The sequence below is a fragment of the Proteus penneri genome (assembly GCF_022369495.1).
In the GTDB taxonomy this organism is placed as follows: domain Bacteria; phylum Pseudomonadota; class Gammaproteobacteria; order Enterobacterales; family Enterobacteriaceae; genus Proteus; species Proteus penneri.
Genome location: NZ_CP059690.1, coordinates 2,421,888 through 2,652,573, shown reverse-complemented (window position 1 = coordinate 2,652,573; position 230,686 = coordinate 2,421,888). Strand labels below are relative to the sequence as shown.

At 38.2% G+C, this 230,686-nt stretch carries 209 protein-coding genes, 6 tRNA genes, 3 rRNA genes and 6 pseudogenes (1 of these 224 running past the window's edge); 139 read left to right on the top strand and 85 right to left on the bottom strand.

The window, feature by feature from the left end; all coding sequences use genetic code 11:
- Positions 1 to 147: 147 nt before the first annotated feature.
- Positions 148 to 1,410: an N-acetylmuramoyl-L-alanine amidase AmiC gene (gene amiC / locus H1225_RS12060; protein WP_072064277.1), complete on the top strand. Its 1,263-nt coding sequence runs from the start codon at positions 148 to 150 to the stop codon at positions 1,408 to 1,410.
- A 213-nt stretch (positions 1,411 to 1,623) separates the two neighbouring features.
- Here amiC and H1225_RS12055 read toward each other — a convergent pair.
- The 3 genes from H1225_RS12055 to H1225_RS12045 form a co-directional block, all read right to left on the bottom strand.
- A tRNA-Met gene (locus H1225_RS12055) sits at positions 1,624 to 1,700 on the bottom strand.
- A 22-nt stretch (positions 1,701 to 1,722) separates the two neighbouring features.
- A tRNA-Met gene (locus H1225_RS12050) sits at positions 1,723 to 1,799 on the bottom strand.
- A 30-nt stretch (positions 1,800 to 1,829) separates the two neighbouring features.
- Positions 1,830 to 1,906 (bottom strand) — tRNA-Met (locus H1225_RS12045).
- A 293-nt stretch (positions 1,907 to 2,199) separates the two neighbouring features.
- Between H1225_RS12045 and mltA the strand changes: the two genes are divergently transcribed.
- A complete protein-coding gene (gene mltA, locus H1225_RS12040) occupies positions 2,200 to 3,294 on the top strand; it encodes a murein transglycosylase A (protein ID WP_006535933.1) in 1,095 nt (364 codons plus the stop codon).
- Positions 3,295 to 3,403: 109 nt separating this feature from the next.
- Positions 3,404 to 4,216, top strand: a complete 813-nt coding sequence (gene tcdA, locus H1225_RS12035) for a tRNA cyclic N6-threonylcarbamoyladenosine(37) synthase TcdA (RefSeq protein WP_006535932.1) — start codon at positions 3,404 to 3,406, stop codon at positions 4,214 to 4,216.
- Between the two features lie 109 nt (positions 4,217 to 4,325).
- On the opposite strand, the gene csdE is transcribed toward tcdA, so the two are convergent.
- Positions 4,326 to 4,778: a cysteine desulfurase sulfur acceptor subunit CsdE gene (gene csdE / locus H1225_RS12030; RefSeq protein ID WP_109848109.1), complete on the bottom strand. Its 453-nt coding sequence runs from the start codon at positions 4,776 to 4,778 to the stop codon at positions 4,326 to 4,328.
- Positions 4,779 to 4,783: 5 nt separating this feature from the next.
- Positions 4,784 to 5,995, bottom strand: coding sequence for a cysteine desulfurase CsdA (gene csdA / locus H1225_RS12025; protein WP_109848110.1), 1,212 nt, complete (start codon positions 5,993 to 5,995; stop codon positions 4,784 to 4,786).
- Between the two features lie 661 nt (positions 5,996 to 6,656).
- Between csdA and H1225_RS12020 the strand changes: the two genes are divergently transcribed.
- From H1225_RS12020 to rlmM, 3 genes are read left to right on the top strand one after another with little or no spacing between them, the layout of a single operon-like run.
- Positions 6,657 to 7,577 (top strand): transcriptional regulator GcvA, encoded by a 921-nt coding sequence (locus H1225_RS12020; protein WP_109848111.1) that lies wholly within the window; start codon positions 6,657 to 6,659, stop codon positions 7,575 to 7,577.
- 43 nt (positions 7,578 to 7,620) lie between these two features.
- Positions 7,621 to 8,016: a DUF423 domain-containing protein gene (locus tag H1225_RS12015; protein ID WP_036913817.1), complete on the top strand. Its 396-nt coding sequence runs from the start codon at positions 7,621 to 7,623 to the stop codon at positions 8,014 to 8,016.
- Positions 8,009 to 9,106, top strand: a complete 1,098-nt coding sequence (gene rlmM, locus H1225_RS12010) for a 23S rRNA (cytidine(2498)-2'-O)-methyltransferase RlmM (protein ID WP_109848112.1) — start codon at positions 8,009 to 8,011, stop codon at positions 9,104 to 9,106. Before H1225_RS12015 ends, rlmM begins: the two co-directional genes overlap by 8 nt.
- Before the next feature lie 132 nt (positions 9,107 to 9,238).
- Here rlmM and xni read toward each other — a convergent pair whose 3' ends face one another.
- The 3 genes from xni to queF all read right to left on the bottom strand — a co-directional run bounded on the left by xni (position 9,239) and on the right by queF (position 12,299).
- Positions 9,239 to 9,988, bottom strand: a complete 750-nt coding sequence (gene xni, locus H1225_RS12005) for a flap endonuclease Xni (protein WP_006535925.1) — start codon at positions 9,986 to 9,988, stop codon at positions 9,239 to 9,241.
- Between the two features lie 6 nt (positions 9,989 to 9,994).
- Positions 9,995 to 11,362 carry a nucleotide 5'-monophosphate nucleosidase PpnN gene (gene ppnN / locus H1225_RS12000; protein ID WP_072064271.1) on the bottom strand — a complete coding sequence of 456 codons (1,368 nt, stop codon included), beginning with the start codon at positions 11,360 to 11,362 and terminating at the stop codon, positions 9,995 to 9,997.
- A 91-nt stretch (positions 11,363 to 11,453) separates the two neighbouring features.
- The gene (gene queF / locus H1225_RS11995) at positions 11,454 to 12,299 is read right to left on the bottom strand and encodes an NADPH-dependent 7-cyano-7-deazaguanine reductase QueF (RefSeq protein ID WP_006535921.1); all 846 of its coding nucleotides are present in this window, start codon (positions 12,297 to 12,299) and stop codon (positions 11,454 to 11,456) included.
- Positions 12,300 to 12,455: 156 nt separating this feature from the next.
- On the opposite strand from queF, the gene syd reads away from it, so the two are divergent.
- The 6 genes from syd to H1225_RS11965 all read left to right on the top strand — a co-directional run bounded on the left by syd (position 12,456) and on the right by H1225_RS11965 (position 18,674).
- Positions 12,456 to 13,007 carry a SecY-interacting protein gene (gene syd / locus H1225_RS11990; protein WP_006535920.1) on the top strand — a complete coding sequence of 184 codons (552 nt, stop codon included), beginning with the start codon at positions 12,456 to 12,458 and terminating at the stop codon, positions 13,005 to 13,007.
- A gap of 464 nt (positions 13,008 to 13,471) precedes the next feature.
- A complete protein-coding gene (locus H1225_RS11985) occupies positions 13,472 to 13,795 on the top strand; it encodes a YqcC family protein (protein WP_109399947.1) in 324 nt (107 codons plus the stop codon).
- Between the two features lie 8 nt (positions 13,796 to 13,803).
- Positions 13,804 to 14,568: a tRNA pseudouridine(65) synthase TruC gene (gene truC, locus H1225_RS11980; RefSeq protein WP_109399946.1), complete on the top strand. Its 765-nt coding sequence runs from the start codon at positions 13,804 to 13,806 to the stop codon at positions 14,566 to 14,568.
- 301 nt (positions 14,569 to 14,869) lie between these two features.
- On the top strand, positions 14,870 to 16,315 hold the full coding sequence (ptsG, locus tag H1225_RS11975) for a PTS glucose transporter subunit IIBC (RefSeq protein ID WP_161724264.1): 1,446 nt from the start codon (positions 14,870 to 14,872) through the stop codon (positions 16,313 to 16,315).
- A 125-nt stretch (positions 16,316 to 16,440) separates the two neighbouring features.
- Positions 16,441 to 17,901, top strand: a complete 1,461-nt coding sequence (locus tag H1225_RS11970; RefSeq protein ID WP_161727497.1) for a hypothetical protein — start codon at positions 16,441 to 16,443, stop codon at positions 17,899 to 17,901.
- 329 nt (positions 17,902 to 18,230) lie between these two features.
- Positions 18,231 to 18,674 carry a flavodoxin gene (locus tag H1225_RS11965; protein ID WP_006535911.1) on the top strand — a complete coding sequence of 148 codons (444 nt, stop codon included), beginning with the start codon at positions 18,231 to 18,233 and terminating at the stop codon, positions 18,672 to 18,674.
- 145 nt (positions 18,675 to 18,819) lie between these two features.
- Here H1225_RS11965 and H1225_RS11960 read toward each other — a convergent pair whose 3' ends face one another.
- The 4 genes from H1225_RS11960 to map form a co-directional block, all read right to left on the bottom strand.
- On the bottom strand, positions 18,820 to 19,206 hold the full coding sequence (locus tag H1225_RS11960; RefSeq protein WP_006535910.1) for a DUF3461 family protein: 387 nt from the start codon (positions 19,204 to 19,206) through the stop codon (positions 18,820 to 18,822).
- A 70-nt stretch (positions 19,207 to 19,276) separates the two neighbouring features.
- Positions 19,277 to 20,101, bottom strand: a complete 825-nt coding sequence (dapD, locus tag H1225_RS11955; RefSeq protein WP_006535909.1) for a 2,3,4,5-tetrahydropyridine-2,6-dicarboxylate N-succinyltransferase — start codon at positions 20,099 to 20,101, stop codon at positions 19,277 to 19,279.
- A gap of 34 nt (positions 20,102 to 20,135) precedes the next feature.
- On the bottom strand, positions 20,136 to 22,781 hold the full coding sequence (gene glnD, locus H1225_RS11950) for a bifunctional uridylyltransferase/uridylyl-removing protein GlnD (RefSeq protein ID WP_161724269.1): 2,646 nt from the start codon (positions 22,779 to 22,781) through the stop codon (positions 20,136 to 20,138).
- 157 nt (positions 22,782 to 22,938) lie between these two features.
- On the bottom strand, positions 22,939 to 23,736 hold the full coding sequence (gene map, locus H1225_RS11945) for a type I methionyl aminopeptidase (protein WP_161669644.1): 798 nt from the start codon (positions 23,734 to 23,736) through the stop codon (positions 22,939 to 22,941).
- A 598-nt stretch (positions 23,737 to 24,334) separates the two neighbouring features.
- Between map and rpsB the strand changes: the two genes are divergently transcribed.
- The 19 genes from rpsB to tilS all read left to right on the top strand — a co-directional run bounded on the left by rpsB (position 24,335) and on the right by tilS (position 46,347).
- The gene (rpsB, locus tag H1225_RS11940) at positions 24,335 to 25,060 is read left to right on the top strand and encodes a 30S ribosomal protein S2 (RefSeq protein ID WP_023582712.1); all 726 of its coding nucleotides are present in this window, start codon (positions 24,335 to 24,337) and stop codon (positions 25,058 to 25,060) included.
- Positions 25,061 to 25,195: 135 nt separating this feature from the next.
- Positions 25,196 to 26,047: a translation elongation factor Ts gene (gene tsf / locus H1225_RS11935; RefSeq protein ID WP_115065593.1), complete on the top strand. Its 852-nt coding sequence runs from the start codon at positions 25,196 to 25,198 to the stop codon at positions 26,045 to 26,047.
- A gap of 136 nt (positions 26,048 to 26,183) precedes the next feature.
- Positions 26,184 to 26,912: a UMP kinase gene (gene pyrH, locus H1225_RS11930; protein WP_006535902.1), complete on the top strand. Its 729-nt coding sequence runs from the start codon at positions 26,184 to 26,186 to the stop codon at positions 26,910 to 26,912.
- Between the two features lie 112 nt (positions 26,913 to 27,024).
- Positions 27,025 to 27,582 (top strand): ribosome recycling factor, encoded by a 558-nt coding sequence (gene frr / locus H1225_RS11925; protein ID WP_036913811.1) that lies wholly within the window; start codon positions 27,025 to 27,027, stop codon positions 27,580 to 27,582.
- Positions 27,583 to 27,774: 192 nt separating this feature from the next.
- Complete coding sequence (gene ispC, locus H1225_RS11920; RefSeq protein WP_161671168.1) at positions 27,775 to 28,968, top strand: 1-deoxy-D-xylulose-5-phosphate reductoisomerase; 1,194 nt, start codon at positions 27,775 to 27,777, stop codon at positions 28,966 to 28,968.
- A 283-nt stretch (positions 28,969 to 29,251) separates the two neighbouring features.
- Positions 29,252 to 29,953, top strand: a complete 702-nt coding sequence (gene uppS / locus H1225_RS11915; protein ID WP_023582707.1) for a polyprenyl diphosphate synthase — start codon at positions 29,252 to 29,254, stop codon at positions 29,951 to 29,953.
- Between the two features lies 1 nt (position 29,954).
- On the top strand, positions 29,955 to 30,818 hold the full coding sequence (cdsA, locus tag H1225_RS11910; protein ID WP_109848119.1) for a phosphatidate cytidylyltransferase: 864 nt from the start codon (positions 29,955 to 29,957) through the stop codon (positions 30,816 to 30,818).
- A gap of 9 nt (positions 30,819 to 30,827) precedes the next feature.
- On the top strand, positions 30,828 to 32,180 hold the full coding sequence (gene rseP / locus H1225_RS11905; RefSeq protein WP_161671169.1) for a sigma E protease regulator RseP: 1,353 nt from the start codon (positions 30,828 to 30,830) through the stop codon (positions 32,178 to 32,180).
- 39 nt (positions 32,181 to 32,219) lie between these two features.
- Positions 32,220 to 34,613 (top strand): outer membrane protein assembly factor BamA, encoded by a 2,394-nt coding sequence (gene bamA / locus H1225_RS11900; RefSeq protein WP_109848121.1) that lies wholly within the window; start codon positions 32,220 to 32,222, stop codon positions 34,611 to 34,613.
- A 92-nt stretch (positions 34,614 to 34,705) separates the two neighbouring features.
- Complete coding sequence (locus H1225_RS11895) at positions 34,706 to 35,203, top strand: OmpH family outer membrane protein (RefSeq protein ID WP_036934019.1); 498 nt, start codon at positions 34,706 to 34,708, stop codon at positions 35,201 to 35,203.
- Between the two features lie 3 nt (positions 35,204 to 35,206).
- Positions 35,207 to 36,235: a UDP-3-O-(3-hydroxymyristoyl)glucosamine N-acyltransferase gene (gene lpxD / locus H1225_RS11890; protein WP_006535888.1), complete on the top strand. Its 1,029-nt coding sequence runs from the start codon at positions 35,207 to 35,209 to the stop codon at positions 36,233 to 36,235.
- Positions 36,236 to 36,359: 124 nt separating this feature from the next.
- Positions 36,360 to 36,812, top strand: coding sequence for a 3-hydroxyacyl-ACP dehydratase FabZ (fabZ, locus tag H1225_RS11885; RefSeq protein ID WP_006535887.1), 453 nt, complete (start codon positions 36,360 to 36,362; stop codon positions 36,810 to 36,812).
- Positions 36,813 to 36,815: 3 nt separating this feature from the next.
- Entirely contained in the window at positions 36,816 to 37,619 is an 804-nt protein-coding gene (lpxA, locus tag H1225_RS11880) for an acyl-ACP--UDP-N-acetylglucosamine O-acyltransferase (RefSeq protein ID WP_006535886.1), read from the top strand.
- Between the two features lie 7 nt (positions 37,620 to 37,626).
- Positions 37,627 to 38,799 carry a lipid-A-disaccharide synthase gene (gene lpxB, locus H1225_RS11875; protein WP_161724271.1) on the top strand — a complete coding sequence of 391 codons (1,173 nt, stop codon included), beginning with the start codon at positions 37,627 to 37,629 and terminating at the stop codon, positions 38,797 to 38,799.
- A complete protein-coding gene (gene rnhB, locus H1225_RS11870) occupies positions 38,799 to 39,389 on the top strand; it encodes a ribonuclease HII (protein ID WP_006535883.1) in 591 nt (196 codons plus the stop codon). The genes lpxB and rnhB overlap by 1 nt, the downstream gene beginning before the upstream one ends.
- Before the next feature lie 21 nt (positions 39,390 to 39,410).
- Entirely contained in the window at positions 39,411 to 42,893 is a 3,483-nt protein-coding gene (gene dnaE, locus H1225_RS11865; protein ID WP_109848123.1) for a DNA polymerase III subunit alpha, read from the top strand.
- A gap of 12 nt (positions 42,894 to 42,905) precedes the next feature.
- Entirely contained in the window at positions 42,906 to 43,865 is a 960-nt protein-coding gene (gene accA / locus H1225_RS11860) for an acetyl-CoA carboxylase carboxyl transferase subunit alpha (protein WP_072064253.1), read from the top strand.
- Between the two features lie 239 nt (positions 43,866 to 44,104).
- A complete protein-coding gene (locus H1225_RS11855; protein WP_161671171.1) occupies positions 44,105 to 44,848 on the top strand; it encodes an SDR family NAD(P)-dependent oxidoreductase in 744 nt (247 codons plus the stop codon).
- 167 nt (positions 44,849 to 45,015) lie between these two features.
- The gene (gene tilS / locus H1225_RS11850; protein ID WP_239739134.1) at positions 45,016 to 46,347 is read left to right on the top strand and encodes a tRNA lysidine(34) synthetase TilS; all 1,332 of its coding nucleotides are present in this window, start codon (positions 45,016 to 45,018) and stop codon (positions 46,345 to 46,347) included.
- A 33-nt stretch (positions 46,348 to 46,380) separates the two neighbouring features.
- On the opposite strand, the gene rof is transcribed toward tilS, so the two are convergent.
- Positions 46,381 to 46,641, bottom strand: a complete 261-nt coding sequence (gene rof, locus H1225_RS11845) for a Rho-binding antiterminator (protein WP_072064250.1) — start codon at positions 46,639 to 46,641, stop codon at positions 46,381 to 46,383.
- 261 nt (positions 46,642 to 46,902) lie between these two features.
- Here rof and nlpE point away from each other — a divergent pair, with 261 nt between their 5' ends.
- Positions 46,903 to 47,583, top strand: a complete 681-nt coding sequence (nlpE, locus tag H1225_RS11840) for an envelope stress response activation lipoprotein NlpE (RefSeq protein ID WP_006535872.1) — start codon at positions 46,903 to 46,905, stop codon at positions 47,581 to 47,583.
- A gap of 78 nt (positions 47,584 to 47,661) precedes the next feature.
- Here the strand turns inward: nlpE and proS are convergent, their stop codons facing one another.
- The 6 genes from proS to metN form a co-directional block, all read right to left on the bottom strand.
- Positions 47,662 to 49,377: a proline--tRNA ligase gene (gene proS, locus H1225_RS11835; RefSeq protein WP_161729757.1), complete on the bottom strand. Its 1,716-nt coding sequence runs from the start codon at positions 49,375 to 49,377 to the stop codon at positions 47,662 to 47,664.
- Positions 49,378 to 49,584: 207 nt separating this feature from the next.
- The gene (tsaA, locus tag H1225_RS11830; protein WP_109399926.1) at positions 49,585 to 50,292 is read right to left on the bottom strand and encodes a tRNA (N6-threonylcarbamoyladenosine(37)-N6)-methyltransferase TrmO; all 708 of its coding nucleotides are present in this window, start codon (positions 50,290 to 50,292) and stop codon (positions 49,585 to 49,587) included.
- Entirely contained in the window at positions 50,289 to 50,699 is a 411-nt protein-coding gene (gene rcsF / locus H1225_RS11825) for an Rcs stress response system protein RcsF (protein WP_082147373.1), read from the bottom strand. Before rcsF ends, tsaA begins: the two co-directional genes overlap by 4 nt.
- A gap of 130 nt (positions 50,700 to 50,829) precedes the next feature.
- Entirely contained in the window at positions 50,830 to 51,645 is an 816-nt protein-coding gene (locus tag H1225_RS11820; protein WP_006535867.1) for a MetQ/NlpA family lipoprotein, read from the bottom strand.
- 66 nt (positions 51,646 to 51,711) lie between these two features.
- Entirely contained in the window at positions 51,712 to 52,365 is a 654-nt protein-coding gene (locus tag H1225_RS11815) for a methionine ABC transporter permease MetI (RefSeq protein WP_109848126.1), read from the bottom strand.
- Complete coding sequence (gene metN, locus H1225_RS11810; RefSeq protein WP_072064245.1) at positions 52,358 to 53,389, bottom strand: methionine ABC transporter ATP-binding protein MetN; 1,032 nt, start codon at positions 53,387 to 53,389, stop codon at positions 52,358 to 52,360. The genes H1225_RS11815 and metN overlap by 8 nt, the downstream gene beginning before the upstream one ends.
- A gap of 188 nt (positions 53,390 to 53,577) precedes the next feature.
- Here metN and gmhB point away from each other — a divergent pair, with 188 nt between their 5' ends.
- The 10 genes from gmhB (at position 53,578) to H1225_RS11760 (ending at position 63,953) form a co-directional block, all read left to right on the top strand.
- Positions 53,578 to 54,144: a D-glycero-beta-D-manno-heptose 1,7-bisphosphate 7-phosphatase gene (gene gmhB, locus H1225_RS11805; protein WP_161707046.1), complete on the top strand. Its 567-nt coding sequence runs from the start codon at positions 53,578 to 53,580 to the stop codon at positions 54,142 to 54,144.
- Positions 54,145 to 54,540: 396 nt separating this feature from the next.
- Positions 54,541 to 56,082 (top strand): 16S ribosomal RNA (locus H1225_RS11800).
- Between the two features lie 84 nt (positions 56,083 to 56,166).
- A tRNA-Glu gene (locus H1225_RS11795) sits at positions 56,167 to 56,242 on the top strand.
- 367 nt (positions 56,243 to 56,609) lie between these two features.
- Positions 56,610 to 59,606, top strand: a 23S ribosomal RNA gene (locus H1225_RS11790).
- A 116-nt stretch (positions 59,607 to 59,722) separates the two neighbouring features.
- Positions 59,723 to 59,838, top strand: a 5S ribosomal RNA gene (gene rrf / locus H1225_RS11785).
- Together the 16S, 23S and 5S rRNA genes with 2 tRNA genes alongside form the textbook arrangement of a ribosomal RNA operon.
- Positions 59,839 to 59,888: 50 nt before the next feature.
- A tRNA-Asp gene (locus tag H1225_RS11780) sits at positions 59,889 to 59,965 on the top strand.
- 218 nt (positions 59,966 to 60,183) lie between these two features.
- Positions 60,184 to 60,969 (top strand): endonuclease/exonuclease/phosphatase family protein, encoded by a 786-nt coding sequence (locus tag H1225_RS11775; RefSeq protein WP_072065154.1) that lies wholly within the window; start codon positions 60,184 to 60,186, stop codon positions 60,967 to 60,969.
- Positions 60,970 to 61,153: 184 nt separating this feature from the next.
- Positions 61,154 to 62,347, top strand: coding sequence for an NAD(P)/FAD-dependent oxidoreductase (locus H1225_RS11770; RefSeq protein ID WP_161724121.1), 1,194 nt, complete (start codon positions 61,154 to 61,156; stop codon positions 62,345 to 62,347).
- 11 nt (positions 62,348 to 62,358) lie between these two features.
- Positions 62,359 to 62,748: a hypothetical protein gene (locus H1225_RS11765; protein ID WP_161670788.1), complete on the top strand. Its 390-nt coding sequence runs from the start codon at positions 62,359 to 62,361 to the stop codon at positions 62,746 to 62,748.
- 23 nt (positions 62,749 to 62,771) lie between these two features.
- Complete coding sequence (locus H1225_RS11760) at positions 62,772 to 63,953, top strand: methionine gamma-lyase (RefSeq protein WP_161724123.1); 1,182 nt, start codon at positions 62,772 to 62,774, stop codon at positions 63,951 to 63,953.
- A gap of 78 nt (positions 63,954 to 64,031) precedes the next feature.
- Here the strand turns inward: H1225_RS11760 and H1225_RS11755 are convergent, their stop codons facing one another.
- Complete coding sequence (locus tag H1225_RS11755) at positions 64,032 to 65,399, bottom strand: amino acid permease (RefSeq protein WP_006534096.1); 1,368 nt, start codon at positions 65,397 to 65,399, stop codon at positions 64,032 to 64,034.
- A 166-nt stretch (positions 65,400 to 65,565) separates the two neighbouring features.
- Between H1225_RS11755 and queE the strand changes: the two genes are divergently transcribed.
- The gene (queE, locus tag H1225_RS11750) at positions 65,566 to 66,237 is read left to right on the top strand and encodes a 7-carboxy-7-deazaguanine synthase QueE (RefSeq protein ID WP_161706270.1); all 672 of its coding nucleotides are present in this window, start codon (positions 65,566 to 65,568) and stop codon (positions 66,235 to 66,237) included.
- Between the two features lie 82 nt (positions 66,238 to 66,319).
- Here the strand turns inward: queE and queD are convergent, their stop codons facing one another.
- Positions 66,320 to 66,685 carry a 6-carboxytetrahydropterin synthase QueD gene (gene queD / locus H1225_RS11745; protein WP_109400217.1) on the bottom strand — a complete coding sequence of 122 codons (366 nt, stop codon included), beginning with the start codon at positions 66,683 to 66,685 and terminating at the stop codon, positions 66,320 to 66,322.
- 298 nt (positions 66,686 to 66,983) lie between these two features.
- On the opposite strand from queD, the gene cysJ reads away from it, so the two are divergent.
- The 17 genes from cysJ (at position 66,984) to H1225_RS11660 (ending at position 85,697) form a co-directional block, all read left to right on the top strand.
- On the top strand, positions 66,984 to 68,795 hold the full coding sequence (gene cysJ / locus H1225_RS11740; RefSeq protein WP_161727569.1) for an NADPH-dependent assimilatory sulfite reductase flavoprotein subunit: 1,812 nt from the start codon (positions 66,984 to 66,986) through the stop codon (positions 68,793 to 68,795).
- Positions 68,796 to 70,526, top strand: coding sequence for an assimilatory sulfite reductase (NADPH) hemoprotein subunit (gene cysI, locus H1225_RS11735; RefSeq protein ID WP_115065588.1), 1,731 nt, complete (start codon positions 68,796 to 68,798; stop codon positions 70,524 to 70,526). It abuts the gene before it with no gap.
- On the top strand, positions 70,523 to 71,254 hold the full coding sequence (locus H1225_RS11730) for a phosphoadenylyl-sulfate reductase (protein WP_109848389.1): 732 nt from the start codon (positions 70,523 to 70,525) through the stop codon (positions 71,252 to 71,254). Before cysI ends, H1225_RS11730 begins: the two co-directional genes overlap by 4 nt.
- A gap of 204 nt (positions 71,255 to 71,458) precedes the next feature.
- The gene (gene cysG, locus H1225_RS11725) at positions 71,459 to 72,883 is read left to right on the top strand and encodes a siroheme synthase CysG (protein ID WP_161748387.1); all 1,425 of its coding nucleotides are present in this window, start codon (positions 71,459 to 71,461) and stop codon (positions 72,881 to 72,883) included.
- Between the two features lie 11 nt (positions 72,884 to 72,894).
- Entirely contained in the window at positions 72,895 to 73,803 is a 909-nt protein-coding gene (gene cysD, locus H1225_RS11720; protein WP_161670794.1) for a sulfate adenylyltransferase subunit CysD, read from the top strand.
- An 11-nt stretch (positions 73,804 to 73,814) separates the two neighbouring features.
- On the top strand, positions 73,815 to 75,266 hold the full coding sequence (gene cysN / locus H1225_RS11715) for a sulfate adenylyltransferase subunit CysN (protein ID WP_115065587.1): 1,452 nt from the start codon (positions 73,815 to 73,817) through the stop codon (positions 75,264 to 75,266).
- A complete protein-coding gene (gene cysC / locus H1225_RS11710; RefSeq protein ID WP_082147393.1) occupies positions 75,266 to 75,880 on the top strand; it encodes an adenylyl-sulfate kinase in 615 nt (204 codons plus the stop codon). Before cysN ends, cysC begins: the two co-directional genes overlap by 1 nt.
- 330 nt (positions 75,881 to 76,210) lie before the next feature.
- Positions 76,211 to 76,501, top strand: coding sequence for a cell division protein FtsB (gene ftsB / locus H1225_RS11705; protein ID WP_036913758.1), 291 nt, complete (start codon positions 76,211 to 76,213; stop codon positions 76,499 to 76,501).
- A gap of 39 nt (positions 76,502 to 76,540) precedes the next feature.
- Positions 76,541 to 77,287 carry a 2-C-methyl-D-erythritol 4-phosphate cytidylyltransferase gene (gene ispD, locus H1225_RS11700; protein WP_006534078.1) on the top strand — a complete coding sequence of 249 codons (747 nt, stop codon included), beginning with the start codon at positions 76,541 to 76,543 and terminating at the stop codon, positions 77,285 to 77,287.
- Between the two features lie 4 nt (positions 77,288 to 77,291).
- Positions 77,292 to 77,777 (top strand): 2-C-methyl-D-erythritol 2,4-cyclodiphosphate synthase, encoded by a 486-nt coding sequence (gene ispF, locus H1225_RS11695; protein WP_006534077.1) that lies wholly within the window; start codon positions 77,292 to 77,294, stop codon positions 77,775 to 77,777.
- Complete coding sequence (truD, locus tag H1225_RS11690; RefSeq protein ID WP_109848385.1) at positions 77,774 to 78,826, top strand: tRNA pseudouridine(13) synthase TruD; 1,053 nt, start codon at positions 77,774 to 77,776, stop codon at positions 78,824 to 78,826. Before ispF ends, truD begins: the two co-directional genes overlap by 4 nt.
- Complete coding sequence (gene surE, locus H1225_RS11685; RefSeq protein WP_072065141.1) at positions 78,804 to 79,568, top strand: 5'/3'-nucleotidase SurE; 765 nt, start codon at positions 78,804 to 78,806, stop codon at positions 79,566 to 79,568. The genes truD and surE overlap by 23 nt, the downstream gene beginning before the upstream one ends.
- Positions 79,562 to 80,188, top strand: coding sequence for a protein-L-isoaspartate(D-aspartate) O-methyltransferase (locus H1225_RS11680; RefSeq protein ID WP_006534074.1), 627 nt, complete (start codon positions 79,562 to 79,564; stop codon positions 80,186 to 80,188). The genes surE and H1225_RS11680 overlap by 7 nt, the downstream gene beginning before the upstream one ends.
- Positions 80,189 to 80,341: 153 nt before the next feature.
- Positions 80,342 to 81,460, top strand: coding sequence for a murein hydrolase activator NlpD (gene nlpD / locus H1225_RS11675; protein WP_109848383.1), 1,119 nt, complete (start codon positions 80,342 to 80,344; stop codon positions 81,458 to 81,460).
- A 678-nt stretch (positions 81,461 to 82,138) separates the two neighbouring features.
- Positions 82,139 to 83,122: an RNA polymerase sigma factor RpoS gene (gene rpoS / locus H1225_RS11670; protein ID WP_006534072.1), complete on the top strand. Its 984-nt coding sequence runs from the start codon at positions 82,139 to 82,141 to the stop codon at positions 83,120 to 83,122.
- 164 nt (positions 83,123 to 83,286) lie between these two features.
- Positions 83,287 to 84,546, top strand: coding sequence for a hypothetical protein (locus tag H1225_RS11665; protein ID WP_109848382.1), 1,260 nt, complete (start codon positions 83,287 to 83,289; stop codon positions 84,544 to 84,546).
- Complete coding sequence (locus H1225_RS11660) at positions 84,543 to 85,697, top strand: hypothetical protein (RefSeq protein WP_109848381.1); 1,155 nt, start codon at positions 84,543 to 84,545, stop codon at positions 85,695 to 85,697. The genes H1225_RS11665 and H1225_RS11660 overlap by 4 nt, the downstream gene beginning before the upstream one ends.
- Before the next feature lie 80 nt (positions 85,698 to 85,777).
- Here the strand turns inward: H1225_RS11660 and mutS are convergent, their stop codons facing one another.
- The 3 genes from mutS to H1225_RS11645 all read right to left on the bottom strand — a co-directional run bounded on the left by mutS (position 85,778) and on the right by H1225_RS11645 (position 90,786).
- Positions 85,778 to 88,342: a DNA mismatch repair protein MutS gene (gene mutS / locus H1225_RS11655; protein WP_161729964.1), complete on the bottom strand. Its 2,565-nt coding sequence runs from the start codon at positions 88,340 to 88,342 to the stop codon at positions 85,778 to 85,780.
- A gap of 545 nt (positions 88,343 to 88,887) precedes the next feature.
- Entirely contained in the window at positions 88,888 to 89,817 is a 930-nt protein-coding gene (locus H1225_RS11650; RefSeq protein WP_109848360.1) for a Dyp-type peroxidase, read from the bottom strand.
- Positions 89,818 to 89,961: 144 nt separating this feature from the next.
- A complete protein-coding gene (locus H1225_RS11645) occupies positions 89,962 to 90,786 on the bottom strand; it encodes a VanW family protein (protein ID WP_167426092.1) in 825 nt (274 codons plus the stop codon).
- Positions 90,787 to 91,621: 835 nt separating this feature from the next.
- Here H1225_RS11645 and H1225_RS11640 point away from each other — a divergent pair.
- From H1225_RS11640 to H1225_RS11605, 8 genes are all read left to right on the top strand, one after another.
- On the top strand, positions 91,622 to 92,152 hold the full coding sequence (locus tag H1225_RS11640; protein ID WP_006534062.1) for a fimbrial protein: 531 nt from the start codon (positions 91,622 to 91,624) through the stop codon (positions 92,150 to 92,152).
- A 68-nt stretch (positions 92,153 to 92,220) separates the two neighbouring features.
- A complete protein-coding gene (locus H1225_RS11635; protein WP_115065586.1) occupies positions 92,221 to 92,889 on the top strand; it encodes a fimbrial biogenesis chaperone in 669 nt (222 codons plus the stop codon).
- Between the two features lie 24 nt (positions 92,890 to 92,913).
- On the top strand, positions 92,914 to 95,424 hold the full coding sequence (locus H1225_RS11630) for a fimbria/pilus outer membrane usher protein (RefSeq protein WP_115065585.1): 2,511 nt from the start codon (positions 92,914 to 92,916) through the stop codon (positions 95,422 to 95,424).
- Between the two features lie 86 nt (positions 95,425 to 95,510).
- Positions 95,511 to 96,026, top strand: coding sequence for a fimbrial protein (locus H1225_RS11625; protein WP_109848356.1), 516 nt, complete (start codon positions 95,511 to 95,513; stop codon positions 96,024 to 96,026).
- 12 nt (positions 96,027 to 96,038) lie between these two features.
- The gene (locus H1225_RS11620) at positions 96,039 to 96,530 is read left to right on the top strand and encodes a fimbrial protein (protein ID WP_161748385.1); all 492 of its coding nucleotides are present in this window, start codon (positions 96,039 to 96,041) and stop codon (positions 96,528 to 96,530) included.
- 25 nt (positions 96,531 to 96,555) lie between these two features.
- Positions 96,556 to 96,849: a helix-turn-helix domain-containing protein gene (locus H1225_RS11615; RefSeq protein ID WP_082147392.1), complete on the top strand. Its 294-nt coding sequence runs from the start codon at positions 96,556 to 96,558 to the stop codon at positions 96,847 to 96,849.
- A complete protein-coding gene (locus H1225_RS11610) occupies positions 96,830 to 97,822 on the top strand; it encodes a fimbrial protein (protein WP_161727561.1) in 993 nt (330 codons plus the stop codon). The genes H1225_RS11615 and H1225_RS11610 overlap by 20 nt, the downstream gene beginning before the upstream one ends.
- Before the next feature lie 99 nt (positions 97,823 to 97,921).
- Complete coding sequence (locus H1225_RS11605; protein ID WP_229096523.1) at positions 97,922 to 98,155, top strand: helix-turn-helix domain-containing protein; 234 nt, start codon at positions 97,922 to 97,924, stop codon at positions 98,153 to 98,155.
- A 96-nt stretch (positions 98,156 to 98,251) separates the two neighbouring features.
- On the opposite strand, the gene H1225_RS11600 is transcribed toward H1225_RS11605, so the two are convergent.
- Positions 98,252 to 99,724: an anion permease gene (locus tag H1225_RS11600; RefSeq protein ID WP_239739133.1), complete on the bottom strand. Its 1,473-nt coding sequence runs from the start codon at positions 99,722 to 99,724 to the stop codon at positions 98,252 to 98,254.
- Between the two features lie 1,057 nt (positions 99,725 to 100,781).
- Here H1225_RS11600 and H1225_RS11595 point away from each other — a divergent pair.
- Genes H1225_RS11595 through H1225_RS11575 form a run of 5 tightly spaced genes read left to right on the top strand, consistent with a single transcriptional unit; the run spans position 100,782 to position 106,820 of the window.
- Positions 100,782 to 102,449 carry an acyl-CoA synthetase FdrA gene (locus tag H1225_RS11595; RefSeq protein WP_072065125.1) on the top strand — a complete coding sequence of 556 codons (1,668 nt, stop codon included), beginning with the start codon at positions 100,782 to 100,784 and terminating at the stop codon, positions 102,447 to 102,449.
- A gap of 12 nt (positions 102,450 to 102,461) precedes the next feature.
- Positions 102,462 to 103,727: a YlbE family protein gene (locus tag H1225_RS11590; RefSeq protein WP_006534051.1), complete on the top strand. Its 1,266-nt coding sequence runs from the start codon at positions 102,462 to 102,464 to the stop codon at positions 103,725 to 103,727.
- Positions 103,728 to 103,769: 42 nt separating this feature from the next.
- On the top strand, positions 103,770 to 104,597 hold the full coding sequence (locus tag H1225_RS11585) for an oxamate carbamoyltransferase subunit AllH family protein (RefSeq protein WP_072065123.1): 828 nt from the start codon (positions 103,770 to 103,772) through the stop codon (positions 104,595 to 104,597).
- 47 nt (positions 104,598 to 104,644) lie between these two features.
- Positions 104,645 to 105,550 carry a carbamate kinase gene (locus H1225_RS11580; protein ID WP_109400195.1) on the top strand — a complete coding sequence of 302 codons (906 nt, stop codon included), beginning with the start codon at positions 104,645 to 104,647 and terminating at the stop codon, positions 105,548 to 105,550.
- Between the two features lie 25 nt (positions 105,551 to 105,575).
- Positions 105,576 to 106,820, top strand: a complete 1,245-nt coding sequence (locus H1225_RS11575; protein WP_006534048.1) for an MFS transporter — start codon at positions 105,576 to 105,578, stop codon at positions 106,818 to 106,820.
- Positions 106,821 to 106,878: 58 nt separating this feature from the next.
- On the opposite strand, the gene allS is transcribed toward H1225_RS11575, so the two are convergent.
- The 6 genes from allS to H1225_RS11545 form a co-directional block, all read right to left on the bottom strand.
- Positions 106,879 to 107,793, bottom strand: coding sequence for an HTH-type transcriptional activator AllS (gene allS, locus H1225_RS11570; RefSeq protein WP_239739132.1), 915 nt, complete (start codon positions 107,791 to 107,793; stop codon positions 106,879 to 106,881).
- A gap of 354 nt (positions 107,794 to 108,147) precedes the next feature.
- The gene (locus H1225_RS11565; RefSeq protein ID WP_161670804.1) at positions 108,148 to 108,969 is read right to left on the bottom strand and encodes a CPBP family intramembrane glutamic endopeptidase; all 822 of its coding nucleotides are present in this window, start codon (positions 108,967 to 108,969) and stop codon (positions 108,148 to 108,150) included.
- A gap of 318 nt (positions 108,970 to 109,287) precedes the next feature.
- Positions 109,288 to 110,223 carry a phosphatidate cytidylyltransferase gene (locus H1225_RS11560; protein WP_109400192.1) on the bottom strand — a complete coding sequence of 312 codons (936 nt, stop codon included), beginning with the start codon at positions 110,221 to 110,223 and terminating at the stop codon, positions 109,288 to 109,290.
- Positions 110,210 to 110,932: a lysophospholipid acyltransferase family protein gene (locus H1225_RS11555; RefSeq protein ID WP_072065119.1), complete on the bottom strand. Its 723-nt coding sequence runs from the start codon at positions 110,930 to 110,932 to the stop codon at positions 110,210 to 110,212. Before H1225_RS11555 ends, H1225_RS11560 begins: the two co-directional genes overlap by 14 nt.
- Positions 110,933 to 110,935: 3 nt before the next feature.
- Positions 110,936 to 111,598, bottom strand: a complete 663-nt coding sequence (locus H1225_RS11550; RefSeq protein WP_161670805.1) for a CDP-alcohol phosphatidyltransferase family protein — start codon at positions 111,596 to 111,598, stop codon at positions 110,936 to 110,938.
- Between the two features lie 941 nt (positions 111,599 to 112,539).
- A complete protein-coding gene (locus tag H1225_RS11545; RefSeq protein ID WP_109400190.1) occupies positions 112,540 to 113,175 on the bottom strand; it encodes a response regulator transcription factor in 636 nt (211 codons plus the stop codon).
- A gap of 466 nt (positions 113,176 to 113,641) precedes the next feature.
- On the opposite strand from H1225_RS11545, the gene H1225_RS11540 reads away from it, so the two are divergent.
- The gene (locus H1225_RS11540) at positions 113,642 to 114,637 is read left to right on the top strand and encodes a LacI family DNA-binding transcriptional regulator (protein WP_006534039.1); all 996 of its coding nucleotides are present in this window, start codon (positions 113,642 to 113,644) and stop codon (positions 114,635 to 114,637) included.
- A 29-nt stretch (positions 114,638 to 114,666) separates the two neighbouring features.
- On the opposite strand, the gene H1225_RS11535 is transcribed toward H1225_RS11540, so the two are convergent.
- The gene (locus tag H1225_RS11535; protein ID WP_006534038.1) at positions 114,667 to 116,133 is read right to left on the bottom strand and encodes a glycoside hydrolase family 32 protein; all 1,467 of its coding nucleotides are present in this window, start codon (positions 116,131 to 116,133) and stop codon (positions 114,667 to 114,669) included.
- A 272-nt stretch (positions 116,134 to 116,405) separates the two neighbouring features.
- On the opposite strand from H1225_RS11535, the gene H1225_RS11530 reads away from it, so the two are divergent.
- The 9 genes from H1225_RS11530 (at position 116,406) to H1225_RS11490 (ending at position 127,810) form a co-directional block, all read left to right on the top strand.
- The gene (locus tag H1225_RS11530) at positions 116,406 to 117,353 is read left to right on the top strand and encodes an aminoimidazole riboside kinase (RefSeq protein ID WP_072065114.1); all 948 of its coding nucleotides are present in this window, start codon (positions 116,406 to 116,408) and stop codon (positions 117,351 to 117,353) included.
- A 232-nt stretch (positions 117,354 to 117,585) separates the two neighbouring features.
- Complete coding sequence (gene rarD / locus H1225_RS11525; protein ID WP_109400187.1) at positions 117,586 to 118,497, top strand: EamA family transporter RarD; 912 nt, start codon at positions 117,586 to 117,588, stop codon at positions 118,495 to 118,497.
- Positions 118,498 to 118,619: 122 nt separating this feature from the next.
- The gene (gene purT, locus H1225_RS11520; protein ID WP_109400186.1) at positions 118,620 to 119,807 is read left to right on the top strand and encodes a formate-dependent phosphoribosylglycinamide formyltransferase; all 1,188 of its coding nucleotides are present in this window, start codon (positions 118,620 to 118,622) and stop codon (positions 119,805 to 119,807) included.
- A gap of 260 nt (positions 119,808 to 120,067) precedes the next feature.
- Positions 120,068 to 121,951, top strand: coding sequence for a molecular chaperone HtpG (gene htpG / locus H1225_RS11515; RefSeq protein ID WP_161727558.1), 1,884 nt, complete (start codon positions 120,068 to 120,070; stop codon positions 121,949 to 121,951).
- A gap of 181 nt (positions 121,952 to 122,132) precedes the next feature.
- Complete coding sequence (gene adk / locus H1225_RS11510; protein ID WP_161670807.1) at positions 122,133 to 122,777, top strand: adenylate kinase; 645 nt, start codon at positions 122,133 to 122,135, stop codon at positions 122,775 to 122,777.
- Positions 122,778 to 122,938: 161 nt separating this feature from the next.
- Positions 122,939 to 123,919, top strand: coding sequence for a ferrochelatase (hemH, locus tag H1225_RS11505; protein WP_109848346.1), 981 nt, complete (start codon positions 122,939 to 122,941; stop codon positions 123,917 to 123,919).
- Positions 123,920 to 124,082: 163 nt separating this feature from the next.
- The gene (wzz(fepE), locus tag H1225_RS11500) at positions 124,083 to 125,201 is read left to right on the top strand and encodes an LPS O-antigen length regulator Wzz(fepE) (RefSeq protein ID WP_109400183.1); all 1,119 of its coding nucleotides are present in this window, start codon (positions 124,083 to 124,085) and stop codon (positions 125,199 to 125,201) included.
- 103 nt (positions 125,202 to 125,304) lie between these two features.
- A complete protein-coding gene (locus H1225_RS11495; protein ID WP_109400182.1) occupies positions 125,305 to 126,615 on the top strand; it encodes an inosine/guanosine kinase in 1,311 nt (436 codons plus the stop codon).
- 172 nt (positions 126,616 to 126,787) lie between these two features.
- Positions 126,788 to 127,810: a DUF481 domain-containing protein gene (locus H1225_RS11490; protein WP_109400181.1), complete on the top strand. Its 1,023-nt coding sequence runs from the start codon at positions 126,788 to 126,790 to the stop codon at positions 127,808 to 127,810.
- Between the two features lie 155 nt (positions 127,811 to 127,965).
- Here H1225_RS11490 and H1225_RS11485 read toward each other — a convergent pair whose 3' ends face one another.
- Complete coding sequence (locus tag H1225_RS11485; protein ID WP_109400180.1) at positions 127,966 to 128,901, bottom strand: GlxA family transcriptional regulator; 936 nt, start codon at positions 128,899 to 128,901, stop codon at positions 127,966 to 127,968.
- Positions 128,902 to 129,039: 138 nt separating this feature from the next.
- On the opposite strand from H1225_RS11485, the gene H1225_RS11480 reads away from it, so the two are divergent.
- Complete coding sequence (locus H1225_RS11480) at positions 129,040 to 130,164, top strand: alkene reductase (RefSeq protein ID WP_239739131.1); 1,125 nt, start codon at positions 129,040 to 129,042, stop codon at positions 130,162 to 130,164.
- 118 nt (positions 130,165 to 130,282) lie between these two features.
- On the opposite strand, the gene ybaL is transcribed toward H1225_RS11480, so the two are convergent.
- Complete coding sequence (gene ybaL, locus H1225_RS11475; RefSeq protein WP_072065107.1) at positions 130,283 to 132,043, bottom strand: YbaL family putative K(+) efflux transporter; 1,761 nt, start codon at positions 132,041 to 132,043, stop codon at positions 130,283 to 130,285.
- Positions 132,044 to 132,937: 894 nt separating this feature from the next.
- Between ybaL and ushA the strand changes: the two genes are divergently transcribed.
- Positions 132,938 to 134,602, top strand: a complete 1,665-nt coding sequence (gene ushA / locus H1225_RS11470; protein ID WP_109848342.1) for a bifunctional UDP-sugar hydrolase/5'-nucleotidase UshA — start codon at positions 132,938 to 132,940, stop codon at positions 134,600 to 134,602.
- A 121-nt stretch (positions 134,603 to 134,723) separates the two neighbouring features.
- Here the strand turns inward: ushA and ybaK are convergent, their stop codons facing one another.
- The 4 genes from ybaK to copA all read right to left on the bottom strand — a co-directional run bounded on the left by ybaK (position 134,724) and on the right by copA (position 140,913).
- The gene (gene ybaK, locus H1225_RS11465) at positions 134,724 to 135,203 is read right to left on the bottom strand and encodes a Cys-tRNA(Pro)/Cys-tRNA(Cys) deacylase YbaK (RefSeq protein WP_072065104.1); all 480 of its coding nucleotides are present in this window, start codon (positions 135,201 to 135,203) and stop codon (positions 134,724 to 134,726) included.
- Positions 135,204 to 135,226: 23 nt separating this feature from the next.
- Entirely contained in the window at positions 135,227 to 136,036 is an 810-nt protein-coding gene (locus H1225_RS11460) for a TraB/GumN family protein (protein WP_161669266.1), read from the bottom strand.
- A gap of 119 nt (positions 136,037 to 136,155) precedes the next feature.
- Complete coding sequence (locus H1225_RS11455; RefSeq protein ID WP_161724157.1) at positions 136,156 to 137,586, bottom strand: YadA C-terminal domain-containing protein; 1,431 nt, start codon at positions 137,584 to 137,586, stop codon at positions 136,156 to 136,158.
- A gap of 384 nt (positions 137,587 to 137,970) precedes the next feature.
- Positions 137,971 to 140,913: a copper-exporting P-type ATPase CopA gene (gene copA / locus H1225_RS11450; RefSeq protein WP_161724159.1), complete on the bottom strand. Its 2,943-nt coding sequence runs from the start codon at positions 140,911 to 140,913 to the stop codon at positions 137,971 to 137,973.
- A 133-nt stretch (positions 140,914 to 141,046) separates the two neighbouring features.
- Between copA and cueR the strand changes: the two genes are divergently transcribed.
- Positions 141,047 to 141,451 (top strand): Cu(I)-responsive transcriptional regulator, encoded by a 405-nt coding sequence (cueR, locus tag H1225_RS11445; RefSeq protein WP_072065100.1) that lies wholly within the window; start codon positions 141,047 to 141,049, stop codon positions 141,449 to 141,451.
- Here the strand turns inward: cueR and H1225_RS11440 are convergent.
- From H1225_RS11440 to tesA, 5 genes are all read right to left on the bottom strand, one after another.
- The gene (locus tag H1225_RS11440; protein WP_006533997.1) at positions 141,411 to 141,902 is read right to left on the bottom strand and encodes an NfeD family protein; all 492 of its coding nucleotides are present in this window, start codon (positions 141,900 to 141,902) and stop codon (positions 141,411 to 141,413) included. The genes cueR and H1225_RS11440 overlap by 41 nt on opposite strands.
- 2 nt (positions 141,903 to 141,904) lie before the next feature.
- Positions 141,905 to 142,828 (bottom strand): SPFH domain-containing protein, encoded by a 924-nt coding sequence (locus tag H1225_RS11435; protein WP_006533996.1) that lies wholly within the window; start codon positions 142,826 to 142,828, stop codon positions 141,905 to 141,907.
- A 37-nt stretch (positions 142,829 to 142,865) separates the two neighbouring features.
- Entirely contained in the window at positions 142,866 to 143,723 is an 858-nt protein-coding gene (locus H1225_RS11430; protein ID WP_006533995.1) for a co-chaperone YbbN, read from the bottom strand.
- A gap of 84 nt (positions 143,724 to 143,807) precedes the next feature.
- Entirely contained in the window at positions 143,808 to 144,593 is a 786-nt protein-coding gene (locus tag H1225_RS11425) for an SDR family oxidoreductase (RefSeq protein ID WP_239739130.1), read from the bottom strand.
- 50 nt (positions 144,594 to 144,643) lie between these two features.
- Positions 144,644 to 145,273 carry a multifunctional acyl-CoA thioesterase I/protease I/lysophospholipase L1 gene (gene tesA / locus H1225_RS11420; RefSeq protein ID WP_161669262.1) on the bottom strand — a complete coding sequence of 210 codons (630 nt, stop codon included), beginning with the start codon at positions 145,271 to 145,273 and terminating at the stop codon, positions 144,644 to 144,646.
- Here tesA and ybbA point away from each other — a divergent pair.
- Positions 145,244 to 145,930: a putative ABC transporter ATP-binding protein YbbA gene (gene ybbA / locus H1225_RS11415; protein ID WP_006533992.1), complete on the top strand. Its 687-nt coding sequence runs from the start codon at positions 145,244 to 145,246 to the stop codon at positions 145,928 to 145,930. The genes tesA and ybbA overlap by 30 nt on opposite strands.
- On the top strand, positions 145,927 to 148,368 hold the full coding sequence (ybbP, locus tag H1225_RS11410; RefSeq protein ID WP_161707111.1) for a putative ABC transporter permease subunit YbbP: 2,442 nt from the start codon (positions 145,927 to 145,929) through the stop codon (positions 148,366 to 148,368). The genes ybbA and ybbP overlap by 4 nt, the downstream gene beginning before the upstream one ends.
- Before the next feature lie 95 nt (positions 148,369 to 148,463).
- Here the strand turns inward: ybbP and H1225_RS11405 are convergent, their stop codons facing one another.
- From H1225_RS11405 to ppiB, 7 genes are all read right to left on the bottom strand, one after another.
- The gene (locus tag H1225_RS11405; protein ID WP_115065578.1) at positions 148,464 to 150,626 is read right to left on the bottom strand and encodes an ornithine decarboxylase; all 2,163 of its coding nucleotides are present in this window, start codon (positions 150,624 to 150,626) and stop codon (positions 148,464 to 148,466) included.
- Positions 150,627 to 150,803: 177 nt separating this feature from the next.
- Positions 150,804 to 151,829, bottom strand: coding sequence for a mechanosensitive ion channel family protein (locus H1225_RS11400; protein ID WP_109400167.1), 1,026 nt, complete (start codon positions 151,827 to 151,829; stop codon positions 150,804 to 150,806).
- A 67-nt stretch (positions 151,830 to 151,896) separates the two neighbouring features.
- Complete coding sequence (locus tag H1225_RS11395; RefSeq protein WP_072065093.1) at positions 151,897 to 153,156, bottom strand: MFS transporter; 1,260 nt, start codon at positions 153,154 to 153,156, stop codon at positions 151,897 to 151,899.
- A gap of 123 nt (positions 153,157 to 153,279) precedes the next feature.
- On the bottom strand, positions 153,280 to 154,347 hold the full coding sequence (purK, locus tag H1225_RS11390; RefSeq protein ID WP_161706261.1) for a 5-(carboxyamino)imidazole ribonucleotide synthase: 1,068 nt from the start codon (positions 154,345 to 154,347) through the stop codon (positions 153,280 to 153,282).
- Positions 154,344 to 154,865, bottom strand: a complete 522-nt coding sequence (purE, locus tag H1225_RS11385) for a 5-(carboxyamino)imidazole ribonucleotide mutase (RefSeq protein ID WP_109848333.1) — start codon at positions 154,863 to 154,865, stop codon at positions 154,344 to 154,346. The genes purK and purE overlap by 4 nt, the downstream gene beginning before the upstream one ends.
- A 134-nt stretch (positions 154,866 to 154,999) precedes the next feature.
- Positions 155,000 to 155,722 (bottom strand): UDP-2,3-diacylglucosamine diphosphatase, encoded by a 723-nt coding sequence (lpxH, locus tag H1225_RS11380; protein WP_109400164.1) that lies wholly within the window; start codon positions 155,720 to 155,722, stop codon positions 155,000 to 155,002.
- 12 nt (positions 155,723 to 155,734) lie between these two features.
- Entirely contained in the window at positions 155,735 to 156,229 is a 495-nt protein-coding gene (gene ppiB / locus H1225_RS11375) for a peptidylprolyl isomerase B (protein WP_006533972.1), read from the bottom strand.
- Between the two features lie 375 nt (positions 156,230 to 156,604).
- Between ppiB and cysS the strand changes: the two genes are divergently transcribed.
- Complete coding sequence (cysS, locus tag H1225_RS11370) at positions 156,605 to 157,996, top strand: cysteine--tRNA ligase (RefSeq protein ID WP_072065089.1); 1,392 nt, start codon at positions 156,605 to 156,607, stop codon at positions 157,994 to 157,996.
- Between the two features lie 77 nt (positions 157,997 to 158,073).
- On the opposite strand, the gene H1225_RS11365 is transcribed toward cysS, so the two are convergent.
- The 4 genes from H1225_RS11365 to folD all read right to left on the bottom strand — a co-directional run bounded on the left by H1225_RS11365 (position 158,074) and on the right by folD (position 161,436).
- Entirely contained in the window at positions 158,074 to 158,517 is a 444-nt protein-coding gene (locus tag H1225_RS11365; RefSeq protein WP_115065575.1) for a hypothetical protein, read from the bottom strand.
- A 237-nt stretch (positions 158,518 to 158,754) separates the two neighbouring features.
- A complete protein-coding gene (fruK, locus tag H1225_RS11360) occupies positions 158,755 to 159,696 on the bottom strand; it encodes a 1-phosphofructokinase (RefSeq protein WP_239739129.1) in 942 nt (313 codons plus the stop codon).
- Between the two features lie 651 nt (positions 159,697 to 160,347).
- A complete protein-coding gene (gene ybcJ, locus H1225_RS11355; protein WP_006533967.1) occupies positions 160,348 to 160,560 on the bottom strand; it encodes a ribosome-associated protein YbcJ in 213 nt (70 codons plus the stop codon).
- A 3-nt stretch (positions 160,561 to 160,563) separates the two neighbouring features.
- Complete coding sequence (gene folD / locus H1225_RS11350) at positions 160,564 to 161,436, bottom strand: bifunctional methylenetetrahydrofolate dehydrogenase/methenyltetrahydrofolate cyclohydrolase FolD (RefSeq protein ID WP_072065086.1); 873 nt, start codon at positions 161,434 to 161,436, stop codon at positions 160,564 to 160,566.
- 200 nt (positions 161,437 to 161,636) lie between these two features.
- Between folD and H1225_RS11345 the strand changes: the two genes are divergently transcribed.
- Positions 161,637 to 161,713: transfer RNA gene (locus H1225_RS11345), tRNA-Arg, on the top strand.
- Positions 161,714 to 161,789: 76 nt separating this feature from the next.
- On the opposite strand, the gene H1225_RS11340 is transcribed toward H1225_RS11345, so the two are convergent.
- The 14 genes from H1225_RS11340 to H1225_RS11275 form a co-directional block, all read right to left on the bottom strand.
- Positions 161,790 to 161,978 carry a helix-turn-helix transcriptional regulator gene (locus H1225_RS11340; protein ID WP_115286949.1) on the bottom strand — a complete coding sequence of 63 codons (189 nt, stop codon included), beginning with the start codon at positions 161,976 to 161,978 and terminating at the stop codon, positions 161,790 to 161,792.
- A gap of 230 nt (positions 161,979 to 162,208) precedes the next feature.
- Positions 162,209 to 162,742 carry a beta clamp domain-containing protein gene (locus tag H1225_RS11335; RefSeq protein WP_115286947.1) on the bottom strand — a complete coding sequence of 178 codons (534 nt, stop codon included), beginning with the start codon at positions 162,740 to 162,742 and terminating at the stop codon, positions 162,209 to 162,211.
- A complete protein-coding gene (locus H1225_RS11330) occupies positions 162,742 to 163,440 on the bottom strand; it encodes a Rha family transcriptional regulator (RefSeq protein WP_115286946.1) in 699 nt (232 codons plus the stop codon). Before H1225_RS11330 ends, H1225_RS11335 begins: the two co-directional genes overlap by 1 nt.
- On the bottom strand, positions 163,437 to 163,643 hold the full coding sequence (locus H1225_RS11325; RefSeq protein WP_115286945.1) for a hypothetical protein: 207 nt from the start codon (positions 163,641 to 163,643) through the stop codon (positions 163,437 to 163,439). Before H1225_RS11325 ends, H1225_RS11330 begins: the two co-directional genes overlap by 4 nt.
- Entirely contained in the window at positions 163,630 to 163,983 is a 354-nt protein-coding gene (locus tag H1225_RS11320; protein ID WP_115286944.1) for a hypothetical protein, read from the bottom strand. Before H1225_RS11320 ends, H1225_RS11325 begins: the two co-directional genes overlap by 14 nt.
- A 74-nt stretch (positions 163,984 to 164,057) precedes the next feature.
- Positions 164,058 to 164,480, bottom strand: a complete 423-nt coding sequence (locus H1225_RS11315; protein WP_088207082.1) for a hypothetical protein — start codon at positions 164,478 to 164,480, stop codon at positions 164,058 to 164,060.
- Positions 164,481 to 164,523: 43 nt separating this feature from the next.
- Positions 164,524 to 164,775 carry a hypothetical protein gene (locus tag H1225_RS11310; RefSeq protein ID WP_088207083.1) on the bottom strand — a complete coding sequence of 84 codons (252 nt, stop codon included), beginning with the start codon at positions 164,773 to 164,775 and terminating at the stop codon, positions 164,524 to 164,526.
- Positions 164,775 to 165,173, bottom strand: a complete 399-nt coding sequence (locus H1225_RS11305; RefSeq protein WP_239739128.1) for a hypothetical protein — start codon at positions 165,171 to 165,173, stop codon at positions 164,775 to 164,777. Before H1225_RS11305 ends, H1225_RS11310 begins: the two co-directional genes overlap by 1 nt.
- Positions 165,166 to 165,342 (bottom strand): hypothetical protein, encoded by a 177-nt coding sequence (locus tag H1225_RS11300; protein ID WP_166477279.1) that lies wholly within the window; start codon positions 165,340 to 165,342, stop codon positions 165,166 to 165,168. Before H1225_RS11300 ends, H1225_RS11305 begins: the two co-directional genes overlap by 8 nt.
- A gap of 191 nt (positions 165,343 to 165,533) precedes the next feature.
- On the bottom strand, positions 165,534 to 165,740 hold the full coding sequence (locus H1225_RS11295; RefSeq protein ID WP_088207086.1) for a hypothetical protein: 207 nt from the start codon (positions 165,738 to 165,740) through the stop codon (positions 165,534 to 165,536).
- A gap of 376 nt (positions 165,741 to 166,116) precedes the next feature.
- Positions 166,117 to 167,166, bottom strand: coding sequence for a serine/threonine-protein kinase (locus H1225_RS11290; protein WP_166477280.1), 1,050 nt, complete (start codon positions 167,164 to 167,166; stop codon positions 166,117 to 166,119).
- On the bottom strand, positions 167,163 to 167,621 hold the full coding sequence (locus H1225_RS11285; protein ID WP_088207087.1) for a hypothetical protein: 459 nt from the start codon (positions 167,619 to 167,621) through the stop codon (positions 167,163 to 167,165). Before H1225_RS11285 ends, H1225_RS11290 begins: the two co-directional genes overlap by 4 nt.
- A gap of 104 nt (positions 167,622 to 167,725) precedes the next feature.
- Positions 167,726 to 168,067 carry a DUF3024 domain-containing protein gene (locus H1225_RS11280; protein WP_088207088.1) on the bottom strand — a complete coding sequence of 114 codons (342 nt, stop codon included), beginning with the start codon at positions 168,065 to 168,067 and terminating at the stop codon, positions 167,726 to 167,728.
- Positions 168,068 to 168,075: 8 nt separating this feature from the next.
- Entirely contained in the window at positions 168,076 to 168,720 is a 645-nt protein-coding gene (locus H1225_RS11275) for a LexA family protein (protein WP_075673927.1), read from the bottom strand.
- A 104-nt stretch (positions 168,721 to 168,824) separates the two neighbouring features.
- On the opposite strand from H1225_RS11275, the gene H1225_RS11270 reads away from it, so the two are divergent.
- From H1225_RS11270 to H1225_RS11175, 20 genes and pseudogenes are all read left to right on the top strand, one after another.
- Positions 168,825 to 169,097, top strand: a complete 273-nt coding sequence (locus tag H1225_RS11270) for a helix-turn-helix transcriptional regulator (protein ID WP_088207089.1) — start codon at positions 168,825 to 168,827, stop codon at positions 169,095 to 169,097.
- A complete protein-coding gene (locus tag H1225_RS11265) occupies positions 169,069 to 169,338 on the top strand; it encodes a hypothetical protein (protein ID WP_075673914.1) in 270 nt (89 codons plus the stop codon). The genes H1225_RS11270 and H1225_RS11265 overlap by 29 nt, the downstream gene beginning before the upstream one ends.
- Positions 169,339 to 169,593: 255 nt before the next feature.
- Positions 169,594 to 171,159: a DEAD/DEAH box helicase gene (locus H1225_RS11260; protein ID WP_115286943.1), complete on the top strand. Its 1,566-nt coding sequence runs from the start codon at positions 169,594 to 169,596 to the stop codon at positions 171,157 to 171,159.
- On the top strand, positions 171,156 to 172,130 hold the full coding sequence (locus H1225_RS11255; protein ID WP_115286942.1) for a DUF7146 domain-containing protein: 975 nt from the start codon (positions 171,156 to 171,158) through the stop codon (positions 172,128 to 172,130). Before H1225_RS11260 ends, H1225_RS11255 begins: the two co-directional genes overlap by 4 nt.
- Positions 172,130 to 172,513 carry an antiterminator Q family protein gene (locus H1225_RS11250; protein ID WP_020946095.1) on the top strand — a complete coding sequence of 128 codons (384 nt, stop codon included), beginning with the start codon at positions 172,130 to 172,132 and terminating at the stop codon, positions 172,511 to 172,513. The genes H1225_RS11255 and H1225_RS11250 overlap by 1 nt, the downstream gene beginning before the upstream one ends.
- A gap of 313 nt (positions 172,514 to 172,826) precedes the next feature.
- A complete protein-coding gene (cspE, locus tag H1225_RS11245; protein WP_041701226.1) occupies positions 172,827 to 173,039 on the top strand; it encodes a transcription antiterminator/RNA stability regulator CspE in 213 nt (70 codons plus the stop codon).
- 7 nt (positions 173,040 to 173,046) lie between these two features.
- The gene (gene ymcF, locus H1225_RS11240) at positions 173,047 to 173,187 is read left to right on the top strand and encodes a cold shock small protein YmcF (protein WP_418312483.1); all 141 of its coding nucleotides are present in this window, start codon (positions 173,047 to 173,049) and stop codon (positions 173,185 to 173,187) included.
- Positions 173,188 to 173,457: 270 nt separating this feature from the next.
- A complete protein-coding gene (locus tag H1225_RS11235; protein WP_166477282.1) occupies positions 173,458 to 173,880 on the top strand; it encodes a hypothetical protein in 423 nt (140 codons plus the stop codon).
- A gap of 65 nt (positions 173,881 to 173,945) precedes the next feature.
- Positions 173,946 to 174,215 carry a phage holin family protein gene (locus tag H1225_RS11230; protein WP_046334538.1) on the top strand — a complete coding sequence of 90 codons (270 nt, stop codon included), beginning with the start codon at positions 173,946 to 173,948 and terminating at the stop codon, positions 174,213 to 174,215.
- On the top strand, positions 174,215 to 174,685 hold the full coding sequence (locus tag H1225_RS11225) for a lysozyme (protein WP_239739127.1): 471 nt from the start codon (positions 174,215 to 174,217) through the stop codon (positions 174,683 to 174,685). Before H1225_RS11230 ends, H1225_RS11225 begins: the two co-directional genes overlap by 1 nt.
- Positions 174,667 to 174,825, top strand: a complete 159-nt coding sequence (locus H1225_RS11220) for a hypothetical protein (RefSeq protein WP_239739126.1) — start codon at positions 174,667 to 174,669, stop codon at positions 174,823 to 174,825. Before H1225_RS11225 ends, H1225_RS11220 begins: the two co-directional genes overlap by 19 nt.
- A gap of 2 nt (positions 174,826 to 174,827) precedes the next feature.
- Positions 174,828 to 175,289 carry a lysis protein gene (locus H1225_RS11215; protein ID WP_239739125.1) on the top strand — a complete coding sequence of 154 codons (462 nt, stop codon included), beginning with the start codon at positions 174,828 to 174,830 and terminating at the stop codon, positions 175,287 to 175,289.
- 532 nt (positions 175,290 to 175,821) lie between these two features.
- A complete protein-coding gene (locus H1225_RS11210; RefSeq protein ID WP_129586838.1) occupies positions 175,822 to 176,244 on the top strand; it encodes a hypothetical protein in 423 nt (140 codons plus the stop codon).
- A gap of 1,812 nt (positions 176,245 to 178,056) precedes the next feature.
- On the top strand, positions 178,057 to 178,569 hold the full coding sequence (locus H1225_RS11205; RefSeq protein ID WP_088207158.1) for a KilA-N domain-containing protein: 513 nt from the start codon (positions 178,057 to 178,059) through the stop codon (positions 178,567 to 178,569).
- Positions 178,570 to 178,649: 80 nt separating this feature from the next.
- Positions 178,650 to 179,057 (top strand): hypothetical protein, encoded by a 408-nt coding sequence (locus H1225_RS11200; RefSeq protein WP_135017195.1) that lies wholly within the window; start codon positions 178,650 to 178,652, stop codon positions 179,055 to 179,057.
- Positions 179,054 to 179,392, top strand: a complete 339-nt coding sequence (locus H1225_RS11195) for an HNH endonuclease (RefSeq protein WP_239739124.1) — start codon at positions 179,054 to 179,056, stop codon at positions 179,390 to 179,392. The genes H1225_RS11200 and H1225_RS11195 overlap by 4 nt, the downstream gene beginning before the upstream one ends.
- Positions 179,393 to 179,509: 117 nt before the next feature.
- Positions 179,510 to 179,977: a phage terminase small subunit P27 family gene (locus H1225_RS11190; RefSeq protein WP_239739123.1), complete on the top strand. Its 468-nt coding sequence runs from the start codon at positions 179,510 to 179,512 to the stop codon at positions 179,975 to 179,977.
- Positions 179,931 to 181,664 carry a terminase large subunit gene (locus H1225_RS11185; RefSeq protein WP_239739122.1) on the top strand — a complete coding sequence of 578 codons (1,734 nt, stop codon included), beginning with the start codon at positions 179,931 to 179,933 and terminating at the stop codon, positions 181,662 to 181,664. Before H1225_RS11190 ends, H1225_RS11185 begins: the two co-directional genes overlap by 47 nt.
- A pseudogene (locus H1225_RS11180) lies at positions 181,664 to 182,728 on the top strand (phage portal protein); the annotation flags it as partial. The gene H1225_RS11185 and the pseudogene H1225_RS11180, both read left to right, overlap by 1 nt.
- A gap of 106 nt (positions 182,729 to 182,834) precedes the next feature.
- Positions 182,835 to 184,043: an IS4-like element ISVsa5 family transposase gene (locus H1225_RS11175; protein WP_001352368.1), complete on the top strand. Its 1,209-nt coding sequence runs from the start codon at positions 182,835 to 182,837 to the stop codon at positions 184,041 to 184,043.
- Positions 184,044 to 184,058: 15 nt separating this feature from the next.
- Here H1225_RS11175 and H1225_RS11170 read toward each other — a convergent pair.
- Positions 184,059 to 184,178, bottom strand: a pseudogene (locus H1225_RS11170) (LysR family transcriptional regulator); the annotation flags it as partial.
- Between the two features lie 230 nt (positions 184,179 to 184,408).
- Positions 184,409 to 185,614, bottom strand: a complete 1,206-nt coding sequence (gene gltS, locus H1225_RS11165) for a sodium/glutamate symporter (protein ID WP_000599533.1) — start codon at positions 185,612 to 185,614, stop codon at positions 184,409 to 184,411.
- 443 nt (positions 185,615 to 186,057) lie between these two features.
- Between gltS and H1225_RS11160 the strand changes: the two genes are divergently transcribed.
- The 3 genes and pseudogenes from H1225_RS11160 to H1225_RS11150 form a co-directional block, all read left to right on the top strand.
- Positions 186,058 to 186,378 carry an antibiotic biosynthesis monooxygenase family protein gene (locus H1225_RS11160; RefSeq protein WP_000562370.1) on the top strand — a complete coding sequence of 107 codons (321 nt, stop codon included), beginning with the start codon at positions 186,058 to 186,060 and terminating at the stop codon, positions 186,376 to 186,378.
- Positions 186,371 to 186,757, top strand: a complete 387-nt coding sequence (locus H1225_RS11155) for a hypothetical protein (RefSeq protein WP_000460651.1) — start codon at positions 186,371 to 186,373, stop codon at positions 186,755 to 186,757. The genes H1225_RS11160 and H1225_RS11155 overlap by 8 nt, the downstream gene beginning before the upstream one ends.
- A 7-nt stretch (positions 186,758 to 186,764) precedes the next feature.
- A pseudogene (locus H1225_RS11150) lies at positions 186,765 to 187,322 on the top strand (ArsR/SmtB family transcription factor); the annotation flags it as partial.
- 149 nt (positions 187,323 to 187,471) lie between these two features.
- On the opposite strand, the gene H1225_RS11145 reads toward H1225_RS11150, so the two are convergent.
- Positions 187,472 to 188,404 (bottom strand): IS5-like element ISKpn13 family transposase, encoded by a 933-nt coding sequence (locus H1225_RS11145; protein ID WP_004235553.1) that lies wholly within the window; start codon positions 188,402 to 188,404, stop codon positions 187,472 to 187,474.
- Between the two features lie 184 nt (positions 188,405 to 188,588).
- Between H1225_RS11145 and H1225_RS11140 the strand changes: the two genes are divergently transcribed.
- The 4 genes and pseudogenes from H1225_RS11140 to H1225_RS11125 all read left to right on the top strand — a co-directional run.
- A complete protein-coding gene (locus H1225_RS11140) occupies positions 188,589 to 189,536 on the top strand; it encodes an IS30-like element ISAeca1 family transposase (protein ID WP_239739121.1) in 948 nt (315 codons plus the stop codon).
- Positions 189,537 to 189,698: 162 nt separating this feature from the next.
- Entirely contained in the window at positions 189,699 to 190,340 is a 642-nt protein-coding gene (locus H1225_RS11135) for a type A-2 chloramphenicol O-acetyltransferase CatII (RefSeq protein WP_011751353.1), read from the top strand.
- Between the two features lie 673 nt (positions 190,341 to 191,013).
- A complete protein-coding gene (locus H1225_RS11130) occupies positions 191,014 to 191,946 on the top strand; it encodes an IS5-like element ISKpn13 family transposase (protein ID WP_239739120.1) in 933 nt (310 codons plus the stop codon).
- Between the two features lie 151 nt (positions 191,947 to 192,097).
- A pseudogene (locus H1225_RS11125) lies at positions 192,098 to 192,232 on the top strand (transcriptional regulator); the annotation flags it as partial.
- Here H1225_RS11125 and tetR(B) read toward each other — a convergent pair.
- Positions 192,210 to 192,833, bottom strand: coding sequence for a tetracycline resistance transcriptional repressor TetR(B) (gene tetR(B) / locus H1225_RS11120; protein ID WP_000088605.1), 624 nt, complete (start codon positions 192,831 to 192,833; stop codon positions 192,210 to 192,212). The pseudogene H1225_RS11125 and the gene tetR(B) sit on opposite strands and share 23 nt — an antisense overlap.
- An 81-nt stretch (positions 192,834 to 192,914) precedes the next feature.
- On the opposite strand from tetR(B), the gene tet(B) reads away from it, so the two are divergent.
- Positions 192,915 to 194,120, top strand: a complete 1,206-nt coding sequence (gene tet(B), locus H1225_RS11115) for a tetracycline efflux MFS transporter Tet(B) (protein ID WP_001089072.1) — start codon at positions 192,915 to 192,917, stop codon at positions 194,118 to 194,120.
- Positions 194,121 to 194,232: 112 nt separating this feature from the next.
- Here the strand turns inward: tet(B) and tetC are convergent, their stop codons facing one another.
- Positions 194,233 to 194,826: a tetracyline resistance-associated transcriptional repressor TetC gene (tetC, locus tag H1225_RS11110; RefSeq protein WP_000428546.1), complete on the bottom strand. Its 594-nt coding sequence runs from the start codon at positions 194,824 to 194,826 to the stop codon at positions 194,233 to 194,235.
- Positions 194,827 to 194,913: 87 nt separating this feature from the next.
- On the opposite strand from tetC, the pseudogene H1225_RS11105 reads away from it, so the two are divergent.
- Positions 194,914 to 195,309, top strand: a pseudogene (locus tag H1225_RS11105) (helix-turn-helix domain-containing protein); the annotation flags it as partial.
- A gap of 30 nt (positions 195,310 to 195,339) precedes the next feature.
- Here the strand turns inward: H1225_RS11105 and H1225_RS11100 are convergent.
- On the bottom strand, positions 195,340 to 196,548 hold the full coding sequence (locus H1225_RS11100; protein WP_001339197.1) for an IS4-like element ISVsa5 family transposase: 1,209 nt from the start codon (positions 196,546 to 196,548) through the stop codon (positions 195,340 to 195,342).
- Positions 196,549 to 196,644: 96 nt separating this feature from the next.
- On the opposite strand from H1225_RS11100, the pseudogene H1225_RS11095 reads away from it, so the two are divergent.
- The 17 genes and pseudogenes from H1225_RS11095 to H1225_RS11015 all read left to right on the top strand — a co-directional run.
- Positions 196,645 to 196,869: pseudogene (locus tag H1225_RS11095) on the top strand (phage portal protein); the annotation flags it as partial.
- Positions 196,870 to 196,886: 17 nt separating this feature from the next.
- The gene (locus H1225_RS11090; protein WP_004251596.1) at positions 196,887 to 197,555 is read left to right on the top strand and encodes an HK97 family phage prohead protease; all 669 of its coding nucleotides are present in this window, start codon (positions 196,887 to 196,889) and stop codon (positions 197,553 to 197,555) included.
- A 3-nt stretch (positions 197,556 to 197,558) separates the two neighbouring features.
- A complete protein-coding gene (locus H1225_RS11085; protein ID WP_004251594.1) occupies positions 197,559 to 198,725 on the top strand; it encodes a phage major capsid protein in 1,167 nt (388 codons plus the stop codon).
- A 38-nt stretch (positions 198,726 to 198,763) separates the two neighbouring features.
- The gene (locus H1225_RS11080; protein WP_004251590.1) at positions 198,764 to 199,063 is read left to right on the top strand and encodes a head-tail connector protein; all 300 of its coding nucleotides are present in this window, start codon (positions 198,764 to 198,766) and stop codon (positions 199,061 to 199,063) included.
- A complete protein-coding gene (locus H1225_RS11075; RefSeq protein ID WP_004251588.1) occupies positions 199,063 to 199,392 on the top strand; it encodes a phage head closure protein in 330 nt (109 codons plus the stop codon). Before H1225_RS11080 ends, H1225_RS11075 begins: the two co-directional genes overlap by 1 nt.
- Entirely contained in the window at positions 199,382 to 199,855 is a 474-nt protein-coding gene (locus H1225_RS11070; protein ID WP_004251585.1) for an HK97-gp10 family putative phage morphogenesis protein, read from the top strand. The genes H1225_RS11075 and H1225_RS11070 overlap by 11 nt, the downstream gene beginning before the upstream one ends.
- A gap of 5 nt (positions 199,856 to 199,860) precedes the next feature.
- Positions 199,861 to 200,202, top strand: coding sequence for a tail completion protein gp17 (gp17, locus tag H1225_RS11065; protein ID WP_004251583.1), 342 nt, complete (start codon positions 199,861 to 199,863; stop codon positions 200,200 to 200,202).
- Positions 200,203 to 200,289: 87 nt separating this feature from the next.
- Entirely contained in the window at positions 200,290 to 200,877 is a 588-nt protein-coding gene (locus tag H1225_RS11060; protein ID WP_227719023.1) for a hypothetical protein, read from the top strand.
- A gap of 64 nt (positions 200,878 to 200,941) precedes the next feature.
- Complete coding sequence (locus H1225_RS11055; protein ID WP_004251577.1) at positions 200,942 to 201,358, top strand: hypothetical protein; 417 nt, start codon at positions 200,942 to 200,944, stop codon at positions 201,356 to 201,358.
- Positions 201,359 to 201,402: 44 nt separating this feature from the next.
- Entirely contained in the window at positions 201,403 to 201,630 is a 228-nt protein-coding gene (locus H1225_RS11050) for a phage tail assembly protein T (protein WP_173647158.1), read from the top strand.
- Positions 201,631 to 201,670: 40 nt separating this feature from the next.
- Positions 201,671 to 204,958, top strand: a complete 3,288-nt coding sequence (locus tag H1225_RS11045; RefSeq protein ID WP_239739119.1) for a phage tail tape measure protein — start codon at positions 201,671 to 201,673, stop codon at positions 204,956 to 204,958.
- Positions 204,959 to 205,555 (top strand): hypothetical protein, encoded by a 597-nt coding sequence (locus H1225_RS11040; protein ID WP_108716970.1) that lies wholly within the window; start codon positions 204,959 to 204,961, stop codon positions 205,553 to 205,555.
- Entirely contained in the window at positions 205,555 to 206,136 is a 582-nt protein-coding gene (locus H1225_RS11035) for a hypothetical protein (protein WP_049206482.1), read from the top strand. Before H1225_RS11040 ends, H1225_RS11035 begins: the two co-directional genes overlap by 1 nt.
- Before the next feature lie 17 nt (positions 206,137 to 206,153).
- The gene (locus tag H1225_RS11030) at positions 206,154 to 206,702 is read left to right on the top strand and encodes an Ail/Lom family outer membrane beta-barrel protein (protein ID WP_049206484.1); all 549 of its coding nucleotides are present in this window, start codon (positions 206,154 to 206,156) and stop codon (positions 206,700 to 206,702) included.
- Positions 206,703 to 206,770: 68 nt separating this feature from the next.
- On the top strand, positions 206,771 to 207,169 hold the full coding sequence (locus tag H1225_RS11025; protein WP_099074617.1) for a DUF6950 family protein: 399 nt from the start codon (positions 206,771 to 206,773) through the stop codon (positions 207,167 to 207,169).
- The gene (locus tag H1225_RS11020) at positions 207,169 to 210,945 is read left to right on the top strand and encodes a phage tail protein (protein ID WP_239739118.1); all 3,777 of its coding nucleotides are present in this window, start codon (positions 207,169 to 207,171) and stop codon (positions 210,943 to 210,945) included. Before H1225_RS11025 ends, H1225_RS11020 begins: the two co-directional genes overlap by 1 nt.
- Positions 210,946 to 210,948: 3 nt before the next feature.
- A complete protein-coding gene (locus tag H1225_RS11015; protein WP_099074619.1) occupies positions 210,949 to 211,950 on the top strand; it encodes a hypothetical protein in 1,002 nt (333 codons plus the stop codon).
- 123 nt (positions 211,951 to 212,073) lie between these two features.
- Here the strand turns inward: H1225_RS11015 and H1225_RS11010 are convergent, their stop codons facing one another.
- Positions 212,074 to 212,352 carry a helix-turn-helix domain-containing protein gene (locus H1225_RS11010; protein ID WP_060961214.1) on the bottom strand — a complete coding sequence of 93 codons (279 nt, stop codon included), beginning with the start codon at positions 212,350 to 212,352 and terminating at the stop codon, positions 212,074 to 212,076.
- A gap of 1,116 nt (positions 212,353 to 213,468) precedes the next feature.
- Here H1225_RS11010 and H1225_RS11005 point away from each other — a divergent pair.
- Both H1225_RS11005 and H1225_RS11000 read left to right on the top strand, forming a co-directional pair.
- On the top strand, positions 213,469 to 214,749 hold the full coding sequence (locus tag H1225_RS11005) for a surface lipoprotein assembly modifier (RefSeq protein ID WP_161706759.1): 1,281 nt from the start codon (positions 213,469 to 213,471) through the stop codon (positions 214,747 to 214,749).
- Between the two features lie 20 nt (positions 214,750 to 214,769).
- Complete coding sequence (locus H1225_RS11000; RefSeq protein ID WP_202612825.1) at positions 214,770 to 215,942, top strand: hypothetical protein; 1,173 nt, start codon at positions 214,770 to 214,772, stop codon at positions 215,940 to 215,942.
- 103 nt (positions 215,943 to 216,045) lie between these two features.
- Here the strand turns inward: H1225_RS11000 and H1225_RS10995 are convergent, their stop codons facing one another.
- Positions 216,046 to 217,272, bottom strand: a complete 1,227-nt coding sequence (locus H1225_RS10995) for a tyrosine-type recombinase/integrase (protein ID WP_161706449.1) — start codon at positions 217,270 to 217,272, stop codon at positions 216,046 to 216,048.
- 861 nt (positions 217,273 to 218,133) lie between these two features.
- A complete protein-coding gene (locus tag H1225_RS10990; RefSeq protein WP_006533899.1) occupies positions 218,134 to 218,442 on the bottom strand; it encodes a helix-turn-helix domain-containing protein in 309 nt (102 codons plus the stop codon).
- A 660-nt stretch (positions 218,443 to 219,102) separates the two neighbouring features.
- Here H1225_RS10990 and H1225_RS10985 point away from each other — a divergent pair.
- Positions 219,103 to 219,396, top strand: coding sequence for a helix-turn-helix domain-containing protein (locus H1225_RS10985; RefSeq protein ID WP_109400161.1), 294 nt, complete (start codon positions 219,103 to 219,105; stop codon positions 219,394 to 219,396).
- A gap of 430 nt (positions 219,397 to 219,826) precedes the next feature.
- Here H1225_RS10985 and H1225_RS10980 read toward each other — a convergent pair whose 3' ends face one another.
- The 8 genes from H1225_RS10980 to H1225_RS10945 all read right to left on the bottom strand — a co-directional run.
- Positions 219,827 to 221,203: a VasL domain-containing protein gene (locus H1225_RS10980; RefSeq protein WP_109848295.1), complete on the bottom strand. Its 1,377-nt coding sequence runs from the start codon at positions 221,201 to 221,203 to the stop codon at positions 219,827 to 219,829.
- An 84-nt stretch (positions 221,204 to 221,287) separates the two neighbouring features.
- Positions 221,288 to 221,716 carry a type VI secretion system baseplate subunit TssE gene (gene tssE, locus H1225_RS10975; RefSeq protein WP_109400159.1) on the bottom strand — a complete coding sequence of 143 codons (429 nt, stop codon included), beginning with the start codon at positions 221,714 to 221,716 and terminating at the stop codon, positions 221,288 to 221,290.
- Between the two features lie 2 nt (positions 221,717 to 221,718).
- Positions 221,719 to 222,282, bottom strand: a complete 564-nt coding sequence (tssJ, locus tag H1225_RS10970; RefSeq protein ID WP_109400158.1) for a type VI secretion system lipoprotein TssJ — start codon at positions 222,280 to 222,282, stop codon at positions 221,719 to 221,721.
- A complete protein-coding gene (gene tssG / locus H1225_RS10965) occupies positions 222,257 to 223,354 on the bottom strand; it encodes a type VI secretion system baseplate subunit TssG (RefSeq protein WP_239739117.1) in 1,098 nt (365 codons plus the stop codon). The genes tssJ and tssG overlap by 26 nt, the downstream gene beginning before the upstream one ends.
- Positions 223,318 to 225,081, bottom strand: coding sequence for a type VI secretion system baseplate subunit TssF (gene tssF, locus H1225_RS10960; protein ID WP_109848292.1), 1,764 nt, complete (start codon positions 225,079 to 225,081; stop codon positions 223,318 to 223,320). Before tssF ends, tssG begins: the two co-directional genes overlap by 37 nt.
- Before the next feature lie 32 nt (positions 225,082 to 225,113).
- Positions 225,114 to 226,733, bottom strand: a complete 1,620-nt coding sequence (gene tssA, locus H1225_RS10955; protein WP_161671260.1) for a type VI secretion system protein TssA — start codon at positions 226,731 to 226,733, stop codon at positions 225,114 to 225,116.
- Between the two features lie 45 nt (positions 226,734 to 226,778).
- Entirely contained in the window at positions 226,779 to 230,099 is a 3,321-nt protein-coding gene (locus H1225_RS10950; RefSeq protein ID WP_239739116.1) for an ImcF-related family protein, read from the bottom strand.
- Positions 230,099 to 230,686: the 3' end of a hypothetical protein gene (locus H1225_RS10945; protein ID WP_109848289.1), read on the bottom strand. The gene runs 810 nt beyond the window's last position; 588 of the gene's 1,398 nt are visible here — the last part of the coding sequence; its start codon lies off the right edge, out of view; it ends in the stop codon at positions 230,099 to 230,101. The genes H1225_RS10950 and H1225_RS10945 overlap by 1 nt, the downstream gene beginning before the upstream one ends.

Genomic DNA, 230,686 nt, shown 5'->3' with positions numbered 1-230,686 from the left:
CTGAAGGCAGAATATTCGTGTAAAAGTGAGTAATTGTGCTGTTTTTAAGTGACAGTGAAGTGTGGATTGGGTAAAGTTTTTTGTTCTTAACTTTTTTTATCTCTTTTTAGAGTTTATTGGCGTTAATCGTTTTTTTGGAATATTTTCATGAGTCATTCTGAGCACAATCAAACTCGTCGTCGTCTTGTTAAAGGAATTGGCGCGTTATTATTGTTAAGTGTTAGTCCTGTTGGTTTTGCTGCCACAGCATCTATTGTTGCTGTGAGGGTTTGGCCTGCCTCGACTTATACTCGCGTGACTATAGAATCCAGTACCCCACTGAAATATCGTCAGTTTGCATTATCAAATCCTGAACGTATTGTGGTGGATTTAGAAGGTATTCAACTTAATAGCGTGCTGAAAGGTGTCGCTAATCAGGTTCAGACTAGCGATCCGTATTTAAAGCTTATTCGCGTTGGTCAAAATACACCTAAAACAGTACGACTGGTATTTGAAGTAAAAACGCCTGTACAACCACAAATGTTTACGCTTAAACCTGTGGCTGAATTTAAAAACCGTTTGGTGTTAGATTTCTATCCAAGCCATGGTGCTGACACGGAAGACGATCCTCTCTTAGCACTATTGCGTGAATATAACGACGGTGATTTACAACAAGCAGTGCCAGCACAAACTGATACCCGTAAACCGGGTAGAGCAGGGCGAGATAGACCTATTATTATCATGATCGACCCAGGCCATGGTGGAGAAGATCCTGGGGCAATTGGTAAATATAAAACACGTGAAAAAGATGTGGTTTTACAAATTGCTCGTCGCTTAAGAACGCTTATTGATAAAGACGCCAAAATGAAGGCGTATATGACACGTAATGAAGATGTGTTTATTCCATTGACAGTGCGTGTTGCTAAAGCGCGAAAAATGCAGGCAGATTTATTTGTTTCTATCCATGCGGATGCGTTTACAAACCGTTCAGCAAGAGGTTCATCTGTTTTTGCATTATCAAAAACGGGCGCAACCAGTAATACGGCACGTTATCTTGCTCAAACACAAAATGAGTCTGACTTAATTGGTGGGGTGAGTAAAAGTGGCGATCGCTATGTAGACCATGCAATGCTCGATCTCGTACAAACTGCGACTATTAATGACAGCTTAAAATTTGGTAGCGAAGTGCTTAAGCTATTAGGTGGTATTAATAAACTGCATAAAAATAAAGTCGATCAGGCCGGTTTTGCGGTATTAAAAGCGCCTGAGATCCCCTCTATTTTAGTAGAGACTGCCTTTATCAGTAATATCGAAGAAGAGAAGAAACTGAAAACGGCTAAATTCCAGCAACAAATTGCAGAATCTATTTTCAAAGGGATCAAAGCTTATTTCGCTAATGGCGGTGAATTAACGTTAGCTGATCGTAGCTAATCTTTTTCTATATTCTTTTCTTATATTCCAGTGGAAAGCCAATATCATGCGCTTTCTATTGGCGTTTTTTATTGTATTTTAAGTGTAATAAATCTATCTAACACAATGGGTTATTGAGATAAAAGAAATTTAATGTAGTAAATTTATGAGTGAGAAGATTAGATTTGTAAATTAAGAGGAAAAGTAAAATAAGAAGAAATTTTGAAAAGAAATTGGTTGCGGGAGCTGGATTTGAACCAACGACCTTCGGGTTATGAGCCCGACGAGCTACCATGCTGCTCCATCCCGCGACTGAATTGTTGTTTATAGAATTGGTTGCGGGAGCTGGATTTGAACCAACGACCTTCGGGTTATGAGCCCGACGAGCTACCATGCTGCTCCATCCCGCGACTGATACTATAACTTACTGCTTTGTGAATTGGTTGCGGGGGCCAGATTTGAACTGACGACCTTCGGGTTATGAGCCCGACGAGCTACCAAGCTGCTCCACCCCGCGTCTCCACAGAGGGGCACTATACTCAGGATCTGCCGAGTTGCAAGTTTTTTATGAAATTTTTACAGTTTTCTTTTAAAAACGGTCAGAAATAACACATCAAGATGCAAATTTAGGCAGTTATACTCGTCATGCTTCAAATTATTTAGCGTATATACTTGATGTTTAAAAGTCATATTGATTGGGTGATAATAGAAAGCCTTAACAATTAGTATAATCGTATATTTATTGATTTTGCTTTGGTATCTTTCTAACTCAAAATCGACACTCAAATTTAGTTATTAAGCGGGTCAAAAATGGTTACTTGGCGAAAATCGTTAATTTTAGGTATGTTAGCGCTTGCCTTGACAGGATGTCATCGTCCAACAGAGCAAGGGCAACAGTATAAAGATGGAAAGCTTAAGCAAGATCTCATTGAAGTAAGTTCGCCAAACACACAAGGTACACCGATTAATGGCCCTGATTACTTACAACAAGTAAGTCAGATAAACCAAACATCATCTCGTTTGTATAATAGCAACAAAGAGACTTATCAGGCGGTTGAAAACTGGCTACGTTCTGGTGCAGATACTCGTCAATTACGTCAATTTAATCTTTCTGCATTTCAAATGGAAGGGGTTGATAACTACGGTAATGTTCAATTTACTGGTTATTATACGCCAGTCCTTGAAGCTCGTTTAACACGACAAGGTGAATTCCAATATCCTCTTTATAGAATGCCTACTAATAATCGTTCAAAATTGCCTTCTCGTGCTGCTATTTATAATGGTGCATTAAGCCCATCTTTAATTGCAGCGTACAGTAACTCCATTATGGATAATTTTATGATGGAAGTTCAGGGAAGTGGTTATGTTGATTTCGGTGATGGTAAACCTTTAACGTTCTTTGGTTATGCAGGGAAAAACGGACACCCTTATCGTAGTATTGGCAAAGTACTTATTGATAATGGCGAAGTAGAAAAAAAAGATATGTCGATGCTCGCTATTAGAGATTGGGCTGATAAGCACAATGATGCTGAAGTGAGAAAATTATTAGAAGAAAACCCATCGTTTGTTTTTTTCAAACCAGAACCGTTTACCCCTGTTAGAGGTGCCAGTGCTATCCCACTTGTTGCACTTGCCTCTGTGGCTTCTGACAGAAGTATTATTCCAGCCGGAACGGTGTTACTTGCTGAAATTCCTGTACTTGATAATACGGGTAAATTTACAGGTGAATATCAAATGCGTTTAATGGTGGCATTAGATGTAGGCGGAGCAATTAAAGGCCATCATTTCGATATTTATCATGGAATTGGTAAAGATGCTGGCCATATGGCAGGTTTCTATAATCATTATGGGCGTGTTTGGGTATTAAAAAAATCACAGCTTAACTTGCTAAATCCTTCATCATAAAACGATTTACTCTTTATCTGCTCGTTATAAACGGTAAAATTATACACACGACATGGCTATTAATATGAATAGCCATGATTATTTCTGTTATTTAGGTTGTTATCGCACCATGCAAAATTCATTATCAGATTCATATTTACAACGCTTTTCTGGGATCGGGCGACTCTATGGGCAAAAAGCATTGTCTTATTTTGCTCAGGCCCATATCTGTGTCGTGGGTATAGGTGGGGTCGGTAGTTGGGCGGCTGAAGCATTAGCACGCAGTGGTATTGGTGCTATCACCTTAATTGATATGGATGATGTGTGTGTGACGAACACTAATCGTCAAATACATGCGTTGAAAGAAAGCGTGGGGCAGCCCAAATGCGACGTGATGAAACAACGTATTTTAGAAATCAACCCAGAATGCAAAGTGACCAGTATTGATGACTTTATCACAGTTGATAATGTTGCTGAAATGATGAATAACAACTTCGATTATGTCATTGATGCTATTGATAGTGTAAGGCCAAAAGCTGCATTATTAGCGTATTGTCGCCGTTATAAAATTCCAGTGATCACCACGGGTGGTGCTGGTGGGCAAATTGATCCAACCCAAATTCAAGTGGTTGATTTAGCAAAAACAATTCAAGATCCTTTAGCGGCTAAATTAAGAGAGCGTTTGAAATCTGATTTTAATGTTGTAAAAAATAGTAAGGGGAAATTAGGGATCGACTGTGTTTTCTCAACAGAACAGTTAGTTTATCCACAAGGCGATGGTACGGTTTGTGCGGCAAAAAGTACGGCGGATGGTGTGAAACGAATGGATTGTTCAGCCGGTTTTGGTGCTGTAACGATGGTAACGGCGTCATTTGGTTTTATTGCGGTGTCTCATGCATTGAAGAAGATGCTAGCGAAGGCTCAACGTACTCGTCATATTTGAAGTTGTCGTGTTGTTGACGGTGCTCCATCGCACTAGTCGCATACTGATGCTCCTAGTGACTCATTTACTTGTCGCCTAGCTACATATTGAATTATTTAGAGTATAAAACTTAATACTGTGAGGTAAGTGATTTTAATCGTTTGATAATCGCATTCACGCCGTCCGTGCGAGATTGGCTAATTTGATTAGCCAATCCTAATTGATCAAAAATAGCTAACATATCGATATCAGCTATTTCTTGCGCTGTTTTATTTTCAACAGCGGTTAAAATAATAGTCAATAAGCCTTTTACAATACGACCATCACTATCACCATAAATATGGTATTTGCCGTCATTATTTAATTCGACACCTAACCACACTCTGTTCTCACATCCCTTGATCTCTTTTTCTGTTGTTTTTAATTCATCAGGTAATGCGGGTAATTTACGTGAGAGTTGAATTAATTGACGATATTTGTCTTCCCACGCTTTTAATTTTTGGAAATCATTAAGTAATGCTTCTAAAGTGATTTCATGACCAAATGGGTGCTGAGTTGCAAGCAGAGGTGTGTTGTTATTCATTTCAATTATTCATCTTTTAAGAGTGTTAGAGCAAATTTAACGGCATTAATAAAAACATCAATATCAGCGTGTTGATTATAAGGCATAAAAGAAATGCGTAAACAGCCTGAAATGTTTAATGAATCAATAAGAGGCTGTGCGCAGTGTTGCCCTGTGCGTAATGCAATACCTTTCTCTGTGATTAATGTTGCTAAATCACTATGATGAACACCTTCGAAATTGAAGGAAACAACCGATGAATTGGCCGCTCGATAACTAATAAAACCATTTAACTCACTGAGACGTTTTTCTGCTTCTTTTGCAAGCTCAAGAGCATATTGATTAGCCTGATGCATATTTTGTTTTTCTAACCATGCTAATGTGGCTGAAAATGCAATAACACCTGCAACATTAGGTGTTCCCGCTTCAAAGCGTTGAGGAATAGCGGCTGGAGTAAACCCATCAAATGTGACGTGAGCTAGCATCTTTCCACCACCATGCCAAGGAGCCATATCTTCTAAATATTTTCGTTTGCCATAACAAACACCTAATCCATTAGGGCCATAGAGTTTATGAGCGGAAAAAACATAGAAATCGATATCAAGTGCTGTGACATCCGTTGGGTGATGCGCAATACCTTGCGCACCATCGACAACCAATAAGCAATTATCATGTTGATGAACGCATTGAGACACCTTATCTAATGCAATTTGAGCACCTGTTACATTCGACATTTGGCTAACAGCAACAATTCGTGTCCGCTTATTGATTAAAGCATTTAAGCTATTAATTGAAGGTAAAAAATGATCCTCAATTGCCCAGCGGATCACTCGTGCGCCCGTTTGTTCGGCCAGTATCAACCAAGGAATAAGGTTTGCATGATGTTCTTGCTCACTAACAATTATTTCATCACCAGCTTGTAAGCGTGGACGAAAATAGCCTTGAGCAATCAGGTTGAGTGATTCTGTGGTGCCTTTTGTCCAAATAATCGTATCACTATCAGCACTATTGATTAATTTGGCAACTTGTTGACGCGTCCCCTCATATTGTTGCGTTGTTTCCCTAGCATGCTGATATTGGCTACGGTGTACCGTTGCAAAATTGTGGCGATAAAAATTATCGGAGGCTTCTATCATCGCAAGAGGCTTTAATGCCGTAGCTGCGCTATCAAGATACACTGTGTTTGCTTCAAGAGCAGGAAATTGTTGTCGAAATAATTCAGGAGAAAATACGTTCATAATTATGCTGTGTTGGTAGATGAATAACGTTTCGTCATTTGTAGTAAAAATAGGGCGTATAGATTATACGGTTAATTATATTTATTTATAATGAAAAACTAAGAACATCCGTTTATAGCATGATAGTGCGCCCATAATAACACGATAAAGATGGCGAAAATTCGCTCAATAAAAAATCACAGATAGTAGATTTATCATATGTTTTTTCTTTAATTTAATCATGTTAAAGAGAATATGATGCATTTTTCAGAACATTGACAATAAATTTATTGTGAAGAAAAGATGAAAACATCAAAAGTGAGTGTGTAGAAGATGAAAAGTTAGATAAAAATAGGGAATAAAAAAAGCACCGCCTTGGCGGTGCACTATAAAATCACTATGGACAGACAGGGTAAATGTACAGGAAGTGAAAAAAAACAGTAGCATCAGCTACTAAGTCTGGAATTTCCAGACAACTTGCAAACACAACATCACAACCACAAAGCCAAAAGTTTTGCAGTATTACTACTACACAACTTTTCGTTCCGGCTTAGGAAGTGCGCTTACTATAGGTATTTACTGGCTAATCATCAAGGGACAATTTATAATGCTTCGCATAAAAAAAACTAATGATGAAAGTTAGGGTCTACTAATAGCCAAAATAGGGGTTTAAGAACCGAATATGTCTAAACGTTTACCGCCATTAAATGCGCTTAGGGTTTTTGATTCAGCGGCACGTCATTTAAGTTTTACTAAAGCCGCTGAAGAATTATTTGTGACACAAGCAGCAGTGAGCCACCAAATTAAAACATTAGAAGAATTCCTTGGGCTAAAATTATTTAGAAGACGTAACCGTTCTCTTTTATTAACGGAAGAAGGGCAGAGTTATTACCTCGATATTAAGGAAATTTTTTCATCAATTAACGAGGCAACTCGCAAATTATTAGCTAGAAGCGCGAAAGGCGCACTTACCGTTAGCCTTTCTCCAAGTTTTGCGATTCAATGGTTAGTACCTCGGTTATCTGGTTTTAACCAAGCTTATCCGGGAATTGATGTGCGAATTCAAGCTGTTGATAGAGAAGAAGATAAATTGGCTGATGATGTTGATGTCGCCATTTTTTATGGTCGAGGTAATTGGACTGGGTTGCGTACAGACCGCCTTTATGCAGAATATTTAATTCCTGTTTGTGCACCATCTTTACTTACAGGTGAAAAACCACTAAAAACCCCATCCGATCTGATTTATCATACACTGCTACATGATACATCTCGTCGAGATTGGCAATCTTATGTACGCCAATTAGAGATACAAAATCAGATAAATGTGCAACAAGGCCCTATTTTTAGCCATAGTTCAATGGTGATACAGGCTGCTGTACATGGACAAGGTGTTGCATTGGTTAATAATGTCATGGCACGTAGTGAAATAGAATCAGGTCGATTAGTAAGACCTTTTCCAGATGTCCTTGTTAGTAAAAATGCATTTTATTTAGTTTGCCAAGATAGTCAGGCTGAATTGGGTAAGATTGCGGCTTTCCGCCAATGGATTTTATCTCAAGCAGCGAATGAGCAAGAAAAGCTGGGTTTACTAACATCATCTTAATATTGCGATTGGTAAATATCTTCTAGATAGGAAGGAATAAACAGTGAATAGTCGTACATTGCTTATGTTTTCCGCGATTAGTGGCTTCTTTTATGTTGCTTTTGGTGCATTTGCAACTCATAAGCTTGCACCTCATTTATCGCCACAACATTGGGAATACATTCAGTTAGCGATGCGCTACCAAATCGTCCATACCTTATTACTTGTCGGAATTGCGGCAATGTTAATGCGTAAAACCATTTTATGGTTTTATTGGGCGGGTATTTTCTTTGGTGTTGGTATTCTACTTTTCAGTGGTAGCCTTTATTGTATGGCGCTAACACAAGTTAGATTGTTATCTTATTTTACGCCAATTGGTGGATTTAGTTTTCTTATTGGTTGGGCATTAATTTTTATTGGCGCTTTGCGTCTAAGGGCACCGGCGTCTCGCCATGAATAAAGTTGCATTATATTGTCGCCAAGGTTTTGAAAAAGAGTGCGCGGCTGAGATTACGGATAAAGCAGGTCAAATCGGCGTTTATGGCTTTCCTCGTGTTAAAGAAGGAAGTGGTTATGTGATCTTTGAATGTTACCAAGAAGGTGATGCAGATAAGATTGCGCGTGATGTGAGTTTCCGTGAATTAATTTTTGCTCGTCAGATGTTTGTGACAGGTGAATTACTTAAAGATTTACCACCAGAAGATAGAATTACACCGATTGTTGGAATGCTAAAAGGTGCTGTTGAAAAAGCAGGTGAACTTCGAGTTGAAGTTGCAGACACTAACGAAAGCAAAGAATTATTAAAATTCTGCCGTAAATTTACGGTGCCATTACGTAATCATTTACGTAATGAGAAAATATTGTTGAAAGTAGAGAACTTTAGCCGTCCTGTTGTTCATGTGTTTTTTATTGCGCCGGGATGTTGTTATGTTGGCTATTCCTATAGTTTTAATAATTCCCCATTTTATATGGGTATTCCTCGATTAAAATTCCCATCAGATGCGCCAAGTCGTTCGACATTAAAACTTGAAGAAGCATTTCATATTTTCATTCCTTATGAGGAGTGGGAAGAGCGTTTAGCAAGTGGAATGAAAGCGGTCGATTTAGGTGCATGCCCCGGTGGTTGGACATATCAATTAGTAAAACGCAGTATGATGGTGCATGCTGTTGATAATGGGCCAATGGCACAATCTTTAATGGATACAGGGCAAGTTCGTCATCACCAAGTTGATGGTTTTAAATTTGAACCTACCTCTAAAAATATCACATGGCTTGTTTGCGATATGGTTGAAAAACCAGCTAAAGTTGCTGCATTAATGACAACTTGGATTGCTAATGAATGGTGTCGTGAAGCTATCTTTAACTTAAAATTGCCAATGAAAAAGCGTTATGAAGAAGTCTCTCATATCCTTGACAAAATAAAGTCAGAATTAGCGGAAAAAGGGATTAACGTTAAGATCCAAGCTAAGCATCTTTATCATGATAGAGAAGAGATAACAGTTCATATACAAAATATTTGGGCCGCTTATCGACCCGACCGTGAATTCTAAAAACGTTCAAATTACATCGATTTATTGATAACGATAAAAGGCTAAGCTTATAAATGGAAGCTTAGCTTTTTTAATGAGAGCGAGTTATTTAAAGATATTCGCTGGTTGTATTTTTAATGACTGGGAACTTGGCTATTTTAAACGCAACTGTTGTAGATTACCGTTTAATTGAATATCAGTACGTAATGTCGCGATTTTCCGACTGATAAATGCAGACTCTTTATGAGTAGTAAGTTTGTTTTGCCATTTAGTAGGAACATCATCAATATGTTGATAGAGCGATTCTAGATCTGGATAAGCTTGTAAAAGCTCGGTAGCACTTTTAGGACCAATACCAGGAACTCCTACAACCTTACTGCTACTGACGCCCGTTAATCCCCAATAATCGGTAAGTTGAGATGGTTCGACACCAAATTCAGATCTAATAAATTCTAAATCTAACCAGCGTCGTTGAAAATAATCGCGTATACGAATAGAGGGAGAAAGTAATTGGCAATAACCTTTATCCGTTGAAATGATCGTGACTCGAAAACCTGCACTTGCCACTTTGGTTGCCAGTGTTGCTGCAACGTCATCTGCTTCATCACCACCTGAGTGCCAGCTTTGTATTCCTAAATTAAGTAACATTGCTTTAATTTCAGGTAATTGTTGTCGCAAGTCATCAGGCATGGGTGTGCGGCCTGCTTTATAATCGGGTAAGAGTTGATGTCGCCAACTACCCTCTCGATCATCTTCATCAAAGACCGCTACAGCATGGGTAGGTTGTGTGTGACCAAGCAGCTGATTGACACTCTGTTCACACACAGTTTGGCAAGAAGAACCTGATGCCGCATGAATGCGGCGGATCAGGTTTAAAGCATCAATAATCAGCAAATGTATCATAATAAATTAGCTGATAATTTCGTAACATGGTTGGTAAGCTGTACCACCCGGAAGTTTCATTCGATGTTGCTCAACAAAGCCGGTTAATAAAATATCCATGCGACGCATAATTTCACGATCACCATGAATTTTATAAGGGCCGTAAGCTTCAATCGCTTTCATACCTACTTCTTTTACGTTACCAGCAACAATACCAGAGAATGCACGACGTAAGTCAGCTGCTAATTTCTCAGGAGATTGATCGGTACTTAAGTTAAGCGATGCCATATTTTCATGTGTTGGCTCAAAAGGATGCTGTAAATCAGCATTGATTTTCATTGACCAATTAAAGCTATAAGCATCACCAGTACTACGACGATTATCTTTGACCAAAGGCATATATTTTTTCATGATACGAGCAACTTCAGGTGCATCATCAATAATAATTTGGTAATGACGTCGAGCTTCGTCGCCTAATGTATTGGCGATAAAGTCATCTAATACATTAAAGTACTCTGCACTCTCTTTAGGGCCAGTTAAAATCAGTGGTAATACTTGGTCTTGATTTTCTGGAGACATCAGAATACCAAGTAAATACAGCAATTCTTCCGCTGTTCCTACACCGCCAGGGAAAATAATAATTCCATGTCCAATTCGCACGAAAGATTCCAGACGCTTTTCAATATCTGGCATAATAATCAGTTCGTTAACTAATGGATTTGGTGGCTCAGCCGCAATGATTGAAGGCTCAGTCATACCAATAAAACGGCTATTTTTATAACGTTGTTGAGCGTGACCAACGGCAGCCCCTTTCATTGGTGCTTCCATCGCACCAGGTCCACAGCCTGTACAGATATTGAGTTCTCGTAACCCTAATTCGTTACCTACTTTTCTACCGTAAAGGTATTCTGTTTCATTGATTGAGTGACCACCCCAGCAAACGATCATGTTAGGATCTTCATCAATATGAAGGGCTCGTGCATTACGTAAAATCGAGAAAATTGTGTTAGTAATGTGAGTACTATTTTCTAAGTTCAGGTGAAGATCACGTTTGGCTGTTGTGATTTGCCCGTGAACAAACAATATGTCACGAAGCACAGCAAATAAGTTAGCTTGTAGTGAGCGAATAATTTTTCCATCAACAAAGGCGTCTTCAGGAGGATTGACTAACTCAAGTTTTACGCCTCGTTCACGGCGCAGTACGTTAATATCAAAATCTTGGTATTTAGATAACAGTTCTTTACTACTATCAGTAAGGCTACCAGAGTTGAGGACAGCAAGAGAACAATTACGAAACAGCTGATAAAGATCACTGCTTGCGGTTCTCTTTAGCATATCAACTTCTAGCTGTGAAAGCAGATCCATGGAACCTAATGGGCTGACATGAGTTATCACGTAGGACTCCTTTTTCTCCTGAAATAACAAACTGAAGTGCAACTGATCTTGGTATAACACAGATCATATTAACATACAGGCATTATTCCTATTATTGTCTGGCTAATCGACTGATTTTTGGAACAAACTCACAATTACTACGCCAAGGATTGATATCTAATCCACCACGTCGCGTATATCTCGCATAAACAGTTAATGTTTCTGGCGTACATAATTGCATGATATCGTGAAAAATTCGTTCAACACACTGTTCATGAAATTCATTGTGTTGCCTAAATGAAACTAAATAGCGTAGCAGTTTTTCACGGTTAATCTTTTTACCCTTATATTGAATAGCGACTGATCCCCAATCTGGTTGATTGGTAATAAGACAATTGGATTTTAACAGATGGCTGACAAGGGTTTCTTCAACCAGTGTATCGGTTGTCGATTCGTTTAACCATTGGACATCAAACTGATAATTATCAATTTCGATATCTTGTTCATCAATACACTCTCCAGCAAAATCGACAATAGGTTGTGATGTAAAATGCGAAAGTGGATAGATAGTCAAATTAACTTTGCCTTTAGCACAAGTTGTTAAATCGTTAAGTAAGGTTTTTTCGACGATATCCCAACTTTCAAAGCGAGTTTGATTAAAACTATTGAGATATAATTTAAAACTTTTAGATTCAATAAGATTTTCAGTGGTTGCGTCTAATTCAACATGACCAATAGCAACTTGTGGTAAGCCTTTGCTATTAAGCCATGAGAGCTCATACATAGTCCAAATATCACCACCATGAAAAGGTAAATTTTCAGCAGTTAAAGAGAGTGAATCTCGATTTAGGCTACGTGGTACACCTTGCAATAATCCGGCATCATATTGATCGTGATATTGAGTCTCTTTGCCGAGAGATAATGCTTCAAGAGATTTATCACCTTGATATAAAGACATAATTTACATCCTAACTTTAGCTGAAAATAAAAGAAGGTTAATTATACTATTGAAACATCAATAGTATATGAATGCTTTATTTTTGATGCTCTGAATTAGTGTCATAATCAGGTAATATAAAGGGAATTCTTATTTAAATAGATAAAACAGATAATCATGACTGAAAACATCTCCTCTGAATTAAAAGCCTTTACGCAAAAGTATGTTGATTTGTGGCAAGAAAAATCAGGTTTACCTCCTGCAAGTGAAGATCTTTATGGTGTTCCTTCTATTTGTATATCAAGAACAGGTGATGAGGTTGTTTACTGGTTACCGCAACCTTTTGTAGGAATAGATAAACTAGAAAAAATTGAAAAAGCAATGGGGATTATTATTCGCCCTGAATTGCATGATTACTTTACCACTCAGTATGCTGGTGATATGCAGGTTCGTTTTAGAGATATAGATTTCAGTTTGATCCAAGTGTGGAGCGAAGAAGATTTTATTCGCTTACAAGAAAACATTATTGGTCATTTGGTGACTCAAAAGCGTTTAAAACTTACACCCACATTGTTTATTGGCACTACAGATTCAGAAAATGAAATAATTTCCGTGTGTAATGTTTCCGGTGAAGTCATTCTTGAAACTTTCGGTAAAAAGAAAAGAGAAGTTTTAGCTGAAAATTTATCTCTCTTTTTATCGGAATTAGTCGCTGTATATAATGAGTGATGTAGTCTATAAGCCTTTTTTCTTGTGAGATATATCTTACAAAAAAAGCATGTGTTTTTTATTAAAAAACGTCACTAATAAAAATAAAATTGATTTATTTAAGTAGAGCAATAAGTTATTAACTTATTGTCTTTATTTATAGTTATAGCTCTTTAATTACTTTTATTTTGTGGGTTGTTTAACTAATCAATTATTGGCATTCTACGTCCACCAACTAAGGGACTGTTTGGTGGCCGATAAAATATAGAGTGATCAAGGACACAGGAAATAGGATATTTCCATTAATGTTGATACGGACGTAATCTCAAGGATAGATAAAAACGGTCTTGCTTGGACGCATGTGTTGTACAGACAACTATTTTTCTTGTCTAAAAGGGGTTTCGGCTCCTTTTATTTTTTATTTGTTTTCTGCTATTCCATCCCAATGTTATCCTTATTCGTAAGTTTTATATAAGGAATAAATGATGACACCAGAACAACGCATTTTAGCTAAATTGCTCTTGATTGAAGAAGAGATGAAGAATATTGAGCTATGGCAATTAGAATCTCCGACTGAACAAGCATTTGAAAGTGTTGAGCCTTTCTGTATTGATACAATGAGTGCTCATGAATGGTTACAGTGGGTATTAATTCCAAAATTGTCATCGATGATTGAAAATGAAATGCCATTACCGAATGCATTTGCAATCGCACCTTATTACGAAGAAGCATTTAAAGAAGATAAGAGTCGAGATGTTACTGATTTACTCAATCATTTGCGTGAACTTGACGCAATGTTTAAATCATAAGGCCGACAATGCTAGATATTATTTATCAAGATGAATATCTTGTTGCGGTGAATAAACCTGCGGGCTGGCTTGTTCACCGTAGTTGGTTAGATAGACATGAAACAGTGTTTGTAATGCAGACACTAAGAGATCAAATAGGGCAACATGTTTTCCCCGTGCATCGTCTAGATAGACCTACATCAGGTGTTCTATTGATGGCGCTTTCTTCTGATGTCGCTAGGGCGCTATCTCAATCTTTTGAACAACATAAAACAGAAAAAATTTACCATGCCGTTGTCAGAGGGTATGTTGAAGAAGCGCTAGTGATTGATAGCCCTTTAGTGGAGGAGTTAGATAAAATTGCAGATAAATTTGCAACTCAACCTCCACAAATTCAAGAATGTGTAACACATTGCCAGCCATTAGGAACTGTTGAAAAAGAGGTTGCGATTGGGCGCTATCCTACATCTCGATTTAGTTTATTAGAATTGCGTCCTGAAACAGGTCGTAAGCATCAATTACGTCGCCATATGTCTCATATTCGCCATCCAATTATTGGTGATACCGCTCATGGTGATTTACGTCAAAACCGTGGAGTTGTAAATTATTTTCAATCTCATCGCTTGATGTTACATGCAAGCCATCTAAACTTAATTCATCCAATCACATTGCAACCACTTAACTTAACAGCTAAATGGGATCTGCCTTGGCAACACCTTATTAATCAATTTGGTTGGCGTGGATTAAGACCTGAATTAGAGCAGTATGGTGAAGATTTAGCTCATCATTTTTAATTCCTTTCTTATTTTAAATATTACTTTCATTTTGTGACTATCAAGGCTTTTTTACTTAAGTCTTGATGGTTTGCGCAAATTTATAATCTATTTTAATTATTTGTAAAATAGATTATTTTATTAATTGATCTGAGCACATGTTTGAAACGTGACAGCTATCATGTATTCATTAAGCGATTTATTTTATGATGTAAAATAAATAAGGCTTATCATTAGATAAGTTTATGAAATAAAACCCACACTACTTTAAACAAATAAAAACTTACAACATATAAAAACCCACATTCCGGGAGTCTGCTTGATGTTTAAAAACCTATTTGTTGTTTTACAAAAAATCGGAAAGTCCTTGATGTTACCGGTATCTGTGCTGCCTATCGCCGGTATTTTATTAGGGGTTGGTTCCGCTGATCTTTCATGGATCCCTTCTTCTGTTTCTCAAGTTATGGCAGAAGCTGGTGGTTCGGTTTTCTCTAATATGCCACTTATTTTTGCGATTGGTGTTGCATTAGGTTTTACCAATAATGATGGGGTATCAGCACTAGCCTCTGTTGTGGCTTATGGCATTATGTCAAAAACTATGCTGGTAGTGGCTCCTTGGGTATTAGGTTTATCACCTGATAGTGTTGAAATACAACGTTTAACTGATACGGGGGTACTCGGTGGTATCATTGCGGGTATTATTGCCGCATCAATGTTTAACCGCTTTTATCGTATTAAACTTCCTGAGTATTTAGGTTTCTTTGCAGGTAAACGCTTTGTCCCTATTATTTCTGGTCTGATTGCGATTTTTGTGGGTATTCTTCTATCCTTTATTTGGCCACCTATCGGTACAGCTATCCAACGTTTTTCTGAGTGGGCTGCGTATCAAAACCCAGCAGTTGCTTTCGGTATTTATGGTGTTGTTGAGCGTGCATTGGTGCCGTTTGGTTTGCACCATATCTGGAATGTACCGTTCCAAATGCAAGTGGGTGAATATGTAAATAGTGCAGGACAAGTATTCCATGGTGATATTCCTCGCTATATGGCAGGAGACCCTACTGCGGGTATGTTGTCAGGTGGCTTTTTATTTAAGATGTTTGGTTTGCCTGCAGCAGCTATTGCGATATGGCATTCAGCTCGTCCTGAGAATCGTGTAAAAGTGGGCGGTATCATGATTTCTGCGGCATTAACTGCCTTCTTAACAGGGATCACAGAACCTATCGAATTCTCATTTATGTTCGTCGCACCTATTCTTTATGTTATTCACGCCATTTTAGCTGGCTTAGCATTTGTTATTTGTATTCTGTTAGGTATGCGTGATGGGACGAGTTTCTCTCATGGCTTAATTGACTTTATCGTATTAAGCGGTAACAGCAGTAAGCTGTACCTGTTCCCAATTATTGGCATACTTTATGCGATAACTTATTACTCTATTTTCCGTTTCTTAATCGTGAAACTAAACCTGAAAACTCCAGGTCGCGAAGTTGAAGATAAAAATGCAAAACAAGCTGATAAGAGTGCAATGGGGCAATCTTTAGTCGCTGCGTTTGGTGGCAAAGACAATATCAGTAGCTTAGATGCTTGTATTACTCGTTTACGTATTGGCGTTAAAGAAATTGAAAAAGTCGATCGTGATGAGTTGAAAAGATTAGGTGCTGCTGGTGTTGTGGTTGTTGGCTCGGGTATTCAAGCGATATTTGGCCCTAAATCAGATAATCTAAAAACTGAAATGGATGAATATATAAGGTCTTTAGGTAACGATAAATAGCTTACTATATTCCACACTAAATAAAAAAGCACTCCCATGTAAAACTCGGGAGTGTTTTTTTATTGCAATAATATTTATGCTGGTTATGCCATTCTATTAATTATTAAATAGAGTGGGAAAATATCATGCTAACCGTCAAAAGTAATCATAGAAGTTTTATATTATCCATAACAGATATAAATGATAAAAAAAATAGAGAGAGTGCTGTATTCGATAAAAATAACATTTCACTTTTTTTTAAAAAAGGAAATGATAATATTTTTATTCTTAATAAGGATAAGGATTTTTTATTAAATAATATAAAAAAAGAATTAGATAATTCAATTGATAAATATACTAATAATGGTAAAAATAAAGAACATCTAAAAAAACTGGAAGACAGGATTAACTCAGGAGGCGTTAAAACTTTTTTTGATAGTAAAGATAAAATAATCAGCGTGAAAAATATTAATGATATCGGTGATGTCGAAAAAATATTTACTGGTTTGCTTTCCTATAAAAAAAAGGACAGCTTATTTAATAAAATGAAAAAGAATATTTATAATACTAGTTCTCTTGAAAAAATGGTTTTTAATGATGATAGTCCAATTATAAATAGCTTTATAAGCCATAAAGGTCAGTTTTATAAAATAGATCATATTAATGAAAGTTTATATAATAAGAGTAATGGTGGTAATAATTTATTGAATATATTTTCAAATGAAAATAATAATATTGGCTTTCATGGATGTAGTTTATCCATTATGAAAATAGAAGATGAGATACAAACTAATCAGGAGAGTTATTGCAAGGTTGATATAATACCTTCCATCAAGGACACACCATGTGAAATTAAAAAAATTGAAAATGAAATTAAATTAATTAAAAATGAATTACATTCAAAAGTAAGTAGCCATAAAAAAATAGTCGATGTAGCTTTAGCAATAAATAATATTGTTGATTTTTTAGGTTATAAAGATATATCTGAAATAAATATTGATATGTTAACTAGGAAGAAAATCGAAATTAATAATGAATTTGATATTGTTAGACAGTTAAATTCAAATGAAAAGATAGAAGATGAACATAGATTAATAGAATTTAAATCTAGCTTAGAAAAAATAAAAACTATAAAAAATGAATATTATAAATCCATTGAATCGGCTAATTATTTTGGAATTGAATTGTTAATTGAGGTGGATAATAAATTGAAAGGATATACTGCTAGGATTAATAGTGAAATTCAAAAAGAAAATATTTTATTAAATATTAATAAAATCGCTTCATTACTTTTTATTAATAATAATTCTCTAGAGAATAGTAATAGCTTTTTTTCTAAAGCATATAAGTTTTTCTTTCCTAAATCATATCAGAAACGACTCGATATCAATAATAAAAACCATGGCAATATAATGAAAGTACATGAAAATTTAAATATTATACTGAATAGCGATGCTTTCAACGGTGGAAAACTACCCGAATGGGCTAATAAATTAATAACAAAAACGCTAAAGGAATCAAAACCTAAAAATGATATATTTTGGTTTTTTTCAAAAGAAAGAAATGAATGGAATAAAATTTACAATACTCTTTTGTTAAATAAGTAAATATGTGGCTTATGTAGTATTTCTTTATCCTTTGTTTTGATATAAACCGTTATTAATTAATGACGGTTTATATCTATTAAATTAATTTATTTTTAGGTCATAAAACTAAATCAATTTAAATATTAATATAAAAATATAAAAATATAAAAATATAAAAATATAAATCAGACATTAAATTAATAAAATAAGTATTTTTTCATTTATTCTACTGAATTCTAGGATGATATGAAGTAATTAACGACCCTGAAGCTTGAGATAAAGGTTAAATTTCTATATGTTAGGCAAGCTAAGTTTATTGAATTTTAAACTGTATAAAGTAGGTAGTTATGATGGCTAAAATCGGCATTTTTGTAGGTACTGTTTATGGTAATGCATTAGCGGTAGCTGAAGAGGCGCAGCGTATTTTGCTTGAGCATAAACATCAAGCCAATATTTATGAAGAGGGTACACTTGCTGATTGGGAAAAATATTCGACAGTACTTGTGATAACATCGAGTACAGGGCAAGGGGATTTACCTGATACTATTGCTCCGCTATTTCATGAACTACGTGATAATGTTGGATATCAGCCAAATCTAAGTTATGGCTTGATTGCCTTAGGTGATAGTAGTTATGACTCTTTTTGTGGTGCAGGAATGCAATTTGATGAGTTGTTACAAGAGCACCAAGCAAAACGTATCGGCGAAATATTAAAAATAGATGGTATGGATGTCGCAGAGCCAGAAGTATTTGCAATTGATTGGCTTGAAAACTGGGTTAACCTACTAGATTAATTAGAAAATAATCTAATTTTTAATTAGTTGATAAAATAATGAGTTCTATCCTGTATTAAAAACACCGCTTGTTTCTGTTTTATACAGTAACTAAGCGGTGTTTTTCTATAAAACTGACATAAATAACAGCTAAAAGGGTTTGTTATTAACGGCGAGTCAGTTTTTCTAAGTCAGCTTCAATTTCAGCAATTTTATTTGCAACAACATGTTCAAGGTGGCGTAAGTCGTCTAGGATTTTATGTTTTAAATCGACTTCTACTTGATCTTGTTGACAAATTTGATCTAATTCTTCAATAACATAACGTAAGTTAGTATTGATTTCATTGACTTCTTTAAAGCCTTGTCCTGATTGACCATCAGAAATCGTTTTACGTTGGCGTGGATATTTAAACTTTACGCTTTTTGCAAAGAATTCACCTTTATCTTTGCGAAAATAGATTTTTAAAATATCGTTATTAGCTTCTTGGCGTAGAGTATAGCGGTCAATATCTTCAGGATGCGGGATCCCTAAATTTTTTAAATTATCGTACATATATTGGCACCTGATAGAAAGATGAGTGAAAGAATAGCGAACAGAATTAATTCTATCCGCTGTTCTTATATTAGTCGATAGTTCTTAACAATTCATTAATACCAACTTTTCCACGCGTTTTTGCGTCAACTTTTTTCACGATCACGGCACAGTAAAGGCTGTAGCTTCCATCTTTAGAGGGTAAATTGCCCGACACAACAACAGAGCCCGCAGGGACTCGGCCATAATGTACTTCGCCTGTTTCTCGGTCATAAATCTTGGTACTTTGACCAATATAAACCCCCATTGAAATAACGGCACCTTCTTCAACAATAACACCCTCAACAATTTCAGAGCGAGCACCGATAAAGCAGTTATCTTCAATAATGGTTGGGTTTGCTTGTAGTGGTTCTAAAACACCACCAATTCCTACACCACCAGAGAGATGAACATTTTTTCCGATCTGAGCACATGAACCTACGGTTGCCCATGTATCAACCATGCTACCTTCATCAACGTAAGCACCAATATTGACATAAGATGGCATTAAAACAGTGTTACGAGCGATATAAGCCCCTTGTCTAACAGCTGCGGGTGGAACAACACGAAAACCTTCTTTTTCAAAACGTGCTTGGTCATAATCAGCGAATTTCATCGGCACTTTGTCAAAATAACGGCTTTCACTGCCATTAATGACTTGATTATGGTTGATGCGAAAAGAGAGCAGAACGGCTTTTTTTAACCATTGATGAGTCACCCACTGACCGTTAATTTTTTCCGCGACACGCAGTTTCCCGCTGTCTAGCAGTGCAATAACGCTATTAATGGCATCACGAATATGAGGCTCAACGTTGTTTGGAGTGAGATCAGCACGATGTTCGAAGGCGTTATCAATAATAGATTGTAATGCTTGCATTAATAGTATTTCCTATATGTATTGTCGTGGGTTCCTATATTTTATCCTTTGAAACTAGGGCTTTTGTCAACCTTTCTACGACTTCATCCTTCATTTTTTGGTTTAATGCTTTATTTTCGCTATCGGTTAATACGAAGAAATCCTCAACACGTTCGCCTATTGTGGTTATTCTGGCACCATGTAATGAAAGTGAAAGATCAGCAAAAACTTTACCAATAATCGCTAATAATCCTGGGCGATCTCGTGCAAATAGTTCCATATAGGTGCGCTTATTATGGTTAGACGCGATAAAGTTAATTTTAGTCGGAACGTCAAAATGGCGTAATTTGGCAGGTAATGAGCGTGTTTTTGCATTGGCGTTATAAGGAGCGGATACAACTTGGATCAGCGCGTTGCGGATTGCATTATACCGATCAATCGCCAGAGGTTTACCATTAGGCTCTAACACAATAAAGGTATCCATAGCCATATTATCGCGGTTAGTAAAAATTTGAGCGTTATGGATATTTAAATTACGTCTATCTAATTCACCTGCAACAGATGCAAAAAGAGAAGGTCTATCAGCACACCAAATAAATATCTCAGTACCACCATGTTCAGTTTGTTGACTGATTAATACCATGGGATCAGCACTATTATGCTCAATTAACGCAAGTGCATGCCATGCTATTTGTTCTGGTGTATGGCGTAAAAAATAGTCGGCATGACAGCGTCCCCAAATTATTTGTAGTTTATCTTCATCAACCTGTTCCATTCGTAAAATAGTTAGTGCTTGCAAACGATGATTACGAATACGCTCACGTAAATCGGGAATAGAGTGCATACCTTGGCGTAACTGGTTTTCTGTTGATAGAAAAAGTTCACGTAATAGGCTCTGTTTCCAGCTATTCCATAGACTGCTATTGGTTGCACAGATATCAGCAACGGTTAAGCACAAAAGATAACGCAATCGACTTTCATTTTTTACTTCTGATGCAAACTGAAAAATAATGTCAGGATCTTGAATATCACGTCGTTGCGCTGTAACAGACATAAGTAAGTGGTTACAAACAAGCCATTCAACTAAGGCTGATTCTCTCTGATTTAAACCATGTTGTTGAGCAAAATGCGCAACGTCTTGAGCGCCTAATATGGAGTGATCGCCATGGCGACCTTTGGCAATATCATGAAAAAGTGCAGCTAAACGTAGTAATTCAAGTTGAGGAAGTTTGGGATAAATATCAACACAAAGCGGATGTTGTTCGTGGTTTTCATAAGAACCAAAACTTTCAAGTTTTTGTAAAACACGAATAGTATGTTCATCAACGGTATAGGCATGGAATAAATCAAACTGCATTTGGCCTACAATATTATTCCATTGCGGGAAATAAGCCGCCAGTACACTGTGTTTATGCATTGGAACAAATGCACCAGAAACTGCATGAGGATGGCGCAAGATCTGCATAAAAACTTGGCGTGCTAGTGGGTACTCACACAAAGGCTGAACTAAATGACGACGCGCATAACGCAAATGGCGTAGTGTTGTAGAATAAATTCCCGTGATCTCTTTATGTTCTGCCATACGTAAAAATAGGCGCATAATGGCGATAGGATCATCAAGAAAACAGCTCTCATCGATAACATCAATGAGAGAGCCTCTTAGCTGGAATTCATTATCTAAAGGTCGTGGTTTTACATTAGGTTGCAGAGCAAGAATAGCTTCGTCAAAAAGTTGAAGTAACATATCATTTAACTCGCTGACACGACGAGTTACGCGATAGTAATCCTTCATCATCTTTTCAACCGACTGATTGCCTTCACCTTCATAATTTAAAAGTTGAGCAACGTTGAGTTGTCTATCAAATAATAGGCGATTGTCATAGCGAGAAAGCACAAGATGGAGAGCAAAACGAATTTTCCATAGTGTGTATTGGCACTCTAATAGCTCTTGTCCTTCTGCTGGCGTTAAAAAGCCAAAGTTGACCATTTCAGAAACTGATGCAGCACCAAAATGGCGATGCGCTACCCAAATTAGAGTGTGAATATCGCGCAGTCCACCAGGGCTACTTTTGATATCTGGTTCTAAGTTATAGCTGGTACTATGAAATCGTTGATGTCTCTGTTTTTGTTCTTCTATTTTAGCTGCAAAAAAATCGGGTGATGGCCAAAATCCTTGGCTGAAAATATGATTAATTAACTGTTGATAAAGTGATTGATTACCACAAACAAGGCGAGCTTCTAGCAAATTTGTCGCTACCGTTAAATCAGAGAGACCTTCTAAAAGACACTCTTCCATTGTTCTAACACTGACACCGATTTCAAGGCGCACATCCCAAAGTAAGGTAATTAATTTACTGATTTTGTCGGCTATTTCTGGTGATAAAGGTGAATCACTTAAAAACAGAAGGTCGATATCAGAAAGGGGGTGTAACTCTTGCCTACCATAACCACCAACAGCAATAATACTAAGGTCAGGATAATCAGATAATTGAGTATAACGCCATAATTGAGTTAAGAGTTGGTCAATGAAATGGCTACGGGCTTGAAGTAATAAAGCTACATCAACATCATGATGAAAAGCATCTGCTAACCAAGACTGAAATTGTTCAATAGATTGCTTAAGTTTAGCGCAATCTAGGATGTTTTCTGTCAGCAAAAAAGGGGAAGGGGGCGGTGTTTGAAATGTATTTTTATTAGTCATTATTCGTCTTCCTCCTTAATATTTGCTTATGACATTAAGACTAATGTTAAAACGATAACCTGACTAGTCATTCTGCTATTTCATAGCAAATAAAATAAAAAAAGCGACACATCTCGAAAAAATATGTCGCTTTTACATTTCTAGCTCAAAAAGAAGCTTATGCGTTGACTAATACCGCCGAAATAAACGGTTCTTCTTCTTTGCGTAATGTCATAATTTCACAACCATCATCAGTAACGACTAATGTATGTTCGTATTGTGCTGACCAACCTCTGTCTTTAGTTTTAACCGTCCAGCCATCTTTCATCGTACGAATACGGTAATCACCTGTGTTTACCATTGGCTCGATGGTAAATGCCATGCCTTTTTGTAACACAACACCGCTATCATCTGCATCGTAGTGTAAAACTTGAGGCTCTTCATGGAATCCTTCACCAATACCGTGACCACAATATTCTCGAACAACAGAATAGTCATGACCTTCAACAAACTTTTGAATTGCTTTGCCAAGTTCACGTAAGCGAATACCTGGTTTAACCATTTTAATAGCAAGGTAGAGGCTTTCTTGGGTGATACGACATAAACGTTCACCTTGTATTGTTGGTTTACCTACGATAAACATTTTTGAAGTATCGCCATGAAAACCATCTTTAATGACAGTGACATCAATATTAACGATATCGCCATCTTTAAGGATTTTTTCTTCGCTAGGAATACCGTGGCAAATAACATCGTTAACCGAAATACAGACTGATTTAGGGAAACCATGATAGTTAAGACAAGCAGGAATAGCCTGTTGTGCGTTAACAATATGCTCATGACAAATACGGTCTAATTCAGCGGTGTTTACGCCTGGTTTTACGAAAGGTGCGATAATTTCAAGAACTTCTGCCGCAAGACGACCTGCGACGCGCATTTTTTGAATATCTTCTTCTGTCTTGATTACAATAGCCATTTGAGTTCTTCGTCTAGATTAAAAGCCACAATACGAATTAGATAATACATTTTGTTGTATTCATATTTTGTATTGCAGGTTAAATGAATGATGATGAGAAATAATTCTGATTACCATTTATGATATCAGCAGAAAGTAGGTGTGCCAATAAAGAGGATGTGTGCAATCTGTCTGATATCGAGAATAATGACGAACATTACGCCTTCTTAATCTGATTGTCTTTACATATTGCGCTTTTCTATTGGTGTTTTTCTAGCAAATTGATATTAGAGCAATATTCATAGCAATCACTTCAATAATCTCTTTTTCCTCTGTTTAATATCGCCAATTTTATGTCAAATACGCCGTTATCAAACACAAGTAATAGTGGTTTCTTAAGGTTATTTATGGTATAAAGCGCGCCGGAGTTCTGTTATTGCACCACACAGTGGGTAATAGCAGTAAATCTGAAACATTCAATTGTGTTAATTACACACACAAATCGGCACATAACGCCGGGGTGCTCTTATGTGAAGGTTTTAGCCTTTACAGCTGATGAGTCGGTCGTATGGGATTTGTGGACGAAATAACCCCAAATTTAAATTTATAGAGGTCTAAAATGGCAACTGTTTCAATGCGCGATATGCTGCAAGCCGGTGTTCACTTCGGTCACCAAACTCGTTACTGGAATCCAAAAATGAAACCATTCATCTTTGGTGCGCGTAACAAAGTTCATATCATTAACTTGGAAAAAACTGTTCCAATGTTCAATGAAGCGTTGGTTGAACTGAACAAAATTGCTTCTCGTAAAGGCAAAATCCTGTTTGTTGGTACTAAGCGCTCTGCCGTTGAAGCTGTTAAAGAAGCAGCAGAAAGCTGTGACCAGTTTTATGTAAACCACCGCTGGTTAGGCGGTATGCTGACTAACTGGAAAACTGTTCGTCAGTCAATCAAACGCCTGAAAGATTTAGAATCACAATCTCAGGACGGTACTTTTGACAAACTGACCAAGAAAGAAGCGTTAATGCGTTCTCGTGAACTTGGTAAGTTAGAAAACAGCCTGGGTGGTATCAAAGACATGGGCGGTTTACCTGACGCTCTGTTTGTTATCGATGCTGAACACGAACACATTGCTATCAAAGAAGCAAACAACCTGGGTATTCCAGTATTTGCTATCGTTGATACTAACTCTGATCCAGATGGTATCGACTTCATTATCCCTGGTAATGACGATGCAATCCGTGCGGTTAAATTATATCTGACCGCTGCAGCTACAGCTGTTCGTGAAGGTCGTTCTCAAGATCTGGCTGTTCAGGCTGAAGAAGGCTTAGTCGAAGCTGAATAATAAGGCATGCTCGTAAGAGCCCTTATTTAACCAGGTATTGCTATATATTGGTTAGGGGGCCTCAATAGGCCCCCTTTACACATCTGCTATGAGAACATCTATGGCTAGCCCATAGAAAAGTCGAGGAAGAAACAAATGTCTGGAATTACCGCTGCATTGGTAAAAGAACTGCGTGAACGTACTGGCGCAGGCATGATGGAATGTAAAAAAGCGCTGGTTGAAGCTAATGGTGATATCGAATTAGCAATCGACAACATGCGTAAATCAGGTCAAGCTAAAGCGGCTAAAAAAGCAGGCCGTGTTGCTGCTGAAGGTATCATCCTTGCAGAAGTTGCTGCTGATGGTAAATTCGGTGCGCTGGTTGAACTGAACTGTGAAACAGACTTCGTTGCCAAAGATGCTGGTTTCATCGCTTTCGGTAAAGAAGTTATGGCTGCTGTATTAGCTGACAAAACTGATGATATCGATGCTCTGAAAGCTAAATTCGAAGAAGCACGTACTGCATTAGTTGCTAAAATCGGTGAAAACATCAACATTCGTCGTGTTGCTGTATTAGAAGCTGAAGAATTAGGTACTTACCTACACGGTGCTCGTATCGGTGTTTTAGTTGCAGCTAAAGGCGCTAACGAAGAACTGATCAAACACATTGCTATGCACGTTGCTGCAAGCAAACCAGAATATGTTCGTCCTGAAGATGTTCCTGCTGATGTTGTTGAACATGAGCACCAAATTCAGATGGATATCGCAATGCAATCAGGTAAACCACGCGAAATCGCAGAAAAAATGGTTATCGGTCGCATGAACAAATTCACCGGTGAGATTTCTCTGACTGGTCAGCATTTCGTAATGGATCCAAGCAAAACTGTTGGTGAACTGCTGAAAGAAAACAATGCTGATGTTATTAACTTCGTTCGTTTCGAAGTTGGTGAAGGTATTGAGAAAGTTGAAGCTGATTTCGCAGCAGAAGTTGCTGCAATGAGCAAATAATAACGCTTAGCGTTAACAGAGCCGCCTAATGGCGGTTCTGTTTTGTTGTAATCTCCACTGGCTGTTTGCTTTTTTTTGTTAAAAAGAGAAGCTATCTAAAACCTCCAATTAACTAATCTGCTTAGGACAGAACACCATGGCTACCAATGCAAAACCTGTATATCAGCGAATTTTATTAAAGCTGAGTGGCGAAGCCCTGCAAGGCGCAGAAGGTTTCGGTATCGATGCGAGCGTACTTGATCGCATGGCTCAGGAAATCAAAGAACTCGTTGAATTAGGTATACAAGTCGGTGTCGTAATTGGCGGTGGTAACTTGTTCCGTGGCGCGGGTCTTGCTGCGGCAGGTATGAACCGTGTTGTGGGTGACCACATGGGAATGCTCGCGACAGTAATGAATGGTTTAGCAATGCGTGATTCATTGCATCGTGCTTATGTAAATGCACGCCTTATGTCTGCATTTCCACTGAATGGTGTCTGCGATAACTACAGTTGGGCAGAAGCAATTAGCTTATTACGCCACGGTCGAGTCGTTATTTTCTCGGCTGGTACGGGTAACCCATTCTTTACTACCGATTCAGCTGCGTGTTTACGCGGTATTGAAATTGAAGCTGACGTTGTATTAAAAGCAACGAAAGTGGATGGCGTTTATTCTGCTGATCCAACCAAAGATCCTGATGCAGTACTTTATGAAAAACTGACTTATCAGGATGTATTAGAACGTGAATTGAAAGTCATGGATCTTGCTGCATTCACATTAGCCCGAGATCATAATTTACCTATCCGCGTATTCAATATGAATAAACCGGGTGCATTACGTCGGGTTGTAATGGGTGAAAGTGAAGGAACTTTGATTTCTCACGCTTAATACACAGAGACAACGGTATAATTTGGCGTTAACATCTAGAGTACGCCAATTCATTTATGTCGGTATGATTTCATATCGACTGGAAGATAACCAGTTCCCAAGGGTTTATAACGTGATTAATGAAATCAAAAAAGATGCTCAAGAACGCATGGATAAAAGCGTTGAAGCACTAAAAAGCCAGATTAATAAAGTTCGTACTGGTCGTGCGTCTCCTAGCCTTTTAGATGGCATTGTAGTTGAATACTACGGAGCGCCAACTCCATTAAACCAAGTTGCTAACGTCGTTGCAGAAGATGGCCGTACACTGGCGATCACGGTATTCGATCGCACTTTAGCACCAGCTGTTGAAAAAGCGATTATGGCATCAGATTTAGGTTTAAACCCTTCATCTGCTGGAGCCATTATCCGTGTTCCACTGCCTCCATTAACTGAAGAACGTCGTAAAGACTTAATCAAAGTTGTTCGTGGTGATGCAGAGCAAGGTCGCGTTTCTATTCGTAATATCCGTCGTGATGCTAACGATAAAGTAAAAGCATTACTAAAAGATAAAGAGATTAGCGAAGATGATGAACGCCGTTCACAAGATGACATTCAGAAATTAACTGACATGTTCATTAAAAAAATTGATGATGCATTAGCGCTGAAAGAAGCAGAGTTAATGGAATTCTAAATTTTATATCTTTTTTCGATAATGCCGCTTTTTAGCGGCATTATTTTTAATTATTTATTTGAAAATTCGTGCTTAATACCTTCTTTTGTCACATTATTTATTAAAGTTTTTATCTTTAATCCTCATTTACCTTGTCATACTGATATAATTCTCTTTAATTAAAACGTTGTAGACATACTGATTGATTAATAAATGAAACAAATAACTATATTAGGTTCAACAGGATCTATCGGAACTAGTACTCTTTCCGTCATTGAAAATAATCCTGGTGAGTATCAGGTTCTTGCTCTAGTAGCAGGAAAAAATGCAGACAAGATGGCGCAACAGTGCCTTACTTTCCAGCCTAAATACGCTGTGATGTCTGATGAGAACAGTGCAAAACAACTTAAACAATTACTTGCTAATACATCGTGCAAAACCGAAATTTTATCTGGCTCTCATGCGATCAATGAAATTGCCGCTCTTGATGATGCTGATCAAGTGATGTCTGCGATAACCGGTGTTGCAGGATTAAAACCGACACTTGCTGCCATTGAAAAAGGCAAAAGAATTCTATTAGCAAATAAAGAATCACTGATAACTAGTGGGCGACTTTTCTTTGATGCGGTTGCTAAATATGGTGCGACAATTTTACCCATTGATAGCGAACATAATGCAATTTATCAAAGCTTACCTAAAACTATTCAAGAAAATCTAGGCCATGCCTCTTTAGCTAACGAAGGTGTGACGAGCATTTTGTTAACGGGTTCTGGCGGTCCATTTCGCTATACACCATTAGAAGAATTGGAAATGATGACACCAGATCAAGCGTGTGCGCATCCAAATTGGTCTATGGGACGTAAAATTTCGGTTGATTCTGCAACGATGATGAATAAAGGGCTTGAGTATATTGAAGCTCGTTATTTCTTTAATGCTTCTGAAGAAGAAATGGAAGTCATTATTCATCCACAATCTGTTATTCATTCAATGGTTCGCTATCGCGATGGTAGTATTATTGCTCAAATTGGTGAACCCGATATGAGAACGCCAATTGCGTACTCAATGGCTTACCCACATCGAACTCAATCTGGTGCAAAAGCATTAGATTTCTTTGAGATTCAATCTCTAGAGTTTATTCGTCCAGACTACCAACGTTACCCTTGTTTAGCGCTAGCTATTGAAGCGTCAAAACGTGGGCAAGCGGCAACAACAGTGTTAAATGCAGCTAATGAAGTGGTTGTTGATGCATTTTTACACGAAAAAGTGAAGTTTACTGATATTGCTAAAATTAATCGTAAAGTTGTTGAACATTTCGACCTATCAGAGCCTCAAAGTATTAATGATGTTCTAGAAATTGATAAATTAGCAAGATTAGAAACTCATCAGATAATCACTCAATTGGTATAATGGTGATTATATTTAATATAGGGTGTTTGTTCGTCTTTCTGGCTAATGGTATAGTTGCCGAATCACTAAAGACAATAATGAAAATTAACAGTTCATTACTAAAGCTATTGCTTTAGCAACTTTGAGGCTTTGCCAAAGGCCGTGGGTGTCACGGTTTTTTTTTGTGCATAGGTTATCCGAAGAGGACTGTCTGTATCAGTATCAGATTAGCAAAGGGTTAAATTGAGTGAACTTATCCAGTGACGATTCATCCGCATCAAAACCAAAGCATGTTGCTATCATTATGGATGGCAATGGACGCTGGGCTAAAAAGCAAGGGAAACTCCGAGTAACGGGGCATCGCGCGGGAATTAAAGCAGTTCGGGATGCGGTTAGCTTTTCCGTAAAACACAAAATTGAATCACTAACGTTATATGCATTTAGTAGCGAAAACTGGAATAGACCAGAGCAGGAAGTGAGTTCTCTCATGGAGTTATTTGTTTTTGCTTTAGATAACGAAGTGAAGAGTCTTCATAAACATAATGTTAAATTGACTGTCATTGGTGATATCAGCCGTTTTAGTCGTCGCTTACAAGACCGAATTAAAAGTTCTGTGGCACTCACTGCGAATAATACAGGACTTAATTTAAATATTGCGGCTAATTATGGCGGTCGATGGGATATCACTCAAAGTGTAAAACAATTAGCGACATCCCTCGCAAAAGGGGAAATTAGCCTCGAAGATATTAATGAAAATGCAATATCCTCACATCTTTGCTTGCATAATCAGCCTGATGTCGATCTTGTTATTCGTACAGGTGGTGAGCATCGTATAAGTAATTTTCTTATTTGGCAGATTGCTTATGCTGAGCTTTATTTTACACAGGTTTTATGGCCTGATTTTGATGAACAAGTTTTTCAGAATGCACTAGATGCTTTTGCTAAACGGGAAAGACGTTTCGGTGGTACTACATCAGAAACAGATACTATAAATCTGGGAGGATAACTTGCTTAAGTATCGTGTCATCACCGCATTAATTTTAATCCCTATTGTTATTGCTGCACTATTTCTACTTCCTCCCGTAGGTTTTGGATTGGTCATTATTGCAATATCAGGCTTAGCGGGATGGGAATGGGCACAATTTATTGGCTGGCATTCTCAAGGCAAACGTATTGCAACAGGGATCGGCTTTGCTGCATTGTTACTCGTTATGCAGTTTTCTTTACCTAATTTTGACCACCTACTAGATACTCCAATGATAAAAAATGGTTTGTGGGCAGGTTTAATTTGGTGGGTAGCCGCAATTTTATTAGTTGTAAGTTATCCGAATTCAGCCAATATGTGGAAAAATTCAGTTTTTATTAAGTTATTGTTCGGTATATTGACGATTGTTCCTTTTTATTGTGGCATGATGGCGCTACGTATGTTGGGCTATAACACCGACACTTATACTGGTGCATGGTGGTTATTGTATGTCATGTTATTAGTTTGGGCGGCTGATTCTGGCGCTTATGCTTTCGGACGTTTAATCGGTAAACATAAAATGGCGCCTAAAGTATCACCAGGTAAAACCCTCGAAGGGTTAGTTGGTGGCTTGATTACTGCTGGTGTTGCATCGTGGTTGTTTACTTATTTTTCACCAGTGACTGAAGTACCGGACAACTTGTTATTAATATCTGGCGTTGTTGTTATCGTATCGGTATTTGGCGATCTTGCAGAAAGCATGTTTAAACGCGTTTCTGGTATTAAAGACAGTAGCCAATTGATACCGGGGCATGGCGGTGTACTTGATAGAATTGATAGTTTGACTGCGGCTATCCCAGTCTTTGCAGGATTGGTCTTTCTGATTTCTTCTGGCTTTAAACTATAAAGGTAAGTAATGGGTATCCTGTGGAATCTTGCCGCGTTTATTATCGTTTTAGGTATTTTAATTACGGTACATGAGTTTGGGCATTTTTGGGTAGCTAGGCGCTGTGGTATTTATGTCGAGCGTTTTTCTATTGGTTTTGGAAAAGCAATTTGGCGCAAAATAGATAAACATGGCACTGAATTTGTTATCGCATGGATACCCTTGGGTGGCTATGTAAAGATGTTAGATGAAAGAGTCGCTGAGGTTGCACCTGAGCGCCGTCATCTTGCATTTAATAATAAAACAGTTGGTCAACGTGCTGCGGTTGTTGCCGCAGGACCTATTGCTAACTTTTTGTTAGCGATAGTCGCCTATTGGATTGTTTTTATGATAGGTGTGCCTGCATTAAAACCTATAATTGCAGACATTCGTCCGAATTCTATCGCAGAACAAGCAAAATTAACGCCCGGAATGGAACTAAAATCTGTTGCAGGTATCGAAACGCCTGATCAGAATGCAGTTCGTTTAGCATTAGTTAGTAAAATTGGTGCCAAAGAGGTTTCGTTCATTGTTTCAGATCCAAATTCTCTTTCTGAGAGTGAGAATATACTGAATTTACAACAATGGAATTTTGATCCTGAAAAACAAGATCCTATCTTGTCTCTAGGGATAATGCCTGTTGGCGCACGATTAGACTCAAAGATTATTGACGTTACGAAAGGTTCTGCTGCTGAAAAAGCGGGTTTACAGGCGGGGGATCGTATCGTTAAAGTTGATGGTCAGCCAATTGATGCATGGCATCCATTTACTTATTTTGTTCGACAAAGTCCCAATAAAGTTTTGGCGCTTCTTGTTGAACGTAACGGCTCGTCGTTGATGTTGAATATTACACCGACAGCTGTTGCACTGAAAGATGGCACTGAAGTAGGGCAAGTTGGTGCGCAATTGCAAGTATTACCTCCTGATGAGCAATATTTGATAATGCAGCAATACAACCCATTTTCAGCGCTTTATGAAGCATCTGATAAAACATGGCAGTTGATGAGTTTAACTGTCAAAATGATTGGCAAGTTAGTCGTAGGTGACGTCAAATTAACTAACCTTAGTGGGCCTGTTTCCATCGCGAAAGGCGCGGGAATGTCTGCTGACTCTGGTTTTATTTATTATTTGATGTTTATGGCGCTTATTAGTGTCAATTTGGGGATCATTAACTTGTTTCCCCTGCCTGTCTTAGATGGCGGGCACCTGCTTTTCCTGGTTATCGAGAAGATAAAGGGAGGGCCGGTATCTGAGCGTGTACAAGATTTCTGTTATCGTATTGGTATTATGGCACTGATGCTTTTAATGGGACTTGCACTTTTCAATGATTTCTCTCGCTTATAATTGGTAAGCAGAGACCGGTTAGGAAAACACAAAACAACGATGGCGATGAAAAAGTTGCTTATAGCGTCGCTGCTGCTGGGCAGCGCCACTGCATACGGTTCAGACGGATTCGTAGTTCAGGACATTCAATTTGAAGGTCTTCAACGCGTCGCCGTTGGTGCAGCATTACTGAACATGCCGGTTCGGGTTGGAGACTCGGTCGGTAATGATGATATCAGCCGAACTATCCGTTCATTATTTGCGACAGGAAACTTTGATGATGTTCGTGTCCTGCGTGACGGAAATACTCTGATTGTTCAAGTAAAAGAGCGTCCAACTATTGCCAGCATTACTTTCTCTGGTAACAAAGCAATCAAGGAAGAGATGCTAAAACAGAACCTTGATGCTTCTAACATTCGTATTGGTGAAACACTTGACCGTACAATGCTTGCAAATATCGAGAAAGGACTTGAAGATTTCTATTATAGTGTTGGTAAATATAATGCAACGGTAAAAGTGGTTGTTACACCTCTCCCTCGTAACCGTGTTGACTTAAAACTCGTGTTTGCAGAAGGTGTATCAGCAACTATTCAGCAAATCAACATTGTTGGTAATAAAGCGTTTTCTACCGCTGAGCTCGTTAACCGTTTCCAATTACGTGACGATGTGCCTTGGTGGAACTTAGCGGCTGATGAAAAATATCAGAAACAAAAACTGGCGGGTGACTTAGAAACATTAAGAAGTTTTTATCTCGATCGTGGTTATGCTCGTTTTGATATTGAATCAACTAATGTCAGCTTAACGCCAGACAAAAAAGGTATTTACATTACCATTAACCTGAAAGAAGGTGATAAATACACAGTAGAAAATACTGAAGTCAATGGTAATACGGCAGGCTACACTAAACAAATTGAAGAGCTTATCGAAATTGCACCGGGCTCTCTTTATAATGGCGCGCAAGTGACTAAAACAGAAAATGATATTAAAAATCTGTTAGGTCGTTATGGATATGCTTATCCTCGTGTTATGACAAGCCCTGAAATTAATGATGAAAACAAAACCGTGAAACTGCATGTAAACGTAGATGCTGGAAACCGTTTCTATGTTCGCCAAGTACGTTTCGCAGGTAACGATATCACGAAAGACTCTGTTTTACGCCGTGAAATGCGTCAAATGGAAGGTGCATGGTTAGGTAGTGATTTAGTTGAACAAGGTAAAGAACGTTTAAATCGTTTAGGTTATTTCGAATCGGTTGAAACAGAAACGCAACGTATTCCAGGTTCGCCTGATCAAGTTGATATTGTTTATCGCGTAAAAGAACGTAACACTGGTTCTCTTAACTTTGGTGTCGGTTTCGGTACTGAAAGTGGTGTGAGTTTCCAAGTGGGTGTTACCCAAGATAACTGGTTAGGTACAGGTAATGCAGTTGCGATTAATGCGAGTAAAAATGACTACTCAACTTACGCTGAATTGTCTGTTACAGACCCATACTTTACTGTCAATGGTGTGAGTTTGGGTGGTCGAATTTTCTATAACGACTTCCGCGCTAATGATGCTGATTTATCAGGTTATACCAATAAATCTTATGGTGTAGATGGTACATTAGGCTTCCCAATTAATGAATATAACTCAGCCCGTCTAGGTTTAGGCTATACTCACAATGGTCTGTCACGTATGGATCCTCAAGTTGCGATGTGGCGTTATCTTGAAAGTATGGGAGAAAGTCCAGCACTTGATAAACGTGAATCGTTTAACGCGGATGACTATACTGTCAGTCTGGGGTGGACATTTAATAACTTAAACAAAGGTTTCTTCCCAACTTCGGGTGTGAGAAGTAACTTAAGTGGACGTGTGACTGTACCTGGTTCTGACAACAAGTACTACAAAGTGACTTGGGACGGTATGGCGTATTACCCAATCAATGAAAAAGAATCTTGGGTAACTCTGTTTAAAGGCCGTTTAGGCTACGGTGATGGTTTAGGTGGTAAAGAATTACCATTCTATGAAAACTTCTATGCCGGTGGTTCTGGTACCGTTCGTGGTTTCCGTTCAAATAATATCGGCCCTAAAGCCGTTTATTTAAATGAAAAAGGGCATGAAGGAAAACCATATTTATCAAGTGATGCGGTTGGTGGTAACGCTATGGCCGTGGCAAGCTTTGAGCTGATCACACCAACGCCATTTGTAGATGATAAATATTCCTCATCAGTTAGAACTTCTATGTTTGTTGATGCGGGTACAGTATGGGATACCAATTGGAATAGCACGAACTCTAATTGGACAGCAGGTATGCCTGATTTTGGTAAAGCAAGTAATATACGTGTTTCGACCGGTGTTGCATTACAATGGTTATCTCCTTTAGGTCCGTTAGTATTCTCTTATGCTAAACCAATAAAAGATTACGAAGGCGATAAATCAGAGCAATTCCAGTTTAATATTGGTAGAACGTGGTAGCGATGTAAGTAAAGTTGATGCCTGATTCACAATGCTGAAAAAGGCATCCGATTTCTGACAAAAAATTATTTTTGGTTTTAAGGAGTTTAATCGTGAAAAAATTGTTATGTGCCGCTGCCCTAGGAATGGCATTGACCATGTCAGCAGGTGTTCAAGCCGCAGATAAAGTAGGTGTAGTGAACATCGGTCAAGTTCTCCAACAAATTCCTAACCGTGATGCGGTAGAGAAACAATTGGAAAATGAATTCAAATCACGTGACACTGAATTGCAGAACTTAGGTAAAGCATTACAGACCGCTGTTGAAAAATATCAAAAAGATGCACCAACTATGAATGCAACACAACGTGCAAATACAGAGAAAGATCTGGTTGCTAAACGTGAAGCATATGCACAAAAAGCACAAGCTTTTGAGCAAGACTTTAGCCGCCGTCAAGCTGAAGAACGTAACAAAATCATGAAACGTGTATTAGACGCTGTTGATGCAGTAGCGAAGAAAGAAGGCTATGATGTGATCCTTGATGCTAACACTGTACCTTATTTCGCAGATGGTAAAGATATTACTGCTCAGGTTCAGAAACAGGTTAAATAATAGATGTTTTCAATTCGATTAGCTGATCTTGCTCAGCAGTTGAATGCACAGTTACACGGCGATGGTGATATCACTATCGCCGGTCTTGCTTCAATGAGCCTAGCAAATAGCGAACAAATTACATTTCTTTCCGATAGCCGCTATCGTGAGAAATTAAGTGAATGTCAGGCAGCGGCTGTTGTATTAACAGAAGCTGATCTTCCATTTTGTCCCGTTGCTGCACTTGTGGTGAAAAACCCGTATCTTGCCTATGCTCAAATGGCACAGATTATGGATACAACACCAAAGCCAGCACAGGATATCCACCCAAGTGCTGTTATTTCTCCTGATGCTAAGTTAGGAAAAAATGTATCAGTGGGTGCAAATGCCGTTATCGAATCAGATGTTATCCTGGGTGATAATGTTGTGATTGGTGCCGGTTGTTTTGTAGGTAAAAAAGCACATATTGGCGAGAATAGCCGTTTATGGGCAAATGTATCTATTTATCATGAAGTTATCATTGGTAAAGATTGCTTGGTTCAATCTGGTACTGTGATTGGTTCAGATGGTTTTGGCTATGCTAATGAACGTGGTAATTGGATCAAAATTCCACAATTAGGTTCTGTTGTTATTGGTGATCGCGTTGAAATTGGTGCATGTACGACAATTGACCGAGGCGCATTAGATAACACAGTTATCGGTAATGGTGTTATCATTGATAACCAGTGCCAAATCGCACATAACGTCATTATTGGTGATAATACCGCTGTTGCTGGTGGTGTCATCATGGCGGGTAGCCTGAAAATAGGCCGCTATTGTATGATTGGTGGAGCAAGTGTTATCAATGGTCACATGGAAATCTGTGATAAAGTCACGGTAACAGGTATGGGCATGGTAATGCGTCCTATCACTGAGCCGGGAGTTTATTCTTCAGGAATTCCGCTACAATCGAATAAAGCATGGCGTAAAACTGCAGCACTTGTGTTGCGAATTGATGAAATGCAAAAAAGGCTCAAGTCACTTGAACGCCAAATAGAAAGTAGCGACAAGTAACAATATACGTCATTGACGAAATGTTACCCATTTTGCGACCTGCGGATTAACTCACCTTTTGAGTCACAGCAGGTCGTGTCATTATTAATTAGACTCAGTTTTATTAGACAGGAAGAGTATTGCAATGAGTGAGAATCATACTCTGCAAATCGAAGAAATTTTAGATTTACTTCCACACCGTTACCCATTCTTATTGGTTGATCGTGTCCTTGATTTTGAAGAAAAGAAATTTCTAAGAGCAGTAAAAAATGTATCTTTTAATGAGCCTTTCTTTCAAGGACACTTTCCAGGAAAACCTATTTTCCCAGGCGTATTGATCCTCGAAGCCATGGCTCAGGCAACGGGTATTTTAGCATTCAAAAGCGTAGGAAAGCTGGAACCTGGTGAACTCTACTATTTTGCTGCTATTGACGGTGCTCGCTTTAAACGTCCTGTCTTACCTGGGGATCAAATGATCCTAGAAGTAGAATTCATTAAAGAACGTCGTGGTGTTGCTCGCTTTAAAGGCGTCGCTAAAGTTGATGGGGAAATTGCTTGCGAAGCTGAAATGATGTGTGCTCGCCGCCGTGAGGTCTAGCCTATGATAGATAAATCCGCAGTCATTCACCCTTCCTCAATTATTGAAGAGGGTGCGGTAATCGGTGCTAATGTTCGCATTGGCCCTTTTTGCGTTATTGGTGCAAACGTTGAGATTGGAGAAGGTACTGATATCAAATCTCACGTTGTTATCAATGGGCATACACGTATTGGTCGAGAAAATCAGATTTACCAATTCGCTTCTATCGGTGAAGTTAATCAGGATCTGAAATATCATGGTGAACCAACGCAAGTCATTATTGGTGATCGAAACCTTATTCGTGAAAGCGTGACTATCCACCGTGGAACAACCCAAGGTGGCAATATCACAAAAATAGGTAACGACAACTTACTGATGATTAATACCCACGTCGCACATGATTGTATCATTGGCGATCGTTGTATTATTGCAAATAACGGTACTCTGGGTGGTCACGTCACTTTAGGTGATTTTGTGATTATCGGTGGCATGAGTGCAGTGCATCAGTTTTGCCAAATTGGCTCTCATGTGATGGTCGGTGGATGTTCAGGCGTGGCACAAGATGTTCCTCCTTTTGTTATTGCACAAGGAAACCACGCGACCCCTTATGGACTGAATATTGAAGGGTTAAAGCGCAGAGGTTTTGCTAAAGAAGATCTTCATGCAATTCGTAATGCTTACAAAGTACTTTACCGTAATGGTAAAACACTGGAAGAAGCGCGCGAAGAAATTGGACAATTGGTTGCTGATAATAATAATCCGCATGTCAAACTGTTCAGTGATTTTCTGGAAAACTCAGCAAAATCTAACCGCGGTATCATTCGCTAATTAGGATATGACCTTGTCAGGCCAATTATCTACTACTCAGTGTCCGTTAGTTATCGGCTTAGTTGCTGGTGAAACGTCCGGTGATATCTTGGGCGCGGGATTAATCCGCGCTCTAAAAAAAATGCATCCCAATGTTCACTTCGTCGGTGTTGCAGGGCCTCTTATGCAAGCTGAAGGTTGTGAAGCTTGGTATGAGATGGAAGAGCTTGCCGTCATGGGGATCGTTGAAGTTCTTGAGCGATTACCTCGCTTATTAAAGATCAGAAAAGATCTCACCCAACGATTTTCAGAATTAAAGCCAGATGTTTTCGTGGGGATCGACGCGCCTGATTTTAATATCACGCTTGAAGGCCGTTTAAAGCAAAAAGGGATCAAAACTATTCACTATGTCAGTCCATCTGTGTGGGCTTGGCGTCAAAAACGTGTTTTCAAAATTGGTAAAGCGACAGACTTAGTGCTTGCTTTTCTTCCTTTTGAAAAAGCGTTTTATGATAAGTATCAGGTTCCTTGTCGTTTTATAGGCCATACAATGGCTGATGCCATAGCCTTAAATCCAGATAAAAAAGCGGCTCGTGAACATCTAGGAATATCTGAAGAAACACCTTGTTTAGCACTTCTTCCCGGTAGTCGTCATGCTGAAGTTGAGATGCTGAGTGCTGATTTTATAAAAACAGCACAGTTACTAAAACAGCAGATCCCCTCTCTTCATATTGTTGTGCCATTAGTTAATGCTAGGCGACGAGCCCAATTTGAACAAATACATCAAAATGTGGCACCTGAGCTTGAGATACAACTTCTTGATGGGCGAGCAAGAGAAGCAATGACAGCGAGCGATGCGACTTTGTTAGCATCAGGGACGGCTGCATTAGAATGTATGCTAACCAAATGTCCGATGGTCGTTGGCTATCGCATGAAACCATTTACTTTCTGGTTAGCAAAACGGTTAGTTAAAACGCCTTATGTTTCTTTACCTAATTTGTTAGCTGGCCGAGAAATTATCAAAGAATTATTGCAAGAAGAGTGCGAACCTTCAGCGTTAGCGCAACAACTTTTACCTCTTTTAACTGATGAAGAAAAAGTACATCAATTAAAAGAGATATTTTTACAGCTACATAGCGCCATTCGTTGTAATGCGGATGAACAAGCAGCAAATGCAGTATTAGAATTGGCAGAGAAATAATGGAATTTGTATATCCAAAAGCAAATCTTATTGCTGGAGTTGATGAAGTTGGTCGAGGCCCATTAGTGGGAGCCGTAGTTACGGCTGCTGTTATCCTTGATCCAGCAAATCCAATTGAAGGATTAACAGACTCCAAAAAGCTAACAGAAAAAAAGCGTAATGCCCTTTATGACGAAATAAAAGAAAAAGCATTATGTTGGGCGATAGGTCGTGCAGAGCCTGAAGAAATTGATGAATTAAATATTCTTTGGGCAACCATGAAAGCGATGGAACGTGCTGTTGCAGGATTATCAATAACGCCTGATATGGTTTTAATTGATGGTAACCGTTGTCCTAAATTACCAATGGCCTCTCAAGCGGTTATCAAAGGTGATAGTTTAGTTCAAGAAATTAGTGCAGCTTCTATACTTGCTAAAGTGACTCGTGATAGAGAAATGGAAGAGTTAGATAAGCTTTATCCTGATTATGGTTTTGCTAAACATAAAGGGTATCCAACTGTTTTCCATATGGAAAAACTAGCCTTATTAGGGGCAACACCCTATCATCGAAAAAGTTTTGCGCCTGTAAAACGTGCTTTAAATTTAAAGTAATCCACAGAGTAATTAAATACTATGGCAGATCCTCGTTTTATCCATCTTAGGGTACACAGCGATTATTCAATGATCGATGGATTGGCAAAAACAGGGCCTCTTGTGAAGAAAGTGGCTTCGCTGGGAATGCCTGCTTTTGCGATTACTGATTTCACTAACTTATGTGGATTAGTGAAATTTTATGGTGCTGCACATGGTGCGGGCATTAAACCTATCATTGGTGCTGATGTTTACCTTGAAACAGAATTATTAGGTGATGAATATGCTCATCTCACTATTCTTGCACGCAATAATGTAGGGTACCAAAATCTTACTTTACTGATTTCAGAAGCTTACAAACACGGTTATGGAGCTGCGGGACCAACGATTAAACAAGAGTGGCTAACAACCTATAAAGAAGGTCTCTTGTTGCTTTCTGGTGGTAGAATGGGGGATGTCGGGAAGTTTCTACTTCGAGGGAATCGGGCTTTAGTTGATCAGTGTCTTGAGTATTATCAAACTCATTTTCCCGATAGTTATTATCTAGAACTTATTCGTACAGGTCGTACTGATGAGGAAACTTATCTTCATGAAGCTGTTGCGCTGGCTTCTGAAAAAGGCCTGCCTGTCGTTGCAACCAATGATGTCTGTTTTCTCGATAGTGATGACTTTGACGCACATGAAATTCGTGTCGCAATTCATGATGGTTTTACGTTATCTGATCCCAAACGTCCTAAGAATTATAGTCCTCAGCAATATATGCGCACAGAAGAAGAAATGTGTGAATTATTTGCTGATATACCTGAAGCACTAGAAAACAGTGTTGAAATCGCTAAACGCTGTAATGTCACGATCCGTTTAGGGGAATACTTCCTTCCTCAATTTCCAACAGGGAATATGAGTACCGAAGATTTCCTTGTTAAAAAATCACAAGAAGGTTTAGAAGAGCGTCTAGCCTTTTTATTTCCAGATCCCGAAGAGCGGAAAAAAAGACGCCCTGAATATGATGAACGTCTTGATATCGAGCTGAAAGTAATTAACCAGATGGGATTCCCTGGTTACTTCCTTATCGTGATGGAGTTTATTCAGTGGTCTAAAGATAACGGTGTTCCTGTTGGTCCTGGGCGCGGTTCAGGTGCGGGTTCACTCGTGGCTTATTCGCTGAAAATAACAGATCTTGATCCTCTTGAATTTGACTTGCTTTTCGAACGTTTTCTTAACCCTGAACGTGTTTCGATGCCTGACTTTGACGTCGATTTCTGTATGGAGAAACGCGATAGAGTTATTGATCACGTTGCTGAAATGTATGGTCGTGATGCCGTATCTCAGATTATTACATTTGGTACGATGGCGGCAAAAGCAGTTATTCGCGATGTTGGCCGTGTTTTAGGGCATCCTTACGGTTTTGTTGATAGAATTTCAAAACTGGTTCCTCCTGATCCGGGAATGACGTTAGAAAAAGCGTTTGCAGCAGAACCCCAATTACCTGAAATTTATGAAGCCGATGAAGAGGTCAAATCTCTTATTGATATGGCTCGTAAATTAGAAGGGGTGACACGTAATGCAGGTAAACACGCGGGTGGTGTTGTTATATCACCAACGAAAATTACCGATTTTGCACCACTTTACTGTGATGCCGAGGGAAATAACCCTGTTACACAATTTGATAAAAATGATGTTGAATACGCGGGGCTGGTTAAATTCGACTTCTTAGGTTTAAGAACACTCACCATTATTAACTGGGCATTAGAGATGATTAATGCCCGACGAGCTAAAAAGTCTCTCGAACCTGTTGATATCTCAGCAATATCATTGACAGATCAGCGCAGTTTTGACATGTTGCAGCGCTCAGAGACAACCGCGGTATTCCAGTTAGAATCTCGTGGCATGAAAGATCTTATCAAGCGACTACGTCCAGACTGTTTTGAAGATATGATCGCACTAGTTGCCCTATTCCGCCCAGGACCATTGCAATCAGGTATGGTTGATAACTTTATTGACCGTAAACACGGTGTTGAAGAAATTTCATACCCTGATGTTAAGTGGCAACATGAAAGTCTACAGCCCGTTTTAGAGCCTACTTATGGCGTTATCTTATATCAAGAACAAGTTATGCAAATTGCACAGGTTCTTGCGGGATATACGCTAGGCGGTGCGGATATGTTGCGACGGGCTATGGGTAAGAAAAAGCCTGAGGAGATGGCAAAGCAACGCTCTGTTTTTGAAGAAGGTGCTATCAAAAATGGTGTAGATGGTGAATTAGCTATGAAAATCTTTGACTTGGTGGAGAAATTTGCCGGTTATGGATTTAACAAATCGCACTCAGCAGCTTATGCCTTGGTTTCCTATCAAACATTATGGTTAAAAGCCCACTATCCAGCTGAATTTATGGCTGCAGTAATGACCGCAGATATGGATAACACCGAAAAAGTCGTGGGGTTAGTGGACGAATGTTGGAGAATGGGATTAAAAGTTCTACCTCCTGATATTAATAGTGGACTTTATCATTTTCATGTAAATGATGAAGGTGAAATCGTTTATGGTATTGGTGCCATAAAAGGTGTGGGTGAAGGTCCAATTGAAGCAATTGTAGAAGCGCGTCAACAAGGCGGTCACTTTAAAGATATTTTTGATCTCTGTGCTAGAACAGAAACGAAAAAATTGAATCGCCGAGTGATGGAAAAACTGATAATGTCAGGCGCATTCGATAAGCTGGGGCCCCATCGGGCTGCTTTGATGTCTTCATTAGAAGATGCATTAAAAGCCGCAGACCAACATGCCAAAGCTGAAGCAATAGGGCAATCTGACATGTTCGGTGTGTTAGCTGAAGCACCGGAACAAGTTGAGCGCTCTTATGCCAATATACCTAAATGGCCAGACCAAGTTGTTTTAGAAGGTGAGCGAGAGACTTTAGGTTTATATTTAACAGGTCATCCGATCACGCGTTATTTAAAAGAAATTGAACGATATGCGGCAGGAACGCGTCTAAAAGATTTAGTACCAACACCTCGTGGTCAAATGGTGAAGGTAGCAGGTTTAGTACTTGCTTCTAAAGTATTCACAACGAAACGTGGAAATCGGATCGGTGTTTGTACCTTAGATGATCGTTCAGGCCGCTTAGAAATTATGTTATTTTCTGATGCATTGGATAAATACCAACATTTATTAGAACAAGACAAGATTTTAATTGCTACTGGGCAGGTCAGCTTTGATGATTTTAATGGTGGGCTTAAAATGACAGTCCGCGAACTTATGGATATCAACGAAGCCCGTGAAAAATATGCACGAGGACTTGCTATCTCGTTATCGGACAGGCAAATTAATGAGCAATTATTAAATCGTCTTCGCGATGTTTTAGAACCTCATCGTTCAGGCACGATACCGGTTCACCTTTATTTTGAAAAGCATGATGCCTGTGCACGTTTACGATTTGGTGCGACTTGGCGTGTTACGCCAACGGATATGCTTTTAACGGATCTGCGAACTCTGCTGGGTAATGAGCAGGTAGAATTAGAATTTGACTAAAATAGGAATGTTATGAGTCTTAATTTTCTGGATTTTGAACAGCCAATTGCCGAGTTAGAAGCGAAAATTGATTCGCTCACTGCAGTTAGCCAACATGATGAAAAAATCGATATCAATATCGATGAAGAAGTCTCACGTTTAAGAGAAAAAAGCCTAGAGTTAACACGTAAGATTTTTTCAGATCTTGGTGCATGGCAAGTGGCACAACTTGCGCGTCATCCATTAAGACCTTACACACTGGATTATATTCATCGTATTTTTACTGATTTCCAAGAATTAGCGGGTGATCGTGCTTATGCTGATGATAAAGCGATTGTTGGTGGTATTGCGCGTTTAGATGGTCGTCCAGTGATGGTTATTGGACATCAAAAAGGGCGTGAAACAAAAGAAAAGATCCGCCGCAATTTTGGTATGCCTGCACCTGAAGGTTATCGCAAAGCACTGCGTTTAATGGAAATGGCGCAACGTTTCAATCTTCCTATCATCACCTTTATTGATACTCCGGGTGCTTATCCTGGTGTTGGTGCTGAAGAACGTGGTCAATCAGAAGCAATTGCACGTAATTTACGTGAAATGTCACGCTTTAATGTACCAATTATCTGTACGGTTATTGGTGAAGGCGGTTCTGGCGGAGCATTAGCGATTGGTGTTGGTGATAAAGTGAATATGCTGCAATACAGCACTTATTCTGTTATTTCACCAGAAGGTTGTGCGTCCATTCTTTGGAAAAGCGCAGATAAAGCACCATTAGCCGCTGAAGCGATGGGTATCACTGCAAACCGTTTAAAAGAGCTTAAGCTAATTGATACGGTTATTCCAGAGCCTTTAGGTGGTGCGCATCGCCACTATGATGAAATTGCCGCTTCATTAAAAGCGCAAATTCAATCTGATTTAGTAGAATTAGATGCGTTTGAATCAGAAGAACTAACAAATCGTCGTTACCAACGTTTAATGGAATACGGCTATTGCTGATCTAATTATATCTGAATCAATTCTGATGAACCTCATGTTAATCACATGGGGTTTTTTTGATTTTCTGAAAACTATCCCTATTGAGATAATTAAACCAAGTGATATTAACAATAATATATTATATATCAGTATGTTAAGTCCATCTCAAAAACAATATTAATTCTAATTTCCACTAAAAGAATAATAAGCAATAGCTATTATTTTATAAGGTCATTTAATTCTTTAATAAGGAAAACGCGATGATATCGTTTAGTGGAAAAGTAGGAATTATTACAGGCGGTAGTAGCGGGATTGGCTTAGCTTCTGCAGAAAAGTTTTTATCCTTAGGTGCATCAGTTGTTATCACTGGCAGTAATTTAGCTCGAGGGCAAAAAGCAGAAAAATACCTAAAAGAAAAAGGGTTTTCGGGTGAATTTATACAAATGGATGTGAGAAGTGAAAAAGATAACGAACAGCTTATTGATTATGTGGTAAATAAATATGGGCGGCTGGATTTTATTTTTGCTAATGCAGGTATTTTAACTGATAACATCGCAGATAAATTAGAGTATGAAAAATGGAAAGAGGTATTAGATGTTAATCTTAATGGACTCTTTCTGATTAATCGTGCAGCAATTCAATATTGGCTAAAAAACGATTTGTCAGGTGCAATTGTTAATTGCAGTTCGATTTGCACCTTTGTTAGTCAACACGAATTTCCTGCCTATTGTGCGTCAAAAGGTGGGGTTAAATTACTGACACAAACACTTGCCATTGATTATGCAAACAAAGGTATTCGCGTTAATGCAGTTTGCCCAGGGTATATTGAAACACCTTTATTAGATGAACGTGAGTTCGATAAGCAAAAGTTAGCGACACTGCACCCTATTGGTCGCCTTGGTACGCCAGAAGAAGTGGCTAATGTTGTGGCCTTTTTGGCTAGTGACGCAGCTTCGTTTGTCACTGGAGCTTCTTATTTAGTCGATGGTGGTTTTACTGCGTAAATCATGTTTATTTAAGGCAGAATGGTGTTTATTCTGCCTTATTTTCTGCATTAAAAATGCAACGTCTTAAATCTTACATTTATTTTTCAGGACTACGTTGTATTCGTGCAAAATCGGTTAGAAAAGCTTAACATAATCATCTGAATTCACTGATAAATGACGATACAATGAAACAGGAATACGGTTTGCTCCTTAAAGAAATCAAACAACAAATTGATCCTTTCACTAAAATCTTGGTGGGTTTTAGTGGCGGAGTAGATTCTACAGTTTTATTACAAGGGCTTGTACGTTTACGTGATGAATTTCAATTACCTTTAGAATTAACGGCTATCTATATTCATCATGGATTAAATATCAAAGCAGATGATTGGCTTGCCCATTGTAAACAATGTTGTCAGCAATGGAGTGTTAATTTTATCAGTGAAAAAGTGAATGTAGATCCTAAAGAAGGCGGTCTTGAAAATGGTGCAAGAGAGGCGCGTTATCAAGCATTTCGCCGATATTTACAGCCACAGCAAGTGTTAGTGACTGCTCAGCACCAAGATGATCAAGCTGAAACTTTTTTATTAGCTTTAAAGCGAGGCAGTGGTCCTGCTGGACTTTCCTCAATGCCTGCCAAAATGATGTTTGAGAATAGTTATTTACTTCGACCATTACTAAATATAACACGTGAGCAAATTGAATTTTATGCTACTGAACAAGAGCTAGATTGGATAGAGGACGATAGTAATCAAGACGACAGCTATGATCGTAATTTTTTACGTTTACGAGTTATGCCATTATTAACGCAACGATGGCCCCATTTTTCGCAATCGGTGACTCGTAGTGCGGCACTGTGTGGTGAGCAAGAAGCCCTATTGGATGAGCTGTTGGAGCCAGAACTTAACGCTTTAATGGATAGCGAGCACAGTTTAGACATCAAGCAACTTGCTCTTTGTAGTGTGATAAAACGTAATGCGTTATTAAGGCGTTGGTTCGCTCAACATAATAAAGCCATGCCCTCTAGACAACAAATTTTACGATTATGGCAAGAAGTTGCTTTAGCCAAAGCTGATGCAGAGCCTAAGTTACAATTTTATCAAGATGAAGTCAGACGTTATAAACAACGCCTTTATCTTGTACCAATAATCGATGATCCTGTTAATAAAATTATTGAATGGCCACTTACTCAATCACTGTCTTTACCTAGTGGATTAGGGGTTTTATCACTAACAACTGCAACAGGAAAAAATACCGTTAGAGCGCCTTCAAAGGATGAAAAAGTCACCGTTCGTTTTGGTTTGACACAAGCATCTTTGCGTATTGTGGGGCGAGAGCACGCTCGACATAGTAAAAAGATTTGGCAAGAGCTTGATGTTGCGCCTTGGCGTAGAACACGAATTCCATTAATTTATTATAATGATACGTTAATTGCAGCTATTGACACATTTGTTACTTTTGAGGGGAAAGCAACATCAGAACACGCTATTACTATTGAGTGGCGAAAGGCTTATGAATGAACAACCGCCTGTTGGCGGTTGTTCTTTATTCGGTTATTCCGATTTGATAATGATTGTCCCAAGTTCGGGATTAGAAAAACTGGCAATAACATCCAGTCGTAAATCTTTAGAGCCTTCAGATGTTTTGACTTTTAGGTATTCAACCTTTTTGCTTAAGAAAAGATCATCAGCAATGCCTTCAATAAGCTCACCATCATGTAATTCAATATGGAGTGCTAAACCACGCTGGCATGCTAACTCCAGATACTCATAATCATCACAGTTAATTGGTTGATATTCTGTATTTGTTGACATATTCCCTCACCACTCTTTCGTGGCGGTGTTGCCGCCAGTGAATAATTCAGAATAAAATCATTATGCTGTTATTCGATGTGAGCACAATAGTTATTATAATAATTTTCTGAAATAGTGCTTTATTCGAAGCGATTTGAGAAATAATTAACATTATGGGTGCATTTATCTTAAAGCTTGTTTTATTGCCCCTTTTTATCTTAAAAAATGTTAGAATTATATTGAAAATGATTTATTAAAAAGTACCCAGAATGTAGGGAGTTGATGATGGGGAAAAAATTTTTATTTGCAGCCGTTGCTGCTGGGTTATTTGTACTGTCAGGTTGTCAAAATAATATTGGCTTGTCACTTGATGGAAAAATTGTAGACCAAACTTACAACAGTATTCTGCCTTGTGCCGATTGCTCTGGTATCGACACAACAATTCTTGTTAATCAAGATGGCTCTTATGTTATGGAGCAAAGCTATCAAGGTTTACCTGATGAGAAACGTAGTTTCTTTGAATCGGGAACATGGGTATTAGGTAAAGATAAGCTGACGTTGACTAATAGCTATGGTGAGAAAAGCTATTATTTACCTCGCGAAGATAAATTAGTTATGCTTGATATTGATGGCAACGTTATTAATTCAGAGCTAAATTATACCTTAGCTAAAGTTCAGCCTAAACAGCTTGCAGGTGAATATACCTATTTTGCCGATGCAGGTACGTTTAAAGATTGTCAATCAGGGCGCGTTTACGCAGCCAGTGGCATTGAATTGGAAAAAGGTTATTTCTCAACCGGTGTTGAGGGTGGAACACCTGTTTACCTCGAAGTTAATGGTTATTACAGTATTCGACCTTCGATGGAAGATGGCCAATTTGATCGAGCACTAGTGGTTACAGACGAGAAGCCTCGGTTTAATCGCCATGGCTCTTGTGGAAATCACAGCAGCGGCAGAAGTTAAATTTTTATTTTTCTAAACAAAAACCCGCATCAGCGGGTTTTTTTTATTAATCAAGCTATTCAATAAAGGGCTTGATAATTAAGCGAGTTGCTCTTTGATAAAAGCAACGACATCGTCAACATTGACGAGTGATTTATCATCACTACGACGTGCTTTATATTCGATTTGGTTGTTGTCTAAGTTACGATCACCAATTACGATCGTGTGTGGAATACCGATAAGCTCCATATCAGCAAACATGACACCTGGACGTTCTTTACGATCATCAAATAGAACATCAATACCTTGAGCGCGTAATTCGTTATAAAGTCTGTCAGCAACTTCTTTAACACGATAAGAACGATGCATATTCATTGGTAAAATAGCAACTTGGAATGGTGCAATCGCATCTGGCCAAATAATACCGCGTGCATCATGATTTTGTTCAATAGCTGCAGCAACGATACGAGTTATACCAATGCCATAACAACCCATAGTAACGATTTGATTATGGCCTTCTTCGTTTTGTACGGTTGCTTTTAATGCTTCTGAGTATTTTGTGCCAAGTTGGAAGATATGACCAACTTCAATACCACGTTTGATTAGCAACGTTCCTTTGCCGTCTGGGCTTTGATCACCTTCAACAACGTTACGGATGTCAGCAATTTCAGCAACAGGCAGGTCGCGCTCCCAATTGATACCAAAATAATGTTTACCATCAACGTTTGCACCTGCGCTGAAATCACTCATTACAGAGACAGAACGATCCATAATAACGGGTAGTGGCAGATTAACAGGGCCTAGTGAACCAGGGCCTGCGTTTACAGCTTGGCGTATTTCGGCTTCAGTAGCGAAAGTTAAAGGTGATGCAACGATAGCGCATTTTTCTGCTTTAACTTCATTAAGCTCGTGATCGCCACGGACTAATAATGCAACTAATGGGTGACCACTTTCTTTTGTACCATGAACAATCAGTGTCTTAACTGTTTTTTCAATTGGTAGATTGAACTGTTCGACTAATTCAGCAATTGTTTTAGCGTTGGGTGTATCCACTAAACGTAATTCTTCAGTTGCAGCTGCTCGTGGTGTCGCAGGCATGACTGCTTCTGCTAATTCGATATTGGCTGCATAGTCAGAGCCAGTCGAGAAGACAATATCATCTTCACCGCTGTCTGCTAAAACTTGGAATTCATGAGAGGCATTACCACCGATCGAGCCAGTATCTGCAAGTACTGGACGGAAATCTAAACCAATACGTGAGAAAATTTTGCTGTAAGCCTCGTACATTCTGTCGTAAGTCTCTTGTAAAGACTCTTGAGAGATATGGAATGAGTAAGCATCTTTCATGATAAATTCACGAGAACGCATAACACCAAAACGAGGGCGTACTTCATCACGGAATTTAGTTTGAATTTGATATAAGTTCAGTGGAAGTTGTTTGTAAGAGGTAATTTCATTACGAACAATATCTGTAACGACTTCTTCATGAGTCGGGCCTAAAACAAATGGGCGCTCGCCTCTGTCTGAAAAACGCAGTAATTCAGGGCCATACTGTTCCCAGCGACCACTTTCTAGCCATAAGTCAGCGGGTTGAACAACGGGCATTGAAATCTCAAGTGATCCAGCGTTGTCCATCTCTTCACGAACAATTTTTTCAATTTTTCTTAGAACACGAACCCCTGTCGGCATCCAATCATAAAGACCAGATGCGAGTTTACGGATCATGCCTGCGCGAAGCATAAGTTGGTGGCTGACAATTTCTGCATCAGCAGGTGTCTCTTTTAAAGTAGAGAGCAAATAGTGGCTAGTACGCATTATTAGGTTCCATTAGAACAAAAATACTTAGGCTGACTGTCACGCCAGTCTACATCAATATAATTAGAAAAGGACTTTAGTCTACCAGTGACTTAGGTCTGCCAAAAGGGGCAAAGCATTTTTTTCAATCTGATTTGTCTAAAGACATGCGAATGACTCTCAGATTAGATTATTCATGATAGCAATATCAATGAAGATAATAGCAAGTTATCGCGGTTCTATACTAAGAACAAGTGTCTGTTGTTCATTCACTTGCCAGCGAATATTAAATTCGAGTAAGTGTACCGCATAGATCCTATCACTTTGCTCATTTTTTTTATAAGCAGGGCGAGGATCTTGTTGTAATACTTGAGTAATAAAACGAGAAAGATGAGGATATTCGTTCGCATAATGTTGCAGTTGTTCTAATGCAACCTGCGAAAAGAAAACAGGCATTTCATTATCTGGTGCTTCTTGTGCAAATCCTGCAATTGCATTTGGGCGAGATTCTGCAAAGGGTAAATAAGGCTTAATATCAAGAATAGGCGTGCCATCAACTAAATCGAGGCTACCTAGTTCTAAAATAACAGATTGATTCTCGGTATTTACTTTTTTCAATTCAACCAATGACATACCAATTGGGTTGGGACGAAAGGTTGAGCGAGTTGCAAATACACCAACTTTGGCGTTACCGCCTAATCTAGGGGGGCGAACGAGTGGATGCCAACCATGTTGTGCTGTTTGATGAAAAACAAAGATCAACCAAAGGTGGCTAAATTGCTCTAAACCTCTAACTGTATCAGGGTGATTATAAGGTGTATGTAGAATAAGTTGCCCGCCGCCATCCTGGATTAATCCAGGTTGGCGTGGAACGGCAAATTTTTCTTTATAAGGGCTCGAAATATACCCTATAGGATTCATTTGGTAGGTGTTCATTTAGTAATAAGTAGTGCAGTGCCTTCACAAATAGCAGATTGGTAGCAACCTAAGCCTGTGACAATTTGGCATTCATGTAACAAAACGGCATTTGCATTTTTGTAGGCTGCTTTTGTTGCCATTCTTTTTTTAGCAATAGGCAAACTTGCTGGTGGATCCTGTAATGTTTGGCGACAAGACTCACCGGCGACAATACCGAGATCTTTAAATGGAGCGCCTAAAAGATCTTCTGTTTTTTCAACGATACGCACTGAAGGTAAAGTTTGTGATTTAGGTTTTTGTGGTTGCCCAGGTTTATTTAAACGCATATCCGTAAATTTAGACTGATCAACATCAGATGAATTCTGCATTGAACAACCTGTCATAAACAGCGCCATGATGCCAAGAAGTAGCAAGCGCATGTGCATGGGTAATATCCTCTTTATTATTGTCTATACAAAAATTAAACGGCTATAATTTAATGCAAATTAGCCAAGTAAAAAAGAGAAAGGCGAACAAATGTCCGCCTTTTTTATAATTAAGTTAAATATTGACGTATTACCAGCCTTTTACTGCACCGCCGTTAAAGATTTTATTTGCAGCACTATCCACTTCATCTGTTTGATAAGCTTGAATAAATTTCTTCACATTCTCACTGTCTTTATTATCTTCGCGTGCAACAATGATATTTACATATGGAGAGTCTTTATCTTCAACGAAAATACCGTCTTTAGCTGGTGTTAAATTGACTTGGCTTGCATAAGTAGTGTTAATTACTGCTAAGTAGATTTTTTGATCATCTAATGAGCGAGGTAATTGCGGTGCTTCTAATTCAACTAATTGTAATTTTTTAGGGTTTTCAATAATATCAAGCTTAGTAGGTAATAGACCTACGCCATCTTTTAATTTAATTAACCCAACTTTTTCTAATAACAGCAGTGAGCGACCTAAGTTTGTTGGATCATTAGGAATAGCCACTTGTGCTTCATCAGGTAAATCGGCTAAATCAGTAATCTTTTTAGAATAACCCGCGATAGGATAAATAAATGTATTTCCTACAGCTGTTATTTTGTAATTGCGATCTTTAATTTGTTGGTCTAAATAAGGTTTATGTTGGAACGCATTAATGTCGATATCACCACGACTTAATGATTCATTAGGCATGACGAAGTCATTGAAAGTAACGAGTTCTACATCAAGACCATATTTATCTTTAGCAACTTGTTTTGCTACTTCTGCAACTTGTTGCTCAGAGCCAGAAATAACACCAACACGAATATGGTTTGGATCTTTTTCTTTTTCACCACAACCAGCTAATGCTAATGCGCCAATTAAAGCACTTACGACTGCGAGCGATTTAAATTTCAATGACATACATTTACCCTTATTTGATCCGTTAATTAAAAGGTTTCGATTTAATAATTAAAACCTTCAATCTAATTATTTATGTGTTGTCAGCTTTACTAAGCGATCGCCGAAAAACTGAATGATAAAAACAAGAATAACGAGTAGAACAATGACAATATTCATTACCATTGCATTATAGCCAACATAACCATATTGATAGCCAATTTGACCTAAACCACCTGCACCAACAGCTCCCCCCATTGCTGAGTAACCCACTAATGTAATTAGTGTAATAGTTGCAGCATTAATCAAGCCTGGTAAAGATTCTGGTAATAAAACTTTCTTAATGATTTGCATTGGTGTTGCACCCATAGAACGAGATGCTTCAATTAATCCTTGTGGGATTTCCAATAGCGTATTTTCGACCATGCGAGCAATAAAAGGTGCAGCAGCGACAGTTAATGGCACGATAGCCGCTTGCAAGCCAATAGATGTTCCTACAACCAAGCGAGTAAAAGGGATCATCCATACAAGTAAGATAATAAAAGGGATAGCCCTAAAAATATTCACAAGTGCTGAGATCACACGATAGGCAGGTGGATTTGCCATAATTTGTTCAGGACGAGTGACATAAAGTAAAACACCAAGTGGTAGCCCGATGATAAAACCAAAGAAGCCTGAAACGAAGGTCATGACTAAGGTTTCCCAGATCCCACTAATTAATAAATAAATCATTCCTTCAGACATAACCGAGAACCTCTACTTTCACATGATGCTCTTCTAAAAACGCAATCGACTTTTCAGTATTACCATTCTTACCATGTAGCTCAGCTAACATCACACCAAACTTAACACCGCCAGCATAGTCCATTTGTGAACTTAAAATATTAATATCTGCGTCAAAACGACGAGCAACAATGGACATTAATGGCGCATCAACTGATTGACCGTTAAATTCAAGTTTTAATAATGGGAATAACCCTTCCTCCCACTCTGGTTTCATACGTTCTTTGTAATCTTCAGGAATATCCAATTGCAGTGTTGATTGGATAAAAGCCTGAGAAACAGGTGTCTTGGGATGAGAGAAAACGGCACTCACTGCATCACTTTCAACTAATTCACCACCACTTATGACTGCAACCTGATCACAAATACGTTTTACAACGTCCATTTCATGAGTGATTAATAAAATGGTGAGGCCTAAACGACGGTTAATATCTTTTAGTAATTCTAAAATAGAACGTGTTGTTGCTGGATCAAGGGCGCTAGTTGCTTCATCACACAATAAAACGTTTGGTGAATTTGCTAATGCGCGTGCAATTGCAACACGTTGCTTTTGCCCACCAGATAAATTTGCTGGATAATACTCTTTCTTATCTGACAAACCGACTAATTCAAGTAACTCATTAACACGCTTATTAATTTCAGTACGTGGTGTATTATCAAGTTCTAATGGTAGAGCCACATTATCAAATACTGTACGAGAAGACAGTAAGTTGAAATGTTGGAAAATCATACCAATGCCACGACGTGCTTTTGTTAATTCTTTATCAGATAACTTAGTGAGATCACGACCATCAACAAGCACTTCACCTGAAGTTGGTTTTTCTAACATGTTCACACAACGTATTAATGTACTTTTACCCGCTCCTGACGATCCGATAACACCAAAAATCTGCCCTTGTGGTACATGCAGGTTAATGTTTGATAGCGCTTGTATTGAACGCTCTCCCTGCTTAAACACTTTGTTTATATTCGTCAGTTTAATCATGTTTTTCTTTATATAAGTAGATATGGGACATAAAGACTATTCTGCCCGAGTTAAAATAGATGTTAAGGCGTCTAGACGTCCAAGTCAATAAAAAAGAGTTGACGAGTAATAAAGAAAGCTATGGATATCATTCTCTATATAAGAAAAAACATGCGATACTAATAAAAATGTCTAAATGGAGTAATGTTGTGAGCAAGGGGATTTCTGCGATTTTTTTAGATCGCGATGGAACTATTAATATAGACCATGGTTATGTGTCTGAAATTGATAACTTTGAGTTTATCGATGGCGTTATTGAGGCAATGGCTGAATTAAAAGCGATGGGATATGCCTTGGTACTCGTGACTAATCAATCGGGCATTGGTCGTGGCTACTATAGTGAAGATCAATTTTTACATTTAACTGAATGGATGGATTGGTCTTTGGCTGATAGGGGGGTTGATTTAGATGGTATCTATTATTGTCCCCATCATCCTGACGCCACTGTAGAAGAATATAAGAAAGAATGTGATTGTCGCAAACCCGCTTCAGGTATGTTTATGGATGCGAAAGCACAATTAAATATAGATATGGCTTCTTCTTATATGGTTGGCGATAAAAAAGAAGATATGTTGGCGGCAAAAGCTGCAGAAGTGGGGCATAAAATTCTTGTTCGTACAGGAAAAGAGATAACTGAAGAGGCACAACAGTGTGCAGATTTTGTTCTCGATAGCCTTGCAGACTTGCCAAAATGGCTAAAAAGCCACAAAAAATAGGCACTTCGTTTAATTTACCAACAAACAAACATTTTTTTTAAAAAAACTATTGCCAGCCTCAGAAAACTCCCTATAATGCGTCCTCGTTGTCACGGCACAGGGCGCTAAGCGAACTGACTGAGAGAACAAAAAAATAAAGTGAAAAGCCTTGAAAATAAACGCTTGACACTGAATGAGGAAGATGTAGAATGCACCTCCTCGCAACAACGCAGAAGACCGGAAACGGCAGCGAAGGTTGCACTGCTCTTTAACAAATTATCAGACAATCTGTGTGGGCACTCGCAGAGACGATATCTTCTAAAATATTAGATGTATCAAGTCTTGAAGAGTGAACAACAAAAGTAAATTCATTTATGAATAGCTAAGTTTTCGATTTCTTTGAGCATCAAACACTTTTAATTGAAGAGTTTGATCATGGCTCAGATTGAACGCTGGCGGCAGGCCTAACACATGCAAGTCGAGCGGTAACAGGAGAAAGCTTGCTTTCTTGCTGACGAGCGGCGGACGGGTGAGTAATGTATGGGGATCTGCCCGATAGAGGGGGATAACTACTGGAAACGGTGGCTAATACCGCATGACGTCTACGGACCAAAGCAGGGGCTCTTCGGACCTTGCGCTATCGGATGAACCCATATGGGATTAGCTAGTAGGTGAGGTAAAGGCTCACCTAGGCGACGATCTCTAGCTGGTCTGAGAGGATGATCAGCCACACTGGGACTGAGACACGGCCCAGACTCCTACGGGAGGCAGCAGTGGGAATATTGCACAATGGGCGCAAGCCTGATGCAGCCATGCCGCGTGTATGAAGAAGGCCTTAGGGTTGTAAAGTACTTTCAGCGGGGAGGAAGGTGATAAAGTTAATACCTTTATCAATTGACGTTACCCGCAGAAGAAGCACCGGCTAACTCCGTGCCAGCAGCCGCGGTAATACGGAGGGTGCAAGCGTTAATCGGAATTACTGGGCGTAAAGCGCACGCAGGCGGTCAATTAAGTCAGATGTGAAAGCCCCGAGCTTAACTTGGGAATTGCATCTGAAACTGGTTGGCTAGAGTCTTGTAGAGGGGGGTAGAATTCCATGTGTAGCGGTGAAATGCGTAGAGATGTGGAGGAATACCGGTGGCGAAGGCGGCCCCCTGGACAAAGACTGACGCTCAGGTGCGAAAGCGTGGGGAGCAAACAGGATTAGATACCCTGGTAGTCCACGCTGTAAACGATGTCGATTTAGAGGTTGTGGTCTTGAACCGTGGCTTCTGGAGCTAACGCGTTAAATCGACCGCCTGGGGAGTACGGCCGCAAGGTTAAAACTCAAATGAATTGACGGGGGCCCGCACAAGCGGTGGAGCATGTGGTTTAATTCGATGCAACGCGAAGAACCTTACCTACTCTTGACATCCAGCGGATCCTTTAGAGATAGAGGAGTGCCTTCGGGAACGCTGAGACAGGTGCTGCATGGCTGTCGTCAGCTCGTGTTGTGAAATGTTGGGTTAAGTCCCGCAACGAGCGCAACCCTTATCCTTTGTTGCCAGCGCGTGATGGCGGGAACTCAAAGGAGACTGCCGGTGATAAACCGGAGGAAGGTGGGGATGACGTCAAGTCATCATGGCCCTTACGAGTAGGGCTACACACGTGCTACAATGGCAGATACAAAGAGAAGCGACCTCGCGAGAGCAAGCGGAACTCATAAAGTCTGTCGTAGTCCGGATTGGAGTCTGCAACTCGACTCCATGAAGTCGGAATCGCTAGTAATCGTAGATCAGAATGCTACGGTGAATACGTTCCCGGGCCTTGTACACACCGCCCGTCACACCATGGGAGTGGGTTGCAAAAGAAGTAGGTAGCTTAACCTTCGGGAGGGCGCTTACCACTTTGTGATTCATGACTGGGGTGAAGTCGTAACAAGGTAACCGTAGGGGAACCTGCGGTTGGATCACCTCCTTACCTAAGAGATACGTGTTATGTGCAGTGCTCACACAGATTGTCTGATGAAGAACGAGCAAAAGCGCGTCTGCGAAGCTGACTGAAGTCCCCTTCGTCTAGAGGCCTAGGACACCGCCCTTTCACGGCGGTAACAGGGGTTCGAATCCCCTAGGGGACGCCAATTGCGCGGTATGAGTGAAAGGCGTACCACACTATAGTCTGATGCAAATCAGGGAATAGTTAAGATAATTCGATGAGTTATTTTACCTATTATGCTCTTTAACAATCTGGAACAAGCTGAAAAATTGAAAACAAATCAATATATCACCGAGGTATATTGATGAGTCTCTCAAAATCTCAAACTTTGAATGTGTTTTTGGACATCAAAGTGGGATGAGCGAGCAATTTACAGTTCGAGGCGGCCAGCGCACAGCCAGCGCAACATACATAAGTATGTGAGCATGGCGAGCACTGCCCAACAACGAAATGTAATCTGCGCAGCCATCACCACCCAGATGTCTTCAAGAAAAGACACCTTCGGGTTGTGAGGTTAAGCGAATAAGCGTACACGGTGGATGCCTAGGCAATCAGAGGCGATGAAGGACGTGCTAATCTGCGATAAGCGTCGGTAAGGTGATATGAACCGTTATACCCGACGATTTCCGAATGGGGAAACCCAATATCCAATGGATATTATCCTGACATGAATACATAGTGTTAGGAAGCGAACCGGGAGAACTGAAACATCTCAGTACCCCGAGGAAAAGAAATCAACCGAGATTCCCCTAGTAGCGGCGAGCGAACGGGGAACAGCCCAGAGTCTTAATCAATAGCAGCATCAGGAGAACGGTCTGGAAAGTCCGGCAGTAAAGGGTGATAGCCCCGTATCCGAAGATGCTGTTATTGTGAACTCGACGAGTAGGGCGGGACACGTGTTATCCTGTCTGAATATGGGGGGACCATCCTCCAAGGCTAAATACTCCTGATTGACCGATAGTGAACCAGTACCGTGAGGGAAAGGCGAAAAGAACCCCGGCGAGGGGAGTGAAAAAGAACCTGAAACCGTGTACGTACAAGCAGTAGGAGCCTCTTTATGGGGTGACTGCGTACCTTTTGTATAATGGGTCAGCGACTTATATTCTGTAGCAAGGTTAACCGTATAGGGAGCCGTAGGAAACCGAGTCTTAACTGGGCGAATGAGTTGCAGGGTATAGACCCGAAACCCGGTGATTCATCCATGGGCAGGTTGAAGGTTGGGTAACACTAACTGGAGGACCGAACCGACTAATGTTGAAAAATTAGCGGATGACTTAGGATGGGGGTGAAAGGCCAATCAAACCGGGAGATAGCTGGTTCTCCCCGAAAGCTATTTAGGTAGCGCCTCGTGAACTCATCTTCGGGGGTAGAGCACTGTTTCGACTAGGGGGTCATCCCGACTTACCAACTCGATGCAAACTGCGAATACCGAAGAATGTTATCACGGGAGACACACGGCGGGTGCTAACGTCCGTCGTGAAGAGGGAAACAACCCAGACCGCCAGCTAAGGTCCCAAAGTCATGGTTAAGTGGGAAACGAAGTGGGAAGGCTCAGACAGCCAGGATGTTGGCTTAGAAGCAGCCATCATTTAAAGAAAGCGTAATAGCTCACTGGTCGAGTCGGCCCGCGCGGAAGATGTAACGGGGCTAAACCATGCACCGAAGCTGCGGCAGCGAACGTATCACTTAAATTTGTTTGTGATGAACCGATTGACGGAACGAAGTGACGTCAATGCGTCCATTAAAGTCGAGGCGAAAGCGAGATTAAGCGAATTTAAGGATACGTTCGTTGGGTAGGGGAGCGTTCTGTAAGCCTGCGAAGGTGTACTGTGAGGTATGCTGGAGGTATCAGAAGTGCGAATGCTGACATAAGTAACGATAATGCGGGTGAAAAACCCGCACGCCGGAAGACCAAGGGTTCCTGTCCAACGTTAATCGGGGCAGGGTGAGTCGACCCTAAGGCGAGGCTGAAAAGCGTAGTCGATGGGAAACGGGTTAATATTCCCGTACTGGTGGTAACTGCGATGGGGGAACGGAGAAGGCTAGGTTGTCCGGGCGACGGTCGTCCCGGTTCAAGCATGTAGGCAGAGTGACTAGGCAAATCCGGTCACTTAATGCTGAGGTGTGATGACGAGCCACTAAGGTGGTGAAGCAATTGATGCCCTGCTTCCAGGAAAAGCCTCTAAGCTTCAGGTTACCAACAATCGTACCCCAAACCGACACAGGTGGTCAGGTAGAGAATACTCAGGCGCTTGAGAGAACTCGGGTGAAGGAACTAGGCAAAATGGTGCCGTAACTTCGGGAGAAGGCGCTGGCGGTAAGTGAAGTCCCTTGCGGACGGAGCCGAAGCCAGTCGAAGATACCAGCTGGCTGCAACTGTTTATTAAAAACACAGCACTGTGCAAACACGAAAGTGGACGTATACGGTGTGACGCCTGCCCGGTGCTGGAAGGTTAATTGATGGGGTTATCCTTAGGGAGAAGCTCTTGATCGAAGCCCCAGTAAACGGCGGCCGTAACTATAACGGTCCTAAGGTAGCGAAATTCCTTGTCGGGTAAGTTCCGACCTGCACGAATGGCGTAATGATGGCCAGGCTGTCTCCACCCGAGACTCAGTGAAATTGAACTCGCTGTGAAGATGCAGTGTACCCGCGGCAAGACGGAAAGACCCCGTGAACCTTTACTATAGCTTGACACTGAACATTGAGCCTTGATGTGTAGGATAGGTGGGAGACTATGAAGTGTGGACGCCAGTCTGCATGGAGTCAACCTTGAAATACCACCCTTTAACGTTTGATGTTCTAACCTAGGCCCATAATCTGGGTCGGGGACCGTGTCTGGTGGGTAGTTTGACTGGGGCGGTCTCCTCCTAAAGAGTAACGGAGGAGCACGAAGGTTGGCTAAGCATGGTCGGACATCATGCGGTTAGTGCAAAGGCATAAGCCAGCTTGACTGTGAGAGTGACGGCTCGAGCAGGTACGAAAGTAGGTCTTAGTGATCCGGTGGTTCTGAATGGAAGGGCCATCGCTCAACGGATAAAAGGTACTCCGGGGATAACAGGCTGATACCGCCCAAGAGTTCATATCGACGGCGGTGTTTGGCACCTCGATGTCGGCTCATCACATCCTGGGGCTGAAGTAGGTCCCAAGGGTATGGCTGTTCGCCATTTAAAGTGGTACGCGAGCTGGGTTTAGAACGTCGTGAGACAGTTCGGTCCCTATCTGCCGTGGGCGTTGGAAGATTGAGAGGGGTTGCTCCTAGTACGAGAGGACCGGAGTGAACGCACCACTGGTGTTCGGGTTGTCATGCCAATGGCATTGCCCGGTAGCTAAGTGCGGAAGAGATAACCGCTGAAAGCATCTAAGCGGGAAACTTGCCTCAAGATGAGTCTTCCCTGTCACCTTGAGTGACCTAAAGGAACGTTTAAGACTAAGACGTTGATAGGCTGGGTGTGTAAGCGTAGCGATACGTTGAGCTAACCAGTACTAATGAACCGTGAGGCTTAACCTGACAACACCGAAGGTGTTTTGTCTGAGAGACAAAGATGAATGAAGTAGGCTTGTTTAAGATTGAATATTGCTGGCGACTGACCGAAAGGAAAGAAGCGGGTAATAAAATCGAATTTGCTTGGCGGCCATAGCGCAGCGGTCCCACCTGATCCCATGCCGAACTCAGAAGTGAAACGTTGTAGCGCCGATGGTAGTGTGGGGTCTCCCCATGTGAGAGTAGGGAACTGCCAGGCATCAATTAAAGCGTTAATGTTAAATAACATTAATCGCGAAAAGAATACGCGGAGCGGTAGTTCAGTTGGTTAGAATACCTGCCTGTCACGCAGGGGGTCGCGGGTTCGAGTCCCGTCCGTTCCGCCAACATTAAGAAACCTAAGTCATTAGACTTAGGTTTTTTTTTTGCTTAAAATTTAGAAAAAAGTATAAATTAATCAGATAATTTTAAGTAAATATAACTATTATGTATAAAAATAATTACTTTTGTTGATAATGATGTCCTTTTAAAGGGTGAGAGTGAGGCTTGCCTTTGGTATACTTTAGCTATAGCAAGAGATCTTGCTGTTTACCTGAGGTTGCTAATGGCGAAAAAACCGACTTATTCAGTGCGTTTTGTGGCAGGTCAACCTGTTGAGCGGATTGAACCTAGCCCGCCTTTAAGTGAAAGAAAGGATATTTTACCTATTGGAATGCCTCTTTACACCGAAGGCATTCTAAAAATTGCGGTTTGGAATATCTATAAACAGCAACGTCCCAATTGGCGCAATATGTTGGAAATACTTTCGACAGATACACATTTGCTTTTGTTACAAGAAGCGCAAACTACACCAGAGCTTGTCCGTTTTGCTGGGGCTCATCATCTAATAGCAGACCAAGTTCCTGCCTTGGCTTTTCAACAACATCCTGCAGGAGTGATGACATTATCAAGCTCTCATCCTATCTATTGCTGTCCTCTCAGAGAGAAGGAACCCTTCTTACGATTGTCCAAATCAGCATTAATTACGGTATATCCATTAATTACGGGTGATCATTTAATGGTCATTAATGTACATGCGATTAATTTTAGTTTTGGAGTTGATGTTTATCAGCGTCAATTGAGCAATTTATCTGTTCATATCATGCATCATAAAGGGCCGGTTATTTTAGCAGGAGATTTTAATGCGTGGAGTCGTCCAAGAATCAATGTATTAAAACGCTTTGCGAGAAGATTAGGACTTAAAGAAGTTATTTTTGACAATGATTGGCGTACCAAAGCCTTTGGCAAACCGTTAGATTATATTTTTTATCGCGGACTATCGTTAAATAATGCTGAAGTGTTGATCACTGATGCATCCGATCATCATCCTTTAATTGCGACATTCTATTAATTGGTTATGATAACAGTAATAAATATTAAGCTAATAATATTTAAATGTTATATAACTATATTTATTATTTATTAATATAACTATATTAGACTTAATTAACCTATCTATTTAATCTATTTGTTATATTAACATCATTTACTATACTTTTTTTGTCTATCTAATATCACTAGATATAGGAAATAAAATGCCAGCAAAAAATATAGTTATTATTGGCGGTGGTACCGGCGGAACTATTCTTGCTAATATCCTAGCTAAAAAATTAAATGAAGAAATATTTTCAAATAAAATTAAAATTACACTTATTTCAGATAATCCTAATCATTATTACAAGCCTGCATTTATGTATATTGCATTTAATCTTTTTTTAAAAGAAGAGCTAATGCGATCAGAAAGAAGTTTATTAAGACCTGAAATTGAATTTGTTATCGATAAAGCAGAACGTTTTGACTTTAATAATAAAGTGATTTACTGCGAATCTACTAAAAAATATAACTATGATTTTTTAGTATTAGCAACAGGTTGTGTTCCTAGTCCTCATAGAATTGAAGGCTTAAAAGAAGCGGGAAATCATTTTTACCAATATGAAGCGGCTAGAACACTTGCTGATAAATTAGCTAAAATTGAAAAGGGTCGTGTATTTATTACGGTTAGCTTCCCTGAAACGCCAAATGTACCTCACCAATGTGGGATCGCGCCAATGGAAACCACATTGATGCTGGATGAATTTCTTCGCCAGCGTCGGGTGAGAAATAATATTGAAATTGTTTATACCTATCCTACGGTTGCTCAACTTTTAAGAAACTGTCTGTTTATGCAACAAGAGGTTTGTGAAGTGCTTCCTGCTGTATTCTCTGAGCGAGATATTAAAGCTAAACGAGGCTTTACGTTGAGCCATGTTGACCCTGATAAGAAAATAGCTTACTCAAAAGAAGGCGAGGCAGAGCCATTTGATATCCTTATGAGTACACCGCCTATTACTGCCGTTGAGGCGATCCGTAATACAGGTTTAAGTGAACATAATAATGGTGAAGGCTGGTTACCTACTGATCCTGAAACATTGCAGGTCTATGGATTAAATCAAGTGTATGTTCTTGGTGATACGGTTGATTTACCGATTAGTAAAGCCGGTGGTAGTTGTCATAATCAAGCGGGCGTAATTGCAAATAATATCTGTGGTGAACTTCGTTATGGTTATCCTGCTGCAATTTATGATGGTCGCGTGCAAGCAGTTGCACAAATGGGATTATCAGCAGGTATGCCATTACAGTATGACTATAAACATGACGTAACTCCTACACCACCAACAAAGCTGGGCGGGTTACTACGTAATAGTTATAACCGAGGCTTATATTGGGCAACCGTTAGAGGATTATTATAGGGGATACAATAATGAGTGAAAATAATTTAAGCCCAGCAGATATTCAATTATTATCTGACGAAGACAAATTACATCTTCAACATTTATTAGAAAAAGCAAGACCATTATTAGCATTAAAGCGTTTTGATAATATCGTCGATTTATTATCTTTAATATCTGACTCAATAGATATTATAGATAATGCGACAGTTGAAAAACTTTCGGTTGCGTTTGAAGAAACATTAATACCAGTATGGGAATTAAGTACTGCTTATAATATGGCAAAGAAAGAATCTCTTTATCAAGATAAAAAATATACTTTAGGTTCAACTTTCGCATTGTTAAAAAATCCTGATACCCTCAAAGGGATCTCAATTATTCTAAGAACAGTTCAAATTATTGGAGAAAATAACCATAAATAGAAAATTAATTGTGAGGAAATATTATGAGACAATCTAGTAAACATTTTAATACTCAAGCAATACATTATGGCTATTCTCCGTTAGATTCTCAGGGGGCATTAGTGCCTCCTATTTTTCAAACATCCACTTTTGTTTTTCCAACGGCACAATACGGCGCTGATTGTTTTGCAGGTAAAGAGAAAGGACATTTTTATTCTCGGATCTCAAATCCAACACTCGATTTATTGGAAAAGCGTCTAGCTCAATTAGAAAAAGGAGAAGCCGCGATTGTCTTTTCTTCAGGAATGGGGGCGATTACTTCTGGTTGCTGGTCGTTACTAAAACCTGACGATGAATTAATTGCAGATATGACGCTTTATGGTTGTACTTTTGCGTTCTTCAATCATGGGCTCGCTAAATTCGGCGTTAAAATAAAGCATGTTGATTTAACTAACCTTGAAAAATTAAAAGAAGCAATCACAGAGAAAACAAAGCTCATTTTCTTCGAGACGCCTGCTAATCCCAATATGCGTGTCAGTGATATAGCAAAAATATCAGAAATTGTGCATCAACATAATATTTTAGTAATGGTAGATAGCACTTATTGCTCGCCTTATTTACAGCAACCTTTAGGACTTGGTGCAGATATTGTTGTGCATTCAATGACCAAATACTTATCAGGCCATGGTGATGTAACGGCTGGCGCGATTATAACAACGCATGAATTAGCCGATAAAATACGTGTTGAGGGTTTAAAGGATATGACAGGGGCTTGTTTGTCTCCTCACGATGCTTCATTAATATTGCGGGGAATAAAAACACTTGGGATAAGAATGGAGCAGATCTGCGAAAATGCACAACGTATAGCACAATACCTTGAAGATAATCCTAAAGTCGAAACGATTTATTATCCTGGATTAGCTTCTTTTCCTCAATATGAACTTGCCAAACGCCAGATGCGTTTAGCCGGTGGCATGATAGCTATTGAGTTAAAAGGAGGTATTAAAGCAGGTAGAGAGTTTCTCAATCGTTTAAATCTTTTTAGTCGAGCTGTGAGTTTAGGAGACTGCGAATCTTTAGCTCAACATCCTGCCACAATGACCCATGCCACTTATAGTGCAGAAGAACGACAAAGGCATGGTATTAGTGATGGTTTAATTCGATTATCAATTGGTCTTGAAGATGTCGAAGATTTAATTGCTGATTTAAAGCAAGCATTGGTTTAGTGAAAATCACATAATCATAATAAAGAAAAAGGCTGTGAAAATATCCACAGCCTTTATTGTTTAACTCAAAAATACGACTTATTTCTGGTTCATTCTCGGTTTGATACCTACATAGTAGCCAATAGTTAAAATTGCTACCCATACCATACCGACAACCAATGCCATTCTGGTTGACTCAAAATAGCCTAAGATTGCGATAACAAACGCCATAAAGACAATGGTTAGTGCGGGGGCAACAGGCCAAAATGGTACTGGGAATTTCAGTGTTTTTACCTCTTCTGCGCTCATCTTACGACGCATAGCAACTTGAGAAAGTAAAATCATTAACCACACCCAAACTGTTGCAAATGTTGCAATAGAGGCGATTAAAACAAAGATTTGCTCTGGAATAAGGTAGTTAAGTACTACGCCCAGCAACAAGACGACAGACATCACTAGCACCGTCATCCAAGGTACACCATTACGGGTGAGCTTCATAAAAGATTTTGGTGCTTGTCCTTCTTGAGCCATACCGTACATCATACGACCAGCGCCGAAGATATCACTGTTGATCGCAGAAATTGCGGCTGTAATAACCACTAGATTTAAGATGTTTGCTGCTGAATTGATCCCGAGATTTGAGAAAATCTGTACAAATGGGCTACCATTATGGCCGATTTGTTGCCAAGGGAAAATACACATTAGAATGAATATTGTTAGAACATAGAATAATAAGATACGAAACGGTACGGCATTGATAGCTTTAGGAATGGTTTTCTCAGGATCTTTCGCTTCACTGGCAGTAATACCAATGACTTCAATCCCACCAAATGCAAACATCACAATGGCAAGAGAGGCGATAACTCCTTCAATGCCATTTGGCATAAAACCACCAAACTCCCATAAGTTAGAAATACCAATAGGATGTTCTGTTTGTTGGCCAAAGCCATACATCATAATGACAATACCACCAATTATCATGGCGATAATCGCAGTGACTTTAACGATAGAAAGCCAAAATTCCATTTCACCAAATATCTTCACATGGCAAAGGTTTAAGGCGCCAATAAAGCAAACAATGCCTAATACCCATATCCATTGATCAACATCTGGGAACCAGAGTTTCATATAAAAACCGAATGCGGTGACGTCAGCCAGACAAACAATCAGCATTTCAAAAACGTAGTTCCAGCCAGTTAGAAATCCCGCTAAGGGCCCCATATAATGGCTAGCATATTGTGAGAAAGAGCCCGCAACAGGATGATGAACAGCCATTTCACCTAATGCACGCATAACCATAAATACTGCCGCCCCACCAATAAGATAAGCAAGCAATACAGCTGGGCCTGCTTTCTCAATAGCGGCCGCAGAGCCATAAAATAAACCTGTACCGATTGCAGAGCCTAGCGCCATAAAACGAATGTGCCGCCCTGACAATCCTCGTGAAAGTTGATTCTCTTTTTGCATCTAAAGTATTCCCATCTCTGTCCAACTGAGGAACTCTATCCTCTTTTTCAGTGTCTTCTCGCACGTTAGCTATTCAAAACAAACCATGTACCTTATCATAAAGCCTCTTACGGTGAGATAGTTATCTGTAATAATCATCAGCATTCATTGGATATCAGAGTTTCTTATGCAATACCCCATTAATGAAGTGTTTCAAACCTTACAGGGTGAAGGTGTTTTTACTGGCGTTCCTGCGCTTTTCGTTCGATTACAAGGTTGCCCAGTCGGTTGTAGTTGGTGTGATACCAAGCATACTTGGGAAAAAGAAGACGAAAAAAAAGTTCTTCTTGGCGATATTCCTATTAAAACGCAAGAAAGTGATACGTGGGGAGAAGCCAGCGTTGCTCAGATTTTATCACTTTTTCAACAGCAAGGTTATAGTGCGAAACATGTCGTTATTACAGGTGGAGAACCTTGCTTATATGATTTACGTCCTTTAACTGAAGGACTTGAGCAAGCAGGTTTTGCCTGCCAGATAGAAACCAGTGGTACTCATGATATTTTATGTAGTGAGAAAACATGGGTGACACTATCCCCAAAAGTAGGCATGAAAGGGGGATTTACAGTATTACCCAGTGCCATTAATCGAGCTAATGAGATAAAACATCCCGTTGGGCGTGAAAAAGATATTGAAGCATTGGATACCTTACTGACATTACGCACAGAACACCCTGCACCTATTGTTGCCTTACAACCCATTAGTTGTAAAGAGAGTGCGACGGCATTATGTATTAAAACCTGTATTGAACGTAATTGGCGTTTTTCAATGCAAACACATAAGTATTTAAATATTGCATAATCGCGTTTTTAATATAAAAAATCAGCCCATAAAAGGCTGATTTTCTTTTTTTAGGTGATAACGATTTAATATTAATACAGATCTATTCACCGCGATAAATACATCCTGCTGTACACGTTTCTTTCACCATCACCGCAGATAATAATGGCAATGACGGTTTTACTTGTTGCCAAATCCATTTTGCCAGCACTTCGCTGGTCGGATTTTCTAGGCCTTCAATTTCATTAAGATAGTAGTGATCTAGACGCTCAAGAGTAGGTTTAAATGCGGCTTTCACATCAGCAAAATCAATAAGCCAACCTGAATGTGCATTAACTTCACCTGTTAGCTCTAATCTAACAAGAAAAGAGTGCCCATGAAGACGTCCACATTTGTGGCCCTCAGGAACATGTGGCAAATGGTGGGCGGCTTCAAACTGAAAATCTTTAAAGATGGTGGTTGTCATCAAAACTCTCTTGACTTAATTAGTAAAAAAAAGACACAAATAGAACGAAGGCTACCAGTGTAGCCGATTTAGCGTATCACGCCTAATCCCCCTTAATCTTAATGGCTTATTATGTTCCTTTTTGCTTATTCATTATATTGATAAAGGAAACCAATAAATAAATTTAGCATTTAAGGTTATTAGATAGAGCTAACAGGTCTTTAATTCACCTTCTAGTCGTGGGATACCCTCTCAATATTAGAAATATTATCGAAGAACAATAAAGCACAGATAAGTGCTTCGCTTTTTTAAGGCAGGATAAATGAGCAATCAACCTCCATTATTATCAATGCTTCCATTAACACTGGAGCAATTGAGTAAATTACAGGACGCAACAAAAGATCTCTCAACAGCGCAAATTGCGTGGTTATCTGGCTATTTGTGGGGGCAACTTAATCCTTCTGTCGTATCTGCATCGACAACGGTTACGCCAGTGCAAGTACCAGAACAGGAAACTATTACCTTGATCTCTGCTTCTCAAACCGGTAATGCACGTCACCTTGCAGAACAGTTACGAGATCATCTGGTTGCTCATAAATTGAATGTAGAACTATATTCTGCAGGTGAATATAAATTTAAGCAGATCCATAAAACAACAACCTTGATCATCATTGCATCGACGCAAGGTGAAGGTGATCCTCCTGAAGAAGCGATTGCTTTCTATAAATACCTGCACTCTAAAAAAGCATCTGAAATGAAGGAAACGTCTTATGCGGTATTCAGTTTAGGCGATACCTCTTACGAACATTTCTGCAAAGCAGGTAAAGATTTTGATGAGCGCATAGCACAACTGGGCGCAACACGTTTATTACCAAGAGTTGATGCCGATGTTGAATATCAAACCGTTGCAGATGAATGGATAAAACAGCTTACTGAACTCTTAAAAGCAAAAGTACCAGCACAAAGTACACAAGTTTTACAACAAACACAGTCAGGTACGACGGATACGATTGAGGCCTCTATTTATCATCGAGATGCGCCTTTTACTGCCACATTACTGACTAATCAAAAAATTACAGGTAGAAATTCAGATAGAGATATTCGCCATATTGAAATCAGCCTTGAAGGTTCTGATTTGCAATACCAACCGGGCGATGCGCTGGGCGTTTGGTTTAATAACTCGCCTGAAAAAGTCGATGAACTTATTGCATTATTGTGGCTAAAAGGTGATGAACCTGTCACATTAAAATCTCAAACATTCACCTTAAAAGAAGCCTTATTACATCATTGTGAATTGACTCAAAATAGTGCACCTATCGTAAAAGCCTATGCGCAATTGACGCGCCATGAAGATTTATTGTCATTAGTGTCTGATAAAATCAAGCTTCAGCAATATGCAGATAAATACCCTATTAATGAGATGGTACGCCAATATTGTGCTCAACCCACTGCACAAGATTTTGTTGATATTTTACGTCCACTAACTCCTCGCCTTTACTCTATTGCATCATCACAACAAGAAGTAGAAGACGAAGTACATCTTACTTTAGGGGTTGTGCGCTATGACGTTAACTCACGTGCTTATACTGGTGGAGCCTCTGGTTTTTTAGCGGATAGCTTAAAAGAAGGCGATAGCATCAATGTCTTTATCGAAAAAAATGCACATTTTCGCTTGCCTAAAGATAACACAGCACCTGTCATTATGATTGGCCCAGGTACAGGTATTGCACCTTTTAGAGCCTTTATGCAACAGCGCGAAAATGACGGTGCAACAGGTAAAAACTGGTTATTTTTTGGTAATCCTCATTTTGTTGAAGATTTTCTCTATCAAGTGGAATGGCAACGCTATGTCAAAAGCGGTTTGTTAACTCATATCGATTTAGCATGGTCACGGGATCAAGCACATAAAATTTATGTACAAGATAAATTGCGTGAGCGTGGTAATGAGATTTGGCGATGGTTACAACAAGGCGCTTATCTTTATGTCTGTGGTGATGCATCACATATGGCAAAAGATGTTGAACAGGCGTTGTTAGAGATTGTGATGGAGTATGGCAATAAAAATAGTGAAGAAGCAGATGAATATTTAAGTGAGCTACGCCTAGAACGGCGTTATCAGAGGGATGTCTATTAAATGAAATCACAGACTCAAGCGCCCTTAGTGGTTGAAGGGAAACTGGCTGATAGTGAACGCATGAAAAAAGAGAGTCACTTTTTACGCGGCACTATTACAGAAGACTTACAAAATGGTTTAACGGGTGGGTTTGAAGGTGATAACTTTCTATTGATCCGCTTTCATGGCATGTATCAACAAGATGACAGAGATATTCGTGCTGAACGTGCAGAGCAAATGTTAGAGCCGCGTCATGCCATGATGCTACGTTGTCGCTTACCTGGTGGCATTATTTCCCCTAAACAGTGGCTTCGCATTGATCAGTTTGCGACTGAAAATACACTTTATGGCAGCATTCGTATTACTAATCGTCAAACATTTCAATTTCATGGCATCTTAAAAGGCAATGTAAAACCCGCACATCAAATGCTAGCAGCAACAGGGCTAGATTCTCTAGCAACAGCGAATGATGTAAACCGTAATGTGTTATGTACTTCAAACCCAGTGCAGTCTTCATTACATCAAGAAGCGTATGAGTGGGCGAAAAAAATATCAGAACACTTATTACCGCGCACCCGTGCTTATGCAGAAATTTGGTTAGATAAAGAGAAAGTTACAACAACAGATGAAGAGCCTATTTTGGGAGAAACCTATTTACCGCGGAAATTTAAAACCTCGGTGGTGATCCCGCCTCATAATGATGTTGATCTTCATGCTAATGATATGAATTTTATTGCAATTGCTGAAAACGGGCATCTAGTTGGGTTTAACGTGCTGGTGGGGGGCGGTCTTGCAATGACGCATGGCGATAAGAATACCTTTCCTCGCTTAGCCAGTGAGTTTGGTTATATCCCTATTGAAAAAACCTTAGCAATTGCTGAGGCGATTGTGACGACCCAGCGTGATTGGGGAAATCGTACTGAGCGTAAAAATGCAAAAACAAAATACACATTAGAACGTGTTGGAATAGAAACATTTAAGCAGGAAGTTGAACGTCGTTCTGGTGTTATTTTTGATGCTATTCGACCTTATGAATTTACCCATCGAGGTGATCAAATTGGTTGGTTAAAAGGTGTTGATGATAAATGGCATCTTACTTTATTTATTGAAAGTGGCCGATTAATTGATAAACCTGATGCTCAGTTAAAAACGGGGGTTGCTGAAATTGCTAAAATTCATCAAGGTGATTTTCGCCTTACAGCTAATCAGAATTTAATTGTGGCGGGTGTACCTGAAAATGAGAAAGCAAATATTGAAGCTATTGCTCGCCGATATGGATTAATTGATGACAAGGTGACCCCACTGCGCGAACATGCAATGGCCTGTGTTTCTTTTCCAACATGCCCATTGGCGATGGCAGAAGCTGAGCGCTTTTTACCCTCATTCACCGACACACTAGATAGCTTAATGACAAAACATGGTGTGAGTGAAGAGCATATTGTTGTTCGTGTAACAGGATGCCCAAACGGTTGTGGTCGAGCTATGTTGGCAGAAGTTGGGCTGGTGGGTAAAGCCCCCGATCGTTATAACCTACATTTAGGCGGTAATCGTATTGGGACACGTATCCCTAGAATGTATCGTGAAAATATTACTTCGCAAGAAATTATAGCAATACTTGATTCATTGATTGGTGATTGGGCCATTTCTCGCCATAACAATGAAGGTTTCGGTGATTTTCTTATTCGCACTAATGTTGTTAAACCTGTACTAAATTCAGCAACTGATTTTTATGAAGTACAGGAGGCAGTATGAATATATTTCAGCTTGAGCAACTAAGGTTATTAACGATAGAAGAACAACAAAAAACGTTAGCTGAAATTAATCAACAACTTGAGAAACTCACCGCTATTGAACGTATTACTTGGGCTTTAGCTCATTTGCCTAAAGCTTATGTATTAAGCTCTAGTTTTGGTATTCAAGCCGCAGTATGCCTGCATTTAATCACTCAGCAATATCCTGATATTCCTGTGATTTTGACCGATACGGGTTATTTGTTTCCTGAGACGTATCAGTTTATTGATACATTGACGCAACAGTTACAACTTAATTTAAAGGTGTATCGAGCTGAATTATCTTCATCTTGGCAAGAAGCGCGTTACGGAAAACTTTGGTTAGAAGGGATTGACGGTATTGAGCGTTATAACCAGATAAACAAAGTAGAGCCAATGGAAAGGGCACTAAAAACATTACAGGCTCAAACATGGTTTGCAGGTCTTCGCCGACAACAAGCTAAAAGTCGTGAACATTTACCTGTGCTTTCAATCGCAAAAGGGATCTTTAAGTTTTTACCGATAGTAGATTGGGATAATAAGCAAATTCATCAATACCTTAAAGAAAACAACTTACCTTATCATCCTTTATGGGAGCAAGGTTATCTCTCTGTAGGGGATACTCATACAACCCGAAAATGGGAAGAAGGTATGAGCGAAGAAGAAACACGATTTTTTGGTTTAAAACGTGAGTGTGGGTTACACGAGTAACGTTATTATTTACCAATAAATAATAGGGGGAATAGCGCTTGTCTATTGCCCTTTTTGTCATTTTAAAAAATTAACTATTTGAAATTATTTGTTTTTCCCTTATTCCTTTCTGTTCCATCACATAGCTTTTTGTCATTTCATAACCCCTAAAGCACCTTTTATAGTCGTTAGTTATAAAGTGAACAACGAAGGTGAAATGCGCGTATGGATTACCTACCCTTATTTGTGGAATTAAAAGAACGCCCAGTGTTATTGGTGGGTGGTGGTCATGTTGCTGCGCGTAAAGCTTTGCTGTTGTTAAGAGCCGGCGCTTGCTTAAGAGTGATTGCACCTCAGTTATGCGATGAATTACATCTTGCTTATCAGCAAGAGAAAATTGAATGGGTATCAGCCAAATATCAATCTGAACATTTATTAGGAATGATGCTGGTGATTGTTGCAACTGATGACAGTGCGCTTAATCAGCAAGTTTATCTTGATGCACAAGCACGACATATTTTTGTCAATGTAGTGGATTCTCAGCCTCAATGCTCATTTATCTTTCCTGCGATTATTGATAGAAACCCCATTTTGATTGCAATTTCATCGGCTGGGAAAGCCCCTGTTTTAGTGCGAATGATCCGCGAGAAATTAGAAGCTTTATTACCAAATTCATTAGGCACAATGGCGACAATAGCAGGAAAATGGCGCCATAAAGTGAAACAACACTTAGATACTTTTCAAGCGCGTTGTCGTTTTTGGGAGCAAGCCTTCGGTGGTAAATTTGCCACTTTAGTGGCGAGTGATCAATTGGTTCAAGCAGAGGCCCAACTTGAACAACAACTAAAACAAAAAGAGAACCAACAAGGTGAACTCGCATTAGTTGGGGCTGGCCCAGGTGATGCTGGTCTATTAACACTGCGTGGTTTACAGGTTATTCAACAAGCTGAAGTTGTTCTGTATGACAGTTTAGTGAGTCCTGAGGTTTTAGAGCTTGTACGACGCGATGCTGACACTATTTGTGTCGGTAAAAGAGCGGGGCACCCTAGTGTTTCTCAAGAAAAAATCAATGCACTGATCGTGAAATATGCGCAATTGGGTAAACGTGTTGTCCGATTAAAAGGCGGCGATCCCTTTATTTTTGGCCGTGGTGGCGAAGAGCTAGAAATTGCAGTACAACATGGCATTTCATTCCAAGTTATTCCCGGTGTTACTGCGGCAAGTGGCGCAAGTGCATACGCTGGTATTCCATTAACGCATCGTCAATATGCCCAAAGTGTCACCTTTATGACGGGGCATTGTAAAGCTGATGGAATTGAACCGGATTGGGCATCATTAGCGCAAGCTAATCACACTCTCGCGATTTATATGGGAACGACAAAAGCAGAGTTTATTAGCCAGCGTTTAATCAAACTCGGACGTTCTCCACTAACGCCAATTGCGGTGATTAGCTGTGGTACACGTCGTGAGCAACAAGTCTTCACGGGAAATCTAACGCAATTAGCGCAATTGGCAGAAAAAGCACCGACTCCAGCTCTATTGATTGTGGGAGAGGTGGCTGCATTACACCATCAACTTGCGTGGTTTGGCGATAGACACGCATATCCGTCTTTACCTTCGCACCATTCATCTTTGGTTTATTTTGCCTAAACGAGGTTGCTATGAATGAAACACAATTAACCCATCTTCAGCAATTAGAAGCAGAAAGCATTTATATTCTGCGCGAAGTCGTCGCTGAATTTGAAAATCCCGTCATGCTTTATTCAATAGGCAAAGATTCCTCGGTGATGTTGCATTTAGCACGCAAGGCGTTTTATCCGGCTAAATTACCTTTTCCTTTGCTACATGTTGATACTGGCTGGAAATTTCGAGAAATGTATGAGTTTCGAGATAAAACAGCTAAAGAATATGGTTTTGATCTTAAGGTTTATCGCAATCCACAAGGTGAAGAGCTTGGAATTAATCCGTTTATTCATGGTAGTGCAAAACATACGGATATCATGAAAACAGAAGGGCTAAAACAAGCCTTAGACAAATATGGTTTTGATGCGGCATTTGGTGGTGCGCGCCGTGATGAAGAAAAATCACGAGCTAAAGAGCGTATTTATTCGTTTAGAGATAGAAAGCATCGCTGGGATCCGAAAAATCAACGGCCTGAATTATGGAAAAACTATAACGGGCAGATTAACAAAGGTGAAAGTATTCGCGTATTTCCACTATCTAATTGGACGGAACTCGATATTTGGCAATATATCTATTTAGAGAATATCGACATCGTTCCTCTCTATTTTGCCAAAAATAGACCCGTTATTGAACGTGATGGCACCTTAATTATGGTAGATGACGACAGAATTGATCTAAAGCCGGGTGAATTGATCGCTCAGCAAAAAGTGAGATTTAGAACTTTAGGATGCTGGCCATTAACGGGTGCGATACCTTCACAAGCAGAAACGCTACCCGCCATTATTGAAGAAATGCTGATTTCCACCAGCAGCGAACGACAAGGGCGTTTAATTGACAGTGATCAGTCTGCCTCGATGGAACTGAAAAAGCGCCAAGGTTATTTTTAATCGGAGGAAATATGGGACTTTTAGCCGTAAAAACGAATCAACTTGTCGCGGGAGAAATCGCACAACAGGGTGGTGTCGAGCGCTATCTTAAAACTCAACAAAATAAAGGATTACTGCGATTTCTAACTTGTGGGAATGTCGATGATGGAAAAAGCACATTAATAGGACGTTTACTTCATGACACAAGGCAGATCTATGAAGATCAGCTTTCTACATTACAAAATGAAAGTAAAAAGATCGGTACCCAAGGTGAAAAGCTCGATCTGGCTTTGCTGGTGGATGGATTAGCGGCAGAAAGAGAGCAAGGGATCACTATTGATGTTGCTTACCGATATTTTTCAACATCAAAGCGTAAGTTTATTATTGCTGATACACCTGGACATGCGCAATATACCCGTAATATGGCGACAGGTGCATCAACAAGTTCACTTTCTATTCTGTTGATCGATGCTCGAAAAGGCGTACAAGAACAAACACGACGACACAGTTTTATCAGTACACTTCTTGGGATCCGTCACTTGATTGTTGCAATTAATAAAATGGATCTGATGGATTACCAGCAAGCGATCTTTGATTCGATCCAGCAAGATTACCTTCATTTTGCTGAGCAGCTTCCAACGGATCTCACTATTCAATTTGTCCCTATTTCCGCTCTTGATGGTGACAATGTGGTTTCTCCCTCATTGAATATGCCTTGGTATCAAGGAAAAACATTGCTTTCATTATTAGAGGATGCACCAGTTAAATTGGGTTCAGATGTTCAGGCACTGCGTTTCCCTGTGCAATATGTGAATCGCCCAGACTTAGATTTTAGAGGATACAGCGGTACAGTGTCTTCAGGTGTGCTTTATCAGGGGCAGCAAATTAAAGTATTACCTTCAGGAAAACATACAACGATTAAACGTATTGTCACGTTTGATGGTGATTTAACGCAAGCCAAAGCAGGGCAAGCAATCACACTGGTTTTGGCAGATGAAATTGATATTAGTCGTGGGGATATTATCGTTGATGATAACGATACAACCGCCAAGATTAGCACTCATGCGTTAATTGACGTGGTGTGGATGTCAGAGCAACCTTTAGTCCAAGGTCATACTCTAGATATCAAGATCGCAGGTAAAAAAAGCCGCGCCAAAATAGAGAATATTCATTATCAAGTAGATGTAAATAAACTCACTCAACAAGTAACAGATAATTTAAGTTTAAACGCGATTGGTAGTGTCGAAGTCTCATTTGAAGAGCCGCAGGTGCTGGATAACTATCAAATTAATGCTGATACTGGAGGCTTAATTCTGATTGATCGACTAAGCAATGTTACCGTAGGCGCTGGTCTTATTCGAGAAACGAGAGATAACGCGATACAAACTATGACGCAATATGATGCTTTTGAAGTCGAGTTAAATCAGCTTATTCGTCGCCACTTTCCCCATTGGGGAGCGAGAGATCTTCTTGGAGGAAAATAGTGGTAATTAGCAACGATATTGTTTGGCATCCTCATAAAATTGGATTAAGTGAACGTGAATCACAACAAGCACACAAAGGATGTGTGCTTTGGTTTACGGGGTTATCTGGCTCAGGTAAATCCACACTTGCCGATGCGCTAGAACAAGCGCTTTATCAGCATTCACAAAAGCATTCTCCCATTCATAGCTACTTATTAGACGGGGATAACTTACGCCATGGATTATGTTGTGATCTTGGATTTAGTGCAGAAGATAGGCACGAAAATATTCGCCGTGTGGGGGAAGTGGCTAAATTGATGGTAGATGCGGGGCTTATTGTCTTAACGGCTTTTATCTCGCCTTACCAAAAAGACAGACAACAAGTTAGAGATCGCTTTGAGAAAGGAAGATTTATTGAGATCTTTGTTGATACCCCACTTTCTATTTGTGAATCCCGTGATCCGAAAGGGCTTTATCAAAAAGCAAGGCGGGGTGAGATAAAGCAATTTTCAGGTATAGACTCGCCTTATGAACAGCCTATTGCTCCTGAATTACATTTAGACGGCACTCTTTCTATAAGTGAACTCATCCAACAAATCCTCGCATATCTACGGCAAAAACAAATTTACTGCTAATTTTATGATGACATTAAATTATCTCTGCACGAATCCTCCATAAAAGGGGGGAATGTGTAGAGATAATGTATGCAATAGAGGAAAAAATAGTTATTTCGGTATGCCTTTTAAAATACAAATCACGCTTTAATTGAGCATTCATTTATTGATAAATGAACCCCGTAGCACTGCCTTTTAATAAGAAAAAATCAAACCTTTGTCTGAATTTTACAGAAGTTGCCCACGTTTATAGTGAGGAGAATAGGAATAATAATGTAATATATTCCAGCACTTTTGTGGCGTCTGTGGTTGAGTTGTGGGATGATTAGCCCATTAATCTTGGGGGTGGTAATGGGGAAATTAACAGTCTTACTTCTGATTTTACTTGGCTGGCTACAATATTCATTGTGGTTAGGTAAAAATGGTATCCATGATTACAATAAAGTAACTCAAGAAGTTGAATCTGCATTGGCGCAAAATACGCAGTTAAAAGAGCGTAATGATCGTCTATTTGCAGAAATTGATGACCTCAATGGCGGGCAAGAAGCGTTAGAAGAACGCGCTCGTAGTGAATTAGGAATGATAAAGCCTAATGAGACATTTTTCCGTATTGTGAGCGATAAATCTCAACCACGTCGTTAATTTATTGAATTAATAGTGTGTCCTGATACAAATATCATAATGAATATAATAAACTCTACTCTTCCTATTGTTGCTGTTATTCCTGCGGCCGGTATTGGAAGTCGAATGCAATCAGTCCGCCCAAAACAATATTTGAAGATTGGCGGATTGACTATTCTTGAACATACCATTAATGCCCTATTAAAACACCCACGCATAATGCAAATTATCGTGGCGATCAGTCCTAATGACAGCTATTTCCACACTTTACCTTTAGCGCAAGATGAAAGAATAATTACGGTTAATGGTGGAGGTGAACGCGCTGACTCTGTATTGTCAGGTTTAGAGTATGTCACACAACATTTTTCTGAAAATACATGGGTGTTAGTTCATGATGCAGCAAGACCTTGTCTGCATTTTGGCGATCTTGATCATCTTATTAAATTAATCGATGAAAACGTTATGGACCCACAATTTTGTGGTGGCATTCTTGCAACCCCTGTTCGCGATACAATGAAACGTAGTCATCAACAAGATAATCATATTGAACAAACAGTAGAAAGAACAACGCTATGGCATGCTTTAACGCCACAATTCTTTCCTGCCTTTTTATTAAAACAAAATATAGAAAATGCACTCTCACAAAAAGCAATGATCACTGATGAAGCCTCAGCGATGGAGTTTGCAGGATATGAACCTTTATTAGTTAAAGGTCGTGCGGATAATATCAAAGTTACTCAGCCAGAAGATTTAGCGCTTGCAGAGTTTTTCCTCTCACGTCAAATCACCAGTATAAGGAACACATAATAAAATGAGAATTGGACACGGTTACGATGTACATAAATTTGGCGGTGAAGGCCCTATTATTATTGGTGGCGTTAGAATTCCTTATGAACAAGGACTGATAGCTCACTCTGACGGCGATGTTGTATTACATGCGGTTACAGATGCAATTCTAGGCGCTGTTGCTATGGGTGATATAGGTACATTGTTTCCAGATACTGATCCAGCATACAAAGGCGCAGATAGTCGTGTACTCCTTCGTGAAGCGTTCTCACGTGTAAGAGCAAAAGGTTACCGAATTGGTAATTTAGATGTCACGATTATTGCTCAGGCACCCAAAATGCTACCTCATACACCACAAATGCGCGTCAATATTGCAGAAGATCTTCATTGTCATATTGATGATATCAATGTGAAAGCGACCACAACAGAAAAGCTTGGATTTGTTGGTAGAAAAGAAGGCATTGCTTGTGAAGCGGTTGTTTTATTAATGAAAGAGTCATTATCTGAATGAGTGATTTACCTGAACTCTACTGGTTACATGGAAAACCACAAGCAACAGGCTTATTAAAGTCAATTCCTGAAGATTTTATTGTCTGTGAAGATCTTGGTTTCACGCTTGATGGTGAAGGCGAGCATGTCATGGTAAAAATCAGAAAAACAGGTTGTAACACGGCTTTTGTTGCTGAAAAACTGGCAAAATTTGTGGGTATTCACCCTAGAGATGCAAGCTATGCTGGACTAAAAGACAGAAATGCTGTCACCGAACAATGGTTTTGTCTGCGTATGCCGGGTAAAGAGATGCCCGATTTTAGTCAGTTTGTTTTAGACGGTTGTGAAATTCTAGAAACAACTCGTCAACAACGTAAACTACGCATAGGAACGCTAAAAGGTAATCACTTTACATTGGTGTTACGAGAAATTTCTGATCGCAATTTTGTTGATGCTCGATTAGCGCAAATAAAAGCGAAAGGTATTCCTAACTACTTTGGTGCTCAACGATTTGGGCGTAATGGTGAAAACTTACGCCAAGCGATGCGTTGGGCAACCGATGAAATTCGTGTTAAAGAGCGTGGTAAACGCAGTTTTTATCTTTCAGCAGCACGCAGTGCGATGTTTAATCATATCGTCAGCAAAAGATTAGAATGTGATTTATATTCAAAAGTGATACTCGGTGATGCAATGCAACTTCATGGAAGAGGTAGCTGGTTTGTTGTTGATGAGGCTGAACTGGCTCAAACACAAACTCGTTATGAAGAGCATGATGTTCATATTACGGCTCCTTTACCAGGTAAAGGTGATTTAGGTACACAATCACAAGCATTGGATTTTGAGACTAAAAATCTGGCAGAATATGAAGCCTTCTGGTCGTTAGCTAGACAAGAACGAGTTGATAACACAAGACGCGCCATCAATGTATTACCAGAAAATATGTCATGGAATTGGTTAGACGACACCACTGTTACTCTGTCATTCTTTTTACCCGCAGGGAGCTTTGCAACTAGCGTTGTACGTGAATTAATTTTATTAGGGAATGATGATGCTGAAAATATTGGTGAGTAATGACGATGGTGTGATGGCGAAGGGGATACAGACCCTCGCTAAAGCATTGCGCCAGCGTTATGATGTACAAGTTGTTGCGCCCGATCGCAATCGTAGTGCTGCATCTAATTCTTTAACAATTGACAGACCTCTACGTAAGCAAGAACTTGAGAATGGGGATATTGCGATTGTTGAAGGGACACCAACAGATTGTGTTTATCTTGGGGTAAACCATTTAGTACGTCCTCGTCCTGATATTGTGGTTTCTGGTATTAATCATGGCCCTAATTTGGGCGATGATGTTATTTATTCAGGTACTGTTGCTGCGGCAACAGAAGGGCGTTTTTTAGGCTTACCTGCCATTGCTGTTTCACTTGATGGTGAAACGCATTTTGAGACTGCCGCTCAAGTGACTTGTGACGTTTTGGCAATGTTACAACAAGTACCTTTAAGAGCAGGAAATATTCTCAATATTAACGTACCTGATATTCCTCTTAATGAAGTAAAAGGTTTTCGTATTACGCGTTGTGGTAGTCGTCATGCTTCACAACATGTTTATACACATACCGATCCTAGAGGAAATAGTCTTTATTGGATTGGGCCTCCAGGTGAAAAAAATGATGTAGGTCCTGATACAGATTTTGCTGCTGTTGACGAAGGTTATGTTTCGATAACTCCATTACATGTCGATTTAACAGCCTATAACGCACTCGATTTATTACAAAATTGGTTAAATAAAGCAGAGGTCAAAAAAACATGTTAAGTCGGTCAATGAAAGACTTACTGACAATGTTAAAACAGCATGGCATCAAGGATGAGAGCTTGCTGGAAGCAATGAGTAAAGTACCAAGAGAGCTTTTTATTGATGAAGCACTTTCTCATAAGGCTTATGAAAATACGGCTTTGCCTATTGGCAATGGGCAAACTATTTCACAGCCTTATATTGTTGCTAAAATGACAGCACTATTGGAATTACAAAGCACCGATTCTGTATTAGAAATTGGTACAGGCTCGGGATATCAAACGGCAGTATTAGCAAATTTAGTCCATCATGTTAGTTCCGTTGAGCGTATAAAGATATTGCAATGGCAAGCTAAACGACGTTTTAAACATCTTGATTTACATAATATCTCAACACGTCATGGTGATGGATGGGAAGGGTGGTCATCAAAAGCCCCTTTTAATGCCATAATAGTGACTGCATGTGCAACAGAAGTACCTCAACAGTTATTGATGCAGTTAGCCGATGGTGGCAGGATGATAATACCTGTTGGTGAACAACAACAAATACTGAAGTTTATCCGTCGTTTAGGTAATGATTTTCACTATCAATCTATAGAAACTGTTAGATTTGTTCCTTTAATCGCAGGTGAGTTAGCATAACTTCCAGATAAATCTGACCGTTTTTTATTACTGCTTTTTAATAGCTTGTCGTAATCTGCACTAATAAATGAAACATTTTCAAAAAATTGCAGTCTTTTTGTTTAACTCGACAAATTGCTAGACGCTAATGCCTTTTTAAAGGGAGAAGGAAGTATGAATTCAGAAAGCCCAATTAAGCATGTCCGCTGGGCAATCATGTGTTCGGTAATTGGATTTGCATTAACAGGCTGTGCAGATACACCTTATCGTCCTGCACCCATTACCTCTGTAAATGATAGCTCTTCAAATAACACGGTTTCAACCGCGCCTGTGATGACTAACAGTAATGCGACACCGATTGAAAGAACGACACCTTTACAATCGTCACCTCCTCCTTCAATTAAGGTGAATAGTGCTTCATCTAATGGAGGCACATATCAGCCTCAAAATCAGCCTCGCCCACAAACATCAGTAGCGACTCAAAATGTGAGCACTGATGGTTCTGGTCGCATTGTGTATAACCGTAACTATGACAGTATTCCGAAAGGAAACTACAATGGTAACACGTACACAGTAAAACGCGGTGATACCATGTTCTATATCGCTTGGATAACAGATAGTGATGTAAAAGAACTAGCATCAATGAATAACATCCCAGAGCCTTATAGCTTAAACGTAGGGCAGGTGTTGAATATCGGTAACCGTCAGGTCAACACGGGCACTAATACTAATGTCAACACATCAGTTATTAATCAATCAAGTAGTGCGGGTGTTCAAACGGCACACACCAAACCAACAAACAATGGTGCTATGGGACCATTGATTACTAAACCAACAACAACACAACCAAAGGCAACAACTCCGCCACCAACAACAAATACGAATACTACAACTTCGGCAACGCCGGCACCAACTGCGTCTACTGGTAAGTGGATTTGGCCTGCTCAAGGTAAGATCATCGAAAGCTACTCAAGTGCTCCTGGTGGCAATAAAGGCATCGATATCGGTGGTACAAAAGGCTCACCAATTGTTGCAACAGCTGCGGGTAAAGTGGTTTATGCGGGTAGTGCATTACGTGGTTATGGCAATCTCGTTATTATTAAACATAATGACGAATACCTCAGTGCATATGCACATAACGACACTATTTTGGTGCGTGAACAACAGAATGTGAATGCGGGTCAGCAAATTGCCACAATGGGTAGCTCTGGAACCAGTTCTGTCCGATTACACTTTGAGATACGCTATAAAGAAAAATCACTTAACCCAATGAGTTATTTACCTAAGAAATAGATAAGTGTTTTTTTACATGTATAGCGAATAATCCTAAAGTTAAGCCCTCTTCTTTACAAAAAGAAGAGGGCTTTTTTTATCTGTAATTAATTAATATATTGAAAAAAAATAAATTTAATCTAAGTACAACTGCTTATTTGAAGGTTATTAAAAATGAGAGGTCAATATAAAATCATAGATAACGTAAAATTAGACAGTTGATTATCAACCAATGAATGCGTATGCTAAAAATTGTTATATAAAAAATGAATAAAGACTTACTGTTATTAAAAGATGGACTATAGAATAACCCTTTGTTTAGGTGGTGTTTTTTTATTCGATTATCTTTTTAATAATGGTATGTAATATTAATTATTAGATATTATCATGGGTTTTTGTTTGTTTTTTTTAGATGTAAATAGTCACAAATAGTACATCAAATAGAGTACTTTCACGTATAGATAAATATACGTGGAATATAATAAAAAAAAACTGTTAATAACCTACACTCAATAGTTAAGTTATATATTGAGTAAAGAAAGAATAAATTAACAGTAAAATAGATTATGTTATCTTTTATTTTGTAATTCGTTACAAGGGAAAATCAGTAAACCCGTTGTGTCGTGACACAGCGATAAACTGGTAAATAGACTTTAGTGATGAGTCGTTTACCTAAATTATCAAGGGTAGGAGCAGCTGATGAGCCAAAGTACGCTAAGAGTAGACGAGTTATATACAGATGAAATTGAAGAGAACATGGAAGAGTTCGATGAAGTTGCTGCAAAAGAGGAAGAAAGTGAGTCTGATGCTCAAGATGAAATTGAACTTATTGAAGGAGTCAACCAGCGTGCGCTCGATGCAACTCAGCTTTATTTAGGAGAAATTGGTTATTCTCCGTTGCTGACTGCTGAAGAAGAAGTTTTCTTTGCTCGTAGAGCGTTGCGAGGTGATATTCCTTCAAGACAACGAATGATAGAAAGTAACCTACGTTTAGTTGTTAAGATCTCTCGTCGTTATACAAACCGAGGTCTTGCCCTGCTTGATTTAATTGAAGAAGGGAACTTAGGACTTATTCGTGCTGTTGAAAAATTCGACCCTGAAAAGGGTTTCCGTTTTTCAACTTATGCGACATGGTGGATACGTCAAACTATTGAACGTGCCATTATGAACCAAACTCGTACTATCCGTCTTCCCATTCATATCGTTAAAGAGCTGAATGTTTATTTAAGAACGGCAAGAGAGTTGGCACATAAACTCGATCATGAACCGAGTGTTGAAGAAATCGCAGAATCACTTGATAAACCCGTTGAAGATGTGAGTAAGATGCTACGTTTAAACGAGCGCATTACTTCTGTTGATACTCCAATTGGTGGTGATTCAGATAAAGCATTACTCGATATTATCTCTGACGAAAATGAAGAAGGGCCGGAAGCAACAATTCAAAATAATAACCTCAAGGAAAATATTATAAAGTGGTTATTTGAATTGAATCCAAAACAGCGTGAAGTATTGGCACGTCGTTTTGGATTATTAGGCTATGAAGCAGAAACTTTAGAAGATGTTGGTAGAGAGATTGGTCTGACAAGAGAAAGAGTTCGTCAAATTCAAGTTGAAGGGCTACGTCGCTTAAAAGACATTCTACAAAGTCAGGGGTTATGTATTGAAGCTCTTTTCAAAGCATAACTAGCCTTTATTTCTATCTACAGCTTCCGATCTACTGTTATTACCAAAGCCGATTAGTAAGTTGCTAATCGGCTTTTCTTTATCTTGTATTATGTCATTTAACAAGATAAAACAAGCGCGTGGTGTTGCATCTTGTTAATTGGGTAAAAAAGATAAAGGAAGATATGAAAGATTATTTTTTAAACGTCAAATTAGAGAGTTGCCATTTTGACCAAAATAAAACCTCACCGAAAGGAATGGTGAGATTAATAGCATCAGGCAAAGTGTTTTATCTTAATGAAGATGATTTCACTCACTCTCATGATTTTCTGAAGCGTTTAAAACAAGGTGATGAGCTTAAAATTTGTGCCGAATTATTGAAAGATGGCAGTTTATGGGTGCAATGGATTTATCATAATAGCAAAGGAAGGCTTGAGCCAGAAAGAACCTTTAAACTTACCACTAAACAGAAAAAATGGTTATTGCTTGCATTTATTCTGACGTTTGTTGGCAGTTATTGGAGTTATTTTTCGATTCTTCATCTTGACGTGAATTTTTTTATCGTTGTTTCTACGGTTATTGCATTTGGTGCAATGATGATGGGTATTAGTTATATCGGAGAAAAGGCTTATCGTTACTTTCAGCGTATCAGGCCTAAACATAGAAAGAGAATAAAGGCGTTAGATAAAGTCATTGCTAAACAAGATATTATTGCTCCAGATGGTGAACAACTGATTATTCCCGAAATAAAAACAATACCACTGTTAAAGCATATAACACGTAAAACTCCAACCTTTCATATCAAACAAAGTAAAGTACAGCGAGTACGAGGGAAAATAAAACTTCATCATGTTGATAGAATTAAAATACACACCCGTAATGCAGAGAGTGTGGTGATGCAAATATCTTGTCAGATTGATAAACATCCTTTTATATTTAGTTATAAAGAACGTTTATTTTATTCTGATCATAATTTATTTTTGACTGATGGTGATGATATTGAATTGTTCTTTTGGCAAGCAGAAGATAAGAACTCTGGGCCTGTTGTCTTAGGGGTTTATAATCATACAGATAATGGCGCTTATTCAATTTCAGGACAAATGTATATTGGGCATCAACGTACTAAGCGATTATCGTTGTTAATTACAGGCTTGATCAGTGCCTTTATTTTTTCTATTTTTGCCATTTTATCTATTTCGGATGTTTACGATAATGGTAATTATTGGGATAAATGGGATTGGTTCTTTATTGGTGATACCTTTTTAGGAATGGGGATTATCTTCAGCTTAATTATCACTGGATTTGCTTTTTTAATTGCCTTATTTTCAAATCTTTATATTTTGTTATCAAAAAAAGGTAATAGTAGTTATCAAACCTATTTTTTGCTTCAACAGCAATGTATTGAAAATAACAAAGCGGTTTATATTACGGAGTTAAGTCAATGAATCCTTTTTTCCGTAAGCCTTTTATTATTATCACTAGCTTATTTATTTTAAGCTTAGTACTTTTTTATGGTGTACTTTTTCATGGTTTTGCCTCTAAGTGGCAATGGAAAAATGAAAACGCCTCGGCGTTATCGTCATACCCCTATTCTCGTTATGATTGGCGTAAAACCTTTAATTCATCAAATGGTATCCTAATTAAAACTGAATCTGATAGTGGGCGATATGATGTAGATATTTATGGTCGACTTTATCGCCAAGATAATCAGAGAAAATATACGCTGTACTATTCTGATAAAGAAGGCGTACGATTTGTATTACAAGGGCAAGGTAGCTTTTACAATGCTTATTGTGCTTTTGATAAATGTGTTTTATTTACAGAGCAGGGACGTCAACATATAGATTTAGCAGAGTTTACAGTAGCAGATTTAATTCCTTGGCAAGAGACTAATGATGGTTATTATCGTTTCCCTTTAGCATTAATTGGCGGAAAATTACTCTTTTCACAAACTACATCACAATTAATTTTAGTTGATAATAAGACGATACTGACAAGTTTAGATGAAGGTGAAAGTTGGGAATACTCAGTTAATACAGAAGATCTGGTAAAGCAGTATTACGCTGAAGATTTCGGTGAATTTACACAATTTCACTATGCTCTTTCAGGGGATTCTCTTATTATTTTTTATAATCATCATTACACAACAAACACGTTAGAAATTACGTTAAATTTAGTGAATAAAGAAGTAACAAAAACACGCTGGCTTCCATTGCGTGTTAAAGAGGTTGCTCAAAATGATAAAGGTGAGATTTATTTAATTGCTCAACAAGCATCTCGTGATCTCTATTCTGTTGTTCAACGTCAAGCTGATGGAAATTTAGAAACTTTCTATGAAAGTGGTTATAAATATTTGAGTGATTTGATAATAAGTAATGATGATTTAATTTTAAATAAAGGTCATAACGATGATAAAGTTACGCTAGTTTTTGCATTAAAAACAAAAAAGTATACTTCTTATGAGAAAATTAATGACGACATGATGTTTAATCCAGCTTTATCTTCATTTATTCGTTTATTTGACAATTACAGCGATGAAGACACTTTACTGTTATTGGGTGAACGACTGAAATATAGCCATGCTTTAATTAAGTAGAGTTATATTTATCTTTGATTGAACTGTTATTAAAATGGCGCTGAGAAAATAAACATAGCGCCATTTTTCATATTTATGTCTTATTTGACCATCTCTTTTAAACGATAGAGTTGTTCTAACGCTTGTCGTGGTGTTAAGGCATCAGGATCAATTTTATCTAACGCTAATTCAATAGCAGAGGGTTCAGCTTCTGTTAATAACATCAGTTGTGAAGTTTCAACATGACCAGCGCCAGTGTGACCTGATAGCAATTCAAGCTCCTTTAACTTCTGTTTAGCACGGCGGATCACCTCTTTTGGGACACCCGCTAACGATGCCACAGCTAAACCATAGCTTTTACTTGCTGCACCTTCTTGAACACTGTGCATAAAGGCAATGGTGTCACCATGTTCAACAGCATCCAAATGAATGTTTGCAGTACCTTCAAGTTTTTCAGGCAGTGTGGTTAATTCAAAATAGTGGGTTGCAAAGAGTGTCATTGCTTTAATGCGATTTGCTAAGTTTTCAGCGCAAGCCCAAGCTAGAGATAATCCGTCATAAGTTGATGTACCTCGACCAATTTCATCCATTAAGACTAAGCTGTTTTCCGTCGCATTATGCAAAATATTGGCTGTTTCGGTCATTTCCACCATAAAGGTAGAACGACCAGAAGCAAGATCATCAGAAGCTCCCACACGGGTAAATATACGGTCAACAGGGCCAATTAATGCCTTTTCTGCGGGAACAAAGCTACCAATATAAGCAAGTAAAGTAATTAATGCTGCTTGGCGCATATAAGTACTTTTCCCGCCCATATTAGGGCCAGTAATGATTAATAAACGGCGTTGAGGTGCCAATTGTAATGGGTTAGAAATAAAGGGTTCGCTAAGAACTTGTTCAACAACAGGGTGACGTCCCCCTATAATTTGAATACCTGTTTTTTCACTTAATTCTGGGCGTGTGTAATTTAATGATTCTGCACGCTCAGCAAGGTTCGCGAGCACATCTGTTTCTGCTAAAGCTTCAGCACTAATTTGTAAGGCCGTAAGGTGAGGTAATAGCTTTTCAAAAATCTCTTCATAGAGCATTTTTTCGATAGCTAATGCCTTACCTTTAGAAGTTAATACTTTATCTTCATACTCTTTTAATTCAGGAATGATGTAACGTTCAGCATTTTTCAATGTTTGACGACGAACATAGTGCATAGGCACTAAATTACTTTGCCCACGACTGACTTGAATGTAATAGCCATGTACACCATTAAAGCCAACCTTAAGTGTATCAATACCCCATTTTTCTCGTTCACGAATTTCAAGTTTATCAAGGTAATCACTTGCGCCATCGGCTAATGCTCGCCATTCATCTAATTCAGCATTATAGCCTGAGGCAATAACGCCACCATCACGGACTAATACAGGTGGTGTTTCAACAATGGCATTTTCAAGTAATTCACATAATTCATCAAACTGACTAATACGCTTTTGTAATTCTTTAATATAAGGCATATCAGTTTGTTCAAGTACTTGATGGATATCGTAATACTGCTGAAAAGCATGACGCATACGAGAAAGATCACGAGGGCGTGCTGAACGTAATGCTAAACGCGCTAATACACGTTCTAAATCACCGATTTGGCGTAAAAAAGGCTGTAACTCAAAATAGAGAGGTTGTAATGCACTAATTGCATCTTGTCGTTTAACGAGTTGTTCACGTTGGCGTAATGGTGTGTGTATCCAACGTTTTAGCATACGGCTTCCCATTGGGGTAACGCAAAGGTCAAGTACAGATGCCAGCGTGTTATCAGTACCTCCAGCAAGATTTTGTGTTAATTCTAGATTACGACGAGTTGCCGCATCTAAAATAATTGAATCTTGAGGGCGTTCCATAGTGATGTTACGAATATGAGGCAATGCAGTGCGTTGTGTATCTTTCACATATTGTAATAAGCATCCAGCAGCGCAGAGTGCTAAATATGCATTCTCAACACCAAAGCCCGTTAAATCACGAGTACCAAATTGCAGATTCAGTTGTTGCCTTGCAGTTTCTAGTTCAAATTCCCAAATAGGGCGGCGACGCAAGCCTTGCTGGCGCTCAATCAGTGCCATTGATTCAAAAGTTTCTGGGTAGAGTAATTCAGCGGGATGGGTGCGTTGTAATTCAGCAAGCATACTTTCACTATCGGGCATTTCCGTAACACGAAAACGTCCTGATGTGATATCTAATGTTGCATAGCCAAATGCGCCATTTTTATCTTGCCAAATAGCGGCTAAAAGATTGTCTTGGCGTTCTTCAAGTAAGGCCTCATCAGTGACAGTACCCGGTGTAACAATACGAATAACTTTGCGTTCAACTGGGCCTTTACTGGTTGCAGGGTCGCCTATTTGTTCACAAATAGCCACGGATTCCCCTAATTGAACTAATTTAGCGAGATAGTTTTCAACAGCATGATGTGGAACCCCTGCCATGGGGATCGGTTGGCCTGCGGACTGGCCCCGTTTAGTTAATGAAATATCTAATAAGCGAGAGGCTTTTTTAGCATCATCAAAAAACAGTTCATAAAAGTCACCCATACGATAGAACAGTAAAATTTCAGGATGCTCTGCTTTAATTTTCAGATACTGCTGCATCATTGGTGTGTGGGAGTCTAAATGTTGAATGTCAGTCATGTTGTTGTCTGTCTTAACGTATTGAATTTTGGGTATTTGTGAAAATTTATTGTTACACTGAATGTCGTTTTATTTCACAAGCATTGTTCGATCATATCACAAGGTTTCGGTCTGTTGTTTTAATGATACAAATATCTTTTTAGACCAAAAGAGAAATAATTTTATTCACTATAATATCGTTGATTAACCGTTAATGACAATCTGCACTTTTTCTGAAAATTTTTTAGCTTTAATTTATTACATATTGATTTAAATAATATTTTATTACACTAATGGAAATGATCATATGGACATTATGGCAATCTGTTATTTTAAGCAGATAGTATATTGAGTGAGTGTCTTACTACAATTTAGAATTAGAAAATACTGACATGCACTAAGATGAAGACGATTATTACCATTGGAACCTGAATGATGTCAGTAAAACTATTTTGCTCAGTCAGAGAAGTTAACACTTGAGATGAATGATAATGAGCAAAAATGGCAGCAGTGATCGATCAAAGTAGATATATAAGTAGCAAGCCTATATATCTACTTTTAATAAATTACGCTATATCATCTAGAAATTCAGGCGATGGAACAAAGAATAATGTACCTGTTATAGGGGTACTGAATTTCAGTAATTTATCCGTATGACCTTCAGGTGTGCCTGCAAACATATTTTCTAACATTCGATTAGTTGTTGAAAAATAACGTGCATAACCAATAAAGTAAGTGCCATATTCATTTTTTGATGGATTAGAAAAAGGCATGTTGGCTCTGACTATTTTTAAATCATTGCCGTTCTCATCTTGAATATTGGTTACAACATTATGTGAACCAGGTTCTTTTTCTTCATCGGTTAACTCCACATCATTGAATTTGTGTCTACCAATGACTTTTTCTTGTTCGATAAGAGGCTGTTTTTCCCATGCTTCCATATCGTGAATATATTTTTGTACAAAGGCGTAACTACCACCTGTAAATTCAGGATCTTCATCGCCAATAACGGCATAAGAAGCTCGCTCATCTTCATACTCTGGGTTTTCAGTTCCATCGACAAAACCAATAATAGAACGTCCGTCAAAATATCTAAATCCATGAACTTCATCAACGGGCACAACAATATTTTTTAGCTTTTGGCTGATAATAGATGCTAATTCGTAACAAGCCGAAACTTTGAGAGCCCGAATATGGAAAAAAAGATCGCCCGGAGTAGAAACTGCAGTATAAGTGTTACCTTTAATTTCTTTAAAAGTATTTAGCTCTTTAGGCTTTGGCTGGTTGGGAAATAACGTAGTCCATGCATTTGCACCGAACCCCATTACACAACTTGTTTCCAATTCAGGAAAACGAGTTCTCATACTACGTATTAGGCCAGAAAAATTATTACAAAAATCGATTAGAATATCGCGGTTTTCAGGTGAGTAGTTGAGGTTAAAAACTAAAAAATAAGCATTCTCACAAGGTGATTTAGTAACATCTTGGTATTTCATAGAGATCCCTAAATGACTAACAATAGATGAATAGTAATTAAGTCATATATACAAAATATTGTTTTCGTTTTACACCAAAACCCTCTTTATTACAAAGAGAGGGTGAGATTTTTATCTCTATTTTTAGTATGTTAATGTGATGTATCAATTTAATTGTTCATCTGAAATATCATATTTTACAACTACACTATTTTCATAAAGTAATTCTGATGTAATTAATTGAGGAAAAGCGCCTACATTGTTTTTAGTGTAAATATCTCGCCAAATTTCATTACAACGATATACATGCTCTCCCTTTTTGATAAAAGAGGATGACTTTTCATAAATATGATAACGATATTTTCTTTCTTCACTACAAAGGAGTTCACCTTCTAATTGATGTTCAGCGACATGTAATCTAATTTGGTAATTATAAGGTGTTGGATTATATAAGATTAAATCTACGTAGTTATAAAAAATAGCGGCTCCTGAGCCAAAAGGAAGTACTCTACCTTCATCAGGAAAGGGATCAAAACTATGATTTGCCTTTTCAATCACTTTTAATTCAGAGTGTAGTGCTAACCAATGTATTAAATTACTGGCCTGACAAATTCCACCACCTACGCCTTTTCTTGCTTCACCATATGAGAGTTGCATACCATCAATAAAACCTCGTTTATAGCTAGGTTTACCGACTAAATAACAAAAAGAGAAATACTCTCCAGGTTTTATTACGATACCATCTAACGCTTTTTCAACTAATTTAAGATTCGTTATCTTATTGTATTGTAATTGAATATCACTTTCGCCACGGCGACTAATTAATTTAGATGTGTGTTTTAGGTAACGATATGAAAGTCGTTGTTCTGGTTGAACATTTTTGCTGTATTTTCGACCTGAAAATCGCCAACTAAGGGAACGAAATAAACGACGTTGTGCCACTCTCAAGGTATAAAGAATAGGGTGATAAGACGAGAATGTTCTACGCATAAAATCCTTTTAAACAATAGGGAATAGAAAGAGGTAAACGTGAGTATGATAACGATTTAATGATAATATTGATATGCTGATATCTTTAAAATAATAGGGATAAGAATTTGATCAATAAATTTATTTATTGATTTTAATTCTGAAAAAGCACCAAAATTAGAAACTTATAACATTGGCTCTTATCAGCCAGATAAGAATGTCGCAGATTAAGATTTAATAAGAAGTAATTTTTAAATTAATCTTAATATTCTATAAAGATATCTAAAAAACTCCGATACTAAATCAGAGCAAGGGAAACTTTGCTCTTTTTTTGTATATAACAATGAAAAATAAAATCATATATTTCATATGCAATATTTTCTATCCATTTTATGTTTATTTTTTCAACTAATAATTTAATTGAAATTTCATAAAAAACACATGCTAGCTCTTTAAAGTGATGAATTGATATAAGAGAGTAAAAATAGAGATTGATGATTTATTTGGTTTACACAATATGAGTTATAAAATAAGATAAAAAATCTATTTATTATTAAAAATAGTATTTAAATTTTATTTTTACTTAACAATGTTGTGTCTAAATATGAATAATACAATTAATTAAAAATAAGTTTTAATTATTAACTAATAAAGTGTTTAACTAGGTTTAAATCCTGTTTTATTTTTTCTTTTCGTATATTGTACCGCTATAACCAAAACTTGTTTATTTTAAAAAATAATATAATAATACTCATATATTGAGTTAATTGCTGATTTTCAATTGGTAAATAAATTAATCAATATATTAAAATAATATTAATAAATATATTAATAATGACTCTTTGGAGAAAAATAAATGAAGAAAAATTTACTTGCAATATTCATTGCTAGTGGTTCTATTTTTGCAGTTAATAACGCTTTAGCTGAAGATGGTACTATTGATTTTACCGGTGAAATTATAGATAACGCTTGTGAACTCGCATCGGGTTCTGATGCGTTAAAAGTGAATTTAGGTAAAGTATCTAAAACTGCATTACCAACTACTGGTAGTACGGCTTCGGCAACACAATTCACAATTAAGCTAATTAATTGCCCTGCAACAGCAAGTAGTGCAGCAGTAAAATTTGATGCAGATAATTATTCTGGTGATAATACTGTTATTGCTCTGAAAAATGAAGCTAACGTAGCAAAAGGTGTTGGTATTCAAATTACAGATGATACAAATAAGGTTATTCCGTTATTTACTGAATCAAAAAAATACCCATTAAAAACAGGAGCCAATGTTGTTAATAATTTGGACTTCCGTGCGCGTTATATTGCTAAATCTGATACCGTAACCGCCGGTCTTGCAAATGGTAATGCAACATTTACTATCAATTATAATTAAGATTATTAATTAAAAAATAAAAAGGTTTAAAGGGATTTGAACCTTTTTAATCAATTAATGGTGGGGATATGAAGGCTATTATTTATTCTTTTATTTCTTTGTTTATTTTTTTAAATACCGCAAATGCGGGGGTTGTTATTGGTGGTACTCGTGTTATTTATGATGAAGGAAAAAAAGACGTCAGTATTAGTGTCGAAAATCCAGACAATATTCCCTATTTAATTCAGTCTTGGATAGATGATATTAATGAAAAAAAACAATCAAATTTTACTATAACTCCTCCATTATTCAGATTAAATGGCAGTAATACTAATACATTAAGAATATTTCTAACTGAAAATAATTTACCTAGCGATAGAGAATCTCTTTTTTGGTTAAATATAAAAACAATTCCTGCAACAGAGAGAACAGAGAATTCTTTGCAAATTGCATTTAAAACGCAGATGAAATTAATTTTTAGACCTAAAGAATTAAAGAATGTTAATTTTATTGAAGAACAGAAAAAGTTAGAGTGGTCAAAAGTAGGAAATAAAATAAATGTAAAAAACCCAACACCTTACTTTTTCAATTTTCAGATAATTAAGTTTAATAATAAGGCTGTTGATGATGTTTCTTATGTTGCTCCTTACTCAATAAAATCATTTGATATTAATAGTGAGGAGCTACATGGCACTATTAATTGGGAAGTTATTAATGATTATGGTGCAGTTACTGATTTATCAGAGATCAAAATATAATCTTCTATAAACTTAGGTTTTAATATGAAAATGAATAAAATATGTATTAGCCTAATTTTATATTTAGGCTATACAGCTTCGCTGTATGCGGAAGGGTCTAATTTAGATAATCTTTACTTTGATCCTGATTTTTTAGAATTACCTAATAAAAGCTCAATTGATTTATCTCAGTTTGAAAATAATGAGCAGTTACCCGGTAATTATTATGTTGATATTTATGTTAATACTAATTTAATTGGTACTGAAAATATAAAATTTGAGAAAATAGATAATGGCAAGTTAATCCCCTGCTTATCAATATCCGATCTCACTAAATTTGGTATTAAAACAAGTGAATACAAGGGGTTAGAAGAAAAAGGAAATAACTGTGTTAATTTGTCAGCGATCCCTAATGCAACAAGTGAATTTAAATTTAATTCTCAACGCTTGTATTTAAGTATTCCTCAAATAGCGATGAATAAAAACCCTAGAGGATTTGTTGATTTAAATAATATAGATAATGGTATTACTGCACTGTTATTAAATTACAGTTATAGCGGTTCAAAAAATTATGATCGTAAGAGTAATGGCTCAAATACAACATCAAACTATATTAATTTAAGACCTGGAATCAATATAGGCCCTTGGCGTTTGAGAAATTATACAACTTGGTCTAATAGTGATGATAAATCTAGTAAATGGGACACTGTTTATACGTATTTATCGCGTAGCATCAATCAACTTAAAAGCCAATTAGTTTTAGGGGATGGAGTCTCACCTTCTTCTGTTTTTGACAGTGTTCCTTTTAGAGGTATTCAACTCGGTACTGATGATGATATGTATCCTGAAAGTGTTCGTGGGTATGCGCCTGTAGTACGTGGTATTGCGCGTAGTAATGCTCAGATTACGATTAGACAAAATGGTTATACCATTTATCAAACAGAAGTGGCAGCAGGCCCTTTTGAAATTAATGATCTTTATCCAACAGGAAGTAGCGGTGATTTGTATGTCACAATCAAAGAATCAAATGGAAGTGAACAACACCAAATAATACCCTTTGCTTCTTTACCCGTTTTACAACGTGAAGGTTATGTTTCTTATAGTATTACAGGAGGGGAATATCGTGCTTATGATAAAGAAATTGAAAAACAGAAATTTGGTCAATTGACATTAATTTATGGTTTGCCTTATGGAGCAACGGCTTATGGTGGAAGCCAACTTAGCAACAATTACCAAGCGTATTCTATTGGTGTAGGACAAAACTTAGGTGCATTAGGTGCAATTTCAATAGATGTTACTCAAGCAAACTCAAAATTAAATAATGGTGATACATCGCGTGGGCAGTCTTATCGTTTCAGATATAACAAAAATCTAAATACGATTGGAACGAATATAGCCCTAGCAGGCTACCGTTATTCAACTGACGGATATTATAGTTTGGCGGAGGTTTTTGACGAATATCGAAATGGTATCAGTGCACCCGAAATAGAACGCCGTCGTAATCGAGCGGAAATTACGATTAATCAGAATTTGGGAGAGCAATACGGTTCTCTTTCTATCGGATATGTCAGAGAAAACTACTGGAATAGTGATAGAAAAACGCAGTCAGCCACTGTGGGATATAACAACAGCTGGCAGGGTATTAGTTACGGTTTAAATTATACCTATAATAAAAATACAAATAATTATTCTTATAGATCGAGCAGTTACTCTAAAAGTAGTGATGACCACCAATTAGCGCTATCGGTAAGTGTACCTTTTAGTGTTTTTGATGATACGTTTTATTATAACTTCAACACTAATAGCAGTAGTCAAAGTCCAAGTACAGGAAGTGTGGGGCTTTCTGCATCTCAATTAAATAATCGATTAAATTGGAGTCTACAACAAGCATTTACAAACCAAGATCAAGGATCTTCGGGAAATTTAAATGCATCGTATAAGGGTAAGTACGGTGAAATGACGGGAGGGAGTGGATATAGTAAAGATAATTATAATTTATATTATGGTGTTAATGGTAGTTTAGTCGCGCATTCTGGCGGTGTTGTTTTAGGTCAACAGCTTGGTGAAACCTCGGCGATTGTGAACATTCCTGAAGCTTCTGATGTTGCTGTTTTAAATCAGGCTGGGGTAGAAACTAACAGTTATGGTTATGCTTTAGTGCCTTATATTACACCATACCGTAAAAATACGATTGATATTGATACTTCAGCATTACCAGAAAATACGGAATTGGCGTTAACGACCCAGACTGTTTCTCCTAGTCGTGGTGCATTAGTAAAAGCAAATTTTTCTGCAAATGTTGGTTATCGTGCATTAATTGCATTGACGTTGGAAAATGGTGAATTAGTTCCTTTTGGAGCACAAGTTATTTTTAAAGATAACCCACAATTAAATAACATCGTAGGTAATGATGGTGAAGTTTATTTATCTGGGTTAAGTGAAAAAGGACAATTTATTGTTAAATATAATAATAAACAATGTAGTGCAAATTATAACTTATTAGGCGTCTCTCATTATTTAGGACTTTATAAAACTACCGTAGTTTGTCATAAATAAATGATATAAATATTTTATTAATTAATTGCATTATTACAGCTAATTTAAATATAGCTGTCGATATCTGCTACGCGTAGGAAATGAAAATGAAAAATATAATCAATAAGTTATTTTTGATAAATGTTCTAATAATAAGCTCAACATCGTGGGCTTCAGACAGCGTTAACTTAAATTTTACAGGCAATATTAGAGTTGCTACATGTAACATTTCTAATGGAGATAACGTTAATGTTGATTTAAAAAATATACCGGCTGCTAATTTTGAACAGGCAAATTCTGGCTCTAATTGGAATGATTTTTATATTACTTTTACAGATTGCTCTACAGCGATTAATCAAATTAGTGTTACTTTTTCAGGTATTTCTGATGCGGCTGATATAAATAGTTTATATAAAAATCAAGGAACTGCTAAAAATATTGCAGTGCAATTAGAAAATGGGCCCGGTTCAATAAAGCTTGGAAACAAAAAATCATTGGTTGTTACATTAAATGGACGAAACGATGTCAGATTATGGTTACGAACCCGCGCTTTTAGTCCGTCAGGAAAAGGAATGCCAGGAACAATCTCAGCGAAAGTAACTGCAAATATCGTCTATTTATAGAAGAGAAATAATATGAAAACCACGATCTTTTTATTTTTGTTTTTTTCATCTATGGCCATGGCTAGCTCAGTTAATATCAATATTTATGGAAAAGTAACTATATCTCCTTGTGTGATCGAGAATAAGAACTATTTAATCGACTTTAAAAAAGTAAATATTAGAGATTTAAAAAATAATCAGAACACAGATTGGATCAATTTTTCAATAAAACTAAAAAATTGTCCAATAAGCACACAAAAAGCGACGCTAACGATAGCGGGAACAGCAGATCCTAATAATGGAAATTATTTTATTAATAATGGAACTGCAAAAAATATTGCACTAAATTTAGTTGAAAATAGAAATAAAACCATAATAAAGAATGATAGTAAATTAGAGGCGATAATTAATAGTCAAACAAAAATAGCAGAATATCCATTAGCGGCAAGGTTAATTAAAACCGGTGATGGAATAAGTACGGGAACATTTAAAAGTCATCTTGAGTTTACATTAATTTATAATTAAAAACTACTTAACCTAGGAGTGGAAAGTGATTAATCGCTATCCAGTATCAAAAGCAATAGGTAGAAAAATTACTTATTATAGAAAAATGAAGGGGATTTCATTAGACGAATTGGCTGCACTAATTGGAGTTAGCCAACAACAACAATCAAGATATGAAAGAGGAGTTAATAGAATTAATCTGGATAGACTTAATCAATATGCAGAAATATTTAATATTCATATAAAAGATTTTTTTATTTTGGATGAAAAAGATGATTATGAAATTAAAACTATCCTGTTAAAAAAGAGTGAGGCTAAAAATGGAAAATATAATAATTAAGCCATTATTATTAGGTGGAATATTAATTTACTCTACTTATTCTACAGCGGCATGTATACAAAATCCAAATTACAATAATGTGATAGTTGATGTACCAAATCGTGTTTTTAATATTCAACATGATGATTTGACAACAAGAACACTTGCTACAATTACACTTAATTATAGGCCGGCTAATATAACTTCATTTAAAGGAAACAGTGGTGAGTGCGGAAGAAATGCTTTTATTAAAGGTGATTTTATTAATGGATGGATACCTAATTCTAATCGGATAGCAGCAACTAATATTCCAGGAATTGGAATAAAAGTAAAAATGAATAATATGGGTTATATCAATCTTAAATATACTGGCGCTAACCAGCCTAGCAATGCAATTATAGAGAAATTTCAGATTATTAACCCTGCTTGGACGGTGGAAATAATAAAAACAGGCAGGGTAACTCAATCGGCCGTATTAAAGGGCGGAAATTTAGCACGAATGATACAACATAATACTTTACCTGCTAATCACCAATGGATTTTATCAACATTAAGAATTCCAGTTGGTGCAATAAAAGTAAATTCTTTAAAATGCACAACAAAATCAGATAACTATAATATAAGTTTAGGAACTTGGTACGATACACAATTTAAAAATATTGGAGATGTGAGTCAAAATGTTAATGTTCCTATTACGTTGAGTTGTGCCGCTGGAACAAATATTAAAGCAACGGTGACAAGTAGTGCAGGATATATTGATGCAAATACAGGAAAATTAAATTTATCGGGTTCTAACCGTGCAACAGGTATTGGCATCCAAATAGTTAATAGTAATAACAATCCAATTAAATTAAATACAAAGCTTAATTTACAAAATAATGTTCCTTCTGGTGATTATATTTTTAACTGGAAGGCGCGTTATATTAAGACCGGCAATAAAATAACTGCAGGTACAGCAAATTCAGTCGCAACAGTCAATATTTTATATGAATAATATATTGTATTTTATTTGTTTATGAGGACGTTTGCTATGAACAAGAAAATATCAAAATTAGTTGGAAAAAAGATCCGAAGTCTGAGAGAGATGTATTGCATGACTGGGGATGAACTCGGTGCATTACTTGGTATTAGTCAACAACATCAATCACGTTATGAAAATGGGGAAACGAACATTCACGCTGAAACGCTCTATTGTTTATCTTATTTTTTTGATGTTGAACCTGAATACTTTTTAAGTGATTTGCTTATTGAAGATAATAAGCTTGAGAAAGATAAAATCGATAGTAAAAAGAATCGCTACATGGCTGAAGTGCTATTTATACAATGAAGCTTTTTTAAAATAATGCCTAAGATGTGACTCATCATTTGAATAATGGTGTGATCACGAATACTTAGGCATTAATATATTTTGGGAAATTTATTCCTACCAATACCCCAATACTTTCCACCATACGCTGCCAAGCGTGATCCAGATGATAAGATTAACTACACTCATTACAAAGCCTGTTTTCCACCATTCACCTAATGTGGCATAACCTGAACCAAAAATAATGGGCGCCGTACCTGTACCATAATGTGTTAATGACATCATTAATGAAGATGAGAATGCCAAAATCAGCCCTAATAACATTGGTGGTGCACCAAGGGCTAAACCTGCAGCATAAAAGGCGGCAAACATTGCCGTAATATGCGCGGTGGTACTGGCAAAGAAATAGTGAGAATAAACGTAAATTAGTACCAGTAATATCATGCCACTGACCCAACTTATTCCCATACTATCAATACTTGCCCCAACACTGAGTGACAACCATTTAATTAATCCTAATTTTCCTAAGAAGGATGCCATCATAACTAATGCAGAGAACCAAACTACGGTATCCCATGCACCTTTATTTTTTAAAATATCATCCCAGTTTAAAACGCCTGTACATAATAAAATCGACAAACCAATAAATGCTGCTGTTGTTGCATTAATGCTAAATCCATCACCAAATAATAATGCTGGGACACCAGCCCACATAATTAATAATAAGGCGAAGACGGCAAGGGTTATTTTTTCAGGTAATGAAATAGGCCCTAATTGCGCTAAACGCTCTTTAGCAAAATGAGGAGCATTCGGGGTACTGGTTATTTCAGGTTTATAAAGAAGATAGATAACAATTGGCATTAATATTAATGAAACAATAGCGGGCACAAACGCAGCAATTGCCCACATAGACCAACTAAGCTCATGTGTAGGATCAGTTTCACTGATAATTAAACTCACAATAAGTGGGTTAGGGGCTGTTGCCGTAATAAACATGGCAGAAGTAATTGGATTTATATTGTAGTTCACTAAAGAGAGGTAACGACCTATTTTACCACTTGTACCATCTTCTACTTTAGAGTGAAAACTGTCTGAAATTGAACGCATAATTGGGTGAATAATACCACCACCCCGTGCAGTATTACTTGGCGTTACTGGTGCTAATATTGTTTCGGCAATGGCTAATGAATAGGCTATTCCAATCGTTTTTTTGCCAAATAGTGAAATAAAATAATAACCAATTCTGGCACCAAGCCCAGTTTTATTTAGGCTCATAGAGACCATAATGGAAATACCAATTAACCAGATAAGATCATTGGAAAAACCACTTAATGCATCACCGATAGCAGCTTTAGTTGAATTTGGATTAGTAACACCTGTAACAGCCACTAATGCAATAGCAATAATAGAAACAGCACCGATAGGAAGTGCTTTACCGATAATAGCAGCGATAGTACCGACAAAGAGTGCTAATAAATGCCAAGCATTGGGGTCAACACCTTGTGGTACGGGGATAAGAAACCAGATAATGAGGGTAATAGAAACGGCGATTAATGTAGAGATGGGACGTAATGGAGTTAATTTATTCATCAGGTTATTCCATTAAGTTGCAGGTTAAATAAATAATCAGAAGTAAAAAGTAAAGTTAATAAGTATTTTATTAAAGATAATCTTATTAACATATTATTAAATATTCATTGACTGGTGTCATAAAAACAAAATTATTTATTAACTTAATTTTAAAATAAGCAGGTTTATGTAACTTAATGTTATTAAAATATAGGGTGATTATAATGTTATTAACAATGGATGAATAATCGGAAATAATATTTTCTACTATTTTTTGACGTAATATCGGCACCTGAAACAATTCAGCAAAATATTGAAAATAACCTAATAGGTGATACACAATGAATGGTCTCTACTATTTTTGAAAGTCATTGGGTTGCTGATTTATTGTTTTACATAATATTTTTCAACGCTATTTTACCAAAATAATTAAGATGTAACTAAGTTAACTTTTTTAAAAGAATAAGCTATACAGTTTGTCTGTGAATGTTTTACTAACAATATGAAATTAAGAATTTAATTTAAAACTATTAAGCAGTAACTTAAATCATAAAATTTATATTCTTTTTATTTTAAACCCATGTTAAATACAAGGTTTTATCTTATGGATTTAAATGAAACTAAAAATAATGGATAATTTTAAAAGTTAAAATAAAAATATATTTTTTTATTTGTTGATAATAATTTCTTACTATTGTATGTTGTAAAATTGTAAACTCATTATCGTTTATATTTGTTTTATATGAGCTTTTTATTGCAACAAATGTTTCCTTATTGTTAAATTTATCTCTTTGTTTTTAGGTTCTATTCCTGAATTAATAAACTTTTCTCATCATAATTTATTTAATAAATACCGTTCGATTAAATAAAAATTTTTTACAATAAATAAGTGTGACTTCTGTCACTCTACTTTTCAATATTTCTTCAGTATGTTTATACGCAGAGATTAGAAATTAATAAATCAGACATTTATTTATATTGCTTAATAATTTAAGCAAATAGGCTTCTTATTATCAAAAAAACGAAATGCAAATAGATATGTGCTGTTACATATATTAAATGCGTTAAGGATATCATAATGATCCATGCTTTTATTAAAAAAGGGAGCTTTCAGGATTCAGTAAGCCTGATGATTATTTCCCGAAAATTAAGTGAAGCCCCAGAGGTGGAAGAAATTTCCGTCATGATGGGAACACCAGCGAATAAATCTCTTCTCGATGTCACCGGTTTCTGGCATGACATGTTTAACGAAGCAACACCGAATGACATTTGTGTTTCGATTAAAGCGGAATCAGACGATCCTGCCATTATCGATATGATCTCTACGGCATTAGAAGAAGCTCTTGCAGAAATTGCAAGTGGTCAAAAAGGTGGTAACAAATTAACGACAGTACGTAGCTGGCGTACTGCTAAACAAAAAAGCACTAATGCCAATATGTTACTTATCTCTATTGCTGGTGAATATGCCGCGGAATTGGCTGACACGGGCTTAGAAGATGGTTGTAACGTTATGCTGTTCTCTGACAACGTTTCTATCGCAGATGAAAAAGCATTAAAAGAAAAAGCAGCTGCAAAAGGTCTGATTGTGATGGGACCTGACTGTGGTACGGCAAATATTGCAGGAGCTCCTCTTGCTTTCGCTAACATTGCACCGAAAGGCTCAATTGGTATTGTTGGCGCATCAGGGACAGGTATTCAAGAAATTACCTCTCAAATCGTTTTACAGCGCCAAGGTATTTCTCATTCAATTGGCCTAGGTGGTCGTGATTTAACAGAGCAAATTGGTGGTATCAGTGCGATCACTGCTATCAATATGTTGGCGGCAGATCCTAATACGCGTGTTATTGCTTTTGTTTCTAAGCCACCAGCGCCTGCTGTTCGCCAAAAAATTATTGCCGAAATGAAACGCCATAATAAACCGATTGTGGCGCAATTCTTAGGTACAACACCTGAGAAATTCCAAGACGACAATATCTATTTTACTCGCACGTTAGATGAAACGGCGCGCATTGCGGCTGAATTAGCACGTGTTGAAGATATCGCAGCGGAATTACCAAAAGTTACAGGTAAGAAAATTATTGGTCTTTATGCCGGTGGTACGTTAGCGGCTGAATGCGCCATGTTGTTATCTGAAAAACTTAATGTTGAAGTCGATAACGAGCATAAACAAGGCACGATGCTAGATGCTGATGGTCACAAAATCATCGATATGGGTGATGATTTTTATACACAGGGTAAACCACACCCAATGATTGACCCATCTACTCGTAACAAATTTATCAGTGAGCTAAGTAATAAAACAGAAGCTGGCGTGTTACTGGTTGATTTTGTTATTGGTTATGGTGCAACTCAAGATCCTGCCGGCGCGTTAATTCAAGAAATCAAAAAACTGAATGAAAAACGTGGCGAAGCTAATCCATTAATCACCATCGCAACGATCACTGGTACTGAAGACGATCCACAAAACCGCAGCGAACAGCAAAAACAGCTAAAAGAAGCGGGCATTATTGTCATGGATACGTTGCCAGAAGCGGTTTTATTAGCAAAAGAATTAATCCAGCCACATCCAGCAGAAGCACATGCTGAAGTGCCACCACTGCTTAACGGGATCTCTGTGATCAACGCAGGATTACGTAGCTTTGCAGACGATCTGCAATCAAGTGGCACCCCTGTTGTGCATTATCAGTGGGCACCTGTCGCAGGTGGCAATAAAAAACTGGCTGAAATATTAAAGAAATTGAAATAAGGAATTGCAGATATGTACTCAACTATCGAACAAGCGAATGAAGCAGTTATCGAACGTATCCGTGAAGCCCGTCCTCACTGGTGTGATGTTAGCTTAGCAAAAGAAGTTGTTCCTGTTTTAGAAACGGGTAAAAAATTACTTCACGCAGGTCCACCAGTAACTTGGGGTGAAATGAGTGGTCCTGTTCGTGGTGCATGTATCGGTGCTTCTTTATTTGAAGGCTGGGCAGAAACGGAAGAACAAGCATTAGCGATGTTAGAAGCAGGGGAAATCGAGTTTATTCCTTGCCATAACGTGAATGCAGTAGGCCCAATGGGTGGTATTACTTCTGCTCATATGCCAATGCTGGTTATCAAAAATCACATTCATGGTAACTACGCTTACTGCAACATGAATGAAGGTATCGGTAAAGTGATGCGCTTTGGAGCTTATGGCCCTGATGTGCAAGAGCGTCTACATTGGATGCAAAAAAGCTTAGCGCCAGTATTAAAAGCAGCGATTGCCACTTTCGAAAATGGTATTGACCTGACTGCAATTATGGGTCAAGCAATTACTATGGGTGATGAATTCCACCAACGTAATATCGCAGCTTCAGCCCTGTTACTGCGTCAATTGGCACCAGTATTAAGTACATTAGATTTTGAAGATGCTGAAATCACAAAAGTGACTAAATTCCTGAGCATTACCGATCAGTTCTTCCTGAACTTAGCAATGGCTTACTGTAAAGCGGCGATGGATGCAGGTGCTCAAATCAAGCAAGGCACTATCGTTACTGTTATGACCCGTAATGGTAGCAACTTTGGTATCAAAATCAGTGGAATGGGCGACCAATGGTTTACTGCCCCAGTAAATACACCACAAGGTCTGTTCTTCTCTGGTTTTAGTCAAGCAGATGCAAATCCAGATATCGGTGACAGTGCAATTACTGAAACTTTCGGTATTGGTGGCGCAGCAATGGTTGCCGCACCGGGTGTAACACGCTTTGTTGGTGCATCAGGTGGTATGGATGCAGCACGTGAAGTGACTGAAGAAATGGCTGAGATCTACCTTGCTCGTAACATGATGTTGCAAATTCCAACTTGGGATTTCCAAGGTGCATGTTTAGGATTAGATGCTCGTCGCGTTGTTGAAACGGGTATTACACCACTGATTAACACGGGTATTGCACATAAAGAGCCGGGTGTTGGCCAGATTGGTGCAGGTACTGTACGCGCACCTTTAGGTTGCTTTGAAAAAGCGATTGTTGCATTAGCAGAAGAGTTAGGCATCGATGCTTAATCGTGCTTTGTAACGATAAATCACAGCAATAAAGGGGGCATTATGCAAATTCAAGCACTTCAAACCAGCCAGCATATCACTGACTTTGAAGGTGAGATTAAATGTGTGGGCATTTATGATCATGCTTTGAATTTCATTTGTCCTCAACAACGCTTAATCACTTTTCATCGCGAAGGAAGAGGATTAAGCCCGATGGGATGGTTATTGAAACAAGATGATTTCGATTATTTTGCTAAACAGTGCCATCCCTCGGTCATGATGAGTCTAAAAGATCATCAAGCCATACTTGCAAATAAACTCACTCTACTCGCAGGTCAGAGAGAGGATTTACGTTTACAAGATAAAGCGGAACTAGATTTGCGTTGGTTAGAAAGTTTTTTTTCTCTGCTCTCACCCTCGATTGCGACAGGGTTATATGGGCCATTAAAAAATTATCGCCAAATCGCGCAACTTAATGAAATTAAATTATTAACTAAGCTATTTCATAATCAGTTATTAGGCAATGCTGTTAACTGGGCTATTTTTACAGGGAAAGGCCCCGGGTTAACACCAAGCTCAGATGATATGCTGGTGGGTATGTTATTTGCGCATTATTTAGCAGAGCCAGAAAATAAACTTAATAATTTTTTTTATAACACACCGCCTTTATCTGAATTGACCACCGTTGTCAGTAAGCATTATTTGGAATATGCCACCCAGGGAATATTTTCTACCTATCTCATTCAACTAGGTAAAAAAATAAAGAATAAAGAGATTATTTTTAAGGATATGTTGGAAATACTCTCTATTGGTCATCATTCCGGTGCAGATACATTACTGGGATTATGGATTGGTTACCAAACTAAAAAACAACAACAGCATATTTATTAATTTTTTTTAATAAAAGAATTTATATAAACATTCGGATACGGATAATTATGAAAACAATTGTTATTGCTTTAGGCGGAAATGCATTATTGCAACGCGGAGAAATTTTGTCTGCTGAAAATCAATATAAAAATATTGAATTGATGTCAGAGACAATTAATAAATTAGCTAAAGAGTATCGTGTTGTATTAGTACACGGCAATGGGCCTCAAGTTGGATTGCTTGCACTACAAAACCTGGCATATCAAGCTGTTCCAGCCTATCCGTTGGATATTCTAGTGGCTGAAAGCCAAGGTATGATTGGTTATATGATGATGCAAAAAATTAATCAAAATAACCCAAATCAAGCTATTACAACGGTAATGACACGTGTTTCTGTTGATATTAATGATGAAGCATTTAACGATCCAAGTAAATTTATTGGCCCTATTTATGATGAAGCTGATAAAGAAGAATTAATTGCGAAGTATCAATGGACATTTAAACAAGATGGTAAACATTACCGCCGTGTTGTGCCATCACCAACACCGAAAAAGATTATTGATATCGAAGCAGTAAGACTTTTATTAGATAAAGGTCATATTGTTATTTGTGGTGGTGGTGGCGGTATTCCAGTTAACAACACAAATAATGAATTTATTGGTAGTGAAGCGGTTATTGATAAAGATTTAACAGCGGCTTTAATTTCTCGTGAATTAAATGCAGAACACTTTGTTATTTTAACAGAGGCTGATGCTATTTATAAAAATTGGGGTACACCAGAACAAGCTGCAATTCGTGAAGCAACACCAGAAGAACTTGCACCAATGGCTGTCGCTGATGGCGCAATGGGACCAAAAATTATGGCGGTGAGTGATTTTGTTAATGCAACAGGGCAACAAGCTCATATTGGTGCATTACAAAATATTCAACAAGTTATTGAAGGTCAGTCTGGCACTTTAATTTATAAGTCTTAATAAAAATTCTTTCAGGAGCGTCATTATGAACGATGCACAAGTGAATGAGAAAGGCAAAGTCCCTTATTGGGTCAAACTGACCATTATCTTCTTCTTTGGTTGGATTGCACTTTATGGTAGTCGCGCCATTGTCGGCCCATTAATGGTAAATATTGGTGCTGAGTTTGATCTTACTAAAGCTCAACTTGGTTCTATCATGAGTATTTTCTTTATCGGATATACTGCACTCAATATTCCATCAGGCATGATTGGTGACTATTTAGGTAAGAAAAAAGTATTAGTAACAGGTGTTGTGCTCTTTGGTGGGTTCACCATTATTGCGGGTATGATGCCAACTTACGTGACCTTTATGTTTGCATGGGTCATGGTGGGGATCTTCCAAGGCTTCTATTATGGTCCTCAGTATGGCTTATCTTCAGAAGCGATACCGAAACATCGTATTACGCTAGGTAGTGCGATTATTAATAGTGGTATGGCATTTGGTCTGTCTATTGGTTATTACATCTCAAGTATTTCTGTGGGTGAGATGGGAATGAGCTGGCGTGCGCCGTTCTATATTATCGGTGTGCCAATTATCATTATTGGTTTGGTGATGTTATGGATCATTAAAGATAAACCCAAAGCACAACCTGCGACAGAAGCTGGCGCACCAAAACAGAAAGTTAAACTGACATTTAAAGATTTATTTGGTAATCGCAATATCAACCTTGCGTATGTCACTATCTTCTGTTCAATCTATGGTTTCTTTGTATTAGTCACTTGGTTACCGTACTACTTAGAAACTGAACGTGGAATTACAGGGACACAAATTTCAACTATCGCATCATTAATGCCGTGGTTTGCTATTCCTGGTTCACTTCTTTTTAGCTGGGTTTCAGATAAAATTGGTCGTCGTAAACCGGTATTACTGATTATGTTACCGTTGTCATTAGTCGCTATTTTGGCTGTGCCAATGTCAGAATCAATGCCTGTGTTAATTGGTGCGCTGATCCTTTATGGTATTGTAGGTAAAATCAGTACAAACCCAGTATTAGTTGCTGTAGTTGCTGATAACTCACCACGACATGCGTTAGGTACATCGTTTGGTGTTTATAACTGTATTGGTATGTTGGGTTCGGTTTTTGCGCCAACACTAACGGGTTTCTTATCAGATAAAACAGGAAGTATGGACTCAGGTTTCTACTTTGCCGCTATTCTGATTTGTATTGGTATTGTGGCAAGCCTCTTTATTAAAGAAAGCAACAATAATAAAGAAGAAGCAAAAGCGTAATTCTTTATTCAGATAATTACTGAATTAGCAGCAAAAGGGCAAACTTCGGTTTGCCCTTTTAATTTAAAGGATCGTAAAACGATTGCACGCTGGGATGATTTTGCTTAAATAATTCCACTAAATGACTGACTACCGCACCTTTTTTATCTTCACACCAAGCTAAAGAAAGTGGTGAATTATGACGACGATTTCTTACTTCTTTGGCAATTAGCTGCCCACTATCAATAAGTGGTTTGCACAAACTTAATGGTAAAAATCCGATACCGACGCCTTTTAAATGACAGGCTAATTTGGTGTGTAAATCAGGAACGCGAATTTCGTGCTGACCCGATAAGCGCCATGCTGTACGTTTAGAAAGATGGCGAGACGTATCCTCGACGTTTACTGCAGAATACATACGCATTTGATCATCACTTAATACACCACTGATATTGGCTAAAGGATGATTAGGCGCGACAACAAATTGCCATTGAATTTCGCCCATAGCACATATGTTAATATTATTCTTAAGGGATTCATTACCCGTCACACCGATAGCAAAATGATAATCTTCGTTAATAAGCGCATCCCAAACCCCCATATAGACTTGGCGAGTAATATGAAATTGGGTAGACGGAAAACGTTGATGAAGACAAGCCAACATACTGGCAACAGCAGTGCGATCATAGAGAAGATTATTAATGACAATATTGACCTGATGTTCGACACCTGCGTTCATTTGCTGAAGTTCCACAGGCATTGACTCTAACCATACAATCCATTGGCGACATTTCTCTAATAGATATTCACCCGCAGGCGTGAGTGTCACGGTTCTTGTGGTGCGATTAAAAAGTTGGGTGCCGATATTTTCTTCTAATGTTTTTATACGGTAACTAATCGCAGCTGATGTCTTGTGAAGAACATCTGCTGCTTTGGTAAAACTTTGGCAATCGGCAACCTGAATAAAGGTACGGATCATTTCTTGGTCTAACATATCTTTTGTCCTGGTAATAAGAGAGGCAAAATATCAGCAGAGAATGCTGAATTTAAAAAAGCAAATAGAGCAAAGCTTACCTATTTTTTCTTAGGTCTATACCGCAAAGTAAGACAACTTCTTATCGTGTTAATGGATGTTATTATTTTTGACTTATTGTTGTTTGCCGTATGAAGTTTTGATTATTTATAGATAAGCGATAGAGCATACTAACAAAAATTTCACCAGATGATGGGCGCAAATAAGAGTATCTGTGTTCTATTTATGTGATAGCTTTCACGTTTCACTTATCCTTTTACTGATGAAGTTAAGATATCAGTAAAAGGCAGTGAAGATCAGAATAAAAAATAGAGATCACGCTATTTTAAATGGGTAAGTAAAAAAGAGCAGGTGAGTCAGATTAAGCGCAAAGTGAAATAGCGTTGAAACCCAAAGCCGACCACTCCACATCCAAGCTAATCCATAAATAACACCTGCCAACGAAGCGAAAATAACTAATAGTATTCCTCCTGCAATGTGCGCAAGGCCAAAGATTATCGCTGCAATTAATAGCGCAACATAAGGAGGAAGGTAACGTGATAAGGTTTGCTGAATAACACCTCTAAATAATGCTTCTTCAGCAAGTGATACAAAAAAGAGGTTTGCGAGAATAAATGCAGGTAACCATGATGGTAAATGCAATTCAATTGCTAATCCTCCCAGTTTTACAGCGATTAATAGCAATGCAGGAATAGCAATAATTAGTATTGCCCACTGTAATTTATTTGCTTTTTTTAATGGTTCGCAAACAAAAAGCGTAGGAATAAAGATCAGAAAAATAAAAGGTAATAATGCTTTATCGGCATTGAAATAAAAAGAAAAAGGGGCGCTTTTCATCCCTATAATGGCATGTGAAAGGTAGCGTAAATTGTTAAAACCAGGAATAAGATGAAAGGCTAAGCCACTAGCAATGATAATAAGAGCAAAAATGATAATTGCCCGAAGCAGTGGTTGTGTTTTATAACGGGAATAAGCAAATGTTAATAACAGAATACTAAAGATAATCGGCAAAGTTTGCCATGTAATAACATCTGTTATAAACGCGCTAAGTGCTGTAAAAATGAGTGTAATAAATGCAATAGTGCGATTAAAACCCAAAAATAACAAAGAAAAAGCAAGAAGTATCCAAGTGATCATAATTTTAAAGGAGCTAAAATGAAAAGGAGCGCTAGGGTAAAAGATAGCAGCCTTCTAGGCTATCATTATAAATAAAATAGTAGAGAAAGCAGACCTCTTTATTCACAATGTTTTTATTTAATTATTTGATTTATATGTAAAATACTTAGTATTGATTTTTAATCTAAAATTAAAACAAATGTTTAATTTATATAATGATTGTCAATTTGTGATATTGAATTAGTATGAGAAAAAAGATGAGTATAAAAATGCCGATAGTTTTAATATCGGCATTTTAGTCTATATAGGATAGTTTACTTTTGATTAAACAAAGTAAAACTAAACGTAAAAATAGCGAATAACATGGAAGAAAATAGGGGCTGCAAAACAGAGGGAATCCATTCTATCCATCATGCCACCATGACCTTCTATCATTGTGCCAAAGTCTTTTACACCACTGTCTCTTTTTATCGCTGACATACATAAACCACCAGCAAAACCCGCCAATGTAATAACTAAAGAGAGTAAAAATGCTGCCCACCATGAGAAAGGCGTTGCCCACCACAACATCATACCAATAAGACTAGCCGAGATAATGCCGCCGAAAAAACCTTCGACTGTTTTATTTGGGCTTAATTTAGGCACGATAGGATGTTTGCCAAATAATTTACCAAAGACATATTGGAGTACGTCAGAAACTTGTACCACAATCATTAAAAAGAGCAGTAGGTTAATATTACGACCTTCAAAACCTTCAATTGGCAACATTAATAGTGCAGGAGCATAACTCAGGCAATAAATGGCTATCATTACACTCCATTGCACTTTTGCCATACGCTCTAAGAAATGGCGGGTATCACCTGAAAGTGCCATGCGTGTTGGGATTAATAAGAAGGCGTAAACAGGGATAAATACCGCCATTAAGTTATACCATTGCACACCAACAAGAATGTATTGGAGAGGCAATATAACGAAGAAACACCAGAAGAGCGCTTCATGATCGCCACGATGTGTGGGGGTTAAGGTGATAAGTTCGCGTAATGCAAGCCATGAGATAATAGCAAATAGGATGACAGATCCGATTGCCCCAATCCCTATTGCAACACCTGCAATAATACACATTACCCACCATGCGTTGATCCTTGAATTAAGATTTTTGATAGTGGATGTTGGGCCTTTTACTGCCGCTAAAATAGCGCCAATAATGCTGGCGATAATTAAGAAAGAGAAGAGTCCGATAAATATCCAGAGGACTTCGTTATTAATACGTTCCATTGTGTAGCTCCTCTAACGCATTTTTTGCTCTTACCAGAAACTCTTGTTTACTTTCATTTTCATGAGTTGATCCAATAGGGGCACCAAAAATTGCACTACAAATAACGGGAACAACTAAGCGAGAGCCTTTAGGTAGGACTCGATTTAAGTTTTCCAGATAAATAGGGACTAATTGCACATTCGGATTTTTACGAGAGAGATGCCAAAGTCCCGCTTTAAAATCTTGAATTGATTCGCCATTACCTCGAGTACCTTCTGGAAAAATAATTAAAGAATCCCCTCGGTCTAAAATTTCTTGCATCAGAGCAAGTGCATTGGTTTTATTTGGTGCAGATGATGCCGAGTCATTAGCGGGTTGTTTTACAACCTCTTCGCAAGAATTTTCTTCTTGTGGAAAATTCATTTTGGCAGCATGACGAGGGATAAGAATGGCTCTAAAGATACGACGAGATAAATAACGACGTAAGCGGTTTTTATTCCAATAATCTTCAGCGGCAACTGGATGAACATAAGGGCGAATATTGGGCGAAAGACAAGACCAAATAACTAAGCCATCAAGATGGCTAGAGTGGTTAGCGTAATAAATGCAAGGTGTATCTTTTGCAATAGGTGAGGTTTGTTTAGCGCGAATACCTGTTAAAAATCGACAAATAGAGACTAAGACGGATGATACCACTTTTGCATCGAAAGCAAGTTTTCCATTTTTCATTAATCAGACACCTTGTGCTAAATCCCGTAAAATTCGACGGGTTCTGAAAATTGTGGTCAGCGTTGAACCTAAAATAATAATCCATAATGAAATAAAAAAGAGCCATATTCCCCAAAGACTGGGAATAAATGCAGCAATAACAGCAACAGAGGTTAATAATGCCATTCGGTGTTGTTTTGCCATTGGGCCTGTAAATTGTTGCTCTAACCCACAAGCTCCACCTAATACGCGAACATAAGCGGTCATTACTGCAAAAAAAGCCCCCACCCAACTCAACGTAATGGCCATAGAAAAGTCAGGAGATAACCCATAACCAACACCCAAAATAATTAAAGTATCGGCAATTCTGTCTGGTAATTCATTATAAACAGCACCTACAGGGCTTTTCATACCTCCTTCGACGGCAACCATACCATCTAATAAATTACAAATGAGGCGACCTTGGATCATGATCGCGCCAAGGATCAGTAAGATTGAGCGTAATAATCCAGATGTGTAAAAGAGAGCACAAAAAAGTGATAAGGCTGCAAGTAATGCAAATACGACGCTAAATACGGAAATACCGTTTGGGGTTGCTCCTTTTTGTTGTAAGTAGCGACTACACTTTGTGGCCCAGTTTGTTTGCCTTGCTTTTATAGGACGGCGGTTTTTATCTTGAGCGTTCATTTTTCTTTTTAAAAAGCGAGTTAGGAGGGTATAGCATAAAGGCATTTGGACAAAGTGAGAATAAGAATAAACGTATAAGTTTGTCTTATGTTTTTTTGTGTGGATTAATTTATTCTTGTTATGCTCTTATTAAGATTATAAAACAATCATTAATATTCATTTGTTTTTATAGGTGTTAATACTTGTTCACAACTAGTATATTATACTTACATAAGACGATCATTTAATGATATTCTTTATTTGACTGTTATTAAGTAAAAATAATAAATGATGTATTACATTAATTAAACTATAAAGAGAATAAATTTCTTAAGTAAAATTGAGTATAAATGGAAATACTTATTATTATTTCTTATTTTACAGTTTAAATAATTACAATTAAAACGTTTTGGTTAGAATTTTCTTATAAAGAAACTCTTTTTTAGAGCTAAAATCAAAACGCATAAATAGTCTTTAAATGGGTATAAAAAAGAGACGAGGATTTCTTTTGTGTTATTTTTTAATCATTAATAATTTTCTTCGTGAAATAAGAATAAAGAAAATGAGAAATTAAAAAATAAGAATAATCATCTTTATAACAAGTAAAAAATGATTTATATCAAATTAATGCTTTCATCTTTTCTTGTGTTTCTATTATTAATAAAGAAAATCATAATAGTTATTAATAATAGAGATTATGAAAATGAGATATACGAGTGTTTTAAATTGAAATTAAACTACCCCTAATGAAAGGGGGCATCAAAATAAGTTGCCACCCTTTATATCGTAGAATGGTGTCTAACGTATTAATTATTCCCATATTAGGTGTAATTCATCCAAAATAGAATATTTTTAGAAGTACAGCTTTCTCTCATTAATAAAAGATAATGAAAGTTAAACAGGTCATATCGTTATATCGCTAGATAATACAACCTATTGATAAATAGAAATCACATTGTAAATTAGTTTGTTCTTAAGTCATATTTCTTAAAGAAATCATATTCTTGAACTAATTGTGGTAGTGATCTTATTCTCAATTTTGTATACATGTTTGAACGATGTACTTCAACTGTTCGAGGCGATAGCGAAAGTTTTTCTGCTGCTTCTTTACTCGTATTTCCTTCAAGGATCATCTCCATAACCTCTTTTTCTCTATTAGATAACTTACTAAATTTATCTTTTAGAGATATATATGTTCGGAATTGCTCAACTTCACTTTCATAATGTAGAAAAGATTCCGAGACAATATTAAGAAGTTCATTCACATTTAGAGGACGAGTTAAATATTCAAAAGCTCCTGATTTAAATGCGTTACGACAACTTTCAATGGAACTATCCCCAGAAATAATAATTATAGGGATAATGTTTTTCAATTTGTTGAGTTCTTTAATCAGTGCAATTGAGGGGGCTGCACTGCTTTTTGTATTAATTATGATGCACTCTTTATGAGCTCCTTTTGTCGATGAAAAATAGTATTTTAAGAAGGCCTGTTCATTTGAATAGGTTTTCACATTAGCCGCTAAAGAAGAAAGAACAGCTTTAAGTTGAACTTTTGTACTGTCCTCTTCAAAAGTGATTAAGTGGATTATTGATTCCATATGTTGCTCCTGATTTTACTTTGCTCTTACACTAAAAGTGAATGAGTAACGAAATTTGACTAATTTATAAGTTTTTTGTGTAGGGTAACATCCATGCAACGGAGCTATATTCAGAATATATCAAATTAAAAATGGTTAATACTTCTGTATTATATTATAGATAAAATATCAGAACTTTGTTTTGTTTCAATATTTGTATTTTATAGATAAGAATAATTAATTTCTATAATGAAGGGAGAAATAACTATTATTAATTGTAACTAAGTTTTTTCTAGTAAGTGATTTTAACTATATTAAACTCAATTGATAAGTAAAAAAATAATATATTTAGGTGTCTTTTTATGAATTAATTAATAGTCGCAGGTGGTTACAATACAACTCCCTTTGTGGCTTTTTGACTTTACTTCTTGTAAAATAGTACTTTATTTCTATTGACCCTTTTTAATAAACCAATCGAGCCAATACTATGGCGTCACTGAAAGATGTAGCTCGACTTGCATCCGTTTCTTTGATGACAGTCTCAAGAGCGATTAATAACCCTGAGTTATTAAAACCAGAAACACTGAAGCAAGTCCAAGATGCGATTGATCAACTTAACTATGTTCCAGATTATTCTGCACGAAAAATTCGTGGACAAGGAACAAAAGTATCATCAATTGGTGTTCTAGCAATTGATACCGCAACGACACCATTTTCGGTGGAAATGATTTTATCGATAGAACAAACTGCAAGAGAATTTGGTTGGAGTTCATTTGTTGTCAATTTGACTGCACAAGATTGTTATGAAAATGCAATTTGGCAACTTTTGGCTCAACGTCCAGATGGTATCATCTATACCACTATGGGGTTGCGTGAAATCACTGTACATGAAAAGTTGTTTGATAAGAATTTAGTGCTAGCAAACTGCTTGGATAAAACGCACGCTTTTCCAACTTATATTCCCGATGATTATCATGGGCAGTATTTTGCGATGAAAAAAGTCATCGAAAAAGGGTATCGCCGTCCTTTGTGTTTTTATATACCTGAAGAGTCAGTTGCAGGCCCTATTCGTCGTAAAGCGGTCGAAGATGCTTGGCTAGAAGCTGGGTTGCCATTGGCTGATCTGCAACAATATACGATGATATTTGGAGATGAGCACTATCGTGATGTGATTGAAATATTGAAAAAGCATTGTGTTCATCAAAAAGCTGACTTTGATATTCTCATTTGTGGTAATGACCGTATTGCATTTTTAGCTTACCAAGTTTTACTTTCTATGGGGTTACGTATTCCAGAGCAAGTAGCTGTTTTGGGATACGACAATATGATTGGTACAGGAGAGTTGTTTTATCCACCATTAACAACAGTACAACTTCCTCATTATGAATTAGGTAAAGAAGCGACATTGCATATCATTCAAGAAAGAAACCATAGAGATATCGTACACGTACCTTGTCAATTAGTTGAACGTGAGTCTATTTAAAGACTCACGTCTTACTTATCTTCTCAATATCAGTAAATACTATTTAGTTGCCAATATTCACCATTAATCAGTGTTGCATCACCATTCATAGCAAAAAGATGTAAAGCTTGGATATCTTGTTGAGCATAATATCGACTACTAAGGGTGAATTCCCCTTTATTTACAAAGACTTCAATTGATGAGCGATCAATAAAAATACGTAAATTTAATTCACAACCTTCAGGTAATGGAATGCTTCTAGCCCCACTTATATTATGCTGAGGGTAATGACGATTAAGCACTAAACGATTTGATTGATTATCTACAAAAAGCTCGAGTCCTTCACCTAGCCATAAGCCAAATTTCTCGGCTTGGCTGTCTAAAGACCATGTTAAATCGAGTTCGATAGCTGATGTGTTATCAATCAACTCTATAGATTGATGGCTTAATGTGAGAGGTTTAATGGTGTTTTTTTCTTGGCGTAATGATTCAATTTCTTTGACTGGCACCATACGTAAACGATTTTTGCTCTTATCAAAGGTAATTTCGCGAGGCAATGTGAAGCAACCAGCCCAAAACTCTGCTTTTGATGGCATGGGTGAATTCCACATATCCATCCAGCCCATAGAAACACGACGACCATCAGGAGTCATAAATGATTGTGGCGCGTAATAGTCATGGCCATTATCAAGTTCAATAAAGTGTCCTTGTGGTTTAAACGGTTGATTTGGTGACCACTTGCCAATTAATGCACCTGATTGAAAGAGGTTGCGATATTGATAGCCTTCAGCACGTTTTCCTTGTGGTGAGAAGACGATTGCAAATTCATTTTCTTGACTAATAGGAAAGAAATCTGGGCACTCCCACATATAGACATTTTTATCATCTGTTTTTCCTAAAACAGTGTAATCATTGTTCCACTGCTGGCCTTCGACAAATAAATTTTCGCTAGAGAAGAGTAGGACTTGTCCTTGATCTTTTTCATCACGCGCACCAACAACCATCCACCATTTACCTTCTTGATACCAGACTTTAGGATCACGAAAGTGCATATAGCCTTTAGGGGGTTCTAAAACGATGCCTTTTTTCTCAAAATGAATACCATCTTCACTGATAGCAACACATTGTGCTTCATAGATTTGGCTATCATCCCCTTCGGCGGCTAACCAATTGTGTCCTGTATAGAAAAGATAGAGTTTGCCTTCATGGCTAATGGCTGATCCTGAGAAACAACCACTTTTGTCGTACTCATCTCCCGGCGCTAACGCGATGGGTTGGTGTTGCCAGTGTATCATATCGGAGCTAGTGGCATGTCCCCAATGCATTGGCCCCCAATCTTGAGAATAAGGATGGTGCTGATAAAAGGCATGATATAAACCATCATGATAAATAAGACCATTAGGGTCATTTAACCAACCCGCAGGCGCAGCTAAATGAAACTGGGGATAAAATTTATTGCCTCGTTTTTCAATCAAAGTATTTAAGGCGTTTGTTGATTGTTCTAAGCGGTGTTTCATATCATTATCCTTATTCTATTTTAGAGTTATTAGTGTGTTTTTAAGAGCACAGAAAAGGTAAAGAACAGACTAATCACACTATTACTCTTGTTGTTAACGATAACATTTAGAGCGAAAAAAATACGATGCATGAGATTGACTTTATCATATTATCTTATTATGTTAACGTTATCAGTGTGGATTTACGAGCAATATCTTTACTTATTCGTTATGAATAGTCATAAAAACAGAATATAGTTAAGAAAAATAATTGCTTATCTTCAGGAGAGATTATGAAAGTCTGGTCTTTAGGTGACGCTGTTGTTGACTTGATCCCATTGCAAAACATGCAATATGAAGCATGCGCTGGTGGCGCGCCTGTCAATGTTGCTGCGGGCGTCGCTAAGCTTGGTCAACAAAGTGGTTTTATTGGACGTGTAGGTGAAGATGCGTTCGGCCATTTTATGCAAAAAACATTGTTTGACCTGGGGGTCGATACTCGCGCAATGGAATTTGATGAGTTTCACCGTACCAGCACTGTTCTTGTCTCTTTACAAGAAAATGGTGAGCGTGATTTTACTTTCTTAGTTGCTGAGTCTGCTGATCAATTTTTAACGGAAAAATCTTTACCTGCGTTTGAAAAAGATATTTTGCATTTTTGCTCTTTAGCATTAGTGAACTCCATTTGTCGCTCAACTTTGGATACGGCGATTAAGAGTATTAAAGAGACGGATTCATTGCTGAGTTTTGATATTAACTTACGCCCTCAAATGTGGCGTGATCACGAAGAAATGCGCGAAGTTATCGATAATTATGCGCATAAAGTTGACATATTAAAATTATCAGAAGATGAGCTTACGTGGATGACACAAGAAGTGACATTGAATAATGCCCTTAAAAAATTAGAAGATTATCCCGCGCGTTTAAAAGTGATCACCCAAGGCTCTAAAGGTTGTTTAGTTTTAACGCCAAATACTCAAATCGCATTGAGTGCTTTTACCGTTGAGTGTGTAGATACTACAGGGGCTGGTGATGCCTTTATGGCTGGTTTATTAGCGGCGGTGGCAGAATATGGTTTTGCAGAAGATGAGCAATATTTATCGAAAATAGTGACGCAAGCGGCGGCTTGTGGTGCTTTAGCCACGACTCAAAAAGGGGCGATAGCCGCGGCACCAAGTCGTAAAAAATTACGTGATTTTGTTCAGCAGCAACCACCTTTACATGTTAGGGAGATTTTCTAACAACTTACCTATTTTTTCTGGTTGTGGTTTTTACCACGGTTTTCCCTTAATGGTATTTTCCAACTCTCCATTTATAACTACTTTTCTCGGCGTCGTTATTTGTGGAGATTTTTTTTATCTTGTCTATGTCATCGTACTGATGTTTGATCAATCAGCGATGCTGATCATATTGTTCTGTCTATTTTAAGCGTATGATATTAAACCTTATTGACTTTTATTGATGGAACATTAAATGTGGGCTCAATCGGGCGCAGTATTAGCCATTTTTTCTTATATTCTTTGGGGAATAACGCCACTGTTTTATCGGCTGTTACCCGGAGCGCAACCGTTAGAAATGTTGGCTCAACGCTTGATCTGGTCTATCCCTCTTTTATTACTCGTACGACTCTTTATTAAAAATAGGACACGATGGCGCGTTGTTTTGCAGGATAGGCGCTCTATTTTTATGTGCCTATTTAGCTCAATGGCCATGGCCGTTTCTTGGTGTACATTTACCTATGCATTAACACATCAACAAGTATTAGAAGCGAGCTTGGGATATTTTATTAATCCACTTTTCTCTATTTTATTAGGAGTCATCTTTCTTAAAGAACAGCTTAATCTAGCAGAAAAATGGGCTGTTACCTTAATTTGTGCCGGAGTGGGGTATCAATTGTGGATGTACGGTGAATTACCTGTACTCGCTATCATGATGGGGGGCGCATTTGCTGTATATGGTTTGATCCGTAAGTTTATTCGTTTTGATGTGATCACTTCTTTATTTATGGAAACACTCTGGTTAATGCCATTAGCAATAGGCGTGACCATTTGGTTGTTTATGACAGATAAAAGCGCGCTACCTTCAGCAGATAATCTGACTCGTTTTTATTATGTTTTAACCGCACCTGTTACCATATTGCCATTATTGTTTTTTACTGCAGCCGTGAAACGAACGACGTTAACCGTTATTGGACTAGCGCAATATATAGAACCTACTATTCAATTTTTACTAGCTGTTTTCTTATTCCATGAAGCTTTTGATGAAGTTAAAGGTGTCAGTTTTTCTCTAATTTGGCTGGGGCTTTTATGCTGTATCTTGGCACTTATCCGAAAACGCCTTAATTATCTAAAAATCCAAAAAGGAAAACGCAGCCAAATTTTGTAATGGTTTTCTTTCTTCGATTGATTATTTTTGCCTGCCTATTTTTCTATCAAGTAAAATCCGTTATGCTACGCAAATGCAATCGTTTGCGTCATTGTGTTTTTGATAAATAGTGAGGATGAAGAATGACTGTGTTGGGTACGGCTCTTACCGCTAATGCGACAAAGGTAATGCTATTAGGTGCAGGTGAACTGGGTAAAGAGGTGGCTATTGAATGCCAGCGCCTAGGTATTGAAGTGATTGCAGTTGATCGCTATCCCAATGCACCCGCGATGCATATTGCACATCGCCATCATGTGGTGAATATGCTTGATAGCAATGCATTAAAGCTCATTATTGAACAAGAGCAACCTGATTTTATTGTTCCTGAAATTGAGGCGATAGCAACTTCGTTATTGGTTGAATTAGAACAAAAAGGGCAAAAAGTTGTTCCTTGTGCCCGCGCTGTAAAACTCACAATGGATAGAGAGGGGATCCGTCGTTTAGCTTCAGAAACATTACTTTTACCAACATCAAATTATCAATTTGTCGATGATGAAGTGAGTTTTAAAAAAGCCGCTTTAGATATCGGTTTTCCTTGTATTGTCAAACCAGTTATGAGTTCGTCGGGGAAAGGGCAAAGTGTTATCCGTAGTGAAAATGATTTAGCACATGCTTGGGCCTATTCTCAAGAGGGCGGACGAGCAGGAAAAGGGCGTGTCATCGTTGAGAAAATGATCCCGTTTGATTTTGAGATCACGTTATTAACTATTCATGCTGTTGATGGTATCCATTTTTGTGCTCCCATTGGTCATCGGCAAGAAAAAGGAGATTATCGTGAGTCATGGCAACCTCAAAAAATGAGTGATATAGCCCTTGCTAAAGCAGAGCATATTGCGAGTAAAGTGGTAAAAAATTTAGGGGGTTATGGATTATTTGGCGTAGAGCTATTTGTGCAGGGTGATGAGGTGTTTTTTAATGAAGTCTCTCCTCGTCCTCATGATACAGGATTGGTGACGCTAATCTCACAGGACTTATCAGAGTTTGCTCTTCATGTTCGCGCTTTTTTAGGTTATCCCATTGGTGGTATTCGTCAGTTAGGTAACTGTGCTTCAGCTGTGATTTTGCCAGAGCTACATAGCTCAAATATCGTTTATTCCGGTATTGAAAAAGCGTTGAAGGCGAACCGTCAAATTCGTCTTTTTGCGAAACCTGAAATTGCCGGCTCTCGCCGTTTAGGTGTTGTGCTTGCTCATGCTGATACAATAAAACATGCATTAGATGAAGCAATCGCAGGTGCCAACGCTATCATTGTTAATGACGCTCAAAAATAGCAATGTAACACAAATATTTTCTTATTTACCGCTAAGTAAACGCTATTAACTTAGCGGTAAAATCTGGCTTCTAGCCATTGAAGTATAAATATTCTGTAATTAAAAATATTGAGAAAAGTCATTTCACATTTTTATCTCTCTTAGGCATTTAATCAATTTTATTAGCTTAATTTTTTACTCGACCCTTGAAACTAGCTTAACTATCCCCACTTTTTACTCATATTGTTTTTTTCGCCAAATTAGGATTAATTGAGGTAAAAATGAGTATGAAAGGTCAGGAAACAAGAGGATTTCAGTCTGAAGTTAAACAACTTCTTCAATTAATGATCCATTCTCTTTACTCCAATAAAGAAATTTTCCTTCGCGAATTGATTTCTAACGCATCAGATGCGGCAGATAAATTGCGTTTCCGTGCATTATCAGATGCAGCGCTTTATGAAAATAACGGCGAGTTGCATGTGCGTATTTCCACTGATAAAGAAGCGCGTACTTTGACTATCAGTGATAATGGTATTGGTATGACTCGTGATGAAGTCATTGATAACCTGGGTACTATCGCAAAATCAGGAACAAAAGCATTTTTAGAATCTATCGGACAAGATCAAGCTAAAGATAGCCAACTAATTGGTCAGTTTGGTGTTGGGTTCTATTCCGCGTTTATCGTTGCAGATAAAGTGACCGTACGCACTCGAGCTGCGGGCGAAAGCGCAGATAAAGGTGTTTTTTGGGAATCTGAAGGTGAAGGTGATTACACCGTTGCTGATATTGAAAAGGCTGATCGTGGTACTGACATCACACTTCACTTACGTGAAGGCGAAGATGAGTATTTAGATGACTGGCGTCTGCGTAGCATTATTAGTAAATATTCCGACCATATTTCTTTGCCTGTTGAAATTGAAACGAAAAATGAAGAAGACGGCACAGTAACGTGGGAAAAAATTAATAAAGCGCAAGCACTGTGGACTCGTAATAAAGCCGAAGTGAGTGATGAAGAGTATAAAGAGTTTTATAAACATATCTCTCATGATTTTGCCGACCCATTAAGCTGGGTACATAACCGTGTAGAAGGTAAGCAAGAGTACACAAGCTTATTATATGTGCCTTCAAAAGCACCTTGGGATTTATGGAATCGTGAACAACGTCATGGCTTAAAACTGTATGTACAGCGTGTCTTTATTATGGATGAAGCTGAGCAGTTTATGCCTAATTACCTACGTTTTATCCGTGGGTTAGTGGATTCTAATGATTTACCGTTAAATGTTTCTCGTGAAATTTTACAAGATAGCTCTGTTACACGTAATTTACGCAGTGCATTAACTAAGCGTGCATTACAGATGCTACAAAAACTGGCAGAAAACAAGCCAGAAGAATATCAAGCATTCTGGAAAGAGTTTGGTTTAGTCTTAAAAGAAGGCCCAGCAGAAGACTCATCTAACATTGAAACAATTGCTAAATTACTACGTTTTGCGTCAACGCATAACGACAGTGATGCTCAAACTGTTTCACTGGAAGATTACGTTAGCCGTATGGTGGAAGGTCAAGAAAAAATCTATTACATCACTGCTGACAGCTATGCTGCTGCGAAAAATAGCCCTCATTTAGAGCTGTTCCGCAAAAAAGGCATTGAAGTATTGCTGTTATCTGATCGTATAGATGAGTGGATGATGAACTACCTGACTGAGTTTGATGGCAAATCATTCCAGTCTGTTAGTAAAGCAGATGAATCTTTAGATAAACTGGCTGATGAAGAGAAGCATGCAGAGCAAGAAGAAACAGATAAACAATTAGCTCCTTTCGTTGAACGCATTAAAACCTTGTTGGGCGACAAAGTTAAAGAAGTGAAATTAACACACCGCTTAACAGATACCCCAGCGATTGTGACAACCAGTGCGGATGAAATGACCACACAAATGGCGAAATTGTTTGCGGCAGCAGGGCAAGAAGTGCCAGAAGTAAAATATAACTTTGAGCTAAATCCAAATCATCCATTAGTGAAACAAACAGCAGAGTTAACGGATGACGCTTTATTTGCTGATTGGGTCAATTTATTACTGGATCAGGCTTTATTTGCTGAAAGAGGCTCTTTAGAGGATCCAAACCAGTTTATTCGCTTAGTGAATCAACTTTTAGTTCAAAAAGCGTAACTGTTTTCGTTTTCAAACATTTAAACCACGTTTCTCTGAAGAGAGAGCGTGGTTTTTTCTTTTTCGATAAAAATAAAATGCAATCGCTACCGTGATTTCTTGAGCGATGACCTCACAAAATGGTATGGTAATGCGTTTTCGAGTTTAAATATAAAAAATTAAATGCAAGGGGATTTACGCGATGCGTATCATTCTGCTAGGCGCTCCAGGCGCTGGTAAAGGCACTCAGGCTCAATTCATTAAAGAAAACTATGGTATCCCACAGATTTCAACTGGTGATATGTTACGTGCGGCAGTAAGTTCAGGTTCAGAACTAGGACTGAAAGCAAAAGCACTGATGGACAATGGCCAGTTAGTTACAGATGAATTAGTTATTGCGTTAGTTAAAGAGCGCATCAAGCAAGACGATTGCCGTAATGGTTTCTTGTTGGATGGGTTCCCAAGAACAATTCCACAAGCTGATGCAATGAAAGAAGCAGGTATCAATGTGGATTTCGTACTGGAATTTGCTGTACCTGATGACATCATTGTTGAGCGTATCATTGGTCGTCGTGTTCACGCACCATCAGGTCGTGTTTATCATGTGAAATTTAATCCACCTAAAGTGGAAAATCGTGATGATGTGACGGGTGAAGAATTAACAACACGTAAAGATGACCAAGAAGAAACCGTTCGTAAACGTTTAGTTGAATACCATACTCAAACAGCACCGTTAGTTTCTTATTATCAAAATGAAGCTAAAGCAGGCAATGCGAAATACTTCAAAGTTGATGGTACACAAAAAGTAAGCGAAATTAACGCTGAACTGAAAAGTATCCTTGGCTAATTTGTCATTGTGATGATTAATCCCGGTTGAGCCGGGATTTTTTTTATCTCTAGGAAAAGGTAAAAAGTCCGATCCAATAAATTGACAAGCACAATCTATTATTTTCCTTTATTCTTCTACACTTTGGTTATCCTAATAAAATAACTCTAAGGAGTCATAGTATGAATGATGCTAAGTATGGTGTTCTTTTGGTTAATCTTGGCACACCTGATGCGCCGACAACGGGGGCTGTTCGACGTTATTTAGCACAATTTCTTAGCGATCCTCGTGTTGTTGATGTTTCTCCTTTGATTTGGAAACCAATATTACAAGGGGTGATATTACCGTTTCGTTCACCTAAAGTAGCTAAGTTATATCAACAGATTTGGATGGATGAGGGGTCTCCTCTTTTAGTTTATAGCCGAGCGCAACAACGTGCTGTTGCGCAGCGATTATCTAATATTCCCGTGGAGTTAGGGATGTGTTACGGTAATCCATCCCTAAATGAAGGGGTTGAAAAGCTATTACAACAAGGTGTTGAGAACATTATTTTGTTACCACTTTATCCTCAATACTCTTGCTCGACTTCTGCTGCGGTATTTGATGGTGTCAGTCGAATTTTTAAAGACATGCGTACAATACCCTCTCTTCACTTTATTCGTAGTTATCCTACACATCCGCTTTATATCAAAGCACTTGTCACCTCTATTGAGAAAAGCTTTCAGCAATATGGTAAACCTGATCGGTTAATTCTCTCTTTCCACGGTATTCCGGAGCGTTTTATCAAAACGGGGGATATTTATTATGATGAGTGTTGTCTCACAACCGAAAAACTAAAAGCACAATTAGAAGAGCAGTTAGGTTATCCTAAAGAACAGGTTATGTTGACATTTCAATCACGCTTTGGTCGTGAACCTTGGCTATCACCTTATACAGATAAAACGATGGAAAAGCTGGGAAGTGAAGGGGTTGAACATGTGCAGGTTGTATGCCCAGGATTTTCATCTGATTGTTTGGAAACATTAGAAGAAATTAATGAACAGAACCGAGAGTTCTTTATTCATGGTGGTGGCAAACAGTACGAATATATTCCGGCGTTAAATGCTGAACCTGAGCATATTGACTTGCTAGAAGCGATGATCCGAGAGGTATGCAAAAAATAATTACTGAATTCGATAAATAAAATTATCGGATTTGATGATATATTAATTTGATCATATTTCAGTTATATATAAACTTATCTTTTCTCATTTTTTAAGTCTTTTAGTGGAAATCACTAAAAGTGCTGATAAACGGACACTGCATTACATAAATTTAGGCAGGAAAATGAATAGTAAGCTTTCAAAACCACAATCTTCAGAAATTGATAAAGGACATTTTGACGATTTCTATCTAAAACAGAATGATGAAATCGATCTTTTTGAATTATTTTCTGTTATTTATAAATCAAAGTTTGTCATTATTGGTATCACGTTATTATTTGCTATCGTTGGCTTTACTGTTGCAAGCTTTTTACCACAAAAATGGACTAGCCAAGCTGCAATTACCAAGCCAATGCTGGATGAAATGAAGCAATTAAGAGCAACATTGACTGAACTTAGCCTAGTGGATGTTGATACTGGTGTGAATGGTTCATCTGTTTATCAAAAGTTTATTAATAACTATAACTCTCGTGTTTTACGTGAAGAATATTTAGTTAGCACTGACTACTACAAAAGCTTACTGGCAAAAATGGAAGAACCAACGCCATTGGATAAGCGTAGATTAATTGAAAATATCGTAACGAAAGATATTAATTTAAAATCATCGGATAGCAAGAATAGTGATGAAGAGTTTAGTGGGGAAATTAATTTAAGCTTTACCGCCCCAACGCCTGAAGAAGCTTACGATTTGCTTTCTGGTTATATTCGTTTTATTTCTACCAAAGTACGAATGGAAGTAAAAGACGAAATTGATGATCAAATTGAGCGTAAATTAAGTTTTGCGAAAAAAGCTTATGAAATGGATTTAGAGCGTATCGCTAATGCGCGTAATGTAAATGTGCAACGCTTAAAATATGCGTTAGAAATTGCAAATGCCGCTGGGGTTAAAAAACCAATTTCCAGTGAAGGTGCACAAATTAAAGATGATCCTGATTATTCTATTGCTATGGGTTCTGATGCATTAAGTAGTAAATTGGCGATCACAGAAGCTATCACTGATCCAACAACAGTAAGCTCTGATCTGAAAAACCGTTTATATAACATGAAGCAGTTAGAAAAAGTGAAATTAGATGAGCTTCAATTTGTACCCTTCAAATATATGTTGAAGCCTTACGAACCGACTAAAAAAGATGCGCCTAAACGCGCTCTGATTTTAGTTGGCGCCGCTTTTGTTGGTTTCATTCTGTCTGTTATGGGTGTTTTACTGAGCTATATGGCAAGAAACCGTCGTAAAACCGCATAAAAATATCTTTAAATAAGTAGGTGTACTGACATACACCTACTGTCTCTCCCATAATATTGTGTTAACATTGCGCATCTTTTTTAGCTGTGTAGCATCGTTCACAATGAAATTCCCTGGCAAACGAAAATCCAAACACTATTTTCCCGTTAGTTTACGAGACCCTCTATTACAACCCATCATCAATATGACGGAGAGTGAATCTTCGCGCGCTTATATTGTCGGCATTGACCAAACACTGGTGGATATCGAAGCGAAAGTTGATGAGGCATTTATTACCCGTTATAACTTGAGTCAGGGACACTCTCTTGTTATTGAAGATGATGTCGCAGAGGCACTTTATCGTGAATTAACAGACAATAATCTGATAACACACGAATTTGCTGGCGGTACGATTGGTAATACGCTACATAACTACTCTGTATTAGCTGATGATCGTTCTGTGTTATTAGGTACTATGTGTAATAACATTCAGATTGGTAGCTATGCTTACCGTTATTTATGTAACACATCTAGCCGTACTGATCTTAATTACCTCCAAGGTGTTGATGGTGCAATTGGTCGCTGTTTTACGCTGATCACGGAAAATGGCGAACGTACATTTGCGATTAGCCCTGGTCAAATGAACCAACTTAAACCAGAAAGTATTCCGGAAGAGGTGATTGCAGAAGCTTCTGCGTTGGTATTAACGGCTTACTTAGTTCGCTGTAAACCGGGTGAACCGATGCCGTTAGCAACCATGAAAGCGATTGAGTATGCGAAAAAATATGATGTACCTGTGGTTCTTACGCTGGGTACAAAATATGTTATTGCAGATGATCCACAATGGTGGCGTGATTTCTTAAAAGAGCACGTTTCTGTTGTCGCAATGAACGAAGATGAAGCTTTTGAATTAACAGGACATGCTGATCCTCTGTTAGCTTCCGATGCTGCTTTAGAATGGGTTGATTTAGTGCTGTGTACTGCAGGGCCTGCTGGGCTTTATATGGGCGGTTATACAGAACACAACTTTAAGCGCCAAACCTCACATCCTTTATTACCCGGTGCTATTGCTGAATTTAATCGTTATGAATTTAGTCGTGCAATGCGTCGTAAAGATTGTGAAGAGCCAGAGAAAGTCTATTCTCATATTGAACCTTATATGGGTGGCCCTGAAAAAATCATGAATACGAATGGTGCGGGTGATGCGGCATTATCAGCATTACTGCATGATATTACAGCGAATAGCTATCATCGCATCAATGTGCCAAATTCAAGTAAGCATCCTCGCACTTATTTAACTTATTCATCGTTAGCACAAGTCTGTAAATATGCTAATCGAGTGAGTTATCAAGTGCTAAGTCAGCATTCTCCGCGCTTAACACGTGGCTTGCCTGAAAAAGAAGACAGCTTAGAAGAAGCTTATTGGGAGCGTTAAATACATCTATCAATACGCTCTAATACATTACTTTATAATTTGTCTTAATAATTCATCTTATTAAGACTATTTCAATACACAAGAGTAATTAATCAATTATATAGGTTAGTTATCTTGTGTATTTTTATATCCCTGACTACAGTTATAAAGACTTAAATAAAGGGGAATATAGATGCACAAGAGTATAAGTTTTTTATTTTTAGCTTTATTTTCTGCTGGAGTATGCGCTGATAATATATATTTAAAGAATGGTGATGAAATATCAGGCACTATTTCTATTATTGACAGTAATAAAATCCTTGTGAAAACAGATTATGCTGGTGAAATAAGGATTAACCTTGATAATGTCAAATCTTTTACGGTAAATACACCATCGTTAATAAAAAATGCAACCTTTTCAAAGTGGACATCAATAAATTCAATTGAGAGTTCATCTGAGGGGGAAATTACATTAATAACCGATAATAATAAAGAAAGAGTGCCAATTAATGACTCTTTAGTCTTAAGTAAAGATAAAGTAGATAATAAATTAAGTGCAGTATCGATAGATAATAAAATAACAGGAAGCTTAAATGCAGGAGCTTCTTATAATAAAGGCTCTTCTACTAATGAAAAATACTCGGTAGATGGGAATCTCAATATTGCTAATGATATATGGCGTCAAAATTTTACTGGTGCGATGTTACGTAATAAAGATGATAGTAATGTAAGTACTTATTACTATAATTTAGGTTATGATCTTGACCGCTTTATAACACCTTCATTTTTCTGGCGTGGTTATGTCAGTTACCAACATGACTGGGTTGAGGATATTAAAGAAAAGGCAGGAGTTGGTACGGGCCCAGGTTGGCAAGTATGGGATGATGAATTAAGCTCATTATCTTTTACTACTTTATTAAGTTATCAAAACTTAAAATACCGTTATGATGGGGATGCTAATTACTTACAAGGTGCTTTAGGTTGGGATTATAACCAACATCTTTTTGCTAAAAAAGTAACTGCTTATACCAAAGGTCGTATTGGTCGTAGTTTTGATAACGATGTTAGCCTTGATTTAAATGCGCGAATTGGTCTTATGTATAATGTCACTGATAGTATTAATCTTAATGCCAATATTGTGAAAGAAAAGACAAAAGGTGATAAAGCGGATTCAAGTAATACCAATTATACCTTTGGTGTCGGTTATCGCTGGTAATAAAGATAAATAGCCGTACTGAAAGAAATGATAAAAGCCATACCTTAATTAAAACTGTCCAATAAACTGGGGTCAGTTCATTTCAAGGAGTGGCTTTTTTATAACGTCTGAATTCGTCCTAAATAAGGTTGACACTTTTTAGGAATAGCTAGCTATTATTGATGAAAGATACGTTGGATCGTTTGTGGTGATTGATCAAAGGCTCTTAAAAAAGCTTGTCGCATACGTTCTCTATCACCAAAACCTGTCTCTCTCGCGATAATTTCTAATGAATTCATTGTGGTCTCTATTCTCATTCTCGCTTCTTCAACGCGTAATTGCTCAATGGCTTTTGCGGGGGATTGTCCTGTTTCACTTCTAAATATACGGCTAAATTGCCTTGGGCTGAGATTAGCAATTTGAGCAAGGGTTTCAACAGAGAGATCGCCGTTGATATTCTCTTTTGCGTAAGTGAGTGTTTTTTGTATCCGATCGGTTTTTGCATCAAGATCAAGTAGTGCTGAAAATTGGGATTGTGCACTTCCTCGGCGATGATATAACACTAATTTTCTCGCAATATTTCGAGCTAAATCCTGTCCAAAGTCGTTTTCAACCATTGCTAAGGCGAGATCAATACCTGCAGACATACCCGCAGATGTCCAGATGTTGTCATCAATAATAAAAATTTTATCTTCTTCTAAAATTACATCAGGAAAATCTTGCCTAAATTTTTTTGCATGTAACCAGTGGGTAGTTACTCGCTTATTTTTCAGTAAACCTGCTTTTGCTAATAAAAAAGCACCAGAGCAAACAGAAGCCATTCGGCGTGTATTCACACTAATATCTTTTAGTATTGATATTAACGTATCAGAGCCAAAGCCTGCGCGGTAATCTCCTGAGATTATCAGTGTGTCATAGTCAGATGTAGGAAGTAAGGGGGCACTATCAACGGTAATGCCGTAGGATGCGTGGATCAACCCGCCTTGATCTGAATAGATTTGGAAATCATATAATTTTTGTTGCGAGAGTAGATTTGCATATTCAAAAACACTCGCCACTGAAAGGCTAAAGGATTGGAAATGGGGATAAACAATTAATCCTATTTTTAACATGTGTCACCTCAAGGCGCTCGTTTGTTAATTTCTTCTTTTCATCTTATCACGATGTCCTAAATCATTGCATATATGTCATTGAGGTCATTTAAAGGTGGGGCTAATATTCAAACATACTTTTTAAAGGAGTGGTTACAGATGAAAAATAGTCTTTTATTTGAGCCCGTAAAATTGGGGCGTCACCAATTAAGAAATAGAATAGTTTTACCGCCATTAACACGCTCAAGAAGCTCTCAGCCTGGCAATATTCCTAATGAACTGATGGCTACTTATTATGCTCAACGAGCAGGTGCGGGGCTAATGGTCACAGAAGGAACACAAATTGAGCCAAGAGGTCAAGGATATGCTTGGACTCCAGGTATTTATAGTCCAGAGCAAATTGAAGGCTGGAAAAAAATAACGCAAGCAGTACATGATAAAGGCAGTGTCATTTTTGCTCAGCTTTGGCATGTAGGACGTGTATCACACACTTCGTTACAACCTCATGGTGATGCGCCTATCAGTGCTTCTGATATACCGGCTACGGGTGTTAAGGTCTTTATCGAAACAGCGCCACACCAAGGTGCTTTGGTTGATCCTTCAATCCCAAGAGCGCTAACGACAGACGAAGTAAAACAAGTAGTTCAGCTTTATGCTCAAGCTGCGCGTAATGCAATGGATGCGGGTTTTGATGGCGTTGAAATCCACAGTGCTAATGGTTATTTAGTGAACCAATTTATTTCATCACAAAGTAATAATCGTGATGATGAATATGGTGGAACACTCAAAAATCGTCTGCGTTTTTTAAAAGAAATTGTTGAAACCGTATCGAAAGAGATTGGCTCAGAAAATTTAGGTGTTCGTTTTTCTCCTCTGTTTTCAAGTACAAAAGAGGAGCGGGTTTATCTGGGAATTGTTGAGGGTGATCCTCGTGAAACGTACATCGAAGCGGTAAAAATTTTAGAAGATAGTAATGTTGCTTATCTGTCAATCGCAGAAGCTGATTGGGATAATGCGCCTGAAATGCCGATAGATTTTCGTAAAGATATCCGTCAAATTTTTAGTGGTGCTATTTTTTATGCTGGGCGCTATACAGCAGAACGTGCAATAAAACTTATTAAAGAGGGTTTGGCTGATATGATTGCATTTGGCCGTCCTTTTATTGCTAATCCTGATTTACCCGAACGTATTGCGCATAATTGGCAATTAAATAATGTTGATCATACTTCTCTTTATGGGGGTGATGCTAAAGGATATACAGATTATCCAGCCTATAAAGAATAAGTATTATTAATGTGCTTTATTCTTTTATTCCCGTTATTAAAAATAACCCCTCAAGTAATAAATGACTTAAGGGGTTATTAGCAAGTAAACTTAGTGAACTTTAAGCCACCATGCTGAGTTATTGCGCTGCACTAGGTGCAATGATTTGTTGACCATTTTCAGGTGTATCATCAATAGCACAACCAAATTCGACTTCTTTAATTAGCATATCTGCCATGGCAGATGCCGTTTGATCTTCATCGATAACGACGTGATTTGCACCTTTCTCAAGGATAAAAGAAGCTTCTTCATCATAGTTAGCACGCACGATAATATCGTCAAAATGAGCACGAACAATGATATTTAAATCAGGGTTCATACTTCTTGCTGTTTCGGCGATATCAGCTGCTTCATAACCATTAGGTATCGTCAGTAATAAAGATTTAGCACAATCAATACGGGCTAAAGCAAGTGACTCTTTGGTTGATGCATTACCCAGCACTGTGTTTAAACTTTTTTCTTTTAATTCAGCGAATTTGTTACGGCTATTTTCGATAATAACTAATGGGATAGATTGAGCTAATAATTTTTCAGCAAGCATACTTCCCGCGCGACCATAACCGACGATAATAGCGTGACCACAAATATCAACAGGGACGGGCATCTCTTCTTCTAGCTCTTCTTGTTGTAGTTGTTCTACTTCTTCTTTGGTTTCTGTTTTTGCCAGATAACGGTCTAATAAAGAGAACAGCACTGGGTTTAGCATAATAGAGACTAAAGCACCAGCTAACACCAGATTACGAGCATCTGGTTCCAAAACGTTTAGTGCCACACCGAGGCCCGCAAGAATAAAGGCAAACTCACCAATTTGCGCAAGGCTGACTGAAATGGTTAAGGCAGTACGTCGGGAATGTCCAAACATTCGTACAAGGAGTAATGCAGCTACTGATTTACCAATAATAATGATAGCCAGCGTTGCTAAGATGCCGAGAGGGTGTTCAATTAATACCATTGGGTCAAACAACATACCGACAGACACAAAGAACAGAACTGCGAAAGCATCTCTCAGTGGTAAAGTATCTTGAGCCGCTCTGTGGCTTAATTCAGACTCGTTAAGCACCATACCGGCAAAGAATGCCCCTAATGCGAAGGAAGCATCAAATAAAGTTACAGCACCATAAGCGATACCTAAAGCAAGGGCGAGTACACTCAATGTAAATAACTCACGAGAGCCTGTTGCTGCGGTTTTGGCTAAAATCCAAGGAATAAGTTTACGACCAACAATCATCATGATTAAGATAAAGGCAACGACTTTACCGATAGTGATGCCTAAATTGATCATCAGTTGAGAAACATTGGTTTGATCGCTACTTTCCAGCATATTGGCAATAGCAGGGAGTAGTACAAGAGCTAACACCATAGCTAAGTCTTCAACAATCAACCAACCAATAGCAATTTGACCTCGTTGGCTATCAATCAGGCCTCTTTCTTCAAGTGCGCGTAAAAGTACAACGGTACTTGCTGTTGATAGACATAAACCGAATACAATGCCACTAAATAAACCCCAGCCAAAAAATGCTGATAATCCCAATCCTAATAGTGTTGCTACTGCAATTTGAGCAATAGCACCCGGAATAGCGATGGCTTTTACTGCCATTAGATCTTTTAATGAAAAGTGTAAACCTACGCCAAACATTAGCAGAATAACGCCAATTTCAGCGAGTTCAGGAGCGAGAGAAGTATCAGCAACAAAGCCGGGAGTAAATGGGCCAGCGAGTACGCCTGCAGCAAGATATCCTACTAAAGGTGAAATTTTTAGCCGTTGAGCGATCATGCCTAAAATATAAGCAAGTGCTAATCCACCAACAATGGTGGTAATGAGAGGTGTTGAATGCGGCATCAATTCTCCTTCTTTTTATAAAACTACATGTATCGAGGGGCGAGTAATATAGCAGGCTGATAGTTTAGCGTATTCATGCAATAAATTCGCTAAAAATTATCGATTATTTATAAAAATAGCAAGTTTATTGAGTTTTTTAATGCAAATGCACTTTTCTATGTTATTTTAATTAGTCTTACCTTTTGAAGTAAGAAATACTCTGTTTTCAGTTCATTTTGGTAACAGAGGTGATAACAAGTTATTCAGCTTTATCGACCCAATATTAGTAAGAAGAGTGATAAAAACACCTAATAGTGGGAGGTAGGCTAAGATATGATAGACATATTCAATACTATTCTGAGCCATAATATATCCTAAGGCCTCAGCACTCATTTCATTCATCCTAAAAGCAACTCCGAAGAAACGCTCTGGAATCATACTCTTCTCACCTAAAACTAACTATTGAGCATAAATTAAGATAGCAGAAAATGCTGAAGCAAAAATTACACCAATGAGTCTTACATGTAAATATTGCTTTCCTTTTTAGTGCATAGGGTTGTTTTTTCTGAGTATCTTGCTGAATTTTATACCGACGGCTAATTTGTAATAGCACTACAATTGCCAGCAACTTAGTAAGAGAGAATCAATGGGGATTTACTTTCTTTTTTTATATTACATTTTGGTAAATTATTTCTATTTTTATTAGTCTACTTTACATCTATTTAGAGTTGAGTGCTTTTGTGAGAAATAGAGTTTGATTCATGTCTCAAAAAAACTATCGGATCAATGAAATAATAAAAAAATTATATAACCTACATCATAAAATACAGCAAAAGTATTTAACTTCTGTCTTCTTTTTCTACTGTAGATACATGGCAGAACTTTCTCAATAAATAATATACATGGGGATATACCATGAGCTTATCTTTTAAATTATCAGCATGCGCTTTGACCGTTTCTTTAGCTATGGCGCCGGCGTTGTCTCAGGCATGGGAAAAGGATAAAACCTACGAAATTACCATTTTGCATACCAATGATCACCATGGCCATTTTTGGCATAACGATCGTGGAGAATATGGTTTAGCTGCACAAAAAACGGTTGTTGATAACATTCGTGATGAAGTTGCTAAAAAAGGCGGTAGCGTACTGTTGTTATCGGGTGGTGATATCAATACGGGTGTTCCAGAATCTGATTTACAAGATGCCGAGCCTGATTTTAAAGGGATGAATCTTGTGGGCTATGATGCAATGGCTCTGGGTAATCATGAATTCGATAATCCATTAGATGTTTTGCGCCAACAAGAAAAATGGGCAACATTCCCATTTTTATCTGCGAATATTTATCAAAAAAGTACGGGTGAACGTTTATTCAAGCCTTACACTATTTTTGATAAGCAAGGTGTAAAAATTGCCGTATTAGGCTTAACGACTGATGATACTGTGCGTATTGGTAACCCAGCAAATTTCCCTGATACAGAATTCCGCAAACCTTCTGATGAGGCTAAAAAAGTTGTAGAAGAACTGCGTACAACAGAAAAGCCAGACATTATTATCGCTGCAACCCATATGGGTCACTATGATAATGGTAATCACGGTTCTAACGCACCGGGTGATGTGGAAATGGCGCGTGCCTTACCAAAAGGCTACCTTGATATGATTGTGGGCGGTCACTCACAAGATCCTGTTTGTATGTCTCAAGAGAACAAAAACTACAAACAAGCTGATTATGTACCAGGAACGCCTTGTGCGCCTGATAATCAAAATGGTACATGGATTGTTCAGGCTCATGAATGGGGTAAATATGTTGGTCGTGCAGATTTCGAATTCCGTAATGGTGAATTCACGTTAAAGCATTACCAATTAATTCCAATTAACTTAAATCAAAAAGTGAAGAAAGACGACGGTACAACCGAGCTTGTTTACTATACAGAAGAAATTCCTCATAACCCTGAAATGATGAAATTGCTGACACCTTACCAAGAAAAAGGGGGTGAGCAACTGAATATTAAAGTGGGTGAAGTTGTTGGTAAATTAGAAGGTGATCGTAGTAAAGTTCGCTTTGTTCAGACCAATATGGCGCGTCTATTATTATCCGCTCAAGCTGAACGTGCGAACGCAGACTTTGCCATTATGAGTGGTGGTGGTGTGCGTGATTCAATTGAATCTGGTGATATCACTTATAAAGACGTATTAAAAGTTCAACCTTTTGCTAACGAACTGGTTTATGTTGATTTTAAAGGTGAAGAAGTCGAGCCTTATTTGTCAGCAGTTGCATGTATGAAAGTTGACTCTGGCGCTTATGCTCAATTCTACAATGTTAGCTTAACAGTAGATACAGACTGTAAAGTTAGCGATGTTAAAATTGCAGGCAAGCCATTGGATAAAACAAAATCTTACCGTATGGCAACACTAAACTTTAACGGCATTGGTGGTGATGGTTATCCTAAGATTGATACTCATCCGGGCTATGTTAATACAGGGTTTGTTGATGCTGAAGTCTTAAAAGGTTATATCGAAGCGCACTCTCCATTGAAAGCCGCAGATTTCGAACCTAAAGGCGAAATTGTTTATAAAAAATAAGTTTTATCAATAATACTTATATAGATAAAAGGCGACATTTTATGTCGCCTTTTATCTTTGGCCTTAATCACGTTAATTTCTTATTTTGAGGATAAGCCTTAAAATAAAAAATCATTCATAATTATGACTCTTTACGAATAAGTGCAAATTGTGCACTTAACACAACACCTAAATCTTTTGCAGATAACTCAATATCTAAGCCTCGTTTACCACCAGAAACGAAGATAGTGTCAAATTCAAGTGCTTGTTCATCAATCACTGTTGGTAGGCGTTTTTTCTGACCTAATGGGCTTATTCCACCCACTAAATAACCCGTGACCTTTTGTGCAATTTGTGGATCTGCCATATCAGCTTTTTTGGCTTTAAAGCACTTAGCAACCAGTTTTAAATCTAACTGACCAGAAACGGGTGTTACTGCAACAGCAAGATTTTTAGCATCACCATTTAAAGCAACTAACAGTGTTTTAAATACTTGGCGATTATCTAAACCTAATTTTTCAACGGCTTCATCACCAAAATTATGCACATTCGCATCATGTTCATAAGGATGAAGAGTAAATTTAATTTTTTGTTTTTCCAGTAAATTGACAGCGGGAGTCATAGTTATTCCTAATCATAATGTTTTTATGATTGATGTGTTAGTAAATCAATCAGATTCTCTTCACCAAATAAATGAAGAGCTCCTACAGTTACCACATAACGTCCAGCCGGTAATTTTGATAATATGCTTACCCATTTTTGGTTACGGCTTTCCATTAAGATATCAAATACAGCTTTACTAAAGGTATTCGGTAAAGGCGGTTGTTTCTCTTGACCATTATAATTTAACCACCAATTGATCATGATTTGCAATGTACGTGCATTATCGTGCCAATTTTTTAGTGTATCTTCGAGTAATTGCTGACCATCATCAGGGAAACTCAATAATAATGCGACCTGATCCTCAATACCTTCAAGTTCTATAATGTTTTTTTTGTGCTCATTAGCATATTGAATGACCTGGTAATCAATACCGTATTGCGGTTGTAATCCAAGTTGCATTGCTTGGGTAGATTGTAAAATCAATGCAATTTGCCAAAGTGGTTTATTCTCAAGTTGATAAAGTGAGAGGGCGAGATCTTCACAGTGACATGTGACTTGAGAAAAAAGAGAGTTATTTAAGCGTGTTTCTAGCGACTTTCTAAAAAGAGATGCTTGATCAAAAGGTTGTACGTCTGTGGAAATATCCGCTTCAACAATAATAGCATTTGCATTTTTTATTTCGTTGAGTAGCGCATTAGAAAGTGGTGACATTGTAGGCACGCCCATATGGATACTGCCAACAAGGTGTAAAGAGATATTATTAGGTAGTGTAATATCAACAGCAGGGTAAGGATAATGAGAAGCTTGTTTTATATTGATCCATTCTTTAAGTTTCTGAAAAATACCCGCCATTTGATATGCTCCTTTAAGTGTTGATCACTAAGCTCAGCATAACGGATTTTTAATGTAATGAAACAGTGAAAACTAAGTATTTACTTAGCTTTCACTTTGTTTACTTTATTGCGTTAATATTACCAGCTGATCCCAATCCCCCCAGCTGAAACAAAATTATTTGAGTCATTCCACGCAGTAGAGGCTCTTACTTTAATATTTTCATTGACACGATATTGCATCCCCCAAGCAAGGGCGGTGGCATTACGATAATTACCAATACCAATAGCTGTGCTGAATGTTGCTGTGTCAGTAAAAGGCAAATTACTCATTGCTGCAACAGATGCAATACCTTGATTGGCACGTTTTTCAACTTTATAAAAGCGATTATTAGTTTCATGTTTAAAGTGTTTAAATTTGCTATCAAGTTTATTTATATCATCTCTAGCAATTGAATTTTCTATATATAATTTACCAAAGTGATCTTTAATATTTTTTTCACCAAATTCTTTTATATTTAGATTTTCTAGATATTCAAATTCTAAATGACTAATATGATGTTTGTTCTTTTCTATTTCATCTGTATTAGTTTTGATTTTTTCATTATTATCACTAATGTCTATTTTATTCCTTTTTATTCCGTCACTGTTTGAATTTATTAACTTTTTATTTTCTTCTATTGCTAAATCTTGGATAATATTTTCACCTAATGCTTGGTCTGCTTTTAATGTGTTTTCTACAATATTTGATTTGTTGATGGAGATGGATGATTGATTTTCCTCAATGCTATGTGTGTTATTTTCTATGTTTTCTTTACCTGATTCTAAGGTGTCAATTATTTCATTTGTTTTTATTTCGACATTATTATTCATGATGTAACTACCTAGAGTTATAAGGTTGGTGTTATCAATTTCATTTTTTAAATATTTATCATAAATAATTCTTTCTTCTGGAGTTAAATGGATTTTATCTATTTTTTCATTTAATAGAAGTGATTCAGATAAAAGCATGTCATTCTTTTTTACTTTAATATATAATTGATTTGTATTGTTGTTTTTTATAGCTTCTGTAATCTTATTATCTAATACTAATTGATTTTTTTTAGATATGCTTGATAAGTGTTTTATAATAGATTTTTTTATCTCCTCATCTTGGTGATCTATTATATGTGAATAAAAATTAGAGAAGGCTGCATTATATCCAGGATGTGTCAATTTTAAATGGTTGTCTATACGATTTGTTATTTCTTCAGTTAGATAGAGTGTAAGATTATTATTTTTATCAATATCAAATGAAACATATCTATTAGAAATGACTTTACGGATCATATTTTCTTCTTGATGTTCAACCCCCTTCTCAATATATTTAATAAAATCATCAGTGTCTTTGTTTCTTAGCATTTTTTGTGGAATGGCTATTTTATTATTTGATTTTATAATACTAGGTTCAGAGTTATTATCTCCAGTTATTTCTGAAGGTGAATTTGTAGTGTAATTATTAGCAATTGACCCTTGTGAATATATTATTGAAAATAATAAAATAGTAATTGTATTTCTTTTAATATCCTTCATTTAAAGCTCCTTTATATACTGTGTTTAATTCCTTTTTGATTTTTAAATATATTTTTTATTTTGTTTTTTTTCAATCTTTTTTTAAATGAGCGTAAATATAATTAATTACCAATATGCTTTTATTAAAAAAATAACTTATAAGATAACCAATAAATCTTAATGAAATATTTATAAGATATTGCTATTCTAGCGTTAAGAGGGCGGAGTGATGACTCTCTTGTATAATGAGAAATTCCTCTTTGACTGGCCGATAGTAATATCGGCTTTTTTTTTAACCTTTTGAAAATATTCATAATCATAAGTAAAAATTAGAAATAAGGTAATAAAAAACCTCCTTTATCTGAAGATAAAAGAGGTTTTAATGTTGTGAACAGTGATTAAGTGTTATTGCTTAGGTTTAAAACGCAATAAGCGGTTTGCATTGCTAACTACAGTAATTGAGGATAAGGCCATTGCTGCACCTGCAACTACTGGGTTTAATAATGTTCCCGTGAATGGGTATAAAATACCTGCTGCAATGGGAATACCTAAACTATTGTAAATAAAAGCACCAAATAGATTTTGCTTCATATTACGCAGTGTGCCTTTTGAAATTTCAACGGCATCAGCAACACCATGTAAACTATGACGCATTAACGTGATAGCTGCTGTTTCAATAGCGATATCACTACCACCACCCATTGCAATACCGACATCAGCTTTGGCTAATGCAGGGGCATCGTTAATACCATCCCCGATCATTGCAACACGACGACCTTCAGCTTGAAGGTCAGTAATAGCTTGTGCTTTACCTTCTGGCATCACACCCGCAATAACCTGATCAATACCGGCTTCTTTTGCAATTGCATTTGCTGTAATTGGGTTATCTCCCGTTAACATCACAAGTCGATAACCTTGATGATGTAAACGTTGTAATGCACTTACAGTATCTTCTCTGAGTGGATCGCGAATAGAAAGTAATGCCGCAATTTTACCGTTTTGCGCTAATAAAACAGGCGTAACACCTTTGGCGGCTTGAGAATCAATCAATGAATTAACTTCACTAATATCAATACCTGATTCAACCATCAATTTAGGATTACCTAAAAGTACTGTTTTACCATTAATTTCACCACTTAACCCCATGCCAGCTAATGTGCGAAACTTGTTTACTTCAGGTAAATCAATTCCTTTAGCTCGCGTTAAAATAGCTTTAGCTAATGGGTGATTAGAACCATTTTCCAAAGAGGCAGCCAATGCCAGTGCTTGAGTTTCATCTACTTGATTAAAAGTATGAATATCAGTAGCTTGAGGCATGCCTTCTGTCAGAGTCCCTGTTTTATCAAACACTAAAGTATCTAGCATACTTGCTTGTTGTAGTGCATCGGCATCACGAACTAACACGCCATATTCAGCCGCACGACCGACACCTGAAATAATCGACATAGGTGTTGCCAAACCTAAAGCACAAGGACAAGCGATGATAAGAACAGTTGTGATAATTACTAAGGCATAGGTAATTTGCGGCGATGGGCCAAAGAAATACCAAATAGCACCAGCAATAAGAGCAATAGCTACGACAATGGGGACAAACACACTTGATATTTTATCTGCTAGCTGTCCCATTTCAGGTTTACTACTTTGTGCTTGGCGAACTAATTTAATAATACGAGCAAGTGTTGTTTTACTTCCCACTGCTGCTGCTTTAAATAATACAGAGCCATCTTGAACTGTTGTTCCTGCATGAATAGTGTCACCCACTGCTTTTTGTTGTGGAATGGGCTCGCCTGTCAACATCGCTTCATCCATCCACACTTCACCTTGGATAATTTCACCATCAACGGGTACTTTATCACCTGTTGCTAAACGTAATGTCATTCCTTGTTTAACATCAGCCAATGGCATTTCAACTTCACCGTTTTCAGTGATAACTCTTGCTGTTGGAGGCGTTAAATCTAATAGTCGCTCTAATGCTTTAGATGAACGCTGACGCGCTCTTTGTTCAAGCATATGACCCAGATTGATTAAACCGATGATCATTGCACTGGCTTCATAATAGAGGTGACGCGCTTGAGCTGGAAAAATTTCAGGCCATAAATTTACGGTAATGGAATAGAGCCATGCGGCACCCGTTCCTAATGCCACTAAGGTATCCATTGTGGCACTACGATTTTTTAAGCTCTGCCATGCGCTACGATAAAAATGTCCCCCTGCAACAACCATTACAAACAATGTTGTAATGCCAATGCCTAACCAAATGCTGTGGTTAGCTTCAGTAAGCATCATATTATCGCCGATCATTCCCCAAACCATCACAGGAATACCGACAATTAACGCTAATGCGGCTTGCCAGCGAAAACGTTTCATATTGGCAACAGCAACTTCTTGCTGACGTTCTCTGCGTTTTATATCGTCTTGGATAATTTCAGCACCATAACCGGCTTTTTCGATGGCAGACACAAGTGCATCATGATCGATTTCACCTGTCACTAATGCGCTACGTTCAGCAAGGTTTACACGCACATTTTCAACGCCATCAACGGATTGTAATGCGTTGTGAACCTTGTTTACGCAACTTGCACAGGTCATACCATCAATTAAAAGCTGAACACTGTTGTCATTGTCAGTATTGATTTCAGCGCCATTATCAATATCAGCATTCTCGACTGGAATATCACAAACAGCCGCTGACGATGCTTCCAGTTGTGCATGCGTTTGCGTCAGCGGCTCAGTTTTTGGGAAATCAGTACGCGCTAGTTGTGCTTCGTAACCAGCCTCTGTAACAGCGGTAATTAAGGTTTCAGCGGTTGCAGAACCCGTTACTTTTGCGTGTGTTAATTCAACTTCAGCACTATCAACGCCTGTTGTCGCTTCAAGTGCTTTTTTGACTGAGCCGACACAATGACCACAATTTAAACCAGATAGTGTTAGATGAACTATGTTGTCAGTTGGTGCTAAGTTTGCTTGAAAACCTTCAGCAGTAATCGCTGCAATTAAAGTATCCGCAGCCGCGTCACCAAAAATTTCAGCTGACTCTTTTGTTACATTAACGGCGACAACACCTTCAATGGCTAATAATGCTTTTTCGGTTTTACCGACACACTTCATGCAGTTAAGGCCACTTAGGCTTAATTTTATATCAGGTTGTGTTGCAATTTTAGCTTCATAACCTGCGTCTTCAATTGTTTTGATTAAACTTTCAGCAGTTGCATCACTGTCAATTTTAGCGTATTGAATAGTCACATATGACTGTTCTATATCATTGCGAGCATCAAGTGCTTTTTTTACACTGTTAACACAGTGGGAGCATGAAAGCCCTTGTAATGCGAGTAGCGTAGTTTTTGCCATGTTAGTTTATCTCCGAAATAAAAAGCGTTACCTCTATTATTGCTCAATATTCGGTAACTTGCTTTCTGTAAAGGTTTTTTCTTATCAAGATAAAGGCTAAACCTTTCCGCAAGGGGAAGGTCAAGGGGGAATTTTGAATATTAGTGAAATCGCCAGTAAAACAGGATTAACGGCTAAAGCTATTCGGTTTTATGAAGAAAAAGACTTGATAACCCCACCGGGAAGAGGTGAAAACGGCTATCGTTATTATCAAGCTCAACATATTGAAGAGTTAACATTATTGCGACAAGCGAGAGAGGTTGGTTTTAACTTAGAAGAGTGTCGCGCGTTGTTAATGCTATTAAGAAATCCTTCTCGCCATAGTTCTGATGTGAAAGAAGCCACCTTAAAAAAAGTGGCTGAAATTGAGAAAACAATTAATGAGCTCAATGACATTCGCCAACGATTACTTTTGTTAGCCAGCGAGTGTCCCGGAGATGAAGGAGCCGATTGCCCTATCATCGATCATTTGTCAGGGTGTTGTCATCACCAGAAATAGTCTGTTTAAGCGCAGTCACTTGTAAGGTAATACCATCAATTGCGGTTACTGTTACCTTATCGCCGGCAAGTAATGGCGTGTTTGAATAAACACGCCAACTGCCATCAGCTAATTTTACGCGACTAAAACCATTTTCAGTATCTGATAATAAAACCGCATGAATACCAATCAGTTGATGCGTTTTCTGATTTAAGTTTTCAGCTTCTTTTGATAGTTTTCTGCGTTTAAGCCAAAGGTGCCAAAGTACAGCACTAATTACCGTTAATATCGCAAATAAAATACCTTGAATAGGCCAGCTAATAGGCAATATCCATGTGATCAACGATACACACAGAGCCGCCATTCCTGACCATAAAAGGTATCCCGCTGTTCCTAACATTTCTGTAATTAACAGCAAGCCACCAAGACAAAGCCAGAAAAGTGCAGGTTGAGCACTAATCCATTCAATCATAATTAATTGCTCTTGTTGCCAGAGTCACTTTTTTTGGTATTGAGTAATTCAGAAATACCACCAATCGCACCCATAAGATTACTTGCTTCTAATGGCATCATAATAACTTTACTGTTATTAGCTGAACCAATTTGAGACAATGCATCCGTATATTTTTGAGCAACAAAGTAGTTAATTGCTTGCATATCACCTTTTGCAATGGCCTCAGATACCATTTGTGTTGCCTTAGCTTCTGCTTCTGCTGCACGTTCTCGAGCTTCTGCTTGTAAGAATGCAGATTGACGCTCTCCTTCAGCCTTCAGTATTTGTCCTTGTTTCTCACCTTCTGCTTTTAAGATTGCCGCTTGACGAATACCTTCAGCTTCAAGAATATCGGCACGTTTAGTTCGTTCAGCTTTCATCTGCGCATTCATTGCAGAAATCAATTCTTTTGGTGGGCGAACATCACGAATTTCAATACGGGTAATTTTGATACCCCAAGGGTTTGTTGCATCATCCACAATTAGTAAAAGGCGACTGTTGATTTGGTCACGCTGAGAAAGAATTTCATCAAGTTCCATTGAGCCTAATACTGTACGGATATTCGTCAGTGTTAAGTTGATAATTGCAAGTTCAAGATTATTAACTTCATACGCGGCTTTTACAGGGTCGATGACTTGAATAAAGCAGACCGCATCAATGCTGACGTTGGCGTTATCACGAGAAATAACTTCCTGAGACGGAATATCAAGAACCTGTTCCATCATATTGATACGGCGACCAATACGATCAACAAATGGTACGAGAATTTGAAGCCCTGGCGCGAGGGTTCGAGTGTAACGACCAAAACGTTCGACAGTCCACTGGTAACCTTGTGGAACGGTTTTAACACCACATAAAACTAAAATAATAGCGAATAAGATGATAATACCAATGACTATTTCCATATACCTGTCCTAAGTCTGCTTTAATAAGAAAATAAAATTAATAAAGTAAAGAATACACCATACGACGATATTTAGACGCTAAATTATCATTAGTACCTAAGGCTGATAGAATATCCATCAGGGTTTTCTTAACTTGCCCATCACCAGCATTGAGATCTTTTTTGATAAAGCTAAATAGCAACTCTAGTGCCTCTTCATTACGAGCAACTTCATGTAATTTCAGTGCGAGTTGAATAGCAAGATCGGTATTTTCAGGTTGTTGATTAAAATCGTTCTGTAATTGTTGAATTTCAGGCGTATCAGCAGCCTGTTTTTGTAATTCAATTTGCGCTAACAAACTATGATAGTAACTATCTTGATCTTGTAATGGGATAGTAATTAACAGAGTTTGAGCTTCTTCATTTTTATTTAAAGAAATTAATGCGCCTGCTAGCGCGAGCGTAATTTCACTGTTTTTAGGAGCGAGTTGATGAGCTTCTTTTAACAGAGGTAAAGCTTCTTCGGTTTTTCCTTCTGAAAGTAATTGCGAGGCTTGTGCCGCTTTTAATTCTTCTGGTTTGGGTAATACATTGGCTAACACTTGGCGAATTGCTTCTTCAGGTTGAGGGCCTTGAAAGCCATCAACTGGGCGACCTTCTTGCAAAATATAAACAGTTGGAATAGCACGTAAACCAAATTGTGAGGCAATCATTTGTTCAACATCACAATCCAATTTTGCCAAAATAAATTGATCAGCAAATTCAGCTGCCAGTTTATCTAATGTTGCGCCAAGCTCTGCACAATGAGGACTACGTTCTGAATAGAAATACATCATGACTGGTTTAGTCATAGATTGTTCTATAATTTGTTGAATATTTGATTCATTTACATCAACAATATGTGCAGTTGCTAACATTAACTTGCCCCTTTTTGAGAGTTTTAAATATAGATGCGATTTATAACGCTATTTTATTAATAAGTAAGGGTAGATCCTGAAAAATCAAGCCTTGCCACTTTGGCGACTGAGAATAACATCCATTAAAGCATCAGGTAGAAAACGTTTTAATATTCTGACTGCGTAAGTCAATAAGGTTACGGGATGACGTATCTTAGGTTTTGGACTTTCTAAAGCATGAATAAGCTTTTTCACAACATCTTCAGGCGTTAATGTGAAACGACTCGCAATCCCCGGATTTTTTACAGGTTTATCTTTTTCGGCTTGAGCGACATTTTCAGTGAAACATGTTCTTATTGGACCTGGCTCTATTAAACTTACTTTAATACCTGTATGCGCAATTTCCATTCTTAGCGCATCAGACCATGCTTCTACTGCATATTTACTGGCTGCGTAAGCACCTCGACCAGCTGTTGAGATAATCCCCATAACAGAGCTGGTTTGAATAATTCTTCCTTCACCATGAGGCAACATTGCTGGCAGAAGTAATGTAGTAAGCTGATGTAAACCAAAAAAGTTAGTAGAAAACTGTTTTTCCATTTGTTGGCGGGTAATGGCATCTAATGAGCCATAAACACCAAATCCACCATTATTAAATAATCCATATAAACGACCGTTTGTTAGACGAATAACTTCTAATGCCGCATTTTCAACACTTTTTGGATCATCAAGATCAAGATAAATAGGCTCTAATCCCAGTGTTTCCATGCGTTTAAGATCTTCATCTTTACGGCAAGCAGCAAGAACTCGATAACCTCTTTTCTTTAGTGATTTTGCCGCGCAGAGTCCTATTCCACTGGAACTTCCTGTAATCAATACCGTCTTTTGCATAATTTTACAATTAATCTCGTTTAATCTACGTCAACTACTGTCAGAATAGTCTAACGTGTTAAGTAAGGGGATAAGGTTTTATCCATCCATTGCGCAATAAAAGGCTGAGCATCTTCATTGGGATGTATACTGTCGTTTTGCATCCACTCAGGCTTATCTGCTATTTGCTCCATATAAAAAGGAAGCAGAGGGATCGCATTCTCTTCTGCAAGTTTAGGATAAATTGCTGAAAATGATTGTGTATAGCGTTTCCCGTAATTAGGTGAAATCATAATTTGCATAAAAAGTGGGGTTGCGCCCGATGCTTTAACTTGTGTAATGATGTTTTGTAGCGCGTCTTTTGTTTGTGCAACAGGGTATCCCTGTAAGCCATCATTTGCACCTAATTCAATCAAAACCCAGCGTGGTTGATGCTGTTTTAATAAATCAGGAAGCCTATTTTGTCCCTGAAAGGCAGTTTCACCACTAATGCTTGCATTAACAACATTAATTTCAGGGTAGGTTGTTTTCCATTTATCAGCAAGGCGTTGTGGCCATGCACTTTCTATCGGAAGACGATATCCTGCACTCAAGCTGTCACCAAAGATTAAAAAGGTATCAGCAGCAACCGCCTTAAAGCTAAACATCATCATAACGATAAGGAAAAATGTATGTCGACGGAAAAGGTTCTTGAAGTTCATCAGTTAACCAAACAAGTAGGAGAAGGTGATAGTCAGATCTCTATATTGCAGGGTGTTGAGTTAGTTGTCGAGTCCGCACAGACAATTGCTTTAATTGGTGAATCAGGATCGGGCAAATCGACTCTGCTAGGGATCATTGCTGGATTAGATGATGGTAGCACTGGCAGTGTGAAATTAATGGGAGAAGATCTCACAAAAATGAATGAAGAAGAACGTGCTAAGTTGCGAGCTCAACATGTTGGGTTTGTTTTTCAATCATTTATGTTAATTCCGACATTGAATGCGCTCGAAAATGTGCAGTTGCCCGCATTATTAAAAGGCGAGTCAGAAAAGCATAGTTATGCGCGTGCAGTTGATTTACTAAAGCAGTTAGGATTAGGCGAACGTTTATACCATATGCCAGCGCAACTTTCTGGCGGTGAGCAACAACGCGTTGCATTAGCAAGAGCATTTTGTACTCAGCCTGCTATTCTTTTTGCGGATGAGCCAACAGGAAATCTTGACCGCAAAACCGGCGATAAAATTGCTGACTTGTTGTTCTCTCTTAACCGAGATTATGCAACAACATTGATTTTAGTGACTCATGACAATGAGCTAGCTGCTCGTTGCCAAAGACGATTACGATTAGTAGATGGACAACTTAAGGAGGAGTCATGATTTGGCGTTGGTTTTGGCGTGAATGGCGTTCTCCTGCACTATTAATTGTTTGGCTTTCTTTAGCGCTTGCGGTTGCTTGTGTGCTTGCTTTAGGGCGTATAGGTGATCGAATAGATAAAAGCATTTACGCTCAAAGTCGTGATTTAATTGCGGGCGATTTAGTCTTACGTGCGTCTTATCCTGTTGATGAAAACTGGCTTACAGAGGCGAAAAAAGACGGGTTAACGCTCAGTCGCCAAATGCAATTTACCACGATGTCTTATGCGCCTGAAGGCGATACACCACAACTTGCGTTGGTGAAAGCCGCAGACAAATTATATCCACTGTATGGTGAGCTAGAAACGGAGCCGGCAGGGTTAAAACCGGAAAAAGGAACTGCGCTTGTTGATGCTAGATTACTAGAATTACTTGATATAAAAGTCGGCGATAAAATTGATGTAGGTGATGCATCCTTTACGATTAGTGGTGTATTAATTCAAGAGCCAGACAGTGGGTTTAATCCTTTTCAAATAGCCCCCCGTATTTTAATTAATCTTGATGATGTTGAAGCAACAGGAGCAGTACAACCCGGGAGCCGCCTAACTTATCGCTATATGTTTGCTGGTAATGAGTCCGTGATTGATAGCTATCAGCAACGTTTCGACCCGTTATTAAAACCCGATCAGCGTTGGAATAGTTTAAAACAAGACAGTGGTGCGCTTTCACAATCAATGGAGCGTGCGAAAAACTTTCTTTTGCTTTCAGCTCTATTAACGTTATTGCTTGCTATATCGGCCGTTGCGGTTTCCATGGCTCATTATTGTCGTAGTCGTCATACTTTAATTGCGGTATTAAAAACATTAGGGGCAGATAAGCGTGCATTAAGAAAATGGATCATTGGGCAATGGGGCGTGATTTTGATTGGCGCTATTATTGTTGGTTCATTCGTAGGACTTATTTTCGAAACGATATTGCTACAAATTTTAGCGCCTGTGTTACCGAAAAGTTTACCCGACGCAAGTTTTTTACCGTGGGGATGGTCTGTAGGCTCTTTACTGCTAATTGCATTATTAACGGGGATAAGGCCTTACTATCAATTGATGGCAACACAACCTTCCCGTGTATTAAGAAGTGATACTACGGCACCTATATGGCCTCTTCGTTATTATTTACCGATAGTAGGCTTAATTGTTGTCGGTGCCTTAACGCTTTTTGCCGGAACAGGCGTTTTACTCTGGTCAATTCTATTTGGTGTTGTTGTTATTGCCTTTTTACTTGGAATAATTGGTTGGCTAGGACTATGGATATTAAAGCAGTTTAAATTCCGTCAACTTAGTGCGCGCTTAGCAGTTACTCGTTTATTACGACAACCTTTTCAAACGATGACTCAGCTTGCGGCTTTCGCGCTTTCATTTATGTTGTTAACGCTGTTAGTCCTTATTCAAGGGGATTTACTCGATAAATGGCAAAAACAATTACCAGAAGATAGCCCTAATTATTTTCTCATCAATATGTCTGCGCCTCAAGTTCAAGAAATTAATGCTTTATTGGCAAAACATAATGTTGAGCCTACAGATGCATTCCCTGTGGTGTTAGCGCGTTTAACACAAATTAATGAGCATAATGCTAAAGAGTGGGCAGATAAACGTGATGCAGGTAATAACACCGTTCGTCGAGAGCTTAACTTAACGTGGCATAGCGAATTGCCAAAAGATAACGTAATTGTTGAGGGAACATGGCCTCCTGAGGGGAATGGGGTTTCTCTCGATCAAGGTGTTGCAGAACAACTCGAGATTAAATTGGGTGATGAATTAACCTTTGTCGGTGATACCCGTGAATTTAAATCCATCGTTACAAGTATTCGTCATGTTGATTGGGAAAATATGCGCCCTAATTTCTTCTTTATCTTCTCTGAAGAAGGGTTGAGTAATCAGCCAGAAAAATGGATGAGTAGCTTTTACTACAATGGTGAGGGCGGGTTAATTACGGCACTTAATCGGCAATTTCCAACGGTAAGCGTGTTAGATACAGGTGCATTAATTCAGCAAGTTCAACAAATTTTACAGCAAGTCAGCCGAGCATTAGAAATTATGGTTGGATTGGTCATGATCTGTGGTGCGTTATTGTTAGTTGCTCAAATTCAGGTAGGAATGACACAACGACGCATTGAGCTGGTGGTTTATCGCACTCTGGGAGCGGGTAAATCATTATTACGACGCACACTTTGGGCTGAATTTGCATTATTAGGTTTAATGGCGGGTTTCGCCTCAGCGATTGGTGCTGAGGTCGCATTAAGCTTATTACAAATATCCGTGTTTAAGTTCCCGTGGCAACCACAATGGGGAATGTGGATCACTGTACCTATTGTTGCGGCATTATTACTTTCATTATGTGGCAGTATCTTAGGCGTTAGGTTGTTGCAAGATAAAGGTCAATATCGACGGATACAAGGCGAATAGTTGAAATAAAATAAGGCTTATAAACAAAGTTAAATAAAAATGCTGATGTCAGTTCAATTAAACATCAGCATTTTTTATGGGGAAAGATAAGACAATTATTCTTTTATAACATAAGCATAAATTTGCTTACTGCCATCTTCTTCATCATAAATATAGACCCCTTGAAGTTCAGTTGAAAAGCCTGGAAGCTGATTAATCGAGGCTTCAAGTGCCTGAAAATAACGTAAAACAGCACCTCCCCAAATTTCACCGGGTACAGCACATAAAACACCTGGCGGATAAGGTAAAGCACCTTCAGCAGCAATGCGTCCTGATAATTTATTTAAAGGTAAAAATTCAACATTACCACGAACAAACTCAATATTAGCTTGTTGCGGACTTAATGCTCGTTTAGGAAAGTGACTCTTTCTAAACATCTGTTTTTGCAGTAATTTGATATTGTATCTGACACAAATATCATGCATTTCCTGACAGAGTTGTCGTAATGTATACCCCTGATAACGAGATGGATAGCGACGACATACAGAAGGCAAGATTTGTTCTAATGGCACATCTTCAACTAAGTGTTTTTCAAATTGAACAATCAAAGAGATTAAGCGATCAAACTTTGCTTGATGTTCTGCGGGAGTCAGCAAAAATAAGATTGAATTGAGATCGCTTTTTTCAGGGATAACGCCGTGCTCACGTAGATAATTTGCCAAAATAGAGGCGGGTACACCAAAAGATCCATATTCCCCTGTATGAGGATCGATACCCGGCGTTGTAAGCATTAATTTGCAAGGATCAACAAAGTATTGATTGGTTGTGTAACCTTCAAATGAGTGCCAATTATCATTAGGAATAAAATTAAAAAAACGCTGATCGTGGGCGATTTCATCTGTGTCGTGGTCTTGCCAAGCAACTCCATCAACCACTTCAGGAATAAATGGCTTAATAAACTGGCACTGCTTTAGTAATGATTTACGGGCTTCAATGCCTTGCTTTACGCAACTCATCCACATCGCTTCACCACTTTTGCCTGAGTGCATTTTTGCATTGACATCAAGAGCGGCAAAAAGGGGATAAAATGGGCTGGTGGATGCATGCATCATAAAAGCATTATTCATACGTTTATGATTAACATAACGAGATTGCCCTTTAAGATGGGCATCTTTTTTATGTATCTGTGAGGTTTGTGAAAATCCCGCTAATTGTTTATGAACAGATTGAGTAACGAGAATACCAGGATCGTTTTCATTAAGCGTTAGTAACAAAGGTGAACACTGTTTCATCATTGGAATGAATTGTTCATAACCCACCCATGCAGAATCAAATAAAATATAATCACAAAGGTGACCAATTTTATCGACAACTTGCCTCGCGTTATAAATTGTACCGTCATAAGTGCCTAGTTGAATAACAGCTAAACGGAAAGGGCGTTTATCGAATTGACGTTCTGGCGCAATTTCTGCAATTTGTTGGCGTAAATAGTGTTCTTCAAAGCAATGAGCATCAATACCACCAATAAAGCCAAAGGGATTACGAGCTGTTTCTAAATAGACAGGTGTTGCTCCTGCTTGAATTAGTGCACCATGATGATTGGATTTATGATTATTTCTATCAAATAACACTAAATCATTTGGTGCCAATAAAGCATTTAAGGCAACTTTATTAGAAGATGAGGTTCCATTTAAAACAAAATAGGTTTTATCGGCATTAAATACTTGCGCTGCAAAAGTTTGGGCATCATAAGGCGCACCTTCATGAATAAGCAAATCACCCATTTCGACATCAGCATTACAGAGATCAGCACGAAATAGATTCGCACCAAAATATTGATAAAATTGTTCGCCAGCAGGATGACGACGGAAAAACTCTCCGCCTTGATGTCCAGGGCAATCAAAAGCGATGTTCTTTTCGGCAACATAATTCACTAAGCGTGAAAAAAATGGTGTGGTCAGACTCTCTTCATATTGCTGTGCCGCTTTATTAATTAACGTGCTATTTTTTTGATGTGCATTTTTATCTGTAATCACAATCCCTGAAACTTGATTAAGCAATTCAGCACTGATTGCATCATTAATATTAACTGCAATAAATACGGGAAGTTGAAACCCTGTTTGATGAATGCGATCTAATTGGCCAGACTCAATATCTGACAATGACAACACTACTACTGATATTTGCGTTAAATTTGCATCAACAATATCAACAATCGGACGTTCAGAATAAAAATAGTGTGAAAGAGTAGGGTGACACGCCAACTTCATTTTTTTCATTATACTCGCATTTGTATCAATAGAAGAATTGGCGATCAATATACTTGGTTGTGAATATGATTGAAATAAATTAAAGCAATAAGGTTGATTGTTTTATGCATAATAAATGCATAGTTTACCGTTATTGGTGATTGATAAATGGATAAGTTTATCAGAGGCTAAACTTATCCATTTCTATTATTGTGGGATAGAAGACGATTTTTCGATATAAATTGTTTGAGACGGAAAGGCAAAGTCAGCACCATGTTTATGCACAATCTCAATCATCTTTAAATAGACTTCTTGTTGAGCTTCAAGCCACTGTGCCCATACGGTTGTTTTGGTAAAACAATACACCATGATATTGAGGGAAGAGTCTGCGAATTGATTAAAATAGACTAACAAGGTTTGTTGCGTATCAATTTTGTCATTTTGCATTAGCATGGTGCGGATATCTTCAACAATTACACCAATTTTATCAGAGTCTTCGTAACGTAAACCGAGTTCAGTTTCAATACGTCGATTAGTCATTCGCCCCGGATTTTCTACACTAATAGATGAAAAAATAGAGTTGGGAATATAAAGCGGTCGATGATCAAAAGTAATGATTTTGGTAATACGCCAACCAATTTCGACTACAGTGCCTTCAATATTACGATCAGGTGAGCGTACCCAATCACCAATATTAAAAGGACGATCGAAATAGAGCATGACACCAGAGAAAAGATTACTTAATACATCTTTACTTGCCATGCCAATGGCAATGCCACCTAACCCTCCAAATGTCATTAAGCCGGATAAGCTCATGCCAAAATGCTCACCGAACAATAAAATGATAATAACAAATAGAGTGATTTTGAATATGCGAGAAATAATACGAGCAGAAGTAGGATCACTGCCTTTTTTAATTTGAGCTTTTTCTAGCCGATTAATCAGTAAGAAAAATTTTCTCATTAAAATTAATGCAATACCAATATAGGTAAAGAAATTAATCATCCTAAAAGAGATAAAATGGAGATTAAAATCAACCACAGCCATTTCACAATATTGGCTTAAGATAATCACTAAACTACAAAGAAAAATAGCTTGGCTGATATGAACAATAATATTTCTGTGGCGTTTTTTCTTTTTATCATGAAAAAGAGATACGATGATAAAGCCAACCAAACAGGCTAAAGCGATGCTAACACCTATTGAGTATTTTATTATTAATGCATCATTCATCAGCTTAACGTCTCCTTAGAAAATGCGTTTTTATAATATGAAACTCGTTATCTTGCTTATTTAAGGGTTACTTTTCTTGCTCACTCGCATGCTGAAATTTAGGATAAACCGGTGGTTTCATAAATAGAGTGACTATTAAAATCAGTAAAACAGGTAGGGTTAAAATCAAGAATGCCGGTGTAAAGCTACCTGAAATATCTTTGATTGCCCCAGCAAAAAAGGGTGCTAAACAAGCTAGTGTTGAAATTAAATTCATTACAGAAAATAGCTCAAGATAAGGGGTACGACCAAAATAGTTAGCAAGCAATATACTTGATGCTAAGAACGTCATGCCATAACCAATACCGACACAAACCGTAAATAAGATCAGGTAAATCCAAGAATTAGCCATACTTAGTGCGAGCAAGCCGATGATAATAATACTTAAGCTTGCGATAAGTAATTTTTTAGGTTCTAACCATTCACCAATAGCCCCACCCGCTAAGCGCGAGAACGCATTGATAAATGCCATACTACTTAATAGTGTTGCAGCAATAGTTTCACCAAAACCATTTTCAATAATATGTGCAACCGCAAAGCTATTGACTGTGATCCCACACCATAAAAAAGCCGTGTAAGTCGCAGCAATAACATAAAATTGCCATGTTCTTAAAGCATGACGAGCTGTCCAAATTTCTTTAGTTTGATAGATACGTTTTGTGGATTGAAGTTGGCTAATTTTTTTTGCATGTTCTTGCTCTTTACTCCCTTCACGTAAAAATAAAATAGTGAGAAGAGTCACAACGGTGAGAGTGATCGCGGAAATAAGCCAATGCATTCGCCATGTATGCCATAAATGGGTTGCTAAAAAGTAGATCCAAGGCCCGGCAACACCACCTAATCCACCAATGGTAAAATAGACACCAAAGGCAAAGGATTGTTTTTCAAATAAGCGGGAAATAACATAAGTACCGGGTACGGTAGCCAGTAGTGTAAAACCAACACCTAATAGTGCAGTACCAAGAAAATAACGCGCAATGGTGTATGTTTCGTAAAGAAAATAGAAACCACTGACAAAAATGCTCAACCCAATTAGTAGTGTAAGGCGAACACTTAATTTACGGATCAGTAAGGTAGGTAAAAAACTCGCAAGACCGCAGGTTAATCCTAATAACGTAAAACCAAGACCTGCTTGAGTCCAGTTCCACTCTAGCTCGTTTATCATACTAGGAAGAACAACACCTAAAGAGGTAAATGTGGTTGCGGTAGCTAAAAAATACACAAAGCCCAATAATATCAGCATACTCCATTGATAAACGGGCCCAAAAACCTGTTGCGTGACTTGCATCCTGACTCCATCAAACGGGTGCAGTAACCTGAATAATCAGGAGAAAATAGCGAATAACAGACCTTTTTATCTAAGGTCTGTTCGTTTAAAGGCTATTATTCTCTAACTTTATGAGTCGGACTGCTAGCTTAATTTTTCTAAAGCCCATTTGATAGGGAACTGATAGGCATCATCAAGCATTGAGCTTAATGATTTGAGTGTCTCTTTCAGTGGGTAATTATCGCGATGAACAAGATTGAGGTGCCCCACTTTGCGCACAGGGCGAACTTCTTTTTCATACCAATGTAAATGCACTAATGGCAATGAAAGCCATTGAGGATTGACATCAGTTCCGATCAAATTAACCATTACTGCGGGTTGGCAAACCTCAGGTTTTGGCATCGGTAAATCTAAAATTGCACGTAGGTGTAACTCAAACTGGCTAATTGAGGCGCCATTTTGTGTCCAATGGCCACTGTTATGAACACGAGGCGCTAATTCGTTGATAAGTAATTTATTACCAACGATAAAGCACTCCATCGCCATGACACCGATATAATTGAGCTTATTAAGGATGGCGGTCAGCATTTTTTCTGCTGATTGTTGCAGTTCTGATGCAGGTGTTGGTAATGCAACACTCATACGCAAAATGCCATCTTGATGAAGATTATGTGTTAAAGGATAAAATACACAATGACCGTTTCTATCTCTGGCTCCAACTAAGGACACTTCACCAGAAAAGGGAATACCTTGCTCAACAATGCATTCACCATAAATTTCAGCGGGTAATTGTTGCTCTTCACCGGGATGAATACGCCATTGACCACGGCCGTCATAACCACCAACACGGCGCTTTACAATAATAAAATCACCCAGTTGAGCGAAAATATCAGGCCATTGTGTTGGTGCTGTTAATGGTTGCCAAGGAGCCGTTGCTAAGCCCAGTTCATCGAGTAACTGTTTTTGAGGTAATCTATCGGCAAGCAATGGAAAAATATCACGGTTTACAAAGTTAGTATGACGTTCTAACTCTTTAGTGAGTGAAGTTTCAGGCCAGCGCTCAATTTCAGCTGTGATTATGCTTTTTTGATAGGGAACGGCTTCGGGCTCTGCATCTAATCCTACTGGATAAACCGCAATGCCTAAAGGTTCTCCTGCTTGTTTTAGCATTCGCCCTAATTGACCATTTCCCAGAACACAAACAGGCTTCATAGTGTCTCCCTTGGATCAGGGTTATTTAATACATCGTCAGTTTGTGCTGTGCGCCATGCTGTTAGTGCTTCAAAAATAGTAGGAGAGTGTAATGCTAAAATTTGAGCTGCTAATAAAGCCGCATTGGCAGCACCTGCTTTACCAATCGCTAATGTTCCCACGGGAATACCTTTCGGCATTTGTACAATAGAGTAAAGGCTATCAACACCACTTAATGCTGCACTTTGAACTGGAACACCTAATACAGGAACAAGTGTTTTTGCTGCGAGCATACCGGGTAAATGGGCTGCGCCGCCAGCACCTGCAATAATGACGTCAAAGCCATTATTTTTTGCCTGTTCTGCAAAGCTAAATAGCTTATCAGGGGTTCGATGCGCAGAAACAATCTCAACATGATAAGGAAGCTGTAGTGCGTCTAGTACATCAGCGGCATGAGACATGGTTGTCCAGTCACTTTTAGAGCCCATTACAATGGCGATACGAGCGGAAGAGGTATTTAGACCAACTTGAGAAGACATTACTTAACTGCTCCTGTAAGCATAAACGGATATAGCCTAATAAACTGAGGATGATAGTATCATGCTAACACATCAAGGAAAACGTTTGCGTAAAGAAAAAATAGCCTTTTTATGCAGAAAATAAGCAAAGCAATTTAGAAGGGAAAATGAATAAGTTCTATTTTATCCGCAGTCACTTTAAACATAGAGCCTTCAGTATGCCAAGCACCTAATACACCACGATAATGTATTTTATCATCAATGTTGACAGTATGAATTGCTGGACGATGTGTATGACCGTGGATCATCCATTCTGTATTGAAATGTTTAAAAGTATCAATCACTGCCTGAGGGTTAACATCCATAATGGCATCTGATTTGTACTGATTTTCGTGTTGGCTACGCGAGCGCATTTTGTCAGCAATACGTAGTCGAATAAATAGAGGCAATAGTAAGAATAAGCGCTGAATAAATTTATTATGTACTTTTTTACGGTAACGTTGATACGCTTCATCATCTGTACAAAGTGTATCACCATGCAAAATTAAGATGCGATTTTTCTCAATTTCGAGCACTTTTTCTTGTGGAAGTAAGGTGATACCGCTTTCTTTGGCAAAACGAGAGCCAATTAAAAAATCACGATTTCCATGAATAAAATAGCAAGGCACTCCTGCATTTTTTAACGTCATCAGAGCTTGAGCAATTTGTTGATGTAAAGGATTAGGATCATCGTCACCTATCCAAAAATCAAAAAAATCACCTAAGATATAAAGTGCTTTTGCATGAATGGCTTGTTCTTTTAAAAAGCGAAGAAAACCGGCAGTGATTGCCGGTTCATGTTCACTTAAGTGCAGGTCTGCAATAAAAAGCGTACACATAAAGAGTGAGGCTTATTCGCTAACCGTTACACTTTTAATGACGATATCTTCACGAGGAACATCTTGGTGGAAACCGCTACGACCTGTGGAAACTGCTTTAATTTTATCAACAACGTCCATGCCTTCAACAACTTCAGCAAAGACACAATATCCCCAACCATTTGCGTTTTCAGCACGGAAGTTTAAGAAATCGTTGTCTGCAACGTTGATAAAAAATTGAGCAGTAGCAGAGTGTGGATCGTTCGTACGAGCCATTGCTAATGTGCCGCGGTTGTTTGCTAGGCCATTATTTGCTTCGTTTCTTACAGGTGCTTTGGTTGCTTTTTGGTTCATACCTGGTTCAAAACCACCACCTTGGATCATAAAACCATTGATGACACGGTGGAAAATAGTGTTATCGTAGAATCCTTCTTTACAGTAGTCTAAAAAATTTTCTACGGTTGCAGGTGCTTTGTCTGCAAATGTATTAATCACGATATCGCCGTAATTGGTATGAAAAGTAACCATATTCAGATCCTAATATAATTTTAGCTTTACCCAGATTTGGGCATAAACAACAGTCCCGTTTTTATATCACAGTTGCCTAATTTAGTCAGTATGCATCTTTTTCTTACGCTGTTTTTTCTTGCTAAATAAATCAGTAATAAAAGGAAAAAACACGTTTCGCTAAAATTTAGTCAAATAATAGAAGATTGATTATTCACTAGCGGCGATTGAGCAGTGAAAATAAGCGCTAAGCAGAGTAAGATAAAAACCCTAATCTTGAGTTTGCTTTGCCTTCAAGATCCAATATCCTAATTAATATCATGCTATAGTAGTTGTTATTTTCTTTTATATAAAAACGTAATAAACACGTACAGTTGAAAACGGGAACGTCCACTGATGCTAAAGATTTTTAATACTCTCACTCGCCAAAAAGAAGAATTTAAACCTATCCATGCAGGAAAAATAGGTATGTACGTGTGTGGCATCACTATTTATGACTTATGCCATATTGGCCATGGACGTACATTTGTGGCTTTTGATGCCATAACCCGTTATCTACGTTACTTAGGATATGATGTTAACTATGTTCGTAACGTAACGGATGTAGATGATAAAATCATCAAACGTGCGATTGAAAATAATGAAACATGTGAGCAATTAACCACGCGTATGTTAGCTGAAATGCACAAAGATTTTGATGCATTAAATATTGCTCGTCCTGATTCAGAGCCACGAGCAACACACCATATTGCTGAAATTATTGAATTAACAGAAGCGCTAATTAAACGTGGACATGCTTACGTTGCCGACAATGGTGATGTGATGTTTGCGATTGATACCGATCCTGATTATGGCTTACTTTCTCGTCAAGATTTAGAGCAACTACAAGCGGGGGCTCGAGTTGAGGTGGCTAACGTTAAACGCAATCCAATGGATTTCGTCTTATGGAAAATGTCTAAACCGGGTGAGCCAAGCTGGGAGTCGCCATGGGGAAAAGGTCGCCCTGGTTGGCATATCGAATGTTCTGCGATGAATAGTAAAGAGTTAGGACATCATTTTGATATTCATGGCGGTGGTTCAGACTTAATGTTCCCTCATCATGAAAATGAAATAGCGCAATCAACTTGTGCCCATGATGGTCCTTACGTTAATTACTGGATGCACTCTGGTATGGTGATGGTAGACAAAGAAAAAATGTCTAAGTCACTTAATAACTTTTTTACTATTCGTGATGTATTGGCTTATTACGATGCTGAAACAGTGCGTTATTTCTTATTATCAGGCCATTATCGTAGTCAACTTAACTACACTGAAGAAAACTTAAAACAGGCGCGTACTGCATTAGAACGCCTATATACTTCATTACGTGGCACAGATGAAAATGCACAACCGGTGGGTGGCGAAGCGTTTGAAGCACAATTTATTGACGCAATGAACGATGATTTCAATACACCTGAAGCTTATTCCGTTTTGTTTGATTTAGCGCGTGAGGTCAATCGTCTAAAAGCGGTTGATATGAATGCAGCGAATGGTTTAGCCGCAGTATTACGTAAACTTGCTAAAGTATTAGGTTTATTAGAGCAAGAGCCTGAGCATTTCTTACAAAGTGGTGCTAAAGCAGATGATGCCAGTGAAGTTGAAAAAATTGAATTATTAATTCAACAGCGTAACGATGCTCGTAAAAATAAAGATTGGGCAGCGGCTGATGTTGCTCGTGACGCATTAACAGCGATGGGGATTGTTTTAGAAGATGGTCCTCAAGGAACTGTTTGGCGTCGTAATAATTAATACGATAATTGAGTTTCGCGTTTAATATAAAAATATCGGATATTAAATATCCGATATTTTTTTGTCTGATGATTAATTCATTGACTCATAATACTGGTTTTTCTTTTGCTATCTTTTTGTTTATATTCAAAATAAGCAATTACATTTTCAGAGAAAAAGAGTCGATGTGTTAAGATCACGATAATAGAAAAAACAACAAAGCTAATTTCTGAGATATTCGTTAATGACATCGAAATACTAAGTATAAAAAAGAGCGAAATAGATAAGCATATCCATGATATTTTTAAAAAAGAGTAAGCATTTCTACTATTTTTAGCGAGTTTTATCCATGCCGTTACTTGCATGATCATCGTTATAATTAGACACAGCATGATGAACAGTCCCGCTAGCATTGTTTGGCCTCCACCCATTGCCATTGCTAATAAATAAATCGGTGCCCCTGCAACTAATATAAACAAACTAATACCTAAAAATAATACTGAAATAACTTGGATCCATAAAAGTATTATGGGCCTTTCCATAACTTCTCCTAAAAACAGAAATAAGTTTTTATTGATTTTAGAATATCTTTGTTAAATTTTATTAAAGTGAAGTTTATCGAATAAATAGAAAAAATAAAGTTTGATTTAATAATAAAAGATAATTAATCAATTAAAGAGATTCTATTTTTGATGTTTTATAGTAGAGCGTTAATCTATTTAATAGAAGAGTTGGTAATTCTACTTAATATTATTCAAATTACCACTGAGTATGATTACTTATAATTTTAGCGGAGTTAATTCTACTTCTGTCATCATTTTTGCTAATTGTTCGCGATCATGAATACCAACATTGGTTTGGCTCACAGCAAGCGCAGAAACGGCAGTCGCAAGACGTAAAGTATGTTCACTAGTTTGTCGCATCATTAAACCATAAATTAAACCACCAACCATAGAGTCTCCAGCTCCGACGGTACTTACGACATCACATTTAGGTGGTTTCGCCATCCATGCTCCAGACGCATTAACCCACATCGCACCTTGCTCGCCTAATGAAATGACAACATGGGCAATACCTTGCTGACGCAATGCTTCAGCCGCTTGCACAATATCAGAAAGCTTAGGTAAGGATCTACCCGCCCAAATTTCTAATTCATGATGATTAGGTTTAACAAGCCAAGGGGCAGCTTTTAACCCAGCGACAAAGGCATCTCGACTACTGTCAAAGATCAAACACATACATTCACTACGTAAGCGAGTCATCCATGTAGTGAAATCATTGAGATCAATGCTAGGAGGAACACTACCACTGACACAAATCATATCAAATTGACCCGCCCAACTTAGCGTATCGTTGACAAAGCGAGTCCAGTCTTGTTTAGTGATTTCAAAACCAGAAAAATTGAAGTCAGTTACTTTACCATTGGGTTCTGTGAGTTTGACGTTAATACGAGTACGACCTTCAACCAATTGAAAACGGTTAGCGATACCCGAGTCACTAAACTCTTTTTGGAATCCATCTTGGTTTTCTTTGCCTAAAAAGCCTCCAACAGTAACATCAACGCCAAGGCTTTTTAAAACCTTAGCCACATTGATGCCTTTACCCGCAGCATGGAAGCCTGCTGTTTTAACTCGATTAACTTCACCAAGTTCAATAGGAGCACTTAAACCTACAAGATCATATGCAGGGTTAAGTGTGATGGTTGCTACTCTGCGTTTCATGCTAGTTCCTTACCTTAAATAAAAGAACAGGCATCAATTTTTGCTGTAATTTAGCAAAAACAGAGATACCTTGAGTGGGTAAGCCGAGCATAAAATCTCCTGTTAGATAAAGGGCAAAAAGATGTAAATATTATAAAATAACAACTAAAATAGTATCATCAAGCTGAATCGTTTCAAATTATAATCTATAATTTAGTACAAACAATGTTCTTTTGCCTAATGAAAGTAGAAATAAATTAGATCTAAATCACATTTTAATGCATTTAAACATGAATAAACGGATAAAAGTATCAACAAAAAGGTTTGTTGCTGAAGTTTTACAGTAATGGTTAAAAAGTGTTATCTATATATAAAATAATAACTTATAGCATTTCTTTTTATCTATTTTTTTATAAAATGTACAATTTGCTGAACACCGAAAGAAGATTATAACTATAGACAAGCTTGAAAATGATGATCTAAATTTAAATATATTAAATTAAATTTTATTATTTTATTTTAATTCAATTGGTTATGTTATTTTCTTTTTTTTTCATATGATTAAATAAGAAAAAAGAGGAAGAAAAAGTCTATTCAAGGTAAAAAAGGATTAAAAAGAAAAAAAGCGAGGCTAAGATAGCGACGCTTTTTCAATATTAATTGATTTGCTGATTATTTGCTGACGCTAACGGAAAACTCACCAAAGGTGACAACTTTTCCCGCAATAATTTTACAGCGTTTACGAGTTTCAACTTCACCGTCAACACTCACTAAACCTTCAGCAATAACACTTTTAGCAGAAGCTCCGCTTTCAGTCCAACCTTGAAGTTTTAATAAATCACAAAGCTCGACATAGTCGTGCCCATCTAATTGAAATGTTTCCATCGATTAATTATTTCCTGTTTCAGGGTCGTGGTATTCTTCGCATGCTTGCAAAGTATTTTGAATAAGTGTGGCGACTGTCATTGGACCTACACCACCAGGGACGGGAGAAATCCAGCCCGCACGTTGAGAGGCGGCTTCAAAATCAACATCCCCAACAACTTTACCACTTTCAAGACGGTTGATACCGACATCAATCACGATTGCACCTGGTTTAATCCACTCACCAGGAATAAAGTTAGGTTTACCTACCGCCACAACGACTAAATCCGCGTGCTCAACATGGAAACGTAGGTCTTTAGTAAAACGGTGGGTAACTGTAGTTGTACAACCTGCAAGTAATAGTTCTAAACTCATTGGGCGACCAACAATATTTGATGCGCCAATAATAACGGCATTTAAGCCATTCATTGGAATATTACAACGCTCTAGCAGTGTGACAATACCACGAGGTGTACAAGGGCGTAATTTAGGTGCTCGTTGGCATAAGCGGCCGATATTGTAAGGGTGAAAGCCATCGACATCTTTATCAGGATGGATGCGTTCTAAAACCTTAACATTATCAATTCCAGCAGGTAAAGGGAGTTGGACGAGGATACCATCAATGGTACTGTCTTTATTAAGTTGGTCGATCAGATTTAATAAATCAGCTTCACTGGTAGTATCTGGTAAATCATAAGAGCGAGAAATAAATCCGACTTCTTCACAAGCGCGACGTTTACTTCCAACATAAATCTGTGATGCAGGGTTATCTCCCACTAAAATAACCGCTAAACCAGGCGCTCGTTTTCCGGCATTAATACGTTGTTTTACTTTTTCTGCAACTTCGCTTCTGATGGTCTGCGCAATCGATTTCCCATCTATAATTCTTGCTGACATCTATACATCCAAATTATTCAATTACGGTATTGGTCTATTTTGTCAGATCAAGAGCAATCTGTCAGTCGAATACTTGCCATATTTTGACCATATAGTTTGATATCGTTGAAAAATCGTTGACTCTCAGAATGTTGAACGTATAATTCACATCCGTTATCAGAGTAGTCGAGTAGTCTTGCTAACGTCTAAAGTTCTTCTAGGCGCCCTTAGCTCAGTTGGATAGAGCAACGGCCTTCTAAGCCGTAGGTCACAGGTTCGAATCCTGTAGGGCGTACCATTTAAAATCAACGAGTTAGATGGTTTTAAAAAGAAACCCGCAAGAGATGCGGGTCAAGTAACGGGTCAAGTTAGCATTACAGTTTTTCACTTCTAACCCACTCTTCATAGACATGTTCTGGCCAACCTAAAAACGTACCGCCTTTTGTTCTTTCTGGTTTGGGGAACTCATTTCGTTTTGCATACATTCTCCAAATTGTAGGTTTGCTTTTTCCTGTTAACCGGATCATTTCCTTCCATTTAATGTATCGAGTTGTAGTTGTCATTTTTTGCCTCCTTGCAAATAATTTTGTAAGCTCGCAATACGTGATTCGGTTTGCCATAAATAGTGGTGACTCGAAAAAAGAATCCGATAGTGTTCTCGTGAACGGGGGTAAAAAGTAATGCCCGATCAATTAACCGATTTATTTTTCTTCGTTCAGTGATAAAGGAAAAAATAACTACCTTTGCCATGCTTCCTGTTCCACTGGAGATATATTCAATTTTCATTTTCACCTCAAGTTCTGCATGGCATAACAACGAATTGTGGATTGCCGTATTTTTCGTTTATCACGTCACTAAATTTTAATAGGCAAGGCTTGGTCATTCCTGATGGATGAAATGAGACAGGATGAAATCCGCGACTAGTACTAAACATCTTTTCAGGATAAGTAAGGTAGATAGCCTGCATATGAGGTAAACAAAGTTCATATTCTGTCGGGATGACGAGATCTAAATTAGGGAAGCGCGCACCTTTATGTGAAACAAGTGCAGAGAACCCCACGCGATGACCGTTTTTGTCGCGATGAATAGCAAAAGGTTCTTCAGTAAATTTAATTTCTGTTGTGTTTGCCTTTGCAGGAATAGAGCCTCTGAATTCAAGTATTTCGTTACGGCGTGTTTTTATGCCATGCTCCATACGCACAGCAACATGTCCGTTAGTCGCTTCAATGTACTTATTGCTGATATGAATACCTTGCAGGTAGTAACGAGGATCATGTTTAGCCACACAAACTAAAGCAGCGCGAAGTAAATGTGTTTGAATAATCATTATTTATCCTCCCAGCCAATTGCCTGAAATAGTCCCATTTTCGGGTGATACCAACGAGTACCGCGTTTTTCTGCTTTGCCCATCATGTGTTTCATTGCTACCATGAAGTCAGCCTCATGAATGATAGCCATAGGCCTAGGCATGCCTTCTGGGGTAAGAATGGTTATTTGGTCTTTTCGGACGCCGTATTGCTTGGCAAGCGTCTTGCATTTATCAATCGTCATACCCGATTTGGTTTTCGCTAATGAGTAACCAATCCACCCTGCAGGAATAGTGCCTTGCTTAATTTGCTCAACGACTTCATTCACTTGTTCAACTTTTTGCTCTACATGAGATATACGGCGTTCGCTTTCTAGGTTAGCCAATGCCATAGCAGCGATAATTTCAGCTTGTGATTTTGGTTTGACTCGTTCATCTTCAAGTTCTTTCCAGCGATCAACTAACCGAGCTGTAAATTCAGGTGATAATTGAGCAACTATAATAATGCTGTCGCGCTTACCCTCTTCACCTGAAAATAAATAGTGCTGTGGCGTTACCCCGTTCGCGGTTTTAATCCCATCCACCATTGGTGGTTTGGATATAATTCCTTTATCAACTAAGCGCTCGATAGTTCTTTTAACACTATCTTCACGGCTACCAACTAATTCAGCGATCTCTTTAGAGGTCATTGATGCATTGATGCTGATTAAATTATTCATAAATAACTCTCCGTCACTTTAATTTTTGCTTTATCTAAACAACGCTTAGATGATTGATTACTTATTTTTTGTTGATAACTCATTGCGCCTTTGGCTGGTGGATCTGCAATAATAAAAGCTTTGTTATATTGCTCTATTGCGCGTCTATAAAATCCTTTATTCTCTAATTGCTTACCTTTTTTCATGAATTCAGAATACGTCATGATATTTATATTCCTCTCCATTTAAGTAAGGAGGTAAATATTCAACGATATAATCAATCATGAATTTACCTATTTCAGAAATTGAACCGTTAGATTTGTATAATTGCTCATAGGTGTTATAGATATCTTTATCACTCCACTTACAACGTTGACGGCAATCTTTTTCTTCATAGACATCACGGAAGAAATTATTTAAATTTTCAAAGCTGATTCCTGTAATAACAGTTTTACTATTTACCTTTGATTTGAACTCAGCTTTCTTTCCTTTTTGTTTAATGTAAATAAGCACTGAGTTGATAAATCGCTTTCTTCTTATTTCAAGTAAATTAACTTTATCCATGTTGGTTGCTCCTGATTCAGAGCGCAGCAATTCCTAGCATGAACGCTATAATTAATTTTTATTTCGTAGATATTCTATTTATTGGTTAAAGCATTATTTAATTCGTAATATAATCTGTCAGCTTCTTTTTCTGCCTCATCATATTTTTCTACAGCTTTAGCATATTCCTTTTGTAAGCGTTCAATATTACGTTCCTGCTTTAATCGTTCATGAAGCTCTGATAATTTAGCTTCTTTGTGTTTCATAAAGTATTCGGTAGGTTCGCCACGCTTGAAAGCGATTGTGCCATTCTCAAGTTCACATTGTTCACCTTCGTAGTTAGTTTCAATGCCTTTTTTGTGAAATTCACGCTCAGTGAGAATGTTTGCTAGCTTATTTAATGCTGAACGTTCACTTAAGTAAGCTCGATTAGCACCTGCAATAATATAAACAGGGCGCATAGCAATAGTAATTTGATTATCAGTCGCTTTCTCAATAGCTTCGTGTTGTTTGCTCATTTTTTGTTCCTTTTATTTTTCGATTTGATATTTCGTATTCAATTCAACCAAGTCTGTCATTTAATATTGATACCAATAATGATACTTGGCTTATAAACAATCCCACATCACCAATATGACTTTTACTATCATGATAGTTTTCATTATTATCAGCCCAAAACATAAACTCCCCGAATGTATTCATTCCTGTAATGAGTGAATCAATAGATAAGTCTAAATTTGCTCTTAATTTCCCTAATTCTTTTTCTGATATATTTTTCAAATTAGGAAGGGTAATTAATTCATCAATATTCATTACGCCTCCGTGAAACTTACTTTTTCATAAATAGTTTCTAAATTTAATTTTGCTGACTGGATTAAATTTGTAATTTGAATATCATAATTTTTAATGTGACCACTTTCTTCAGCTACTTTTAAATTAATTGCAGTTTCTAATGTGTTTAAAATACATCCGACGGCTGTTTCAATAGTATCTTTATCACTGACTTTAATTTCACCGATAGGCTTTGGTGATTTATCAGTATTAATGCTTGATACACTTTCTTTAGCTCTTTCTATATTAGCTACTGCTGATTCAATCGCATTAAACATATTATCGCTAGGTATTACGTTATCGTTGATAATGAGATTTAAAATAGAAGTTGCATAAAGTAATTCATCACAAGCGGATTGTTTTAATTCAGTGTTATTCATCATTTAAAACCTCATTAATTTCATCTTCTGCTTGAGATAATAAGCTAAGTTGAATTGCTCGCTCTTCGCTATTACGAGAAAGAAACTGAGCTGAAATTAAGAATGCTTTTACTCGATGTAATGTATCTAGTATTTTTCCGCTATCTACATTAATTATTTCTTTTGTCATGATCATTATCTCTCTGTGCATTTTCTTCGATTAGCCAATTCGATATATCGCTAGATAAATTATAAGTTAACTCAATTAAACTCATAACATCAGGTTGGTTTTGAAGTAATATGCCATTTAGCTGAAACAGTAGTGCGTTTAAATGGTCACTTTTTTTGCAACAGCCTCTAAGTTGAGTTCGTGAGCCATAATTAAGCCTCACAAGGAAACTGTGCAGAGAAAACAACATTGCCACCGAGTAATTCTTTAGCTTGTTCAGCGCTGGTAGCCATAACTTCTTTTTTCTCTGGACACTCTGTTTTAGTCCAGAAACGAAATAAGAACATAGGTAACATTACGCCTGTATGCATGTCAGGTTTCGGTAAATTAGGGATTGCAGTAGAATGTATAATAGGCATGTTTAAATCCTTTAATCACGTTTTGTGTTTTTATTAACACATATTTGTGTTTATATTGCAATCACATTTTGTGTTTTTATTTTGATTTTTAATTTAATTTGTTGTTTTTGTTGGAAATTTATTTTCAAAAAAATCTCAGATTGGAATGGAGATCACTTCTTTAGAGGGGAGAGGGTACAAAAAAGCCCTCGTGGGGAGGGCTGAATTTGAAATTATAGTTTAAAATATTTATTTCTTAGAAGTGAAGATCTAAATTTATCAGAGCGTTCTTTTTTTTCATCTTTATTCAGAAGATCTGATTTTGTATAAGGGGAAGCCACCGCAACATCCCTTCTGCTGGGTGGCGTATTATTCAACACCGCCCGATTTTTCATAGCTATAACCCTTTGAGTATTTGATATATTTTTGAATGAGAACAACGGGTAAGCGTACCTTTGCCTTCCTTTCGTTTTCTCCCATCTGGATATACTCTATGACAAATAGAGGATTTTGTATTGCTATCATAACTTAAATGGAGTATAGCACCTGCGATTTTCTTGCGCCATTCATTTAGTGTGGTATCGGAATTATCGCACTTTCTCCAATCTAACGCGCCATCATCGTCTTTTATTGATGATAGTGCATTAAGAATATCTAGTGATGACTGAAATCGGTTGTTTGGATTGCTTTCTAAACACTTATTAATTATAGATATTAATTTTTTTGGTATATGCGATGGGTATTGTTTGGAAGGGAATGTTCCAGCTTTTATTGCGGACTCTAACTGCTCAGCATACCGGAATTGAGATATTTCATTTTCAAACTCAATGGCACCAATACACATCCTATACAAAGTCATTCCAACTTGGTAGATATCGAAGGTATAGGTAAATCCACCACTTTTGCTTATTGTGAAATATTCAGGAGGGGTATGAAAATAGTAATTGTGATCAGGTATTGCTGTTGAATTTATATTTATTAATTTAGATAACCCGAAGTCAGCCAGCATTGCTTCATTTCGGTTTGAAATCATAATATTATTAGGCTTGATATCGAAATGAATTAATTTTTTTGTATGGATATGATATAGGCCACCAATAAACTGTATTGCGTACCTTATTATTTCACGTGGAGTGAAATTTCCTCTGCTCATCTTTTGGCTTATCGTGCCATTAATATAATATGGCATTGCTATATAGATTTTTTCATTATCTTCAGCTGCGTATTGAACCTGCACGATGTTTGGGTGAGCATTTTTGTAAAGCAGTCTTGCCTCAGAAAAATAAGTATCTTTATCTTGATTGGGTTTTTTTGTGATTTCTTTGATAACCAACTCATGATCTAAATTTTCATCATGAGCAAGATAAACCTCTGAGAAACAACCTTGTTCATCAAGTTTTTTTATTTTTCTAAATGACACGTCTGCTTTTTGATATGGGGTGATCAAAATTTACCCTCCACTGCTAATGCTGCCATCATGGCTTCATTTGTTTCCTGAGTGAATGATGAATTGTCTATATCATGTATTGATATTTCTGACTTAAGTAATTGTTTATATTCAGTATCGCTTACATTGAGACCTGCCCGTATTCCTGATTTTCGAATGGTAAAGTATTTTTTAACTTCACTACTTGAAAATGCTTCTTGTATTACTGCTTCTATATAGAGACGGTCTATGCTCATATTTTGAGAGTTTGCTTCTGTTACCCTTATTGATGCGATATCAACATTATAAAACATTAATATATCTAGGATATTGTTACGAACATATTTTAATTTCTCTGGTGTATCTAAAATGCATGGAATATTTATCACATCAGAACAAACAAGCTTTTTAGATTCAGTGCAATAAACAATAAATGATGCCACTGAAGGTGAAACTCGAACCCCTAATATTCTCATTTACTCATCCTTTAAAGGCAATTGAAGACAATTGGTTGACAAAATTACGTCAACCAAATTTCAATTTTACTGCTATTCTGTCAACCACTCCATAAAACGTGTCGTCACCCAAAAAAGCAACCTCGCACATCATCTTCAACGAGCCTAATGGCGTCAGAGAAACTACCTAGCATTATTTCATCGTAGTTGTGCCAGTTACTATTTTTATCCATCCAAAGCAGAGACCATGAATTCGAATACCTATTATGTGTGATTTTTGCTATAGGTTCTTCTACTCTGCCATCACTCCATATTAGTTGCCTAATTTCAAAGATAATTACTGAGTCGTCCTCGATACGATACTGTAAATCTAATTCATCCCTTAGGTGCTCTGCTGGGCGGCGTTTTTCCATGAAAAATTCCATACACCGTCTAATATTTGCTATCTCAATATTGTTAAACGCCATATTTCCTCCTAAAACGTGTCGTCAGGCCATTGTGACTTGATTACCTTACCTATGATTGTGCAGTTCCCGTTAATAGGGATCAGGTCATAGCGTGGGTTTAATGGCTCCAGATACTCAATTCCACCCTCTCTAATCAGTCGTTTGAATGTGAACTCATCATTTAGCAAACGAGCGACACAGAAATCTCCGAACTCCACTTCTTCCTCAGGATCAACCAGAATTAGCATACCTTCTGGAAAACTTGGTTTACCTCCTGGTGGTGCTGTCATTGATTGACCTTCAACCTCTAACCAAAAGGCGCGCTCACTGGCTTTCTTAGCTGTCGGTATCCACGACACAGCATCTTTTTGAGTGTATGAGTTAAATTCTGTTGAGAAAGCGCCGGCCTGTACCTTTGTGAATAGAGGGTATTGGTAATTACTTATAACTTGTTCGCTTTGTGAGCCAAACATCAACTCTGCAGGGGATACTTCTAGGATCTCACTAATTCTTAATGCGTCGTCAGCACTAATTTTTCTCTCACCAAGCTCATAATTTCCTATTCGTGACGCAGACGAATATCCACACAGTTTTGCCAACTGAGCCTGACTAAAACCTTTAGATTCGCGGATAGATTTCAATCTCTCCCCGATAATTTCATTAATCTTTTTCATAGCCATTATTTAACACAAAACGTGAATAAAGTAATTAAACAAAATGTGATTGCATGATAAACACATTTTGTGTTTAATGTATATAAAAATAATGGATGGAAAATATGAATAAAATTTCAACGCAACGTAAAAAGCTTGGAATATCACAAGCAAAACTTGCCGCACATTTAGGCTGGGGGCAATCAAGAATATCCAATTATGAACTAGGTATCAGGACTCCAAGCCTTTGTGACTGTCGTTCAATCGTAGCTGCTTTTAATGAGTTGGGTAGTAATTGTTCCCTGGATGATTTGTTCCCTTCTAAATATGGTTATGAGTCTAATGCCATGAAGAATCAAGGAAACTCTCATGCACCAAATCAACATGCCGATGCCTGAACACTACTTTCCTGATGATGCCAAGTGGATCCAGGAGCAACTCACGAAGTTAAGCCCAAGTATGAGGCAAAAGGCATTAGTTAAATATTCAGAAGTGTATCAAACGGAATGGGAACGAGAACAAGTTCCCTACCGTAAAGATAACAAAGCTCGTCATGAAGCTAACGTCAGGTTAAGAGAGTTCATAAAGCGTTATCAGAGAGCAATGCAAGGGTACACCGCAAAGCCCTTATCGATTTAATAGTGATTAGATTTAGGAGGTATTAGAAGTTAAGACGTTTAGCCGTCTAGATTGTTTTCTGGGGAAGAGGGGAAAACTTTCTAGGGGGGAAAGGGGGGTGATCTTTGAAAGGGGAGTTAGGGAAGGCACAGCCAAGGAAGGAGTTAGATCTTAAATATAGATCTCTATAGAAGTTAAAAAAACACAGCCGTTTAGACGTCCAAATAAAAATAAATCCCTTCCTTTGGTAGAGCTAGTTATCAAATGAGGAAACCGATGTTAACAATCACACCAAATTTTGCACAGGAACGCGGATTGACGATGTTACGTCAGGCATGGAAGCAAAATAGAACATTCATGATTTATAGCCCAACAGGAAGCGGAAAAACGGCATTAGCTGCGTTTATTACTGATGGACATGTTCAGCATGAAATGAGAGTGATGTTTCTTGTTCCTTACACCATTTTGATTGATCAAACAGCCAGTCGCTTTATTGAGTATGGTTTGCCAGCAGAAGAGATTGGTTATGTATGGCGTGATCATCCTAATTATGATCCAACTCGTTTAATTCAAATCGCATCAGCTGACACAATTATCCGTAGAGAATTTCCAGACAACATCGATTTATTAATAATCGATGAGGCACATTTACGCCGTAAGAAAATATTAGAAGTGATCAGAGAAAGTGAATTCAAGGTAATAGGCTTATCTGGTACGCCTTTTGCGCCATTCCTTGGTCATTACTACGAAACATTGATCAAACCCACCACCATGAAAGAGTTAATCAAACGTGGTGATTTAAGCTCATACGAGTTCTATGCGCCGACTAAACCCGATTTATCAAAAGTAAAATCGTCCAGCAACGCAGAGTTTGGTAGTGATTACAAAGAAGCTGAGATTGCTGAAATCATGAGTGGTGCAGATTTGGTGGGGGATATTGTTGATAACTGGCTTGTGAATGGACGAAACCTACCTACGATTTGCTTTTGCGTCACAGTCAGTCATGCCAATTTTGTCACCGTCGAGTTCAACCGTGCAGGTGTGAATGCTGAAGTGATCACCGCAGATACGCCACATGATGAGCGTCAAATCATTATTCATCGGTTTGAGCAAGGAGCGACCAAGGTGCTTGTAAGTGTGGGCACATTGATTGCCGGCTTTGATAGTGATGTCCGTTGCATTATTTACGCTCGCCCAACTAAATCAGAAATTCGTTGGTGTCAGGCGATTGGAAGGGGATTACGTACCGCACCAGGAAAAGAGACTTGCCTTATTTTCGATCACTCTGGTTCTGTTCACCGCTTAGGTTATCCCGATGACATTGAATATAACGAACTGCCCACCAAAAATGATGGTATGAGTGAATCTTCGTCTCGCCGAGAGCAAGAAAAGCGAGAGAAGAAACCGAAAGAATGTTCTTCCTGTCACTACATGAAGCCTGCAGGTGTTTATGTTTGCCCTAAATGTGGGTTTAAACCTTTAGTGGGTGAAGATATCGAAGTTGATACTAGCCGAAACATCAAAAAACTGAATAAAAAAGAGCGCATTTACACCCGAGAAGACAAGCAAAGCTGGTGGTCTCAATTGAAATACTACCAGAACCAACGAGCGACACAGGGTAAACCGATAAGTGATGGTTGGGTTGCTAATACCTTTAAAGATAAATTTGGGGTATGGCCACGAGGCTTTCATAACACACCACAAGAAATCACTCCCGAAGTGAGTAACTTTATTAAGTACAAACAAATTGCCTTTGCTAAATCTCGCAAGAAGGCACAAGCCAATATTCAAAATTTACGTACTCAAATTAGCCACCAGCCACAACAAGGAGGTTTACTGTGAATACGATTGATGCCGTAAAAGGGCAATGGGCAAAAATATTTGCACATTATGGGTTACCTCCTATAACGGGGCGTAAGCACTTTAAAGGGAAATGCCCTATTTGCGGGCAAAAAGGAAAATTTCGTATTGATGATAAAGACGGGCGAGGAACTTACATCTGCACGTGCGGTTCGGGAAATGGCTTTCAATTACTGGAAAGAACACAAGGCAAAGACTTCAAAACATTAGCAGATGAAATTGATGTCTTGATTGGTAATCACCGAGAAAAAGAAGCTATTTTACCAAGTAAAACAAATAAGAATAATTTATTCCAACGCATTACAGGCTGTTATTCTAAATTATCAATACTGAAAAATACACCCGCCATGCAGTATTTACATAATCGAGGTGTTTTTGAGTTACCACTTGATAACGTTCGTTATTGTGATCATCAACCTGTTCGTAATAGTTCTGACAAATTTCAAGCTATTTGGTCATTAGCCACTGATGCTAAAGGACAACTTTGTTACTTGCATAGAACGTATTTACAAGGGGATAAAAAAGCCTCTCTTGATATTGTGAAGAAAATGACAGCTGTGCAGGAAGATAATTATTTAGAGTATGCAGAATCTGTCGCGATAAGAATGTTTCCTGTTGATAACACACTTGGCATTGCTGAAGGTATCGAAACGGCACTTTCTTGTAAGCAACTCTATGGTGTCAATACTTGGTCGGTTATCAATACCAACTTCATGAAAAAATTCAAAGCACCGAAAGGTGTGACTCACCTTGTTATCTTTACAGATATGGATTGGAGTGCTGCTGGGCATGCAGCCGCTATGGAATGTGCACATAAAAACCTACTTTCTAATAATGATGTAGAAACGGTCAGTGTGAGATGGCCTGATAATGGCGATTTTAATGACATGTTAATAGAGGCCTGTGAAGTAAGAGAGTTAGTGTTTTCAAGACAACATAAGGAAATGGCGTAATGCGTGATATTCAACAGGTATTAGAACGATGGGGGGCTTGGGCGGCTGATAATACTGAGTCGGTTCAATGGTATTCGATTGCTGCGGGATTTAGTGGATTAATACCAAGCAAGGTTAAAGCTCGTCCTCAATGCTGTGAAGACGATGCAATAATTATTTCTAGTTGCATGGCTCAATTAAATAAAAAGAATAGTGAGATGCATGACCTATTACTCGATTACTATTTATTCGGAATGACATTTATGCAACTGGCTAACAAGCACAATTGTTCTGATACTCACATAGGAAAAAAACTGCAAAAAGCAGAAGGGATAATAGAGGGTATGTTAATGATGTTAGATGTCTCCTTAGAAATGGATCGATACATAGAAAAAGTCACATAAAGCGCTTTACGATCGTAAAAATGATGATATTGTGATAAGAGTGACATCAAGGTCAACTAACTTATAAACCCGCTTTTGCGGGGTTTTTATATATAAAATAAAGTTTGCTATCTGAGTTCATCTATGGCTTAATGACATCACTGGTTTGGAAGTACAGGCCTATTTATGTTAGTCAGTTTAAAGTTGTTCACCGTTTAGCGTTATCCTCGATACCACTTCATTGCGAATTCCTTCTAATTAATTCCCATAAGTAAAAATAAAAAACAAACCCTCATATGCCTTATGGCAAATTAAATAAATTAAAGGAAATTCTATGTCTAATACAATGACTGGTTCAGTAAAATGGTTTAACGATGATAAAGGTTTTGGTTTCATCACCCCTAAAGATGGAAGTAAAGATGTATTTGTACATTACTCTGCAATCCAAAGTGATGACTTCAAATCTCTGATGGAAGGCCAAGAAGTTTCATTTACCATTGAAAATGGTATGAAAGGTCCAGCAGCAGGCAACGTGGTGGCTCTCTAAAGGCGCTATTACTATTCGCCTCTATTTTAAATGCCCTTGTTGTAGCGGTTCACAATATAGAACATCACAATTTGATGTCACAGTGAACAATCCACATGGCGCAAAATGTATCTTTTGCAAAAGTGTGATGACAGCTCAAATGAGTTAAGCATTAAATAGTTGAATATATAAAACCTCGCTTCGGCGGGGTTTTTTTATATAAAAAAAAGCCGACACGCTAGGAGTTATGTCGGCATAAACTCTCGGGAATAGTGTTAATAACGAGATAAATTATCAATAAAACAATGTATCAATATCAGGGAAAACCAGATATGTGCTGTAATGATAATTATTATCATTAAAATATCAATTATATGAATCCACAACAGTGGTTTTTTTCTTGTCTAAATATGACATATATCAATAAAAGGTGCGCATCATGCCAAAAGAGATAAACGAATTACAGTTTAGTCTTCACTATGCTTCAGAAACAGACAGCGAAATGAATACTTCAGCCATTTTAACGGCGAATATCCATACGGCTGATGGCGAAACTCAACAACTCACACAACTAATTTGCACGACATCTCCCGCAGGTAAAAAGCAATATCGAATCGGCACACAAAAGATTAATGATGCAGGTGATCCATTGCTGGTGGCGATTGAATCCTATTGGCGCAAAAACACACAAGAGAGTTGTGTTTATTTGTTAGAGAAAGCGAAGCAATTTATTCAGGGACACTTACAACAAACGAATACATGGATATCCATGTATGGCCTTGTAATTGTGTCTAATGCGTCACTTGAAGAGCAGTTGCCTGAAGGTTTATTAAAGGCACTTAAAGTATCAATATCCGCCTAATTTTTATCGTTTCACTTTTAATTCTCTCACACTAATCATTAACGGACACTCCTCTGGGGGTGGCTATGCGCATGGAAAAATTAACCAATGTAACTTACGGAACCGCAGGCTTAACGGCCTTTTTTGCTAGCCTCTCATTATATGAATGGGGATTTGTTATCGGGATGGCGTTTAGCATGGTTCTGGGTTTAGCCACTTACTTTATGACTCGTCGAGAACAACGAAAACGCACTCAATTATTTGAAGAGCTTGTTCGTCATGTTGACCCACAAAACCCAACTGAAACCCTAAAAAGGCTTGCTGAATTAATGGTGAAAGCGCCAAAGGATATTTAATGTCTCTCAAACAGAAAATAGCGGCGATAACAACAGCAGGAGCAACAGCAATTGCGTTAGTAGTAATAGCCCATTTTGAAGGTGTGCGTTATGAACCTTATCGTGATGTGGCGGGTGTTCTAACAGTTTGTTATGGGCATACAGGCAAAGACATTATTCAAGGTAAGAGATACACACAACAAGAATGTGATGCGTTATTACAAAACGATTTTATTAAGACACAACAGCAAGTCGATGCATTAATCAAAGTACCACTCGATGACTACACCAAAGCCGCTTTATATTCCTTTGCTTTTAATGTGGGAACAACCGCATTTTCTCGTTCAACATTACTTAAGAAACTAAACGCCGGTGATAGAGCGGGTGCTTGTGAAGAAATGAAACGTTGGGTTTATGCAGGAGGAAAGGTTTGGCGAGGGCTTGTCAGTCGTCGAGAAGCGGAGTCAGCACTATGTCATGGAAACCTTTAATCATCATTATCAGCTTTATCCTCATATTACTCATCACAGTCGCTGGTGGTATTTATCTCTTGATTGATAACTCATGTACTAAAGACCCAGTGAGTTTAGAAAAACGCTGTCAGATTGCACTCTCACATCATCGGTATTAATCATGAAATATGGGAAACTCTATGCTGTCATTGTGATGGTAGGCATCATTGTGGGGGGCTATTGGGTGATTAATTGGCAAGCTAATAGGATTAATTCACTGACAGATACCAACAAAAAACTGACAGTAGCTCTCGAAGAGCAGAAGTCTATTAATACTGATTATCAAGCACGCATAATGCGGTTAAACCAACTGGATATTCAATATACGCAGGAGTTAGCGAATGCCAAGAATGAAATTAGTCGCTTGCGTGATATTAGCGAGCGTCATCCTGAGCGGGTGTACATCAAAGCCGAGTGTCCCAAAGTCAAAACCACTCCCTCCACCAGCTTGGCTTATGCAACCACCGCCCGACCTACAGACACCGCTATCCGAAATTATTGGTTACTCAGAGAGCGAATTGCAGAGTCAGAACGAGTGATTCTTGGGTTACAGGATTATATCAAACATGAATGCTTAGAATAAAAAAATGCGCTCATGGTATAGAGCGCGAATAAAAAGTTATAAAAAATGAATTATGACGATATGTAGTATATTTATCTGTTTAATAAATTTCTAGTATCTAGTGTGAATTGTTAAGGAAAAATTAAGAGGAATGAAGGCATTCAAGAAAAAAGCCCAATATAAGAAATGGGCTAAACAGGAAAGGATATTAATCAATATTATGATCTTCTCTTAAGATATCATCAATTGTCATATAAATAAACGAATTAATCTAAATTACCACAATAAAAGGTTAAATTATTAAAAAATTAAATGGGATATCTCTGTATGATTGGAAGTAAGATAAAATTATTTTTATTTAATTTGGTTATGAAGATTAATGTTATATGCGGTGATCGAGTTTTAAAAATATAAATTTTTATACATTGATATTATGATTAAAATGAATTTTATATGATGAAATGATAGGGATTATAATTTCATTGAGAAATATTTGGATTATTTAATAATGATGTTATCCTAAAAGTAATAGAAAATACTATAAATTATTTTTATGAAAATGATAAATAAAATATTAATTATTATTACTCTGTTATCCTTATCAATTAATACTCAGGCATTAATGGAAAGAACTCTAGTTACAACGGCAACATATGAATCTTATGTTGCATGTGTTGCAGCGAAAGAGGATATAGCGTTTGATAATGTTTATCTTTTAATGCATAACAATAGAAATAAAGTAAACAGTGAAGGTGATCAAATACCATTATCTTTTAACCCTAGGTTTGATACTGAGTTACTTCAACATTATCATTTAATTTATGAACTTACAAAAGATGAGAGAATGGTGGATTGTGATATGTTTGCAAGCATTATTTATGATTCTTTGAAAGAGGAGTTTGATGTTTGTGATATGGGAGAATATTCACCTATGGGTAAAAAATATGAGGATGTTGTGTTATCTTTATTAAAATAGAAAGAATATTTTAGTATTTTATAAATTATATTGGATATAAATGTCTGAAATTGAGTTATATAAAATGGACTGAAATACTCAAATTACTAATCACTATAAGTATAGTGATGTTAATAAAGTATAACTCAGATAAACATATCAACCTTATTTTTGATTAGTTGTCTTTAGAAAGTTAGATATGGAATAAAAAAAGCCCCATGAGTTTGAGTTCATAGGGCGGCTGAAATGAAGCAACAATAAACATGTGTCAATTATACTGTTATTTCTGCATGATGCCAAGAAAAATATTGTATTTTGATTGTTTAACATACAGTTGTTATCAGATATTCTCTACGAATATCACTACGTTGCTATTTGGGGCATAACAAGCAATGCTAGTTATAGAGAAAGGAAGATAAGAAATATCCAACATAATCTCCATCAGTTTTGATTGCTGGTGGCTTTTTAATTGAAAGATATTATAAACAAGCTTTATCTTTATAGCTGCTGATTAGTAAATGAGGGGATACTAATATTATTGTTGAATTTGATATTTAGTGCTACTTTTAATAAGAAAAGCCCTTCATATCTATATGAACGAAAGGCTAAGTAGAACAAAATATCAATTTAATGATAAATATAGCGATACTATTATGCATAACTTTTTTAAGTATAATTACTAATTTGAGTTTAGCAAATTGTTTAGAAAAAAATCCCCTGTAAGCTAGGATAATTACAGGGGTGACAATAAAGCTAAAATACAGAGTCTAATCAGTGTGCCCAAAGGAAGACACTAAGTCTCATAGATAGAAGTAACTTATACGTTGTATAAGTTGCTAAGCATATATACTTGCTTAATATGTTTCTAGTGTTTAGATCAAAGATTAGATAAGTAACCTTATGATTTTTAATGGATACTAAAAATATTGGGTTAGAAATCGTTATTTATGAGGTTTTATGGTTAAGGATTACCTGTGATAACTTGTTTATTTTTTCATTGGGTGGATTCAGTGCCAAAAAATATCAGGTAACAGAGAATAGAATGTAAAGGTTACTTTATGAATAAAAAAACGCCTCGGGAGAGAGGCGAAAAACGGCGTTATAATTAACATATCATCAAGAAAAATATTAACTGATAAATTTTGATTCGTAAACTTAAATTATTAATTTATAAATAATTTTTTGTATGATTCTTGTGCAATATCTAAAATATCATATCTGTCTAGGTTTATAATGAAGATAGGTATTATCGTAACCAATTTTCATGTTGCATCAATAGTTAAATGAAAAAGAAGCCGGATCACAAAGATTGTGCGTATTTTTAAAAATGCTAGTTGATGGCATGATTTATAAAGGTATTAAGCTATGTGGAAAAAGTGCATTGATAAAGGTGAATTGTATCAAGGCACATTGGGTATGCAGTTAGCTACTATTTTATATGTAGCGTCGCGTTGTCGCTGTTCTTATTACATTAACGATGACATGTTCTCCTCACATTGAGTGTATAAGAGAAATCAAAAACAACGAATACCACCGTTTTGTTATTTTTCGGTCATTATCAGCAACGTCAGCTGTAGGTAGAAGAAGGGGCGTGACGATGGAGAGACATCATCTACAAACATCATTCATTGAGTTGTGTATACAGATAGCCATCAGTTAATCGCTGGTGGCTTTTTTTATACGCATTACATCGCTCATTCACAGAGCAATTCACAAACGTCGAATCCAATCACTTTGATATGAGCCTTCGAGAAAGTCAGTTATAGCTGGCGAGCTTCGACGGGCTGATTTTCTATGTGAACGAGGGTTCATTTCAAATGAAGGTAATACGTTATGCAATATCCAAGAGTAAGTATTAATGGTGTATCTGTTCGCGTTGATGACAAAGGAAGATATAATCTAAATGATTTACATGCCTCAGCCGTGGCAAATGGCGAAGCCAGAGAGAATCAAAAGCCAAGTCAATTTTTGAGAAGCAAACAGGTTAAGACATTTGTAGAAAAATTAAGCGCAATGCAAAAATGCACTGCGGTCAAAGTCATTAACGGTGGGCTTAATCATGGTGTGTGGGCATTAGAATTGGTTGTTATTAGATACGCAGCTTGGCTAAAGCCTGAGTTTGAAATTCTCGTATATAACACCTTTAAGGATGCTACGAGAAAAGGGTTAGATATCATGGCTAAGTTGAACAAGTTAGATCATGTAATCAATACCGAAACAAAAAATGTTAGTAGCTGCGCGAGAACGATGGCTAACTGGGGTGTTGGTGGTAGAAAGCAGTTACTACTAACAGCGAGGGAACGAATTCTTAAAGAAGCTCAAATCTATATTCCTGGTATTGAATAGCGATCCTTAAAATTGAGGATGTTGATTTAATTAATATCTAACGATGAATAGGCCCTAATGGCTTTTTATTGGAGTTTATTATGTCAAACAAACAGATTAATTATGAGGCAATAGGTCATTGTGTTTACTTGCAAAAAGAAATATCGCAGCTAATTGAAGAGAGAAGCAACCTATATAAAGAATTCATAGCGATTTGTCATTCAGGGCAATTTCCTTATACAGATCCAAGAAACACAAAAATCATCGATTTAAATAGTATTGATAAGCCAGCTAAATTGCTAAAAAAAATACATGAGATAAATCAAACTATCATCACACTAGCAACCACTCATAATCAATGGGCGGATAAGGCTGATTATGAACATTATGTTATTAGTAGCGATAATTCTTTAGGTTTTAGTACGTCTAGTGACGCTATATTCAAAGGAATTATTACCTGCAATAAGCAATCATCAATAGACGCTGATGTCGTCAGAAATAAACCATGAAAAAACGCAATGTCTATGGTGGTCGGTGGGCAAAGGTGCGATTAGCATTTCTTAATGAACATCCACTTTGCGTCATGTGCCAAGAGCAAGGACGTATTACTGCAGCCACAGTAGTTGACCACATTACTCCGCATCGTCTTAAAGAGGCACTTGAATCAGGTGATAAAGAACGTATCGCAAAAGCTCAAGCCTTATTCTGGGACACAAAGAACTTTCAAAGCTTATGCGAACTGCATCATAACTCAACCAAACAACGTATCGAAAAGAGTGGCAAAGTCATTGGCTGTAATGCGGATGGCATTCCACTTGATCCCCATTCTCATTGGCATCAATAACACCATGAATACAGGGTGGGGGCGGGGTAAAAGTTCAGACACTTTCGCCCTGATTACCTAGCGCCCTCATTTGTGCGCACAACCGCGAAATGAAAAGTTTTTTTCTGGGAGGTTCCGATGGCAGGAAGACGCCCGAAACCGACCCACTTGAAGGTGGTCACCGGTAATCCGGGAAAACGAAAACTCAACGATAAAGAACCCCAACCTAAACGTGAAATTCCAAGCCCGCCCGAACATTTAACGGATTGGGGGAAAATGGCGTGGGCAAAATTAACCTTATTACTCGATGGAATGGGTGTTTTAACCGTGGCTGACACGCTGGCATTAGAACGGCTGTGTGATATCTACGCCGATATTCTTCAATTGCGAGACACCATTGCCATTGAGGGGCGGACATACACCACAAAAACGCAATCAGGGGATTTTTTAATTAAAGCGAATCCTGCTGTTGCCATGTTGGCCGATGCAGATCGCCGTTTTAAAAGTTATTTAGTCGAGTTTGGTTTAACCCCTGCCGCTCGCTCGAAGGTGAATATGGATGGTGGAGAAGAAGAGGGAGATCCGCTCAACCAATATTTCGGTTGATCCCGCAACACAATACGCGCAAGACGTGCATCAAGGCAAAATCTTAGCGGGGCCTGATATTCGTCATGCATGTGCACGTCATCTCAAAGATTTAAACGAAGCCGAGCAACGAGGATTAGTCTGGGATGTCGAGGCTGTCAAAAGGGTGATCGATTTTTTCGCGAAAGTCTTAAAGCTCAATGGCGGGGAACATGAAGGCAAACCGTTTATTTTATTGCCTTGGCAATGCTTTGTGATTGGCTCCATTTTTGGCTGGAAAATGACTGATGGTACACGGCGATTTCGCATGGTGTACGTTGAATCAGGTAAAGGTTCAGGAAAATCACCGATGGCGGGTGGCGTTGGGTTGTATTGTTTAGTCGCCGACAGTGAACCGCGTGCTGAAGTGTATGCGGCAGCCACGAAAAAAGACCAAGCCATGGTTTTGTTTCGTGATGCGGTGGCAATGGTTGATCAATCTCCCGCATTAAGTCAGCGGATCACCAAATCAGGCGGAACAGGCAAAGAGTGGAACTTGGCTTATTTGAAAACGAGTTCATTCTTTCGTCCGATTAGTTCGGATGATGGGCAATCAGGGCCTCGTCCCCATTGTGCGTTGATTGATGAAATTCATGAGCACAAAAATAATACCGCCGTCGAGATGATGCGAGCGGGTACAAAAGGTCGGCGGCAAGCCTTGATATTTATGATCACCAACAGTGGCCATGATAAAACCAGTGTGTGTTATGACTATCATGAATACGGACGAAAAGTCGCCGAAGGAACTATCGAAGACGACAGTTTCTTTTCCTATATTTGCTCACTGGATGAAGGCGATGATCCCTTTAAGGATGAGTCTTGCTGGGGGAAAGCCAATCCATCACTGGGCTACACCTTTTCTGATCGCTATTTGCGCGAGCAAGTGACACAAGCTCGAGGTATGCCCGCGAAAGAAAGCATTGTGCGTCGGCTTAATTTTTGTCAGTGGGTGGATGCCGATAATCCGTGGATTAACAGTGAAACATGGATGCAGTGTGAAAACACGTTCACATTCGATGACCTTCAAGGTGAAGAGTGTTATGGCGGACTGGACTTATCGGGAACCAAAGATTTAACCGCATTAGCCTTGTATTTTCCTCGTCTCAAACGTCTTTATGTCGAATTTTGGACACCCAAAGACACTTTATTGGATAGAGCGAAAACCGACCGAGTGCCTTACGACTTATGGGTAAGGCAAGGTTTTATGCATACCACGCCAGGGAATGCGGTGAGATATGAATTTGTGGCAGAACGCATTGCTGAAATGGCGATGCACGTCAGCATGAGAGCCATTGCCTTTGACCCTTATCGCATTAAATACCTTGAACCCAAACTCGATGACGCGGGTGTGACGGTTCCTTTAACTCCGCATGGACAAGGATATTACAAAGCCAAAGATTCAGGGCTGTGGATGCCACACTCTATCGAACTGTTTGAACAGCTCATTGATGACAAGAAGATTGAGATCCACACCAATCCTTGTTTGAGATGGAATGCTGCATCCGCTGTGCTTGAGGCTGACCAAAAAGATAACCGCGTCTTTGCCAAGAAAAAAAGCACCGGTCGAATCGATGGTGTGGTGGCCTCTGCAATGGCGATTGGTGCTGCGGAAGGTGAGGTTGATAATGGCAACCTTGATGATTTTTTCTCTAACCCATTGAGTATGTGATGACAGATAAACAATATTCAATCGATTTGCGCACTAATCATGGTTGGTTTGCGCGTCTGGCTTCCTTCTTCGTTGGGGGAAGACTCGTGACACCTGAACAAGGTTCACAATCAGGCGTTATCTCAGCGCAAGGCTCACTTGGTGATTCTTCTGTAAATGATGAGCGAATACTCCAAATATCAACGGTTTGGCGTTGTGTTAGCTTAATTTCGACGTTAACGGCTTGTTTGCCACTGGATGTGTTCGAAACGGATAAACAGGGAAATAGAACCAAAGTCGATTTAAGTCACCCATTGGCTCGATTACTGCGATATTCGCCCAATCAATATATGACGGCTCAAGAATTCCGAGAGGCAATGACTATGCAGCTTTGCTTTTATGGTAATGCTTTCGCGTTGATTGAGCGAAATAAAGTCGGTGATGTGATCAGCTTGCTTCCTCTGTTGTCTGCCAATATGGATGTGCGCATGGAGGGGAAGAATATTATCTATAAATATCAGCGTGATCATGAATTTGCGAAATTTAAACAACATGAAATTTTTCATTTAAAAGGGTTTGGTTTTAATGGGTTAGTTGGATTGTCGCCTATTGCTTATGCATGTAAGACAGCAAGCACGGCCGTTGCGATGGAAGATCAACAACGTGAGTTTTATGCCAATGGGGCTAAGTCTCCTAAAATTCTAACAACGGGTGATAAGGTATTAAATAAAGAGCAACGTAGCCAACTTGAAGAGAATTTCAAAGAAATTGCGGGTGGCCCCGTTAAAAAACGATTGTGGATCTTAGAAGGGGGATTTCAAGCACAAGATATTGGCGTTAGTCCTCAAGATGCAGAAACAATGTCTTCCCGAAAATTTCAAGTCAGTGAATTAGCGCGTTTCTTTGGTGTTCCACCGCACTTAGTCGGTGATGTTGAAAAATCAACAAGCTGGGGAACAGGTATTGAACAACAAAACTTAGGCTTTCTTCAATATACCTTACAACCCTATATCTCCCGATGGGAAAATTGCATTGCGCGTTGGCTTCTAAAACCACCCGAAGTGGGAAAATACCATGCTGAACACTGATGAATCCCCTAATGATTTTTATCAAAATCATTAAGTTAAGGTAGATACACATCTTGTCATATGATCAAATGGTTTCGCCAAAAATCAATAATCAGACAACAAAATGTGCGAACTCGATATTTTACACGACTCTCTTTACCAATTCTGCCCCGAATTACACTTAAAACGACTCAACAGCTTAACGTTGGCTTGCCACGCCTTACTTGACTGTAAAACTCTCACTCTTACCGAACTTGGCCGTAACCTGCCAACCAAAGCGAGAACAAAACATAACATCAAACGAATCGACCGATTGTTAGGTAATCGTCACCTCCACAAAGAGCGACTCGCTGTATACCGTTGGCATGCTAGCTTTATCTGTTCGGGCAATACGATGCCCATTGTACTTGTTGACTGGTCTGATATCCGTGAGCAAAAACGGCTTATGGTATTGCGAGCTTCAGTCGCACTACACGGTCGTTCTGTTACTCTTTATGAGAAAGCGTTCCCGCTTTCAGAGCAATGTTCAAAGAAAGCTCATGACCAATTTCTAGCCGACCTTGCGAGCATTCTACCGAGTAACACCACACCGCTCATTGTCAGTGATGCTGGCTTTAAAGTGCCATGGTATAAATCCGTTGAGAAGCTGGGTTGGTACTGGTTAAGTCGAGTAAGAGGAAAAGTACAATATGCAGACCTAGGAGCGGAAAACTGGAAACCTATCAGCAACTTACATGATATGTCATCTAGTCACTCAAAGACTTTAGGCTATAAGAGGCTGACTAAAAGCAATCCAATCTCATGCCAAATTCTATTGTATAAATCTCGCTCTAAAGGCCGAAAAAATCAGCGCTCGACACGGACTCATTGTCACCACCCGTCACCTAAAATCTACTCAGCGTCGGCAAAGGAGCCATGGATTCTAGCAACTAACTTACCTGTTGAAATTCGAACACCCAAACAACTTGTTAATATCTATTCGAAGCGAATGCAGATTGAAGAAACCTTCCGAGACTTGAAAAGTCCTGCCTACGGACTAGGCCTACGCCATAGCCGAACGAGCAGCTCAGAGCGTTTTGATATCATGCTGCTAATCGCCCTGATGCTTCAACTAACATGTTGGCTTGCGGGCGTTCATGCTCAGAAACAAGGTTGGGACAAGCACTTCCAGGCTAACACAGTCAGAAATCGAAACGTACTCTCAACAGTTCGCTTAGGCATGGAAGTTTTGCGGCATTCTGGCTACACAATAACAAGGGAAGACTCACTCGTGGCTGCAACCCTGCTTACTCAAAATCTATTCACACATGGTTACGTTTTGGGGAAATTATGAGGGGATCTCTCAGTGCTCAGCATGTTTGAGTGCTTTACTCGCCGCGGGTTGAGAAATATGTAAAACTTCAGCCGCACGCGTTAAGGAACCACAAGTCATTACAGCATAAAAGATATCGAGATGTCTTAATTTCATTCCATGTAGCCTACTGATTATTTATTTCTACGGACTATTCTAACGAATAAAGTATAAATAATCAGATATACTCGTCATAATTCAAATTTTGGTTTAGTTGTCACGAGAATTAATTCGTAAACGTGCAAGCTAAATAGATTGACTAGGGGAATATACGGGGTAAGAAAGCGGCTCGGCATACTGCCCTATAATAAATTGTTAGGAGAAGTACGCCGAGTAGTGTGTAGCTATTAGGTAAAGTATGTACCAATTTCAATAAATATTTTAATTAAGATACTGTTTGAAATATCAACAATAAAGGCACCGACCATAGGAACGACAAGGAAAGCTTTATGTGATGGTCCAAATGCTTTTGTGACTGTTTGCATATTCGCAATTGCTGTTGGTGTTGCTCCCATACCAAAGCCACAGTGACCCGCGCTGATCACGACAGCATCATAATCTTTGCCCATCATTTTGAAGGTGACAAAGCAGGCAAATAGCACCATGACAACAGTTTGTACAGCAATGATAATTAATACTGGCCCTGCCATGCTTGCCAATTGACCAAATTTTAATGACATTAACGCCATTGCCAAGAAAAGCGATAAAGCAACGCTACCTAATACATCGACGGTCGGCTCAAACACTTCGTGTTTAAATACATGAGTCAGTGTATTACGGATAATAATACCGACAAATAAACACCAGACAAAAGTAGGCAGTTGCAGAAAAGTATCTTTAAACAATGCACTGATATAGCCACCAACAACAATACAGATAATCAGCATTGAAATGGTTTCAATAACGTTATTTGCATTGATTTTTCTTTTGACGCTTGGTTGCTCAAAAGCTTCAACGATAGTGTCGCGCTCTTGCTCGGTTGTTTTAGGAATAGAGACCTTTTTCAAAAGATGACGGGCAACAGGGCCGCCAACTAAACCACCCAACACTAATCCAAGTGTTGCACAAGCCATCGCTAATTCAACGGCGCCTGTTACACCATATTTATCAGCGAGAATAGGGCCCCATGCTCCGGCATTACCATGACCACCTGTTAGAGTAATTGAACCTGCAATTAAGCCAATAAATGGACTTTCATTCATCATGACAGCCATACTCATGCCGACAGTATTTTGAATGGCGATTAGGATCGTTACTGCAATAGTTAATAGAACTAACGGCTTTCCTCCTTTAATCAGTCGAGAAAAGTCAGAACTTAGCCCGATAGAGGAAAAGAATGTGAGCATTAATAAACTTTGCAATGAAGCATCAAAAGTAAACGAATAACCTGATGTTTTATCAATAATTAACAGAACAATTGCAACAATAAAGCCACCAACGACGGCTTCTGGTATGTGGTTTTTTTGTAGGAACGGGGTAAATTTTACGACAAACATTCCTATGAGTAGCGCGATACATGCGACTAATAATGTATAACTGGCATCTAGGATCATTTTTTTACCTCTATTAGTTTACCAGAATTTTCACTATAACAATTTAACAATAGTGAAAAATGAAGTTACTTTGGTTAACTAATCTTTAACAATGAGTTTTATTAGGGTATCCATAACTTTTAGTTAATAGGGTCATAATTTTAGTGTGATCTTAATCATGAAATATTAAAAAGATTAAAATAACAACAATGGTATTTAATGATGGGTAAACCTAAATACCATGCGGGATCCGCACTATTTTCGGTGATAGCAAAAAATAAAAAAGTATAAATAATAAACAAAATTATAAGAGAAGGAGAACATGATAAGCGCAGGCCGAGCAATTTAAAGAAGTGTGATATACAACATAAAACAGCAGCATGACCTTTCTATATTTCGTTGCTTATCGAAGTGTTAATTTTCGGGTGGATTACTCTGTTTGTTGATTAATAACGGAGAAAAATATGATTGCTGTAATATTTGAGGTGCAAATACAACCCGACCAACAAACTCGCTATTTGACTTTAGCTGAGGAGTTAAGACCACTATTAAGTCATGTAGCTGGTTTTATTTCAATTGAACGTTTTCAAAGTCTAGCTACAGAAGGAAAAATGTTATCGCTATCTTGGTGGGAAAACGAATACGCAGTTCTGCAATGGAAAAATCATGTTTTACATGCGAAAGCTCAACAAGAAGGGCGAGAGTCAATATTTGATTTTTACAAAATTAGTATTGCTCATATTACTCGCGAATATTCATTTAAAAAGGACAAGGATAATGTTTGATGTTCACGTTGTTTTAGATAATCAAATAGGACAATTAGCATTACTAGGAAAAACATTAGGTAATAAAGGTATTGGATTGGAAGGGGGAGGGATATTTACGGTTGGTGATGAATGCCATGCTCATTTTCTTGTTGAACAAGGAAAGGAAGCTAAAATAGCGCTAGAGCAAGCTGGACTGTTAGTACTTGCGATCCGGACACCATTAATTCGTAAGTTAAAACAGGAAAAACCGGGGGAACTTGGCGAAATAGCACGAGTATTGGCGGAGAATAACATTAATATTTTAGTGCAATACAGTGACCATGCTAACCAACTGATATTAATAACGGACAATGATAGTATGGCTGCATCTGTTACGCTCCCTTGGGCAATAAAGTGAACTTGCGATGGCTAATTTAATACGAAAAGAGGTTACCTTTGAGTCCTCAATAGCCGCGATAGGGGCGGCTATGTCTGACATTTCACGAGTTAAAATACTCAGTGCTTTGATGGATGGGCGAGCTTGGACGGCCACTGAGCTAAGTTCTGTGGCGAATATATCAGCTTCAACGGCGAGCAGTCATTTATCTAAATTATTAGATTGCCAGCTAATCACAGTAGTAGCTCAAGGCAAGCATCGTTATTTTCGGCTAGCAGGAAAAGATATTGCTGAATTGATGGAAAGTATGATGGGGATCTCCTTAAACCATGGCGTACATGCCAAAGTTTCCACGCCAGTGCATTTACGAAAAGCACGTACTTGCTATGATCATTTAGCTGGCGAAGTTGCCGTTAAGATCTATGATTCCCTTTGTCAACAGCAATGGATCACTGAAAATGGTTCAATGATCACATTAAGTGGTATTCAATATTTTCATGAAATGGGAATTGACGTTCCTTCCAAACATTCACGTAAAATCTGTTGTGCGTGTTTAGATTGGAGTGAACGCCGTTTCCATTTAGGGAAGGTGCGATTTAATCAGTCATGACGATCCAGAGCCTGGATATCCTCCTTACGCGGCAAAGTAAGCACCCCAGTTTGGACAATATTTAATCTCCCCCATCAACTCAGGGTAAGCAAAATGTCACTGCTCCACTGATATTACAATGATTTTCACGACATCCCCGCCAGTTGTCCCGCCCGCACCAAATTGCACATTGCAAACAGCATTGAAAGCCGGTTGTGGTTCTTCATCAGTCCCCGTAATCGTGTTTTGCTGAAACCAAACTGGCACTTCAGTATCCGGAAAGGATGCTCAACCTTTGCCCTAATACCTGCTTTCACATATTCATCATGCAGCGCCTGCTTATTCAGCCGGGGATGCTGTCTGAGCTTTTTTACGGCATGAGGACCTTTGGCAATAAACCACTCTTTAACCCGATGTGTCAGAGAGTCCCGTTTTTCTGCCCCGCGATATCCGGCATCGGCGAAGACAATTGCTACCGGCTCCGTAATCAGGCTATCCGCCGCATTCAGGTCATGCACATTTGCCGCCGTGGTCACTACTTTTTCCGTCAAGCCTGTGGCCGCATCAACAGCAATATGAGCTTTCATACCAAAGTACCACTGATTTCCCTTGCGGGTCTGATGCATTTCAGGATCCCGTTGACCGGCTTTATTTTTTACGGAACAGGGAGCGGAAATAATGGTCGCATCGATAATGATGCCCTGACGTAACATCAGTCCGGCCTGCTTCAGTTTCTGGTTAATCAGTGCCAGTATCTGTTCTCCTGCATGATGTTTCTCCAGAAAATGGCGGAAATTCATGATGGTTGTGCGATCTGGCACCGTGTCACAGATCCCCGCAAATTGACGGAACGGCAGGACATCATGCAGGGCGTCTTCAGCCGCTCCGTCACTGAGGTCAAACCAGAGTTGCAGGCAGTGGATACGGAGCATAAGCACCAGGGGGAAAGGCCGTCGGCCGCGACGGGATGACGGATAGACGTGAAGCAGCTTATCAGCAATATCCTGCCACGGCACCAGAACATTCATACGGTCAAGAAAACGGGATTTACGGGAGGAATAGCTGGAAATGGCAGGCATTGTAAACAGCTCATGATAAAGAAAGCTTTATGTTCTCACATATGACGATTAAATCGCACCTTCCTTAATACATCTTAAGCGTGAATTCAGATAATAAGTGCAATGCCCATGGTGCATAGGAGAGAGGCGGTCAACTACCAGTTAGGGTACGCTTCTTCTCGCCAAAGAAACAAAGCGATACACCATGAAATACCAGCAGTTGACCGAGGGGCTACGATACCAGATTGCCTGCCTCCGTGACCATGGCCTGTCACAGGCCCGCATTGCCAAACAGCTCGGGGTTCATCCATCGACTATCAGTCGTGAGCTTCGTCGTAATTGTGCTGGGCAGGCCTATCAGCCGCAGCAGGCTCACCAACTTGCCACGGCACGACGGCTGACGAGTCAGAAGCGTACTGTCCCGTCTGATACCATCGACTTTGTTTGCATGGCGCTGGTCGCGGACTGGAGTCCCGAGCAAATCAGTGGCGTTGGAGACATGATTAACTGCCCGGTTAGCCACGAGTGGATATACCGCTATGTGGCACGCGACAAGGTCAACGGTGGCACGCTATACCGGCATCTGCGTCAGGGTCACAAACGCTATCGCAAGGGTAAGAACAGCAAACGCAGTGTCATTCCCAATCCGGTATCGATTGATGAACGCCCTGCGATAGTCAATGAGCGGAGCCGTGTGGGAGATTGGGAAGTCGATACCGTGTTGGGTAAGCAAGGCAGCGGTGCAATAGTGAGTCTGTTGGAGCGTAAGAGCCGGCTCTACCTGGTTCAATACGTTCCCAGCAAAACAGCCAGCGCGGTGGCGGACACCATTATCAGCATGCTGAAACCCTACCAGGCACATGTCCATACCATCACAGCTGACAATGGTAGCGAGTTTGTCGAACATGAACGTGTTGCAGCAGAGCTGGAAGCGCAGGTGTACTTTGCGCATCCATACAGTGCATGGGAACGGGGACAGAATGAGAATAGCAATGGTCTGCTGCGGCAATATGTGCCCAAAGGCAGTGATTTGAGTGTGGTGACAGCAGAGGCACTGTCAGCCGTCGAAAAGCGGCTGAACTTCAGGCCGCGCAAATGCTTGGGATTTAAACAGCCACAGGTGGTTTTTGACGAACTTCTGAAAGCAGCCTGATTTTTAATCGGGAATTGCACTTCGAAGTTGAATTCGCGAGCCCGAATCTGATATCATTATTCTGTACCAAGCGGCTTACGGAGGACGGGATGCTGCCCATTGAGACAACCAGACTGCCTTCTGATTATTAATATTTTTCGCTATTAATCAGAAGGAATAAACATGAATTTTACCAGAATTGATCTGAACACCTGGAACCGCAGAGAACATTTTGCTCTTTATCGTCAGCAGATAAAATGCGGATTCAGCCTGACCACAAAACTCGATATTACAGCTTTGCGTACCGCACTGGCGGAAACGGATTATAAATTTTATCCGGTGATGATTTATCTGATCTCCCGGGTTGTTAATCAGTTTCCGGAGTTCCGGATGGCAATGAAAGATAATGCACTGATTTACTGGGATCAGACCGATCCTGTATTTACTGTTTTTCATAAAGAGACTGAAACATTTTCTGCGCTCTTCTGCCGTTATTGTCCGGATATCAGTGAATTTATGGCGGGCTATAATGCGGTGATGGCAGAATATCAGCATAATACTGCATTGTTCCCGCAGGGAGCGTTACCAGAGAACCACCTGAATATATCATCATTACCCTGGGTGAGTTTTGACGGATTTAACCTGAATATCACCGGTAATGATGATTATTTTGCTCCGGTGTTTACTATGGCGAAGTTTCAGCAGGAAGATAACCGCGTATTATTACCTGTTTCTGTACAGGTACATCATGCCGTTTGTGATGGCTTTCATGCAGCCAGGTTTATTAATACACTTCAGATGATGTGTGATAACATACTGAAATAAGTTAATTAATACTTTATTTAAGCCACTGTATCCGGAAGGAATGGTGGCTTTTTTTTATCTTTTCGTCGTGATGTGTAATCTCGTTTCAGAATGGTTCAGGATCACTGTACGATAATGCTCCCGTAGTTTGGTAATATCCTTAATAAGAAAAAACAAGCAAAGACGAACAGCAATAGTAATAAAGAAAGCAGTAACAATAACAGTAATAAGTTAGTAACAACACCAGATGCAGTTATAACAATAATAGTATTTATAGTAATAGCACTTACAATAATAGTATTTACAACACCAGAAAGACTGCTGCGACAGTCGTTTTAAACAATACCAGAATGCTGTAAAAGCACCTGTAGTATTAACATTAGTATTAATACCAGTAGTAACACCAGTGAAAACATCATGATGGTATAGAAATATGCCTGAATATGTTTAATTAAACAATAAATAAACCGCCATGTATAACAGAAGATAATATTCTGGTTGGCATTCTTTCTGTTCAGTATAAACATATCGTCCGGCTTCATCAGGAAGGTATATAATAAGTTAAGCTGAACAGGTATATATTTTAGTTTTATTTTTTGATGTTATAAATAAAGTAAGACGATCTGCTAAGGAAGGTGCGATTTAATCGTCATATGTGAGAACATAAAGCTTTCTTTATCATGAGCTGTTTACAATGCCTGCCATTTCCAGCTATTCCTCCCGTAAATCCCGTTTTCTTGACCGTATGAATGTTCTGGTGCCGTGGCAGGATATTGCTGATAAGCTGCTTCACGTCTATCCGTCATCCCGTCGCGGCCGACGGCCTTTCCCCCTGGTGCTTATGCTCCGTATCCACTGCCTGCAACTCTGGTTTGACCTCAGTGACGGAGCGGCTGAAGACGCCCTGCATGATGTCCTGCCGTTCCGTCAATTTGCGGGGATCTGTGACACGGTGCCAGATCGCATAACCATCATGAATTTCCGCCATTTTCTGGAGAAACATCATGCAGGAGAACAGATACTGGCACTGATTAACCAGAAACTGAAGCAGGCCGGACTGATGTTACGTCAGGGCATCATTATCGATGCGACCATTATTTCCGCTCCCTGTTCCGTAAAAAATAAAGCCGGTCAACGGGATCCTGAAATGCATCAGACCCGCAAGGGAAATCAGTGGTACTTTGGTATGAAAGCTCATATTGCTGTTGATGCGGCCACAGGCTTGACGGAAAAAGTAGTGACCACGGCGGCAAATGTGCATGACCTGAATGCGGCGGATAGCCTGATTACGGAGCCGGTAGCAATTGTCTTCGCCGATGCCGGATATCGCGGGGCAGAAAAACGGGACTCTCTGACACATCGGGTTAAAGAGTGGTTTATTGCCAAAGGTCCTCATGCCGTAAAAAAGCTCAGACAGCATCCCCGGCTGAATAAGCAGGCGCTGCATGATGAATATGTGAAAGCAGGTATTAGGGCAAAGGTTGAGCATCCTTTCCGGATACTGAAGTGCCAGTTTGGTTTCAGCAAAACACGATTACGGGGACTGATGAAGAACCACAACCGGCTTTCAATGCTGTTTGCAATGTGCAATTTGGTGCGGGCGGGACAACTGGCGGGGATGTCGTGAAAATCATTGTAATATCAGTGGAGCAGTGACATTTTGCTTACCCTGAGTTGATGGGGGAGATTAAATATTGTCCAAACTGGGGTGCTTACTTTGCCGCGTAAGGAGGATATCCAGGCTCTGGATCGTCATGACTGATTAAATCGCACCTTCCTTAGGTGGGTACGTTGGAGCCGCATTATTTTCGCTTTATGAATCTAAAGGGTGGTTAACTCGACATCTTGGTTACCGTGAAGTTACCATCACGGAAAAAGGTTATGCTGCTTTTAAGACCCACTTTCACATTTAAGTTGTTTTTCTAATCCGCATATGATCAATTCAAGGCCGAATAAGAAGGCTGGCTCTGCACCTTGGTGATCAAATAATTCGATAGCTTGTCGTAATAATGGCGGCATACTATCAGTAGTAGGTGTTTCCCTTTCTTCTTTAGCGACTTGATGCTCTTGATCTTCCAATACGCAACCTAAAGTAAAATGCCCCACAGCGCTGAGTGCATATAATGCATTCTCTAGTGAAAAACCTTGTTGGCATAAAAAGGCTAATTGATTTTCGAGAGTTTCATACTGTTTTTCTGTAGGCCGTGTACCTAAATGTACTTTTGCTCCATCGCGATGACTTAGTAAAGCACATCTAAAACTTTTAGCGTTATTACGTAAAAAATCTTGCCAGCTTTCCCCTTCTAAAGGGCAAAAGTGAGTATGGTGCCTATCTAACATCTCAATGGCTAAGGCGTCGAGCAAAGCCCGCTTATTTTTTACATGCCAATACAATGTAGGCTGCTCTACACCTAGCTTCTGGGCGAGTTTACGGGTTGTTAAACCTTCGATTCCGACCTCATTAAGCAGCTCTAATGCGCTGTTAATCACTTTACTTTTATCTAATCTAGACATCATTAATTCCTAATTTTTGTTGACACTCTATCATTGATAGAGTTATTTTACCACTCCCTATCAGTGATAGAGAAAAGTGAAATGAATAGTTCGACAAAGATCGCATTGGTAATTACGTTACTCGATGCCATGGGGATTGGCCTTATCATGCCAGTCTTGCCAACGTTATTACGTGAATTTATTGCTTCGGAAGATATCGCTAACCACTTTGGCGTATTGCTTGCACTTTATGCGTTAATGCAGGTTATCTTTGCTCCTTGGCTTGGAAAAATGTCTGACCGATTTGGTCGGCGCCCAGTGCTGTTGTTGTCATTAATAGGCGCATCGCTGGATTACTTATTGCTGGCTTTTTCAAGTGCGCTTTGGATGCTGTATTTAGGCCGTTTGCTTTCAGGGATCACAGGAGCTACTGGGGCTGTCGCGGCATCGGTCATTGCCGATACCACCTCAGCTTCTCAACGCGTGAAGTGGTTCGGTTGGTTAGGGGCAAGTTTTGGGCTTGGTTTAATAGCGGGGCCTATTATTGGTGGTTTTGCAGGAGAGATTTCACCGCATAGTCCCTTTTTTATCGCTGCGTTGCTAAATATTGTCACTTTCCTTGTGGTTATGTTTTGGTTCCGTGAAACCAAAAATACACGTGATAATACAGATACCGAAGTAGGGGTTGAGACGCAATCGAATTCGGTATACATCACTTTATTTAAAACGATGCCCATTTTGTTGATTATTTATTTTTCAGCGCAATTGATAGGCCAAATTCCCGCAACGGTGTGGGTGCTATTTACCGAAAATCGTTTTGGATGGAATAGCATGATGGTTGGCTTTTCATTAGCGGGTCTTGGTCTTTTACACTCAGTATTCCAAGCCTTTGTGGCAGGAAGAATAGCCACTAAATGGGGCGAAAAAACGGCAGTACTGCTCGGATTTATTGCAGATAGTAGTGCATTTGCCTTTTTAGCGTTTATATCTGAAGGTTGGTTAGTTTTCCCTGTTTTAATTTTATTGGCTGGTGGTGGGATCGCTTTACCTGCATTACAGGGAGTGATGTCTATCCAAACAAAGAGTCATCAGCAAGGTGCTTTACAGGGATTATTGGTGAGCCTTACCAATGCAACCGGTGTTATTGGCCCATTACTGTTTGCTGTTATTTATAATCATTCACTACCAATTTGGGATGGCTGGATTTGGATTATTGGTTTAGCGTTTTACTGTATTATTATCCTGCTATCGATGACCTTCATGTTAACCCCTCAAGCTCAGGGGAGTAAACAGGAGACAAGTGCTTAGTTATTTCGTCACCAAATGATGTTATTCCGCGAAATATAATGACCCTCTTGATAACCCAAGAGGGCATTTTTTACGATAAAGAAGATTTAGCTTCAAATAAAACCTATCTATTTTATTTATCTTTCAAGCTCAATAAAAAGCCGCGGTAAATAGCAATAAATTGGCCTTTTTTATCGGCAAGCTCTTTTAGGTTTTTCGCATGTATTGCGATATGCATAAACCAGCCATTGAGTAAGTTTTTAAGCACATCATCATCATAAGCTTTAAGTTGGTTCTCTTGGATCAATTTGCTGACAATGGCGTTTACCTTACCAGTAATGTATTCAAGGCTAATTTTTTCAAGTTCATTCCAACCAATGATAGGCATCACTTCTTGGATAGGGATAAGGTTTTTATTATTATCAATAATATAATCAAGATAATGTTCAAATATACTTTCTAAGGCAGACCAACCATTTGTTAAATCAGTTTTTGTTGTGATGTAGGCATCAATCATAATTAATTGCTGCTTATAACAGGCACTGAGTAATTGTTTTTTATTTTTAAAGTGATGATAAAAGGCACCTTTGGTCACCAACGCTTTTCCCGAGATCTCATCTATTGAAACAGCTTGATAGCCTTTTTCAACAAACAATATTCGTGCTGAGTTAACCAGTGATTGATAGGTACTCTTAAAATTTTCTTGTTGATGATTTTTATTTTCCATGATAGATTTAAAATAACATACCGTCAGTATGTTTATGGTATCATGATGATGTGGTCGTGACAATCTTAAGAACATTTAGGTTATTTTATGTATATTGAACAGCATTCTCGCTATCAAAATAAAGCTAATAACATCCAATTAAGATATGATGATAAGCAGTTTCATACAACGGTTATCAAAGATGTTCTATTATGGATTGAACATAATTTAGATCAGTCTTTACTGCTTGATGATGTGGCGAATAAAGCGGGTTATACCAAGTGGTATTTTCAGCGGCTGTTCAAAAAAGTAACAGGGGTCACACTGGCTAGCTATATTCGTGCTCGTCGTTTGACGAAAGCGGCTGTTGAGTTGAGGTTGACGAAAAAAACTATCCTTGAGATCGCATTAAAATATCAATTTGATTCCCAACAATCTTTTACACGTCGATTTAAGTACATTTTTAAGGTTACACCAAGTTATTATCGGCGTAATAAATTATGGGAATTGGAGGCAATGCACTGAGAGATCCCCTCATAATTTCCCCAAAGCGTAACCATGTGTGAATAAATTTTGAGCTAGTAGGGTTGCAGCCACGAGTAAGTCTTCCCTTGTTATTGTGTAGCCAGAATGCCGCAAAACTTCCATGCCTAAGCGAACTGTTGAGAGTACGTTTCGATTTCTGACTGTGTTAGCCTGGAAGTGCTTGTCCCAACCTTGTTTCTGAGCATGAACGCCCGCAAGCCAACATGTTAGTTGAAGCATCAGGGCGATTAGCAGCATGATATCAAAACGCTCTGAGCTGCTCGTTCGGCTATGGCGTAGGCCTAGTCCGTAGGCAGGACTTTTCAAGTCTCGGAAGGTTTCTTCAATCTGCATTCGCTTCGAATAGATATTAACAAGTTGTTTGGGTGTTCGAATTTCAACAGGTAAGTTAGTTGCTAGAACCCATGGCTCCTTTGCCGACGCTGAGTAGATTTTAGGTGACGGGTGGTGACAATGAGTCCGTGTCGAGCGCTGATTTTTTCGGCCTTTAGAGCGAGATTTATACAATAGAATTTGGCATGAGATTGGATTGCTTTTAGTCAGCCTCTTATAGCCTAAAGTCTTTGAGTGACTAGATGACATATCATGTAAGTTGCTGATAGGTTTCCAGTTTTCCGCTCCTAGGTCTGCATATTGTACTTTTCCTCTTACTCGACTTAACCAGTACCAACCCAGCTTCTCAACGGATTTATACCATGGCACTTTAAAGCCAGCATCACTGACAATGAGCGGTGTGGTGTTACTCGGTAGAATGCTCGCAAGGTCGGCTAGAAATTGGTCATGAGCTTTCTTTGAACATTGCTCTGAAAGCGGGAACGCTTTCTCATAAAGAGTAACAGAACGACCGTGTAGTGCGACTGAAGCTCGCAATACCATAAGTCGTTTTTGCTCACGAATATCAGACCAGTCAACAAGTACAATGGGCATCGTATTGCCCGAACAGATAAAGCTAGCATGCCAACGGTATACAGCGAGTCGCTCTTTGTGGAGGTGACGATTACCTAACAATCGGTCGATTCGTTTGATGTTATGTTTTGTTCTCGCTTTGGTTGGCAGGTTACGGCCAAGTTCGGTAAGAGTGAGAGTTTTACAGTCAAGTAATGCGTGGCAAGCCAACGTTAAGCTGTTGAGTCGTTTTAAGTGTAATTCGGGGCAGAATTGGTAAAGAGAGTCGTGTAAAATATCGAGTTCGCACATCTTGTTGTCTGATTATTGATTTTTCGCGAAACCATTTGATCATATGACAAGATGTGTATCCACCTTAACTTAATGATTTTTACCAAAATCATTAGGGGATTCATCAGTGCTGAACATAACCTTGATGGATTATTGCGTGGCGATTCCACTTCACGCGCCGCGTTTATGAAAGCGATGGGAGAATCGGGGCTAAGAACCATTAATGAAATGCGGCGGCTCGATAATTATCCTCCTCTTGAAGGTGGAGATGTCGCTTACCGGCAAGCACAATATTTACCGATTAACCAACTCAATAAGGAGCCTCACGAAAGTGGGGCTTAATTATTTATGGGGGTTCAATGCCTGATATTAGAAAAACACTGAATTTTGATGAAGCGGAAATCAAATTTACGGGAGATGGCACACAAGGCGTTTTCGAAGGTTATGCCTCCGTATTTAGTCATCAAGATCTCGATGGTGACATTATTTTACCCGGTGCATTTAAGCATGTTTTAGATAAGCAAAAACAAAAAGTCGCTATGTTTTATAACCATCGAGTCTGGGAGCTTCCTGTGGGGAAGTGGGAGTACATGGAGGAAGATCAAAAAGGGTTACGTGTAAGAGGACAACTGACGCCCGGTCATAGTGCGGCTCAAGATCTAAAAGCGGCAATGAAGCATGGCACGGTTGACGGGCTTTCTATCGGATTCGGTTGTCTGCGTAATGATTTTGAGCGAACACCTTCAGGTCGTATTTTTAAAAACATCTCCCTGTTACGTGAAATCAGTATTTGTACATTTCCCGCTAATGACCAAGCACAGGTTTCATCACTCAAGAGCATCGATGGGTTATTAACGATCCGAGATATTGAGGATTGGCTGAGAGAGTCAGCCGGTTTATCAAAATCAGAAGCAGTCGGTTTTATTTCCCGCTTCAAATCCGCTATTCGGAGTGAGTCCGATGACGCTCAACAATCCCTAGTCGCATCCATTGTTAACCAAATTAATGCATTTAATCTGAAAGGATAGAATATGTCTGACTTAGCTATTATCCAAGAAGCCATCGAAGGATCACAAAAAAAGGTGCAAGAGCTCTTCGATGCACAGAAGAAAGAAATTGAAGCTACTGGCGTAGTTTCAAAGCAATTACAAACAGATTTAGCCTTAGTCCAAGAGGAATTAAAAAAAGCCGGTGAACGTCTGTTTGATTTAGAGCAGAAAGGGGCAACGAGTGCTGATGATCCTAATGCGAAAAAAGATTTTTCTGAGCGAGCAGCAGAAGTGCTGACAAAATCATGGAATGGGAGTCAGGCTTCTTATGAAGTGAAAACTTTTAATAAATCATTAGGCAGTGATGCGAGTTCAGCCGGTGTTCTCATTCAGCCGATGCAAGTACCGGGTATTATTATGCCGGGGATGCGTCGTTTAGTTATCCGCGATTTATTAGCACAAGGCCGAATTTCCAGTAACTCACTGGAATATGTACGCGAAAAATTGTTTACCAATAGCGCGGCACCCGTGAAAGAAAAGGCACAAAAACCAGAATCTAATCTGACATTTGAAAAACAAACGGCAAATGTGATCACTATTGCTCATTGGATCCAAGCGTCTCGCCAAGTGATGGATGATGCTGTGCAGTTACAGTCTTACGTTAATAACCGCTTATTGTATGGCTTAGCATTAGTGGAAGAGGAGCAATTACTCAATGGTGACGGTACTGCGGATAATTTGACGGGAATTAACCATGTTGCCACTGCCTATGATACCACATTGAGTGCTACGGGTGACACGCATGCTGACCTGATTGCTCATGCCATTTATCAGGTGACAGAATCTGAATTTAGCGCCTCTGGTATTATTTTAAATCCTCGTGATTGGCATGCCATTGCGTTAATGAAAGACAAAGAAGGGCGTTATATTTTTGGTGGCCCACAAGCGTTTACTTCAAATGTAATGTGGGGATTACCTGTTGTTCCAACAAAAGCACAAAAACAAGGTGAGTTTACTGTTGGTGCATTTGATTTGGCGTCTCAAGTATGGGATCGAATGAATGCAGTTATCGAAGTGAGTCGAGAAGATCGTGATAACTTTGTGAAAAATATGCTGACCATTTTGTGTGAAGAACGTTTAGCATTAGCCCATTATCGCCCTCAAGCCTTAATTAAAGGAACTTTCCCAACGTCTGGAAGAAGTGCTTAAGTAATAGGTCGGGGTAGGTAACTATCCCGTATTACATCATGAATATCTTAGATGTCATTCCTCTTTCTTTATTAAAACAGCATCTCGAATACAGCGGTGATGATCGTGATGAGCAGATTATATTTTATGCACAAAGCGCATTAAATTATTGTTTGAGATGGTGTGATGAACCGGCTTGGAAATCACCTGATGATATCCCTTATGAAGTGAAATCTGCCATGCTTTTGGTGCTGGGGGATATGTTTGAACATCGAACCAGCCAAAGTGAAATTCTGTTATATGAAAATAAAGCAGTAGAACGATTGTTACTGCTTTGTCGAAATTGGCGAGGTAGTTAATGGATCCGGGACGATTACGCCATTCTATTAATATTCAAAAACCAGTATTAGCGCCTGATGCCATCAGTGGTAATGATGTGATTTGGACGGATCATGCGACAAAAGTACGTGCAGCGATCATGCCTTATCAAGGGCGGGAATATTTTCAAGCCCAGCAAGTACAAAGTGAGGCCACAACACGAATTCTTATTCGCTATATCGCTGATATTGATACTTCGATGCGTATTGTATGGGGTAAGCGAATATTTAATATTATTTCGATTATTGACCCTTATGAGCGTCATCGTGAGCTTCAATTAATGTGCAAAGAGGGCGTGAATGATGGGTGAGATTAAAATCAGTGGATTGTCTGAACTCGCTCAACGAATGCAAGACATTGCCCGTAAAACCAGAAATCAAAGCGCGCGTAAGGCGATGAATGCAGGTGCTTCGGCGTTAAAAGAAGAAATCAAACATCGAGTGCCTATCCTTAAGGAAACGGTGCCTCATCGACGCAAAGGCACTATCAAGCGCAATATTCGTTCTAAAACGAAAGTACAACGCAATGGGCAAGTCAAAACGCGCATTTGGGTGAAATCATTATCGGGTAAAAAGGTGTCTGCCTTTAAACAAGCAACGGGGAAAAGTGCAGCATTGAACCCAAATGATCCGTTTTATTGGTGGTTTGTTGAGTTTGGTACTGCCAAGATGCCCGCACAACCGTTTATGCGCCCCAGCTTTGAGGCGAAAAAGGAAGCGACGGCTAAAGTGATTGTTCAAACACTTAAAGAGGATATTGAAAAAGCAAGGTAGAGATCATGATACAGCAATTAAAAGAGACCCTTTCACCGCTGGTTGATGGAAGGGTTTTTTTTCAGGTATTACCTGAAGGCAAAGGGCATTATCCCGCCATTGTGATCCAGTTTGCCAGCATCACGCCTAACAGTGCGCTGGAGGATACGGATTTAGACAACTATCGTGTGCAACTTGATGTGTATGCGCCACAGCCACAACCCCTTATGGTCTTGCGTAAAAAAATTGAGGCTCAGATTGTTGAAGCGATCCCATTCGCACAACGGGTGAATGCGGTCTTTGGGTATGAAGCGGATGTCAAATTGCATCGGCTTGTTCTTGAATTAATGATTTCATCAGATAAATAAGGAATGGATATGACAAAGCCAAAGAACCATAAAGCGACGCCTTTCCTCGGCACGAAGATCTTTGTGCAAACAGGCTTAGGAGAGGCGATGACCGTGACCGAAGCGACGTTATCACCCGCAACCATTACTATCGCCAATAATAAGCTGAAAGCCGATGACATGATTATGTTATCGGGACTCGGGGAGTTAGATGGACGTTTTCCTGTTGCACAGGTTGATGGCAACAAAGTGACCCTGTGCGACGAAGTGGATTGGAGTGATAAAACGCTACCCACTGATTTTTCAAGTGCTAAGGCACAACGTATTCAATGGTCTAATAACTTTTGTGCGGTAAAAAGTTTCAGCAAAGACGGTTCGACAACCGAACAAATCGATGTCACCACCATTTGCAGTGATGGCAAGGAATATGAATCCGGCGATACGGAATACGGCTCAATTAAATTGACCTTTTTCTTACGTTATAGCTCCAGTGAGGTGCAGCGACTCTTGCGTAAATATGAAAACAGCAAAGAAAAATTTGCGGTGAAAATGGTCTTAACACGAGATGAGGGCTCCATGTTTTATTACGGCTCCGTCGAAACGGGCATGAATATTGATGGCAGTGTAGGACAAATGATGGATTCGGGGATCTCGATTAAATTGTCTGGCCGTGATTATTTGAATGCGAAGAAATAACCCCTAATTCACCTCTTTCATTATTTCTCTTCTCCCTTCTCGATAAAAAATCTTAGGAGTGATTATGTCTAACGCTTTATTGCGTGAATTAGTGTTAAACCAAGCACTGAAAGTGACGCCTTTTACCTATTTAGACAACACCTTTTATGTCAAAGAGTTGGATGTTGGCACCATGAATTACATTCAGCGCAAACTTCGTCAAATTAAAATCAAGCTCGCCGAAGAGCAGGACATTTATTTAGACGAAGACGATCCCGAACAATTTAATGAAGCGATAAATCGTGTCTACGATGAATATGATGTCGCCAGAATGTTGGCCTTTAAGTTGTGTGATGAAAAAGGGGAACTACTTTTTGATGCTGAAAATGAAGAAGACTTAAAAGGTCTTAATCGTCTAGGGCAAGGGTTCTCTAATGCGGTGTTTACGGCCGAAGCGGGGAATAGCGAAAAAAACTTGGAGAACGGCGACAATTTCAATTGATATTGTCGCTGGCATTGGGAAAAACCCTCGCGGAAATCGAGCAAATGCCCGAAAGCCACTTGTGTGAATATGAAGCTTTTTATCGCAAACAACCCTTTGGTTTATGGCGAGAGGATTATCGGATGGCACAAGTGGTGCATCTTCTTGCGATGATAAATCGTGATCCGAAAACGTCTCCACCGGAATTGATGGATTTTATGCCGATGTGGCAAAAGAAAGCCGCAGAAGAAACGTGGGATGCGGTCACAGATCAAGTCTTAGCATATCGATAGCCCCTTTATTGGGGCTTTTTTATTGTTTTAAGGAGTTTTTATGGCTGGCGCATTAGGTCGATTAAATATTGATTTGACGCTGAATACGGCAAATTTTACAAGTGCGATCAACCGTAGCCAGCGCCAAACAGAACAATTTGGGCAAAGTATTCGCGTCAGCCTTCAAGCGATCACCGCACAACAAGAGCGAATGGCCTCGCAAACTGCAAAATCCTCGGCACTCTTTACTCGTTTTGCAAGTGTCGCAGCAGGTGCATTATCTGTACGGCAAGTGATTAATTATGCCGATGGTTGGACAGAATTACAGAATCGACTGAAATTAGTCACAGATAGCAATCAATCGCTAAACAGAGCGACCAATGATGTTTATACCATTGCCCAAAAAACCCATCAATCATTGGATGCCACAGCACAGGTTTATCAACGTTTTGCGGATAATGCCGATCGCTTAGGCTTAAGTCAGCAAAAAGTCGCTGAACTCACGGAAACCGTCTCAAAAGCCGTGGCGATTTCAGGCGCGAGTGCCACCGCAGCCCAAGCGGCATTAACTCAATTTGGTCAAGCATTAGCCGCGGGTCAGTTACGTGGCGAAGAGCTAAATTCAGTGATGGAGCAAACCCCAGGGTTAGCGAAAGCCATCGCTGACGGAATGGGTATCAGTGTGGGCGAATTAAGGAAGAAAGCCCAAAACGGTGAAATGACGATTGAGAAAGTCATTCAAGCCTTAGAACGTGCAGCCGACAGTGTGGATAAAAAATTTGCTACCAGCGTGACAACGGTTAGCCAAGGTTTCACCAATCTTCAATCGGCGATGACAAAATTTATTGGTGAAGCGAATCAAGGTACTGGTGCGACTCAGCTTTTAACGTCGGGCTTAGCGGGACTTTCTAATCACTTATCGACGGTGGCTAAAATCGCAGAAGGACTTGCGGTTACAGCATTGGTAGCAAAGCTCTCTCAATGGACAAAAGCCACTTACTTAAAAAATCAAGCCACATTGAATGAAGCCAAAGCCACATTACAGAGTGCAGAGGCAAACAGTGTGGCAGCAACCAGTGCCGTGAGGAAGGCATGGGCGGATAAAGAGGCGGCATTATCGGCATTGAATTCTGCAAAAATGAGTTATCAAGTGGCGAAAGGAACCGCCGCAGAAGGTTATGCCTTAGAGAAAGTAATTGTGACAAAATCGTTAGCGACGGAAGCTTCTTTAAGATACAAACAAGCACTGATAGCAGAAACGGCGACACAGCGGGCATTAACGACGGCACGCCGTCAAGCCACGGTCGCAGGAAGAGCGTTAAGTGGGACATTGGCATTAGTTGGTGGACCCGTTGGACTGGCGTTAACGGCAATAACGGCTGTTGGAATGGGCGTCTATGAATATAGCGAACATATCAAACAAGCTAAAAGAGAATCGATCGAATTTGCCAATGCTCTAGATACATCAACAGAAGCTTTAAAAGCAATGAATAATCAAGCATTGCTGACGAATATAAGCAAATTGTCTGAAGGTATTGATGCTCAGATTGAAAAATTCGAAGGATCTCTAGAAAAAGCTAAAAAATTGGCAGCAGACTCGAAGTCTGGTTGGAGCTTAAATGCCTCGAGTTACTTGAGCTTTACGGGTGACCATGAAGGTTATAAAGCGATAATCGCACAACAGCAAAGAGAAGCGAAAATCGGGCTTGATGCGGCGATGGGGGAGGTGGCTTCACAGTTGACAGCATTAGAGCGTCAACGAGCCAATATGCGACAACTGCTGGCATTGGTTGAAGAAAAACACGGTAAGCAAAGTGATGAATATCAGCGTTATGCATCGAAAGTAAAGGAGACTGAGAGTGTCATTAATCAATTTAGGGTGACCTTAAAAAACTTGGGTTATGATTTTGATGCATTAATGAATAAGACCGATGAGGCGGCAAAGAGCCAAGCCAATATGACTGAAGTGATAGCGAAAAAAATAGAAGATTCTATCGCTGAATCTCAGCGCACTATCATGAAAGCCAAAGCTTCTCCATCTGAGTTGGCTAAGTTGAATGCGGAAGATGTGCTGAAAAGACGGGGAATTAAACCTGAAGAAAAAGGCTATGAAGAGGCTTTGACCGAAGAAATTAAAGCGCAAAACGCGTTACTGGCTCAAAGACATAAGCCAAGAAAAGCCACCATTGATTATGCCAAACAGTACACCAAAATCTTGACGGAATTAGAGAAAAAACAAGCCTCATTGATTGCAGATGGACAAAGTATTCAGCTGTATGGCACTACCTCTTCCTTTAATGAATACACATCCGCCTTAGCTGATATCAAACAGAATAAAGATAAGTTTGATGCCATCTTAAAAATCGATCCCAAAGCGATTGAGACGATAAAAGAAAAAGCGAAAGCCATTGATGATCTAGCGCGTGCCAACTCGGTTGCGCAATTTGCTTATGATCGCGGTAAAGAAATTGAGCAGATGCAATTTGAAACTTCCTTGATAGGAAAATCACGCGCAGAGCAAGAAAAGCTTAATGCCCTTCGTCAGATTGATGTGCTGTATCAGCAAGCCAGTGTGGATTTAGGCGAAAAAGAGCTGGCGAACTTACAACGCAATGTCGAGCTCACTAAACAGCAAATTGAGGAAGAGCTGAGGAAACGAGAGGCCATGAAAGGTGATCCGATGGCGGGATTAAAACAAGGCTTATCGGATTTCAGTGAGTCGGCCATGGATGTAATGGAAAACGTCAGAAACGTCACTACCAATGCCCTTAATAATATGTCTGATGCATTAGCCGATTTTGCTTTAACGGGCAAAGGAAGCTTTAAAGATTTTGCCAATGCTGTGATCTCCGATATCACTCGAATGGTGATGAAAATGCTGGTTTTCAAAGCCATTGAAGCAGGCGGACAAGCAATGGGCTTTGATATGGGATGGATGAGCAAAGGGCATGCTTACGGTGGCTATACGGGGCATGGAGGTAAATTTGAACCTAAAGGGATTGTGCATGGTGGTGAATTTGTTTTTACCAAAGAAGCGACGGCTAAATTGGGTGTCGGCAATCTCTATCGCTTAATGCATGCGGCGCAAGGTTATGCTTCGGGGGGCTTTGTGGGGGCGATCGCTGGGCGAATACCCGTTACACCGCAACCGACGTTAGCCCGTGCGGGTGGTGTGCAAATGACGGTCGTTAATCATATTACGGTGACAGGAAATGGTGACGCCGTACTTGCGCAGGCAATGAAGGAAGCCGCACAACAAGGGACAGAAGCCGGTGCACAGAAAGCTCAGGCGATGATGTTACAAGACTTTCAAAGTAATGGTGCAGCTCGCAGAACATTAGGAGTTTAAATGTCTATTCTTGAATGGCCAAAAGCGGTGATCCCCACACAGGAAAACTGGCAATTATTGAGTAACAGCAAAACCTTTACCTCACCATTTAATGGAAGTAGTCAAACGGTACGCTTTCCGGGAAGTCGTTGGCGTTGTGAGCTGACATTCAATAATTTAAATGAAGAGAAATCGCGCCAGTTAGAAGCGCTGGTGGCTTCATTGGATGGGATGTCGGGGCGAGTCAAAATAGCCAGTTGGATAAGAAAAGGGCGTTATGGGTATGGTTCGCCTCGCATTGCAATACCGAGCCAATTAGGTCATCGGCTAGAAACAAAGGACTGGAAGCGCAATATGCGCGTGTTACAGCAAGGGGATCGCTTAACTGTGGGCAATGAACTCAAAATGGTGGTGGCGGATGTGGTCAGTGATCATCAAGGACGTGCCATTATTCTTATTTCGCCGATGTTAAGAATGTCACCTACCGTCAATGAAATGCTCGAGGTTGAGCGTCCTTTTGGAATTTTTCGTCTCGTTGATAATGAACAGGGTAAATTTCAGCATCGTCGCTTGGGGTATACCCATATCACGTTATCTTTTGAGGAGGTGTTGTACTGATGCAATATCATCCATTTTCTGATGCCATGGTCAACGCGATTAATGAGGGGGCTTATATCGTTTTAGCTGCCAGACTCGATTTGAAATCAGGCGTGACCTGTGCGCATACCGGTGTTGGGCAACTGATTATTGCGGGGGAAACTTATTTGGGTGTAGGTAGTTTAGGCGAAATCAGTCAGCTAAAAGAAAATAAGACAACCAGTCCCCCACAATTACAGCTTAAATTAGCGGGTTTTGATAAATCGCTGGTGGGGATGGTGATGAATGAGCAAAGTCGAGGACGCGAAGTCCGGTTGATGATGGTCGCCATCGGCGAAGAGGGGAAACCGTTGCTTGCTGAAATCTTATTTGTCGGACAAATCACATCGATCAATGTGGTATCTGGTGAAGAGAATGCCGTATGTGTTAATATCTCAAATCGATTTGAGCGATGGTCAATTGGTTTGCCTGATCGGTTTACTGATGAGTCGTGGTCATCAAGAAGGCAAGGGGATCGTATCTTTCGTTATGTTGCTCAAATGGCTGAACGGGCCATTTATTGGGGCAGCAAGAAAGATGCACCATCATTTATTTATAAATAATTGTTGGAAGAAACAAAATGAGTAAAAAACTTTTAGTTACTTTAGTTATGACCAGTCTATCGCTATGTGCGGCAAATGCACAAGCCGTAGGTGAAAATACACTTTCATTAGGTTATGCACAAAGTCATGTCAAAGCAGATGGCGATAAACTAAAAGAAAATCCTAAAGGCTTTAACGTCAAATATCGTTATGAATTCGATAATCAGTGGGGAATGATTGGCTCTTTTGCATATACGCATCAAGGGTATGATTATCGTTTCGGTTCTCAATCTGTTGGAACTGCAGATTTGGACTATTATTCATTCACTGCTGGGCCTGTTTATCGTTTTAATGATTATGTTAGTGCCTATGGTTTATTGGGGGTTGCTCACGGTAAAGCCGAAGTAGAATTAAAAGGCTTCGGTTATCATGAGAAAGAAAGTCAAAGTAAATCTGCGTTCGCTTATGGTGCGGGTCTTCAATTTAACCCCCATCCTAATATCGCGATTGATGCTTCTTACGAATACACTAAATTAGATGATGTTAAAGTGGGCACATGGATGCTTGGTCTTGGCTATCGTTTTTAGTTAAAAGATAAACAGAGAATATAAAAGTCGGCATTATGCCGGCTTTTTTGTTTTTAGGCATTTTGATAATGAAACAACCTAACTGGACACTTAAATTACCTGAAACCATAAGGGCGGCGATGAGTCGCCCTTTTTCATGGGGCAAATTTGATTGTTGTATTTTTGCCTCTGAATGTATTTACGCACAATGTGGTTTCTCGCCAATAAAGCCTTATCTCAATCACTATAAAACTAAAGCTGAAGCTTTCAATCTTATCAAATCCAAATTTGGCTCCTTAGAGAAAGCCGTATCACGCTATTTCAAATCCATTGAGATTGAGCGCGTTCAGCGTGGCGACCTCGTACTGTTTAAAGGTGAGGACGGTGACTGTTTAGCCGTGGCCTGGGCGGGGCATTATTGGGGGGTAACCCCACAAGGCGTGAAGCCAGTGCAGATTAACCCAATCAAAGCGTGGAGAGTGGAATAATGGGTGGGAGTGGTGGATTAATTTCAAAAGTCGTGGGTGCTGGCTTAATGATTGCGGGGCTATTTACCGGAGGCGTGACCTCGGCGATGGGGATGGCGCTGATGGCAGCAGGCGTCGCGGTTCAAGTCGCGGGTTCGCTTATCTTTAAGCCTAAACTGCCTTCCATGAATTATCGAGATACCAGTGAACGCAAACAGATGTTACGTTCATCGTCTGCGCCTGAAACCGTGATCGTCGGAAAAACAGTGATATCGGGTTTGCTTTTCTTTGCCGAAGAAGAGGCGGGTGAACAAGATGAAAACGAAAAAATCACACTGGCATTAGCGTTGGCAGGGCACCCCATAGAAAAAATCGGGAAGATTTGGTTAGGGGACGATTTAATTGAGACGTTTGGTGAATATACCGTTCATGAAGTCAAACACCTTTGGTTGAAGAGTTTAAAAATCACGGCACCTGTTGTTGAAGTGGAGTTACATAATAGCAGAGAAGATGTCGATCCCTTTATGCTAAAAAATTGCCCATCATGGAAAGAGGATATGATTGGTCGAGGTCTGGCGTGGTTACGTGTGACACTCACGTTTGACCAAGAAAAATTCCCTTATGGATTACCCAATGTGAAATGTGAAGTTTGGGGAAAACATCTGTTTGATCCTCGCACTGGGCAAACCGAGTGGAGTAATAATGGGGCTTTAGTCATTTTGGATTATTACCGTCATTATTTAAAAGTACCTGATACAGATATTGATTTTGACAGCTTTAAACAGGCGGCCGATTTATGTGATGAAAAAGTGAGTCTGCCAGAAGGCGGATTTGAGTCGCGATATACCCTTAATGGTGCCTATGACTTAAATGAGAGTCCATCGAGTGTCTTGGAAGCGATGCACAAATGCATCAACGCGGAACCGACATTCACCGCAGGAAAACACGGTATTCAAATCGGTGCTTATTATGGGCCGGCAATAAAAACCATCACCGAATCACAATTGATTGGCACTGTCACGTGTACCCCTGAAACAGGTTTAAAAGACGCGACCAATGCAGTGTATGGCACGTTTATTGATGCCGAACAGTTATACACAAAAACGGATTTCACGCCTGTGATTGTAGACGAATGGGTGAAAGAGGATGGCTTAGAAATTCGAGAGAATATCGACTATCGTTTTGTCACCAGCCCTTATCAAGCCCAACGATTAGCTCGCCAATATCTCCGTAAAAAGAAAGCAGGAAGACGGGTTCAACTCACGATGAACTTAGACGGCTATGCTTATCGTCCGGGGGAAGTTGTGCTTTTAGCATTACCGGCTTTGGGGATTAGTGGGCTGGAATTTCGTATTGCCGAATGGGCATTTCATGCTTTAGAGGGTGTGGCTTTAACGTTGGAAGAGGATGGTGCCTATTTATATGAAGATGTGATTGGCAAGCCTTTCGAACGTCCGCCGTTTGTGAGTTTACCCACTGGCGGTGTTGCTTCACCCATTAATCTTACCTTTGTTCCACTTGCTGTCAGTGACATCGTGCAAGGTACACTTTCTTGGCAGAATGTGGCGTCTGATGTGCGTTATAATACGGTCAATATTTTCCATAATGGCAAGGTTATACAGTCTATTCAGGTGCCGGGTGAGCGTGTTGATATTAACGGATTAGCACGAGGGACTTATCGTGTTGAAATCAGAGCTACAAACGTGGCAGGCGCGATGTCTGCTCCCGCTATCAGTGATTTTGCCATTCAAGCACCACCGCCTCCAGAGCATATTGATGTTACCTCTGGCTTATTTAATCTGACCATTGCACCGAAACAAGGCGATAGCGCTGTCTTGGGTTATACCTTTGAATTTTGGTTTAGTGAGGAAAAGCTCGCTGATCTTTCTGAAAATGAAGTGATCACCAAAACAAATAAAGTTGGCCAAGGGAATTTCTGGACGCAAGAGAACTTACAAGCAGGGCATACGTATTATTTTTATGTTCGAACAATCAACAGCTATGGTAAATCACCGTTTGTGGAAGCTTCTGGTGTTTGCTCTTCTCAAACCGATTTAATTCTTGAGGAATTAGCGGGGCAAATTAGTCGAGATCAACTCGCACAAGACCTATTGGGTGAAATTAACAGCAAAGCTAACCAAATCGATATTACAGAATTACATGAGCTAATGAGGATAAATCACGACAAGCTTTTAGAGGAGTCAATGAGGCAAGGCGCAACGATTGAAGAAAGTGAAAAAAAACGGGAGGGATCAGAAAAATTATTGGCTGAGAGGATGAATAAAGTTTCAACGGCAACAGAAGCACAGGCCGCTGCAATCAAACAAGAGCAACAAGCACGTATTGAGGGTGATCAAACCGAAGCACAACAACGGCAATCCTTAGCCACTCAACTTCGTGGTGATTATACCGGCAATGATTTATCGAAAGTCACCGCAGGACTTATCTCCTCCGAGAAACAAGCGCGTGTTACAGGCGACCAAGCGGAAGCCAAAGCCAGACAGTCATTGGAAACACGGATGAATGGGAATGTTTCCGCGATTAATCAATCATTAGAAACCCTTACCTCGAAACAGCAAGCACAATCGAAAGATATTTCAGGCCTCAGTTCAACCCTGAAGGGAAAAGCCGACAGTAGTGTGGTAAATGCGTTAAGTACGCATGTGTCTAATCTTGATGGCAAAGTGACGTCCGCAACCTCTCGGGTACAAACGTTATCCAGCAAATTAGATAAAGTGAAAGCCGATTTAACGGGATCTGTGGTGGTGGATTTAGATTTATCGACACTCAATGAAAACTCCTATTATCCGGTGATTTTGCCTTTAGTAACTTCTCGACGTTATGCCTTTAAGGTTTTTAGAACCTTAGGGCAATATTCAGACAATAAACCCAGCTATGCGACTCACAGCACCAAAGGCTTTGCCGTGATTGTGGAATGGCAAGTCAGTGGTTCTGGATGGGGAACACAGTCTGAAAACCGCATCATTGATAATTTTGATTGGCGATGGACAAATCAATCTCCTGTGATGGGGCCGGCTCAATTAACGAATAGCTCTGTGGAATTTATTTATTTGCGAGGAGGCGCTAAATACCAACTCACTAAGCATAAAAGTGTTAACCATCAAATTATCACCAGCACTTATACCAACAACAAGCAATCGGTAGCACCAAAGGGGTTTGTGGCGAATGAAGTACCTAAGTCCAGCGAACAGAAAGCCAATGCAACGGCGAATGCGGTAAGCCAACTTGAAACCAAAGTGACGGAGGTTTCAGGTAAAGTGACCTCTACCGCTCAGCAAGTCACTCGTTTAGAAAGCCAAGTGGGTGCAAGTTCAGCCAAAATCGAACAAACGTCTAAAGTGGTCACTGATTTAAATGGCAAAATCTCCGCATCATGGACAATGAAAGTCCAGCAGGATAGCAAAGGGAATAAAGTCATTACCGGCATTGGCTTAGGATTTAATGCGCAAGGAAATAGCCAATTTCTGGTTAATGCCCAAAACTTTGCGGTGATATCGTCATTAAATGGCAAAGTGGTGACACCGTTTGTCGTGAAGAATGGACAGGTGGTTATTCATGAAGCCTTAATGGATAAAGCGTGGATACAGAAACTAGTGGTACTCAATTATTTTAAATCATCGGGATTTGATAAAGGGAATGGCTTTTTATTGGATGCAAAAAACAATATTTTCCGCTTTACGGGTGGTAATGGGGCATTAAATATCACCAATAATCAATTGGTCGTCAAAGATGAGAAAAAACGCCTTGTGATGAAAATCGGTTACCTAGGGAATTGATTTATGTATGGTCTTGAAATTTTTCCTGTTGAAGGCGGTAAACCTTACCGTTTAACGCGTGATACGCAAATTCTCTGTTATTTAACCTCTTATCAGATAGGGCCAGAAGATTGGCCCCATTATCGACAACCGAAAAAAACACGGAGCAAAGTCATCCATGAAGCCATGGGGTATGAGGCGTTCGCCATCCCGAGAGTGGCTTCTGTGTATATGGCGGTGAATGATTATGCGTATTTTCAGGGAATAACGCATATCCGAATGGAAGGGCCTGTATTACGTTATGAGTATGTTTATGACAATGTTCAGGTTCAAGACCCACAGATGGCCAAAAGAGCCAATATGGTGGTCGATATTTATGGTATCCCGTTACCGGATAGTACAAAACCAACGTATGGTGTGGAGTGGTATGGGGCCTTTCAGGGATTTCGAAGTGCGATTACACGTAATACACAAATGACTTATTGTGTGTTTCGACAAAAAATCCATCTTGAAGGTGGGCGCTATTGGTCTTTGCCGACAACATTACCGCATTTAGATAAGTGTGTTGTGTTTTATCATGCCACCAACCCTCAAGCGGAAGTGAGCTATTTAGCGCATAAAAAGCAATTATACAGTTCAGCCCAAACAGACATTTATGTGTGTGTATTCGTTTCAGGAATGGTTTTGACCCCGAAGAGACGTTGGGGGTTATCACTGTACAGTGAAGATGGAACACTGGTCTTTAATACGGACTATCTGCCTTTTACCCGAGGACAATCAATGGCATTGTTATTACGGGAGGGGAGTGTAGAGACTCCATATAGCTTGCCTTTAGTCTGTGCAACCAGTCAGTTTGTGAATGCGTCTTATCAGGATGACCATATTGATTGGGCCAAGCGCAATACGGGGATACGTTTTCGGGGAAAACAGATTTTTGTGAGCGAACGAATACGTGATGCTCATCGGCAACATCATGTAGAGCAACGTATCCCCTTTTATGTCCTCAATGGTTCACATTATTTTTAGTCAAAAATGTGAATGATATAAAATATTTAAGTAGTACTAAGTTTTTATTCTGTGTAACTATAAATGGGTGTGTATTGATATATTATTTATTTAATATGTAATAAATAGTTAGTCTATTTTATTTCATCGTAAAGTCGTCTCGGCTGATAATACTGTTTTTGCCCATGAAATTGCCTCAGCTTTGGCTATATTGTGGGTTGGTAATAAACTTTCGGGTTTAACTTCTAATATTGAGGCGATAGCAAATATATGCTCTACGGTGAATTTAATGTGACCATTTTCTAATCGAGAAAAATGTTGTTGACTTATTCCAAGTAAGTATCCCATTTGTATGCCGGTTAATTTTAGTTCTTTCCTTTTTTGTTTTATTTTTTTACTGATGATGTAATTCAATGTATTCATGATATTGTCCCGATTATAAATATCTTGCAACTAAACTGGATAGAGCAAAAAGTTATAAGATTAATTTAGTTTAAATAAAAAAAATTTTTTAGCTATAAAAAATACGGTTTTTATATTGTTTATTTCATCTTATGAAGGTGATAGGTGCGTTTTTTTTGTTTTTTTTTCAAGTGGTTGTGTGGTTTTTGTGTGGTGATTATTTATTCGATAATTCAATATTGTGTTAATAATGAAATTATAGATTATATAATTAATAAAAATTTTTGCTTGTTTATTGATCACCTTACTCTTTTTTACTATTTATCAAATGATAAATTGCCTATAAATGATATTGATTTCTATTATCATTTTGTTCTGCTTTGTTGGGAGATATTTATACTGGTTATTTCTATTTTTGGTATATAATTATAATAAAAAATTAACTTTAATATTAAAAATAAAATGAAATTTTTGAATGTCATTTTTTATTATTGATTATGTCTTTAATGTATTGTATTAATATTTTGTTCATCAGGTTTTCATTTGAAAATCTTAACATTACGTTTATTAAAATTTAGCCCGTATTTATACGGGTTTTTTTTATGAATATCAGTTTTTTTACTAATATCATTGCGAATTTAATTGTAATATATAGCTAAAAATTTAAGAAAATTAGTGAAAATTTCTATTGAATTATAATCACATTATAATTTTTAAAATTTTAGTTAATTACAGTGTGGTTTGAGGTTAATACAAAAATATCTGATATAAAGTATATTGCTTAGTGCTGATATTGATTATTTAATCAAATGATTGTGTTGTTATATCCTTTCTTAAGTTAAATAATTAGTTTTTTTGTGTAAATCAAATAATTTTAATAAAATTAAAAAACAACTAATATCATTGTTAAAAGATTATAAGATTTAATTAATGTAAGAATATTTACTTTGTAAATTTTATCATATAGCATTTCCTTCTTTAATGTTATAACTCATTGGGTTTATTTCTTTATTTATGAATTTTATATTGAATTTTAAATTCAGATTTTGTCTATTATTTATTCTGTTTCTGAGTTTTCATAGTATTGCGAATGACGATTATAATAAAAAAAGTAACAATTTGATAACTGAGGCTCAATTGGTTGAGGATCCTACTCTATTATTACGATTATTTATTCCTGCATTAATAAGAAATGATGTAGAAGGTGTTGGATTATTACTTTCTATTTATGAAAAACAAAAAAAGCAAGAAGATGATGAATTGTTAATATGGGGTAATGCTATTATTGCTCGTAAGAATAAACAATTAGATAAGTCAATATCATTATATAGAAGTTTGGTGTCTAAAAATCCTAAATTAATATTTGCTCGATTACAGTTAGCAATTGCATTATTTGAAAATAAAGAGAATGAGGCGGCATTAGAACAATTTGATAAACTGAAAAGCGAAAACTTGAATGATAATGTAATTGATATTATTAATAAATATTCTGAATTAATCAATCATCAGAATGATTGGTCATTTAATGGTGGCATTGTTTATCTAAATGAGTCAAATATTAATAACTCTCCTAAATTAGGTGTTAATACTGCAAATTGGAAGAGTACATCAAAGCCTGAAAGTGCAGAGGGTTTTTCTTATGTAGGGGTAGCTGAAAAGAAGTTATCGATATATAAAAATTACTTTTCTTTATTGAATTTTCGAGGAAAGGGGAAATATTATTGGGATAACTCTAAATATAATGAAATATCTTCTAGAGTGAAAGTGGGATTTGGATATAAAGATTTAACTAATGAAGTATTATTTTTACCTTTTGTTGAGTACTCATGGAATCCAAATAAAAATCAACAAAATAGTTCTACATTTCATCGTTATTCAAATGCAATTGGAACAGAGGTTGAAATAAATAATTGGTTAAATAAACAATGGAAGAATTCACTCTCAGTTGAGTTATCAAGGCAAAGTTATCATAAGACAAAACTATTGGATGGTAATGTTTATTCTGTATCTGATACACTATTGTATATATCAAATAGTAATCAATATTGGTTTTCTGGAATAGATTTTTATCATAAAGAAGCTAAAAGTAAAGCTAATGCTTTTGATCGATTCAGTGTCCGTGCAGGTTGGGGGCAAGAATGGTTGCAAGGTATTTCCACTCGTTTTCAAGTTGGTTATGCTAAGCGTATTTATCAAGGAGCAATAGCAGAAGAAAATAATTATTGGGTTCCTGATTTTTATAAAAAACCACAAAAAAATGATGAGTATAGTGTTTATATAACATTGTGGAATCGAAATTTTTATTTTTATGGAATTACACCCAAAATAACATGGGCATATCAAAAAATAGATAGTAGTAATTTATTTTATAGTTATGATAAAAATAATTTTTATCTTGAGTTTAGTAAATATTTTTAATTAAAGTTGGATATTATATTATGAAAAAAAGCATACCTTTTGTTGTTTTGCCTCTTATTATTGCTGGATGTTCTAGTGGTGGTAGTGAGAACAAAGATAATAATGTTATTCAGGAAAAGAAAGTCGATGTTATATCTAACAATCCCACATCTAGTTTAAATAAAGAGGGAGGTAAAAGAGTCAATGAAGCATTGAATAAAGAAGTAAATAAAGTAGAAAATGAAGTAGTAAATAAAGAAGTAAATAAAGAAGTAAATAAAGAAGTAAATAAAGAAGTAAATAAAGAAGTAAATAAAGTGGCAAATGAAGTAGTAAATAAAGAAGTAAATAAAGAAGTAAATGAAGTAGCAAATAAGGAAGTAAATAAGGAAGTAAATGAAGTAGAAAATAAAGCAGTGAATGAGATAGTAAATAAAGAAACAAATAGAATATATAATAAAATTGAAAAAGAAGATGCTGCAGAAATTTCAAACGATAAAGAAATATCTGTGGATGAAAAATTGTTATCAGAGAATAAAGAAAAAGTATATACAGGTAGTAAGATAGATAAGATATACCATTCTAACTGGGAGTATGGGAAAGAAAATATTCCTGTTTATAATATTGAAGGTTCAAAAGATCCATATGAGAATTATTTATCTAGTGAGGAAAAAATAATTACTTTCGTAACAGATAAAGGCGATTCTCATCAATTTAGTTTATTGGGTGATGTTGGATATTATGGGTATCGAATAGAATTAGATGCTGAGAGAACAGCAAGTTATGCTTCTTATATTTATTCTATTGAAAAAGACCTTATTGCTGAAAATGTACCTAATGATTTAAATGCTGTGTATAGTAAAAAAGATGGTTTTGTGTATGGTCCCTTAGATCATAGATCTGATCAAATAAACGCAGTAGTTAGAACAGCAGACATTACAATGAATTATACTAATGGTATAGTTAAAGGTGTTATTACTGAAAATAACCCACGTATAGGTAATAATGAATTATTTAAAATAGATGGTGATACTAAAAGTTTAGTAATAACACCTACTCAGCATGTATCAAATGGTATTATTCCTAATGATAGAGCAGCAATGGATATTCAATTTGTTAATTCTGCAGAAAATATAGATGATCATAAATATATTTTAGGAACTACAAAAGCGGAATCATGGGTAGGTGTATTAGCAGCAGAAAAACAGAATTAATATTAGAGTGATGTATAGCTATTTAGTTAGTTTTATTTATCAAAAGCCTCTTAGCTGAGGCTTTTTAAAAAATCATAGTCTAGGTTTATATGGATAAAAATAATTATAATTTTTTAAGTAATGAGAGTTTTTCACACCATGTATCAAGCGTTTCTCGTTTTTCTCTCAAATAATCATATCTATCATAATGCTTTTGAGAAACGCCAGGCCTTTTATGGTTTTGCACCATATCTCTTAACTCAGAACTAACCCCCATCTCTCCAGCTAATGTTTTGAATGTTCTTCTCACATCTCTAGGCGTAAATTTCTCAAACTCATTTTTCTTACAAAACTTATTTAATTGTTTTGCATATTCAGATGTTAATAGATGCCCCTCTTTAGTTTCAGCGGGGAAAAGATAATGAGATGTCGGGTATAACAGTTCTTGGACATTCAGGATGTCAATAGCGGGCTGAACCAAGGGGATCACATGATAATCGCCTGTTTTTGAGATGTGAGGTGGAACCGTTAATGTGTTGTTCTTTTTATCCCAATTGTCGCGAGTATTAGCAAGAATTTCCCATGGTCTTTGTCCTCCGGAATAGACACAAAATAGGAAGAGACGTGCATAATCTGAATTGATAGGGCATTCGATGGAGGGCTTATTGAATAGTTCTAATAATAACTTCAGCTCATCCCATGATAAAAATCTATCTAACGCTTTATCTACACCTTTTTGTCTAGGAACCACAGTGACAGGATTTCGTTCCAATCCATAAATAACTCGCTCGTTTATTTTTGCTGGATCATTATCGGCAAATAAACCGAAGTTGAATACCGCATGTAGGTTTGCTCTTACCTTGTTTGAGCCAGCCAAAGCACCTCGGGAGATAAACTCAGAAAGTATTCTTTTTATATGATCTGGTGTAACATCTTTTGCAGGCATAGAGGCATCAATATGCTTACTATCTAAAACCTGATTTAATCTGTTTTGAGTTTTATCATATGAACGCTTGCCTTGCCTCTTCTGCTCTTCAATATAGTCATCAAAGAGCTGTTTTACTGTGGCGTGTTCATATTTAATTTTCTCAGGGGATGATGATTCTGACGCTGCTGTTACTGATTTTACTGCGGCATCTGCTAGTGATAAATTAGGGTAATCACCAAGCGATATAAATTTCTCTTTTCCATCTTTGAAATAGCGATAGACGAAAACTTTTCTTCCAGATGGATATGTTTTTACACCAAGGCGTCCAGTGCCTCTAGTCGCTGATGCTTGCCAAGTATAATACGCAGATTTCTTTGGTTTCAGTCCTCGTATTTTACTATCAGTTAGTAATACGCTAGCCATAACTAATTTCCATTTACGAGTTTTTTGCGGGTCAAGTAACGGGTCAAGTAACGAAGAAATGATATGAAACTAGCTGAAATCATGCAAGGTATATAAATCCTTATAAATCAGAAGGATGAAATCTCATGAAATTATATAAAACTCAATGAAATCAGTATGTAACGCCCTTCTAAGCCGTAGGTCACAGGTTCGAATCCTGTAGGGCGTACCATTTAAAATCAATAGGTTACATTCATCTGAAATTCTCTACTTTTCTTAAGTGGGACGGATTTGTGTCGTTATCACTAAGAATGTCATTAATTTTACGTACATGTTCTGTTAAGTGAGCGCATTTTATCAAGCTATAAACTATTATCTTGTTTCTATCAAATAAGCATTTCGCTATTAAATTCTTTCATTTATATTTCTATAAATAATCCAAATTATTATTAATAATATTTTTATCCAATTACCACTATATCAGAGCTAGAAAAAATAGTGGTTTATTCATTACAAATTTAAATTAAATAATATATAAATTTTTTAATGTTACATATATTAAATATTAATTAATAAAAAATACTATGGTATTTTTATATTGGTGTTTATAGGTGTAAATAAGAATTAGTAGATTAATAAAAACCATTGTTAATGATTTGTGTTTTTTGTGTTGTAAATAAATTAAGTAATCAAACGATTGATTTTATAATAACGTATTCTTATTTTAATAGGAATATTAGTATAAAAAACAATCTTACGCTTAAGGTTATAATTTTATTTATCTTGTTAAAAGAAGAATAAATTTAATAATTTCAATGTGTTGTGTATATTCTCTTTCTATAAAGTTAAGTTAAATATAAAACTATAAATTTTTATATTTTCTTATTTAAGATGACGTCTTTTCTTATTTCTCAATACAATGACATCACTCGAGTATAATGTTTTTTCTGTCCATGCATTAAGTATTGGTGACATTGTTTCAGAGGTAAGTAATAAACTTTGTGGTGATATACCAAGTATATAAGAAATGGTAATCAGCTGATCTACTGTTATTTTTATATGCCCATTTTCTAAGCGTGAGTAATGTTGCTGGCTAATACCGAGGCGTCGTCCCATTTCAATTCCTGTTAGTTTTAGTTGCTTTCTTTTCTGCTTTATTCGTTGGCCAACAATAGTATTAAGTTCGCTCATATCAATATCTCCTATTTTTTTAAATAATAACGTAAAAAAAACAGGAGATCGATATAAACGATCAAAGTGTGATTATTGATAGTCGGTGACTATCAAAAGTTATTTATTAACAGTTTTAAGCAGTTTTACTTAAATCAAATAATTAGATAGATTATATTAACATTTAATAGTTTTTTAGCTTTTTGATAATGTAATAAAACTGTTAATTAAAAATGATTTAAGGTTATTTAACGTTATATACAATAAAATATTTTATTACATTTTTTTGTTTTAAATAAAACCAATTAAGATTATTTTTATCGTTATCACTTTTTAATAATTATATTTTTATTTAAATTAACTTTCTCTTTTTCTATAAAATTAGAACTAAAAATTAACTAATTCATTAATGTTTATTAATTATAAAGTCAATATTTAATACCATGGTGTTACTCTAAATATGATGAATATTAAAATAATATATAGAAATGTAAATTATTTTAAATTTAAAATATCGGAATAACCTTATTAACAAAATTAGTAAAAATAAGTAATGTTACGATTATTCACTAGCTAATGGTCAAGTATTTTCAGTTTATGGTTTGATAGTTTATTAACTATAATTTGGCATTTTATCAATGTAATCATCTAATGATGTAATGAAAAAAGGGGAATGAAGGGATGATTAACACCAGAGTTGGGAATAGAATAAAAATGTTAAGAAGACAATTGAAAATAACAGAAAATGAAATGTCTGAGAGGTTGGGAATAACCATGCTACATTATTCCCAATTAGAGGATGGGCATATAAAAATAACAGTAGATCAGCTGATTACCATTTCTTATATACTTGGTGTTACGCCTCAAAGTCTTATCTTAGAAGCTAAGAAAACAGACTTCATGGTATTTGAGGATAAGCACTCGATAACTCAACCGAGTGAAATAGTTATATTTAGAAAGAAAAAAATTATTTAAAAAACATTGGTATATTACTTGTTGATATTGAGTTTTGATAAGTATATTGATCATTTTTAGTTGTGTTAATTAAAATTATATTTCTCAAAACTCAATAACCAATAGCAAAACAGCCATCTTATTATAGGATGACTTTTTTATATTCATTTTAACACTTTGAAATATAAATAATTAATAATTTTTATTATAATTAGTTTATTAAAAATTAATATTTATTAGTATTGCTAATTGAAACAGAATATAAGTAAGGTATATTTAATTTAAAATTAACTATTTTGGAATGACTTTTTCTTTGTAGTCTAAGATTATTTTAATTAAATCCATGAGGCTAACAAAGGTAGTTCTCCTATAAAGTAAACATATAATACAGCTATTTAATAAATTAATAGTACTAATAAGTACTAAATTCCTTATCAAGTATATTGTTTAATTATTCATAACGTAATAATGAATATCGATTCAATAGTTGTTTAAAATGATTATCTATTTGTTGGTATTCATAGTCTGAAATTGAATTTTGTGTTGGTTGTTTCTCAAGTAAGCGTAACTCTTCTTCTAAAGGTTTAGCTTGATTGAAATGTTGGCGGGCTTTGAAAATGATAGATTTTAATTCAGAGCCTGTGATGTAATTTTTAGGATTACCATCAAAGCTATCTAATCTTTGGCTTAATCTATTAAGTTCACTCATACCTTTAGACCATTGATTGAGTTGTTCATCCGTGGTGGCATTGATTTTTAGATTGTTTTTCCAAAACTGTGTAAATGCTAAAAGCTCTGGATTATCTTCATACTGATCGTTTAAATAGCTGATGACTTCGAGCCCATAACTCTGTGTCCATGTAGGCGAAAGTAATGTGAGTTCATCTAAACGTTTTTTGATCACACCAATTTGTTCTGAATTGAGTGTCTTTGTTATATTTGTACCATTTACTGTTTGTTGTTTAATAAGAGAGCCAGCGTCGGCGTTAATGGTTGGAATATAGGGAAAAGCATCTGTTAGATTGTTATTTTTTAATTCAGATAACCAAAAATAAAATAAGATAAAAAATAATAAACTACTGGCTAGCGTGCCAATTAAAATACCCCGCCATAGCTCCTGCCGAGATGTCTTTTTTATGGGAGACTGTAATGAAATGGATGAGGATATATAGGTTTTTGGTGACGTAATACTTTCTTTTTCATTAAGGGATGCAGATAAATCAGTATCGATAATTTGAGGTGAAATCTCATCTTCTTTATTGACAATAGAAGATAATTCGGGAGAATTAAAATTACTATCTAATGTGTCTGCATTTTCTAATTGTCTTGCTTGAGCAATAATTAAGTTCTCTAGATAATCAAATTGAACAAGATGTTTAATTTCTAATATTTGAAGATGATTATTGATACTTTTTAATAATTCTTCAATTTGATAAAGGATAGGCAAGTCAGAATAAACAAAAGCCGTTCCACGAATACCAGAGACTAGCTGTTGACTTAAGGAAGAAAGAATATTGATACGCGTATGTGTTTGTACAGGCCATAATGTTTGCCAATGTTGGATAAATATTTTATGAATAAGGTAAAGTCCTTCATTTAAACCATCAAGCCCAGTTTGATTCTGGCGACATACAACAAACCAAGATGCAGTTTGAAGATCGACACCATTTTGATTAAATAAAGAAATACACAATTCATGGACATATTGCCAATTAATATCTGGGCGAGCTGGATGAAAACGTTTATCAAGCTCTTCTTTAATAGCAATAAATTGATTAAATACGCGAGGATCACTTCCAATTGAAAGTGAATCTAAGTAAGAATTCATATTTTCCTCAAGGTAAATGATGATCTTAATAAGATAAAAACAAATCTAAAAAAAGAAAATTAAGAATAAGGGTAAGAAATAACATTATGACAAATAAGATTGTTTTTTTAAATGATGAAGAAATATTCTTCCATCAGGTGAGAACTCAGTACCATAACGAATAAGTCCTCTTTCATGTAATTCAATATCTAAAGAATAATACAATTTTCCAAATTCATTTTCAGGTAATATACCTAGTGTAACTGACTTTATTCTCGGTTCATATTTTAGTAATGTTGTTGATAATATAGACATTACTTTATGTGAACTTCCAGGTAGTCCTTGAATTATTTTACTCATATCAGGTAACCCATAATCAGGTAGATGTTTTAATGTTCCTGCTCGTGAATTTAATATTCGTCGAATATTATCCATAATAGAAAGAATAACCTGATCTTCTTCTGATATAGAATCAACAGGTAATCCCCCTGAAAAATAACCCGTTAGCATTTCATAGAGAGAAGGTTGTGACATCGTTATTTTTTATCCAAAGGTTGTAATATTAGTGTATTTTCAGAAAGTTCAATTTTACGTGCTTTATCAGGATCGAGTTCGTTTTTAGGAATAACAATTCGCCAGTTGTTTTTAGCTTCATTAGGTGTATGAAACATTGTAGCAATAGCGACAAATTCAGTTTCTTTTTCCATTGGCATATCGAGAGAAATAGATTCACCAGGGCGAATACGTAAATCTTTTTGTGCTAATAAAGAGGATTTTAAAACGTCGTCATTTTGATTAAACAGTGAAAGATAATCGCTATTATTAAAAGTATCTGCTGACTTTAGTTGAAATACTCGAACAATGACAGAAAGTGATGAACCATTATCATCAGTATTAAGTGCTTCTCTTGCGGTAAAGTCCAAATGCAATATTTTGATCTGTTTATAAAAAATAGATTTTGTTAAAGAGACAGTACCATCACTGATGGTTTGAGTTAAACCACAGCCTGCGATTGCAAACGTTACGATAAATAGCAGTGCTAATCTGCGAGTAGAAGAAAGAAATGTTTGCGATTTAAAATTGATAATTGCCATATTCATCACTTTTATAATGTTGAGTGCGGTGGGTTAGATATTGATAAAAACCAAGTCCAATGGTGATAAAAGATGCAGTGTGCGTTTTTTCAATCTGGCTGTAAGGCCGCATAACAGCGGTTCTACCTAATTGTACCCCTTGATTTTTAGAGGTACTTAATGTTGCATCAGGTAATAAATGTCTGGATAATGTTAAACGTAGTCGCGCATTAACTCTTGATCCCAAATAAACACGAAGTAATGCCATAAAATCCTGATAAATGTTGCCATCTGGTAACCAACCTTTTGCTTCTTCCTTGTTTTCGGTGTGTAGCTTTATTAATACTTGGCTATTTACATCAATAGCATAACGACCTAAAACAGGTTTATTTTCTAATGTTGTAGGTTGTGTGCACGATATGATTGTGAGAGTGTCGAGTGCAATTCTTCGGGGATCATGAGGTACAATACTGACTTTTGTTGATGGTGCTAATAATTTTACTAATGCACTAATACCTTCGGCTGTACGTGTTGGTAAACGTAAGATCCCTAATAGTGCTAAAAAGCGAGATAAAGGTGATTGTACATGATTAGCACAACCTGGAATGCCTAAACCAATTAAGCCATAAAGATATTGCGATGTTTTATCTGATCCACCTTCTCCAAAAGTCGCAGGATAAGAATATTTGCGCCAGATACGATAAAATTGAGTAGTAAGACGGTGGTTAAAAATATCTAAAAAGTCAGTGAGTGAATCTGTACCATCGCGGTATTGTGCAATATCGTCAAGGTAAGCTGTTGGCAGTGGTGATGTAATACCATAAAGTCCCAAAAAAGTAGTATGTAAGCTTGGTATTGTGCTTTTTCGATATTTGTCTAGGGGGTCAGTTCCTTTGATCTCTGTGGCAGGAAAACCCATGCCACGATGTGGGCGAAAACGAATAGGATCAGTTTTCGGATCATGAGAACTCCCTAATTCAGGTAATTCGGGGTTGGATTTTTCAAGTAATTGGCAAAAACGGTAGAAATTTACATAAGGTAATTTTTCACCTAAAGCCTGAATTAGCGAGGTAGCTGTGGATTGTGGCTTTCTTTCCATTGAATTCGTTTTCCTGTTGGCAAAATAATCAGCGTTAATTGATTAAAAAGATGAACATCAGCATAAAGTGCAAAAAAGCGATTAAGCATTTCTCCAAATAAATGAATATCACCTTCACCATTAAAACCATTGCTATCAATCGTGACTTCGATATCAATACCTCGCTGTAAAAAACCTTTCTCAAAGCGTTCAATTAAATGATGTTCTACATGAATAATGGCATCGAGTTTTCTATGGTTCATATCATCATCTCGCCAATCATAAAGTGCGAGAGTGCCTTGTAATACTTCAGCATTATCCATCATGTTAAGAAAGCTAGAGCCTAAATGGCTTAGTACTCGCCAGTGGAAGCGATCTTCTGAAGGAGGATAAAGAGGAAGTGTTGGCTTGCACAAATTACATACCGTTAATGGGATCTGTAAGGTTTGTTCTGTTCTATCAAGTAAGGTACTTTGTAGTGCTTTGCGAGGTAATTGCCCATTCGTGCCAGTAAGTTGTAATGACAGGGTTTCTGTTTGAGTTGTTAAATCAATCTCTTGTTGTTCCCCTCCTAGTATAAGCCAAGTATCATGAAGACCTGTAACACCACGCTTCACTCGGGTGTGATAATAACGTTCAGGTGCATTATGCCGTAACATACCACCACGATGACGAAAGCTAGTAAAGGGGACATAAACCGCTTCATTTGTACGCTGAGAACCATATACGCTATCAACACTATAGATTTCAGTATGCCCATCTTGAACACGACGAGGTCGTAATAAATATTCACTTTCCAATCTATTAACAGTCAGTGGATCGGCTTCTATATTAAAAAGGTTGATAACGGGGATGCAATGTAAACGTATATTTTCCTCATTTAATGTAAGAGAGTTATCCCACAATGTATTGAGAACAATATCTAATTCAAATTCAGATGTTTCTTCAGGAAAATGGATATCATCTAATCCATTAAGTGAAACAAACATAAACTTTTCACGGAAAGAAAAATATTCGAGTAATAATTGATAGCCACTAAATGTGGTGTCTCCTTTAGGCCAAAGAGTGTCTGTATTCTTAAATCCTCCTGGTGAAAAATAGAGAGGGATTGCTATTCTATCTTTTGACTGAGGGAGCTTTAGATAAGTTTTGGCAACTTGTTTAGTTAATGCTAAATGCAGTGCATTAGTTGTTGGAATATCGCCAGATAAATAAAACGAGAGTTCATGAAGGCTCACTTCAGGCCAATTAATCATTTCACTGCATTTAAATTTTAACCGAATAGCTGAACGCCCATCTGGCTCGGTAGTTAAATTTACAGCAGCAATTTTTATTGGATTAAGCGTTAAATCTTGTGTTGTTCGATAGTGACAAATCGTTTTTTTAGGACCGATAGGGCGGGAAAGAACCTCAAATTGAGCAGGTATTTTATCCGTCATTTTCATTTTTTGAATGTCAGGGGCTAATTCAACAATGGATAATGATGGAATTATTTGTAAATAATGAGGCCATAATAAACTGACAAGACCTTCTGTTAACTCAGGTAAATCATCATCAATTTTTTGTCTTAATTGCCCCATTGAGAAAGCAAAACCTTCAAATAAACGCTCAACAAAAGGATCGGGGGTGCCGGCTTTATCCAAATCGAGCATTGCCGCTCTATCGGGATGTGCTTGCGCGAACTCTTTGGCGGCTTCTCTAAGATAGCGCATTTCTGCATCAAAATAGCGAAGGGTTAAATCATCCATTAATTTGATACCTTGATTTTTCGAGTAAAAGATTAGGAATATAAAATTGCAGAGCGAACGGGATCGATAGCGGTTAATTCACTGAGTAATAGTTCCATCTGTTGTTCTATGCGGGATTTATCTGAGGTGTTACGTTGAATTTTGGCTCGGAAAAGATGAAGTTGTCGTGCCTTCACTTCAAAAATATAGTTGGGTTCCCATTGTGTTAACGACATAGAAAGTGCTTTTTTATCGAGTTCGCGCAATAAATTTAATGCCAGATCGTGGCGAGCGAATTGTTCTGCTATTCGTGCCATTATGAGATTTAATAACCATTTTTGTCTTGAAGTGCTGATATCAGGGCGATGTTGTAGCCATTTTAATGCAACGTCTATACCTTCATTATCAGCTTGTAAGATAGCTTCGGTTTCTAATGCCAGTATTGATTGATCTTCAGATTGATTAGGAACATTAGTTGATAACCCTTGCATGACATCAAAGTTTTCTTCCATAACCTGTTGTTTTATCCAACTTAATGTGACTTCATCGGCAAATGGCGTGCCATCTTCCCATGAGAGTTTCTCTAAATCAGGAAGACGGGTAAGGAATTGTTTTAAATCGTTTTTTATAATATCAGACCATGCATTCCAAGGCGCAGGGGATTTACTAAGTGCTTGATAGAGATACCATTGCACATCTAACCAAAAATGGTTAACACCTTCTGCAAAAAGCTTATCCGCTTGCTCCGCCAGTTCCCCCCAGCTTTGTTGTAAATAGAGGCGTTTAAGTTGTGCTCTTGCATCGGTTCTTGGTGGTGAAAGGCGAGTACGACCTTGCTGATCTTGTGGTGGAAGTTGATGGATCGTATCCCATCTCACCACTTTCATTAATCTATGTCCTGCTAACCAACCATGAGATTGATTACGTAGATAATTAGCGAGCATTTTGGATTGTTCTAATAATTCACGACCCGACTGTATGGTCTCTATTGGTGTGCTCTGTGAAATTGAAGGAGAAGTGGAACTGTTGTAAGTTGGATCAGTCCGACTAATGTTTTGTGGGACTAATGAATTTGTCCCGCCTGATTGAGCTAGGCGTTTTTCGAGTGCTTGATATAATCCTGAAAATTGTGGCTTTTCAGTTTCATTCCATGTTCCAAGCTCTGTTTCAATGTTGGCTAATAAGGCGATAATACGAGAAAATTCATTATGATCGACCTCGGGATAAAGCGATAAGCTATCTAAAACACGTTGCCCAGATAACCACTCTAAAGCAGATTTCCGACTAGTGGCTCGGCTCGGTAATAATGTGTCGTGATAGCGAATAAGTAATCCAGCCAAAAGCCCCAAAGAATCGGCAAGTCCGTGTTCACCTTCTTTGTGCAAGCGTGCCCAAATATAATAAGTTACAACTCGCATATCTTTGCAGGTATTAAGTAGCAACTTTTCAGCAAGTAAACAAATGAGCTCCGTATCGGCACCAGAGAGTTTATTAACTTCTTCTTTCATTCGCTCAAAGTCATCTTCATAGCTGGGATCATCACCAACAGGTTGATTAGGCGTAATGGGTAATAGCCAACGATCCCATAAACTGATTTGTTGTTGAGCAAGTTGTTGCGCTTTGTTTGTATCATCAGCAAAGCATGATGAGATTAAGGTATCCAATAAGGACATAGTGAGCGTATTTCCTTTTGAGATATTAGGGAATGTGATTTTTATTTAATCCAAAAAGATTTTTTCTGGTAACACAAAATTACGGAGTTGTAAGAGTGCAATTGGACCCTCACCCATTTCTGTTCTTAAGGTGTAGTTAAGTGACTGTCCATTTAAGGTTTTCCAACTGACAGAATAACTGCTGGTGTTACCGGCATAAGGGGTGATATTGGCATCTTCCAATAAACGGATAATGCCCCAGACGCCACGATAATCGCCATAAATACGTGTGCCTGTATTCGTTGTGATCCAACTGAGCGATGCACCAGAGGCAACGGTATCTGCTGGCCAAACAAAGCGCTGCCATTGCGGTTGTTGGTTATCATAGATAAGAGACTGTTTATCTATCATAAGATAGGTTTGCATGATGTTTGGAGATGTCCCAGGGCGTAATTCAAAGTAAAGACGCGCTTCACCATTCGCAAAAACCACATCCCCTAAGTAGCTTAGTTTATCTAAGGCTTTTAAGAACTCGGGATTAAACGTTAAGCCTTGGGCATTGGTGGTATCGGGTACCCAGTGCGTCCCTTCTTTATGTAAAACACCGCTAAGGTGAGTCTCAAGAAAACGTTGAATACGCCCATTATCAGGGCGTAAATATTGCGCCATAAGAGGCAGTGAGATTTCACTTTGCGTATTTTTGAGTGGATAACGTCCACCAAAGGCGCTATTCCAGTCATTCACAACCGCATTTCGCCATTGGGTATTGATACCTTGCGCAGTCGGCGCTAATAGCTGTTGCCATGCTTGAGATATCGGTTGTACCAGTAGTGTTTGCCCAAAGCCATTCCACTCTTGACCAAAGCTTGCGGCGATTAAGCTTCCGTAATCTTGTGTTTCGGATAAATCGACCGTTTTTCCTTCGAAAACACTGCGGGCTAAGGCTTGAGACATCGCTTGGGGATCAGGTGCATTAACTACTTGTTGGAGTTTTAAACGTACTCGCGTTACACGTGTAAGATAAGCTTGTAAGCTTAATGCATCACTATTTTGTACTGCAGATTGCGGATCAGTAAAAGCCAGTATCGGTGCAAAAACAGGCTCTAGAGGGCCTGTGAACGCTGCTTTTTGGCTAATTACTGGTTGTTGCTCTTTGTTTAATAAATCTTTGGCGGAATTCACAAAAGAGTCAGCGAGCTTTTCTTGCTGGCGACCGGTTTTACCTTGATAAGAAAGCGTATTCATCAGTGCAATAATGGGGGACTGTCTGATATCGCTCATAAGTGTGAGTTGATCAATTGTATCAGATAAACTCTGTGTTTCTCGCCACTGTAACCCATTGAGAAAGCTTAACCAACTGCCCGAAAAATCATTAAAATAGCGCTCGGTGAGATTTTGTTGCAGTTTTTCAGGTGAGATATCAATATCGGCCTCTTTTTGTGTGTCACTCAATACCCAATCTATTTCTTCTCGTCTTTCATGAACGGCTTTTTTAATCGCAGGTTCAATCGACTCTTCCCAGGCTTTACGCGTAAAAATACCGGGTATCGTTTCAGTGGTGCTGAGTAAGAAACTGACATCGGTATCCCCCGTCATATCATCTAGCGTCATATCCGCAAAGTTATGTTGGGCTTGCTGTAAGATTTTTTGGTAAAGCGCAGACTCGCCATTACGTTGACCAATTTGGCGAATAAGAATAGTGCGACTTCCGGCGACTACATTACGATTAGGCTTGATAGTCCATTCATTATGATACGGCAATTGAGAGGCATAGAAGGTTAATAGCTCAGTGCCTAATGTTTGCCATTCACCGTCTTTTAGATCTTCATTTTGATGCCAAATATTGAGTACATTTTCAGTAAAAAAAGTGGGTTCGATACGAGACGGCTCACTCATCATTAAATAAGCTTTCAATGTTTGATAAGCAGATTGCGCGCCTTCTATGCGTTCAGCACTTTCGGGTGGAAGCTGCACAAAGCTTTGAAGATAAGCTTCGAGGCGCTGTTGGGTCGAGTCACGTAATAATGGCAACATGGACTGGCTATAAACCGGCCATAAATGATGGAGCAATTGATTGTTACTACTTAAGCCAAAGCGTAACCAAAATGGCACCGCAGTCTGTTCGCGATAACTCAATAACCCTAATGTTTGTTGCAATCCATATTGGGCTTGTAAACGCGCAAGTTCAGACTGGTGATTGTCTGTTGCCAACTGCGCTTGTTGCTGGCTTTGAGTAATTAATTGGCGATTCATAAAGTAAGAGACCACCATACCAATGCCCCACAACGTCATGGCCGTTGCGACGGTATATTGCAAAATACGTTTTGAATTTAAACCTAACGGTGAAGCTTTTAATTGTGGTGGAAGTTGTTTATTTGCAGAGAGTAGCGCTTTCCAGTGTGTATTCTCTGTCCATTGGTTATTTAACGATGTCGTGGAAGATGAAGATAGATTCTCACGAACAGGTGTACTAAAGAGCATGCCCGCAAAGGGTAATGAGCGATAACCCGATAAAAGTGGCGCTAAATTATTGGCGAGTTCTTCACATCCTTCATGCTGTAAAAAACGGGCTAAAGCTAATAAATAAGTGTGTGTTTGATTATGTAATACGGCTTGTGTGCCTTGCTCAATAAGTGCAGGTAAGCATTTTTTTAAGTCAGTAGACAGCTCTTCAGAAGTGGTTTTTAATGGCACAGAATAAAGTACTGTAGGTGTTTCATCTGCGGTTATTTCACCGTTATTACTGACGTTCCATAGCCAAATAGGCGCCTGCCAGCGTAATTGACGAAAGAGCTGGTGGAAATAACGGCTTGCGATGTCTGTATTGGCTGGGTTTAAGTGATTAAATAAAGAATGGCCCAATGGTTGTTGCGATAGACTATTCTCAGAGACCCAAATAACCGCATCAAGCGGACGGCGGCGACGCAGTTGTTTTAAATCTTGAATTAAATTTTCATCAATAGGTTGATGGATATCGCCACCATAGATAAGCAACGTACCGTTGTTTTCTTGCCAGCGTTCAGTCGTTAGATTAGGAGCGAGTTTTTCAATAGAAGAGGAGGTGCCAATAAGGAGTTGGATTGATAATTTAGTTTTGTAAATAAAAGAACCATTTTCTTTTATATTTAAGGTGTTGTTTTTTTTGTTGGTTATATTTTCTTTATCATTATTTTCATCGTCAATATCTATAGTAATCTTGGGTTTTAAATAACGAGAAAGAAAAAAAAGGACAATTAAAGAGAGTGTAATTGAAAAAACTAATAAGTAAGATTGTGTTGCAGTTATCGATACTTTATTAAATATGACAAATAAAAATACAATTGTAGTTAATATAATTATTGAAAGAATGATAAATATTGAAATATATCGAGTTATTTTTGATTTCATTATAAATTCCATTTTTTATTGAGCGTTTTTAAAAAATAAAATTTCCAGTAAAAATTAATGTAAATTTTTTTAATCACACTAATTATTATAATAGTAAAAAGAAACGAAGTTGAAATAATGATTATTCTTTCATTATCAAACTCTACATTTTCAATGTTATTTTTAATAACAATGGAAATAAAAGTGAAAAAACCCACAAGAACTGTACCTATTGGGAATGATGATTTTGGTATGTTTGCATAATGATTTTTAATATATGATTTTTTAGTTCCTATTGTTTGGCAGTAGTAGATGCCATCTAGTTTATAAAATAAAAGCTGGCTATTTTTTCTGAATTTTGATAGGGAAATTAGTGCTACTAAATGATATATGGATAATTCTTTGTAATTGTCTATATATTCATTAAAAAAATAACCTTGTGGATAGCTTTCTAAGGATAATTGATAGCTTTTTTCGTTTCTTAACTTTATTAAGATATTGCTTGAATTTACTTCTTCAATATCAATAAAATTGACCTGTTTTATATCCTTATTACTTTGTTGTTGAATTAATGTCATTGTTTTGATGCTCTCATCTATATTATCCAT

Excerpts from the sequence above, each read along its gene's own strand:
- rof (WP_072064250.1), bottom strand. The coding sequence starts at position 46,641 with ATGTCAACAAATACAGAATATCAACCAATTAACTGTGATGATTATGAG.
- H1225_RS11365 (WP_115065575.1), bottom strand. The coding sequence starts at position 158,517 with ATGGAAAGGCCCATAATACTTTTATGGATCCAAGTTATTTCAGTATTA.
- H1225_RS11540 (WP_006534039.1), top strand. The coding sequence starts at position 113,642 with ATGGCGTCACTGAAAGATGTAGCTCGACTTGCATCCGTTTCTTTGATG.
- H1225_RS11665 (WP_109848382.1), top strand. The coding sequence starts at position 83,287 with ATGAAAGATTATTTTTTAAACGTCAAATTAGAGAGTTGCCATTTTGAC.
- H1225_RS11015 (WP_099074619.1), top strand. The coding sequence starts at position 210,949 with ATGTATGGTCTTGAAATTTTTCCTGTTGAAGGCGGTAAACCTTACCGT.
- H1225_RS11755 (WP_006534096.1), bottom strand. The coding sequence starts at position 65,399 with ATGCAAAAAGAGAATCAACTTTCACGAGGATTGTCAGGGCGGCACATT.
- amiC (WP_072064277.1), top strand. The coding sequence starts at position 148 with ATGAGTCATTCTGAGCACAATCAAACTCGTCGTCGTCTTGTTAAAGGA.
- H1225_RS11060 (WP_227719023.1), top strand. The coding sequence starts at position 200,290 with ATGACCGTGACCGAAGCGACGTTATCACCCGCAACCATTACTATCGCC.
- tssF (WP_109848292.1), bottom strand. The coding sequence starts at position 225,081 with ATGGATGATTTAACCCTTCGCTATTTTGATGCAGAAATGCGCTATCTT.
- H1225_RS11565 (WP_161670804.1), bottom strand. The coding sequence starts at position 108,969 with ATGATCACTTGGATACTTCTTGCTTTTTCTTTGTTATTTTTGGGTTTT.
- H1225_RS11030 (WP_049206484.1), top strand. The coding sequence starts at position 206,154 with ATGAGTAAAAAACTTTTAGTTACTTTAGTTATGACCAGTCTATCGCTA.
- H1225_RS11680 (WP_006534074.1), top strand. The coding sequence starts at position 79,562 with ATGTTAAGTCGGTCAATGAAAGACTTACTGACAATGTTAAAACAGCAT.
- H1225_RS11640 (WP_006534062.1), top strand. The coding sequence starts at position 91,622 with ATGAAGAAAAATTTACTTGCAATATTCATTGCTAGTGGTTCTATTTTT.
- H1225_RS11215 (WP_239739125.1), top strand. The coding sequence starts at position 174,828 with ATGAAATATGGGAAACTCTATGCTGTCATTGTGATGGTAGGCATCATT.
- H1225_RS11230 (WP_046334538.1), top strand. The coding sequence starts at position 173,946 with ATGCGCATGGAAAAATTAACCAATGTAACTTACGGAACCGCAGGCTTA.
- tssG (WP_239739117.1), bottom strand. The coding sequence starts at position 223,354 with ATGGAAAGAAAGCCACAATCCACAGCTACCTCGCTAATTCAGGCTTTA.
- rseP (WP_161671169.1), top strand. The coding sequence starts at position 30,828 with ATGGGTATCCTGTGGAATCTTGCCGCGTTTATTATCGTTTTAGGTATT.
- H1225_RS12020 (WP_109848111.1), top strand. The coding sequence starts at position 6,657 with ATGTCTAAACGTTTACCGCCATTAAATGCGCTTAGGGTTTTTGATTCA.
- tssE (WP_109400159.1), bottom strand. The coding sequence starts at position 221,716 with ATGTCACAACCTTCTCTCTATGAAATGCTAACGGGTTATTTTTCAGGG.
- H1225_RS10985 (WP_109400161.1), top strand. The coding sequence starts at position 219,103 with ATGATTAACACCAGAGTTGGGAATAGAATAAAAATGTTAAGAAGACAA.
- H1225_RS11645 (WP_167426092.1), bottom strand. The coding sequence starts at position 90,786 with ATGCGTAGAACATTCTCGTCTTATCACCCTATTCTTTATACCTTGAGA.
- H1225_RS11205 (WP_088207158.1), top strand. The coding sequence starts at position 178,057 with ATGCAATATCCAAGAGTAAGTATTAATGGTGTATCTGTTCGCGTTGAT.
- ushA (WP_109848342.1), top strand. The coding sequence starts at position 132,938 with ATGAGCTTATCTTTTAAATTATCAGCATGCGCTTTGACCGTTTCTTTA.
- H1225_RS11970 (WP_161727497.1), top strand. The coding sequence starts at position 16,441 with ATGCTAACCGTCAAAAGTAATCATAGAAGTTTTATATTATCCATAACA.
- xni (WP_006535925.1), bottom strand. The coding sequence starts at position 9,988 with ATGATACATTTGCTGATTATTGATGCTTTAAACCTGATCCGCCGCATT.
- gp17 (WP_004251583.1), top strand. The coding sequence starts at position 199,861 with ATGATACAGCAATTAAAAGAGACCCTTTCACCGCTGGTTGATGGAAGG.
- tssJ (WP_109400158.1), bottom strand. The coding sequence starts at position 222,282 with ATGAATATGGCAATTATCAATTTTAAATCGCAAACATTTCTTTCTTCT.
- H1225_RS11305 (WP_239739128.1), bottom strand. The coding sequence starts at position 165,173 with ATGAATAACACTGAATTAAAACAATCCGCTTGTGATGAATTACTTTAT.
- cysI (WP_115065588.1), top strand. The coding sequence starts at position 68,796 with ATGAAATCACAGACTCAAGCGCCCTTAGTGGTTGAAGGGAAACTGGCT.
- H1225_RS11960 (WP_006535910.1), bottom strand. The coding sequence starts at position 19,206 with ATGTACGATAATTTAAAAAATTTAGGGATCCCGCATCCTGAAGATATT.
- ybcJ (WP_006533967.1), bottom strand. The coding sequence starts at position 160,560 with ATGGAAACATTTCAATTAGATGGGCACGACTATGTCGAGCTTTGTGAT.
- H1225_RS11480 (WP_239739131.1), top strand. The coding sequence starts at position 129,040 with ATGAAAAATAGTCTTTTATTTGAGCCCGTAAAATTGGGGCGTCACCAA.
- H1225_RS11055 (WP_004251577.1), top strand. The coding sequence starts at position 200,942 with ATGTCTAACGCTTTATTGCGTGAATTAGTGTTAAACCAAGCACTGAAA.
- H1225_RS11815 (WP_109848126.1), bottom strand. The coding sequence starts at position 52,365 with ATGTCTGAAGGAATGATTTATTTATTAATTAGTGGGATCTGGGAAACC.
- H1225_RS11630 (WP_115065585.1), top strand. The coding sequence starts at position 92,914 with ATGAAAATGAATAAAATATGTATTAGCCTAATTTTATATTTAGGCTAT.
- H1225_RS11220 (WP_239739126.1), top strand. The coding sequence starts at position 174,667 with ATGTCATGGAAACCTTTAATCATCATTATCAGCTTTATCCTCATATTA.
- lpxB (WP_161724271.1), top strand. The coding sequence starts at position 37,627 with ATGACCTTGTCAGGCCAATTATCTACTACTCAGTGTCCGTTAGTTATC.
- H1225_RS10995 (WP_161706449.1), bottom strand. The coding sequence starts at position 217,272 with ATGGCTAGCGTATTACTAACTGATAGTAAAATACGAGGACTGAAACCA.
- ybaL (WP_072065107.1), bottom strand. The coding sequence starts at position 132,043 with ATGCCGCATTCAACACCTCTCATTACCACCATTGTTGGTGGATTAGCA.
- H1225_RS11315 (WP_088207082.1), bottom strand. The coding sequence starts at position 164,480 with ATGAGCAAACAACACGAAGCTATTGAGAAAGCGACTGATAATCAAATT.
- glnD (WP_161724269.1), bottom strand. The coding sequence starts at position 22,781 with ATGACTAATAAAAATACATTTCAAACACCGCCCCCTTCCCCTTTTTTG.
- H1225_RS11285 (WP_088207087.1), bottom strand. The coding sequence starts at position 167,621 with ATGAGAATATTAGGGGTTCGAGTTTCACCTTCAGTGGCATCATTTATT.
- H1225_RS11000 (WP_202612825.1), top strand. The coding sequence starts at position 214,770 with ATGAAAAAAAGCATACCTTTTGTTGTTTTGCCTCTTATTATTGCTGGA.
- H1225_RS11660 (WP_109848381.1), top strand. The coding sequence starts at position 84,543 with ATGAATCCTTTTTTCCGTAAGCCTTTTATTATTATCACTAGCTTATTT.
- fruK (WP_239739129.1), bottom strand. The coding sequence starts at position 159,696 with ATGAAACGCAGAGTAGCAACCATCACACTTAACCCTGCATATGATCTT.
- H1225_RS11130 (WP_239739120.1), top strand. The coding sequence starts at position 191,014 with ATGCCTGCCATTTCCAGCTATTCCTCCCGTAAATCCCGTTTTCTTGAC.
- H1225_RS11590 (WP_006534051.1), top strand. The coding sequence starts at position 102,462 with ATGTACTCAACTATCGAACAAGCGAATGAAGCAGTTATCGAACGTATC.
- ptsG (WP_161724264.1), top strand. The coding sequence starts at position 14,870 with ATGTTTAAAAACCTATTTGTTGTTTTACAAAAAATCGGAAAGTCCTTG.
- H1225_RS11135 (WP_011751353.1), top strand. The coding sequence starts at position 189,699 with ATGAATTTTACCAGAATTGATCTGAACACCTGGAACCGCAGAGAACAT.
- map (WP_161669644.1), bottom strand. The coding sequence starts at position 23,736 with ATGGCTATTGTAATCAAGACAGAAGAAGATATTCAAAAAATGCGCGTC.
- rpsB (WP_023582712.1), top strand. The coding sequence starts at position 24,335 with ATGGCAACTGTTTCAATGCGCGATATGCTGCAAGCCGGTGTTCACTTC.
- ispD (WP_006534078.1), top strand. The coding sequence starts at position 76,541 with ATGAATATAATAAACTCTACTCTTCCTATTGTTGCTGTTATTCCTGCG.
- H1225_RS11250 (WP_020946095.1), top strand. The coding sequence starts at position 172,130 with ATGCGTGATATTCAACAGGTATTAGAACGATGGGGGGCTTGGGCGGCT.
- H1225_RS11625 (WP_109848356.1), top strand. The coding sequence starts at position 95,511 with ATGAAAAATATAATCAATAAGTTATTTTTGATAAATGTTCTAATAATA.
- cysD (WP_161670794.1), top strand. The coding sequence starts at position 72,895 with ATGAATGAAACACAATTAACCCATCTTCAGCAATTAGAAGCAGAAAGC.
- rcsF (WP_082147373.1), bottom strand. The coding sequence starts at position 50,699 with ATGCACATGCGCTTGCTACTTCTTGGCATCATGGCGCTGTTTATGACA.
- H1225_RS11140 (WP_239739121.1), top strand. The coding sequence starts at position 188,589 with ATGAAATACCAGCAGTTGACCGAGGGGCTACGATACCAGATTGCCTGC.
- ispC (WP_161671168.1), top strand. The coding sequence starts at position 27,775 with ATGAAACAAATAACTATATTAGGTTCAACAGGATCTATCGGAACTAGT.
- cysN (WP_115065587.1), top strand. The coding sequence starts at position 73,815 with ATGGGACTTTTAGCCGTAAAAACGAATCAACTTGTCGCGGGAGAAATC.
- H1225_RS11650 (WP_109848360.1), bottom strand. The coding sequence starts at position 89,817 with ATGAAATACCAAGATGTTACTAAATCACCTTGTGAGAATGCTTATTTT.
- lpxH (WP_109400164.1), bottom strand. The coding sequence starts at position 155,722 with ATGTGTACGCTTTTTATTGCAGACCTGCACTTAAGTGAACATGAACCG.
- H1225_RS11430 (WP_006533995.1), bottom strand. The coding sequence starts at position 143,723 with ATGTTAGCAACTGCACATATTGTTGATGTAAATGAATCAAATATTCAA.
- H1225_RS11335 (WP_115286947.1), bottom strand. The coding sequence starts at position 162,742 with ATGATTATTCAAACACATTTACTTCGCGCTGCTTTAGTTTGTGTGGCT.
- ispF (WP_006534077.1), top strand. The coding sequence starts at position 77,292 with ATGAGAATTGGACACGGTTACGATGTACATAAATTTGGCGGTGAAGGC.
- H1225_RS11280 (WP_088207088.1), bottom strand. The coding sequence starts at position 168,067 with ATGGCGTTTAACAATATTGAGATAGCAAATATTAGACGGTGTATGGAA.
- H1225_RS11635 (WP_115065586.1), top strand. The coding sequence starts at position 92,221 with ATGAAGGCTATTATTTATTCTTTTATTTCTTTGTTTATTTTTTTAAAT.
- folD (WP_072065086.1), bottom strand. The coding sequence starts at position 161,436 with ATGTCAGCAAGAATTATAGATGGGAAATCGATTGCGCAGACCATCAGA.
- tcdA (WP_006535932.1), top strand. The coding sequence starts at position 3,404 with ATGCAAAATTCATTATCAGATTCATATTTACAACGCTTTTCTGGGATC.
- H1225_RS11440 (WP_006533997.1), bottom strand. The coding sequence starts at position 141,902 with ATGATTGAATGGATTAGTGCTCAACCTGCACTTTTCTGGCTTTGTCTT.
- tssA (WP_161671260.1), bottom strand. The coding sequence starts at position 226,733 with ATGTCCTTATTGGATACCTTAATCTCATCATGCTTTGCTGATGATACA.
- tsf (WP_115065593.1), top strand. The coding sequence starts at position 25,196 with ATGTCTGGAATTACCGCTGCATTGGTAAAAGAACTGCGTGAACGTACT.
- truD (WP_109848385.1), top strand. The coding sequence starts at position 77,774 with ATGAGTGATTTACCTGAACTCTACTGGTTACATGGAAAACCACAAGCA.
- mltA (WP_006535933.1), top strand. The coding sequence starts at position 2,200 with ATGGTTACTTGGCGAAAATCGTTAATTTTAGGTATGTTAGCGCTTGCC.
- H1225_RS11040 (WP_108716970.1), top strand. The coding sequence starts at position 204,959 with ATGTCTATTCTTGAATGGCCAAAAGCGGTGATCCCCACACAGGAAAAC.
- H1225_RS11310 (WP_088207083.1), bottom strand. The coding sequence starts at position 164,775 with ATGAATATTGATGAATTAATTACCCTTCCTAATTTGAAAAATATATCA.
- H1225_RS11610 (WP_161727561.1), top strand. The coding sequence starts at position 96,830 with ATGGAAAATATAATAATTAAGCCATTATTATTAGGTGGAATATTAATT.
- H1225_RS11820 (WP_006535867.1), bottom strand. The coding sequence starts at position 51,645 with ATGTCATTGAAATTTAAATCGCTCGCAGTCGTAAGTGCTTTAATTGGC.
- H1225_RS11235 (WP_166477282.1), top strand. The coding sequence starts at position 173,458 with ATGCCAAAAGAGATAAACGAATTACAGTTTAGTCTTCACTATGCTTCA.
- H1225_RS11595 (WP_072065125.1), top strand. The coding sequence starts at position 100,782 with ATGATCCATGCTTTTATTAAAAAAGGGAGCTTTCAGGATTCAGTAAGC.
- cysJ (WP_161727569.1), top strand. The coding sequence starts at position 66,984 with ATGAGCAATCAACCTCCATTATTATCAATGCTTCCATTAACACTGGAG.
- H1225_RS11340 (WP_115286949.1), bottom strand. The coding sequence starts at position 161,978 with ATGACAACTACAACTCGATACATTAAATGGAAGGAAATGATCCGGTTA.
- accA (WP_072064253.1), top strand. The coding sequence starts at position 42,906 with ATGAGTCTTAATTTTCTGGATTTTGAACAGCCAATTGCCGAGTTAGAA.
- H1225_RS11620 (WP_161748385.1), top strand. The coding sequence starts at position 96,039 with ATGAAAACCACGATCTTTTTATTTTTGTTTTTTTCATCTATGGCCATG.
- adk (WP_161670807.1), top strand. The coding sequence starts at position 122,133 with ATGCGTATCATTCTGCTAGGCGCTCCAGGCGCTGGTAAAGGCACTCAG.
- H1225_RS11175 (WP_001352368.1), top strand. The coding sequence starts at position 182,835 with ATGTGCGAACTCGATATTTTACACGACTCTCTTTACCAATTCTGCCCC.
- nlpE (WP_006535872.1), top strand. The coding sequence starts at position 46,903 with ATGATGGGGAAAAAATTTTTATTTGCAGCCGTTGCTGCTGGGTTATTT.
- gltS (WP_000599533.1), bottom strand. The coding sequence starts at position 185,614 with ATGATCCTAGATGCCAGTTATACATTATTAGTCGCATGTATCGCGCTA.
- H1225_RS11260 (WP_115286943.1), top strand. The coding sequence starts at position 169,594 with ATGTTAACAATCACACCAAATTTTGCACAGGAACGCGGATTGACGATG.
- H1225_RS11200 (WP_135017195.1), top strand. The coding sequence starts at position 178,650 with ATGTCAAACAAACAGATTAATTATGAGGCAATAGGTCATTGTGTTTAC.
- proS (WP_161729757.1), bottom strand. The coding sequence starts at position 49,377 with ATGCGTACTAGCCACTATTTGCTCTCTACTTTAAAAGAGACACCTGCT.
- H1225_RS11550 (WP_161670805.1), bottom strand. The coding sequence starts at position 111,598 with ATGAACGCTCAAGATAAAAACCGCCGTCCTATAAAAGCAAGGCAAACA.
- H1225_RS11225 (WP_239739127.1), top strand. The coding sequence starts at position 174,215 with ATGTCTCTCAAACAGAAAATAGCGGCGATAACAACAGCAGGAGCAACA.
- H1225_RS11075 (WP_004251588.1), top strand. The coding sequence starts at position 199,063 with ATGGATCCGGGACGATTACGCCATTCTATTAATATTCAAAAACCAGTA.
- H1225_RS11145 (WP_004235553.1), bottom strand. The coding sequence starts at position 188,404 with ATGCCTGCCATTTCCAGCTATTCCTCCCGTAAATCCCGTTTTCTTGAC.
- tetC (WP_000428546.1), bottom strand. The coding sequence starts at position 194,826 with ATGGAAAATAAAAATCATCAACAAGAAAATTTTAAGAGTACCTATCAA.
- H1225_RS10990 (WP_006533899.1), bottom strand. The coding sequence starts at position 218,442 with ATGAGCGAACTTAATACTATTGTTGGCCAACGAATAAAGCAGAAAAGA.
- H1225_RS11325 (WP_115286945.1), bottom strand. The coding sequence starts at position 163,643 with ATGACGTATTCTGAATTCATGAAAAAAGGTAAGCAATTAGAGAATAAA.
- H1225_RS11160 (WP_000562370.1), top strand. The coding sequence starts at position 186,058 with ATGATTGCTGTAATATTTGAGGTGCAAATACAACCCGACCAACAAACT.
- H1225_RS11070 (WP_004251585.1), top strand. The coding sequence starts at position 199,382 with ATGATGGGTGAGATTAAAATCAGTGGATTGTCTGAACTCGCTCAACGA.
- cspE (WP_041701226.1), top strand. The coding sequence starts at position 172,827 with ATGTCTAATACAATGACTGGTTCAGTAAAATGGTTTAACGATGATAAA.
- H1225_RS11530 (WP_072065114.1), top strand. The coding sequence starts at position 116,406 with ATGAAAGTCTGGTCTTTAGGTGACGCTGTTGTTGACTTGATCCCATTG.
- nlpD (WP_109848383.1), top strand. The coding sequence starts at position 80,342 with ATGAATTCAGAAAGCCCAATTAAGCATGTCCGCTGGGCAATCATGTGT.
- H1225_RS11050 (WP_173647158.1), top strand. The coding sequence starts at position 201,403 with ATGCCCGAAAGCCACTTGTGTGAATATGAAGCTTTTTATCGCAAACAA.
- H1225_RS11545 (WP_109400190.1), bottom strand. The coding sequence starts at position 113,175 with ATGGAATCAATAATCCACTTAATCACTTTTGAAGAGGACAGTACAAAA.
- csdE (WP_109848109.1), bottom strand. The coding sequence starts at position 4,778 with ATGAATAACAACACACCTCTGCTTGCAACTCAGCACCCATTTGGTCAT.
- hemH (WP_109848346.1), top strand. The coding sequence starts at position 122,939 with ATGAATGATGCTAAGTATGGTGTTCTTTTGGTTAATCTTGGCACACCT.
- rarD (WP_109400187.1), top strand. The coding sequence starts at position 117,586 with ATGTGGGCTCAATCGGGCGCAGTATTAGCCATTTTTTCTTATATTCTT.
- H1225_RS11330 (WP_115286946.1), bottom strand. The coding sequence starts at position 163,440 with ATGAATAATTTAATCAGCATCAATGCATCAATGACCTCTAAAGAGATC.
- H1225_RS11190 (WP_239739123.1), top strand. The coding sequence starts at position 179,510 with ATGGCAGGAAGACGCCCGAAACCGACCCACTTGAAGGTGGTCACCGGT.
- H1225_RS11435 (WP_006533996.1), bottom strand. The coding sequence starts at position 142,828 with ATGGAAATAGTCATTGGTATTATCATCTTATTCGCTATTATTTTAGTT.
- H1225_RS11460 (WP_161669266.1), bottom strand. The coding sequence starts at position 136,036 with ATGGCGGGTATTTTTCAGAAACTTAAAGAATGGATCAATATAAAACAA.
- ftsB (WP_036913758.1), top strand. The coding sequence starts at position 76,211 with ATGGGGAAATTAACAGTCTTACTTCTGATTTTACTTGGCTGGCTACAA.
- dnaE (WP_109848123.1), top strand. The coding sequence starts at position 39,411 with ATGGCAGATCCTCGTTTTATCCATCTTAGGGTACACAGCGATTATTCA.
- H1225_RS11965 (WP_006535911.1), top strand. The coding sequence starts at position 18,231 with ATGGCTAAAATCGGCATTTTTGTAGGTACTGTTTATGGTAATGCATTA.
- H1225_RS11775 (WP_072065154.1), top strand. The coding sequence starts at position 60,184 with ATGGCGAAAAAACCGACTTATTCAGTGCGTTTTGTGGCAGGTCAACCT.
- H1225_RS11155 (WP_000460651.1), top strand. The coding sequence starts at position 186,371 with ATGTTTGATGTTCACGTTGTTTTAGATAATCAAATAGGACAATTAGCA.
- surE (WP_072065141.1), top strand. The coding sequence starts at position 78,804 with ATGCTGAAAATATTGGTGAGTAATGACGATGGTGTGATGGCGAAGGGG.
- dapD (WP_006535909.1), bottom strand. The coding sequence starts at position 20,101 with ATGCAAGCATTACAATCTATTATTGATAACGCCTTCGAACATCGTGCT.
- csdA (WP_109848110.1), bottom strand. The coding sequence starts at position 5,995 with ATGAACGTATTTTCTCCTGAATTATTTCGACAACAATTTCCTGCTCTT.
- purE (WP_109848333.1), bottom strand. The coding sequence starts at position 154,865 with ATGTCTTCTCAAGTTGGTCTAAATACCTCTTCCGCTCGTATCGCCATT.
- lpxD (WP_006535888.1), top strand. The coding sequence starts at position 35,207 with ATGTTTTCAATTCGATTAGCTGATCTTGCTCAGCAGTTGAATGCACAG.
- cysS (WP_072065089.1), top strand. The coding sequence starts at position 156,605 with ATGCTAAAGATTTTTAATACTCTCACTCGCCAAAAAGAAGAATTTAAA.
- rnhB (WP_006535883.1), top strand. The coding sequence starts at position 38,799 with ATGGAATTTGTATATCCAAAAGCAAATCTTATTGCTGGAGTTGATGAA.
- pyrH (WP_006535902.1), top strand. The coding sequence starts at position 26,184 with ATGGCTACCAATGCAAAACCTGTATATCAGCGAATTTTATTAAAGCTG.
- H1225_RS11395 (WP_072065093.1), bottom strand. The coding sequence starts at position 153,156 with ATGCAAGTCACGCAACAGGTTTTTGGGCCCGTTTATCAATGGAGTATG.
- bamA (WP_109848121.1), top strand. The coding sequence starts at position 32,220 with ATGGCGATGAAAAAGTTGCTTATAGCGTCGCTGCTGCTGGGCAGCGCC.
- purK (WP_161706261.1), bottom strand. The coding sequence starts at position 154,347 with ATGAAGCCTGTTTGTGTTCTGGGAAATGGTCAATTAGGGCGAATGCTA.
- allS (WP_239739132.1), bottom strand. The coding sequence starts at position 107,793 with ATGTTAGACCAAGAAATGATCCGTACCTTTATTCAGGTTGCCGATTGC.
- H1225_RS11760 (WP_161724123.1), top strand. The coding sequence starts at position 62,772 with ATGAGACAATCTAGTAAACATTTTAATACTCAAGCAATACATTATGGC.
- H1225_RS11600 (WP_239739133.1), bottom strand. The coding sequence starts at position 99,724 with ATGAATAAATTAACTCCATTACGTCCCATCTCTACATTAATCGCCGTT.
- H1225_RS11490 (WP_109400181.1), top strand. The coding sequence starts at position 126,788 with ATGCACAAGAGTATAAGTTTTTTATTTTTAGCTTTATTTTCTGCTGGA.
- ybbA (WP_006533992.1), top strand. The coding sequence starts at position 145,244 with ATGTCGACGGAAAAGGTTCTTGAAGTTCATCAGTTAACCAAACAAGTA.
- syd (WP_006535920.1), top strand. The coding sequence starts at position 12,456 with ATGACTGAAAACATCTCCTCTGAATTAAAAGCCTTTACGCAAAAGTAT.
- H1225_RS11100 (WP_001339197.1), bottom strand. The coding sequence starts at position 196,548 with ATGTGCGAACTCGATATTTTACACGACTCTCTTTACCAATTCTGCCCC.
- H1225_RS11585 (WP_072065123.1), top strand. The coding sequence starts at position 103,770 with ATGCAAATTCAAGCACTTCAAACCAGCCAGCATATCACTGACTTTGAA.
- H1225_RS11080 (WP_004251590.1), top strand. The coding sequence starts at position 198,764 with ATGAATATCTTAGATGTCATTCCTCTTTCTTTATTAAAACAGCATCTC.
- H1225_RS11025 (WP_099074617.1), top strand. The coding sequence starts at position 206,771 with ATGAAACAACCTAACTGGACACTTAAATTACCTGAAACCATAAGGGCG.
- H1225_RS11405 (WP_115065578.1), bottom strand. The coding sequence starts at position 150,626 with ATGAAAAAAATGAAGTTGGCGTGTCACCCTACTCTTTCACACTATTTT.
- H1225_RS11300 (WP_166477279.1), bottom strand. The coding sequence starts at position 165,342 with ATGACAAAAGAAATAATTAATGTAGATAGCGGAAAAATACTAGATACA.
- H1225_RS11210 (WP_129586838.1), top strand. The coding sequence starts at position 175,822 with ATGAAAATGATAAATAAAATATTAATTATTATTACTCTGTTATCCTTA.
- htpG (WP_161727558.1), top strand. The coding sequence starts at position 120,068 with ATGAGTATGAAAGGTCAGGAAACAAGAGGATTTCAGTCTGAAGTTAAA.
- H1225_RS11265 (WP_075673914.1), top strand. The coding sequence starts at position 169,069 with ATGCACCAAATCAACATGCCGATGCCTGAACACTACTTTCCTGATGAT.
- H1225_RS11045 (WP_239739119.1), top strand. The coding sequence starts at position 201,671 with ATGGCTGGCGCATTAGGTCGATTAAATATTGATTTGACGCTGAATACG.
- copA (WP_161724159.1), bottom strand. The coding sequence starts at position 140,913 with ATGGCAAAAACTACGCTACTCGCATTACAAGGGCTTTCATGCTCCCAC.
- H1225_RS11605 (WP_229096523.1), top strand. The coding sequence starts at position 97,922 with ATGACTGGGGATGAACTCGGTGCATTACTTGGTATTAGTCAACAACAT.
- H1225_RS11295 (WP_088207086.1), bottom strand. The coding sequence starts at position 165,740 with ATGCCTATTATACATTCTACTGCAATCCCTAATTTACCGAAACCTGAC.
- metN (WP_072064245.1), bottom strand. The coding sequence starts at position 53,389 with ATGATTAAACTGACGAATATAAACAAAGTGTTTAAGCAGGGAGAGCGT.
- queE (WP_161706270.1), top strand. The coding sequence starts at position 65,566 with ATGCAATACCCCATTAATGAAGTGTTTCAAACCTTACAGGGTGAAGGT.
- H1225_RS11400 (WP_109400167.1), bottom strand. The coding sequence starts at position 151,829 with ATGAATGATGCATTAATAATAAAATACTCAATAGGTGTTAGCATCGCT.
- H1225_RS11085 (WP_004251594.1), top strand. The coding sequence starts at position 197,559 with ATGTCTGACTTAGCTATTATCCAAGAAGCCATCGAAGGATCACAAAAA.
- H1225_RS11455 (WP_161724157.1), bottom strand. The coding sequence starts at position 137,586 with ATGAAGGATATTAAAAGAAATACAATTACTATTTTATTATTTTCAATA.
- H1225_RS11855 (WP_161671171.1), top strand. The coding sequence starts at position 44,105 with ATGATATCGTTTAGTGGAAAAGTAGGAATTATTACAGGCGGTAGTAGC.
- rpoS (WP_006534072.1), top strand. The coding sequence starts at position 82,139 with ATGAGCCAAAGTACGCTAAGAGTAGACGAGTTATATACAGATGAAATT.
- H1225_RS11770 (WP_161724121.1), top strand. The coding sequence starts at position 61,154 with ATGCCAGCAAAAAATATAGTTATTATTGGCGGTGGTACCGGCGGAACT.
- tilS (WP_239739134.1), top strand. The coding sequence starts at position 45,016 with ATGAAACAGGAATACGGTTTGCTCCTTAAAGAAATCAAACAACAAATT.
- tesA (WP_161669262.1), bottom strand. The coding sequence starts at position 145,273 with ATGAACTTCAAGAACCTTTTCCGTCGACATACATTTTTCCTTATCGTT.
- ybbP (WP_161707111.1), top strand. The coding sequence starts at position 145,927 with ATGATTTGGCGTTGGTTTTGGCGTGAATGGCGTTCTCCTGCACTATTA.
- mutS (WP_161729964.1), bottom strand. The coding sequence starts at position 88,342 with ATGACTGACATTCAACATTTAGACTCCCACACACCAATGATGCAGCAG.
- ybaK (WP_072065104.1), bottom strand. The coding sequence starts at position 135,203 with ATGACTCCCGCTGTCAATTTACTGGAAAAACAAAAAATTAAATTTACT.
- H1225_RS11555 (WP_072065119.1), bottom strand. The coding sequence starts at position 110,932 with ATGAAAAATGGAAAACTTGCTTTCGATGCAAAAGTGGTATCATCCGTC.
- fabZ (WP_006535887.1), top strand. The coding sequence starts at position 36,360 with ATGAGTGAGAATCATACTCTGCAAATCGAAGAAATTTTAGATTTACTT.
- H1225_RS11270 (WP_088207089.1), top strand. The coding sequence starts at position 168,825 with ATGAATAAAATTTCAACGCAACGTAAAAAGCTTGGAATATCACAAGCA.
- H1225_RS11985 (WP_109399947.1), top strand. The coding sequence starts at position 13,472 with ATGACACCAGAACAACGCATTTTAGCTAAATTGCTCTTGATTGAAGAA.
- H1225_RS11010 (WP_060961214.1), bottom strand. The coding sequence starts at position 212,352 with ATGAATACATTGAATTACATCATCAGTAAAAAAATAAAACAAAAAAGG.
- uppS (WP_023582707.1), top strand. The coding sequence starts at position 29,252 with ATGGATGGCAATGGACGCTGGGCTAAAAAGCAAGGGAAACTCCGAGTA.
- H1225_RS11195 (WP_239739124.1), top strand. The coding sequence starts at position 179,054 with ATGAAAAAACGCAATGTCTATGGTGGTCGGTGGGCAAAGGTGCGATTA.
- H1225_RS11425 (WP_239739130.1), bottom strand. The coding sequence starts at position 144,593 with ATGCAAAAGACGGTATTGATTACAGGAAGTTCCAGTGGAATAGGACTC.
- H1225_RS11020 (WP_239739118.1), top strand. The coding sequence starts at position 207,169 with ATGGGTGGGAGTGGTGGATTAATTTCAAAAGTCGTGGGTGCTGGCTTA.
- ppiB (WP_006533972.1), bottom strand. The coding sequence starts at position 156,229 with ATGGTTACTTTTCATACCAATTACGGCGATATCGTGATTAATACATTT.
- H1225_RS10950 (WP_239739116.1), bottom strand. The coding sequence starts at position 230,099 with ATGAAATCAAAAATAACTCGATATATTTCAATATTTATCATTCTTTCA.
- truC (WP_109399946.1), top strand. The coding sequence starts at position 13,804 with ATGCTAGATATTATTTATCAAGATGAATATCTTGTTGCGGTGAATAAA.
- H1225_RS11485 (WP_109400180.1), bottom strand. The coding sequence starts at position 128,901 with ATGTTAAAAATAGGATTAATTGTTTATCCCCATTTCCAATCCTTTAGC.
- lpxA (WP_006535886.1), top strand. The coding sequence starts at position 36,816 with ATGATAGATAAATCCGCAGTCATTCACCCTTCCTCAATTATTGAAGAG.
- H1225_RS11580 (WP_109400195.1), top strand. The coding sequence starts at position 104,645 with ATGAAAACAATTGTTATTGCTTTAGGCGGAAATGCATTATTGCAACGC.
- H1225_RS11035 (WP_049206482.1), top strand. The coding sequence starts at position 205,555 with ATGCAATATCATCCATTTTCTGATGCCATGGTCAACGCGATTAATGAG.
- queF (WP_006535921.1), bottom strand. The coding sequence starts at position 12,299 with ATGTCTTTATATCAAGGTGATAAATCTCTTGAAGCATTATCTCTCGGC.
- H1225_RS11730 (WP_109848389.1), top strand. The coding sequence starts at position 70,523 with ATGAATATATTTCAGCTTGAGCAACTAAGGTTATTAACGATAGAAGAA.
- tsaA (WP_109399926.1), bottom strand. The coding sequence starts at position 50,292 with ATGAACACCTACCAAATGAATCCTATAGGGTATATTTCGAGCCCTTAT.
- H1225_RS11560 (WP_109400192.1), bottom strand. The coding sequence starts at position 110,223 with ATGGAACGTATTAATAACGAAGTCCTCTGGATATTTATCGGACTCTTC.
- H1225_RS11765 (WP_161670788.1), top strand. The coding sequence starts at position 62,359 with ATGAGTGAAAATAATTTAAGCCCAGCAGATATTCAATTATTATCTGAC.
- H1225_RS11320 (WP_115286944.1), bottom strand. The coding sequence starts at position 163,983 with ATGGATAAAGTTAATTTACTTGAAATAAGAAGAAAGCGATTTATCAAC.
- H1225_RS11275 (WP_075673927.1), bottom strand. The coding sequence starts at position 168,720 with ATGAAAAAGATTAATGAAATTATCGGGGAGAGATTGAAATCTATCCGC.
- H1225_RS11090 (WP_004251596.1), top strand. The coding sequence starts at position 196,887 with ATGCCTGATATTAGAAAAACACTGAATTTTGATGAAGCGGAAATCAAA.
- cysG (WP_161748387.1), top strand. The coding sequence starts at position 71,459 with ATGGATTACCTACCCTTATTTGTGGAATTAAAAGAACGCCCAGTGTTA.
- H1225_RS11185 (WP_239739122.1), top strand. The coding sequence starts at position 179,931 with ATGGTGGAGAAGAAGAGGGAGATCCGCTCAACCAATATTTCGGTTGAT.
- H1225_RS11495 (WP_109400182.1), top strand. The coding sequence starts at position 125,305 with ATGAAATTCCCTGGCAAACGAAAATCCAAACACTATTTTCCCGTTAGT.
- purT (WP_109400186.1), top strand. The coding sequence starts at position 118,620 with ATGACTGTGTTGGGTACGGCTCTTACCGCTAATGCGACAAAGGTAATG.
- H1225_RS10980 (WP_109848295.1), bottom strand. The coding sequence starts at position 221,203 with ATGAATTCTTACTTAGATTCACTTTCAATTGGAAGTGATCCTCGCGTA.
- rlmM (WP_109848112.1), top strand. The coding sequence starts at position 8,009 with ATGAATAAAGTTGCATTATATTGTCGCCAAGGTTTTGAAAAAGAGTGC.
- H1225_RS11535 (WP_006534038.1), bottom strand. The coding sequence starts at position 116,133 with ATGAAACACCGCTTAGAACAATCAACAAACGCCTTAAATACTTTGATT.
- H1225_RS11575 (WP_006534048.1), top strand. The coding sequence starts at position 105,576 with ATGAACGATGCACAAGTGAATGAGAAAGGCAAAGTCCCTTATTGGGTC.